The 224,264-nt window shown below is 64.6% G+C and carries 218 protein-coding genes, 6 tRNA genes, 1 other RNA gene and 2 pseudogenes (1 of these 227 only partly in view); 105 read left to right on the forward strand and 122 right to left on the reverse strand.

Features of this window, described 5'->3' with window-relative positions; translation table 11 throughout:
* Positions 1-585: 585 nt before the first annotated feature.
* The 5 genes from G9473_RS06665 to G9473_RS06685 all read right to left on the reverse strand — a co-directional run bounded on the left by G9473_RS06665 (position 586) and on the right by G9473_RS06685 (position 7,410).
* Complete coding sequence (locus G9473_RS06665) at positions 586-1,227, reverse strand: cation diffusion facilitator family transporter (protein WP_051699725.1); 642 nt, start codon at positions 1,225-1,227, stop codon at positions 586-588.
* 73 nt (positions 1,228-1,300) lie between these two features.
* Positions 1,301-1,723: a hypothetical protein gene (locus G9473_RS06670; RefSeq protein WP_247271578.1), complete on the reverse strand. Its 423-nt coding sequence runs from the start codon at positions 1,721-1,723 to the stop codon at positions 1,301-1,303.
* 35 nt (positions 1,724-1,758) lie between these two features.
* Positions 1,759-5,001, reverse strand: a complete 3,243-nt coding sequence (locus tag G9473_RS06675) for a CusA/CzcA family heavy metal efflux RND transporter (RefSeq protein WP_051699723.1) — start codon at positions 4,999-5,001, stop codon at positions 1,759-1,761.
* Between the two features lie 43 nt (positions 5,002-5,044).
* Positions 5,045-6,190, reverse strand: coding sequence for an efflux RND transporter periplasmic adaptor subunit (locus G9473_RS06680; protein WP_034953556.1), 1,146 nt, complete (start codon positions 6,188-6,190; stop codon positions 5,045-5,047).
* Positions 6,191-6,201: 11 nt separating this feature from the next.
* Positions 6,202-7,410, reverse strand: a complete 1,209-nt coding sequence (locus tag G9473_RS06685) for a TolC family protein (protein ID WP_234715556.1) — start codon at positions 7,408-7,410, stop codon at positions 6,202-6,204.
* A gap of 235 nt (positions 7,411-7,645) precedes the next feature.
* Here G9473_RS06685 and G9473_RS06690 point away from each other — a divergent pair, with 235 nt between their 5' ends.
* Positions 7,646-7,954 carry a hypothetical protein gene (locus G9473_RS06690; RefSeq protein ID WP_034953554.1) on the forward strand — a complete coding sequence of 103 codons (309 nt, stop codon included), beginning with the start codon at positions 7,646-7,648 and terminating at the stop codon, positions 7,952-7,954.
* On the opposite strand, the gene G9473_RS06695 is transcribed toward G9473_RS06690, so the two are convergent.
* Together G9473_RS06695 and G9473_RS06700 are read right to left on the reverse strand one after the other, a co-directional pair.
* On the reverse strand, positions 7,928-8,302 hold the full coding sequence (locus G9473_RS06695) for a DUF3703 domain-containing protein (RefSeq protein ID WP_234715557.1): 375 nt from the start codon (positions 8,300-8,302) through the stop codon (positions 7,928-7,930). The genes G9473_RS06690 and G9473_RS06695 overlap by 27 nt on opposite strands.
* A complete protein-coding gene (locus G9473_RS06700) occupies positions 8,299-8,937 on the reverse strand; it encodes a cation transporter (RefSeq protein WP_034953552.1) in 639 nt (212 codons plus the stop codon). Before G9473_RS06700 ends, G9473_RS06695 begins: the two co-directional genes overlap by 4 nt.
* 125 nt (positions 8,938-9,062) lie before the next feature.
* Between G9473_RS06700 and G9473_RS06705 the strand changes: the two genes are divergently transcribed.
* On the forward strand, positions 9,063-9,461 hold the full coding sequence (locus G9473_RS06705) for a MerR family DNA-binding protein (protein WP_234715559.1): 399 nt from the start codon (positions 9,063-9,065) through the stop codon (positions 9,459-9,461).
* Positions 9,462-9,618: 157 nt separating this feature from the next.
* Positions 9,619-10,059 (forward strand): hypothetical protein, encoded by a 441-nt coding sequence (locus G9473_RS06710; RefSeq protein WP_034953550.1) that lies wholly within the window; start codon positions 9,619-9,621, stop codon positions 10,057-10,059.
* Between the two features lie 30 nt (positions 10,060-10,089).
* Here G9473_RS06710 and G9473_RS06715 read toward each other — a convergent pair whose 3' ends face one another.
* From G9473_RS06715 to G9473_RS06745, 7 genes are all read right to left on the reverse strand, one after another.
* Positions 10,090-10,803, reverse strand: a complete 714-nt coding sequence (locus G9473_RS06715; RefSeq protein WP_247271579.1) for a PepSY domain-containing protein — start codon at positions 10,801-10,803, stop codon at positions 10,090-10,092.
* 30 nt (positions 10,804-10,833) lie between these two features.
* Positions 10,834-11,352 (reverse strand): nuclear transport factor 2 family protein, encoded by a 519-nt coding sequence (locus tag G9473_RS06720; RefSeq protein ID WP_247271580.1) that lies wholly within the window; start codon positions 11,350-11,352, stop codon positions 10,834-10,836.
* Positions 11,353-11,378: 26 nt separating this feature from the next.
* Positions 11,379-12,635 (reverse strand): copper resistance protein B, encoded by a 1,257-nt coding sequence (locus G9473_RS06725; RefSeq protein ID WP_291137583.1) that lies wholly within the window; start codon positions 12,633-12,635, stop codon positions 11,379-11,381.
* The gene (locus G9473_RS06730) at positions 12,632-14,440 is read right to left on the reverse strand and encodes a copper resistance system multicopper oxidase (RefSeq protein WP_034953547.1); all 1,809 of its coding nucleotides are present in this window, start codon (positions 14,438-14,440) and stop codon (positions 12,632-12,634) included. The genes G9473_RS06725 and G9473_RS06730 overlap by 4 nt, the downstream gene beginning before the upstream one ends.
* Positions 14,441-14,495: 55 nt before the next feature.
* Positions 14,496-14,933, reverse strand: coding sequence for an RNA polymerase sigma factor (locus G9473_RS06735; RefSeq protein WP_234715561.1), 438 nt, complete (start codon positions 14,931-14,933; stop codon positions 14,496-14,498).
* Between the two features lie 129 nt (positions 14,934-15,062).
* On the reverse strand, positions 15,063-15,497 hold the full coding sequence (locus tag G9473_RS06740; protein ID WP_034953545.1) for a periplasmic heavy metal sensor: 435 nt from the start codon (positions 15,495-15,497) through the stop codon (positions 15,063-15,065).
* 2 nt (positions 15,498-15,499) lie between these two features.
* Positions 15,500-15,796: a hypothetical protein gene (locus G9473_RS06745; RefSeq protein WP_034953544.1), complete on the reverse strand. Its 297-nt coding sequence runs from the start codon at positions 15,794-15,796 to the stop codon at positions 15,500-15,502.
* A gap of 99 nt (positions 15,797-15,895) precedes the next feature.
* Here G9473_RS06745 and G9473_RS06750 point away from each other — a divergent pair, with 99 nt between their 5' ends.
* The 3 genes from G9473_RS06750 to G9473_RS06760 are packed head-to-tail and all read left to right on the forward strand — an operon-like array spanning position 15,896 to position 17,714.
* Entirely contained in the window at positions 15,896-16,564 is a 669-nt protein-coding gene (locus G9473_RS06750) for a DUF2231 domain-containing protein (RefSeq protein WP_051699721.1), read from the forward strand.
* Positions 16,564-17,253: a class I SAM-dependent methyltransferase gene (locus tag G9473_RS06755; protein ID WP_034953543.1), complete on the forward strand. Its 690-nt coding sequence runs from the start codon at positions 16,564-16,566 to the stop codon at positions 17,251-17,253. The genes G9473_RS06750 and G9473_RS06755 overlap by 1 nt, the downstream gene beginning before the upstream one ends.
* On the forward strand, positions 17,250-17,714 hold the full coding sequence (locus G9473_RS06760) for a DUF411 domain-containing protein (protein WP_291137593.1): 465 nt from the start codon (positions 17,250-17,252) through the stop codon (positions 17,712-17,714). Before G9473_RS06755 ends, G9473_RS06760 begins: the two co-directional genes overlap by 4 nt.
* 173 nt (positions 17,715-17,887) lie before the next feature.
* Here G9473_RS06760 and G9473_RS06765 read toward each other — a convergent pair whose 3' ends face one another.
* Entirely contained in the window at positions 17,888-18,172 is a 285-nt protein-coding gene (locus tag G9473_RS06765; RefSeq protein ID WP_051699719.1) for a metal-sensitive transcriptional regulator, read from the reverse strand.
* A gap of 106 nt (positions 18,173-18,278) precedes the next feature.
* Between G9473_RS06765 and G9473_RS06770 the strand changes: the two genes are divergently transcribed.
* From G9473_RS06770 to G9473_RS06820, 11 genes and pseudogenes are all read left to right on the forward strand, one after another.
* Positions 18,279-18,551 carry a hypothetical protein gene (locus G9473_RS06770; protein ID WP_034953538.1) on the forward strand — a complete coding sequence of 91 codons (273 nt, stop codon included), beginning with the start codon at positions 18,279-18,281 and terminating at the stop codon, positions 18,549-18,551.
* 145 nt (positions 18,552-18,696) lie between these two features.
* Positions 18,697-20,820: pseudogene (locus G9473_RS06775) on the forward strand (copper-translocating P-type ATPase); the annotation flags it as partial.
* A gap of 251 nt (positions 20,821-21,071) precedes the next feature.
* Complete coding sequence (locus tag G9473_RS06780; protein WP_234715562.1) at positions 21,072-22,328, forward strand: APC family permease; 1,257 nt, start codon at positions 21,072-21,074, stop codon at positions 22,326-22,328.
* Between the two features lie 138 nt (positions 22,329-22,466).
* Positions 22,467-23,216, forward strand: a complete 750-nt coding sequence (locus G9473_RS06785; RefSeq protein ID WP_034953530.1) for a glutaredoxin — start codon at positions 22,467-22,469, stop codon at positions 23,214-23,216.
* On the forward strand, positions 23,213-23,626 hold the full coding sequence (locus G9473_RS06790) for a potassium channel family protein (protein WP_034953527.1): 414 nt from the start codon (positions 23,213-23,215) through the stop codon (positions 23,624-23,626). Before G9473_RS06785 ends, G9473_RS06790 begins: the two co-directional genes overlap by 4 nt.
* Entirely contained in the window at positions 23,623-24,150 is a 528-nt protein-coding gene (locus G9473_RS06795; RefSeq protein ID WP_034953524.1) for a DUF305 domain-containing protein, read from the forward strand. The genes G9473_RS06790 and G9473_RS06795 overlap by 4 nt, the downstream gene beginning before the upstream one ends.
* Entirely contained in the window at positions 24,147-24,635 is a 489-nt protein-coding gene (locus G9473_RS06800; protein ID WP_034953522.1) for a DUF6692 family protein, read from the forward strand. The genes G9473_RS06795 and G9473_RS06800 overlap by 4 nt, the downstream gene beginning before the upstream one ends.
* Positions 24,636-25,267: 632 nt before the next feature.
* Positions 25,268-26,503, forward strand: a complete 1,236-nt coding sequence (locus G9473_RS06805) for a TolC family protein (protein WP_034953521.1) — start codon at positions 25,268-25,270, stop codon at positions 26,501-26,503.
* Complete coding sequence (locus G9473_RS06810; protein ID WP_034953519.1) at positions 26,500-27,993, forward strand: efflux RND transporter periplasmic adaptor subunit; 1,494 nt, start codon at positions 26,500-26,502, stop codon at positions 27,991-27,993. The genes G9473_RS06805 and G9473_RS06810 overlap by 4 nt, the downstream gene beginning before the upstream one ends.
* A complete protein-coding gene (locus G9473_RS06815) occupies positions 27,990-31,157 on the forward strand; it encodes an efflux RND transporter permease subunit (RefSeq protein ID WP_291137606.1) in 3,168 nt (1,055 codons plus the stop codon). Before G9473_RS06810 ends, G9473_RS06815 begins: the two co-directional genes overlap by 4 nt.
* On the forward strand, positions 31,136-31,513 hold the full coding sequence (locus G9473_RS06820) for a copper-binding protein (protein ID WP_247271584.1): 378 nt from the start codon (positions 31,136-31,138) through the stop codon (positions 31,511-31,513). Before G9473_RS06815 ends, G9473_RS06820 begins: the two co-directional genes overlap by 22 nt.
* A 261-nt stretch (positions 31,514-31,774) precedes the next feature.
* On the opposite strand, the gene G9473_RS06825 is transcribed toward G9473_RS06820, so the two are convergent.
* Positions 31,775-31,921 carry an AlpA family transcriptional regulator gene (locus G9473_RS06825; RefSeq protein ID WP_234715834.1) on the reverse strand — a complete coding sequence of 49 codons (147 nt, stop codon included), beginning with the start codon at positions 31,919-31,921 and terminating at the stop codon, positions 31,775-31,777.
* Positions 31,922-32,009: 88 nt separating this feature from the next.
* On the reverse strand, positions 32,010-32,492 hold the full coding sequence (locus G9473_RS06830; protein ID WP_291137610.1) for a helix-turn-helix transcriptional regulator: 483 nt from the start codon (positions 32,490-32,492) through the stop codon (positions 32,010-32,012).
* A gap of 360 nt (positions 32,493-32,852) precedes the next feature.
* On the opposite strand from G9473_RS06830, the gene G9473_RS06835 reads away from it, so the two are divergent.
* From G9473_RS06835 to G9473_RS06920, 18 genes are read left to right on the forward strand one after another with little or no spacing between them, the layout of a single operon-like run.
* Positions 32,853-33,179 carry a TrbC/VirB2 family protein gene (locus G9473_RS06835; protein WP_034953512.1) on the forward strand — a complete coding sequence of 109 codons (327 nt, stop codon included), beginning with the start codon at positions 32,853-32,855 and terminating at the stop codon, positions 33,177-33,179.
* A gap of 25 nt (positions 33,180-33,204) precedes the next feature.
* Entirely contained in the window at positions 33,205-33,492 is a 288-nt protein-coding gene (traL, locus tag G9473_RS06840) for a type IV conjugative transfer system protein TraL (RefSeq protein WP_034953510.1), read from the forward strand.
* A gap of 12 nt (positions 33,493-33,504) precedes the next feature.
* Positions 33,505-34,074: a type IV conjugative transfer system protein TraE gene (locus G9473_RS06845; protein ID WP_291137615.1), complete on the forward strand. Its 570-nt coding sequence runs from the start codon at positions 33,505-33,507 to the stop codon at positions 34,072-34,074.
* A complete protein-coding gene (locus G9473_RS06850) occupies positions 34,071-34,826 on the forward strand; it encodes a type-F conjugative transfer system secretin TraK (RefSeq protein WP_291137618.1) in 756 nt (251 codons plus the stop codon). Before G9473_RS06845 ends, G9473_RS06850 begins: the two co-directional genes overlap by 4 nt.
* Positions 34,826-36,112 carry a TraB/VirB10 family protein gene (locus tag G9473_RS06855; RefSeq protein ID WP_034953506.1) on the forward strand — a complete coding sequence of 429 codons (1,287 nt, stop codon included), beginning with the start codon at positions 34,826-34,828 and terminating at the stop codon, positions 36,110-36,112. Before G9473_RS06850 ends, G9473_RS06855 begins: the two co-directional genes overlap by 1 nt.
* A complete protein-coding gene (locus G9473_RS06860; RefSeq protein ID WP_223073036.1) occupies positions 36,109-36,978 on the forward strand; it encodes a DsbC family protein in 870 nt (289 codons plus the stop codon). Before G9473_RS06855 ends, G9473_RS06860 begins: the two co-directional genes overlap by 4 nt.
* Complete coding sequence (locus G9473_RS06865; RefSeq protein WP_247271585.1) at positions 36,975-37,556, forward strand: hypothetical protein; 582 nt, start codon at positions 36,975-36,977, stop codon at positions 37,554-37,556. Before G9473_RS06860 ends, G9473_RS06865 begins: the two co-directional genes overlap by 4 nt.
* Complete coding sequence (gene traC, locus G9473_RS06870; protein ID WP_291137627.1) at positions 37,553-40,102, forward strand: type IV secretion system protein TraC; 2,550 nt, start codon at positions 37,553-37,555, stop codon at positions 40,100-40,102. Before G9473_RS06865 ends, traC begins: the two co-directional genes overlap by 4 nt.
* Positions 40,102-40,506 carry a hypothetical protein gene (locus tag G9473_RS06875; RefSeq protein WP_034953502.1) on the forward strand — a complete coding sequence of 135 codons (405 nt, stop codon included), beginning with the start codon at positions 40,102-40,104 and terminating at the stop codon, positions 40,504-40,506. The genes traC and G9473_RS06875 overlap by 1 nt, the downstream gene beginning before the upstream one ends.
* Positions 40,499-40,894, forward strand: coding sequence for a TrbI F-type domain-containing protein (locus G9473_RS06880; RefSeq protein WP_223073032.1), 396 nt, complete (start codon positions 40,499-40,501; stop codon positions 40,892-40,894). Before G9473_RS06875 ends, G9473_RS06880 begins: the two co-directional genes overlap by 8 nt.
* A complete protein-coding gene (locus tag G9473_RS06885; RefSeq protein WP_367159711.1) occupies positions 40,891-41,397 on the forward strand; it encodes a S26 family signal peptidase in 507 nt (168 codons plus the stop codon). The genes G9473_RS06880 and G9473_RS06885 overlap by 4 nt, the downstream gene beginning before the upstream one ends.
* Positions 41,397-42,029: a type-F conjugative transfer system protein TraW gene (traW, locus tag G9473_RS06890; protein WP_034953499.1), complete on the forward strand. Its 633-nt coding sequence runs from the start codon at positions 41,397-41,399 to the stop codon at positions 42,027-42,029. Before G9473_RS06885 ends, traW begins: the two co-directional genes overlap by 1 nt.
* Positions 42,026-43,039 carry a conjugal transfer pilus assembly protein TraU gene (gene traU, locus G9473_RS06895; RefSeq protein WP_034953496.1) on the forward strand — a complete coding sequence of 338 codons (1,014 nt, stop codon included), beginning with the start codon at positions 42,026-42,028 and terminating at the stop codon, positions 43,037-43,039. The genes traW and traU overlap by 4 nt, the downstream gene beginning before the upstream one ends.
* Positions 43,036-43,791 carry a type-F conjugative transfer system pilin assembly protein TrbC gene (gene trbC / locus G9473_RS06900; RefSeq protein WP_034953493.1) on the forward strand — a complete coding sequence of 252 codons (756 nt, stop codon included), beginning with the start codon at positions 43,036-43,038 and terminating at the stop codon, positions 43,789-43,791. The genes traU and trbC overlap by 4 nt, the downstream gene beginning before the upstream one ends.
* Entirely contained in the window at positions 43,788-45,509 is a 1,722-nt protein-coding gene (locus tag G9473_RS06905; RefSeq protein WP_247271587.1) for a conjugal transfer protein TraN, read from the forward strand. Before trbC ends, G9473_RS06905 begins: the two co-directional genes overlap by 4 nt.
* On the forward strand, positions 45,506-46,318 hold the full coding sequence (locus G9473_RS06910; protein WP_247271588.1) for a conjugal transfer protein TraF: 813 nt from the start codon (positions 45,506-45,508) through the stop codon (positions 46,316-46,318). Before G9473_RS06905 ends, G9473_RS06910 begins: the two co-directional genes overlap by 4 nt.
* Positions 46,308-47,744: a conjugal transfer protein TraH gene (locus G9473_RS06915; RefSeq protein ID WP_247271589.1), complete on the forward strand. Its 1,437-nt coding sequence runs from the start codon at positions 46,308-46,310 to the stop codon at positions 47,742-47,744. Before G9473_RS06910 ends, G9473_RS06915 begins: the two co-directional genes overlap by 11 nt.
* Positions 47,745-47,753: 9 nt before the next feature.
* Positions 47,754-50,456, forward strand: coding sequence for a conjugal transfer protein TraG N-terminal domain-containing protein (locus G9473_RS06920; RefSeq protein WP_291137641.1), 2,703 nt, complete (start codon positions 47,754-47,756; stop codon positions 50,454-50,456).
* A 1-nt stretch (position 50,457) separates the two neighbouring features.
* Here G9473_RS06920 and G9473_RS06925 read toward each other — a convergent pair whose 3' ends face one another.
* Positions 50,458-50,667, reverse strand: a complete 210-nt coding sequence (locus G9473_RS06925) for a hypothetical protein (RefSeq protein WP_034953479.1) — start codon at positions 50,665-50,667, stop codon at positions 50,458-50,460.
* Positions 50,668-51,121: 454 nt separating this feature from the next.
* On the opposite strand from G9473_RS06925, the gene G9473_RS06930 reads away from it, so the two are divergent.
* The gene (locus G9473_RS06930; protein WP_034953476.1) at positions 51,122-51,757 is read left to right on the forward strand and encodes a S24 family peptidase; all 636 of its coding nucleotides are present in this window, start codon (positions 51,122-51,124) and stop codon (positions 51,755-51,757) included.
* Positions 51,758-51,926: 169 nt separating this feature from the next.
* Here the strand turns inward: G9473_RS06930 and G9473_RS06935 are convergent, their stop codons facing one another.
* Entirely contained in the window at positions 51,927-52,172 is a 246-nt protein-coding gene (locus tag G9473_RS06935) for a DUF2188 domain-containing protein (protein WP_247271591.1), read from the reverse strand.
* A 307-nt stretch (positions 52,173-52,479) separates the two neighbouring features.
* Between G9473_RS06935 and G9473_RS06940 the strand changes: the two genes are divergently transcribed.
* A protein-coding gene (locus G9473_RS06940) for an IS3 family transposase (protein ID WP_291135939.1) occupies positions 52,480-53,651 on the forward strand; the annotation gives its coding sequence in 2 pieces (ribosomal slippage) (positions 52,480-52,732 and positions 52,732-53,651; 1,173 coding nt in all).
* Between the two features lie 175 nt (positions 53,652-53,826).
* Here G9473_RS06940 and G9473_RS06945 read toward each other — a convergent pair.
* From G9473_RS06945 to G9473_RS06960, 4 genes are all read right to left on the reverse strand, one after another.
* Positions 53,827-56,076, reverse strand: coding sequence for a hypothetical protein (locus G9473_RS06945; protein WP_291137648.1), 2,250 nt, complete (start codon positions 56,074-56,076; stop codon positions 53,827-53,829).
* A gap of 22 nt (positions 56,077-56,098) precedes the next feature.
* Positions 56,099-57,103, reverse strand: coding sequence for a hypothetical protein (locus G9473_RS06950; protein ID WP_291137650.1), 1,005 nt, complete (start codon positions 57,101-57,103; stop codon positions 56,099-56,101).
* A gap of 488 nt (positions 57,104-57,591) precedes the next feature.
* The gene (locus G9473_RS06955) at positions 57,592-58,173 is read right to left on the reverse strand and encodes an ImmA/IrrE family metallo-endopeptidase (protein ID WP_291137653.1); all 582 of its coding nucleotides are present in this window, start codon (positions 58,171-58,173) and stop codon (positions 57,592-57,594) included.
* Between the two features lies 1 nt (position 58,174).
* Positions 58,175-58,495, reverse strand: a complete 321-nt coding sequence (locus tag G9473_RS06960) for a helix-turn-helix transcriptional regulator (protein ID WP_291137656.1) — start codon at positions 58,493-58,495, stop codon at positions 58,175-58,177.
* A 325-nt stretch (positions 58,496-58,820) separates the two neighbouring features.
* Here G9473_RS06960 and G9473_RS06965 point away from each other — a divergent pair, with 325 nt between their 5' ends.
* Both G9473_RS06965 and G9473_RS06970 read left to right on the forward strand, forming a co-directional pair.
* Positions 58,821-58,970, forward strand: coding sequence for a hypothetical protein (locus tag G9473_RS06965; RefSeq protein WP_291137659.1), 150 nt, complete (start codon positions 58,821-58,823; stop codon positions 58,968-58,970).
* 53 nt (positions 58,971-59,023) lie between these two features.
* A complete protein-coding gene (locus G9473_RS06970) occupies positions 59,024-59,662 on the forward strand; it encodes a hypothetical protein (protein WP_291137662.1) in 639 nt (212 codons plus the stop codon).
* Between the two features lie 241 nt (positions 59,663-59,903).
* Here G9473_RS06970 and G9473_RS06975 read toward each other — a convergent pair whose 3' ends face one another.
* Complete coding sequence (locus G9473_RS06975; protein ID WP_291137666.1) at positions 59,904-60,377, reverse strand: MarR family winged helix-turn-helix transcriptional regulator; 474 nt, start codon at positions 60,375-60,377, stop codon at positions 59,904-59,906.
* Between the two features lie 77 nt (positions 60,378-60,454).
* On the opposite strand from G9473_RS06975, the gene G9473_RS06980 reads away from it, so the two are divergent.
* The 4 genes from G9473_RS06980 to G9473_RS06995 are packed head-to-tail and all read left to right on the forward strand — an operon-like array spanning position 60,455 to position 65,952.
* Complete coding sequence (locus tag G9473_RS06980; RefSeq protein WP_291137669.1) at positions 60,455-61,342, forward strand: alpha/beta hydrolase; 888 nt, start codon at positions 60,455-60,457, stop codon at positions 61,340-61,342.
* Positions 61,339-61,752, forward strand: coding sequence for a hotdog fold thioesterase (locus tag G9473_RS06985; RefSeq protein ID WP_291137672.1), 414 nt, complete (start codon positions 61,339-61,341; stop codon positions 61,750-61,752). Before G9473_RS06980 ends, G9473_RS06985 begins: the two co-directional genes overlap by 4 nt.
* Before the next feature lie 26 nt (positions 61,753-61,778).
* On the forward strand, positions 61,779-62,858 hold the full coding sequence (locus G9473_RS06990) for an efflux RND transporter periplasmic adaptor subunit (RefSeq protein ID WP_291137675.1): 1,080 nt from the start codon (positions 61,779-61,781) through the stop codon (positions 62,856-62,858).
* A gap of 46 nt (positions 62,859-62,904) precedes the next feature.
* Positions 62,905-65,952 (forward strand): efflux RND transporter permease subunit, encoded by a 3,048-nt coding sequence (locus tag G9473_RS06995; RefSeq protein ID WP_291137678.1) that lies wholly within the window; start codon positions 62,905-62,907, stop codon positions 65,950-65,952.
* A gap of 217 nt (positions 65,953-66,169) precedes the next feature.
* Here the strand turns inward: G9473_RS06995 and G9473_RS07000 are convergent, their stop codons facing one another.
* From G9473_RS07000 to G9473_RS07020, 5 genes are all read right to left on the reverse strand, one after another.
* Positions 66,170-66,499: a DNA-binding transcriptional regulator gene (locus G9473_RS07000; protein WP_291137681.1), complete on the reverse strand. Its 330-nt coding sequence runs from the start codon at positions 66,497-66,499 to the stop codon at positions 66,170-66,172.
* Positions 66,486-66,884, reverse strand: a complete 399-nt coding sequence (locus G9473_RS07005; protein WP_291137684.1) for a type II toxin-antitoxin system RelE/ParE family toxin — start codon at positions 66,882-66,884, stop codon at positions 66,486-66,488. Before G9473_RS07005 ends, G9473_RS07000 begins: the two co-directional genes overlap by 14 nt.
* A complete protein-coding gene (locus G9473_RS07010; RefSeq protein WP_291137688.1) occupies positions 66,877-68,115 on the reverse strand; it encodes a site-specific integrase in 1,239 nt (412 codons plus the stop codon). The genes G9473_RS07005 and G9473_RS07010 overlap by 8 nt, the downstream gene beginning before the upstream one ends.
* On the reverse strand, positions 68,112-69,362 hold the full coding sequence (locus G9473_RS07015) for a site-specific integrase (RefSeq protein WP_291137691.1): 1,251 nt from the start codon (positions 69,360-69,362) through the stop codon (positions 68,112-68,114). Before G9473_RS07015 ends, G9473_RS07010 begins: the two co-directional genes overlap by 4 nt.
* Before the next feature lie 509 nt (positions 69,363-69,871).
* On the reverse strand, positions 69,872-70,093 hold the full coding sequence (locus G9473_RS07020; RefSeq protein ID WP_034953463.1) for a hypothetical protein: 222 nt from the start codon (positions 70,091-70,093) through the stop codon (positions 69,872-69,874).
* Positions 70,094-70,436: 343 nt separating this feature from the next.
* Here G9473_RS07020 and G9473_RS07025 point away from each other — a divergent pair, with 343 nt between their 5' ends.
* Entirely contained in the window at positions 70,437-70,700 is a 264-nt protein-coding gene (locus tag G9473_RS07025; protein WP_034953461.1) for a DUF6437 family protein, read from the forward strand.
* Between the two features lie 65 nt (positions 70,701-70,765).
* On the opposite strand, the pseudogene G9473_RS07030 reads toward G9473_RS07025, so the two are convergent.
* Positions 70,766-71,098: pseudogene (locus G9473_RS07030) on the reverse strand (single-stranded DNA-binding protein); the annotation flags it as partial.
* A gap of 65 nt (positions 71,099-71,163) precedes the next feature.
* Here G9473_RS07030 and G9473_RS07035 point away from each other — a divergent pair.
* A protein-coding gene (locus tag G9473_RS07035) for an IS3 family transposase (RefSeq protein WP_291137698.1) occupies positions 71,164-72,335 on the forward strand; the annotation gives its coding sequence in 2 pieces (ribosomal slippage) (positions 71,164-71,416 and positions 71,416-72,335; 1,173 coding nt in all).
* A 372-nt stretch (positions 72,336-72,707) separates the two neighbouring features.
* On the opposite strand, the gene G9473_RS07040 is transcribed toward G9473_RS07035, so the two are convergent.
* The 7 genes from G9473_RS07040 to G9473_RS07070 all read right to left on the reverse strand — a co-directional run bounded on the left by G9473_RS07040 (position 72,708) and on the right by G9473_RS07070 (position 77,611).
* Positions 72,708-72,977 carry a hypothetical protein gene (locus G9473_RS07040; protein ID WP_152434317.1) on the reverse strand — a complete coding sequence of 90 codons (270 nt, stop codon included), beginning with the start codon at positions 72,975-72,977 and terminating at the stop codon, positions 72,708-72,710.
* Between the two features lie 333 nt (positions 72,978-73,310).
* A complete protein-coding gene (locus G9473_RS07045) occupies positions 73,311-74,243 on the reverse strand; it encodes a DUF2493 domain-containing protein (RefSeq protein WP_247271605.1) in 933 nt (310 codons plus the stop codon).
* Between the two features lie 271 nt (positions 74,244-74,514).
* A complete protein-coding gene (locus G9473_RS07050) occupies positions 74,515-75,243 on the reverse strand; it encodes an RES family NAD+ phosphorylase (RefSeq protein WP_247271606.1) in 729 nt (242 codons plus the stop codon).
* On the reverse strand, positions 75,215-75,592 hold the full coding sequence (locus tag G9473_RS07055) for an MbcA/ParS/Xre antitoxin family protein (RefSeq protein ID WP_152434314.1): 378 nt from the start codon (positions 75,590-75,592) through the stop codon (positions 75,215-75,217). Before G9473_RS07055 ends, G9473_RS07050 begins: the two co-directional genes overlap by 29 nt.
* A 39-nt stretch (positions 75,593-75,631) precedes the next feature.
* A complete protein-coding gene (locus tag G9473_RS07060; RefSeq protein WP_152434313.1) occupies positions 75,632-76,060 on the reverse strand; it encodes a hypothetical protein in 429 nt (142 codons plus the stop codon).
* An 11-nt stretch (positions 76,061-76,071) separates the two neighbouring features.
* Positions 76,072-77,001 (reverse strand): zincin-like metallopeptidase domain-containing protein, encoded by a 930-nt coding sequence (locus tag G9473_RS07065; RefSeq protein WP_034953448.1) that lies wholly within the window; start codon positions 76,999-77,001, stop codon positions 76,072-76,074.
* Between the two features lie 220 nt (positions 77,002-77,221).
* Entirely contained in the window at positions 77,222-77,611 is a 390-nt protein-coding gene (locus G9473_RS07070; RefSeq protein ID WP_007163748.1) for a helix-turn-helix domain-containing protein, read from the reverse strand.
* A 75-nt stretch (positions 77,612-77,686) separates the two neighbouring features.
* Between G9473_RS07070 and G9473_RS07075 the strand changes: the two genes are divergently transcribed.
* Genes G9473_RS07075 through G9473_RS07090 form a run of 4 tightly spaced genes read left to right on the forward strand, consistent with a single transcriptional unit; the run spans position 77,687 to position 79,952 of the window.
* Positions 77,687-78,034, forward strand: coding sequence for a mercuric transporter MerT family protein (locus G9473_RS07075; protein WP_007163747.1), 348 nt, complete (start codon positions 77,687-77,689; stop codon positions 78,032-78,034).
* A complete protein-coding gene (locus G9473_RS07080; RefSeq protein WP_081432306.1) occupies positions 78,027-78,239 on the forward strand; it encodes a GDCCVxC domain-containing (seleno)protein in 213 nt (70 codons plus the stop codon). The genes G9473_RS07075 and G9473_RS07080 overlap by 8 nt, the downstream gene beginning before the upstream one ends.
* Positions 78,232-79,563: an NAD(P)/FAD-dependent oxidoreductase gene (locus G9473_RS07085; RefSeq protein ID WP_291137718.1), complete on the forward strand. Its 1,332-nt coding sequence runs from the start codon at positions 78,232-78,234 to the stop codon at positions 79,561-79,563. Before G9473_RS07080 ends, G9473_RS07085 begins: the two co-directional genes overlap by 8 nt.
* A complete protein-coding gene (locus tag G9473_RS07090) occupies positions 79,560-79,952 on the forward strand; it encodes a hypothetical protein (protein ID WP_007163745.1) in 393 nt (130 codons plus the stop codon). The genes G9473_RS07085 and G9473_RS07090 overlap by 4 nt, the downstream gene beginning before the upstream one ends.
* Positions 79,953-80,181: 229 nt before the next feature.
* Here the strand turns inward: G9473_RS07090 and G9473_RS07095 are convergent, their stop codons facing one another.
* From G9473_RS07095 to G9473_RS07105, 3 genes are all read right to left on the reverse strand, one after another.
* Positions 80,182-82,152: a ParB/RepB/Spo0J family partition protein gene (locus G9473_RS07095; protein ID WP_007163744.1), complete on the reverse strand. Its 1,971-nt coding sequence runs from the start codon at positions 82,150-82,152 to the stop codon at positions 80,182-80,184.
* Between the two features lie 99 nt (positions 82,153-82,251).
* Positions 82,252-86,499, reverse strand: coding sequence for a strawberry notch family protein (locus tag G9473_RS07100; RefSeq protein WP_291137724.1), 4,248 nt, complete (start codon positions 86,497-86,499; stop codon positions 82,252-82,254).
* Positions 86,500-86,577: 78 nt separating this feature from the next.
* Positions 86,578-87,492 (reverse strand): toprim domain-containing protein, encoded by a 915-nt coding sequence (locus G9473_RS07105; protein ID WP_152434301.1) that lies wholly within the window; start codon positions 87,490-87,492, stop codon positions 86,578-86,580.
* 134 nt (positions 87,493-87,626) lie between these two features.
* On the opposite strand from G9473_RS07105, the gene G9473_RS07110 reads away from it, so the two are divergent.
* Both G9473_RS07110 and G9473_RS07115 read left to right on the forward strand, forming a co-directional pair.
* The gene (locus G9473_RS07110; protein WP_083776325.1) at positions 87,627-88,217 is read left to right on the forward strand and encodes a lytic transglycosylase domain-containing protein; all 591 of its coding nucleotides are present in this window, start codon (positions 87,627-87,629) and stop codon (positions 88,215-88,217) included.
* Positions 88,214-88,417 carry a DUF5818 domain-containing protein gene (locus G9473_RS07115; protein ID WP_007163740.1) on the forward strand — a complete coding sequence of 68 codons (204 nt, stop codon included), beginning with the start codon at positions 88,214-88,216 and terminating at the stop codon, positions 88,415-88,417. Before G9473_RS07110 ends, G9473_RS07115 begins: the two co-directional genes overlap by 4 nt.
* 9 nt (positions 88,418-88,426) lie before the next feature.
* Here G9473_RS07115 and G9473_RS07120 read toward each other — a convergent pair whose 3' ends face one another.
* From G9473_RS07120 to G9473_RS07145, 6 genes are all read right to left on the reverse strand, one after another.
* Positions 88,427-89,680, reverse strand: coding sequence for an integrase arm-type DNA-binding domain-containing protein (locus G9473_RS07120; RefSeq protein WP_007163739.1), 1,254 nt, complete (start codon positions 89,678-89,680; stop codon positions 88,427-88,429).
* A 178-nt stretch (positions 89,681-89,858) separates the two neighbouring features.
* A tRNA-Met gene (locus G9473_RS07125) sits at positions 89,859-89,935 on the reverse strand.
* Positions 89,936-90,025: 90 nt separating this feature from the next.
* The gene (locus tag G9473_RS07130) at positions 90,026-90,544 is read right to left on the reverse strand and encodes a 2'-5' RNA ligase family protein (protein ID WP_291137732.1); all 519 of its coding nucleotides are present in this window, start codon (positions 90,542-90,544) and stop codon (positions 90,026-90,028) included.
* Positions 90,545-90,590: 46 nt separating this feature from the next.
* The gene (gene mltG / locus G9473_RS07135) at positions 90,591-91,526 is read right to left on the reverse strand and encodes an endolytic transglycosylase MltG (protein WP_291137735.1); all 936 of its coding nucleotides are present in this window, start codon (positions 91,524-91,526) and stop codon (positions 90,591-90,593) included.
* A gap of 34 nt (positions 91,527-91,560) precedes the next feature.
* Positions 91,561-92,820 (reverse strand): beta-ketoacyl-ACP synthase II, encoded by a 1,260-nt coding sequence (gene fabF / locus G9473_RS07140; RefSeq protein ID WP_291137738.1) that lies wholly within the window; start codon positions 92,818-92,820, stop codon positions 91,561-91,563.
* Between the two features lie 178 nt (positions 92,821-92,998).
* Positions 92,999-93,235 carry an acyl carrier protein gene (locus G9473_RS07145; protein WP_291137741.1) on the reverse strand — a complete coding sequence of 79 codons (237 nt, stop codon included), beginning with the start codon at positions 93,233-93,235 and terminating at the stop codon, positions 92,999-93,001.
* A 264-nt stretch (positions 93,236-93,499) separates the two neighbouring features.
* Here G9473_RS07145 and G9473_RS07150 point away from each other — a divergent pair, with 264 nt between their 5' ends.
* Positions 93,500-93,934: a DUF2383 domain-containing protein gene (locus tag G9473_RS07150; protein ID WP_291137744.1), complete on the forward strand. Its 435-nt coding sequence runs from the start codon at positions 93,500-93,502 to the stop codon at positions 93,932-93,934.
* A gap of 139 nt (positions 93,935-94,073) precedes the next feature.
* Here the strand turns inward: G9473_RS07150 and aspS are convergent, their stop codons facing one another.
* The gene (gene aspS / locus G9473_RS07155) at positions 94,074-95,867 is read right to left on the reverse strand and encodes an aspartate--tRNA ligase (RefSeq protein ID WP_291137747.1); all 1,794 of its coding nucleotides are present in this window, start codon (positions 95,865-95,867) and stop codon (positions 94,074-94,076) included.
* A gap of 198 nt (positions 95,868-96,065) precedes the next feature.
* Here aspS and rnd point away from each other — a divergent pair, with 198 nt between their 5' ends.
* The 4 genes from rnd to G9473_RS07175 all read left to right on the forward strand — a co-directional run bounded on the left by rnd (position 96,066) and on the right by G9473_RS07175 (position 98,873).
* Positions 96,066-97,268 carry a ribonuclease D gene (rnd, locus tag G9473_RS07160; protein WP_291137751.1) on the forward strand — a complete coding sequence of 401 codons (1,203 nt, stop codon included), beginning with the start codon at positions 96,066-96,068 and terminating at the stop codon, positions 97,266-97,268.
* Between the two features lie 13 nt (positions 97,269-97,281).
* The gene (locus tag G9473_RS07165) at positions 97,282-98,190 is read left to right on the forward strand and encodes a hydrogen peroxide-inducible genes activator (protein WP_291137754.1); all 909 of its coding nucleotides are present in this window, start codon (positions 97,282-97,284) and stop codon (positions 98,188-98,190) included.
* Positions 98,191-98,199: 9 nt separating this feature from the next.
* Complete coding sequence (locus G9473_RS07170; RefSeq protein ID WP_291137757.1) at positions 98,200-98,334, forward strand: hypothetical protein; 135 nt, start codon at positions 98,200-98,202, stop codon at positions 98,332-98,334.
* Between the two features lie 122 nt (positions 98,335-98,456).
* Positions 98,457-98,873: a hypothetical protein gene (locus G9473_RS07175; protein WP_291137760.1), complete on the forward strand. Its 417-nt coding sequence runs from the start codon at positions 98,457-98,459 to the stop codon at positions 98,871-98,873.
* A gap of 128 nt (positions 98,874-99,001) precedes the next feature.
* Here the strand turns inward: G9473_RS07175 and G9473_RS07180 are convergent, their stop codons facing one another.
* Positions 99,002-99,709 carry a hypothetical protein gene (locus G9473_RS07180; protein ID WP_291137763.1) on the reverse strand — a complete coding sequence of 236 codons (708 nt, stop codon included), beginning with the start codon at positions 99,707-99,709 and terminating at the stop codon, positions 99,002-99,004.
* A 258-nt stretch (positions 99,710-99,967) separates the two neighbouring features.
* Here G9473_RS07180 and G9473_RS07185 point away from each other — a divergent pair, with 258 nt between their 5' ends.
* Together G9473_RS07185 and G9473_RS07190 are read left to right on the forward strand one after the other, a co-directional pair.
* On the forward strand, positions 99,968-101,338 hold the full coding sequence (locus tag G9473_RS07185; RefSeq protein ID WP_291137765.1) for a hypothetical protein: 1,371 nt from the start codon (positions 99,968-99,970) through the stop codon (positions 101,336-101,338).
* 53 nt (positions 101,339-101,391) lie between these two features.
* On the forward strand, positions 101,392-101,601 hold the full coding sequence (locus G9473_RS07190; protein ID WP_291137768.1) for a hypothetical protein: 210 nt from the start codon (positions 101,392-101,394) through the stop codon (positions 101,599-101,601).
* Positions 101,602-101,629: 28 nt separating this feature from the next.
* Here the strand turns inward: G9473_RS07190 and G9473_RS07195 are convergent, their stop codons facing one another.
* On the reverse strand, positions 101,630-103,813 hold the full coding sequence (locus tag G9473_RS07195; RefSeq protein ID WP_291137771.1) for a M3 family metallopeptidase: 2,184 nt from the start codon (positions 103,811-103,813) through the stop codon (positions 101,630-101,632).
* A 275-nt stretch (positions 103,814-104,088) separates the two neighbouring features.
* On the opposite strand from G9473_RS07195, the gene G9473_RS07200 reads away from it, so the two are divergent.
* Both G9473_RS07200 and G9473_RS07205 read left to right on the forward strand, forming a co-directional pair.
* Complete coding sequence (locus tag G9473_RS07200; RefSeq protein WP_291137774.1) at positions 104,089-104,949, forward strand: hypothetical protein; 861 nt, start codon at positions 104,089-104,091, stop codon at positions 104,947-104,949.
* Positions 104,946-105,824: a metallophosphoesterase gene (locus G9473_RS07205; protein ID WP_291137776.1), complete on the forward strand. Its 879-nt coding sequence runs from the start codon at positions 104,946-104,948 to the stop codon at positions 105,822-105,824. The genes G9473_RS07200 and G9473_RS07205 overlap by 4 nt, the downstream gene beginning before the upstream one ends.
* 3 nt (positions 105,825-105,827) lie before the next feature.
* Here the strand turns inward: G9473_RS07205 and G9473_RS07210 are convergent, their stop codons facing one another.
* The 3 genes from G9473_RS07210 to pgsA all read right to left on the reverse strand — a co-directional run bounded on the left by G9473_RS07210 (position 105,828) and on the right by pgsA (position 108,115).
* On the reverse strand, positions 105,828-106,577 hold the full coding sequence (locus G9473_RS07210) for an SDR family NAD(P)-dependent oxidoreductase (RefSeq protein WP_291137779.1): 750 nt from the start codon (positions 106,575-106,577) through the stop codon (positions 105,828-105,830).
* The gene (locus G9473_RS07215; protein ID WP_291137782.1) at positions 106,574-107,401 is read right to left on the reverse strand and encodes an alpha/beta hydrolase; all 828 of its coding nucleotides are present in this window, start codon (positions 107,399-107,401) and stop codon (positions 106,574-106,576) included. The genes G9473_RS07210 and G9473_RS07215 overlap by 4 nt, the downstream gene beginning before the upstream one ends.
* A 105-nt stretch (positions 107,402-107,506) precedes the next feature.
* Positions 107,507-108,115, reverse strand: a complete 609-nt coding sequence (pgsA, locus tag G9473_RS07220; RefSeq protein WP_291137785.1) for a CDP-diacylglycerol--glycerol-3-phosphate 3-phosphatidyltransferase — start codon at positions 108,113-108,115, stop codon at positions 107,507-107,509.
* A gap of 114 nt (positions 108,116-108,229) precedes the next feature.
* Between pgsA and G9473_RS07225 the strand changes: the two genes are divergently transcribed.
* Positions 108,230-109,603, forward strand: a complete 1,374-nt coding sequence (locus G9473_RS07225; RefSeq protein ID WP_291137788.1) for an MFS transporter — start codon at positions 108,230-108,232, stop codon at positions 109,601-109,603.
* 32 nt (positions 109,604-109,635) lie between these two features.
* Here the strand turns inward: G9473_RS07225 and G9473_RS07230 are convergent, their stop codons facing one another.
* Positions 109,636-109,908: a hypothetical protein gene (locus tag G9473_RS07230; protein WP_291137791.1), complete on the reverse strand. Its 273-nt coding sequence runs from the start codon at positions 109,906-109,908 to the stop codon at positions 109,636-109,638.
* A 176-nt stretch (positions 109,909-110,084) separates the two neighbouring features.
* Between G9473_RS07230 and G9473_RS07235 the strand changes: the two genes are divergently transcribed.
* Complete coding sequence (locus tag G9473_RS07235) at positions 110,085-111,782, forward strand: thiamine pyrophosphate-dependent enzyme (RefSeq protein ID WP_291137794.1); 1,698 nt, start codon at positions 110,085-110,087, stop codon at positions 111,780-111,782.
* Positions 111,783-111,845: 63 nt separating this feature from the next.
* On the opposite strand, the gene G9473_RS07240 is transcribed toward G9473_RS07235, so the two are convergent.
* Complete coding sequence (locus G9473_RS07240; RefSeq protein WP_291137797.1) at positions 111,846-112,016, reverse strand: CsbD family protein; 171 nt, start codon at positions 112,014-112,016, stop codon at positions 111,846-111,848.
* Positions 112,017-112,197: 181 nt separating this feature from the next.
* Positions 112,198-112,629, reverse strand: coding sequence for an EVE domain-containing protein (locus G9473_RS07245; protein WP_291137800.1), 432 nt, complete (start codon positions 112,627-112,629; stop codon positions 112,198-112,200).
* Positions 112,630-112,829: 200 nt separating this feature from the next.
* Here G9473_RS07245 and G9473_RS07250 point away from each other — a divergent pair, with 200 nt between their 5' ends.
* The 5 genes from G9473_RS07250 to G9473_RS07270 all read left to right on the forward strand — a co-directional run bounded on the left by G9473_RS07250 (position 112,830) and on the right by G9473_RS07270 (position 118,291).
* Positions 112,830-114,623: an EAL domain-containing protein gene (locus G9473_RS07250; protein ID WP_291137802.1), complete on the forward strand. Its 1,794-nt coding sequence runs from the start codon at positions 112,830-112,832 to the stop codon at positions 114,621-114,623.
* A 68-nt stretch (positions 114,624-114,691) separates the two neighbouring features.
* A complete protein-coding gene (dapF, locus tag G9473_RS07255; RefSeq protein ID WP_291137805.1) occupies positions 114,692-115,525 on the forward strand; it encodes a diaminopimelate epimerase in 834 nt (277 codons plus the stop codon).
* Positions 115,507-116,712: a MiaB/RimO family radical SAM methylthiotransferase gene (locus G9473_RS07260; protein WP_291137808.1), complete on the forward strand. Its 1,206-nt coding sequence runs from the start codon at positions 115,507-115,509 to the stop codon at positions 116,710-116,712. The genes dapF and G9473_RS07260 overlap by 19 nt, the downstream gene beginning before the upstream one ends.
* A complete protein-coding gene (ftsY, locus tag G9473_RS07265; RefSeq protein ID WP_291137811.1) occupies positions 116,709-117,650 on the forward strand; it encodes a signal recognition particle-docking protein FtsY in 942 nt (313 codons plus the stop codon). The genes G9473_RS07260 and ftsY overlap by 4 nt, the downstream gene beginning before the upstream one ends.
* A complete protein-coding gene (locus G9473_RS07270; RefSeq protein WP_291137815.1) occupies positions 117,650-118,291 on the forward strand; it encodes an inner membrane-spanning protein YciB in 642 nt (213 codons plus the stop codon). Before ftsY ends, G9473_RS07270 begins: the two co-directional genes overlap by 1 nt.
* Positions 118,292-118,295: 4 nt before the next feature.
* On the opposite strand, the gene G9473_RS07275 is transcribed toward G9473_RS07270, so the two are convergent.
* From G9473_RS07275 to G9473_RS07325, 11 genes are all read right to left on the reverse strand, one after another.
* Positions 118,296-118,787 (reverse strand): MgtC/SapB family protein, encoded by a 492-nt coding sequence (locus tag G9473_RS07275; protein ID WP_291137818.1) that lies wholly within the window; start codon positions 118,785-118,787, stop codon positions 118,296-118,298.
* A gap of 57 nt (positions 118,788-118,844) precedes the next feature.
* A complete protein-coding gene (locus tag G9473_RS07280) occupies positions 118,845-120,767 on the reverse strand; it encodes a potassium transporter Kup (RefSeq protein WP_291137821.1) in 1,923 nt (640 codons plus the stop codon).
* 150 nt (positions 120,768-120,917) lie between these two features.
* Positions 120,918-121,559 carry a tetratricopeptide repeat protein gene (locus G9473_RS07285; RefSeq protein ID WP_291137824.1) on the reverse strand — a complete coding sequence of 214 codons (642 nt, stop codon included), beginning with the start codon at positions 121,557-121,559 and terminating at the stop codon, positions 120,918-120,920.
* The gene (locus tag G9473_RS07290; protein WP_291137827.1) at positions 121,556-121,984 is read right to left on the reverse strand and encodes a cytochrome c-type biogenesis protein; all 429 of its coding nucleotides are present in this window, start codon (positions 121,982-121,984) and stop codon (positions 121,556-121,558) included. The genes G9473_RS07285 and G9473_RS07290 overlap by 4 nt, the downstream gene beginning before the upstream one ends.
* Positions 121,984-122,511: a DsbE family thiol:disulfide interchange protein gene (locus G9473_RS07295; RefSeq protein ID WP_291137830.1), complete on the reverse strand. Its 528-nt coding sequence runs from the start codon at positions 122,509-122,511 to the stop codon at positions 121,984-121,986. The genes G9473_RS07290 and G9473_RS07295 overlap by 1 nt, the downstream gene beginning before the upstream one ends.
* A complete protein-coding gene (locus G9473_RS07300) occupies positions 122,508-124,526 on the reverse strand; it encodes a heme lyase CcmF/NrfE family subunit (protein WP_291137833.1) in 2,019 nt (672 codons plus the stop codon). The genes G9473_RS07295 and G9473_RS07300 overlap by 4 nt, the downstream gene beginning before the upstream one ends.
* 15 nt (positions 124,527-124,541) lie before the next feature.
* Positions 124,542-125,030 (reverse strand): cytochrome c maturation protein CcmE, encoded by a 489-nt coding sequence (ccmE, locus tag G9473_RS07305; RefSeq protein ID WP_291137836.1) that lies wholly within the window; start codon positions 125,028-125,030, stop codon positions 124,542-124,544.
* Positions 125,027-125,167 (reverse strand): hypothetical protein, encoded by a 141-nt coding sequence (locus G9473_RS07310; protein ID WP_291137839.1) that lies wholly within the window; start codon positions 125,165-125,167, stop codon positions 125,027-125,029. The genes ccmE and G9473_RS07310 overlap by 4 nt, the downstream gene beginning before the upstream one ends.
* Positions 125,167-125,934 (reverse strand): heme ABC transporter permease CcmC, encoded by a 768-nt coding sequence (ccmC, locus tag G9473_RS07315; RefSeq protein ID WP_291137842.1) that lies wholly within the window; start codon positions 125,932-125,934, stop codon positions 125,167-125,169. The genes G9473_RS07310 and ccmC overlap by 1 nt, the downstream gene beginning before the upstream one ends.
* 133 nt (positions 125,935-126,067) lie before the next feature.
* Positions 126,068-127,135 (reverse strand): Glu/Leu/Phe/Val dehydrogenase dimerization domain-containing protein, encoded by a 1,068-nt coding sequence (locus tag G9473_RS07320; RefSeq protein WP_291137845.1) that lies wholly within the window; start codon positions 127,133-127,135, stop codon positions 126,068-126,070.
* 75 nt (positions 127,136-127,210) lie between these two features.
* Positions 127,211-127,287, reverse strand: a tRNA-His gene (locus G9473_RS07325).
* A gap of 220 nt (positions 127,288-127,507) precedes the next feature.
* Here G9473_RS07325 and G9473_RS07330 point away from each other — a divergent pair.
* Both G9473_RS07330 and G9473_RS07335 read left to right on the forward strand, forming a co-directional pair.
* On the forward strand, positions 127,508-128,155 hold the full coding sequence (locus tag G9473_RS07330) for a 2OG-Fe(II) oxygenase (protein WP_291137849.1): 648 nt from the start codon (positions 127,508-127,510) through the stop codon (positions 128,153-128,155).
* On the forward strand, positions 128,152-128,469 hold the full coding sequence (locus G9473_RS07335) for a TraR/DksA family transcriptional regulator (protein WP_291137852.1): 318 nt from the start codon (positions 128,152-128,154) through the stop codon (positions 128,467-128,469). Before G9473_RS07330 ends, G9473_RS07335 begins: the two co-directional genes overlap by 4 nt.
* A 126-nt stretch (positions 128,470-128,595) precedes the next feature.
* On the opposite strand, the gene rpmE is transcribed toward G9473_RS07335, so the two are convergent.
* The 10 genes from rpmE to pyrH all read right to left on the reverse strand — a co-directional run bounded on the left by rpmE (position 128,596) and on the right by pyrH (position 138,296).
* The gene (gene rpmE / locus G9473_RS07340) at positions 128,596-128,820 is read right to left on the reverse strand and encodes a 50S ribosomal protein L31 (RefSeq protein WP_291137854.1); all 225 of its coding nucleotides are present in this window, start codon (positions 128,818-128,820) and stop codon (positions 128,596-128,598) included.
* Positions 128,821-129,052: 232 nt separating this feature from the next.
* The gene (gene fabZ, locus G9473_RS07345; protein ID WP_291137857.1) at positions 129,053-129,541 is read right to left on the reverse strand and encodes a 3-hydroxyacyl-ACP dehydratase FabZ; all 489 of its coding nucleotides are present in this window, start codon (positions 129,539-129,541) and stop codon (positions 129,053-129,055) included.
* A gap of 27 nt (positions 129,542-129,568) precedes the next feature.
* Positions 129,569-130,273 (reverse strand): OmpH family outer membrane protein, encoded by a 705-nt coding sequence (locus G9473_RS07350; protein ID WP_291137860.1) that lies wholly within the window; start codon positions 130,271-130,273, stop codon positions 129,569-129,571.
* A complete protein-coding gene (gene bamA, locus G9473_RS07355; RefSeq protein WP_291137863.1) occupies positions 130,273-133,014 on the reverse strand; it encodes an outer membrane protein assembly factor BamA in 2,742 nt (913 codons plus the stop codon). The genes G9473_RS07350 and bamA overlap by 1 nt, the downstream gene beginning before the upstream one ends.
* A 178-nt stretch (positions 133,015-133,192) precedes the next feature.
* Complete coding sequence (gene rseP / locus G9473_RS07360; RefSeq protein WP_291138306.1) at positions 133,193-134,323, reverse strand: RIP metalloprotease RseP; 1,131 nt, start codon at positions 134,321-134,323, stop codon at positions 133,193-133,195.
* A gap of 16 nt (positions 134,324-134,339) precedes the next feature.
* On the reverse strand, positions 134,340-135,500 hold the full coding sequence (gene dxr / locus G9473_RS07365) for a 1-deoxy-D-xylulose-5-phosphate reductoisomerase (protein WP_291137866.1): 1,161 nt from the start codon (positions 135,498-135,500) through the stop codon (positions 134,340-134,342).
* Positions 135,501-135,507: 7 nt separating this feature from the next.
* Entirely contained in the window at positions 135,508-136,263 is a 756-nt protein-coding gene (locus tag G9473_RS07370; protein WP_291137870.1) for a phosphatidate cytidylyltransferase, read from the reverse strand.
* Positions 136,250-136,891 carry a polyprenyl diphosphate synthase gene (uppS, locus tag G9473_RS07375; protein WP_291138309.1) on the reverse strand — a complete coding sequence of 214 codons (642 nt, stop codon included), beginning with the start codon at positions 136,889-136,891 and terminating at the stop codon, positions 136,250-136,252. Before uppS ends, G9473_RS07370 begins: the two co-directional genes overlap by 14 nt.
* Before the next feature lie 121 nt (positions 136,892-137,012).
* Positions 137,013-137,570: a ribosome recycling factor gene (gene frr / locus G9473_RS07380; protein WP_291137873.1), complete on the reverse strand. Its 558-nt coding sequence runs from the start codon at positions 137,568-137,570 to the stop codon at positions 137,013-137,015.
* A gap of 3 nt (positions 137,571-137,573) precedes the next feature.
* Complete coding sequence (gene pyrH, locus G9473_RS07385) at positions 137,574-138,296, reverse strand: UMP kinase (protein WP_291137876.1); 723 nt, start codon at positions 138,294-138,296, stop codon at positions 137,574-137,576.
* A 104-nt stretch (positions 138,297-138,400) separates the two neighbouring features.
* On the opposite strand from pyrH, the gene G9473_RS07390 reads away from it, so the two are divergent.
* Positions 138,401-139,468 (forward strand): MBL fold metallo-hydrolase, encoded by a 1,068-nt coding sequence (locus G9473_RS07390; RefSeq protein ID WP_291137879.1) that lies wholly within the window; start codon positions 138,401-138,403, stop codon positions 139,466-139,468.
* A 68-nt stretch (positions 139,469-139,536) separates the two neighbouring features.
* Here the strand turns inward: G9473_RS07390 and tsf are convergent, their stop codons facing one another.
* On the reverse strand, positions 139,537-140,472 hold the full coding sequence (gene tsf, locus G9473_RS07395) for a translation elongation factor Ts (protein WP_291137882.1): 936 nt from the start codon (positions 140,470-140,472) through the stop codon (positions 139,537-139,539).
* Between the two features lie 112 nt (positions 140,473-140,584).
* A complete protein-coding gene (gene rpsB, locus G9473_RS07400) occupies positions 140,585-141,358 on the reverse strand; it encodes a 30S ribosomal protein S2 (protein ID WP_291137885.1) in 774 nt (257 codons plus the stop codon).
* A 286-nt stretch (positions 141,359-141,644) separates the two neighbouring features.
* Between rpsB and G9473_RS07405 the strand changes: the two genes are divergently transcribed.
* The gene (locus G9473_RS07405) at positions 141,645-141,902 is read left to right on the forward strand and encodes a hypothetical protein (protein ID WP_291137888.1); all 258 of its coding nucleotides are present in this window, start codon (positions 141,645-141,647) and stop codon (positions 141,900-141,902) included.
* Here the strand turns inward: G9473_RS07405 and pssA are convergent.
* The 4 genes from pssA to G9473_RS07425 all read right to left on the reverse strand — a co-directional run bounded on the left by pssA (position 141,844) and on the right by G9473_RS07425 (position 145,656).
* Positions 141,844-142,662, reverse strand: coding sequence for a CDP-diacylglycerol--serine O-phosphatidyltransferase (pssA, locus tag G9473_RS07410; protein WP_291138312.1), 819 nt, complete (start codon positions 142,660-142,662; stop codon positions 141,844-141,846). The genes G9473_RS07405 and pssA overlap by 59 nt on opposite strands.
* Positions 142,663-142,747: 85 nt before the next feature.
* Positions 142,748-143,500 carry a phosphatidylserine decarboxylase gene (locus G9473_RS07415; protein WP_291137891.1) on the reverse strand — a complete coding sequence of 251 codons (753 nt, stop codon included), beginning with the start codon at positions 143,498-143,500 and terminating at the stop codon, positions 142,748-142,750.
* Between the two features lie 51 nt (positions 143,501-143,551).
* Positions 143,552-144,697 carry a beta-ketoacyl-ACP synthase III gene (locus G9473_RS07420; RefSeq protein WP_291137894.1) on the reverse strand — a complete coding sequence of 382 codons (1,146 nt, stop codon included), beginning with the start codon at positions 144,695-144,697 and terminating at the stop codon, positions 143,552-143,554.
* A 77-nt stretch (positions 144,698-144,774) separates the two neighbouring features.
* Positions 144,775-145,656, reverse strand: coding sequence for a LysR family transcriptional regulator (locus G9473_RS07425; protein WP_291137897.1), 882 nt, complete (start codon positions 145,654-145,656; stop codon positions 144,775-144,777).
* A gap of 103 nt (positions 145,657-145,759) precedes the next feature.
* Here G9473_RS07425 and G9473_RS07430 point away from each other — a divergent pair, with 103 nt between their 5' ends.
* Together G9473_RS07430 and G9473_RS07435 are read left to right on the forward strand one after the other, a co-directional pair.
* Positions 145,760-147,325, forward strand: coding sequence for a proton-conducting transporter membrane subunit (locus G9473_RS07430; protein WP_291137900.1), 1,566 nt, complete (start codon positions 145,760-145,762; stop codon positions 147,323-147,325).
* A gap of 15 nt (positions 147,326-147,340) precedes the next feature.
* A complete protein-coding gene (locus G9473_RS07435; RefSeq protein WP_291138315.1) occupies positions 147,341-149,743 on the forward strand; it encodes a YbcC family protein in 2,403 nt (800 codons plus the stop codon).
* Positions 149,744-149,811: 68 nt separating this feature from the next.
* Here the strand turns inward: G9473_RS07435 and G9473_RS07440 are convergent, their stop codons facing one another.
* The 3 genes from G9473_RS07440 to G9473_RS07450 form a co-directional block, all read right to left on the reverse strand.
* Complete coding sequence (locus G9473_RS07440; RefSeq protein ID WP_291137903.1) at positions 149,812-150,813, reverse strand: M14 family metallopeptidase; 1,002 nt, start codon at positions 150,811-150,813, stop codon at positions 149,812-149,814.
* A 10-nt stretch (positions 150,814-150,823) separates the two neighbouring features.
* Positions 150,824-152,245: a hypothetical protein gene (locus G9473_RS07445; protein ID WP_291137906.1), complete on the reverse strand. Its 1,422-nt coding sequence runs from the start codon at positions 152,243-152,245 to the stop codon at positions 150,824-150,826.
* 113 nt (positions 152,246-152,358) lie between these two features.
* A tRNA-Tyr gene (locus G9473_RS07450) sits at positions 152,359-152,444 on the reverse strand.
* Positions 152,445-152,571: 127 nt separating this feature from the next.
* On the opposite strand from G9473_RS07450, the gene G9473_RS07455 reads away from it, so the two are divergent.
* Positions 152,572-153,414: an RNA methyltransferase gene (locus tag G9473_RS07455; protein WP_291137908.1), complete on the forward strand. Its 843-nt coding sequence runs from the start codon at positions 152,572-152,574 to the stop codon at positions 153,412-153,414.
* Positions 153,415-153,448: 34 nt separating this feature from the next.
* Positions 153,449-154,336, forward strand: coding sequence for a hypothetical protein (locus G9473_RS07460; RefSeq protein ID WP_291137910.1), 888 nt, complete (start codon positions 153,449-153,451; stop codon positions 154,334-154,336).
* Between the two features lie 110 nt (positions 154,337-154,446).
* On the opposite strand, the gene G9473_RS07465 is transcribed toward G9473_RS07460, so the two are convergent.
* From G9473_RS07465 to G9473_RS07505, 9 genes are all read right to left on the reverse strand, one after another.
* Positions 154,447-154,719, reverse strand: a complete 273-nt coding sequence (locus tag G9473_RS07465; protein WP_034900822.1) for an HU family DNA-binding protein — start codon at positions 154,717-154,719, stop codon at positions 154,447-154,449.
* A 248-nt stretch (positions 154,720-154,967) separates the two neighbouring features.
* Entirely contained in the window at positions 154,968-157,376 is a 2,409-nt protein-coding gene (gene lon / locus G9473_RS07470; RefSeq protein WP_291137912.1) for an endopeptidase La, read from the reverse strand.
* A 105-nt stretch (positions 157,377-157,481) separates the two neighbouring features.
* Complete coding sequence (locus G9473_RS07475) at positions 157,482-157,742, reverse strand: hypothetical protein (RefSeq protein ID WP_291137914.1); 261 nt, start codon at positions 157,740-157,742, stop codon at positions 157,482-157,484.
* Between the two features lie 118 nt (positions 157,743-157,860).
* Positions 157,861-158,202 carry a YbaB/EbfC family nucleoid-associated protein gene (locus tag G9473_RS07480; protein WP_291137916.1) on the reverse strand — a complete coding sequence of 114 codons (342 nt, stop codon included), beginning with the start codon at positions 158,200-158,202 and terminating at the stop codon, positions 157,861-157,863.
* Positions 158,203-158,215: 13 nt separating this feature from the next.
* Positions 158,216-159,973: a DNA polymerase III subunit gamma/tau gene (locus tag G9473_RS07485; RefSeq protein WP_291138322.1), complete on the reverse strand. Its 1,758-nt coding sequence runs from the start codon at positions 159,971-159,973 to the stop codon at positions 158,216-158,218.
* Positions 159,974-160,128: 155 nt separating this feature from the next.
* Positions 160,129-160,223: signal recognition particle sRNA small type (gene ffs / locus G9473_RS07490), an RNA gene on the reverse strand.
* A gap of 134 nt (positions 160,224-160,357) precedes the next feature.
* On the reverse strand, positions 160,358-160,636 hold the full coding sequence (locus G9473_RS07495; RefSeq protein WP_291137919.1) for an ETC complex I subunit: 279 nt from the start codon (positions 160,634-160,636) through the stop codon (positions 160,358-160,360).
* Between the two features lie 124 nt (positions 160,637-160,760).
* Positions 160,761-163,190 carry an ATP-dependent helicase HrpB gene (gene hrpB, locus G9473_RS07500; RefSeq protein WP_291137922.1) on the reverse strand — a complete coding sequence of 810 codons (2,430 nt, stop codon included), beginning with the start codon at positions 163,188-163,190 and terminating at the stop codon, positions 160,761-160,763.
* Between the two features lie 50 nt (positions 163,191-163,240).
* Positions 163,241-164,251, reverse strand: a complete 1,011-nt coding sequence (locus tag G9473_RS07505) for a polyprenyl synthetase family protein (RefSeq protein WP_291137925.1) — start codon at positions 164,249-164,251, stop codon at positions 163,241-163,243.
* Positions 164,252-164,329: 78 nt separating this feature from the next.
* On the opposite strand from G9473_RS07505, the gene G9473_RS07510 reads away from it, so the two are divergent.
* Positions 164,330-164,662, forward strand: coding sequence for a chorismate mutase (locus tag G9473_RS07510; RefSeq protein WP_291138325.1), 333 nt, complete (start codon positions 164,330-164,332; stop codon positions 164,660-164,662).
* A 3-nt stretch (positions 164,663-164,665) separates the two neighbouring features.
* Here the strand turns inward: G9473_RS07510 and G9473_RS07515 are convergent, their stop codons facing one another.
* The 8 genes from G9473_RS07515 to G9473_RS07550 all read right to left on the reverse strand — a co-directional run bounded on the left by G9473_RS07515 (position 164,666) and on the right by G9473_RS07550 (position 171,013).
* Positions 164,666-165,091, reverse strand: a complete 426-nt coding sequence (locus G9473_RS07515; RefSeq protein ID WP_291137928.1) for a hypothetical protein — start codon at positions 165,089-165,091, stop codon at positions 164,666-164,668.
* A 193-nt stretch (positions 165,092-165,284) separates the two neighbouring features.
* Positions 165,285-165,851, reverse strand: coding sequence for a hypothetical protein (locus G9473_RS07520; protein ID WP_291137931.1), 567 nt, complete (start codon positions 165,849-165,851; stop codon positions 165,285-165,287).
* Positions 165,852-165,980: 129 nt separating this feature from the next.
* Positions 165,981-166,892: a hypothetical protein gene (locus tag G9473_RS07525; RefSeq protein WP_291137934.1), complete on the reverse strand. Its 912-nt coding sequence runs from the start codon at positions 166,890-166,892 to the stop codon at positions 165,981-165,983.
* Positions 166,889-167,455, reverse strand: a complete 567-nt coding sequence (locus tag G9473_RS07530) for a sigma-70 family RNA polymerase sigma factor (RefSeq protein ID WP_291137937.1) — start codon at positions 167,453-167,455, stop codon at positions 166,889-166,891. Before G9473_RS07530 ends, G9473_RS07525 begins: the two co-directional genes overlap by 4 nt.
* Positions 167,456-167,574: 119 nt before the next feature.
* The gene (locus tag G9473_RS07535) at positions 167,575-168,975 is read right to left on the reverse strand and encodes a HAMP domain-containing sensor histidine kinase (RefSeq protein WP_291137941.1); all 1,401 of its coding nucleotides are present in this window, start codon (positions 168,973-168,975) and stop codon (positions 167,575-167,577) included.
* 64 nt (positions 168,976-169,039) lie between these two features.
* Positions 169,040-169,717, reverse strand: coding sequence for a response regulator transcription factor (locus G9473_RS07540; protein ID WP_034900799.1), 678 nt, complete (start codon positions 169,715-169,717; stop codon positions 169,040-169,042).
* A gap of 142 nt (positions 169,718-169,859) precedes the next feature.
* Positions 169,860-170,198 (reverse strand): hypothetical protein, encoded by a 339-nt coding sequence (locus G9473_RS07545; RefSeq protein WP_291137948.1) that lies wholly within the window; start codon positions 170,196-170,198, stop codon positions 169,860-169,862.
* Positions 170,199-170,260: 62 nt separating this feature from the next.
* Complete coding sequence (locus G9473_RS07550) at positions 170,261-171,013, reverse strand: SIMPL domain-containing protein (RefSeq protein ID WP_291137951.1); 753 nt, start codon at positions 171,011-171,013, stop codon at positions 170,261-170,263.
* Between the two features lie 112 nt (positions 171,014-171,125).
* Here G9473_RS07550 and G9473_RS07555 point away from each other — a divergent pair, with 112 nt between their 5' ends.
* Both G9473_RS07555 and G9473_RS07560 read left to right on the forward strand, forming a co-directional pair.
* Positions 171,126-172,940 carry an ABC-F family ATP-binding cassette domain-containing protein gene (locus G9473_RS07555; protein WP_291137954.1) on the forward strand — a complete coding sequence of 605 codons (1,815 nt, stop codon included), beginning with the start codon at positions 171,126-171,128 and terminating at the stop codon, positions 172,938-172,940.
* Positions 172,937-173,518 (forward strand): uracil-DNA glycosylase family protein, encoded by a 582-nt coding sequence (locus tag G9473_RS07560; RefSeq protein WP_291137957.1) that lies wholly within the window; start codon positions 172,937-172,939, stop codon positions 173,516-173,518. The genes G9473_RS07555 and G9473_RS07560 overlap by 4 nt, the downstream gene beginning before the upstream one ends.
* A gap of 4 nt (positions 173,519-173,522) precedes the next feature.
* On the opposite strand, the gene G9473_RS07565 is transcribed toward G9473_RS07560, so the two are convergent.
* Positions 173,523-173,996, reverse strand: coding sequence for a DUF6456 domain-containing protein (locus G9473_RS07565; RefSeq protein WP_291137960.1), 474 nt, complete (start codon positions 173,994-173,996; stop codon positions 173,523-173,525).
* Between the two features lie 107 nt (positions 173,997-174,103).
* Between G9473_RS07565 and G9473_RS07570 the strand changes: the two genes are divergently transcribed.
* Together G9473_RS07570 and G9473_RS07575 are read left to right on the forward strand one after the other, a co-directional pair.
* Positions 174,104-174,682, forward strand: coding sequence for a helix-turn-helix transcriptional regulator (locus tag G9473_RS07570; protein ID WP_291137963.1), 579 nt, complete (start codon positions 174,104-174,106; stop codon positions 174,680-174,682).
* 31 nt (positions 174,683-174,713) lie between these two features.
* The gene (locus tag G9473_RS07575; RefSeq protein WP_291137986.1) at positions 174,714-175,901 is read left to right on the forward strand and encodes a glycosyltransferase; all 1,188 of its coding nucleotides are present in this window, start codon (positions 174,714-174,716) and stop codon (positions 175,899-175,901) included.
* Positions 175,902-175,905: 4 nt separating this feature from the next.
* Here G9473_RS07575 and secF read toward each other — a convergent pair whose 3' ends face one another.
* The 3 genes from secF to yajC all read right to left on the reverse strand — a co-directional run bounded on the left by secF (position 175,906) and on the right by yajC (position 178,885).
* Entirely contained in the window at positions 175,906-176,883 is a 978-nt protein-coding gene (gene secF, locus G9473_RS07580; protein ID WP_291137989.1) for a protein translocase subunit SecF, read from the reverse strand.
* Positions 176,884-176,900: 17 nt separating this feature from the next.
* Positions 176,901-178,499: a protein translocase subunit SecD gene (secD, locus tag G9473_RS07585; RefSeq protein WP_291137991.1), complete on the reverse strand. Its 1,599-nt coding sequence runs from the start codon at positions 178,497-178,499 to the stop codon at positions 176,901-176,903.
* A 62-nt stretch (positions 178,500-178,561) separates the two neighbouring features.
* Positions 178,562-178,885, reverse strand: a complete 324-nt coding sequence (gene yajC / locus G9473_RS07590) for a preprotein translocase subunit YajC (protein WP_291137994.1) — start codon at positions 178,883-178,885, stop codon at positions 178,562-178,564.
* Between the two features lie 323 nt (positions 178,886-179,208).
* On the opposite strand from yajC, the gene G9473_RS07595 reads away from it, so the two are divergent.
* Positions 179,209-179,285, forward strand: a tRNA-Pro gene (locus G9473_RS07595).
* Positions 179,286-179,331: 46 nt separating this feature from the next.
* On the opposite strand, the gene G9473_RS07600 is transcribed toward G9473_RS07595, so the two are convergent.
* From G9473_RS07600 to G9473_RS07615, 4 genes are all read right to left on the reverse strand, one after another.
* Positions 179,332-181,209 (reverse strand): PAS domain-containing protein, encoded by a 1,878-nt coding sequence (locus G9473_RS07600; RefSeq protein WP_291137997.1) that lies wholly within the window; start codon positions 181,207-181,209, stop codon positions 179,332-179,334.
* A gap of 135 nt (positions 181,210-181,344) precedes the next feature.
* Positions 181,345-182,343, reverse strand: a complete 999-nt coding sequence (locus G9473_RS07605; RefSeq protein WP_291138000.1) for a HupE/UreJ family protein — start codon at positions 182,341-182,343, stop codon at positions 181,345-181,347.
* Positions 182,340-183,137 carry a peptidylprolyl isomerase gene (locus tag G9473_RS07610; RefSeq protein WP_291138003.1) on the reverse strand — a complete coding sequence of 266 codons (798 nt, stop codon included), beginning with the start codon at positions 183,135-183,137 and terminating at the stop codon, positions 182,340-182,342. Before G9473_RS07610 ends, G9473_RS07605 begins: the two co-directional genes overlap by 4 nt.
* On the reverse strand, positions 183,134-185,071 hold the full coding sequence (locus tag G9473_RS07615) for a DUF3604 domain-containing protein (RefSeq protein WP_291138006.1): 1,938 nt from the start codon (positions 185,069-185,071) through the stop codon (positions 183,134-183,136). The genes G9473_RS07610 and G9473_RS07615 overlap by 4 nt, the downstream gene beginning before the upstream one ends.
* Before the next feature lie 152 nt (positions 185,072-185,223).
* On the opposite strand from G9473_RS07615, the gene G9473_RS07620 reads away from it, so the two are divergent.
* From G9473_RS07620 to G9473_RS07630, 3 genes are all read left to right on the forward strand, one after another.
* Positions 185,224-187,380: a TonB-dependent receptor gene (locus G9473_RS07620; protein ID WP_291138009.1), complete on the forward strand. Its 2,157-nt coding sequence runs from the start codon at positions 185,224-185,226 to the stop codon at positions 187,378-187,380.
* 61 nt (positions 187,381-187,441) lie between these two features.
* Positions 187,442-188,338, forward strand: a complete 897-nt coding sequence (locus G9473_RS07625; RefSeq protein WP_291138012.1) for a CoA ester lyase — start codon at positions 187,442-187,444, stop codon at positions 188,336-188,338.
* A gap of 72 nt (positions 188,339-188,410) precedes the next feature.
* Positions 188,411-188,824: a holin family protein gene (locus G9473_RS07630; protein WP_291138015.1), complete on the forward strand. Its 414-nt coding sequence runs from the start codon at positions 188,411-188,413 to the stop codon at positions 188,822-188,824.
* On the opposite strand, the gene G9473_RS07635 is transcribed toward G9473_RS07630, so the two are convergent.
* Positions 188,821-190,395 carry a phospholipase D-like domain-containing protein gene (locus G9473_RS07635; protein ID WP_291138018.1) on the reverse strand — a complete coding sequence of 525 codons (1,575 nt, stop codon included), beginning with the start codon at positions 190,393-190,395 and terminating at the stop codon, positions 188,821-188,823. The genes G9473_RS07630 and G9473_RS07635 overlap by 4 nt on opposite strands.
* 97 nt (positions 190,396-190,492) lie before the next feature.
* Between G9473_RS07635 and G9473_RS07640 the strand changes: the two genes are divergently transcribed.
* From G9473_RS07640 to G9473_RS07655, 4 genes are all read left to right on the forward strand, one after another.
* Positions 190,493-190,933, forward strand: coding sequence for a type II 3-dehydroquinate dehydratase (locus G9473_RS07640; RefSeq protein ID WP_291138021.1), 441 nt, complete (start codon positions 190,493-190,495; stop codon positions 190,931-190,933).
* Between the two features lie 88 nt (positions 190,934-191,021).
* Positions 191,022-191,510, forward strand: coding sequence for an acetyl-CoA carboxylase biotin carboxyl carrier protein (gene accB, locus G9473_RS07645; protein WP_291138024.1), 489 nt, complete (start codon positions 191,022-191,024; stop codon positions 191,508-191,510).
* A gap of 4 nt (positions 191,511-191,514) precedes the next feature.
* On the forward strand, positions 191,515-192,864 hold the full coding sequence (accC, locus tag G9473_RS07650) for an acetyl-CoA carboxylase biotin carboxylase subunit (protein WP_291138027.1): 1,350 nt from the start codon (positions 191,515-191,517) through the stop codon (positions 192,862-192,864).
* A gap of 125 nt (positions 192,865-192,989) precedes the next feature.
* Complete coding sequence (locus G9473_RS07655; RefSeq protein WP_291138030.1) at positions 192,990-194,423, forward strand: NAD(P)/FAD-dependent oxidoreductase; 1,434 nt, start codon at positions 192,990-192,992, stop codon at positions 194,421-194,423.
* Here G9473_RS07655 and G9473_RS07660 read toward each other — a convergent pair.
* Positions 194,420-194,950, reverse strand: coding sequence for a hypothetical protein (locus G9473_RS07660; protein WP_291138033.1), 531 nt, complete (start codon positions 194,948-194,950; stop codon positions 194,420-194,422). The genes G9473_RS07655 and G9473_RS07660 overlap by 4 nt on opposite strands.
* A 58-nt stretch (positions 194,951-195,008) precedes the next feature.
* The gene (locus tag G9473_RS07665; RefSeq protein WP_291138035.1) at positions 195,009-195,470 is read right to left on the reverse strand and encodes an Lrp/AsnC family transcriptional regulator; all 462 of its coding nucleotides are present in this window, start codon (positions 195,468-195,470) and stop codon (positions 195,009-195,011) included.
* A 227-nt stretch (positions 195,471-195,697) separates the two neighbouring features.
* On the opposite strand from G9473_RS07665, the gene G9473_RS07670 reads away from it, so the two are divergent.
* The 4 genes from G9473_RS07670 (at position 195,698) to G9473_RS07685 (ending at position 198,838) form a co-directional block, all read left to right on the forward strand.
* Positions 195,698-197,533: a histidine kinase dimerization/phospho-acceptor domain-containing protein gene (locus tag G9473_RS07670; RefSeq protein WP_291138037.1), complete on the forward strand. Its 1,836-nt coding sequence runs from the start codon at positions 195,698-195,700 to the stop codon at positions 197,531-197,533.
* Positions 197,534-197,560: 27 nt separating this feature from the next.
* A complete protein-coding gene (locus G9473_RS07675; RefSeq protein WP_291138039.1) occupies positions 197,561-198,589 on the forward strand; it encodes a polysaccharide deacetylase family protein in 1,029 nt (342 codons plus the stop codon).
* 74 nt (positions 198,590-198,663) lie between these two features.
* Positions 198,664-198,736: transfer RNA gene (locus tag G9473_RS07680), tRNA-Ile, on the forward strand.
* 25 nt (positions 198,737-198,761) lie between these two features.
* Positions 198,762-198,838 (forward strand) — tRNA-Pro (locus G9473_RS07685).
* A 16-nt stretch (positions 198,839-198,854) separates the two neighbouring features.
* On the opposite strand, the gene G9473_RS07690 is transcribed toward G9473_RS07685, so the two are convergent.
* Both G9473_RS07690 and G9473_RS07695 read right to left on the reverse strand, forming a co-directional pair.
* Positions 198,855-200,276, reverse strand: coding sequence for an MFS transporter (locus G9473_RS07690; RefSeq protein ID WP_291138042.1), 1,422 nt, complete (start codon positions 200,274-200,276; stop codon positions 198,855-198,857).
* Entirely contained in the window at positions 200,273-200,944 is a 672-nt protein-coding gene (locus G9473_RS07695; RefSeq protein WP_291138045.1) for a PAP/fibrillin family protein, read from the reverse strand. Before G9473_RS07695 ends, G9473_RS07690 begins: the two co-directional genes overlap by 4 nt.
* A 150-nt stretch (positions 200,945-201,094) precedes the next feature.
* On the opposite strand from G9473_RS07695, the gene G9473_RS07700 reads away from it, so the two are divergent.
* Genes G9473_RS07700 through G9473_RS07710 form a run of 3 tightly spaced genes read left to right on the forward strand, consistent with a single transcriptional unit; the run spans position 201,095 to position 204,088 of the window.
* A complete protein-coding gene (locus tag G9473_RS07700) occupies positions 201,095-202,630 on the forward strand; it encodes an aldehyde dehydrogenase family protein (protein ID WP_291138048.1) in 1,536 nt (511 codons plus the stop codon).
* 4 nt (positions 202,631-202,634) lie between these two features.
* Positions 202,635-203,777, forward strand: a complete 1,143-nt coding sequence (locus G9473_RS07705) for a methyltransferase domain-containing protein (protein WP_291138051.1) — start codon at positions 202,635-202,637, stop codon at positions 203,775-203,777.
* Positions 203,774-204,088 carry a hypothetical protein gene (locus tag G9473_RS07710; RefSeq protein ID WP_291138054.1) on the forward strand — a complete coding sequence of 105 codons (315 nt, stop codon included), beginning with the start codon at positions 203,774-203,776 and terminating at the stop codon, positions 204,086-204,088. Before G9473_RS07705 ends, G9473_RS07710 begins: the two co-directional genes overlap by 4 nt.
* Here the strand turns inward: G9473_RS07710 and G9473_RS07715 are convergent, their stop codons facing one another.
* Positions 204,089-204,982 carry an isocitrate lyase/PEP mutase family protein gene (locus G9473_RS07715; protein ID WP_291138057.1) on the reverse strand — a complete coding sequence of 298 codons (894 nt, stop codon included), beginning with the start codon at positions 204,980-204,982 and terminating at the stop codon, positions 204,089-204,091.
* Between the two features lie 149 nt (positions 204,983-205,131).
* On the opposite strand from G9473_RS07715, the gene G9473_RS07720 reads away from it, so the two are divergent.
* Positions 205,132-206,367, forward strand: a complete 1,236-nt coding sequence (locus G9473_RS07720) for a methylaspartate ammonia-lyase (RefSeq protein ID WP_291138060.1) — start codon at positions 205,132-205,134, stop codon at positions 206,365-206,367.
* Positions 206,368-206,480: 113 nt separating this feature from the next.
* Positions 206,481-207,299: an IclR family transcriptional regulator C-terminal domain-containing protein gene (locus G9473_RS07725; RefSeq protein WP_291138062.1), complete on the forward strand. Its 819-nt coding sequence runs from the start codon at positions 206,481-206,483 to the stop codon at positions 207,297-207,299.
* A 6-nt stretch (positions 207,300-207,305) separates the two neighbouring features.
* Here G9473_RS07725 and G9473_RS07730 read toward each other — a convergent pair whose 3' ends face one another.
* The 3 genes from G9473_RS07730 to G9473_RS07740 are packed head-to-tail and all read right to left on the reverse strand — an operon-like array spanning position 207,306 to position 211,733.
* Complete coding sequence (locus G9473_RS07730; protein ID WP_291138065.1) at positions 207,306-208,721, reverse strand: FAD-dependent oxidoreductase; 1,416 nt, start codon at positions 208,719-208,721, stop codon at positions 207,306-207,308.
* A complete protein-coding gene (locus tag G9473_RS07735; protein WP_291138067.1) occupies positions 208,718-209,824 on the reverse strand; it encodes an NAD(P)-dependent alcohol dehydrogenase in 1,107 nt (368 codons plus the stop codon). Before G9473_RS07735 ends, G9473_RS07730 begins: the two co-directional genes overlap by 4 nt.
* 16 nt (positions 209,825-209,840) lie before the next feature.
* A complete protein-coding gene (locus G9473_RS07740; protein ID WP_291138070.1) occupies positions 209,841-211,733 on the reverse strand; it encodes an AMP-binding protein in 1,893 nt (630 codons plus the stop codon).
* A gap of 146 nt (positions 211,734-211,879) precedes the next feature.
* Here G9473_RS07740 and G9473_RS07745 point away from each other — a divergent pair, with 146 nt between their 5' ends.
* Together G9473_RS07745 and G9473_RS07750 are read left to right on the forward strand one after the other, a co-directional pair.
* The gene (locus G9473_RS07745) at positions 211,880-212,284 is read left to right on the forward strand and encodes a hypothetical protein (RefSeq protein ID WP_291138073.1); all 405 of its coding nucleotides are present in this window, start codon (positions 211,880-211,882) and stop codon (positions 212,282-212,284) included.
* Entirely contained in the window at positions 212,281-213,366 is a 1,086-nt protein-coding gene (locus G9473_RS07750; RefSeq protein ID WP_291138076.1) for a class I SAM-dependent methyltransferase, read from the forward strand. The genes G9473_RS07745 and G9473_RS07750 overlap by 4 nt, the downstream gene beginning before the upstream one ends.
* A gap of 3 nt (positions 213,367-213,369) precedes the next feature.
* On the opposite strand, the gene G9473_RS07755 is transcribed toward G9473_RS07750, so the two are convergent.
* Positions 213,370-214,521 carry an FAD-dependent monooxygenase gene (locus G9473_RS07755; protein WP_291138079.1) on the reverse strand — a complete coding sequence of 384 codons (1,152 nt, stop codon included), beginning with the start codon at positions 214,519-214,521 and terminating at the stop codon, positions 213,370-213,372.
* The gene (locus tag G9473_RS07760) at positions 214,518-216,131 is read right to left on the reverse strand and encodes an FAD-binding oxidoreductase (RefSeq protein ID WP_291138081.1); all 1,614 of its coding nucleotides are present in this window, start codon (positions 216,129-216,131) and stop codon (positions 214,518-214,520) included. The genes G9473_RS07755 and G9473_RS07760 overlap by 4 nt, the downstream gene beginning before the upstream one ends.
* Before the next feature lie 118 nt (positions 216,132-216,249).
* On the opposite strand from G9473_RS07760, the gene G9473_RS07765 reads away from it, so the two are divergent.
* The 5 genes from G9473_RS07765 to G9473_RS07785 are packed head-to-tail and all read left to right on the forward strand — an operon-like array spanning position 216,250 to position 221,498.
* Positions 216,250-217,659, forward strand: a complete 1,410-nt coding sequence (locus tag G9473_RS07765) for an MFS transporter (protein WP_291138084.1) — start codon at positions 216,250-216,252, stop codon at positions 217,657-217,659.
* A gap of 3 nt (positions 217,660-217,662) precedes the next feature.
* The gene (locus tag G9473_RS07770; RefSeq protein WP_291138087.1) at positions 217,663-219,153 is read left to right on the forward strand and encodes an aldehyde dehydrogenase family protein; all 1,491 of its coding nucleotides are present in this window, start codon (positions 217,663-217,665) and stop codon (positions 219,151-219,153) included.
* Positions 219,147-219,956 carry an alpha/beta fold hydrolase gene (locus tag G9473_RS07775; protein WP_291138090.1) on the forward strand — a complete coding sequence of 270 codons (810 nt, stop codon included), beginning with the start codon at positions 219,147-219,149 and terminating at the stop codon, positions 219,954-219,956. Before G9473_RS07770 ends, G9473_RS07775 begins: the two co-directional genes overlap by 7 nt.
* A gap of 12 nt (positions 219,957-219,968) precedes the next feature.
* Positions 219,969-220,496: a cupin domain-containing protein gene (locus tag G9473_RS07780; protein WP_291138093.1), complete on the forward strand. Its 528-nt coding sequence runs from the start codon at positions 219,969-219,971 to the stop codon at positions 220,494-220,496.
* A gap of 3 nt (positions 220,497-220,499) precedes the next feature.
* Positions 220,500-221,498, forward strand: a complete 999-nt coding sequence (locus G9473_RS07785) for an ornithine cyclodeaminase family protein (RefSeq protein WP_291138096.1) — start codon at positions 220,500-220,502, stop codon at positions 221,496-221,498.
* Positions 221,499-221,569: 71 nt separating this feature from the next.
* Here the strand turns inward: G9473_RS07785 and G9473_RS07790 are convergent, their stop codons facing one another.
* Entirely contained in the window at positions 221,570-223,996 is a 2,427-nt protein-coding gene (locus G9473_RS07790; protein WP_291138099.1) for a TonB-dependent receptor, read from the reverse strand.
* Between the two features lie 183 nt (positions 223,997-224,179).
* Here G9473_RS07790 and G9473_RS07795 point away from each other — a divergent pair, with 183 nt between their 5' ends.
* Positions 224,180-224,264, forward strand: the start of a protein-coding gene (locus tag G9473_RS07795; protein ID WP_291138102.1) for a serine hydrolase. 1,277 nt of this gene lie beyond the right edge of the window; the window shows 85 of its 1,362 coding nt (coding positions 1-85); its start codon is at positions 224,180-224,182; the stop codon falls past the right edge of the window.

Here is a 224,264-nt window from a genome sequence, read left to right on the forward strand (position 1 = left end):
GCTGCCCTGTTCGCAAGAAAGGGAGCGGTTTACCCCGATTCCGCAACCCATTGAAATGAAGGGTGTGTCTCTCTGCCGAGTTTACACCGGAAACCGCAGAAACGCGCCATTGTCGGGAGCTTGGGAAGCCTACCACCCGCCAAGTTGGTAGCGGAGGAGGGAACGAGAAGGAGTGCATAAGCCCCTGATAAACAAAGACCCTTTATTTCTCCGTCCCGAAAATACCCCCAGCGATACCCCCAACCACCGGTGGTTGCGGTAACCAGTTCATCCTCCGCGACGAACCGATTCCCTAGTATAAATTGGCCGGCATCTCACCTTCATTACGGCAGGGCTCCTGCCCCTTGATGGACCGTCCACCATGTCAAAACTCGGCAGAAGAACCGATGTTTCCCACGCGCGTAAGCCAGACCGCGAGCTAAACAATTTCAGCCAGCGCCGAGCATGCCTGTCTTGGTCCCATGGTGCTTTGAGTGACCTCGCTGAACCACACTGAACACTGAAGTACTGGCCGCGATAGTCGCGAAGCGCACTTCGTGCAGTGGAATTTATCTCGATTGTCGGGTCACCGACTTCGCTAGCGCCTCATGGCTCGCGGAACGCATCACCCCTGTGATGTTCCGTCCCCTCTTCATCGTGCTTATCCATATGCGCGTCTCGCAGGATATCGATGCCGCCGTAAAGAGCGATCCCCGCAACGGCGACACCGACAACAAGATCGGGCCAGTTCGAGCCTGTCAGCATGACAATGATCCCTGCCAGAATAATGCCACCGTTGGCGACGAAGTCGTTAAAGCTGAAGGTTGTTGCAGCGCGTAAGTTGACGTCCTTTTGCTGCAGCTTCTGAAGCAGGCGAAGGCAAACTAGGTTCACCACCGCAGCAACCGCGGCCATGGCCATCATCATGATGCCGCCCGGTTCCGATCCCTCCACAAAACGTCGGATAGCATCGGCGATCACGCCTCCTGCGAGCACGAGAAGAAGAATGCCTGACAAGCGCGCGGCGTTTCTTTTCCATGTGCGTGTTCGTGTAAGCGCGAGGAGGCTCAGGACGTAGACGAGGGCGTCAGAGGAGTTGTCCAGTCCATTGGCGATGAGGGCGTTCGAGTCGGCGAAATAGCCGAAAATAAAGAAGCCTACGGCCAGCGCGACATTGAGCCAGAGAACGACCCATAGCGTTCTTCGCTTGTCTGCGGTTTCAAGATGCAGCTCGCCTTCGCCGCTCATTCCGAACCTCCTAAATCGTACTCCCCAACCTCAGTCTCACACGTGCAAGCCGGTAGCGGTGAGCAATTTTCAATCAATGCCCGCTCTGCCCTTTGGGCGCTTTGAGCGACGTGGCCGGGCAGCGATGGAAAATACGCGCCACACCGCGATAATTGCGCGTGACCAACCGCTCGGAACTGCGCTCTTCGATGGTGAGATGACGAACCCTCATCGGCCGTTCGTGCCCTGCGAATGGCATATGCGCGTGGGTATAGGCGATTGCATCGCCCTCATCCCGCCAGATACGCAGGGCAGCAGGCGCTCCGTCCGGAAGCTGCACTTCTGCGTAATAGCCATCTGCAAAGAATACCCATGCCGGACCGGATTCGCACGACGCCGTTTCCCCTAGGCTCCACACTCCGGCGAGAGGCGCTGGTGTGACATCGTTTTGTGCCAGGGCCGGACCGACCATCATGCCAGGGCCGGCGAGCGCTACTGCTATCTTGAATTTTCTCATCTTTTTTCACCTTCAATCCAACTTCTCGCCTTGCGTCACGTTTCTTGCAGCGGACGAGACGGCGCTTCGATGGTCTCGCCATCATCCGGAGCGGCTGCTTGCTGCAATGTCTTCCTAAAGATCAGGCTGACAATGGCGGGTAGAACGAACAGCGTCAGCGCGGTTGCGGTAATCAAGCCGCCGATCACCACGGTAGCGAGCGGTCGCTGCACTTCGGCTCCAGTCCCGGTGGCCAGTGCCATGGGGACGAAACCAAGCGACGCGACGAGCGCTGTCATCAGGACCGGGCGAAGACGCGCCAGGGCACCATCGACGATCGCATCGCTCAGCTCCAGCCCCCGCTCCAAACGTTGTTTGATGGCAGTGATCATCACGAGGCCATTGAGCGTGGCCACGCCGGACAAAGCGATGAAGCCCACGGCTGAGGAAATCGAGAACGGCATGCCGCGAAGCGCGAGGAAAAACACACCGCCGGCCAAAGCCAGCGGGATCGCGCTGAACACCGCCAAGGCTGACGTCCAACTCCCCACTGCCGCATAGAGGAGCAAAAGGATCACCGCGAAAGCGAGCGGAACCACGATGAAGAGGCGTTGCTGTGCCTGCTGCAGGTTCTGGTATTGCCCGCCCCATTCGATGAACGAGGCCGACGGCAGATCGACGTTTGCCGCCACTTCCGCCTGGGCCTCGTTGACGAAGGAACCGAGGTCGCGTTCGCGCACATTGGCGGAAACGATTACCAATCTGCGGCCCTGCTCTCGCCGAACTTCCGCGAGACCGTCAACCACCTCGAAGTCTGCAACCGCGCGCAATGGAACGCTGTCTCCATTCGGGAGTGCGATCGGCAAGGTTCCGAGCTGATCGAAATCGTTGCGATCGGCATCGGACAACCGAACCACGATATCGAACCGGCGGTCACCCTCGAACACCAGTCCGGCTTCACGGCCACCAAGCGCCACAGCCACCGACTGCGCCACATCTTCTACCGTCAGTCCGTATCGGCCGATTGTCGCTCGGTCGAACGCGATGTCGAGCGTTGGGAAACCCGAGACCTGCTGAACCTTCACGTCGGCTGCGCCCTCTATACCATTAAGGATCGCCGCAACTTCGTTGGCCGAAGACGTCATGGCGGTGAGATCGTCACCATAAAGTTTCACGGCGACATCACCGCGCACACCGGCGATCAGTTCGTTGAAGCGCAGTTCGATCGGTTGGCTGAATTCGTAGAGATTGCCGACGAGGTCGCCGAGCGCTTCTTCCATCTCGCTAACGAGATCATCCTTGGAAAGCGAGGGGTCTGGCCACTCGTTTCTCGGCTTGAGGATGACATAGGCGTCCGAGATATTCGGCGGCATCGGATCGGTCGCGACTTCGGCCGTCCCGGTCCGGGAGAAGACCAGTTCGACCTGCGGAAACTGCTTGAGACGGCCTTCGACCTGCTTTTGCATATCGAGTGAACGCTCGAGCGGGGTTGAAGGTATACGCAGCGATTGAACCGCCAAATCCCTCTCATCGAGCTGCGGCGTGAACTCACTCCCCAGAAAGGTGAAGACCAGCGCCGCGAGTGCAAATACTCCTACACCCGTCCCGATTACCGGCCACGGGCGAGCGAGCGCCTTGCGTAGCAGGGGCCCATAGCGCTCTTTGGCCAAGCGGATCGGCTTCATTTCCGTCTCGCTCACCTTTTTATTCAGCAAAAGTGCAATCATTGCCGGCACAAAGGTGAGCGAGAGGATGAAGGCCGATGCCAGCGCGAGCATCACGGTGATGGCCATGGGCGAAAAGGTCTTGCCTTCGACCCCGCTGAAGGTGAGCAAGGGGGCGAAGACAAGCAGGATGATCGCTTGCCCATAGACCGTCGGTTTGATCATTTCCTGTGCGGCAAGGCGTGTCTCGACGAGCCGCTCCGACAGGGTTAGCAGACGGCCCTCATGCTCCTGCCTGGCGGCAAGACGGGCGATACTGTTCTCAACGATGATGACGGCGCCATCGACGATCAGCCCGAAATCGAGCGCGCCAAGGCTCATCAGATTGCCCGATACGCCCAGCCGGTTCATGCCAATGGCTGCCATCAGCATAGAAAGCGGGATCACCAGTGCGGCTATGATCGCGGCACGAATATTGCCGAGCAGCAGAAACAGGATCACGATGACCAGCAGCGCACCCTCGGTCAGGTTGTTGCGCACAGTCCTGATCGTCGCGTCCACCAGAGTGGAGCGATTGTAGACGATTTCCACCGTCACTCCTAAGGGCAGCGACCCGCGCACTTCTTCCAGTCGCTCGGCGGCACCGGCGGCGACCGTGCGGCTATTTTCGCCCGCGCGCATCAACACTGTGCCGATGACTGCCTCTTCACCGTTGAGCGAACCTGCGCCTGTTCGCAGATCACCGCCCACTTCAACCGTGGCAATATCGGCCACGCGAATGGGAATGCCCTCGCGTGTCGCGACAACGGCCTGTTTGATATCTTCAACGGTACCCAGCCGTGCATCGACCCGGGCGAGCAAGGCCTCCCCTGCGCGCTCGACGAAGTTCGCACCTTCGGCTTGGTTCGCGGCTTCAAGCGCCGTGATGACCTGCTCGATTGAAACGTCGTAGCCCGCGAGGCGATCTGGATCGGGCTGCACAAGATACTGTTTTACGTAGCCACCAATCGTATCGACGCCCGCAACTCCATCGGCCGATCGCATGAGCGGAGCTACAATCCAGTCCTGAACAGTACGCAGGTATGCCGCTCTCGCCACCTCGGTATCCAGCACCTCACCGTCATCGGTGACGAAGCTTCCATCGGGTTGCCATCCCATCGGTCCGCCGCTCGGCGTATCGTTGCCGTAGGCCCCATCGAACTCGACGGTGTACATCAGGACTTCACCGAGCCCGGTGGAGATTGGCCCCATCGAAGGTTCGGCACCCTCAGGCAGCGAGGCGGCAAGTGTAGCAAGCCTTTCTTCCACCTGCGTCCGCGCGAAATAGAGGTCGGTGCCCTCCTCGAAAATCGCGGTTACCTGGCTGAACCCGTTGCGAGAGATCGAGCGGGTCATCTCCAGCCCTTCGATACCCGCCATGCCGGTTTCGACCGGGAAGGTAACCTGCGTTTCGATTTGCGAGGGAGAGAGTGCCGGAGCCTCGGTGTTGATCTGCACTTGCACATTGGTGATGTCGGGCACCGCATCGATCGGCAGACGCGCGAGGTTGAATGCACCCCAGATCGCGACGCCGAGAGCGATAACCACAACTGCCCAACGGTAGCGAACCGACAGATCGAGGATAGAACCGATCATTCCTGATCGGTGCTGCTGGTCGGGCGCGAGCGGAGAAGGACTATCAATGGCCATGCTCGGCTTCCTCCTTTCCGAGTTCGGCCTTCAAGAGGAATGCGTTCCGAGTGGCGATCCTCTGACCCTCTCGCAGGCCCGACCTTATCTGGATACGCCCCGCTGACCTTGCCCCGGTCGTCACCGGCATTGCCTGGAATCCGCTTGCCATGCGAACGAAGACGACCTGGCGGCCTTCGACCATCTGCACAGCCTCTTCCGGAACGGAAATCGCGGCAACATCGGCCTCATCCGACGGTCGGATCCGGGCTTGCAAGAACGCGCCCGGACGCAGTTCCGGCACCCCTCCCCGCAGCGCAATGATAGCGGTAGCGCTGCGGCTCTCCGGATCGAGTGCGGGTGTTACCGAACGCACGCGCCCTCCGATCTCGCGGCCCTGCCCCAATTCGAGCGTGGCCTCATCGCCAGGACTGATCCTTGCCGCATCATTGGCGGGTAGCGCCACTTGCACCTGCAACCCACTGGCATTGACGACCTGAAACAGCTCATCGCCAGCAGAGACATAGGCTCCGAGCACGATTTGGGCGCTTGTGACCTGGCCGGAAATCGGACTGGTCACGGCAAGCGAGCGTCCGTTGCCACCAACGCCTGCGGCGGCGGCAGCCGCCTGCGCCCGCGACAATTCTGCTCGCGCGACCTGGAGGTTGGCCTGCGCAGCTTCGAGATCCTGCCGCGCCGTCACATTCGCTTCGAACAGCCGGCGCTCACGGTCATAGAGCGCTGACAATTCACCCACGCGCGCTCGTGCTGCCGCGACTTGCGATGCAAGAGCGGCGGCATCGGCACTCTCGATACTCGCGATCGTCTCGCCCTTACGGACATAGTCGCCAAGCGTCTTGTTGACGCTGCGAACAACTCCGGATGCACGCGCGTCGATCCGCGCGCTCGCGTTCGGAGCGGCGGCAACGGTCGCCGGGAACACCAACTCGGTGGCGGAGCCTGCCTCGACCGTCTCGATATCGATCGACGAGGCTTCGATCTGCTGGTCGCTGATCGGCACGATCCCTTCTGGGGCATCGGCAACCTCGCTGTGCTCGTCTTCGGAATGGTCCTCGGAATCATTAGGCCAGAAGGCCCAAATGGCGGCAGTCGCGAGAAGAACGACCGCGACGGCTATGAGAATGTTACGTTTCATGGGAATGGACCTCACTCTGCAGTGAGCCAGATGAGGCGGGCGGCAAGTACGCCTCGCGTCTCTTCTGCCTGTATCAAGTTTTCACGGATGGCATCCCGCGCCTCGGCGGCGGCCAGAACTTCGATCAGTGGAAACCGCCCATTGCGGTATCCAATCTCGACCAGTCGAAGCGCTTCCTCGGCTTGCGGAAGGCTCGCGCGTGACAAGGTTTCAACCCTTGTCTCGGCAGAACGATAAAGCGTCAGGGTGCGCTCAAATTCCAGTCGATAATCGGCTTCGACAATCGCTTCCTGTGCCTGCGCAGCACGCGCCTGCGCTTCGGCGGCAGCGATATTGCCTTGATTGCGGTTGCCGAAAGGAAGCGGGATCGTAACGCCGACAATAAAGGCCTGGTCGTTGCTGCCTTCGAAGCGCCGCACTCCTGCCATGACACTCGGGTCCGGCACACGAAGCGATCGTTCGCGAGCGATCTCAGCCTGCGCGAGTTCGGTGCGAGCACCTGCCAACCGCAACGGCAGCGGATCAGATGCATCATTCGGAGCGACGGGTGGGCTAATGTCAGGGAAAGAAGACGCGACACGCCAGGGTTCTTCTGTGGGCACCCACAGCGCAGTGAGGGCCTGGCTCGAAGCAATCTCGTCAGCTTCGGCAGCCTGCAATTGCGCTTCCGCTTCGGCAAGCGATGCCTGGGCTCGCATGGCCCGTAAAGGAGGCTCTCGCCCGACCTCGACCAGCACGGTTGCGATACGCGCAAGTTCGCGATTGCGCTCGACGATTTCACGCGCGAGTTCGACGCGTTGTCCAGCGGCGACTGCCGCAATGTAGCGCTCTCTCACGGCCAGCGCGAGTTCAGCGGTCGACATATCCCGGCGAACCCCAGCAATCCTCGCCGATGCTTCCGCGCTTCCGATGCGCGCGCGGCGCTTCCCGCCAAGCTCGATCTGCTGTGCGAAGCCCAGCGTATACTCGCTGGACTGGAGACCGGAAAACGCTCCGGTTCCCGCGACATTCTCCGCCTCGAAGCTCAGCTCCGGATTGGGTCGCAGCCGCGCCTGCGTGATGGCTGCGCGCGCTGCTTCTTCCTCCGCTAAAGGCCCGTAGACCCTCGGATTGACAGAGGCTGCGTCTTCCGCGCCTGTACCAACGCCAGCGCGTTCAAGCGCTTCGTCGAGCGTAATCGTGTTTTGTGCCCATGTTTGCGAGCCGATGGACGCGGCCATAAGTGCCGCGGCCAGTGCAATGCACCGCATTTCGTATCTCCTGACTGAAACCTGGCGAGCGAGATTGCGCTCGCCACAAAAAAGGTCTCGGTCAGGCCTTCGGGGGCTGTTTGGGTACGGACGGCATGCGCGACGCCAGGGATGCTACACGCAGCGGTCGCTTCAACGTTTCTCGATGCCAGAAAGCGTTTGATACGAGGTTGCCAACTTCGCTCAAATTGAAACTGCAATTGTGATGGTGGCCACCCGCGTGGTCCTGCCGGGTCTGATCATCATCAGGGACGTCGGCATCGAAGTGCTCTGCGCCATGCGCGTAGACATGGTCGGCGGCGTGCGCAAACGTCTCTCCCTGTTCGGCATGCACATCGGGCACCATCAGCAGATTGCTGAAAAGGAGCGCGACAAACGCAAGAAAAGGCAAGATAAGACGTCGCATTACGGCGCCGCTACTAGGGTTTCGGCACGCATGGTGCAAGAAACTATTCTGGCAAGGTTGTTTGGGAGTTTGCTCATGTCGTTATCGCCTATGGACCTGGTCAGGTAGCGAGAATATTTCTGCAAGGTCATCCGGGTACGGCATCGGCGTGAAGGCATTAACGTTGGACCGTCCCGTGTTACCCCAAGGCAGCCTGCCCGTAATATTGCCGAGCGGCGCCAGAACCAGTCGCACGAACTGTCCGAGAGCTTCGCCGATCTCCCCTTGTGTGAGAGCAAACCTGAGCATCGCAATATGCGATCGGATATGCTGCCAGAAAAATGCCTGACCGAGGATGTGCTCGCGCTCAAGTGCCCTCCACGCCGCGTCACAATTGCCTACCTGTTTTGCCTTTTCGAAAGCGGCTCTTTCGATTTCGATCAACGAGAGGATCTGTTCCTTTGCCATGATGGTCATCGGCTTTCCCCTCTTTCTAGATGAAGGCGCTCAGACCTAAGCTCAGACATCGCCTGCCGCGCGATGGCGATGGACGACCGGAGGAACAAGCCTGCCAGCATGATTGCCACGAGCAAATCCGGCAAAGCACTCGCGGTCGCGGCGACAAGAAGGCCCGCGACGATCACGGCGACATTGCCAATCGCGTCATTACGCGAACACAGCCAGACCGAGCGGACATTGCTGTCGCCGTCGCGCCATTTGAGCAGGATGATGACGCTTGCAACATTCGCGCCGAGCGCGAGCAGTGCGACCAAGCTCATGGTCTGCGCTTCGGGCGGCACGCCTTCTGCAAACCGCAACGCTGTCATTCCAAGAACTGTGATGGCGATAAGCGCGAGCGAGCCGCTTTTGATCAAGGAGGCCATAGCTCTGGTTCGAATGGATGCGCCGATCACAGCCAGGCTAAGGCCATAAGTCGCGGCGTCCCCAGCGAAGTCGAGGGCATCGGCTTTCAGAGCTTGCGAGCCGGAGGCCATACCGGCCCACATCTCGATAACGAACATGGTCGCATTGATCGCGATCACTATGATCAAGGCCCGCTTGTAGGCCGGTGACAGCCCATCGAACACTTTCTCTTCGCAGCAGCCTGACATTGTTCTTTCTTCCCGAGTCGTAATGACAGGCAGCTTGATACAAGCTACAGTGACTGTAGCTTCAAGCGAGAAATGGTAAGTCTATGAAATCTATATCAATTGGGGAGCTTTCGAAGCGATCCGGCGTGAAGATCACGACGGTACGCTACTACGAGCGCGTGGGACTAATGACGAAACCCGAGCGCAGCGCCGGCGGGCAGAGAATGTACCGCGAAGATGATGTAAAGCGCATCAGCTTCATTAAGCATTCTCGCCATTTGGGCTTTTCTCTGGATGCCATTCGCGAGATGCTACAGCTTCAAACCACCCCAGCGATGGATTGTTCTACGGCGAACGAGATCGCTGAAACGCAGCTTGCGCTTGTCCGACAGCGCATCGCGCAACTCACATCTCTCGAAAAAGAGCTGGAGCGTATCGCCAAAGCTTGCGGCGGTGGGGCCGCAGCGGATTGCAAGGTTATCGAAGCTCTCGGCGATCACAGCCAATGTGACACCGAGCGGCACGAGAAGGTCGAGGGGCTCTGAGCGCTCGGCAGATCCGACACGTTCGGCATAAAACGCGATCTCCCAAACCATTGTTCGTCTATTATCTAAAGAAAGACAGGCTCGGGCAGCACCGAAGTAGCCAATCCGATCAACTTGTAGTTGACGGTTAACGGCCCTCGGGACACGCTAATGGGCGATGGGACGAACGACTTGGCTTTTCCTGATTCTCGGCTCCCTGATTTCGTTTGTCTGGGAAAGCTACCAGATGCCGTTCTTTGAATCAGGTAGTTTGACTTCCTACCAACAGACGATCCGTTGTGGGATTGCCAGCCTGGGCGATGGGGTCATCCTGTTGGCAGCTCATCGCCTAGCCGTTTTCATTGGCGGAGCTGATTGGTGGGCCAGCTCGCGCAAATCTGCATATTTTACCTATTTCGGCTTCGGTCTCGCCGTTGCGGTGTTGGTAGAACTGATCGCCACATCGTTACCGCCCGATAGTGTCTTCGCGTGGCGATATAGCCGATTGATGCCGATCGACCCTGTTTTAGGCTTGGCGCTCGTACCGATAGCCATGTGGGTGATTGTTCCCGGAGTGACCCTGGTTCTGGTGCGTTTTACCACAGCCAGGACCGTCTGAGCCACCATTCGAGCGCCGCAGGTTTGTCGGCTACCTCTTTCTAACCCGCAGCCTTGGCATTCGGTTTGCAAGGAGAACAAAGCCCGACAGGGCCATGACCGTGCCGCCTATACCAAACAGGAGCAGCCACCAGCTGTTGATGCGGTCACGCTGGGTCCAATCCATGATGTGCAAGCCCCAGATGAAATCGAACAGGCGCCAGGTATCGCTGCGTGCCGCCCCGACTGTACCACTCGAAGCATCGACATAGATGCGTGTGGAAGCCTCGTCCCCGTATGTGACCTGCCAAGCCGGAAAAGGTCCGCGAAATTCTGTCCCCACTGGCTCGTCAACAAGTCGCGCGGACTCGATCGTCGTTCGAGGTCCAGTCCAGGCGCGCAGGGCAACCGATTTCGCTGTCTCAGCCGAGATTGGCGAGAGTTTTCGCCCGGTCGCCGGATCGTGCAGGCTAACGCTTCCGTCGATCAGTTGGATCTCTGTTACCGCTTCGCCATCGAGCGAACGCATCGTCACAGCAGCAAGGTTGCCCTTGTTTGCGACCCAGGCAGGGAGCGGGGCGTCGGCAGACAGCGCTTGTGGTTCACGCGAAACGACGTGCTCGGAGCGAACCTCCTTGATATCGAGAAACGACATCAAGGCACCGGTTCCCATCCACAATAGAACCTGAAGACCGACCAAAATCGCCAGCCACTTGTGAATCTTGCTGCCCAGCACATGCAGGCGCAGCTTTACCGAACGCGTCACCAAGCTTCGCTACCCTCCCAGCTTTTACTTTCAGTTCCGCGGTGCTCGCGATGACGAATGGTACTGCACAATTTTCCAGCCCGAAGCATCGTGCGAGAGTACCGATGTCGCAACACCATCACGATCGAATACGCGCCCATCCTCCAGCTCGATCCGATACCCGTAAGTTTCATAGCCATAAGCCATATGCCCCATACGCGTCACGGTCAGCGTCGGATCGGAAAAGGTGAAGCTCTTGATCGCATGAAGCTCGGGGCCGAGATGATGCTCCATATAGTTTGCGAAGCTACCCTCTGCCTTGCCGTTTTCGAAAATTGCGGACGATTCCGCGAAGAGCGCGGACATCGCGTCGGCATCGCGTGCTTCCAGGGCAGTGCGATAGGCCTTCAGCACATCTTCCGCTCCCGCAACATCGTCGACAGAAGCGTCCATGGCTTGCATCGGGTGGCCTGCATGGGATGAATGATCCATCTGCTGCGCCGATGCAGCCGTTGGCATCAGCGCAAGTGCGAGCGCGGTCGATACGATCCGTGTGACAGCCTTGTTCATTTTTCTTGTATTCCTTCTCTATACATTCAGAACCAGAACCTTACGCCGACGACATAATTGGTGACGCTTGGATCCTCTCCGACGGCCCGCGCAAAATCCTCGCTGCCGCCGATGCGCCATTCCTGCGAAACGCCGACATAGGGTGCGAACTCACGTGCGAACTCGTATCGCAGACGCAGGCCCGCCTCGATCCGGTCGAGACCGGCACCGATGCCCAGCTCCGAAATGTCCTGCGCAGAAAGCGCGAGTTCGGCTCTCGGTTGGAGGATCAGTCGCTGCGTGATGCGCTGGTCGAGTTCAGCCTCGATCCGTGCGATCACATCGCCTTTGGTGGAGACGAAAACTGCGGCATCGACTTCGAACTGGTAAGGCGCGAGCCCTTGGATACCGATCACTGCATGGGTGCGCTCGGGGCCAGTCAGATCCTGGCGGACACCGGCTTGAAAATCGAAGAAGGGTGCAATGGCGCGGCTCCAGAGCGCCTGGACCTCGGCACCCTCGATGGACTCCCCGAAGCTGCCCTCGCCTTCCGACTTGAACCAGAACTTGTCGATATCGCCGCCATAATAGCCCTGAACATCCCAAAGATAACCGTCGCCCCCTTCGCGGGCGCGGAATTCTAGCCGGTCGCCCTGGAACCAGAATTGGATGCCACCATCGGTCTCGCGGATGAGTTCGCGCCGCGCTTCGTCCATGGCGTCCTCGCCCCAGATAGAAGCTGCCGCACGCGCGGGGCCGCTACCTGCCTCGGGAGGAGGCGGCAGCAACCGGATATCATCGTCCGAGCCCATCTGCATCGCCGAGTGGTCCATGCCCTGCATGTCCTGCGTGCCCGTCTGCCCATGGTTCATCTGGCTATGATCCATCTGCCCGTGATCCATCGACGAGCTGTCGGCGTCCGCCTGCGGCATCGAGCCGTGATCCATTTCCGCGTGGCCCGCGGAGGACGAACTTGGACCGGCAGCATCCATCGGCATCGTCATGCTCGACTGATCATCCTGAGCGGTCATCGAACCATGATCCATGGTAGAATGATCTATGCTAGGGTGGTCCGTGGCAGCTTCAGGCTGGGCAGCGGGTCCGCATCCATCTTCGGCTACCTGATGCCCCATCGCGCGATGGGGCTCGGCTTCTTGCTCGCACTTTGTCTTGGCAGCGGCCTGCGGCCCGGCACCCTTCTGCTGCGCCGTTGCTGAATGATTGTGATCCTGCGCCGCGGCGGGCACCGCAACAACTGAAACGGCCGCAACCGAGGCGAGCGAGCTAAAGACAGGAGTCTTCATGCTGTGCTCCCATCTGGGTTGGCAACGGTAACGATTTGAAACATACCGGCATGCATGTGGTAGAGTAGGTGACAGTGGAAAGCCCAGTCGCCCGTCTCGTCCGCCGTCAGGTCGAACTGCGCGCTGCCGCCCGGCTGCACGACAACCGTGTGTTTGAGCGGTTGGCGGTCTCCAGGCGCGCCATTGACCAATTCGAAAAAATGGCCGTGGAGGTGGATGGGGTGCGCCATCATCGTATCGTTGATTAGCTTCACGCGCACGCGCTCGTTATAGGCAAAGCGGATCGGTTCGTCGGAGACGGCGGAGAACTTCTTGCCGTCGAACGACCACATGTAGCGCTCCATGTTGCCGGTGAGGTGTATTTCCATCCGCCGTGAAGGAGTTCGCGGATCCTTGTTCGGCACCAGTGCGCGAAGCTTGCGGTAGTCGAGCGTTCGATGGGGAACATCGGCAAGACCGATGCCGGGATCGCCCATTCGGTCGACCGGATTCATCGACACCATGTCGAGACCCGGCCCCACCTTCACATCGGGCGGCAAGCGCGAGGTATCGCGCATTTTCATGCCCGACATGCCGGCCATGCCAACCATTTCGGTATCGCCGGAGGAACCGTGATCCATCCCCGCCATGTCGCCGCCATTGCCGTGGTCCATTCCCGACATGCCGGCATCGCCGCCCGAGCCGTGATCCATACCGCTCATTCCCATGTCTGCCATGGTCAAGAGCGGCGGATCGCGCAGGGGCGGAATTGCGGCGCGCGCACCGGGTGCGCTCGCAAGCGTGGCGATCCCCATGCCCGAGCGGTCCATGGATTCCGCCACCAGTGTGTAAGCTTGTTGTTCGCCCGGCGTAACGACGACATCATATGTCTCGGCAACGCCAATCTGGAACTCGTCGACCTCGACCGGTTCGACATCCTTCCCGTCCGCCTGCACGACAGTCATCGGCAGGCCGGGAATACGGATGTTGAAGAAGGTCATGGCGCCGGCATTGATGAAGCGCAGCCGCACGCGTTCGCCAGGCCGGAAAAGGTATTCCAGATTGTCGAGCGGGCCATGACCGTTGAGAAGGTAGGTGTAAGCCGCGCTCGACACGTCGAGGATGTCGGTCGGCATCATGCGCATTTTCGCCCACATCCGGCGATCCTCACCCGAAAGCGGGTAGTCGTCGGTCCAGGTGTTCTGATTGTAGTTGAAGTAGCCTTCGCCCTTCTTCAGTTTGTCGAAAATCGTGTGCGGGGACATGGCGCTGAACTCGCTCAGAACCACGATATATTCGCGGTCAGCCTGAACCGGATCGGGCCCTTCCGGATCGACCACGATCGCGCCGTAGTGTCCGGCCTGTTCCTGCAGGCCGCTATGCGAGTGCCACCAATAGGTGCCCGCCTGACGAACCGGGAATTCTGCGGTGAAGGTTTCTCCCGGCTTGACGCCGGGGAAGCTCACGCCCGGCACGCCATCTAGCTGAAACGGCACGAGCAGGCCATGCCAGTGGATCGAGGTATCTTCCTGGAGTTGGTTGTGCACATTGAGCCGGACTGTCGTACCTTCCTGCAAGCGCAACAGCGGGCCGGGGATAGTGCCGTTGACGGCAATGGCACCGCCGCGCCTGTTACCCGTCGCGAAGGCCGACCGCGCAACGGTGAGGTCGATATTCGGCCCGGACACTTCGTCCAGCCCTTTGCGGGCATTTCCCGCCGAGATATCCGCGCCGCGCGCCCAAGCGGGCATGGCGCCGCTGAGACCAAGCAAGCCCAAGCCGCCAGCGCTTGTGCCGAGGAATTTTCTGCGATTTACGATTGTCATCCTAAAAAGGCTCCTGAGGGGTTTCCTTCCGTTACGAACGGAAGGACCTAATCCCTCAGAACTTCTCGAATTTTTCGCGCAGGCGCTGCCTTGCCCGGTAGACGCGGGTCTCGATCGCTTTCTCGCTCACGCCTAGCAGACTTGCCGCTTCTGCCTGGCTGCGCCCATCGATACTCACCAGCACAAGGGCTTCGCGCAGCCGGACCGGGAGCCGTTCGATTTCGGCTCTAAGCAAGCTCAGTTCCTGACGGGCCGCCGCGCGGTTTTCCGGATCGGGACTTTCATCCGCGACGAGAGCTGCATCGTCTGCCGACACCAGTCCAAAGTAACGTTTCGCTTTTCTGGTTCTGAGCCGGTCGCGGCACTTATTGAGGACCACCGTAGTCAGATAGGGGCCGACTGGTCTTTCAGGGTCGAGGCGATGCCTCGCGACCCAAACCGATGCCAGGCCGTCCTGGACAGCGTCTTCGCCCTGTGGTTGGCTTCCAAGCATACGCGTCGCGAGGGTCAGCAGTCGGCCAATATGTGGCTCAACCAGCGCAGTGAACGCGGCTCTGCTTCCCTCGACAGACTGCCGGACCAACTCCTGCTCGTGGTCGCTTCCGTGCGAAGACACGGTCGATCAGTCGCGCGGAGCGTTGGTCAGAGCATCGGAGACCTGACGGTCGAACAAAAGCTTTTGGTCCGGGTCGAGCAGTTCGCGCATATCGAAGACATGGCGCACGGTCGCTTTCTGGAGTGCGCCCATCTTCTCGTGGACGTCATCGATCGCGGCGCTCACTTCGGGGCCGTATTCGTGTTCGGCCTCCATTGCCCTTGCGAGCCGGGCATTGGCCGCGCGCAGCGAGGCTTCCAGTTCTGATTTTTCTACGGCATAGCGGCTTTCCAAGGCTTCAAGCCGTGAGTTTTGCTCGGGGCTAAGCTCTAGTTCATCATGAACGAACTGGTGCAATCCGCCGCTTGGTTCCCCGTCGCGCCAATAATCCGATGCAAAGGCACCGAGGCAACCAGCGAGCGCTGCAAGCAGGATGGCGAAGAGTATATGCTGCGTCTTCAATTCTAGCGCCCGCCTTCCAGAAGGGCTGCCGGAGACAGCCTTTCGCCGGAATCAAAACTGGCGACAGCAAGCTTTGCCGAAGCATCGAGGTTGCGCGGGACCTCACTCGCTCCGAACCCTGCGCCCAGACCGACGACGAACAATCCGGAGAAAAGCGCTGCGCGCCGGCGCCTCTCAGCGATTACGCCCAACTCTCCAGCCCGGTGCCACACCCCATCCATGAGCTGATGGGGGTCGCTCGAACCGGTTTGCTGAGCCAGCGATGCCAGCGCGGCATCGAAAGAAGGGTGCTTGGTCATGTTATACTCTTTGTAGCGATACACACAGCTATACGCTGAACTTCGCGCAAGCCCTTAAAGAAATTTGAGGGCTAGGCTCAGCGACTGCGTATCAAGGTTATGCAAACCCGGCGACATCTGACCTTCCTTGCTCTTCTGATCGCGACCTTTTTGGCAGCGCCTCTCGGCGCGCACGAAGGTCATAAATCAAACATGTCCGATGAAGAGATGGTGATGATGGAAGCCAGCTCCACTGATGCAAAAACCAATCACGGCACTGGTGGAGCAATTGCACACAGCCATAGTGCGAGCGCCGAACACAGCATGTCGGCCGACCAGATGATGCAACAAAAGATCGAGGAGAACCGCCTTACCTCGTTCAGTGATCTATTGGCCAGACTGCATCCGATTGCAGCCCATTTCCCGATCGCGCTCTTTCTGGTCGCTGCGCTCACGGAGTTCGGCCTGATCCTCAGGCCCAGCCTGGGCCTTCAAACCACGGTTCGTTTTCTGGTGGCCGCAGGTGCAATTGGCGGACTTGGCACCGCCGCTTTTGGCTGGTTCGCAGCGGGCTGGCGACTTTCTGACCGATCCGAGACGTTGGCCATCCATCGTTGGAATGGCACTGCGATTGCGGCCGCCGGTCTGTTAGCCTGGTGGCTGAGTTCACCGGGCAAAAACCGTTGGTGGCTCAGACTGGTGCTGGCCATCATCGCCGGGGCGCTCATCGTCCAAGGCTATTACGGCGGCGAAATGGTTCATGGCCCCAACCATATGGGGGTCATGTGATGCGTGATACGAGCCTGCCAAGGGGAGATCGCAGTTTCACTCCGGCCCTGGGCAAGGTTTGGCTCACGCCGGTATACGATGCAGCGATCGCGCTGTTGACCCGCGAGCATGTCTGGCGCGACGCCGCGGTCCGCGCCGCCGACCTCAAGCCCTTCGACAAGGTGATCGATGTCGGCAGCGGAACCGGCACCCTTCTGCGTCAGATGATGTCGAGCTGCCCGCCTGCTGAATACCTCGGTGTCGAACCAGACCCTGACGTCTTAGCAATCGCCGAGCGCAAATGCGGCAGCGTCTCTCACATGATCCAGTGGCACAATGGCTTTCTTGACACCCTCGACCTCGGTCGGGGTTGGCAACCGAACAAGATCATAAGCAGCCTCGTTCTTCACCAAGTCTCCCCTGAGCAGAAGCGCGCAATCCTCGAACAAATCTCGGCGTTGCTAACGCCTGGCGGCATGGTGTTGATCGCCGACTATATGCGTCAGGAACCGCCGCTGATGCGTCGGCTTTTCAGAATGACCGTCCAACAGCTCGACGGGATCGAGGATACCCAGCCCAATGCGGACGGGCTCATCGAAGAACATCTGCAAGAAATCTTCGAGGACGCTGAACGCCTGCGAGTTTTTCCCACCGCAACCGGGGCGATTTCGCTTTGGCGCGGATACACCAAGAAGGTCCCCGACTCATGAAAATCCGGTTTTTGGTCCTACCTAAAAGGTCGCTTGTGGCATCCGCATTGTTGTTGCTGGCAGCCTGCTCAAACGCTGCCCAGGCTGCGACCTACACGATGTTCCGCGATCCCAATTGCGGTTGTTGCCTGAAATGGGCTGATCACGTCGAGCACAAAACGGATGCCGAGGTGACCTCGGTCGATACGACCGAAATGGCACGGATCAAAACCGAGCGCGGCGTGCCGCAAGAGCTCTGGTCGTGCCACACGATGGAAATCGAGGGCTACATGATCGAGGGCCATGTACCGGCAGATGCGATCGAACGATTGCTGCGCGAACGGCCGGAGGGCGTCACCGGGCTGGCCGTTCCCGGCATGCCCGTCGGCTCGCCCGGCATGGAATTCGAAAACCGGATTCAGCCATTCGATGTGATCGCCTTTCGACCTAGCGGCCAAAGCGTGTTCGCATCCTACCCCTGAAACTCAAACCCTATCGGAGAAACACGACGAGATATCTTACGGCGATAAAAATGACGAGCACGAGAGACGGCGGAGGAGGACAAGCCGCGAGCGGGTCACGATCATCACTGATGCGAAACGCCGCCAAGGTCCTTCCCCTCCAAATCCCCATGCCTTGGCGGCGTAACCGATATCTATTTGGCCATCTTTTCGACCAATGCGACAAGTTCGGCGACTTTCTCCGACTGATCGGCCTTATCGTCCGAAGCGATCGCTTCTTCGATGCAATGTCGGGCGTGAATGTCGAGGACCTTGATACGCGCTTGCCGCGCCGCCGCTTCGAGCGCGATGATCTGCTGGAGAATATCCACACAATAGCGGTCTTCCTCCATCATTTTGACAATACCGCGAGCCTGCCCTTCGACACGTCGCATGCGGGTTATGGTGTTCGCAAATTTGCTGCTTTTTTTGTCGCTCATGGTCGTTTCTCCGTTGGCCGAGACCAATCCCCCAAATCCTAGACGCTTGCAATCCTGCATCGCAAATACTATACCCCCCTATAGTATATTTCAATTGGAGCTTATAATGTCTGATACGCCTTTGAGAGCCTCGATCATGACTTGGGGATGGACGCTGAGCGTCTTCCTTCTCGCCAGCTACCTCATCTGCATTGGTTTTGGGTTGCTCGCCCCTGCGCAATTCCGCATGCACGAGGCCTGGGCGCCGTGGCTCCCTGGGTTTGAATGGCTCACGCTGACCGGTTTCATCGCCGGGGCGATCGGCAGCTTTCTTTACGGTTGGTACATCGCGGGGCTGGCCGTGCCGCTCTACCGCTTCTTCCGAGCTCGCAACCGATAGCACTGATTGCATCTCGCTATCCGCAAGCTCGGTAGCATCATATGAACGAACGGAGCCGATAATGGACCACGCTCATTGCGCGCATCAACATGGTGACACCGCGGCAGCTGACGACGGACGATACGACGCCGTTCCAGCGGACTATGAAGGCCCGGTTTACACCTGCCCGATGCACCCCCAGGTTCGCCAACCCAAAATGGGTTCGTGTCCGCTTTGCGGCATGGGGCTCGAACTTGAATCGGCCGCTATGGTCGAAGAGGGCCCCAACCCCGAACTCGTCGACTTTACCAGAAGGTTCTGGATCGGCGCGGTGCTCACACTCCCACTGCTGGTGCTCACAATGGGGCCATTTCTGGGCTGGCCAGGAGTGCGCGACATTCTGGGCGAGCGCGCCACCTTGTGGACCGAATTCGTCTTGGGAACCCCTGTTGTTCTGTGGTGCGGATGGCCGTTTCTTGAACGGGGTTGGAACTCGTTCAGGACTTGGAACCTCAACATGTTCTCGCTCATCGCGATGGGCGTCAGCGCGGCTTGGATATTCAGTGTTGCAGCGATTGTTGCCCCCGATATTTTTCCCGACGGCTTTCGCGATGCCGAAGGCCACGTGGGTGTCTATTTCGAAGCGGCAGCGGTCATCGTAACTCTGGTCCTGCTAGGCCAGGTGATGGAGCTGCGTGCCCGTGAAGGCACCGGCAAAGCCATTCGTGCGCTGCTCGATCTCGCTGCTAAGACAGCCCGTGTGATCAGGGACAATGGCACCGAGGATGAAATCCCGCTCGAAGAGGTCGTTGTCGGCGACAGGATCAGAGTGAGACCGGGCGACAAAGTCCCGGTCGATGGCGTGGTTCTCAAGGGGCGCTCATCAATCGATGAAAGCATGATTACCGGCGAGCCCGTTCCGGTGGAGAAAGTCGAAGGGGACGGCGTCACAGGTGCAACAATCAATGGTACGGGCAGTCTCGTGATCGAGGCTAAGCGCGTCGGCTCCGATACGATGCTTGCACAGATCGTCGATATGGTCGCCGCCGCTCAGCGCTCGCGCGCACCAATTCAGAAATACGCCGATAAGGTCGCTGGACTGTTCGTTCCGGCAGTCATTGCGATTGCCATCCTCGCTTTCATCGCTTGGGCTGTCTGGGGACCGCAGCCTGCCTTGGCCTACGCGCTGGTAGCAGCTGTTGCCGTTCTGATCATTGCCTGCCCGTGCGCTCTTGGTCTTGCAACACCGATGTCGATCATGACTGCAACCGGCCGAGGCGCTCAGGTCGGAGTGCTCATCAAGAACGCCGAAGCGCTCGAGCGCTTCGAAACCATCGACACGCTGATTGTCGACAAGACCGGTACGCTCACCGAAGGAAAGCCCAGACTGGTTGCTGTCACCGCCGAGCCAGGGTTTGAACAAACGGAGCTGTTGCGCTTGGCGGCCTCGCTCGAACGCGGGTCCGAGCATCCGCTTGCAGAAGCGATCGTCCGCGGAGCCGAAGAGCGCGGTCTCGAGCTTGCAAGCGCGGAGGATTTCGAAGCGATTACCGGCAAGGGCGTGATTGGCCGCGTGGCCGACAAATCGGTTGCGCTCGGCAACCTCGCACTCATCACCGATATGGGCCTTGATGGCAGATCGCTGAGCGAACAAGCCAATGTCCGGCGCGATGACGGTGAAACCGTGATGTTCGTGGTCGTTGGCGGCCAGATCGCAGGGCTCGTTGCCGTTGCCGATCCGATCAAGGAATCAACCCCGGATGCGATCCGTTCGCTTCATGAACTCGGTCTCACGATCATCATGGCTACAGGCGACAATGAACGCACCGCACAAGCGGTCGCGGCCCGTCTCGGTATCGATGAGGTAAGAGCAGGCGTATTGCCCGAGGATAAGGCCAAGCTCATCCGCGATTTGCAAATGAAAGGCACCAAGGTTGCGATGGCAGGAGACGGGGTCAACGACGCGCCGGCGCTTGCGCAAGCCGATGTCGGCATCGCGATGGGCACCGGAGCCGATGTTGCGATCGAGAGTGCGGGTATTACCCTGGTGAGGGGCAATCTCGACGGCATTGTGCGCGCGCGCAGGCTCGCGCAGGTTACGATGCGGAACATTCGCCAAAACCTGTTCTTTGCATTGATTTATAATGCTTTAGGCGTGCCGATCGCCGCAGGTTTGCTCTATCCTTTCTTTGGCATCCTGATCAGCCCGATGTTCGCGGCCTTTGCGATGAGCGCATCCTCGATCTCAGTGGTGGTCAATTCGCTTCGCCTGCGCGGCGCAAAGCTCTGACCAGCATGGGGCAGCATTGCGCAGTCACACCTGTGGCCAATGTGGTGAATATCCAGCCCTGATAAGCGAGTCTTTATCCAGAAGATATTGATTGCTCGAAAATTTCTTGAGGGATGCGATCGAAATATTCGTACCGGGTCTTGAAACCTTCGCCCGCCTTGAGGCGAATCACGGGGACTGTTTTGCAAACGCACGAGCACGACGACCAGACGAGCGGCACTGGCTCAATAAGCCTTCTTGGCGGTGTCGCGATGGGCACGGGCGTGATGATTGGCGCCGGTATCTTTGCCCTGACGGGCCAGATCGCGGAACTGGCCGGGCCGCTCTTCCCTCTATCATTCATCGCCGGCGCGCTTGTCACGTCGCTTGCCGCATACAGCTACATCAAGATGTCGAACCGCTGGCCTTCATCCGGCGGCATCGCGATGATCCTCCAAAAGGCGTACGGCCCCGGCGTTGTTGCCGCATCGGCCTCGCTCCTGATGGCGCTGTCGATGGTTATCAACGAAAGCCTCGTCGCTCGCACTTTCGCCACTTATGCTCTGCGGCCGTTCGAGTTGGAACAAAACGGTTTGCTGGTTTCAGTCCTGGCGCTGGGGCTGATCGTCTTCGCCTACCTTGTGAACGCCGCTGGAAATCGATCCGTCAGCGGGTTCTCCTTGGTCATGTCAGCTATCAAGATCGGCGGGATCGCCGTGTTTGCTATAGCTGCAATCTGGGTCAGCGGCTTTGCCTCGGGCGCGTTCAGCGAACCTGCCACGACGTCTAGCGGCGAGGCTCTGTTAGCTTCGGTAGCGTTCTCGATCCTGGCGTTTAAGGGGTTCACCACGATAACCAATAGCGGGGGCGAGATTGTCGATCCCCACCGCAATGTCGGCCGCACGATAATGATTTCGATCGCGGTTTGCGTCGTTGTCTATTTGCTGGTCGCGGTTGCTGTAGGCTCAAGTCTCTCGATCGCCCAGATCGTGGAGGCGCGTGACTATTCGCTCGCTGCTGCTGCAGAACCCGCGTTGGGAGACCTCGGCTTTTACTTCACCGTCGCAATCGCGATCACCGCTACGGCTTCTGGTGTCATCGCCAGCGTTTTCGCCGTGTCACGAATGCTGACCATGTTGACCGAGATGGAGATGATCCCGCATAGCCATTTCGGAATGAGTGGCGGCATACGCAGCCATATGCTTGTCTATACGGTGGTCGTTGCAGGCGCTCTTGCGGTGCTCTTCGACCTCTCTCGCATCGCCGCCTTGGGCGCCTTCTTCTACCTTGTAATGGACATGCTCGTGCACTGGGGGGTGTTTCGAAACCTGCGTGAGGAAATCGGCGCGCGCGCATCCATTCTGTTGGCCGCGCTCGCAGCAGACGCGGTGGTTTTAAGCGCATTCACATGGGTCAAACTGAAAAGCGATCCGGCGATCGTCCTCTATGCCGTTCTTGGAATTGGCGCTGTGTTCATCGCCGAGTGGTTCTACCTCGCGCGTAGATCGTCGCAGGCGCAAGATTCCTAACCCAAGATCTCTGTTGAGGAAAGGTGGCGGCCACTCAACCGCGGCCGAGACCATGAGGAAAGTTTCATCAATTTTGAAACTTCTTCGGACGGTTTGGGTAAGAATCCACAACGTCGGAATGAATGAAACGAGGCCTAAATGACCACGAAAACTGCAAAAGTTTACCGGATGGTGATGGACGATCACACCTGTCCCTATGGAATCAAGACGGTCGATCTTCTCAAGCGCCAGGGCTTCGAAGTCGAAGACCATCACTTGACGAGCAGGGACGAGACCGATGCTTTCAAGGAAAAGCATCAGGTCGAAACCACACCGCAAACCTTCATCAACGGAGATCGGATCGGCGGCTATGACGACGTGCGCGAACACTTCGGGAAAAGCCGCTCGCAGCCCGAAGAAGGCGAGACAAGTTATCAGCCTGTAGTGGCGATTTTTGCGGTCGCACTGCTGCTGGGGCTTGGCCTAAGCTGGTCGTTCTTCGAAACGCCTTTCACTGTCCGTGCAGCCGAGTGGTTCGTCAGCCTTTCTATGACGCTGCTCGCGCTTCAAAAGCTGCAGGATGTTCGCAGCTTCTCCACGATGTTCCTGAACTACGACCTGCTCGCCCAAAGGTGGGTGCCCTATTCCTTTATCTATCCCTTCGGCGAGGCAGCCGCCGGAATTTTGATGACTGCGGGCGCCTTGACGTGGCTTTCGGCACCGCTCGCGCTCTTCATCGGGACGGTCGGCGCAGTGAGTGTCTTCAAGGCTGTCTATATCGATAAACGTGAATTGAAATGTGCCTGTGTTGGTGGCGGGAGCAACGTGCCGCTCGGTTTCGTCTCGCTGACCGAGAACCTGTTCATGATTGGTATGGGCCTTTGGATGGGCTTCAAGGCCTTTGCATGATTGGCGCCCTGCTTCTCTCGGTTGCCCTCTTCTTGTTGGCGATTGCCTCACACTTAACGACGCTTGGTGCCGCGCACAGACTTGTCGATAGGCGAACCGATCTCTCTGCGAAGATGGCGGTTTCGCTCATGGTGCTGTTCTCGCACCTCCTGGTTGCGGCCTTGTTCGGTTTTGGGTTCTGGTTCGGCACCGCGTGGGGGCTGGGTAGCTTCGACACACCGGACGCCATGACCTGGATGGACTACTTCTATTTCTCCCTCATCAACGTGACCACGCTCGGATTGGGAGACATTTATCCCACCGATCACCTGAGGGTGATCGCTGGAATCGAGGCCCTGACAGGCTTCGCCTTGATTAGCTGCTCGGCCCAATTGTTCTGGAAGATGATGACACAAGGAGAAACACAATGACCGATAAATCGCACTCCTCTCACGAGGGTGGAGGAGGCAATTACTGGCGTTTCATGGCCATGGTCGCGACATCGACCGCGATCATGTTTTTCCTGATGTATTCGAACACCTTTGACGCCGACGATCTGTTCTGGAGCGAAACGCGCTTTTGGATGACGTTCGTGATGGGCGGCATGATGATGATCGTCATGCTCCTCTTCATGTGGGGCATGTACAAGGATCGCACCAAGAACTTCATCATCGTTGGCGTCGGCGCGCTCACCATGGCACTCGCTCTCTGGCTTGTTCGCAGTCAGACGACGGTCGACGACACGGAATACATGGCGGCCATGATCCCGCACCACTCCATCGCGATCATGACCAGCGAGCGAGCAAGCCTCAAAGATCCCCGTGTGCGCGAACTCGCGAAAGCGATCATCGTCGCGCAGCGCCGGGAGATCGCTGAGATGAAATACCTTATCGATGACATCGAACAAAACGGTCCGCGGACCGAAGAACGTTTGCCTGAGGAGATCCAGCAATGAGAAGCGCCGCTATCCTAACCCTGGCGACCCTTGGCCTCGCTGCGTGCAACACAAACACCGCCCCCGGCAACGACCGCGAGGCACATCTCGATCCGCCCGTGCAAGCAGCTCCCATTGAAGATGCAAGCACCGCGCTTGCCAATCTCAGCCCTGGGCTGATGCTTCCTGAAACCATGACTGATGCCGATCTGGCAGCCCTCGATGCAGAAGGCGATTGCCAATTCCGGCTCACCGAGGTCGCCTATCCCTCATTCGTGTATGACAGCGAAGGGCAAGGAGCGATCAAGATCAACGGTCGGCTCATCCCGGTCTCCAGAGATGAACAAGGGAACTATTCGAATGGCGAGCTTCGGGTGACCACCCGCTTGCTGGATGATGAAGGCACAGCTGGGCTCCGTATGCAGGAAATGATCGTCGTCGCGCCTCGTGCTTCTGATGAGTTTGGTTTCTGGGGCTATACTACTTGCGGGACGGAAGGTGCATGAAACCGCGAGCGCTGATCATGATCGCGCGGCCTGATGTCGCGTTAGCGACAGGCTCTCATGAGATCGCTGCAGGCGGTCCCTGCCTCCTTTCTTGCAGAGAAGAGACAGGGCGGCTTGTGAAACCAGAGCTTAGCATTTAGCGTAAAGACCAAGCATGGCTTTGTATCGAACCTTTCTGACGTTGTTCCTCTGTTTTGGCTTGATCTTCCAAGGGTCAGCGACAGCAGCTGCGATGCCTCAGACAGAGCCGATGCTGGCTTCTGATTGCGCTCAGATGATGCACCACTCGGAAAAAGGTGAGGCCGCTCATCACCATGGCGATGATACTGACGCCCCGTGTGAGAACATGTCGGTTGATTGCTTGCTGGCAATGAATGCGGTTTCTGCTGTTTGGGTGGGGAGCGATGCGCCTTCGCATGTTGTTAAGCCATTTTCCGACGGCCCTGTGTATTTGTCGAACATTACCTCACCTCTGCTCAGTCGCGCTTCTGCGCCCGATTACCCCCCTCCACGAATCTGACTTGATTGAATAACCTGAAGGCGAATTGCCCCTTCTGATTGCGCGGTCTCAGCGCTGCAATGCACCGTCATTGCCGCCGGACCTCGGCACGCACATCAAGTGAGATTTTTCCATGAAACGGTCCATAGGCGGTATCCTTGCCGCCGCCCTGATGCCAGCGCAGGTGGTGCTTGCGCAGCCAATTGGCTATGAAGAAGCCTTGCGAGCAGCGCGCGAAGATCAGCCGCTGCTCCAGGCCGCGCAATTGCGTATCGACGGCACGCGAGATGCCTCGGAAGCCGCAGATGAACTGCCCGATCCTGTGCTGCGTGGCGGGATTGCAAACTTGCCAATTACAGGGCCAGTAGCGTTCGAGTTTGATCGCCAGCTTCCAACGCAGATTGCTGTTGGCATTGAGCAACCAATCCCGAACCTGGCCCGGCGCAGAGCCCGTCGAGACGTAGCGGAGTCAGATGTAGCGCTCGCGCAAATGCGATTTGGGGTTGCGCAGCAGCGGATCGATATCGCCACGTCAACTGCCTGGATCGACCTGTATTATGCGGAGGAAAAACTCGCCTTCGCGCATACGGCTCTCAGCGATCTGCGCAGGCTTCAGCCGGTGGCGAACAGCGCCGTCGCTTCGGGATCGGCTCGTCCGGCCGAAAGCCTCGCCATTCGCCGCGAGCTTCTGGTCATCGAAGATGCGATCACAAGAATTGAAGCCGAAAGAGATGCCGCACGCGCCATGCTCTCGAGCTACATTCGAACGGACAGCCCTGCGGTCGCAGGTAATGCGCCAGCGGCCAATGTCGACAGCGACAGCCTTGAGCAAGCTCTGGACTTCAACCCCGTCATCCGTCTTGCCGACGCAGCGACCGGACGAGCAGAGGCTAGCGCTGACCTGGCGCGCGCTGACTTGCGCCCCGATTTCGGAGTCAGTGTGAATTATGGCCGGCGCGATCCTGCCTTCGGTGATGCATTCTCCGTCATGGGATCGGTCACCCTGCCCATCTTCACCGATCGGCGTCAAAAGCCGCGCATTCGTGCCGCCGAAGCTGAGGCCGCCGCCGCACAGGCGGAGCGCGACGATCGATTGCGGGCGCTGCGAGTCCAATTCGAGTCCGATCTTGCCTCATGGCGCAGCGCGAAGCGCCAATGGGAACGCGCGCGCGATGAATTGCTGCCTCTGGCCCGGCAGAGAGTCGAACTGGAGACGGCGAGCTTCGCCGCCGGAAACGCGGACCTAATCGACGTGATTGCAGCAAAGGCGGATCTAGCTTTGCTCGATCTTGAAATCTTTGAACGCGAAGCTGCGACCGTGGAATGGGCCGAAATGCTTCGCTTGACCTATGGGGAGCAACAGCCATGAGCGATGCGATCAAGAGCTCGGGTCTTTCAAAACGGACCTATGCAATCATTACAGCCGTCGCGCTTGTCAGCCTCGGTGTCGGATACGCGCTCTCGCTCCTAGGAGGTGAGAGCGAGGGTGGGATGTCGGGCTCCTCGGAGACGGAGTGCGAAGAGGTGCTCTACTGGTACGATCCGATGGTGCCGGGACAGCGCTTTGACGAGCCCGGCAAGTCGCCCTTCATGGACATGATGCTGGTTCCAAAGTGCGCGGGAGAAGCGGCCGAAGCGGGCGTGCGGATTGATCCCGGCCTGGTCCAGAATTTCGGCATCCGCACTGCAGCGGCCGAGTTCGGAGTTCTCGAGCCGGAAATCACCGTGACGGGCGTCCTGGCCTACAACAGCCGAGACGTGGCCATCGTCCAGCCAAGAGCAGGCGGTTATGTCCAACGAACCTACGGCCTTGCCAAGGACGACGTGGTGGGTCGAGGCGCTCCCATCGTCGACATTCTGGTCCCTGACTGGGGCGGCGCGCAGCGCGAGTACCTCGCCGTGCTGGATACCGGTGATGCAGCGCTCGCAGATGCCATGCGGCAACGCATGCGCCTGCTCGGCATGACCAATGCAATGATCGCGTCTGTCGAGCGAACACGCCGTGCCCAAACCACAATCACCGTTGCGGCGCCTGTGGGCGGCGCTGTTACCATGCTCGGCGTGCGACCAGGCATGACGGTGATGGAAGGTCAGACACTGGCCGAGATTACCGGCTTCTCCCCGATATGGCTGGAAGCCTCTGTGCCCGAGACACAGGCAGCAAATGTACGGCAGGGTCAGACTGTCAGCGCCACTCTGGCAGCATTTCCCGATGAACGATTTGCGGGGCGCATTACCGCCATTTTGCCCAGCGCCGATGCAGCTAGCCGGACGATCACCGTACGGGCTGAACTACCGAACCCCCGCGGCAGACTGAAGCCGGGCATGTTCGCGCAGGTGTCGCTTTCGCCCGACACGCGTCGTGCGCTGCTGGTGCCGTCGGAGGCGGTCATTCGAACCGGACGCCGCAATCTTGTGATGCTCAAACAGGATGAAGGCGCCTTCCTGCCTGCAGAGGTCGAAATCGGACGCGAGGCGAATGGCAGGACCGAGATCCTCGCAGGCCTTGCCGAAGGCGAAGAGGTCGTCACATCCGGGCAGTTCCTGATCGATTCCGAAGCGAGTTTGGCCGGGATCGATGTCAGGTCGATCGACGGAAGCATGGATATGGCATCCGACGGCCCGGCAAAGATGAAAACCTACACTGCCACGGGAAGCATCACGAAGATTGCCGGAGCTTCGATCACTCTCAATCACGCGCCGGTGCCGGCACTCGAGTGGCCGAGCATGGTCATGCCCTTCGCCCTAGCCGACGCCTCTCTGGTCGAGGGTCTCGAGCCGGGCGATGATGTCGAGTTCACATTCTCGCAAGCCGACACCGGTCCGCGCATCGAGTCCATTCGGAAGGTCGAACGATGATTGCGCGGATTATCGACGCGTCGATTGCCAATCGGTTCTTCATCGTTCTGGCAGCTATCGCAGTCACGCTGGCCGGCTTCTGGGCGGTGCGGGCAACGCCAGTCGATGCAATCCCGGACCTGTCCGACGTGCAGGTCGTGGTGCGCTCGAATTATCCGGGGCAAGCTCCGCGCATCGTCGAGGATCAGGTCACGTACCCGCTTGCGACCACGATGCTGTCGGTGCCGGGCGCGGAAACAGTGCGCGGCTATTCGATGTTCGGCGACAGCTTCGTCTATGTGATATTCGAGGATGGGACGGACCTCTACTGGGCACGTTCGCGCGTACTCGAATATCTCAACCAGGTGCAAAATGAGCTGCCCGAAGGAGTAACCAGTTCGCTGGGGCCGGACGCGACGGGCGTCGGCTGGATATACGAGTATGCTCTGGTCGACCGAACAGGAAACAGCGATCTGGCTGACCTTCGCAGCCTTCAGGACTGGTTCCTTCGCTATGAGCTCCAGACCATTCCCGGCATCGCTGAGGTCGCCAGCGTCGGCGGTATGGTCAAGCAATACCAGGTCGTGCTGGAACCCTATCGGATGGCTTCGCTCGGCGTCACCCACAGCGATGTCGTGCGCGCGATCCAGGCGTCCAATCAGGAGGCCGGCGGCTCGGTTGTCGAAATGGGTGAGGCGGAATTCATGGTCCGCGCCTCGGGCTATCTCACGTCCCTCGAAGACTTCAGGCAAATCCCGCTCAAATCGGTCGGGAACGGTATCCCTGTCACCTTATCCGATGTCGCCACGATCCAGCTTGGCCCAGAAATGCGGCGCGGCATTGCCGAACTCAACGGTGAAGGCGAGGTCGCAGGCGGCATCGTCGTCCTCAGGCAAGGCGAGGATGCACGCGCTACCATCGCAGCAGTTGAAGAGAGGCTGGAAGTACTCAAGCCCAGTCTTCCCGAAGGGGTCGAGATTGTCACGACCTATGATCGATCGAAGCTCATCGACGCCTCGATCGACAATTTGACCGGCAAACTCATCGCCGAATTCATAATCGTCGCGATCGTCTGCGCTCTGTTCCTGTGGCACGTCAGATCCGCGTTTGTCGCCATCGTAACGCTCCCGCTAGGGGTTTTGGCCGCCTTCATTGTAATGCGTTTCCAAGGCGTCGATGCCAACATCATGTCCCTTGGCGGGATTGCCATCGCCATTGGCGCGATGGTCGATGCGGCCATCGTCATGATTGAGAACGCGCACAAGCATATCGAGCATTGGGAAGAGGATCACCCGGATGAAGAGCTGTCCGATAACGAGCGCTGGAAGCTGATCGCCGAAGCCTCGAAAGAGGTGGGGCCAGCGCTCTTCTTCAGCCTTCTGATCATAACCCTCTCGTTCCTGCCGGTGTTCACACTGCAGGCTCAGGAGGGGCGCCTCTTTTCGCCGCTGGCGTTCACCAAGACCTATGCCATGGCAGCGGCGGCGATCCTGTCGGTAACCCTCGTGCCCGTCCTGATGGGCTGGCTCATTCGCGGGAAAATCCCCAAGGAGGATACCAATCTCCTCAACCGTGCTCTGACCAAGGTCTATCGGCCGGGTCTCGATTGGGTGCTCAGCCGGCCCAAGACCACTCTGGTCGTGGCAGGGCTCGTGTTCCTTACAACGCTGGTCCCGTTCACCCGTCTTGGCGGTGAATTCCTGCCACCGCTCGACGAGGGCGACTTGCTCTACATGCCGAGCGCGCTGCCCGGCCTGTCACCGGGTGAGGCCTCGGCCTTGCTTCAGCGGACCGATCGGTTGATCAAATCCGTTCCCGAAGTCGAGACCGTGTTCGGGAAGGCAGGGCGTGCGGACACCGCGACCGATCCGGCGCCGCTCACGATGTTCGAGACGACTATCCGTTTCAAACCTCGCGAAGAGTGGCGGCCCGGAATGACGCCGGAGAAGCTCGTCGAAGAGCTGGACCAGGCTGTGCAGGTGCCAGGCCTCGCCAATGTGTGGGTTCCGCCGATCCGTAACCGCATCGATATGCTGGCGACCGGTATCAAGAGCCCGATCGGGGTAAAAGTGTCCGGTGAAGACCTCGCCGAGATCGAGCGCGTGGCGTTGCAGGTCGAGAACGTCGCGAAACAGGTTCCCGGCGTCAGTTCCGCCTTGGCAGAGCGTCTTTCGGGAGGCCGCTATGTCGATGTGGACATCGACCGGGTCGCCGCAGCGCGTTTCGGGCTGAATATCGCCGATGTTCAGCAGATCGTGTCGGGTGCGATTGGCGGCGCGAATATCGGGCGGACCGTCGAAGGGCTGGCGCGATATCCGATCAATGTGCGCTATCCGCGCGAGATCCGCGACAGCATCGGTGAACTGCGCGCGCTTCCTTTGCTTACTCCGTCCGGGCAGCAGATTACTCTGGGTACAGTTGCGCAGGTGAGCGTCAGCGATGGCCCACCGATGCTCAAGAACGAGCAAGGACGTCTGATCAGCGTGGTCTATGTCGACACACGGGGACGTGACCTCAGTTCTGTCGTAAGCGACCTTCAGGCAGCGGTGTCGGAGGGCGTCGATCTGCCTGCGGGCGTAAGCATCTCTTATGCGGGGCAGTTTGAGTATCTCACTCGCGCCAATGAACGGTTGCAGGTCGTCATTCCCGCAACGCTCGGCATCATTTTCGTCCTGCTCTATTTGATCTTCCGACGGTTCGACGAAGCGCTGCTTGTCATGGGCACGCTGCCCTTCGCCCTTACCGGCGGGTTCTGGCTGCTCTACCTGATGGGCTACAACCAGTCGGTCGCCACGTCGGTGGGTTTCATTGCCCTCGCCGGCGTGTCGGCCGAGTTCGGCGTTATCATGCTGATCTATCTCAAGTCTGCGCTTGCCAAGGGCCGAGGCGAACTCGATGCGGAAGACGTGGGCGAAGCCATCAGGGAAGGCGCGCTGCTACGCGTCCGCCCCAAGGCGATGACGGTGGCCGTCATACTCGCCGGTCTCTTCCCGATCCTGATTGGAACCGGAGCGGGATCGGAGGTCATGAGCCGCATAGCCGCGCCGATGGTCGGCGGCATGATCACCGCCCCGCTGCTGTCCATGTTCGTTATTCCCGCCGCATACCTCTTGATGCGGCGCCCCCGGCCCGAGCGGTCACCACAATCTGAAGGAGAAACTGAATGCGTACCTCAACCCTTATGATGCTGCTTGCTGCGCCCCTGGCCCTCGCTGCTTGCGATAGCGCGCAGGAAACAGAGACCATGGAAGACATGCCGATGGACGGGATGGCGATGGAAGGACACGACATGTCGGCGATGGATGCGGTTGATGGCGCAAAAACGGCCAGCGCTGTAGGAACCGTCACCGCCATCGATGCCGAGACAGGCACCATCACCGTCGATCATGAACCCGTTGCAGAACTGGGCTGGCCGCAGATGGTCATGGCATTTGATGCCAGCGAGGAAGTGCGCGGCGACATCTCGGTTGGCGATGCGATCAAATTCACGGTCGAGGCGACCGATGAAGGCAACACGATCACCGCGATCACGAAGCAGTAAGCCTGCGAAACTTTTCGCACAAGAAAAGCGTCACCCTTGGCCGACCAACCACTGGCTCGGCCAAGGGTGCTTGTTTGGGATAGATTGTCGCAATTCCGATCGAAATAAGATCCGTATCGCGGCTCGATATGGCAATCGCACATGTTGCCTGATTTTTGTGAAACCGGAATTATCCGGATAATGTGCGCGTTATACGAGGCTAAACTTAGCCATGGCTTGATGCGTCAGCTCGATAGAGGAGCAAGCCCAGTCCAGACGCTTTCAAGACCTTTTGATACGAGCGATCCAGTCGTTGACTTCGGACTCCACCCAGACGGTGCAGCGAGACCCGAGCGACCTCGATTGCGGAAACCGCCCTTCCCTCATTCTCTGGTAGATAGCTGTGCGCCTGAGGCCTACGCGCTCCATGACTTCAGGAAGGCGCAACAGCCGCTCTGATGGCTCCGCAACATAGTCAACGGCGTTCGCCGGACCGCCCGAGAGTGGAGTTTCCGGTTTAGTCATCGACCCTCCCGTTGACGTTCTCGATATAGAGTGCGTCTCTTCGTTCGAGATCATCAATGTGATCGGAGAGGAGGCGTGCGAGCCTTTGCGCTGTTCCCTTCGCCCAGCGTGGCCGCACTTCCTGCAGCCTTGAGCCGAGTTCGCAGGTCAAGGCGACGGGTAGTCCGGTAAAGAATGCGCCGAGGAAGTCGCCGACCTCGGTATCGATCCACTGGATCGCCTGGTCCGCGTCGGTCAGTATGAAAAGCGCAAGCGACAGCTTCGGATCGACCCCGCAGGCGTTCAATATGTGCGATGCTTCAGCAAGTGAGGCTGCCCGTTCGCCGGTCAGGATGCGGCGGAGCGCATCCTTATGGATTGATGTTTGACGGGCAATCTCGATGCGAGTCTTGCCGCAGTTCGAGACAGTGGCAGCCAGTAAGCTGGCGAGACCTTCATGCAGTTGTTTGCCTGCGGACTTGTCGGGACTGACCAATGGACCTTCCTAAGGATTGCTCAACTAAAGAGTCGCGCTAACCGAGCAGGAAGACTGTAGGAAAGTGAAAAGAACAAAGATAGAACTTATAGGATGAGGCGGATCGTCGCCGAATCTTGATTCGCGCAGAAGCCGGTCGTCAAAGCGCAATACCCGTCACTCGCGGCGCATATCTCGGTCATCGAGATGCAGGACCACGACCTGAGAGCGCAATTCGCAGCCGATCGCGGAAAATTGTCGCTTTTCGCCTGGTCATTGATCGGCCCAGTCACGATCGGAGTTTCCTACACCCTCCCTTTGGATCGAGGAAAGAACATACAGCGAACGCATCGCTGCCAATGTTTGAAACGGAGTTCCTCGATGACCAAAGCAAGCACCCTTCCGCAACACCACAAGAACAGCGTTCGCGCCCGCGACTACTTTCTTCCCGCTGCCATAGCTCTTGCCTGCGCCAGCGCAGCCTATGCCGGCGCGGATACGACCTTCGACCCTGCGCTGCAGAAATTTACCGACTTCCTCGAAGGCTCAGGCGGCAAGATCATCACCGTCCTCAGCCTTGCCGGCGGCCTTATCGCGCTTGCTTCAGGCCGTTTCGCGCTCGGACAGGTAGCCGTGCCAGTGGGCGTCGGCATCGGTGTCGGCACCGGCGTTCCGATCGTCACCTCGGTCGTGACCGCGACCATCTGATCGCAGGTCTCGACAGGAGGGCGGCATGGCCAACACATACCTCGTTCCACGGCGGCTCGACGATCCAGAACTGATCGGCTTCTGGACCATCGACGAGTTTGCGGGACTTCTTGTCCCGTTCGCCTGGGGCATCCTGGCACAGCACATCATCATCGGCACGGTCCTTTCTGGAATTACCTGGTTTGCCCTTCGAAAGGCGAAGGCGTCAGGTGCAGGGTCGAAACTGGTGCACGCTGCCTACTGGTATCTGCCGGGGAGCTTCCTCGGTTTGAAAGCCACGCCGCCCTCCCATTGCCGCCTGCTCGCAGGCTGAGGGAGGACATCCATGAACCACGAATTCGCCTACGAGGAAGCGCAGCGACATTTGAAGCAGCGCAATCGCTTTGCGGCGCTTGCCGGTGTGCTCGGTCTCACCACCGTGCTCGCAGTCGGCGCGGCGGCAACGCGCGACGAAACGCTCGTGCTTGTTCCAGTCACGTCCGAGCGGATCGCGCTCAGCAGCGGCGGCATCGAAACGCACTATCTCGAGCTCGTCACCCGCGACACCGCGCTGATGCTCCTCAACCGCGCGCCGGAAAGTCTCAACTACTGGATGGAGCAAATCCTGAAGGTGGCCGATCCGGCCTCGCGCGGCCACCTCAAGGCCGAGCTCGTCAAGATTGTCGACGAACAACGAGGCTCGGATATCAGCCAAGCCTTCGTCATCGCCTCGATGCGCGTCGATACAAAGGCGCTGACCTCCACTGTCACTGGCACGCTCAAGACCTTCGTCGGAGCACAGGTCATCGCGAGCCAGGAGCGCAGCTTCGAATTCACCTGGAACCGCCGCGGTCTCAGTCTCGGCCTCTCGGGTTTCCGCCAGCTTCCCAACACCACCGAGGAGGTAGACCTATGAGTCTCCTTGCCCGTCCCTTCCCGGCCGCACTGACCAGCGTCGCCCTCGCCGCACTGACTTTCGCATCTGCTACGCCAGCCCAGGCGGACCAGTTCTTCGAGGCCGCCGATGGCGCAACGATCGACTGCGTCCTGGCGCGCGGTGCGCTCACCCGCATCGCGCTCGTCGAAGACGGCTTCGCCAATGTGTCCAAGATGGCGAGCGGCTTTCCCTACAACGATTTCGAAGTCACCCACGAGCCGGTGCGCGGTGACATCTATGTCTCGGTGCCGCCGCAATATGCGAGCGTCCGAGTCAGCTTCTTCGCGACCAGCAGCGCGGGCCATGTGTACAAGTTTGCCTGCCGCGTCGAGGGTGAGGAAGCGAGCCAGCTCTTCGTCACCAATCCGGCCCTTGCCAAGTCCGAGGCCGCCGACTGGGAAGAAGGCTCACCGAGCCGCGATGACGCCACGCTTCGCCTGATCGAGGCCATGGCGAATGACGCGGTGCTGCCCGGGTTTCGCGCACGGGCTGCACTTTCACGACCGCGCCGGACGGGCAGTCTCGAGGTCCAGCAAGTCGCCGAATACGAAGGCGCCGAGCTGACTGGCCAGGCATTCACCCTGCGCAACCTCGGTTCCGAACCCATCGATCTTGCCGGCGAGCGAGCGGCTCCTGCGGGCGCACTTGCCTTTGCCTATGGCCGCGACGCGCTTGCTCCCGGAGAGACGACACAAGCCTTCCTCGTCTTCGCCAAGGGAGGGCTCGACTAATGGCCGACAACAGCTCGCATGGCTCAGGAGGCCAAAGCGCCAAAGACCAGGGCAACGCCAAGCGCGCGAAGCTCAACTCCGCGATCGCGCAGCGACAGAAGCTATTGCTCGGCGGAATTGGTGCAGTCGCTCTGATCGCCGGGTCGATGTTCATCTTCGGCGGCGAGGACGCGCAGGACGGCGAAGAGGGCGGTGCAACCACCATCGATACCGGCGGCCTCGTCAATCGCAATCTGTCACAGCGCGAGTTCGTTGCCACCTACGGCAACCGCCTCGACGCGCAGGGAAAGGCGATCAAGGATCTCCAGGAAAGCCAGCTTCCCAAGAGCGCGATCGAGCAGGAGCTCGAAACCCTGCGCGGCGAGAACGCGCGGATGCTGAGCGATGGCCAGGCGGCGATCGATGCAATCTCGGCGGAGAATGCGGTGCTGCGCAGCGAGCTCGAGACCGTCCGGGCCAATCCGCCCACCGCACCGGTTGCTCCTGTCGATCCGCGTCAGGCAGGCCTTCCGCCCTCTACGCTCGATCCCACAGCGTTGGCCGAACCCAAAGCGAGCCTGCTGAGCTTCGAGAGCGAGAAAGCGAAGGCTTCACATGCGAGATCGAGCGATGGCTCGCCGCTGCTGCTGCTCGAGGCAAGCCGCGACTACCTGCCGCCCAACAGTTATGCGCCTGCGACCGTAATCGTCGGCGTCGACGCATCGACAGGCGTCACCAGCCAGAGCGATCCGCTTCCCGTGGTGCTGCGCATCACCGGACCTGCACGCTCGGTGCTCAAGGGCAATCGGTTGCTTACCACCGATCTAACCGGCTGCCTGGTCAATGGCGCAGCGCGCGGCGATCTCTCGTCCGAGAAGGTTTACGTCAAGCTCGTACGCATGACCTGCGCGCAGCCCGGCGGTCGCTACGCGGTCAGCGAGGTCAAAGGGTTCATCGCTTTTGCCGGAAAGTCCGGCGTGCGCGGCCGCGTCGTCAGCCGCGAAGGCAGTCTTGTCAGCCAGGCTCTGCTCGCCGGGATCGTCGGCGGCTTCGGACGCGGTTTCTCGGCCAACGCCAACGGCGTCTTTGCAGGGCGTGTCGGCGAAGACGGCGCGCGCGAGGCACTGTCCCCCACCGACATCCTTGCAGGCGGCTTCGGCCAGGGCGCGGGCGAAGCGGCCGACACGGTCAGCAAATACCTCATCGAACGCGCAGAACAGTATCAACCCGTCGTCGAGATGCCGACCGGCATCGCAGTCGAGATCGTCTTCCTCGACGGCGTCCATGTCAGGAGCACTTCTCAATGAACTTTAACGAATTCCGGCCGGGTCTGAAGTCCCGCTTCGCCCACCTCTCGCTTGCCGCAGCCAGCGCAGCGGCGCTGCTTACCAGCGGCGTTGCGGTGGTCACCGCCATGCCGGCTCAGGCTGCTATTGCGCGTGATGTCGCACAGGCCTTGAAGTTGCGCCTGCCCAAGACGCCGATCGACGCGCTCGACTGCACGACATTCGCGCCGTGGTGCGAAGTCGTCTCGGGCGAGAGCCTGTTCTATATCGACGAGGCCGCCCGCTATCTTTTCGTCGGGCGTCTCTACGACCTCGAAGAGCGTCGCGACGTCACTGCCGCTCGGCTGCTCGAGCTCAATCCGGACCTGCTCGCTGCCGGGGCAGCGCGGGCGGCAGGCCGTGCGGAGACGCGTTCTCCCGAACCGCGAACCTCGCCCGCGAAAACCAGGGTGGACCTCTCAGGCCTGCCCAAGGATGGCGCGGTCGTCTGGGGCAACCGCAAAGGGCCGCGTCTCGTTGTCTTCTCCGATTTCCAATGCGGCTATTGCCAGCGGCTGACCGGCGAGCTCGAAAAGGCCGGCGTGCTGGTCGAGGAGCGCCCGATCTCGATCTTCGGCGCATCGAGCCGGCGAATGTCTGAAGGCGTGCTCTGCGCCAAGGACAAGGCAAGGGCGCTCCATGCTGCCTATGCCGGGCGCGCACCTTCGGCCCAGGCCGATTGCGACGCTGGCGAGGCGCTCGATGCCAACGAAGCCTTCGCGCGTGCCAATGGCTTTGCCGGAACCCCGGTGATTGTGCGCGCGAGCGACGGCGCAGTCCTCCACGGCTACCGCGATGCGGCAACGCTGAAGAAGTTCGCAGGCGCCAAGCCGGGAACTGAACAATGAGCCCGCGCCTCATCAAACTCGGCGCGCTGACAAGCCTTGCTTTGACAATCGGCGGCTGCACGACGCTCGGCAGCAACGTCAAAGGCGATTTCGCCTGCCGCGCACCCGAAGGTAGCTGCGCACCTACCTCTGCGATCGACGAGCAGGCGACGAAAGCCTTGCAACCACAGGGCACGAAGGCTTCTTCCACGCTAGCTACGAATGGTCGCACCTTGCGCGTCGTTCTCGCAGCCTGGCGTGACGCGAACGGGCGCGAGCACGAAGCGCGCGTGGTCCACGTGCCCCTTGCAGAGAAATCTGCATCGAGCTGGCGAGCCCCGCTTTCGACCGGCGATGTCCTGCGCGCGCTCGGCCGCACCAGTCAGAACTCGCCCGGCACAACCGGCACCGGTGACGCAACGGGCGGTGACACCGTTCCTTCTTCCCTCCCCCAGCAGCTTCCGGACGTCCTGGTTATCCCCTCCCAGGGTGCGCCGGAGCTGCCCGGCGCTTCGGCGCCGGACCAAGGGGCACCTGGCCGTCCCCCCTCCCCGGGCCGGGTGCCCCACCCTGTTACGTCTGAAGGAGAGACGCGATGAACCTCTCGCTTGCTTCTGCACGCGATGCGCTGCTCTCCGGACTGTTCGGGGACGCGAAGCGCGCCGACCATCCGCAGGCCCACTTCTCGCTCGACATGCTGTCGGACTGGCTGGCCTACCGAGTCTTCGACGAGGGACCCGGAATCTATCGCAACGCGCACTCGAAGGGCTTCGTCCTAGAAGTGACCCCGCTGATCGGTGCGGACGAGCGCACCGGCGAAATACTAGGCCAGTTCTTTTCCGAGAGCCTGCCGCAGGGGGCCTGCCTCCAAGTCCTGAACTTTGCGTCGCCCAGGATCGGGGCGATCGTGGCCCCGTGGTTTGGACCGCGCTACGAACAGGGCGGCATCTACGAAGCCATCGCGAAAGCGCGCGTGGGCCGGCTCTACGATCTCGTTTGGCAATCGGGCTCGGCGCATGCACCGTTTCACGCGCGCCATGTTCGCCTGATCGTCTCGCTCGGTGTCCCGGTTCCGGGCCATGTCACGGATGCAGAGCTGACCGAATGCCGCGACGGGCTTATGGGAATGCTCAATTCCTTAGGGCTCGCGTCGAACGCACTCGAGCCGGCGGGTCTCCTCGAACTCGTTGACGAGCTGACCTCGCCGACAACAGCGCGCGAACCCGAGCGCACACACTGGAACCGGGAAGACACGCTCGATGCCCAGGCCATCCGGCGCGACATCGAACTCGAAGTCGAGGACGACCGGCTGATCCTGCGCACCGAGCGCTTTCGCGAAACGGGGCGTGGCCGCGATGGCGTACCGCAAATGGGCGAATGCTATCCCGACCGCTTCGATGTGCGCCATTACGGCGTGCGTTCGACGCCCGAGCGCTGGGCACCGTGGGAATGCGCACGGCTGATCGGCGACATGTTCACCGACAAGCTGCGCTTTCCCTGCCCCGCCGCGACCATGCTGTGTCTGCACTATCCAGACCAGGAAGCCGCAGCCGCGCGCGCGGGCTACAAGTTCATGCGCACCACCAGTCTTTCAGAGACCAAGAGCGCGCGCTTCCTCCCAAAGCTTTCCGAGCAATCGGCCGAATGGAAGCACGTCCAGGCCGAGCTCCAGGCTGGCAAGAAACTGGTCAAGCTGTTCTACGGGCTCACGACAATCTCGCCATTGGGCGATGGCGATGCGCACGAGCGCACGGTCAAGGCGATCTACAAGGCGGCCGGATGGGATCTTGCCGACGAACGTTTCCTGCAGTTGCAAGGTCTCGTCGCCGCCTTTCCCTTGAGCCTTGCCGACGGGCTCGTCCACGACATGGCGCGTCTCAAGCGTTTCCGCACGATGCTTTCGACCACGGCGGCTAACATCGCGCCGATGCAGGGCGAGTATCTCGGAGGCGAGATACCGCATCTGCTGCTTCTTGGACGACGCGGCCAGCCTTTCTTCTGGTCACCCTTCGAAAACAAGGCAGGCAATCACAACATCGCGATCTGCGGGAAGTCTGGCTCGGGTAAGTCGGTGCTGCTGCAGGAGCTGTGCACTGCCTTGCGCGGTGCCGGCGCCAAGGTTGTCGTGATCGATGACGGGCGCAGCTTTGAGCATTCGGTCAAATTGCAGGGTGGCCGCTTCGTCGAGTTCACGCTTGCCTCGGGCTTCTCATTGAACCCCTTCTCGATGGTCGATGATGCCCGCGCGCATGAGGACGAGGATTACCGGCTCGATTGCTTTGCGATGATCAAGGCGATCGTCGGCCAGATGGCACGGCCGAGTGCAGCACCCTCGGACACCGAACGCGGCCTCATCGACCGGGCGGTGACGCAGGTGTGGGAAGCGCTCGGCAGCGGCGGCGCGATCGACGATGTCGCGCATGCCCTCCATTCTAGCGACAACGAGGCGGGCAAAGATCTCGCCACCGCGATCGCGCCCTTCTGCCGCGGTGGGAGCTATGCCGGGTTCTTCTCGGGAAAAGCAAGTTTCGCGCTCGAAGACGATTTTACCGTGTTCGAGATGAGCGACCTTGCGAGCCGCGAGGAACTCAGAAGCGTCGTCCTATCGGCGATCATGTTCATGACCGGCCAGGCGATGACGCGCAGCTCGCGCGCGACCAAGAAACTGCTGCTGATCGATGAAGCCTGGGCCATGCTCAAGGGCGGCTCGATGGGAGAGTTCGTCGAGACCTACGCCCGCACCGCGCGCAAATATGGCGGCGCGCTTGCGACCGCCACTCAGTCCTTGAACGACTATTACAAGTCCGATGGCGCGCGCGCCGCGCTTGAAAACAGCGACTGGATGCTGGTGCTCCAGCAGAAGCCCGAGACCATTGCCGATTTCCGCAAGGAAGCGCGGCTCGACATGGACGACCGGACCGAGACGCTGATCCGCAGCCTGAAGCGCTCGGGCACCGAATACAGCGAGATCTATCTGAAAGGTCCGGAGATGGAGGCCGTCGGACGGCTCGTGCTCGATCCGCTCTCGGCAACCATCTTCTCCTCCGATCCCGACACCTATGCCGAGATCCACCGCCATGTCGAAAGCGGGATGCCACTGGAGCGCGCGGTCGCGCTGGTCGCAGGTGTGGAAGGAGCTGCATAATGACGCTCGAAACCACCACGCTCGTAGACCGCGTCCCGCTCCCGACACCAATGACGGCAAGGCCTGATCGTCAACCCATCGACTGGCTGGAGCTGTTTCAGGGCACCTGTCTCGTTCTGATCGAAACTACAGGCTTCGCAGTTACCACGCTTCTTCTGGTCCTCGGCCTGCCGCTGTTCGTGTTTTTGGCTGTAGCAGGCTGGGACCTGGGATTGCTTTTCGCTCAGCTCGGCAACCTCGCCGACCATTACCACACCGCCGAACCGATCGCGCGCCGCTTCTTTGCGCAGGACCTCCAGATCGCATTCCTCATTGCCGCCGGAGGCCTTGCCTTGCTGCGCATGCCCGCCTTCCTGCGCCGTCTCGATCGCCGCCTCAATGAAGGAGACCCTGCCCATGTCTGATCAGGTCCACACTTCGCATTCGCTCGCTCTCAAACTGGTAGCCACCGCAGCCCTGGTTGCGGCGCTGCTCTGGGGCGCCTGGGTGACGCGCGAGATCGCCAGCTCTCCTGAGCAGCGCATCGTCACCGTCCGCCTCGCCGAAACCATCGGAAGCTTCGTCGAGGAGGCCGCGCGCGCCGATGCCGATCCGGCAGCGGTTCAGGCCGCAAGCCTTGCCTACCTCCAGGCTGCGGAAAACGCGGTTGCCGAGATGGGGAACGATGGCCGCGTGCTGCTGATGGCAGAAGCGGTTCTTGCAGGGGCCGCCGAAGATGCGACCCCCGAACTCGAGCGCCGTATCGCCCAAAAGCTTGATCCCAAGACACTCGAAGATGGAGAGCAGCCATGAGACTGCGACTCCGCTTGCGCCGCCCCTTGCTTCTGTCCGGCCTCGTCCTGCTGCCTTTTGCTTGGGCACCGCTCGATGCTTTCAGCAAGGACCACGCCTTCCTCATCAATGCCAGCCCGAGCCTCCCCAACTGGGCTTTCTGGCTCGATAAAAAGGCACCAATCGCGCGCGGTAGCCTGATATTCTTCGAGCCGCCGCGAAGCGAACTCGTCGAGACACATTTCGGTCAAGCACCGCAAATGTTCGGCAAGCGCGTGCTGGGCATGCCCGGCGATATCGTGCGCCACGAGGACGATGGAGTGTTCATCAATGGCAAGAAGGTCGCGACGCGGCTTGAGGTCACCCGCCTTGGCATTCCGCTCACGCGCGGTCCCGAAGGCGCGATACCGGACAATTGCTACTACACCGGAACGGGCCATCCGCGCGGCCTCGACAGCCGCTACGCAGAGATCGGGCTCGTGTGTCGCGGGCAAATCCTCGGCAGCGGGAGGGCGATCCTGTGATGCGTTCCCTCCTTCCGCTGGGTGCACTTCTCCTCGCTGCACTCCCGGCAAGCCTTCAGGCACGCGACTATGGTCAACGCGGCGCGGTCTTCCCGGTCATCGAGCGCGACCTCTTGGAACAAATACATTCGCGCCTCACCGCAATGGAAGCCTCGGGCGAGACTGCCCGGCTCAACCAGGAATTGAAGCGACGCACCATCGCGCGGGTCAACCGGCCTGACCCAGTCGGCGGCCTGATCCGCGCGAGCGAAAATCGCAGCTGGCCGTTCGATCCGACGATCACGCTTGCCGCCGATATCCGCGGCGCCAAAGGCGAACTGATCCATGCTGCCGGAACGCAGGTCAATCCGCTCGACAGCGTCAAGCTACGTTCCGACCTCCTGTTCCTCGACGGCGATGATCCGGCGCAGATCCGCTGGGCACTGAGACAGGACGCCAATGCCAAGCTGATCCTCGTGAAAGGCGCACCGCTCGAGCTGATGAAGGCCCGCCAGCGCCGCTTCTATTTCGACCAGCGCGGAAAGCTCACCGAGAAATTTGGCATCAAGGCCGTCCCCGCGCGCGTGCGCCAGAACGGGCGCGTCCTCGAAGTGAGCGAGATCGCGCTGCCGCCCCGAAAGGCCCAGCCATGAGCAGCATCCGCGCCTTCCTCATCCTCGTTACAGCGGCATTGTCGCTCGCTCTTTCCTCACCGGCCTCAGCCGATGCCGGTCCGGGCAAATGCACCGGGCAGTTCGTCAATCCGATCACCGACATCTGCTGGTCGTGCCTGTTCCCGATATCTGTCGGCGGGCTCGAGATCTGGCCGAGCAACCGTCCCGATCCCGACAACCCCGACCTGCCCGTGTGTCTGTGCGGGCTCCGGCCCGGCATCGCGATGGGGTTCTGGGAGCCGGTGCGGCTTGCCGATGTCAGCATGAAGCCGTGGTGCTTCGTCAATTTGGGCGGGATGAAGCTCGATCCCGGCTTCGATATCGGCTTCCGCTCAATCTCGGGTCCCTCGGCGGTGGGCGGCGCGAGTCAGTATTATTCGAGCTGGCACGTCCACTGGTACGCCTATCCGCTGATCTACTGGATGGAGATCGTTGCCGATTTCCTGTGCCTCGAGCCGGGTTCGATCGACATCCTCTATATCTCCGAGATCGATCCGTTGTGGCAGGACAGCGAGCTTACCGCGATCATCAACCCCGAAGCGGTTCTCTTCGCCAACCCGCTGGCGCTCGCCGCCTGCGCGGCGGATTGCGCTGCATCGACCGCTAACCTGCCGCTCGACGAAATGTTCTGGTGCGCAGGCTGCCAGGGTTCGATGTATCCGATGAACGGCAATGTCTCGGCCTCGATCGGACACGTCCAGGCCTCGCGGCTCGTGCTCTCGCGCTTTGCCTACAAGCTCCACCGCGAACTCGTCTCGTGGGGCACGATGGGCTCCAAAGGTCTTTGCGGAAAATATCTGATGCCGGTGATGCGCAAGCAGCAATACCGCTTCCAGGCCACCAATCCCAATCCGGCAACCAAGGGCCGTTACGCCTGCCCGCCCATCGGTGCCTCCACCACCTTCCAGTCCCCCGGACAGGTCATTCCCGCCATCGGCGAAGACATGGGATACCTCGTCTGGCGCAAGAGGAATTGCTGCGCGCTATGAGAAACGCCTTCCCCCTGCTCGTCACTATCAGCCTTGCAACCGCCGCCGCCTTTGCCGCCGCGTCTGCGCAGGAGAGTTCGCCCGAACTCGATCTTGCTGAAATCCGCGCTCGCGCCAGTGAGCATACTGCCGATGCCGAAGCGCTCGCCACGTCGGTAAGGACCAAGGCCGATGCGCTGGCAGAAGACGCGCGCGCCGCTCAGCAAACGGCCTATGATAACCGCACAGCCTATGCAGAAACGGCGCAAGCGACTGCGGATACCGGCCCGCTCGATCTTGATGGCATGATCCGCGCTCAGGCCGATGCGGAATTGGCAGCGATGGGCGAGACGCCCCGGTTCATTGCCTTCGCTTCGCTGGGAATGCCCGAACCATCGCTCAAGGCACTGGTGCGCGATGTCTCGAGAGCCGGCGGCGTCACCGTGCTGCGCGGATTCCCGCAAGGCGACAGCGCGCGCTTCAAGAAGCGCATCGCTGCGATCTGGAGCGATGGTAGCGAGGCCGGTGCGCTCGGGATAGACCCGCGCCTGTTCCGCGCCTTCGATATCGAGGTCGCGCCGAGCTTCGTTATGATCGCGAGCGACTTCGCCCCCTGCGACGGGTTCAACTGCAGCGATATCATCCCGCCGCACGACCGCATTGCAGGCAATATCAGCGTTGCCGAAGTGCTCGATACCTTTGCTTCGGGACGCGGTCCGGGCGCGCAGCTCGCACGCATGCATCTCCGCCGCCTCGAAGGAGAGCGGCCATGAGACCCACCCAATCGCTTCGCCTTGGACTGCTTGCCTTTCTGGCCGTCGCCGCGCCCCTCTCCGCGCAGCAACAGGACGCGCGGGCCGAGGGAAAGGCCTTTGGCGAAAGCCTGCGCAGCGAAGCGCAGGCAGCCGCCAGGTCGCAGCCCAACGCATCCACCCTCCCCAATTATGATCGCAACGCAGTGCGCGACCTTGAAACGCTCGCCGATAATCCCGACCGGATCGAGAGCAATGCCGGGGCGGCGGCCACCGGACACCAGGGCTATCGCGCGATGCGCGACAGCATCGCCAACCGCGCGCGTTTCGACAGGCAAGACATTGAAGACGTGATCGCGCGAAGCCTCGCGATCAACGAGACGCCGCTCGACTACACCAGCGGCATGGAGATCTCGGGCAGCCAGGGCAAATGCGTTGCCCTGCCGCCCGGCTCGGGCTCGGCGGGAACGTACACCGCGACCTGCAACACCGGCACGCGGATCGACCAGTCGGCGGGCCAATGCGCGGTTCCACTCGCTGCCAAGGTGACCCAGCGCCAGCAATGGCATTACCTCTGCAACGACACCGGCATCTATCAGGGACTTCCATGGTGCTCCGCATTCGATGGCGGCTCGTGCCGCATAACCGGCTATCGCCCAGGTCCATGTCTGCAATGGTGGCAGGACCAGTTTACCCGCTACTGCACCGAGCCTGGCGATCCGATCGCCGAAATCTCCTGCGATGCGCCCGATGCCCGTTACACGCCCTATGCGGTAACCACCGACAGCACGGTCGACACCGTTCCAGACGAGAGCCAGTGCACGGGCTTTGCCGACAATGGCGACTGCACGCTCGACGCAGAGATTTGCACCGATTCAGATCCACAAACCCGCGTGGTCGATGGCGTCTCGGTCACCCGGCCCTGCTGGGAATGGCAGCGCAGCTACACCTGCACCTCGCGCGAAGCGGCAACCGATTGCTCGGATATCGAAAGCCAGGGCACCTGCCGGTTTGTCCGCGAGGAATGCCTCACCGAAGAGACGCCTTGCGAGACCTGGGAGCGCATATACGAATGCCCGCTCCCCGATACCGAGAATGGGGCGCAGTATGTTTGCGATGGCGATGTCTATTGCATCGACGGCAGTTGCGAGACGATCGAGCGCAGGGCCAATGACGAGTTCAAGGATGCGGTCACCGCGCTCCATGCGATGGACGAAGCGCGCGGTCAGTTCGATCCGAACACGCTGACGCTGTTCCGGGGAACGCGCAACACCTGCTCGTCCAAGGTCTTCGGCGTGCTCAACTGCTGCAAGGGCAAGGGTTTCCCGCTCATTCCGGGGATCAGCCTCTTGGTCGCGCTCGGCTGCGACCGCGAGGAAGTGCTGCTCCACCAGCGCGATGCGCAGGGGCTGTGCGCATATGTGGGGACCTATTGCTCGGACAAGTTTCTCGGCGTCTGCCTGACCAAGAAGAAGGCCTATTGCTGCTTTGAGAGCAAGCTCTCGCGCATCCTCCAGGAACAGGGCCGCAAACAGCTTCCCAAACCCTGGGACAAGCCCAAGGAAGAACAATGCGAGGGTTTCACGCTCGACGAGTTCGCGCAGCTCGATCTATCCCGCATGGATTTCAGCGAAGTCTATGCCGAGTTCACCGAGGCTGCCCGACTTCCCGACGAACTCGAAACGAGCATCCTCATCCAGCAGAAGATCGACGATTATTACGCAAGGGGCGGCCAATGACCCATATCTATCGCATGGCGGCGCTGGCCCTGAGCCTGAGCGTTCTTCCCACGACCTCGGCCCAAGCCCAGGATCGGCAAGCCACTCCATCGACCACCTCGGCCGATGCGCTTTACTGCAAAGAGCGCAGGCTCGGCTATTGGTTCTACTGCGTCAGACCCTCTCCCGCAGAAGAGCCGCAACAGCCCGAAACCCAACCGGTCCCGGCCAGCCTAGAACTCGACGCGATTACCTCCGAACTGCGCGAGTTGAAGGCGCGCGCGATCCTCTATCCGACCGAAGCGAACGTCGCCGCCTATATCCGCTTCCAGCGCGCGCAGCTCGACCGCGCCTCGCTGTTCTCCGACGTCTGGCAACGCGCGATCTGGCAGGACCCCGAGCTCGACTACACGCTCGAACGCCCCGTCGGAGCGGTCGCCAAAAAGCAGTGGCAAGATGCGCGCAGCGCCGAGCGCGACAGCGTCATGGCACGGCTCTCGCAACGTTACGGACTGTTCTATTTCTTCAGCGCCACCTGCGGCCCGTGCGAAGTGATGAGCCCGATCGTCAAAGGCATTGCCGACCGCTGGCACATCACCGTGCGCGCTATCTCGACCGATGGCGGTCCCTCGCGACACTTTCCCGACTACCGCGTCGAAACAAACCAGCGCGCCAGACTCGGTCTCGAAGGCAAGGCCACACCGGCGCTTGTGCTGTGGGACAGCGTGACCAAGCGACCGATCCCGATCGGGTACGGCGTGCTCTCTGCCGACGAGCTCCAGGACCGCATCTACCTCCTCACCTCGAAGGAAGCCGGACATGATTACTAGCATTCGAAATGTAGCGCTGACCCTCGCCGCTGCCAGCCTGGTCGCGTCCCCAGTTGCAGCCAATGTCGGTGACAGCATGGACCGGTTCATGGACGACATGGGTGCTGCGGCCAATGTAACCGGCCCGACCGCCTTCGAAGGCCAGTCGGCGGGCTATTACAGCCTCGGCAATGTCTGGACGCGCTTCCCGCAGAAGACGACCAATATCGCCAATCTTCAACTCCCTCGAGCCCGCGCCGGCTGCGGCGGGATCGATATCTTCGCCGGCTCTTTTTCCTTCATCAATGCAAGCGAGATGGTCGCGCTCCTGAAGGCCGTGGCGAATAACGCGGTCGGCTTTGCTTTTAGCCTCGCGATCGACACCGTTTGCCCCGAGTGCAACAAGATCATGCAGGAGTTCAGCCAAAAGGCGCAGCTCATGAATAACCTCTCGATCAACTCCTGCGAAATGGCGCAGGGGCTGGTCGGAGGCCTGTGGCCCAAGGGCGATCTCGCCGACAAGGCAATCTGCGAAGCGATCGGCAACTCCGAAGGTATTTTCTCCGACTATGCCGCCGCCAAGCACGGATGCGGCACGCGCGGCCAGCGCGCCTCGACCAATGAAGGCGCGGGCACTGACTATGCCGACGTCAATCCGGGCGTGGCGCGCAACTATACCTGGCACGTCCTGAAAAAGAGTGCGTTCTTCAACCCCGGCGGCAGTTTCGACCGCGAGCTTGCGGAATACGCGATGACGCTCATTGGCACCGTGATCTATGTGCCGCCCAAGGACGACGAGCCAGGCAAGTTTGTGCCTTTCGCCGGCGATGCCTCCTCGACGCTTGTGAGCGCGCTGCTCGACGGGACGCAGGGCCAGACGGTGCGCGTCTTCCGCTGCGACGAGATCGATCTTTGCCTCAATCCCACCTTCGAGCAAATGAGCCTTTCCAATGCCAAGGCGATCCGCCCGCGCGTCGCGCTCCTCATCGGCAACATGGTCGACGCCATCCGCACCGACACCGCGATCGGCAATGCCGAGAAGGAACTGCTGCAGGTCGCCTCGGTCCCCTTGTACAAGATTCTCACCGTCCAGGCCGCCTATGGTCGCGGCATGCCGACCGACGACCGCGACACGCTCGCCGAGATCGCCAGTATCGACCTTCTCTATGCGATCCTCGACCGCATCGTATCGGAAGCCGGTCGCTCGATGGCGAGCTTCATCGCTGCCGACGAAGCCAAGCTCGCCATATGGCGCGGCCAGGTCGCCGAAGTGCGCTCGGGCCTCGTCCAGCGGCAGGCGACCGGACAGGCCAAAGTCTCGGCGATCATGCAGATCATCGAGAAGACCGCGATGATCGAGAACGCGCTTGCCGCCTCGATGTCGCCGTCCATGTCCGCGGCGCTCGACTGGTCGCGAGGCCTGCAATCGCGCTCGATCATCCCCTGAGGCGCATAGATGGTCGAGATCTTCACCACCGGGGGCGGCGAATATATCGTCAATGTCCTCAACGCTGTTGCCGCTTGGACCGGCGCAGGCGGCTATAAGAGCCTCATTCAGGTTGCGCTGGTGATGGGGTTTGCGCTCGCGGTGATCGTCGTCGCGTTCAACCAGAACTGGCGTGCCTGGCTCAACTGGTTCCTCGGCGCGACGCTCATCTACATGTGCTTGATGGTCCCACGGATGGATGTGCAGGTCACCGACCGGGTCAATCCAAGCCTTGCTCCGGCCACGGTTGCCAATGTCCCGCTTGGCCTTGCGCTCATGGCGAGCTTCACCAGCCAGGCGGGCGATTACCTCACGCGTTCGGCCGAGACCGTGTTCGGGCTGCCGGACGATCTCAACTATTCGAAGAACGGCATGATCTACGGAGCCCGCCTGCTCGAAGCGACCCGGAGCTTGCGGATCGCCGATCCCGAGTTCGCCGCCAATTTCGACGAGCATGTCCGCCAATGCGTATTCTACGACCTGCTGCTGGGTCACTACTCGATGAAGGAACTGTCAGAGAGCAATGACATCTGGGCGACCATTGCGCCCGGGAGCGCGGCGCGTGCGCAGAAATTCCTGACCCGCGAGGCCGATGACAGTGTTACTGCATCGATCGTCACCTGCCGGGAGGCCTACACCGCGCTCTCCAACCAGTGGGCGGGCATGATCGACGACATGACGCTCATTGCCGGCCGCCAGCTCTATCCCAAGCAGACCCAAGCGCTCGCCAAGGCCAAGCTCATCGCCGATCTGCCGGTGGCCTACCAATATCTCACCGGCATCTCGAAGGATGCGAGCAGCATCTTTCGCCAGGTGCTGACGATCAACGCGATGAACCAGGCGATGCACGGATTTGCCGGAGCAAGCGGCGCATCGAGCGTCGATGTGTTCGCGCAGACCCGCGCCGACATCCAGACCGAGCGAACCTATTCTTCGATCGCGCACAATGCGATGAAATGGGTGCCGATCCTCAATGTCGTGTTGACGGTGGTCTTCTATGCGCTCTTCCCGGTGCTTTTCCCGCTGTTCCTCATGCCAAGGACCGGACCGATTGCGCTGAGAGGTTATGTCACGGGATTCTTCTATCTCGCCGCTTGGGGACCGCTTTTCGTCATCCTCCACATGATCTTGATGCTCAAAGGCGCAGGCGATGTGGCGGCAGCTGGCGGCGCGAGCGGCCTCACGCTCGCCACGTTCTCCGGCATGACCGACGTCAACAACGATATCGGTATCCTCGCAGGCTATCTCGTCGCCTCGATCCCCTTCCTAGCAGGCGGCGTTGCGCGCGGAGCCATGGCGATCTCGGGCCAGGCGACGAGCTACCTCAATCCGAGCCAGAATGCCGCCGAAGAAGCCGCACGCGAAGCGAGCACGGGCAACGTCTCGCTCGGCAACACCAATCTCGAGAACTCGAGCGTGTTCTCGCGGCAATTCGCCCAAGGCAGCCTTGCACCGAACATCGCTTATGGAGCGGCACAGACAAGAGGAATCGGCGAGAGCGGCACGCAGACAACCGGCTTTCCGCAGGCAGAATTCGCGACGGTGCCGACGTCGAGTTATCCGTTCACGCCAACGCTTGGCCAGGATTTCTCGAGCAGGCTGTCGACAATGGCGAGCGAGAGCCGCAGCCAGAGCGAGACTTTCTCCAATCTCGCCCAGCAATCGACCAGTTCGGCGGTCACGCGGTTCAGCGAGCTTCGCGATGCATACACCCGATCTCGCTCGAACGAGACGGTCAGCGGAACGTCGACCAATGACAGCATTGGAAGAACCTTCAGTGAGCTCAACAACGCGTCCAACACTTTGCAGCGGCAGTTTGGCCTGTCTCGCCGTGCATCCGACGACATCACGGTTTCGTGGTTCCTGAATGGCGATGGCGGTTTGGGCGTCAAAGGAGAGCGCGGGTCGGTTGCAGGGAACCTCGGACTCAAGGGCGGGCGCAATCAGAGCTGGACCGACAGCGATATCGGAATCGCCTCAGAAGATCGCTCGCGTATCGAGAATGCGCTCAGCCAGATTTCCGAAAGCCAGAATTGGTCAAGTTCGAGAGAAGGCTTCTTCCGAGAAACCAGCTCAAGCTCCGAAGCGCTCGTCTCGAGTAGCGCAGCGGGTGTCACAACTTCGCTCACAGAAGCGAATAGCTACACAATCGAAGCACGGCGCGCGGAAGAGATCGCCAATCGGCTCGAGAGCCAGGCCAGTTGGTATGAAAGCGCCAATGCTGCGGGAACTCTTAACCTCAGCCAAGCCTACCGCGAATGGGGCATGGCGGAGATCGACGCCAACCGCGACTACTATGGCCAAGCCCGCTTTGATGACACCAACTTCCAGATGAGCGCGCAAGGGCAACAACTGCAGGCGCGGTTTGTGGAAAGCTTCGCTGAGGGCCTCAATGATGAGATTGCGAGCGAATTGGTGTTGCCTGATGCAGCGCCAGTGGCTCGACCCAATGTCGGGAGCGCAAGCGGGGTGCGCGGTTCTGTTCGCCTTGGCGGCGTGCCGAGCTCTCTCGCAGATCCATCAAGTGGCCGAGAAGAAATGGCACAGGATGTTAATCGCAGGCAAAATCAGGGCTCTCGAAGCATCGAACAAAGAAGGAGAACACTTGATCGGACAACACGGGATGCACGAGGAGCATCCGCCGAAGCAGCCGACGATGTGAAGGAATGGTAAGTCAGATCAAATCATCATAGACAATGACGAAAATGACAAAGGCCGTGAACAGAACTCCAAAAAGGACCAAGCCGGCCTTTCCCCACGGATCAGCCCAAGTCTTCTTCCACGTGTACGATGTCAGGCGATTCTCAGCGATGGCGCGATCGATTTCGCGAAAGCCCTCCCAATCGCCTTTGCTCTCTGGCGGGGTTTTATCGGTATTGCTCATAGGTCAGTGTCCTTTCCCGGAAACCGAAGCCCCCTCTGCTCTATCAGCCTGAAAATGCATCAACTGGCTGATCATCACAATAGCAGGGCGATGAGCCGTCTGACTACGGCTGTCGCATCCCGGAGCGATGGGGACCCTTGTGGTCGCGGTCGCATGATTTGGCAGCTGCCTTTTCGCATGACGCGAGATAAGCATCCAGCCGTTCGACCGTTCTGCGACGCGGTCTGCGCCCCATTCGCAGGTCGAGGACAAATCTGGGGTCACCGACAGCACGCCTACCAAAGCGAGTTGCAGAAATGTGGTTTTCTTTCAGATGCTTCTCGATCCGCTCAAGCAAACTCATTTCCAAACTGCTCCGACTCGCATTTCGCTTGTGTTCTTGTTATGTTCCTACTAGGATGATTTCCGCGAGTCTAGGAAAAAATCCTATGACTGCATCCAAAGGACCAAGCTGATGGTAAATGTCAGAGAAGAGCTCGACCGCCTCATCATTCAGGGTGGATACGGCTACGCGTCGATTTCAAGGCTCCTCGGCCGCAACCCGAGTTACATCCAGCAATTCATCAAGCGTGGCTCACCGAAGATCCTCGACGACGATGATCGTAAGACATTGGCTTGCTTCTTCGGGGTTGATGAGCAGACCCTGGGAGGGCCGGCGAACCCGGTCTCAGACGGGATGGTTGAGATCCCTGTTCTCGAAGTTGAAGCTTCAGCCGGATTTGGCGCCATTGCCGAGAGCGAAAGCGCGCAGACGCGGTTCGGTTTCGATGAACGTTGGCTACGAAGATTGACGGCGGCAAAAAGCGCAAGCCTGTCGATCGTCGGAGTTATGGGTGATTCGATGGAGCCGACACTCAGCGATGGCGACGAGGTCCTTGTGGATGCATCCGACCACGGTTCAAAGCTCCGTGATGGAATTTACGTGCTGCGTGCAGACGAAGCTCTGGTGGTAAAGCGTATTGCCATCAAGCCTGGCGGCAAACAGGTCACGATCGCCAGCGACAACCCCGCCTACCCCACATGGCACGATATGGACCGGGCAGATGTCCATGTTGTTGGGCGAGTGATCTGGTTTGGGAGGGCTCTTTGACGGCATGGCCTTGGGCCGAAACCGGACGGTCCGCTCTCGAATGTCTGTTGGCGTTGAACGGACGCTTACTGATGCTCGATGGCTAACGCGTGATTATGGCAAGGCAGGCGGCATCTGACGATAGATGTTGGATTTGCGGCTCAAGCGTTCAAAAACGGAGCCCGCCGCGTCAACCCGGCGATCCTTTGGGATCTTTTGAGCGTGGGAAAGTCCGTTCCTCTTGGATCTTTCCGTCAGTCTTGTGGATACGGACCGACCCTCCGCTCTTACCGATAGCCTTGGAGAGCGCTCCACCTTTGGTTGCGTCGCCCTTGTTGTCAAAGATCTTTGTGGCCCGATCAGAGCCTTCTTTTTCAAGCCTCCAGTTGCCAGCCTTTTTATCATTGGTAAGATGGTATTTTGGTAGCTTAGCCATCACGCTTCTCTCTTGACTGCATTTCAGTGAAGTATGGCGTATCATCTGATGGCGCTCAATGCACAACATTGTCGGCGCCCGGAAACCAGCTGCTAGAAAGTCTGTTGAAAAGAGCCTTCCTATGTCGCGTTCGCTGACTCGGAGAAAATCGCCGCAGTCGGTGCTAGCAGAGTGCGGGATTACAGCCAGCTTTGTTGGGCGCTTCTTCCAAAATGAGCCAATAACAAATCTCGTCAAATGATCGTGACGTGACCCCCTGATTTTCCTCCACGAGCGATTAGAGTCTGGCCTGAAGGAAGGACAGACGATGAAGCGGAAGAGGTTCTCAGAGGAGCAGATCATTGGGGTGCTGAAGGAAGCGGAGGCGGGCGCGAAGACCGCCGATCTGGCCCGGCGGCACGGGGTGTCTGAAGCGACGATCTACAACTGGAAGGCCAAGTATGGCGGGCTGGAGGTGTCCGAGGCCCGGCGGCTGCGGGAGCTCGAGAGCGAGAACGCGAAGCTCAAGCGGCTGCTGGCCGATGCGATGCTGGACAACGTGGCGTTGAAGGATCTGCTCTCAAAAAAGTGGTGACGCCCGCCGCGAAGCGAGAAGCTGCCGCACATCTCCAGGCATGTCATGGGATGAGCGAGCGGCGGGCGTGCCGTGTCATCGATGCCGATCGCAAGAGCGTGCGCTATCGTTCCATCCGGGATGATGACGGCGCGCTGCGTGAGAAGCTGCGTGAGCTGGCCAACCAGCGGCGCCGGTTCGGCTATCGCCGTTTGCATATCCTGCTGCGCCGGGAGGGCGTGATGATCAACCGCAAGAAGACCCAGCGGCTGTATCGGGAGGAAGGGCTTGCAGTGAGGCGACGACGCAGCCGCAAGCGCGCTGTCGGCACCAGAGCGCCAGCTCCGGTGCTGGCACTGCCGAACCAGCGCTGGAGCCTGGACTTTGTCCATGACCAGATCGCTTCTGGCAGACGGTTCCGGGTGCTCAATGTGGTCGATGACATGACCAGGGAGTGCCTGGCGGCGGTGCCGGATACCTCGATCTCGGGGCACCGCGTCGTGCGCGAGCTGACCCAGCTAATCGCCCAGCGCGGCAAGCCGGGCATGATCGTTAGCGACAATGGCACCGAACTCACCAGCAATGCCGTGCTCGCATGGTGCGGCGAGATCGGGGTGGAGTGGCATTACATCGCTCCGGGCAAGCCGATGCAGAACGGCTACGTCGAGAGCTTTAACGGCCGCATGCGCGACGAACTGCTGAACGAGACCCTGTTCCTCAGCATGGCCCACGCACGGGTCGAGATCGCTGCTTGGGTCGAGGATTACAACCGGGAGAGGCCACACTCGTCCCTTGGCTACGCAACCCCGGCGGCGTTCGCCGCCGAACTGGATAAGCAATGGCCTGCTTCGCTACGCCCTACGGGCTCCGCTACGCAGCCCATTGCTTCAACCGCGCTGATGCGCAAAACAACCGCCCGGCTCTAATCCCAGCTGGGGGAAAGCTGGGGGTCACGTCATCCGAAAGCGGGCATCCGATCATGTACGTCTAACGGCCGCAATTGGAGGTGAATGCCGACGTCGGTTCCAAATTAGCCTATTTTCTATGCCAGCAATCGAGCTGCGATTAAGAAAGTGCTGAGTGTTCTTTATCGAGAACATTCTATCCGAAACGCACTATGAAGGTCGGCTCTAAGCCCCACTCCATTTGCTGTGAAAACTCAAAGACGAGCGAACCTGAAATGGCCTGCTCACCATCGTCGCCCTCATACTTCAGGCTGACACGTCCACCATCTGTAGGCGCATAGCCGAGCCGTTTGAGGAGCCGAGCGGACGTCAGCCAAGCGGTTCCTGGTTCGATGTTCATTGCGAAAACCTCGACCGACTCAATCGTGGCCACGTAACGACCGCGCTCGCGCGATCCTTGATCGGATTTCACGTCGAGCTTCGCAAGTGGGCCATCGCCTCTGAGCGTCCGCCATCCAAGATGCTCGATTGAGTCCTGATGCGAGACTACCAGGACCGGCCGATCTCCGACAGCCTTTGCGGCGTCTGACAACTCGATCCAGAATTGCGGATTGGAGAGCTGAGCGTAGATCCAGATCTCTTCTTTTGGAATGTGGGAAAAGGCATTGAGCACGTACTTTCCCGCGCCCTCGCGAACATGCCGAGCCATCACTTCCGAAAAATTCAGGCTTTCTTGTTCCATTGGCGGTCGAACGAATCGGCCCTTCTGGACCCCGTTGATGCGAACTTGGCCCGGTTCTCCTTCATGACCGTCAAGGAGGAAAACCTCGACATCGTCGAAGATCGGTACGTCGGCCGGGCTTTTCAAAAGCTCCTCTTCGGCTTTCGAGCGCAACGCCTCAATAGCCTCTTCGTCGACAGGCGCATCGCGAAGCCTTTGAAGTCGGCGGTCCTGGATTGCAGTCCGCATTCCCTCGACGACAGATCGGAAATTTTCGATCGCATCGTTCGGGTCTGCTTCCGGACTGACTGCTGTGATAGCAGCGGAAAACGCTTCGATATCCTGATCGATCGTGTTTCTGTATCGATCGAGTTCCGCCAGAATAGCACGCAAGGATCGATCGTCAGAGGGGAGAAGAGTGGGGTCGTCGGCGATAGCTTCAATGGCTCGGCTAACTGAGTGAGGCAATTCCTTTGGCGCAAAGGCAGCCAACATTGCCATATCGCCAAAGAGCAGCTGCTCGCGATCGTGCATGGTGGTTGGGCTGTAGACGCGGCCGGGGACAACAGCCTTCTCGCGCATAGTATCCAAGCGGCGAACGAGGCCATCAAGCCATCCGCCATGCGAGGCATCTTCAAATCGCTCACCCACGAGTTGAAGTCGGATGAGCCCTCGCACGATGCGATCAAAGTCGAAGCCATTATGCTGAGCTTCAGTCAGATCGGAACCGCGACCGGATACCAAGGCGCGAGCGACATCCGAAGCGAGCCCGCCCACAGGGCCTTCCTCGCGTGACCAGGCCAACATCAACGATGCGATCACAAGAACCACGTCGTTTCGCAGGCCGTCCACCAGCTCTGCGAAAGTGGAGTCAGGAAAAGGACCGTCCAGGAATTGCGCACCATCGGCTTCGGGACGAGCGCTGACCTCGGCCCAGGGCATCTCGATTAACGACGGCATCAGTAACCAAGGGTGCTGAGCAAGTCCGTCGCGCTGCAAATCGATCAGCGCCGATCCCGGCCAGCGCACCAGCGCTTCGCGGAAAAGGTTTGCGCTGATCGCATCGCCATTCCACACGGCTACCGCGAGGCTGTAAGCGGTGTGAGCGACGTGCTGACGCAGGAAAGGCCATGCAAGCGCATAGCGTGACCAAAGCTCAGCCGGCTCCATCCCCGCTACCTTGCTCCAGCCATAGGACGAGGAGACGATCGTGAGATGGCTTTCCCACGCTCCTACGACACCATGCATCGCTGACGCTAGGGACGTCGCGTCCGAGCCGGTCAGTTTGAAGCGCTTCGCGGCTCCATGCTCGTCGGCTTCGAGGATAGACCGGCGCGTTACCCATGCTTCAACGGCGTGCATGAGGATGGGCTGCATATCGAGTATCGACGCAATAACGTTGGGCGACAATCGGTCGCCCCATTTGCTGCCTAGAAGGCGGCCCTGCACGTAGCACAGGGTTTCAATGAAGCGATGACCGTCCGGAATCCGTTCCGCTGCGCGATCGAACAAGCGCCGGTATTGTCTGATCCACCGATCATGAGGTTGGTGCCAGGTGTCGTCGCCCAGTTCTGCATAGCTGAGCGGCGCGCCGCTGTCAGAGCGTGTCGCGTATAGCTCAAGCAAGAATGAGTGATATTCCGTCAGCTCGTCGAGCGCGTTTTCAAAGCCGGTCGGCGCACGCCGGTCGATCTGCGCGATCACCCGATCGGCGAGTTCTTCCATGATCTGCTCTGGAGTGGCTGCGCTACGCATCGCGAACATCCTCCTCAAACCGGAACGCCCACCACAAAATCCATTTTTCAAATGATGAGAGTGGCACACCGCCGTCGCGCAAACACCAAGCCACTTCGCCGCTCAATTTCCGCCCTGGGATCGAGGTAAAGATCAGCCGTGGTCCAACATTTCCGCTCGGTGTTTCTGACGCGCACTTGCACCGGATCGCCCAACGGTTGATGACCCACCGAACCAATCGCAAATGCACATCGACTAGGTTAGAGCCATCGCCGAAATCTTGTTCGATTTCGATCGCGCCGGTTGGCCGAAACATGCTGCCAAATACGGCGTGGGGCTCGGTTTTATCGAAACCGCTATCGGCGCCCAGATAGATGTGGTGACGCAGCGTCGCTGCCAGCTGTTCCGGCATGGCTGCGTTAGCAGTGTAGCGCTCGCGAAGGCGCTTACGCGCGCTTGGCTGAACGAATTCAAATGTGACGGCCACGAAGTGCGCGGCACCAATCAGATTAACAACGAGCCACAGGGCATGCGCCGCTAGCAGCAAGAAATCGAAAATCGCCGATGGCGAAGTGCCAGCCAGCAATCGGAAGAGAGATTGGAGCGGCCAGAAGAGCTGAACGACAAGTACGACGACCAACGCCAATCCGCTCGCGGCCATGCCGAAAAACATCGACTCATGGTAGTAAACTTTGATGTCAGTAGTCGCATCCTCGCGCTGAGCGATCAACGTGACAAGTGCGAGCGCAAGCGAGATGATCGTAAGCAGACCGACCTGCACTGCCAAAAACAGAGCGGGCAGCTTTTCGATAAGCGAGCGAGCTCCTACATCGCTTTCCTCAGACAGTGCAAACAGCCCGCTCGGAAAATGTGTTCGGTAGCCCTCAAGGTTGATCACAGCGAGGTCGAGCAGCAGGTAACGAGCGAGAAGAATACCGAACGTTGCTGTTAGCAAAAACCGCACGAACCGATGGGCGCGGCCATAGCGAGCGCGGCGTGCAACCTTATTGCGCTTCAAGTGCGCGCGAACTTCGGACCGTGCCTGCTTCGCTATGCTACCCGAGAGCCCTATGGGGTCCCAAATCCTCGAAAACAACATGCCCCCAATCAAAACTTCGCTTCGAAATTACCTTCCAACACGGACATCTTCCGAAACCCTGCGGCTTCAATCGTAGATAAGCAAATTTGCACGAAGGCCAATGTAAGATCTGCCCATGCTGACAAATAGTGTGAGGCGGCTCGTGAACTTCGGTTGGTTTCTTCCGTCTGCAACGGCAAGAGACATGAAAGCCAAGTTTGCGGAACGCCAGCTTTGTGCAGTTGATCCACTAAAATCCGACAGTCCGCAAACGGCCCACAGTCAGCCATTGCGGTTTGGTTGCGGAAACGTCGGGAATTGGACCGGAAGCGGACAGTCCGCTTTCCGGTTTGTCGCTCGTAGACCTGACATTGAGACTTCGGCTCGATTTTCTGGAATTGGGCAGCGAGCCTCGACGCGCAAACTTGTCAGCCTCTGGCCCTGCGCTTTCGCGCATTCGAAAGCTGGTAATCAACCCCGGTCATGCGGATTCGCCATGTTAGCATCTGGCTGCTGACCTGATAGCTATTTTGTGCTTGATGGTCTGTAAGTCCCGACCGGCGAATTTTCAGAAGCGCGGGGCGTGGGAGAAGCAATGTTCCTGCTAGCCAATCCGCCTCATCCTCCTGGTCTTGATTGTATGAGGTGGGAACGAAATGACCATCCGCAGTCAGTCCCGCTGAGGTAAGCTCATGTCCGAGCAAGATGTGGGAAAGCTCGTGCATGATTACACTATTTTGGCGGGGTTCCGACTGGCTCGAATTGACCACTATCAGATGCTTCTCACCAACACGCATTGTGAAGGCTGACCAACTGTCTGGGTCTCTGACGGTTAGCTGCACCAAGTCGTCATCACTCACTCCCGCGATGTCAGCTTCGGTCCAAACAAGAATATCATACGCAGCAGCGACCTTGCGCGCACTCAAGGGAGCGTCCTGATGGAGGCCGAACTTCTTCCGAATCTCGACAGATCGTCGTTCGCTCTGTGCCTTGAAGCCCCGCTTGAGCATATCAGTGTCCTGCTACGTCGCGCACCTGGGCTTTGAATTGTTCTTCCGCCCTCTCAATGAGCCGGGCAAGCGACTGGGCGGTATTCGGGGCGAGGGTCTGGTCTTTCTTGAAGGCGATCTGGAGACCACCCATCGCAGTGAACTTGGTGACCTCTTCACCGATCCAATCGCAGACCTTCTTCAATGTCACCTGATCGGGAATATGGCCGTTCTCGATCTTTGAAAGCGTTGTGGGACTAATTCCGATCTCACGCGCAGCAGCTCTGACTCCCATGCTCCCACGTTTTTGGAGGACAAGCCGTCCTAGGTCTTCGAGTTGCATTCCTCCTCCTGTCCACAGATTTGATATTACTGTAACAATATGGTGGACACCTGCGCGTCGAAGCGGTAGGTGTCCACGAAACTGGTGCAGTTGTGAATCACAGCTCAGCCAAGAGCACAAGGAATTTTTTCAGGTGGGTGCCCCTTATTCACAGGAGCGCGCAGAATTTGAGGGGCTTCCAAAGTGATGATTCCGGCGGTCCATCGGCAGCTTCAAGCCATTGGATCGCAGGTCGATTCGGAGGACTATCCGAATGTATTCAACGATGGGGTCATAGCGCCCAAAGGCTCTATCGTTGATCGAGAAACACTGGGCGCGGAGAAGTATGATGAACAACAAGGACCGTGTCGATCCGCAGCCGGATCGTGGCAAAGGGCCGCCGGATGGCAAGGGTCGTCCTGTCGATCCCGGACGTCCGGTGACGCCAAGCCGTCCGGCAGCGGGCGACTATGTGAAAACTATCTCGGTCAGCTAGATGCGGTATTTGCGGCATACCCGCGTACCGCTGTCTGGACGAGCAATGAGGGAATGTGGCTTGCTGTCGATAGCGCAGTTCTGGCTGGGCTTGATCGCAAAGCCACATTCCTGATTGCTGTCCCGTTTCAACATTTTCAGCCCATTCGAGCGTGGGCTTTTTGGACAACTGAAGTCAGCCGAACCTGGATCGGTCCCCGCCACACTAACGCAGTCGATGGCTCAATCTGCGCCTTTAACCCATCCGAGGGAACGTGGAAGATCGGTGGCGATCTCGTCGCGCTGATTGACCAATATACAATGTGGGCCTTTTGCCAGCTACACCTCGAAATCATCGGTTGGTGGCCAGGAAGGCAGACGGCAGAGTTCGTCTATGAGCGCCTTACAGAATTGAAGGACAACGAGTGGTGCGGTTGTCGGCCTGATGCTGGTCGGTACGCCGAATGCTGCAAACAGTCTGATCTTGCCGCAGACCGTTTCCAGGCCGCCATACAGTTCGTCGGTGGCTTCCTGAAATTCAAACCTCGCCAACCTCCAGTAAATGTGTCGCGGCTGATTTGGCGAGGAGGTGAACCTCCAGCCTTTGAACAGGCGAGAACCAATTTAACGTTGTTTGTTGGTTCTTGCCTCTGTCCCGGCAAAGCTGGTGCAAAACTTTCCGACGCTGCGAGGTGGGCGATGCTACGTCTCTGACTTCACCAAGATAATCGAGTGACCTGGAATTGGAAGCCAAGCGTCAGCACTTCCGAATGGAAGTTGTTGGGCCGGGAGGAGATTGTCCGCTTTCGAGCAGCGGAGCCTCAGAAGCTGCCGCTCCGCTACCGACTCAATTGCGGACATAACTGGGCAAGCAGCAAAATTGCCACCGCTTCTCGGGGATGGCGTCAAATCCAGCTGGCCATGTGACCTTCCCTTCGGGCGACCATCCCTCCCGCTAGGCATCGCCCAAATTGTGCTGCATTGTGTCCAAGGTAGACTTGAAAGCCTCCAAGTCCTCACCCTTTATTCCCTCAAGCAAGCGCGCATAGATCTGATCCGCCTCGACTCGCATTTTTGGAAGCAAGTCGATTGCAGCGGGCTGGAGGTGCACTTGCCACACGCGCCGGTCGTTTTTGGCGCTGCGCCGCTCGACCAAGCCCAGATGTTCTAGCCGGTCGATTGCTTGCCCGATGCTTGCCCGCTCCAGTTCAAGTTGTCCGGCCAGTTCCGTCTGGGTCATGCCGGGTGTGCGGTAGAGATAGGCCAATGCACGCCACTGGGTACGGGTGAGGCCAAACTGTTCGACTGACGTGTCGAAGGTGCGACGCAATCGTCTTGTCAGCTCTTCCAAGAGAAAAACCAATCGGTCTTGATCGGTCAGGAAGGCTGCTGCCTTTTCGTCGGCATCATTCTCGAGCTTGGTTGCCATGCAGAGCACCTTAACACAGCACCGATTTAGATAAAGTCATTTACTGTAAGGCAATTTACAATATAGTGGTTTGCGATATGCAAAGCGTGACCACCAAAATCGAGGGATCGGGAGGACTTTCCCTTGCCGCAGAAGTGGTCGGTGACGACAGCGCGATGCCTGTCCTGCTCGCCCACGGCGGTGGACAGACACGCCGCGCTTGGAAGCGGGTAACTGGTGATCTGGCCACGGCTGGGTACCGCGCGATTGCCATTGATATGCGCGGTCATGGCGATAGCGATTGGTCTCCTAGCGGAGCATACGAAATGCGTGACTTCGCCTCCGATCTCGTGGCTATCGCTTCGAAGCTGGATCGCAAGCCAGCCCTCGTGGGTGCCTCTCTTGGCGGGCTTTCCGGGATTATTGCCGAAGGATACCTCGCCCCCGAAAGCTTTGCATCGCTAACCCTTGTTGACATTGCTCCGCGCATGGAGGCGGGCGGTGTGATGCGGGTTGTGGGCTTCATGGAAGAACATGTGGACCGGGGATTTTCTTCACCTGAAGAGGCGGCAGAAATTATCGCCCGCTACATGCCCCATCGCCAGAAACGCGGTGCAGGCGAAGGACTGCGCCGCTATTTAAGGCAGAAGGGAGATGGCCGCTACTATTGGCATTGGGACCCTGCGTTCATCCGCAACATCATGACCGCGAAGCGAAGCGATCCGACCCATCAGGAACGGCAGTTCGATATGCTGAGCGATGCGGCAAGTCGGCTTTCCTTGCCGCTTCACCTCATTCGCGGCGGATCGAGTGATCTGGTTTCCGAAGACGCAGTGACGCATCTGCGCGGTCTGGTTCCGCACATGGAATACACCGACATCGCCGATGCGACCCATATGGTCGTGGGTGATGCGAACGATGCCTTCTCAATTGCTATCGTCAATTTCCTGATGCGCCAGCACAGCCCCGAAGGGCCGGTTTCATGAATCAGAATCATTCCCCGATTGATCGTGAGCGCCTCGATGAGATGTTGCGGATTGCCCCGTTTCACCGATGGCTTGACCTAAAGGTTCGGTCCGGTTCGCGTGATCAACTCGTGATCGAAATGCCCTGGCGTGACGAGATTGTTTCCAACCCGATGATTGGTTCGGCCCATGGAGGGGTTCTAGCGTCATTGATCGACCTCACAGGGCTTTATACCCTGCTTGCCCACGGTGTGGCTGCGAAGGCGACCGCTGATCTGAGGGTCGACTATCATCGACCGGCGACCTCTGGACCGCTGATCGCGACTGGTCAGGTGGTAAAGGCCGGGAGACAATTCTCGGTTGCCGAGACCAATGTCACAGGGCCCGATGGTAAGCTGCTCGCCAGTGGCAGAGGTGCCTACATATGCTAGCGCGCCTTGCTCTTGGTGGGTTGGCTGTGTTTGCGCTGACGCTTGCTGGCTGTTCAGGCGAAACTGAGGGGGACGAGACTGCGCCAGAAGCTCAGGCAGAGCCGCGCGAAGTTACGACGGCGATGGTCGAATCCCAACCGTTCGCTGAACCAGTTAAGGCATTCGGCACGATTGCAGCCAAACAGCGCAGTGCGATTGGTGCGCTTACCGAAGGGCCGGTAGAACGAATTTTCGTCAAGGTCGGTGACAGGGTATCTCGCGGACAACCGCTTTTTCGTATCCGCCAGGCCGATTATCAGCGACGCGTAGTTGAAGCACAGGCAGCAGTCGATCTGACAAGTGCGCAAGCGATTGAGGCCGAGAGGCGTTACGAACGCGTTATGGCCCTTGCCCCAAGGGGTTTCGTTTCGAAAGCCCAAGTTGACGCAGCCGAGACGGACCTGGCTGTAGCGCGAGCGCAGAAGGCACAGGCTCAGGCAGCCCTCGGCACCGCACAGCAGGCATTGGCCGACACAATCACGCGTGCGCCATACGATGGCGTAGTAACCGCGCGGATGGTCGATGAAGGTGTATACCTGAACAATCGCTTTTCGATGGGAGGTCAATCAGCCGCGCTGGAATTGCAAGAGCTCGGGATCGTTGCCGCCATCGTCAACGCGCCGCAGGAATATGTCGACGCGTTTCGGCGTAACATGCCAGCGCGGGTCTACATTGAAGGCTTCGAGCAGCCATTCGACAGTACCGTGTACATCATCAACGACCGGGTTGATCCTGAAAGCCGGATGGTCGAACTGCGGCTGCCGATCCGTAATCCCGATTACCGCATCAGTTCAGGGCTGGCAGTCAGAGCCGAGATCTCGGTGCCGCCAGTGCAAGCGATCGTTTTGCCCCGCCCGGCAATACTCGGCGACAGTGCTGCAGCCTACGTCTTCGTGGTCGTAAACGGAAAGGCACAGCGCCGGGAAGTGGCGTTCGAAAGTATCGACCTCGATCGGGTGCGTATCCGCTCAGGGCTGGAACCGGGCGAAGAGGTTATTCTCAATCCTCCGGCCACATTGCGGAATGACGAGCCGGTCAAATCAAGCAGAACCCGCGGCGCAAGCTGATATGTGGCTTGCAGACGTTTCGATCCGGCGACCGGTATTCGCGACGATGCTGATCGCTTCGCTCGTCGTACTTGGCTTGGTCTCGTTCAACCGCCTCGGGGTCGACCTCTTTCCTGAGGTAGAGTTTCCATACGTCTCTGTAACAACCGCTCTGCCGGGCGCTTCTCCGGGCACCATGGAAACCGAAGTCACCGACGTCATAGAGGAACAGCTCAACACGATCGCCGGCTTGCGCCAGATGCGATCGATTAGCGCCGAGGGTGTAAGCATCGTCAATCTCGAGTTCGAGCTGGAGGAGGATGCCGACCTCAAGGCGCAGGAAGTACGCGACAAGATGTCGCGGCTGGCGGCCGATCTGCCGGACGATTCCGAACCGCCGGTGATCGAGAAGGTTGATCCCGATGCCGCGCCGATCCTGTCGGTTCTCCTGTCAGGCGACATGCCCATCCGCAACCTGACCACTTTTGCTGATGAGGAGGTGAAAGAGCGATTGCAGCGCGTGCCCGGCGTCGGTTCGGTCGAGCTGGTTGGCGGGCGAGAACGCGAAATGCGCATATGGCTCGATGCGGCTGCGATGCGCGCGCGCGGAGTAACGGCAGACGATGTGCTCGGCGCGATCCAACGCGAGAATGCCGAACTGCCCGGTGGTCGCCTGGTTACCGAGGGGCGCACGCGCCAGTTCGGCATCCGCACCCTTGCCGAAGCACGAACGGCGGCGGAATTTGCCGCAATACCGATCCTTTACCGGCCCAATGGACAGACTGTTCGGATCGGCGATGTAGGGCGCGTCGAGGACTCCATTGAAGACGAGGAGAGCTATGCCCAGCTCGATGGGGAACCGGGCGTTGTTCTCGAAGTCCGCAAGCAAAGCGGCGAGAACACGGTCGCGGTGGCAGAACAGATCCGCGCAGAAATCGAAAGCATCCGGACCACCGCTCCCAAGGGTGTCAATTTCATCATCGCTCGCGACACATCTCGCTTCATTGAGCAGGCCATTGGCGACGTGCTGTTCGACCTGTTCATTGCCGTGGTGCTGGTGGTGGCGGTGACATTCCTGTTTCTCCTTAGCTGGCGCGCAACGGTCATCGTGCTGCTCGCCATTCCGACCTCGATTGTCGCAACCTTTGTTGCCTTCGCGGCTTTCGATTTTACCGTTAACATGGTCACGTTGCTGGCGCTGACAGTCGCTATCGGCCTGTTGGTCGACGATGCCATCGTTGTGGTTGAGGCGGTCCAGAACGACGTTGATGAAGGGAAAGATGCTACCGAAGCCGCCCACACCGCAACCAGACGAGTGGCCTTGGCCGTACTGGCAGGCACATTCGCAACGCTGGCGGTGTTTGTGCCGATCGCCTTCATGGAAGGAATTGTTGGTCGTTTCTTCTTTCAATACGGTCTGGCAATCGTCTTTTCGGTCAGCGTGTCGATGCTGGTCGCCTTCACGCTCACACCGGCACTATCGGCAAGGTTGCTGCGCCCCGAACATGCGGAAAGTGGCTGGCTCGGACGCATTGAACGGTTCCATATCGGGATGCGTCAACGCTACGAATGGCTCGTGTCCTGGGCGATAAACCGCCGTTATCTGGTGCTTGGGGGCGCGCTCGCTAGCGTGCTGATCGGCGGATTTTTTGCTGCGCTCGTTCCAAGCACCTTCATGTCCACCACGGACCGATCCGAATTCCTTGCGACGGTGAAGCTCCCTCAGGGCACAGGGGTTTCCGAAGCGAAGAAGGCGGCAGAGCAGGTCGATTCCTCGCTGCGCCAGAATTCGGAAGTCGAACTCGTTTTCGTGAGTGCAGGCAGCGGAACCAATCCGAAGATCAACGAACTGGACATATATGTCGGACTGACGCCCAAGCGGTCGCGCGAGGCGACGCAGGACGACGTGATGACCTTCGCGCGGAACGAGATACTAGGAGATGTTCCGGCAGCACGGGAGGTGACCGTGGAGGAGGTTCCATGGGTATCGGGTGCCGGGGTCGGACAGACTGCAATTGAATTGATCATAACCGGACCGGACATCACAGCCATCAACGAATACGCGCGGTGGCTGGAGGGCGAGCTTGCCGCACGATCCGAATTTGTCGACGTACGCTCGTCTTACGAAGGTGGCAGGCCGGAACTGCAAATCGTTCTCGACCGCGACCGAGCCGCCGATCTCGGGATTTCGGCGCGCAGCCTTGCCGCCGCATCGCGAACGCTGGTTGGCGGAAGCGATGCAGGCACGTTCGAAGCTGATGGACGTCGCTATGACATTCGCGTGCGCCTGGAGGAAAGTGGACGACAGGGGCTTGGCGATGTCGAGGCACTTCCGCTCAGGACTGGACAGGGCACACTGGTCGATCTGGCTGCCATTGCCGATGTTGACGTTGCGTTGAGCGCTGCGGAAATCGAGCGCATCGATCGATCGCGTCAGATTTCAGTGCTCGCCAATACCGCTCCCGGTGTGGCGCTTAGCGTTGCCGTGGCTGACGTGGAGGAGTTGCTTACCGCCAATCCGCCACCTGCCGGGCTGGCGACGCGAATGGAAGGCACTGCCCGTCGCCTCGCCGAAACCAGCGAGGCGATTATCTTTGCATTCGCGCTTGCAATCGTCGCGCTCTACATTGTGCTCGCCAGCCAGTTCAACAGCTTCGGGCAACCCATTATCATCATGCTTACGGCACCACTGTCGTTCTCTGGTGCCTACTTCCTGATGTGGGCATCGGGCCAGGAAATGAGCCTGTTCGCGCAAATCGGCATGATCGCTCTGATGGGGATTGTGATGAAAAACGGTATCTTGCTGGTCGATCTCGCCAATCGGTATTGCGAAGCTGGAAAGGATGCGGCTTCGGCAATGCGCGACGCCGCGCCAGAACGCTTACGACCCGTCCTTATGACCGCGCTTGCCGCCGTATTCGGGATGCTACCAGTAGCGCTGGCGCAGTCAGATGCAGCCGAGTGGCGCAATGCTATGGGCTTCATCATCATCGGCGGGCTGACCACTTCGACTTTCCTGACTCTGCTGGTCGTCCCGGCAGCCTACGCGGCGGCCTCGGACCTACGAAGTGTCGTGACCAAATTCCGACCCCCGTTTGTGCAGAGACCGTCGTAGGAAGGCGCGCTGGATTCGTCGGTACCAGTTTTTGTGATCTGCGCGCGGTCGAACAGATATTGCCAGCTTTCCACCCCAATCTCGGTCATTCGCCGAAGCTGCGAGGCCAGAGAACCAGACGGTCGGCTTTAAGGAACTCCTTTGGGAGGCTCGAAGGTCCGAAATTGGGGCGCGAAGCGGACATCCGCGTCTATGGATCGTCTCGCAGTAAGCCTAGCTATGCCACCGCGTCCAACCCGTTGCGCCGAATAATCGACAGCAACCGCAGCGCCGGACCGCCCGGTTTCTTCGCTCCGCGCTCCCAGTCGGACACAAGGTTCTTCGACACGTTGAGGTAACGCGCAAATACCGGCTGCGAGACATGCTCCGCCTCACGGATCGCCTTGATCTCGTCGGGCGACAGCGCAGGCGCAGGCGCAAGGCAGGCCTCATCGAATTCGCGCATGGTGCGTTTGTCGATGCTGCCCGCCTCGTGGAGGCCTTCCATCATTTCATGGACAGCCGCCATCGCTTCGCTTTTGTAGGTCTTTGCCTTAGCCTTGCTCATCGTCTATCACCTCGACCAATCGGCCTGCTTCAACTTCCGTTTCGATCTCGTCATCACCAAGCTCCAGCATGATGCTGGCGGCCTTGCGATAGACCTTCAATTCCGCCGCGCTCAAATTTGCCTTGGCGCTCTTAGCGAAGGCAAACACGAATACGGCCCTCTCGCCCGAGCGGAAGAACAGGATCGAGCGATAGCCGCCCGACTTGCCTCCGCCCTGGCGCGCGATGCGTTGCTTGATGAGGCCACTGCCGAGATCAGCATCGATCAGGCCGCTCTCGGCCCGACGTACGGCATCAGCAAGCGTTGCATCGCTGATCTTTTCCTTTGCTGCAAACTTGGCGAACCAGCGGTTTGCGTAAATGCGTGTGCGCCGGTCTCTAGTCATACAGCAGCGCCGATCTATCACACATAGTATGATGGTTCAATGAACGGTTCGAACCCATCATTTCTTCGATCAGGTCGCCGATGCGCTGCCCGGCCTCGATCACCGGCCCATCGTCCAGATGGGCGTAGCGAGCCGTGGTGGTCACATGTCTGTGTCCCAACAGCTTGCCGATCATCGGGAGAGTTTCGGAGCGGGCGGCGGCGTGGCTGGCGAAGCTATGGCGAAGATCGTGCAGCCGCACCCCATGTAGCCCCGCCTCTTCGCGGACGTCTTTCCATAGACAATCGATATCGACTTTTCTGCCAGTTTTCGGGTTAAAGAACACTTCCGGACGGCGCTTGTGACGTGGAAGGCATTTGATGATGGTCCAGGCGGCTTCGCCCAGCCAAACTGTGCGCGGTCCGGTTTTGCTGTCGGTCAAGAGCAAGCGGCGGCTTTTGACCTCGCTCCATGTCAGCCCGGTGATTTCCGATCGGCGGCATCCGGTCAGGATCAAGAGCTGTAATGCTGCGCAATGAACCGGTCTCGATCTACGGTGTTTGTCTATCGCCGCACCAAGGCGCCGAAACTCCTGATCGGACAGAAACCGTTCACACTTGCGCCGCCTGTTCATCCGTATCGACGAGCACGGGTTCGAGCCTTCTGGCTTGACGCCCCACTCCTCGGCTTTGTTGAACATCGCCCGCAGGATCTCGCACGAACGGTTTGCCGCGCCCGGGCCTCCAACTTCAGTCACACGGTTAAACCACTCCTGCACATGGGACTGCTCAATCTCATCGAGGAACATCCCCGTAAACGCCGATTGGAGATAATTCTGACGATACAGCCCATGCGTGTGCAGGGTCGATGTCTTCCAGCTTGGCGAGACCTTGCGCCAGTAGTTATCGAGAAAATCAGTAAAGAGCGGCACCTTGCGGCGCTTCTTGCGCCTCTCTGCCGGGTTCTGACCTACCTGAGCGCGCAGAAGTACGCGCCGCGCAACATCCATCGCCTGTGCTTCGCTCAGTATCTTGGCGTTGCCAATCGTAACGGTCCGCGTACGCCCCTGCATTGCCGCCTGAACCATGTAGATGGTGCGTCCACTCGCATAGTAGCGCGTCCCGAAACCCGGCAAGCGCCTCGACCAGACTATTCGGCGCAGTTTGCTGTCGCCTTTAGTTTTGCCGACCACGCCGATACGCGCAGTTCCAAGTTCTTCGGTGACGATGGTCTGGAGGGTCAGCGCGTTCATTGGCCTACTCCGATCAGGTTCGCGATCGATCCCGACACGCGCTCGGCAGCATCGGCGATGACCTCATCGGACAAATGCGCATAGCGCGAAGTCGTCTCAGCCAAAGCGTGACCGAGCAGCTTGCCGATCACCATCAGCGAGAGATTATCGCGGATGGCGGTCGAGGCGAAGCTGTGGCGAAGATCGTGGAGGCGAACATCAGGCAGCGCAGCACGGTTCCGGATTTCCGGCCAAAACATGCTCAACTTGGCAGGCTTGCTTGCGTTGCGAACCGATGGAAAGACCAACCCCGTCGGCTTGCGATCCGGGATCGATGCGATCACTTCGATAGCTTGTCGGTTGAGGTAGATGATTTTCGCGCCAGTCTTGCTGTCCGGCAGCATCAGACGCGGCTCTTGCACCCATTCCCAGCGCAGTATCTCGATCTCCCCGCAGCGCGCACCTGTGTAGATCAGCAAACGTATCGCAGCGACGACAGTCGAGCGTTCGGTTTCAAAGTGGCTTAACGCGGTCGCGAGTTGACCGTACTCACGGGGAGAGAGGAAACGCTCCATCCGCTTGCGCTTGTAACGAGGTGTCCCTCTGCAAGGGTTCGATCCACGGCGGCGATATCCGAGTTTCTCGGCATAGCCCATCATCACCGAGAGGATCGGGATGGTTCGATTGAAAGCACCTGTCCTCTCGGCGAAGCCGTCACGCCAGAACGCAATATCGGCCTTGGTGATTTCATCGACGCGGCGATCACCGAAGGTTGGGATGATGTCCCGATCAATCCCGGTTCGGTTCCGCTTGCGCGTGCTTGGTTTCCAATGGTGGGCATAGTCAGCCCAGAAACGCTCAGCGTATTCGCGCATTAGCGGCGCTTGCTTTGCGCGCGACCTATTTGTCTTGCGCGAAGGCAGGCCATCGAGCGCCACTTCCGCCAGCTTTTCTCGCGCAAGTCGCCGCGCTTCACTTGCGGTATTCTGCTTAGTCGTTCCAAGCGAGACGCGGCGCTGCTTGCCACGCTGGCGGAACATCACGAACCAGCTTCGGCGCCCCGAGGGATGCACCCGCAGCCCAAAACCGGGCAGATCGCTATCCCAATATTCAATCATCCGTTTGCCAGGTCTGCGCCGAACGATATTGCCGTTCAGCCTTGCATGCTGGATGCTCTGCTCACCCTTATCCTCGCGCTCGCGTGGCACTGCGGAAAGGGCATGATTCGGGTTTGATTGTTGCGGTAACATATGGCCATTTCGGTCCATCGATTTGCTCCTCGTTTTTGAGGATCAAATTCGAGCAAGATACTGGTAAACAATATCTTTCTGCATCAGCGATGCGTACGGTGTGCCATCCCTCTACAATTGCGCGGGCCGACCCAGAAATGATTGCGGCTCTCTGATCGTGGGGCTTGGCAATCCTTGCCAAAGGAGCGTGAGCAACCTTTCGCACGAACCGGTGCCTGCGAGCGGTCATGTCGAAGCTACACCCTCAACAAGAGGCAGCACCTGCGCAAGAGGGACCGGCAAAGGACCAAGTGTGAAGCGGCGGGAACGGGACCTGTCGGTCCTGCCGCGCGCGCTGGTCCGACCCGGTCGCGGTGCGCAAGTGCGTGCGGGGCCCGGAACAAAGACACCGCGCCCGCAGGAGCACCGCCGCAGGTGGTGCGGGACCGAGCGCGTCACCAGCCCCGCTCCACATCCCGCCCTCCTCTTCCACCAGCGAACACGAAAAAAGGGCAGGAACCGTCACCGGCTCCCGCCCTAGTGGACGCTCAGAACTCGTCGAGCATTGCGCCATGCACCGTGTGCACCACACGGCTGGCCAGATGTGCTGGCAAGGCGTTGTAGTCACCTTCGTCGAGAGCGAAGTATCCAAGGTCGTCATCCTCGACGACGTGCTGGTCGAAGAAACTGTGCAAGGCCCGCTGTTCGGCAGTGGCGAGTGCTTCAAAGTAGCTGTTCGAATTCGATTCAATATTGCCAAGTGTAGTCATGATTACCTCCTGATGTCTGTCGGTGAGACGACAGGAGGAAGGCGGATGGGCACGGTGCCGGCGGGTCAGGGATCGCCCATAGGGGCGACCGCGAAGCGGCGGTGGGGGCAACGATTTTGTTGGACCGCAGCGCAAGCGAAGGGAAGTCAAAATGGTGGGGCCCCGCCGTCCTTGACGCGTCGGTGCCAGGCCCGTCATCCTTGAAAGTCCGTGAGCCAGGCCCCTCCCCCGCCCGATAAAAGCGCCCGTGCCAGTCATCTGCAAAAGGACTTTCCTACAGGGTCTGGCCTGTTCCATTGGAGCCCGTGGGAGGAACGCGAAAGGGGAGTAAGGACGGACTCCAATGCCATCGAAACGAAGCGCTGTAGCCGCACTCCAGAAGCTGGAGGCTGACCGGCTGGCACTCGACCAGCGTCAGAAAGAACTCGAACAACAGGCGGCTCTTGAACTGGGCCATGTGATCCTCGGAACGGGCCTCGAAACGTTCTCGAAGAAAGGCCTGGCTAAAGCGGCCGTGGAGCTCGCAAAGCTGGGGGAGGATGAGGCGTTGAAGCGGCTGGGTGCTTCTATATCTTCTCCTCGCTCTCAACAAACGCCTGTGAAGTAGAACGATGAAAGGGGTCCTGTCCGGCTTGGACAGGACCCCTTCGGGAGAGAGATCGACGAGAGAGTTCAGTCGATCTCGGGAGCATCCTTGTTGTCGTCGTTCTCGCCGGAGCCGTTGCCGCGCGAGAGGAAGTCGACCTTGTCGGCGAGGATCTCGGTGCCGTAGCGCGTGACCCCGTCCTTGTCTTCCCACTGGGTGTAGTGGATGCGGCCCTGGACGCTGACCAGCTGGCCCTTGGTGCAGTACTGCCCGACGGTCTTGGCGAGGCCGTTGAAGCAGGTCACCCGGTGGAACTCGCTTTCCTTGGCGGTGTAGCCATTCTCGTCCTTGTAGGTCTTGCCGTCTTTGTCCCGTGCAGGGCGATCGGTGACGACGGTGATCCCGGTGACATTGGTGCCGCTGACGTGACCCCCTGATTTTCCTCCACGAGCGATTAGAGTCTGGCCTGAAGGAAGGACAGACGATGAAGCGGAAGAGGTTCTCAGAGGAGCAGATCATTGGGGTGCTGAAGGAAGCGGAGGCGGGCGCGAAGACCGCCGATCTGGCCCGGCGGCACGGGGTGTCTGAAGCGACGATCTACAACTGGAAGGCCAAGTATGGCGGGCTGGAGGTGTCCGAGGCCCGGCGGCTGCGGGAGCTCGAGAGCGAGAACGCGAAGCTCAAGCGGCTGCTGGCCGATGCGATGCTGGACAACGTGGCGTTGAAGGATCTGCTCTCAAAAAAGTGGTGACGCCCGCCGCGAAGCGAGAAGCTGCCGCACATCTCCAGGCATGTCATGGGATGAGCGAGCGGCGGGCGTGCCGTGTCATCGATGCCGATCGCAAGAGCGTGCGCTATCGTTCCATCCGGGATGATGACGGCGCGCTGCGTGAGAAGCTGCGTGAGCTGGCCAACCAGCGGCGCCGGTTCGGCTATCGCCGTTTGCATATCCTGCTGCGCCGGGAGGGCGTGATGATCAACCGCAAGAAGACCCAGCGGCTGTATCGGGAGGGAGGGCTTGCAGTGAGGCGACGACGCAGCCGCAAGCGCGCTGTCGGCACCAGAGCGCCAGCTCCGGTGCTGGCACTGCCGAACCAGCGCTGGAGCCTGGACTTTGTCCATGACCAGATCGCTTCTGGCAGACGGTTCCGGGTGCTCAATGTGGTCGATGACATGACCAGGGAGTGCCTGGCGGCGGTGCCGGATACCTCGATCTCGGGGCACCGCGTCGTGCGCGAGCTGACCCAGCTAATCGCCCAGCGCGGCAAGCCGGGCATGATCGTTAGCGACAATGGCACCGAACTCACCAGCAATGCCGTGCTCGCATGGTGCGGCGAGATCGGGGTGGAGTGGCATTACATCGCTCCGGGCAAGCCGATGCAGAACGGCTACGTCGAGAGCTTTAACGGCCGCATGCGCGACGAACTGCTGAACGAGACCCTGTTCCTCAGCATGGCCCACGCACGGGTCGAGATCGCTGCTTGGGTCGAGGATTACAACCGGGAGAGGCCACACTCGTCCCTTGGCTACGCAACCCCGGCGGCGTTCGCCGCCGAACTGGATAAGCAATGGCCTGCTTCGCTACGCCCTACGGGCTCCGCTACGCAGCCCATTGCTTCAACCGCGCTGATGCGCAAAACAACCGCCCGGCTCTAATCCCAGCTGGGGGAAAGCTGGGGGTCACGTCACCGCCCTTGGTCTCGCGAGTTTCCGGATCGCGGGCGATGCGGCCGGTGAGGATTGCGATATTGGTCATGGTTGTATTCCTTCAGTTCCTCAAACCGGAGACCATCTCCGGCTTGCGAACATCTGAAAGAAGCAGGGCATGGGAGGACTGCACCGCAGGCCTGAAAGGCCGAAGGGAAACCTGTTCATGACGGGTGGTGCGGGCAGGCGCGCGAAGCGCGACAACACGGCCGTCAAAGGAACGGGTTGCGGCTCCTCAGCTGACTTGGTTCAGGACTGTTCGCGAAGAAAGCCGGATGGGTATCGGGTGCGGGTCTGAAGGGTCATATGATCCCGCTGCAATCAGCTTTCGCCGTCCCTTTCCGATGCCGCCAGGATATCCATGAAGTTGCGGGCTGCTTCCCGGTCTTCCTCGTTCTCGAACGCCACATCGAGGTCGGGGGCGGACCCGAACATGTGCAGGAACGACCACAGTGCAAAGCGCTTGCCCCTGTCCTCTTCGAGGCCGAGGTCGACCCGGCAATGCTCAATCCCGGCTGCTAAAGTGTCGGGTGATATCTCAGCTATATTGGTCGAGGCAAAGTAGCGAAGGAGAAGATCATCGAGTTGCATTGGCATTCTTGTAGCTTGGTAAATCAGATGCGGGAACGATAAGTGCCGCACCGCTGCAATAAACAAGCGTATCCATCCACAAGGGGGTGGCTTCAGAGACGCTCAGCTATCCCGCGATGAGCAACGAAGTTGTTCCAAAGCGTACCTATGCGGGCCTGTCGTAACCCTACAATCGACTCAGAGACATCAAGTGCTTTGAAAGCTTCGCGACCCGAAGGGCTCGGAGCAGCAATGCAATGAGTTCTCTCCTTGTGGGCGGCCTCGAGATGGGCCGCCCTTTTTTCTGTTGAACGGGAGTTCATTGGCGAGAACGGCCAGAGAACTCCCGCGCGTTCACCCAGGACAGCTACCCAACGGCCCGCGACGATCAACAACCGTGATGCGCTGCTTCTTGGCCTCGATCACCAAGCGTTCGGTCACGCCATTGCCCGGAAATGCCACCACGTAGCGAGGGTTAAGACCGAGCATTTGCTCGTTGCGCTTGAATCCTGCGCAAGCCCCGAGACGGCGTTCAAGCCCGAATGTCAGCTGCTGCACTTCGTTACGCTCGGCCCAGGATGCAGCCAGTCTGTCGGCTCCCTTACCGTCGCCTCCGTGTACGAGAAAGAGATCTGGAACGACCTCGCGCACCTTGTCTAGCGTAGCCCAGATGTTGGCCGCGTAAGTCTTGGCGTCGGCCTCGCTTTCGAAGCGGTTGCGACCACCGGCAAACACGACCGGAGTACCCTCGGGTGCAAGTGCAGCCTGACGACGTTCCTTGCGCACGCGCAGGAAATCGCGGGCATCGATCACAGCCGAAGTCATGTTCTTCAAATGGCGCGCACGCGATCCCGATACGGGCTTCCACGAGGAACCGGTTTCGTCGCGATAGAGACCAGCTGCAACCTCACGCATCTGCTCGAACGCAAACATGCTGGCTTCAGCCGACTGGGCGCGCAGGGTCTGCTCTTCGAGGTTCGACGAATGCACTTCGGAGCCGTCGGCGGATGCCAGAAGGGCGCGGATTTCATCCGAGGCCCGGTCCACCTGGGCCAACTTGCGGCTGGCGGCGCGGTGGAAGAGATTGACAAAGCCCCAGGCGAGATCCTCAGCGTCAGCTTCGAGCGCGGTGTCGGCAAACAATGCGAAGAGATCGGACCAAACCGCTCCGAGCGTGTGAGACATGGCGTCCTCGCAAGGGAAGTCGGCCTCGTTGAAAGGGGCAGGCGTGATCGAGAAGCCGGATAGATCGAGACCGGCAAGCTGGCTGGCGAAACTGTCATACATCTGAGTAGTCCTCCTGAGACCGGCGAATGCCGGCAGAGGAATTTCCGCGCGGGCCTGTTCGCCGTGCCCGACAAGGACCGGGACAAGGGAACGCCGCACCGCGGCAGCGGGAAACCCCGCAAGGCAAGGCTGGCGCGGGCCACACGGGCCGCAGCCTTGCGCGGGTTGCGGTGGGACCTGACCGGTCCAGGGCACAAGGACCAGCGAACAGGCTCGCGCGGGATAGTGTCGGAGTGGCGCTGGAGTTGTTTGGGAGGAATCCCGGATCGGTTCAGGAGCGCTCCAGAAGACCGAATTGTCCCGGCGTAAACGCAAGCACTTCTGCATGGGGGAACGCTGCGATCACGGTCAGCCGATCACCTTCGTGGCGCAAGTGCCAGCCCCGCCCGTGATCGGGTTCCGATTTCGCGAAACCGGCCGGATCGAGCAGTGCGAGATTAATACCGTCCGGGTCCCGCGCGGAGCGCGCGCGGATGGCCTGACCGTCCGCCTCGCGCACCGACGCAGCAAGGTCCTGGCAATGCGAGTAATCGTCCGGGTCAAGCCATCGCTTGGCATTGGCCTCGAGCGGCGGTCTGGTCGTATCGGTCAACCGCGTGACCGATACGGCTACGCAAAAGCTCAGATGCTCGATGGTCCGATTGCCGGGAACGAACCCCGGCGAGCGGCTGTAGAACTTGAGCCGCCAGTAGGCGGTCTCGGTGATAGCGGTGCCTTCGGCTTCGCTTGCGTAGAAGATCCCGGGTCGCTCGTTTGCGCGGCGAAAACGGCTGGCAACCGTGTGGCCATAGCGAAAGGGTGAAGCAAGGAGATAGTGCAACCCGTGCGCGGACTTCGGCAAGTCCGGCTTGGCGCTATCTGCCAGTTCTTCAAGCCGCTGTTGCTCGCCAAGGTCGGAGGTCAATCGATTGGTCGAGATGCGATGCTGTGCTTCGACTACCCGCCATACCGTCCGGCGGTAGCGGCGGAACTCAGACGCGAGCGCGGTGGGCGTCCACATAGTCGCAAACGGTGATGAGACCCTTGAAGCTGTCGACGAGATCGATCGGACGCGCATCGAGATCGAGATTGGCGGTCGTCAGCCACGCGCGCGCAGACATGTCGTCGCTCCCGAGCAGAGCGTCGAGCGAGCGGAACAGTCGCAGGAGGAACTGAGCAGCTTCGAAAGACTTCGATTGAGGGTCGAGCTGGGCCTTGCCCGAGCGCAGGCGTGAGGCGGTCGATTCCGATACACCGAGGATTGCACCAAGCTTGGGATTGGTGAGGCCCCAGAACTCGGCGATGCGCGCGATAGCAGAGGTGAGGACCTTGCCATCGTCGGGCTGCAATTCGAGTGGCTTCGTCGCCATAGCCTGTCCTTTCATGTGCAAGATATACACAATTGTCCCTCAAATGCAAGATTTCTGGCGTTCGAAGATCGCCTCTCCGTTCGAGAAACGCCCGACCATTTTGAGTTCGCCGAACATTCGTTCGAAACGCGGCGCCACTTGGGCGATCCAGTGGCGCGCACGGGCCGCGCGCGGGTGAGAGAAGTCAGCTTCCCAAAAGCGAGCATCATCGCGAGGGGCGAGCCAGATCGCGGCAAGCCCGCAATAGGTCGATATCCCGCAATCGGCGAAGGCGTTGCGCAGAAGGATACGGTCCTCGCGACCGCGCCATCCATCGAAGGTCTCGAAGGATGGAAAGGCTGCCTTTGTGGTATCGATGATCTCGTCGACGAGGCACTCATAGACCCAGTCCGCATCGTCGTCTTCGCCGTCATCGAGCAGGCGAAAGGCTACCAATGAGCCGGTCGGATAGCTGACGGAACGTCCCATCTCACCGCTCCTTAGGCTGCACTAGCCAAATCGACGTCGGTCTCGCCTTCAGTTGATTGGAATTCACCCAGTTCGAGCAGCAAGGTGGCTGCCTCCTCGGCCTTTGCTGCCGCGGTCAGGATCGCGCGCTCGTCCGATTTGAGGATCTTGAGCCAAGACGCGATATAGCTCGCATGATGGTCGAGGTGGGTGACCGGAAGGCCCAGTTCAGCGCCAAGAATGGCAGACGATAGCTCGGCGATCAGTTCTTCAGCGGCATAGGCATCGCTACCGAAGCGGTTCTTGAGATCGCGATCGAGCCGCGAGGAATGCCCCGTCCAGTGCGACAGCTCATGCGCGAGTGTCGCATAGTAGTGGTCATAGGCTTCGAAGAGTTCAACAGGCGGCATGGTGACGCGGTCGCGCAGCGGCTCGTAGTATGCTTGCGCGCCGTGATGCCGCAGGTTTGCCTCGATCCGGGCGAAGAAGGCATCGAGCCGCTCTTCGCGGCCTTCGGGCTCAAGCGCGGCAACCAGAGGCTTGGGATGGTAGAATTCGGAAAGGCCATCGCACTGGTCGGCGTTGAATACCGAATAGGCCTTCAGCACGCGACGGTTCTCCGTGTCCTGCCCGCCGTCAGCGGTTTCAACTTCCTTTGTGTAGCTCTTGTAGAAGATCGCGATGGTCGACTTCTCGCCTTTGCGGACCTGACCACCGAGCTTCTGACTCTGGCGGTATGTCATCCAGTAGGGAGAGGTGTATCCGCAGGCATCGGCCACCATACACAACCAAAAGGTGTTCATGCCGCGATAGGGCGTCCCGCAGCAACGCAAGGGGCGCGAAACCGGCAAGCCACGCCACGGCTTGACCCAGGGCTTGGTGCCCTCTTCGAGCTTTTCAATGATGGCGGCAGTGATGCGTCCGGCTGGAGAAACTGAAGCGGTGCGGCGGGACTTGGTCATCGATCGTCTCCTGATCACCGGAACGGACGTGTCCGGGTTCAGGAATCAGGAAGCTCACTCTCCTCTTAGCTTCGATGTCGGCTTTGCGCCCCAATTCTGGTCGTAGGCCGCACATTGCAAGGTGCCCGAAAGCGGACCGATTGCTTTTCTGATCCGGCAGGCTGCGCCAATTTTGAGTGCTGGGTGGAAACCCGTTGGTCTGTAGCTTGAATTCGCTGGGCTAGCCTTCGCCCGCGAGGCTTTCCAATACCGGGCACCGATCATTGCTCGTGGTGCCACATTGCTCGATCAGTTTAGCGAGAGCGTTCTCCATACGCTCAAGGTCGGCCCGCTTCGCACGGATGTTTGCGAGGTGCTGTTCGGCGATCGATTGCACCTCATCGCAACGCACTTCCTGACCTGGCGTTAAGTCAAGCAATGCCCGCACCTCTTCGAGGGAAAATCCGAGTTCGCGCGCGCGCCGAATGAAGCGGAGGCGCTCCGTGTCGTGAGGACCATAGTCGCGGTAGGCGCCCCTTCTCGGCGGAGCATCGATAACGCCTATCCGTTCGTAATACCGGATTGTCTCGATGTTACACCCGGTCCGCTTCGCCACTTCGCCAATTTTCAAAGCCAACCTCTTGAGTCTGTAGTTGCTACAGACTGTAAATAGGTATGCGAATCGAGGTTTGCAAAAGGACGATCGATGCGCGGCATCAGCACATGGTGGAACGGATTGGCGACGGGCGGGGGTATCTTTGCAGCCTTCGGGGCAGCTGCATGCTGTGCACTGCCCTTGATGCTCGCGTCGGTGGGTGTGGGCTCGGCGTGGCTTGGCAGCATCTCGCCGGTCCTGGCCCCCTATCGCGTCCCGTTGCTGACCCTGGCGTCGGCTCTTCTTCTCGCTGCGACCCTCCGTTTGCTCTGGCAGTTTCGGCAGGCACGAACATGCCCGGCGGACAGTGCATGCGGATCATCGACTTATCGAGCGCTGACCGCCATAGGAATTGCCATCGGTGCGGCGCTGCTGACAGGTGCCTTCCTCTATGGCTGATCCGATCCTGATCTCGCGCTTGCGCTGTCCCGAATGCGGTCATGAGGAGGACATGGAAATGCCGACCAACGCTTGCCTGTTCTTCCATAACTGCGCGGGTTGCGGCGTTCGCCTTCAGCCGCTCCAAGGCGATTGCTGCGTGTTCTGCTCGTACGGCACCGTTCCCTGCCCCCCAATACAGGAAGGGGATTGCTGCCATGGCTGAGGCTTTCGATTTCGTCGCCATCGGATCGGGAACTGCTGCGCAGGTCGCGGTCCACCAGATGGCCAACGCCGGGAAGCGCTGCGCGGTTATCGATTATCGGCCTTACGGTGGCACATGTGCGCTTCGAGGGTGCGACCCGAAAAAGATGATGGTGAGCGGAGAGGAAGCGCTCGCGGCATACAGGCGAATGAAGGGGAAGGGCATCAAGGGCTCGGTTTCAATTGATTGGGCCGACCTCCAGGCATTCAAGCGCAGCTTTACCGACCCCGTCCCTGAAAAGCAGGAAGCTCGCTACGAGCGTAAGGGCGTCGCGACTTTTCACGGCGCGGCACGCTTTGCCGGCCCCGACAGGATCGTGATAGGCGACCGGGAACTGAGTTTCTCGCACGCTCTTATCGCAACGGGAGCAGAGCCTCGGCCGCTTGGGATCGAAGGTGAGGAATTGCTGATTCACAGCGATGCATTCCTAGAACACAAAACCCTTCCAGATCGGATCGTATTCGTCGGCGGCGGATACATTGCCGCAGAATTTGCCCACCTCGCCGCGCGCGCCGGTGCAAAGGTCACAATCTTCCAACGAGGCCGCATTCTGAAAGCCTTCGACCCTGACACGGTCGATTGGCTCATGCCAAGTTTCGATGATCTCGGCATCGAAATTGTGGACGCTGAAGTGGACCGCGTAACGAAGAAAGGCAACGTGCTGACCGTCCATGCTGGCGACCGCAGGATCGAAGGGAGCCTGGTGGTGCACGCTGCCGGAAGAATCCCTGCGATCGGCTCGCTCGATCTGGAGGCGGGAGACGTCGCCTGTGACGCGGGTCGCTTGGCACTTACCGCCCAGCTACGGAGCCAAAGTAACCCCAAGGTCTTCGCGGCAGGTGACGCTGCTGCAAATGGCCCGCCACTGACTCCAGTCTCCAGTAACGATGCCAAGGTCGTGGTAGAAAACATACTCGATGATACCGGTCGAACTCCGAACTATCGAGGGGTGCCAAGTGCACTTTTCACGGAGCCGCCGGCGGCCAGGGTCGGAATGCTGGAAAGCGAGGCGCGTGAGGCAGGGCTGGATTTCACGGTGCATGCTGGCTCGCACCCTGGTTGGTTCTCGGCGAGGCGGCTGAACGAAGAGATCTACGGCCACAAGCTGCTGGTCGAGAACGGAACGGGACGCATCCTTGGAGCCCACTTGGTCGGCCCTGACACCGACGAGCTCGTCAATATCTTCGGCTTGGCCATGCGCCATGGGCTAAACGCGGACGACATCAAATCTACCATGTTCGCTTATCCGACGGCGGCCTCCGATGCAGGGTATATGTTGGGATGAGCAACGCGGAAGCCACCAACAAGCGTGACTTGGCCGCCAACCGTCTGCACCGCATCCTAATCTGGGGCGTGCCGTTTGCGGCGCTAATCGGCCTAAACTTTACCGCAGAACTTCTACAACCGAACGAGAGGGTGGAAATCGCGGCGGTGCTGTTCCTATGGATGGGGGCGGCGTGCTCGTTAAACGCTTTGCGTTGCCGTCGGCTTCACTGCATGATCGCAGGGCCAGCATTTTTGATTGGTGCTGCGCTTCTTGCCATGGTGGCATTCGGCTTGGCTGATTTCGGGAAACACGGTCCAAGCGTCATCATCTGGGTCACGTTTGGGGTAGTTGCTGGCAGCTTTATCGCCGAACGCATAGCAGGGAAGTATTGGCGAAGACCGGCGTAAGCTCAGGTTTCTGTTCACAGCGAAATAGAAACGAGATCCTCTCCACCAAGAACCTTTTCAAAGCGAACACGAGCGGGTGGTCTCGATCAAGCAGACTGCCGTCTGCTTCTGCTGCGCAGTCGCCTGGGAGCGGACTGTCAGCAACCGGCCCAGACCTGGACATGAAAAAGGCGGCCCGTCCCGAGAGGGACGGACCGCCCGCCGAGTAACCTGGACCTGTCAGGAGGGGTCAGGCAGCCGGCTCGGCAATTTCGTTCGCGGTCTCGTCCTCGGCCGGGTCCACTGTTTCATCCTCGACCGGCTCCTCAGGCGGACCGAAGCGCATGATCTCGGGCACCCACGCTCCCGCTCGCGTTTTCACATCCGCCTCGCCGATGAAATTGCCGGAGAAGATGCGCTCGGCTGCGCTCGCCAACTCTGCTTTCTTCGAACCTGCATAGCGACTGACGAGTTCGGGGCCGCCTGCTGCATCGAGCGCTTCGAGTGTACGCGCCTTGGCCACACGATCGAATAAGTTCGCCGCCGTCGGCCGCCACCAGTGCGCGGTCTCGATCTCGAGCAGCGACCCGAGGATTTCATGCAGCGGCGCCGAGCGATCGCCTTCACACGCAAGGCTCGCGACCAGCGTGCGGGATACGACATGACCGAGCCAGGCCGAACGTGCTTCATCGCTCAATGCGCGGAAGCGTTCGAACCGTTCGACATCGGTCTCGCCGGCGCGCCAGCTTTCGTCGAGCGAAGCGACAAATTCGGCGAGCGCAGCGCTTGCTGGGGCGTCCTTCGCCTCGAAGCCGACCACCGGTCCCGATGCTACCGAGCCGACCAGCGTCGATGCCTTCTTCGCGCGCCAGTCATGCCCATCGGCATCGGCGAGCGTGAAGACCATGAAGTCGAGCGCAAGCGCAGGATCATTGGCCAAGTGGATCGCCAGGATATCGCGGCGCTGCATCGCGAGCTCGTCGAGCAGTCGCTGCGAAAGCGCACCGCTCTTGCGCTTGGTATCAGCGCCAGCATCCACCGGTTCGACTGCTCCGTCGTCAGCGTTGACGACTTCAACTTCGGTGTAGAATTGCGGCACCAATGCCGGTTCGCCATTGCGAGAGAGCACGAGGAACGCTCCAGCCTCCGACTTCAGCTCGTCGGCAAGCACCGGCGGACGATCGTTGAGATCGCGCATCGCGCGGTCGATCGAGACCAGTTCCTCTTCCGCCTTGGCGATCTCGCTTTCGTCGCTGTCCTCATCCTCAAGGATGGCGGCCGTCCGATCGTAGTCGGCTTCAAGGTCGCTGAGCTCACGAGCCTCGTCTTCGGTTAGCGGAGCCGGTTCGCATGGGAGCCGATTGAGGCCCTCGATGAGATCGTGGCTGACATAGTTGCCAAGCGTGGGTCGCACCCAGGCAAGACCGTGTTCTTCCGCGACCTTCTTCGCAGCATCATCCATCGCTTTCTGGGCAAGGTCTTCGAGAAGCGCGACATCGATCCAGCTCTCGCTGGCTTCGTCGTCGAACAGTTCGCGTTCGATCCGGCCGCCTGCAGCAAGGTAGGCATCGCGCCCGACCAGAACCGCGCGCGGATCGGAGCCACGAACAGTGGCATCAAGCACCATGCGCCGGATTGTGTCTGGCGTGACCTGGTACCAGGCATCCTTCAGTTCGGCAAAGACGTGCGCCTGACGATCGATGTCTGAGATTGCCCCATAGGCCTTGGCCATGTCGAGCGTGATTGCGCCTTCGGCGAGCGCTTCAAAGACACAAGGTGCGAGGCCTGCCAGACGCAGACGACCCTCGACAAAGCGGGCCGTGAGACCGAACCGGCGGGCAACGTCTTCGGTACTGGCTCCCGCCTCGATGATCGCAGCAAAAGCCTGTGCCTCGTCGGCCGGGTTCATTGCGAGGCGCTGGAAGTTCTCGGCGAGGCTTGCTTCGCGTACTTCGCTTTCCTCGCCTTCGATGACGAGACAAGTGACTTCGTGATTCTTGGGAAGAGAGCCCTCCTCGGCCAGCGCCTGGAGCTGAGCCAGACGGCGACCACCGGCCTCGACTTCGAACTTGCCGCGCTTTGCTTTTCGCACGACGAGGTTCTGCAAGAGTCCGCGGGCGGCAATGTCCGCCCGCAGCTGCAGGTCGGCAAGTACGTCGCTCGACTTGCGAACATTCCGCGGGCTTGGGACGAGCTTTTTCAAAGGAATAGACTGGATCATGGATTGTCTCCTGATGGATTGAAAAGCCACGCGACGGTGCATGGCCCGACAAGCCACCGGCTCCCTCCCCTCTCTCACGCTTGGTCATGGATTTGCCCTTCAGGCCGCAATGGCTGGGAGAACAGAGGATGCCTTCGACACGGGGACGAAAAGGCGCGTGCGGTAGCGGATGATCTCGGTGAAACAGCCCTTGGTCTTATACCAGTCGAGGCGCTCAGGCGCATACCCAGTGAGCTCAAGTCGTTGCTCGCCGCCGACCAAAGAGCGCTTAACGGTCAGTGCATCATGACTGGCAAGCGGCTGGGGCGTTCCGCTCGAGAGGACAAGTTTCCCGAGTTCGGCTGGAGCCGGGCCGGACACACCCTTCAAGCCGAACGTCTCGGCAATCTTGGCCAAGTCGATATCGAGGACTTCGCGCCCGATGATCGATCTGCCATCCTCGGCGACAAGTCGCGTCACCCGGACATGCTCGCCAGGCAGCCGCTTCCAGACCGGGAGTAATAGCCCCGTCGCCAGATGCGCTCGTTCGGTCACCGGCGAGGCCGCTGCGGCGCTTTCTTCTTGTGTCCAGAGCTTGGAGAACTCGGTTACGCCGACCTCTTCCCACAGGCTTTCACCGAGCGCGTCGAGCGTCCAGTTGGCGGATTTAAGCGGTCGGAGAAGGCGACGGCGTTCGATCACCGCGCCGTCATCGGCAATGAGGCGCCGCGCCGGAACTGACAGGGCCACCTTGCCCGAGCGCGCATTGCGCAGGGGAATGGCCTGGGGGGATCCGATCTCGTGCATCCTGACGAGACGTTTGAAGCGCAGCGGGCGCAATTGGCGTTTCACTTCGAGCGAAACCAGGCGGGTTTCGGCGCCCGAAACAGGATCTGTGCGGAGAACTTCATCAGACAGCACCGTAAAGCTGTCGGCGCGGACCGTCTCCAAACCCAGATCGAGCGTGCCAGCCTCGCGTGCGGCCTCGATGCGCGCTTCCACAAGTCCGAGATATTCCTCGAAGATGGCGTTCTGCAGTGCGATCGGGAGCGCAAGTATGCGATTGAGCCAGCGTTGGATCGTGGGAAGGTTATCGCTCAGGCCGCCATCGGGGTTCTCGAGCTTGAGGCCTGTTAGCTCGACGAAGTCCCCGAAACCAACCGCCTCGAGTTTTCCATCGTAAAGCAGGTGGAACCAGCGCGAGAGCGCGTCCTTCGCATAATCGCTTTCGAGATTGTCGGCAGGGTCGAACAGGTTCTGTCCCCCTGTCTGACGCTGGCCGCGTGTGAGAGCGCCCAATGCGTCGAGCCTTCGCGCGATTGTCGAGATGAAGCGGCGTTCGCCCTTCACATCGGTCGTGACCGGGCGGAACAGCGGCGCAGAAGCCTGGTTAGTACGGTTTGTCCGGCCAAGACCCTGGATTGCATTGTCCGCGCGCCAGCCCGGTTCGAGGAGAAAATGGACGCGGCGCTGCTGGTTCTGCGCATCGAGATCGGCGTGATAGGATCGGCCCGTACCCCCCGCGTCCGAGAAAATCAGAATACGCTTCGTCCCGTCCATGAAGCACTGTGCTTCAGCGACGTTGGCGCTTGCGCTTCGACGTTCAAGCCGCTGCTGACCGTCGCGTCCCAAGACCAACCTGCGCGTGCGGCCTGTGACCTCGGCCACAGCCTCGGTCCCGAAGTGCTCGATGATGGCATCGAGTGCAGTGGCGATTGGCGGAAGGGCGCAAAGCTGTTCGATCAGCGCGTCGCGCGCAGCGATGGCACGCGAGCAGAGAACGGGATTGCCGTGATCGTCGCTCATCGCTTCGGATCGCAAATTGCCTTCCTCGTCAGTGAAGACCTGCATCAGGCGCACCGGGAAGCTCTTCGCGAGATAGTCGATGACATATTCGCGCGGAGAGAGATCGATATCGAGCGCTTCTCGCTCCTCGTCCGAGAGATCGGCCAGGCGTCGGTCAAGCATGGCCTCAGCGGTCGAGACCAGCTGCACCACCACCGAATGATCATCGCCGAGCGCCTCTTCCATTGCCGGGATCAGGCTCGGCAGTTTCATCGAGAGCAGAAGCTGCCCAAAGAAGCGCTGCTTGGTGCCTTCGAATATCGAGAGCGCCGCTGCCTTGGCGTTGCGATTGAGCGTATCGCCGCTGTCCTCATCGACCACCCTTGTGGCTTCGAGTGCTTGGTCGAGATTGCGGTGGATGATCGCCCAGGCATCGGCGTAGGCATCGTAGATCCGCACCTGCGCCTGCGTGAGCTGATGTTCGAGGATCTCGTATTCGACCCCGGCAAAGGACAACGCACGGGCAAGGTAGAGCCCCTGTGCCTTGAGATCGCGGGCGACGAGTTCCATCGCCGCGACGCCGCCGGCGCGGATCTCGGTCATGAATGCCTGATGCGTTGGGAACGCGGTTTCTGGCCCCCACAGTCCAAGGCGGGCTGTGTAGCCGAGGTTGGCAATGTCAGACGCGCCGGTAGCGGAAGCGTACAGAACACGTGCTCGCGGCAGATGGTTCTGAAGCCTGAGACCTGCCATCCCTTGCTCCGATCCTTTGACATTGCCGCGGGTCGAGGAAGAGCCGAGCGCATTAGCCATGGAATGCGCTTCGTCGAAGGCAATCACGCCCTCGAATTGCTCGGCGGCCCAGTCGAGGATCTGATCGAGCCTTGTGTCCTCGGCGCGTCCCGAGCGAAGCGTTGGATAGGTTACAAACAGGATACCCTCCGCCATTGTCACAGGACTTCCGAGATTCCATCGGGAGAGCGGCTGGATGTCGAGCGGGAGCCCGCCAAGCGCCTCCCAGTCGCGGCGCGCGTCTTCGAGCAGTGCCTCGTTCTTGGTGATCCAGATGTGACGGCGTTGGCCCGAGAGCCAGCGATCCATCATGACGCCCGCGATTTGGCGACCCTTGCCTGCGCCCGTACCATCACCGAGGAAAAAGCCTTGCCGGTAGGAGTGACCGTCCTCCGCGAGTTCGACCGTCGTTCCTTTTTGGCTTGGACGGAATTGCCCGGGAAGGTCGCGGGTGAATGCCTCGCAAGCGTAGATCAGTGTTTCGCACTGTGCGGCCGAGAGCAGTTTGCCCTCCTGCCAGTTCACGGGAAGCAAAGGGCGCGCTTTCGCTACCGGTGCCGCGACCGAGCCCATCGCGACCGATTCTACGAGCGGCGTCGGGTGAACAGGTGCATCGTCCATGATGACGCGGCTCGGTCGGTAAGGCAGGTAGATGCCCGCCTGCTCGGGAACGGGTGCAGGCTCTGCCAGGGCTTCATAGTTGAGCGCGACTGCCGCGCTTTTCTGGGCGGCTGCAGTCAGGAAAGGAGCAACCGGCTTGCGCGAAGCAGCGCCGCTTACCGAGGTCGCAACCGAGCGTACCGGAAGGCGATGAACGTTGGCCTGCAAAGGCGCACGATCAGGCAAATGCGCTAGGCAGGAATTCAGTTCGGTGAGGTCGGCGAACTCCCCCGTGATCGTGGAAGCGTCCTGAAGAGGCTCCTTGTCGATGACGACCATTCTGACCGCGATCCCGGTTCCGCTTCGCGAGAATGCGCCCGACAGCCGGACGTCGAGCAGCAGCGACGCCTGTTCCTGGTCTTCGACAAAGGTCGCGGCGTCAAAGCTGTCCGGGAGAATGGCCACGAGGCGACCTCCTACCGCGCAAATCCGAAGCGCGCTGCGCAAGTGGCGCATTGCCGTGCGGCCATCGACGCCCCGCTCGCGGCTTCGAGCAAAGGGAGGATTCATCAGGATGACGCTGGGGTTGAGGCTGGAACTATGGCCATCGGTCAGTTCTGCAACCAACTCGCCATCATGTGCGGATAGCCGGGCATCTGGGAAGATATGCGCCAGCGCATCGCCGCGCGCGCGATCGATCTCGTTCAGCGTCAGCGAGCACCCTCGAACGTCGCCCCAAAGCGCAAGAGCGCCATTCCCGGCTGACGGTTCGAGAACGCGATCGCGCGGGGCGAGGCAAGCGGCTTTGGCCATCAGCCATCCAAGGATCGGCGGCGTCGAAAACTGCTGTAGCTCGACTTGGCAGTCGCTGCGCACGTGGCGAGGCGGTAAGGCTGCATCGAGCCAATCGAACCGTGCTGCAGCCTCGTGGAAACCTGTATCGAGGTCGATGCGTGAGAACTCGCGGAGCCAGAGCAAGGCGCCAATCTCGACCGCGTTGTTGTAGTCGTCGATGGTCCACGCACTGCCCCAGTCCTGCACGTCGGTTTGAGCGGCGAAAAACTCGGAAATGTCAGGTCGGGTGAGATGGCATCCATCCGCAAGTCGCCGGGAAATTCGTTCACCGATTGCGAAAGCGAGCGGAATTGTGCTCGATGTCTCGCGGTCTGGAAAAAAGTCTGACTGAAACATGGCTTGTCGTCCTCCTGGTTGAGGCATCGGGACATGCGCCCTCTGCCGGGTCAGGAATTCGAGAAGCTCTCTCTCCTCTTAGCGACACGCCTTTCGGCGCAGCCATGACTGGAGCTCGTCGTTCCAGTCGGTACCGCGCAACTTAGGCCGTCGAACTTGGATTTGCCGCCCTTCACGGAGATAGGCACCTAGCCCGCGCTCGGCTGCAAGGTCGCCGCCAGAATCGTGATCCACGAAGAGATGAAGGTCGCTCACGCTCTCCGGAATGGCAACCAGCCCGAAGCGTCCATTGCCCAGCGTTGCCCACGTCGGGATACCAGTGAGCGCATAGGCCGACATCGCGCTTTCAATGCCTTCGGCGAGACCGAGCCTTCCCTCGGCAGGTTCGAACAGACGTACCGCCGCCTCGCCGAGAGACCCCAGTGCGCGTTTCGGCTTCGCAAACAATGCCTGCGTATTGCCGCATTGCGACAGGAAAGTCCGGTGAACGGCAATCGGCCCCTCGTCGAGGCTGACCGCAGCGATCATCGCTGGCAGGAAGCGTGCGCGACCCTTCGGTCCAAGCGGCGTGCGCGGATGAAATTTCAGCGCATGGGACGTGGCGAGGATGCCGCGCCCTTCGAGGTAGGCCTTGGCAGGACTTCGGTGCAACGGTCGAGCATCGCGCCAGATGCGGAGTGCTGCAGCCGATGGCTGGCTGGAATAGCGCGGCTGGATCGGAAACTCGTCGGAGGAGCCTGAGAATAGCGCAGAGGTCTCGATCCCTTCTCGAGCGAGGGCAGCGAGCACGCTCGCCTGATCGCATCCGGCGAAACAATGCAGTAGGATAGCCCTCCGGCCAAGCGTAACGCCGAGCGAAGGGTTGCGGTCACCATGCGCGGGACAACGGGCCATGCCCTTGGTGCCTGACCACTTGCCGCCGCGGCTCTCGCAGAGCTTGCGAGCGGTGTCCTCTAGCGAGGGGCGGGATAGGGTTGAGTTCGAAACGGACATACTGGCTCCATCGCCGCACAATTGCCCCTGCAGACTGCCCCCTTTCCTCTTACCGGACGCGTATGGCGCTTTCCTACACCCTTATGTTCCATTTATGTTCTGCCACCTGTCCAGGCAAGACAAGAGAGAACGCAATGAGACGAAAATGGGTAACTGGCGTGTGTTGCGGGCTCGCAATTGCGATCCCCGCCATCGCTCAGGCGCAGGAGTTCCGGGTCTTTGATCATCGACTGAGCAGGGTCGAAAAGCCGGTAGACAATGAAGTTATGTACGATCCTTCTCTGGCGGTCATTGGGACCGAAGGAGGGTACCCATCGGCCGCCAACCGAAGTTTCAAGGAGACGCTCTACGAACCCCTCATCCGCCAAGCTGAAGCAAGGTATCGATTGCCGCCTCGCTTGCTCCAAGCATTGGTCTGGCAAGAATCCCGGTTTAATCCAATGGCGATCAGTCCGGCTGGTGCTGCCGGACTTGCGCAACTTATGCCTGCAACCGCACGAGAACTCGGCGTAACCAATCGGCACGACCCAGCTCAGAATATCGACGGTGGCGCGCGATATCTAAGGCAGATGCTCGACCGGTTTGGTGCGATCCATCTCGCATTGGCGGCCTACAATGCGGGACCCGGCGCGGTATCCCGTGCTGGTGGAATTCCAAGAAATCGGGAAACGCCGGGATATGTGAGGAGCGTTATCCAAAGATGGATGGCATACGGAGCACTATGAACACGAATCGGAAAAGGATCAGCGGACGGCTCGAGCATCTCCCGCGTGGGGCAGCTATCGTGACAGATGCAGGCGACCACTGGGTTCTGGAAGGCTACGAACCATCGAACGATGACTTCGGTTTCGAGGTCACCGCCGAGGGTGTCGTTGTGGGCTTTGACCGCCTTCGAGTTGAGTGGCTGGGCCAAGTCCCGGCATAGCACGCTAAATCACGCAGCTCTCAAGATCGCAACATTGCCTGTTTTTCCGCGCATCGCATCGAGGAAGTTCGCCCAATCTTGAAGCATCGCGCGACGGGGCGCCAGATACTCTGCGGCATTATAGGCCCCGCGAACTTCGTTCTCCTCGCTATGAGCCAGTTGAAGCTCGACCCAGTCTTCATGGTACTTTCGGATCCACATTGGCGGTTGGCCGACTTCGACAAGCTGTTCATTGGCCCATGTGCTCGCAAGACCTCTGAAGCCATGAACAGTCTGCCGACCGTGATAGCCCAGACGATACAAACCATAGATCATGGTGTTTTCGGATAGCGGCACTCCACGCTTCTGGCCGGGAAAGACATAGTCACTTTGAGAACATGCGATCATGTCCTTGGCGAGCGAAGCGGCTTGCATTGACAATGGTACGATATGCTCACGGTGCATCTTCATTCGATCAGGCCCGATGCGCCAAAGCGGAGAGTTTCCTTCTAGATCCTCGAACTCGTGCTTCTTGGCAAAACGAAGTTCCTTCGTTCTGACCCATGTCAGAAGCGCGAAGGTGAGCGCTGCGCGAGTAATCTCGGAGCGTCGCTCCCCTTCTTCATTGTATTGATCCAGCTTGTTTATGAGCTCTGGCAACAGAGCGAGCGGCAGTTTGGCCATATGCTTTACGCGAGGTCGCGGCTTCAGAGCGCCGCGAAGATGAGCCGTGGGGTCCGCATCGCAAAGCCCACTCGCGATGGCGAACTGGAAAACTTGGCCAATGCTCTGCTTCGCACGCCGACTGATATCCAGAGCCCCCCGTTCTTCAATATTGCGGATCACGCCTAAAACTTCAGGGGGGGTGATCTCGTGCATCATCCTTTCGCCCAATACCGGAAACACGTCCCGTTCCATCCGAGACCAGACACGCTTCGCATGAGCTGGATCAAGGCTGCTCTTTCGATTCTTGTGCCACATCTCAGCAACAGCCTTGAAGGTTTTCTCTGGCTCGAAATCTCGACCAGGCTTGTGGACCATCGGATCCTTGCCTTCGGCCAAGGCAGCCCTTGCAAGCGTCTTCAACTCACGCGCAGCCGCTATTCCGACGTCAGGATAAGCACCAAAGGAAAGCAGCTTCTCCTTTCCGCGATAGCGGTATTTCATGCGCCAGAGCTTCGAACCGTTCGCTTTTACGAGGAGGAATAGCCCTTCACCGTCGGCAAGCTTGTAGGGTCGTTCTGCCGCCTTCGCATTCTTGATCTGAATCTCACTCAAAGCCATTGGGGGTATCGCTCCTTTTCGGTACCCCCCGAAAGTACCCCCAAAATACCCCCACTCCAAATCCGGCTTCAAGCGCATGCAAGCGAACGCAAGCGGACGCGAATCAGCGACATGGTTTTGATTTCATTGTTTTTTTCGGATTTATACGGAAGAATGCGAACCCATGCGGATTCGAGAATGGTAGCGGAGGAGGGACTCGAACCCCCGACACGCGGATTATGATTCCGCTGCTCTAACCACCTGAGCTACTCCGCCCCGTTCGGGATTCGCACCGGCGGCTCGCCGGGCGAGCGGCGCATTTAGGGCGGGGTCTCGCCCCGGTCAAGCACTAGTGCGTGGGGCGCTTCAGGGGCGCTCGCGGCCGCGGAAGGCCATGCGCTTGACGTGGCTCCACGGGCCGCCTTCGTAGCGGTGCAAATCGAGCGCGGGGAAGGCGAAGGCGCGCGGCTCGATCGTCGGTGCGAGAGACGCCTGCAGGGCGCGCGCCTCCTCTTTCGTCACCTTGTTCTGGATCGTGATGTGAGGGCGCGGCTCGTGCAGGTCCTGGTCGGTCAGGCTGCCGTGGAAATGCTCGGCGATAAGCGCGCGCAAGGAGAGTAGCTCCTCGCTTTCGAGCGCGATCGCCGTGCCCTTGCCAAGGTCCATCAGGCCCGTGACGCGGCCCTGCGGCGGGGCGAATTCGCGCGCGATTTCGGGGAGGAAGTCCTTCAGTTCCTCGAGCAACGAGGGCGCGAAGGCGTGGAACAGGGTGACGTGGGCGTGGAGATGGTTTCGCTCGGGCGGAAAGTGTTCGCGGCGCAGACCCTCGGCCCAGCCCTGAATATCGGGCGGCAGGACGGCGGTGACGATGAAAGGACGGGCCATGGGACGCGGGCTAGCACGCGGCGCGGCATCGGTTCCACCGCTTGCGCTACATCTCCCCGCGCTCGCGCCGCAAGGCGTACCATTCGGCGACGTTGGCGTTGTGCTCTTCCAGCGTGTCGGCGAAGACATGGCCGCCGGTCCCGTCCGCGACCATGAACAGCGCGCTGGTCTTCGCCGGGTTCAGCACCGCGGCAATGCTTTCGCGCCCCGGATTGGTGATCGGGCCTTCGGGCAGGCCGACGCGGGTGTAGGTGTTGTAGCCGTTCACCGCCGCGATCTCGGACTGGCGGATGCGGCGGCCCAGCGGCTTGCCCCTGGTGATCGGATAGATGATCGTCGGGTCGGCCTGCAGCAGCATCCCCGCCTTCAGCCGGTTGGAGTAGAGCCCCGCGACCATGCGCCGTTCTTCGGGCTTGCCGGTCTCCTTCTCGACGATCGAGGCGAGGATCAGCGCTTCGCGCATCGTGTCGACGGCGATGTCGGGGGCGCGCTCCGCCCACGCCTCGGCAAGATAGCGGTCCATCGCCGCCTGCATCCGCTCGACCAGTTCGGCGCGGCTCTGCCCGCGTTCGAAGGAATAGGTGTCGGGCAGAATCGAGCCTTCGCTCGGCACGTCGATCTCGCCGGTGAGGAGTTCCTCGGCCATCAGCCGCTCCCACACCATGATCGAGGGCATCCCTTCGGGGATCGTGACGAAGCGGCGTATGACGTCGCCCGACTGGAAGGCGGAAAGGATCTGCGCCTGGCTCATGCCGGGCGTGAGGCGGAATTCGCCCGCCTGGATCGGTTCGTCGGAGCCGAACAGGCGGGCGCGCAGCACGAAGCCGTCGGCCGACGAGATCAGCCCCTCCGCCTCGAGCTTGTCCGCCACCGCGCTGACCGATGCGCCGGAGGGGATGATGAAGGCCGTTTCCTCATCGATCGTCGCCTCGCCGAGCTGGGCGTAGGCCAGCCACGCCCCGGCCCCGATGAGTGCGACCACAAGAAGGAGGACGAGGCCGAGCCGCCTCACCGGGTCAATCGACCTTCTGCATGATCAGCGAGGCATTGGTCCCGCCGAAGCCGAAGGAGTTGTTGAGCACGGCGCGCACCTCGCGCTCCCGCGCCTTCAAGGGCACGAGGTCGATGCCTTCCGTGCCCTCGTCCGGGTCGATGAGGTTGAGCGTGGGGGGCACGACCTGATCGCGCATGGCGAGCAGGCAGAACACCGCCTCGACCGCGCCCGCACCGCCCAATAGGTGGCCGATCGCGCTCTTGGTCGAGCTCATCGACGCGCCGCCGAGGTCTTCGCCCAGCACGCGCTTGACCGCGGCGAGTTCGATCGTGTCGGCCATGGTGCTGGTGCCGTGCGCGTTGACATAGTCGATGTCGCCCGGGCCGAGGCCGGCCTTCCTGAGCGCCATGCGCATGGCGAGTTCGGCGCCCTTGCCTTCCGGATGCGGCGCGGTGACGTGGTAGGCATCGCCCGACAGGCCGTAGCCCGTGACCTCGCCATAGATATGCGCGCCGCGCGCCTTGGCGCGCTCGTATTCCTCGAGCACGACGATGCCCGCGCCCTCGCCCATGACGAAGCCTTCGCGCGCCTTGTCGTAGGGGCGGCTGGCCTCGGTCGGGCGGTCGTTGAAGCTGGTGTTGAGCGCGCGCGCCTGGGCGAAGCCCGCGATGCCTAGCGGGTTGATCGTGCTTTCCGAACCGCCTGCGAGCATGACGTCGGCATCGTCCATCGCGATCATGCGCGCAGCGTCGCCGATCGAATGCGCGCCGGTCGAGCACGCCGTGACGACCGCGTGGTTCGGGCCCATGAAGCCGTACTTGATCTGCACCTGCCCGGTGACGAGGTTGATGAGGCGGCCATGGACGAAGTGCGGGCTAACCCGGCCGGGGCCGCGTTCGTGGAGGTTGACGCTTTCAAGCTCGATCCCCGGCAGGCCGCCGATCCCTGCCCCGATCGAACAGCCGGTGCGCAGCTTTTCTTCCTCGCTCATGTCGGTCAGGCCCGCATCCTCGAGCGCCTGCCCGGCGGCGTCCAGCCCGTAGACGATGAAGGGATCGACCTGGCGCTGAATCTTGCCGTCCACGCGCTTGTCGGGGTCGAAGCCCCATTCGTGGTCCTTGCCCTTCACCTCGCAGGCGATGGTGCACTTCTGGTTCGAGGCGTCGAAGCGGGTGATCGGCCCCGCCCCGCTTTCGCCTGCGACGAGGTTCCGCCAGCTCGTTTCCACGTCCCCGCCCAGCGGGGTGACAAGACCGAGCCCGGTTACAACCACACGGCGCATTGCAATCCCTTTCGTCTCCCGCACGCGGCCCGAAGACCCGCGTGCGGCCCCGTTTCGCGGGGCCTAAAAGCTACAGGCCCGCAGCCCACGCAAGAGGGGCTGAGGGCCTGTCGATCAGCTTGGCGCGCGCGAGGAAGCGCCCCGCGCAGGTCCAGCCGAGGGCAATCAGCCCCGGGAATTAACCCTTGTTTTCCTCGATATACTTGGTCGCATCGCCGACGGTCGAGATCTTCTCCGCCGCGTCGTCGGGGATTTCGACACCGAATTCCTCTTCGAAGGCCATGACCAGTTCGACGATGTCGAGGCTGTCGGCGCCGAGATCGTCGATGAAGCTCGCGTCCTGGGTGACCTTGTCGGCCTCGACGCCGAGATGCTCGACGACAATCTTCTGCACGCGGTCGGCAGTATCGCTCATGTGTGTCCCTCTTGTCTGGGGTTTTGCAAAAAATTCGCCCTCGGCCCTAGTCAACGCCGCTGGCAAGCGCAAGTGGTGATAGCGGCCTCGCCCTCGCGCCCCGGCCCTCCCCTTCCCGCTGCAGGATGGCAACGTTTCGCCGCGCGTCGCGTCCGGACTGGCCCGAAAGCCGGCGCGTGGCCGGAAAGCTATCGCACGCTCGCCGTTAAATCCCCGAAAACGCGGGCAAAACCCTGCCCCAGCGAAAAGGACGAGAGGACGCCGATGGCGAACCGGGAAACGCTGCAGGGCCTCACGCAGGCCACTTACGACACGCTCGAAGCCTATCGCCGCGCGCATGAGACGGCCCATACGGGCGCGCTCGAACGCACGCTCGAGCGGCGGATTTCCGAACGCACGCGCACCGTGAACCTGCTCAACGACGCGCTCGAAAAACAGGGCGGCGAGCGGGTCGACGATGCGAGCGCCTCGGCCCAGGCGGGCTATCTCGTCCAGGCGATCGGCGATGCCTTTCAGGACGGCGACGAGGCGGCCGCTCACCGGATCGAGAAAGCCGAAACCGATCTATGCGAACGCTACGAAAAGGCGCTGGCCGACGACACGCTCGAAACATCGACCCGCCACACGATCGAAGCCGCCGCGCGCGAGGTGCGCGAAGGCGAAAGCTTCAGCCACGTGCTCGAACGGCAATTCGGCTGAGGACAAAGGCAACCAAGCAGCGGGGCCAAGGCCCTTGATGAGGCACGGCCAGCCGTCCCGGGACAAGAAGAACGATAAAGCGAAACGCCTTCATGCGGGGCATCCGGCAGCAAGCCGGGTGCCCCTTTTTTCCTCGGCCTCAGTCGCCCGCGCCGGGCTTTTTCGGCGGCTCGACCACGCGGATCGAGAGTTCGCGCAGCTGCTTCGGCTCGGCCAGCGAAGGCGCGCCCATCATCAGGTCCTCGCCCTTCTGGTTCATCGGGAAGGCGATGACTTCGCGGATCGCTTCCTCGCCCGCGAGCAACATCACGATCCGGTCGATCCCCGGCGCGGAGCCGCCGTGCGGCGGCGCGCCCAGCTTGAACGCCTCGATCATGCCGCCGAAATTCGCGTCCACATCCGCGCGGCTGTAGCCCGCGATCTCGAACGCCTTGTACATGATCTCCGGCTTGTGGTTCCGGATCGCGCCCGAGGACAGCTCGTAGCCGTTGCACACGATGTCGTATTGCCACGCGAGGATCGAAAGCGGGTCTTGCGTTTCCAGCGCCTCCATCTCGCCCTGCGGCATCGAGAAGGGGTTGTGCGAAAAGTCGATTTTCTTCGCGTCCTCGTCCCATTCGTACATCGGAAAATCGACGATCCAGCAGAACTTGAAGCAGTCTTGCTCGATCAGGCCGAGCTGTTCACCCACCTGCGTGCGCGCGGCGCCTGCAAGCTTGGCGGCCTCGGCCTCCTTGCCCGCGGCGAAGAACAGCCCGTCGTCCGGGCCGAGGCCGAGCTCGTCGTAGAGCGCCTCCATCCGGTCGGGCCCATGGTTCTTGGCGATCGGTCCGCCGAATTCGCCGCCCTTGCGGGTGACGTAGCCAAGGCCCGCATAGCCTTCGGAGCGCGCCCAGTTGTTCATGTCGTCGAAGAACTTGCGGCTCTTGTCCGCCGTGTTCGGGGCAGGCACGACGCGCACAACGCCGCCGGAGCCGACGATCTTCTCGAACAGGCCGAAGCCCGACTGCTCGAAATGGCTGGTCACATCGGAAATTACGAGCGGGTTCCTGAGGTCCGGCTTGTCGGTCCCGTATTTCAGCATCGCCTCGGCATAGGGGATGCGCGGGAAGCTGCCCGCCGGGGTCACCGCCTTGCCGTCCGCGAATTCCTCGAACGTGCCCGCGAGCACCGGCTCCAATGCCTGGAACACGTCCTCCTGCGTGACGAAGCTCATCTCGAAATCGAGCTGGTAAAACTCGAGGCTGCGGTCGGCGCGCAGGTCCTCGTCGCGGAAGCAGGGCGCGATCTGGAAATAGCGGTCGAAGCCCGCCACCATCATCATCTGCTTGAACATCTGCGGCGCCTGCGGGAGCGCGTAGAACTTGCCCGGATGCATCCGGCTCGGCACGAGGAAGTCGCGCGCGCCTTCGGGGCTCGACGCGGTCAGGATCGGCGTCTGGAACTCGGTGAAGCCCTGTTCGACCATGCGCCGCCGGATGCTGGCGATCACTTGCGAACGCAGCATGATGTTGCGGTGCATCGTCTCGCGCCGCAGGTCGAGGAAGCGGTAGCGCAGGCGGATTTCCTCGGGGTAATCCGGCTCCTCGAAGACGGGCAGCGGCAGTTCCTCGGCCGCGCTCTGCACCGTGATGGAGCGGGCGAAGACCTCGATCTCGCCGGTCGGCAGGTTCGCGTTCACCGTCGCGGGCGTCCGCGCCTTCACCTCGCCGTCAATGGTCACGACCGATTCGGCGCGCAGGCGTTCGAGCACGGGGAGCGCGGGGCTGTCCTCGTCGGCGACGATCTGGGTGATGCCGTAATGGTCGCGCAGGTCCACGAACAGCACGCCGCCATGGTCGCGCTTGCGGTGGACCCAGCCCGACAGGCGGACCGTCTCGCCGACGTTTTCGGCAGAAAGCTGTGCGCAAGTGTGGGAACGATAGGCGTGCATCTAAACTCTTGTCCTGTTCGAGAGTAAGGCGCTAAGGGCGCGGCCAGCATATGGCGCGCAGGGTCGAAAGGCCCCAAGCGGATATGCGCGCGCTAACAGGCGAAGCCCGGCTCTTTGTCAAGTCGCACGCAGCCTCTCCACAAGGGACCGGCAAGGCCCCGAGGGCGGTACTCCGCCCAACCAACATAATCGAGCGACATGAAGATACACGACCTCATCACCACGACCGAAGCCCTCACCGAATTGTGCGAGCGGCTTGCGAAATCCGATTTCGTCGCGGTCGATACCGAATTCATGCGCGAGAACACCTATTGGCCGGAATTGTGCCTGGTGCAGATCGCCAACACCGAAGAAGCCGCCGCGATCGACCCGCTCGCGCCCGGCATCGACCTTTCCCCCCTGCTCGACCTGATGTGCGACAACGAGGACGTGCTCAAGGTCTTCCACGCCGGCGGGCAGGATGTCGAGATCATCGTCAACCTCACCGGAAAGACCCCGCATCCCATTTTCGACACGCAGGTCGCGATGATGGCGATCAGCCAGTCCGAACAGATCGGCTATGCCAATCTCGTCGAGACCTGGCTCAATATCCAGATCGACAAGGGCGCGCGCTTCACCGACTGGTCCCGCCGCCCGCTGACCGACCGCCAGATCGAATACGCCATCGGGGACGTGACGCACCTCTCCAAGATCTTCCCCAAGATCCTCAAGAAGCTGATCAAGACCGAGCGCGGCGTGTGGCTCGATGCGGAGATGGAGAAACTCTCCGATCCTTCCAACTACCTGATCGACCCCGACGCCGCGTGGAAGCGCATCCGCTCTCCGGGGCGCAATCCGCAGGTGCTGGGTCGCCTGAAGGCGCTCGCCGCGTGGCGCGAGGGCGAGGCGCAGCACAAGAACATCCCGCGCGGGCGGATCATGCGCGACGAAACGCTCGCCGACATCGCCTCGCATCCGCCCAAGAAACAGGCCGATCTCGCCAAGGTGCGAGGGCTGTCGGCGGCGTGGAAGGACAACGACATCGGCAAGCGCATGATGAAGGTGATCGCCGAGGCAGAGCCGCTGCCGAAAGAGGAAATGCCCGAAAAGATGAAGCGCGGCGCGCCGCTGGGGCGCGAGGGCGCGCTGGTGGCGGACCTTCTGAAGCTGCTCCTGAAAATCCGCGCGCGCGAAATCGACGTCGCCGCGCGCCTGCTGACCCGTGCCGACGAGATGGAAGCGCTGGCGGCGGGCGTGCGCGATCTCAATGTGCTGAAGGGCTGGCGCTACGAGGTGTTCGGCAAGGACGCGCTCGACCTCGTCGAAGGCAAGCTCGCCTTCGCGGTCGAAAAGGGCAAGCTCAAGATGACCCATATCGACGAGATGCGCGGCGCCATGGAAGACGCGCTGGCCGCCGAATGAGCGCGCTGCATCGATGAGCACCTATCTGCCCACGATCAAGCAGCTGCAATATCTCGTCGCGCTGCACGAACAGGGCCATTTCGGGCGCGCGGCGGAAAGCTGCTTCGTCTCGCAATCGACCCTGTCGGCGGGGGTGCGCGAGCTCGAATCGCTGCTCGGCGTGACGCTGGTCGAACGCTCGCGCCGGGTGGTGCGCTTCACCGCGCTGGGCGAGCAGGTGGTGGCCAAGGCCCAGCGCCTGCTGCGCGAGGCGGAGGAACTCTCAGATCTCGTCCAGGCCGCGGGCAAGCCCCTGTCGGGCCAGCTTCGCATGAGCGTCATCCCGACGATCGCCCCCTTCATCCTCCCGCGCCTGCTCCCACGGCTCAAGCGCGAACGGCCCGAACTCGAACTGATGCTGCGCGAGGAGACCAGCCAGGACGCGCTGCTCAGCCTCCAGCACGGGCGGGTCGATTGCGTGCTGCTTGCGCTCCCCTTCGACACCGGCGAGGTCGAGGTCGAGCACATCGCCGACGACCGGCTCTATGTCGCCTTTCCCAAGGACGACCCGCGCGATCCCCCGCAGGAAATCCCGCCGGAGATGATCGACCCGATGATCTCCTCCGGACGCCTGCTGCTGCTCGAGGACGGGCACTGCCTGCGCGAACACGCGCTCGCCGCGTGCAACCGCAGCGAATTGCGCGCGAGCGCGAGCATGATCGGCACCAGCCTGCACACGCTGGTGCAGATGGTCGACAACGACCTTGGCCTCACCCTGCTTCCCGAAATGGCAATCGAGGCGGGCATCCTGCGCGGAACCGACGTCGTCGCGCGCCCCGTCGAGGGCGACAGCGCCAAGCGCGAAATCGCGCTGGTGTGGCGGCGCAATTCGCCGCGCGAGGCCGATTTCCGCCTGCTGGCCGAAGAATTGCGGGCGGGCTGAGGCGCAGGGATGAAACACCTCTCCCCCCCGGCTGCGTTTGTGCTCGTGTGGCTTTTCGTCTGGCTGGTGTTCGACAACCTCGCGCTCGGCCTCATCTTCGGCCTTCTCGCTGCCGGAGCCGCGGCGAAGGCATCGCGCGGATAGGCCCGCCGCGCGCTCTCCGGGCGGGAAGGCATCGGGTGCAGGCGGCATTCATCGCGCCTAGGCAATCCTGACGCGCAGGGGAGCGAAAGCCCGCGCAGCCAGGCGAAGGAGGGATGACCGCCATGTCCTGCATTCAACGCCCCGCTCGGCTTGGCCTGGCCCCGCTCGCCGCGCTCGCCATGGCAGGCCCGCTTGCGGCCGACCCGCCGCCGACGCGCGTGATCGTGACGCCCGCTCCGACCGAAAGCGACGCGCCGCCGCCCGCCGCCTCGCCCGCGCGAAAGGCGCGGACATCGCGCTTCGAGAGGGCACGCGCGAACCTGCTTGCGATCGAGCAGGGACGCCTCTCGCTCGGCGAGCTGACGCGGCAGGACTTGCGCGACGTGATCGAACTCGAGCGCATTCTGAGGGACGACCGGAAGCCGGTCACGACCCATGAAGAGCAATGCATCGCCATGGAGGTCCGCCGCGAAGGCGGCCGCCCGAGCCGCCTCGCATGGCACGCGATCCGGCTGAAATGCCGCGAGATCGGCGGGTGACGAGGGAGCCTCCCGGCGGCACGGGGGGCGCGTAGCGGATCGCTGGCCGAGGCCGCGACGGCGCGCGATGCGCCGGACCGGGCCGGGGGCAGTGACCGCGCAAGGACGCGACGCAATGACGGCGCGGATTACTTTTTCTTGCGGCCCTTGCCCTTGCCCTTTTCGTCATCGTCGTCGTCATCATCGTCGTCGTCATCGTCGTCGTCATCGTCATCATCGTCGTCGTCGTCGTCATCGTCGTCGTCATCGTCATCGTCGTCGTCGTCATCGTCGTCGCCTCCCCCGGAGCCGCCACCCGAGCCACCGCCGGAACCGCCTCCCGATCCGCCGCCCGCGCCCCTATCGTCGTCATCGTCGTCGCGGTCGTCGTCATCGTCGTCGCGGTCGTCGTCATCGTCATCGCGGTCGTCATCGCGGTCGTCGTCGCGGTCGTCATCGCGGTCGTCGTCGTCGCGATCGCGGTCATCGTCGTCACGGTCGTCATCGGAATCGCCGTCGCCCGAATCCGAGCCGCCATCGCCGGAACCGTCGCCGCCCGAACCATCGCCCGCGCCGTCACCCGAGCCGCCGCCGGACCCGCCGCCGGAGCCGCCGCCCGGAGCCGAACCGCCGCCACCGCCCGAGCCCGAGCCCGAGCCCGAGCCCGAGCCCGAGCCGCTGCGTTTGCCGTTGGCAAGGTGCGAATCCACCTCGGAAAACGTATCCGCCGTCCCGTCGCCGAGCACGGCGAGCGCCCCGACCGAGCCCGCCGCGAACAGCGCAATGAACAATCCGTATTCCATCGCCGACGCCCCCGCGGTGTCGGCAAGGAGGAGTTTCCCGGTTTTCTTTACCATTGAGCGACCTCGTTTTGCTGGCCGCGTGATGCCGGGCGGAGATAAACAATTTACGAATAGGACAGCGTTAATTTTCAATGGCCGGGCGCGCTAGGAGGCCGAAGCGCCCCCGACGCGCCGGCAGGCAGGTAGAATCCCCTGCCCCTGCCCCAACGCCGCGGAAATGATGAATCGCGCATTATCCATTGCACACCGACCGGGCGCCTCCTTGCGGCCCCGACCGCGCCGGCCACAGGCCACGGGCAAAACGGAGCGATCATGCGCAATCTCTGGCTTTCCTTCTTCCTCGGCCGTTCCTCCTCCGGCCCCGGCCCCTCTCCCGGCACACCCTCCCCCTGCGCGAGCGAAGCGAGCGCCCCCTCCTCCCCTGCCGCGCCCGCCCCGCGGGCCGGGCGGGCCGAGGCGCTCGGCGGCGATCTCGACGAGGTGATGGGTGCGCTCGCCCGCGCGCGCGCCGATGCCGGGGGGCTGGCGCGCACGATTGCCGAACTCGAAACCGACGCCGCACGCGTGCCCGCGCTCACCGAAGAACGCGACGATCTCGCCCGGAAGCTGGAAGAGCGCGAACGCGCCCTCGCCACGGCCGAAGCGAAGGGCGAGGAACTCGCCCGCGACCTCGCCCGTGCGCGCGAGGAACTGGCGCGCAGCGAAAGCCGGCTCGACGCGGCGATGCGCGAGCGCGGCGGGTTCCTGCGCGAAGCGGAAGAAGGGCGCGAACGCATCCGCGCGCTCGGCGAAACGATCGAACGCCTGACCCGCGCGGGCGAGGCCGCCGAGGCCGTGCGCGAGAAAAGCGAGATCGAGATCGCCGGGCTGCGCACCGCGCTCGGCGAACGCGAAAAGGCGCTCGAGGAAGCGCGTAATGCGCTCGCCGAAGCGCGGATCGCGGCGCAGCAGGGCGCGCAGGCGCTCGCGCAGGAACAGCGGGACAGCGCCGAAAAGGCGCGCCGGATCGGCGAATTGTCGGACAGTCTCGCCGCCGCGCAGCGCCGCGAGGACGAGCTCGCAGAGGCGAACGACACCCTGCGCGAGGAGACCCGCACGCTCGAGCTGGCGCGCGCCGATCTCGCCATCGCGCTCGAGACGAAAGCCTATGCGCTGACCGGCGAATTGTCGCAGGAACGCGGCGGCCACGAGGTCACGCGCCGCCTGCTCGACGAAACGCGCGACGATGCCCGCGCGCTCGCGGAGGAGAACCGCAACCTCAAGGAACAATCGGTCGCGATGGCGCGCGAGGCGGAGCAGATGAAGCTCGAACTCGGCTCGATGCGCAGCGCGATCCGCGACTACGGCGACCGGCTGGGCGAGGCGAACCGCCGCTTCTCCGGAGCGCAGGACGAGAACGCGCGGCTCGAAACCGCGCTTGCCGAGGCGCGCAAGGATGCCCGCGCGGCGAACCGCAAGGCCGAACGCCTCGCCAGAGCCGAGCGCGAGAACGACGAATTGCACGAAAAGCTGCGCGCCCTGCAGGAAAGCCTCGCCCATGCGCGCGGCGCGGGCCGCGAGGCGGACGGCGGGCCGGACAGAGGGGAAGCGGGCAGCGAGCCCAAGCTCATCGCCTTCCCCGCGCCCGGCGCGGCGCAGGAAAAGGTCACGCTCTCCGCCGCGCGAGAGCGCGGGCGGGCATAGGCCGCAGGTTTTCCCTGCCGCGCCGGTCCCCGGCTGGCGAAGAGCCTTGGCTCATGGCACAGGATGCCCGCGAGGAGGCCGAAGCCATGGACCCACGCAGCAAACTGATGAAGGTCGCGAGCATCGCCATTGTCATCGGCAGCACGGCCGCGGCGATCCTGAATTCCACGGCCGGCGGCAGTGTCTTCCCCTATGCCCTCATGGCCGTCGCCTTCTCGGTGGGCATGGTTGTCGACAGCCGGCGAGAGCGGCGCGCGGAATAGATCCGCGCGCCACCCTCGCCCCGCCGGTTTACGAGCCCTCGACGCTGCGCGGCGGGAGCTTGCCGTCGCTGGCTTCGCTGTCCGCCGCCTCGTCGCCGCCGACGAGCCCGCGCGCTTCGAGCATCGGCTGGACGTCCGGCTCTCGGCCCGCGAAGTTCTCGTACATCACGAAATAGTCCATCGTGCCCCCGCGGCTCAGCACGGTGTCGCGGTAATGCTGGCCGTTTTCGCGGGTCAGCCCGCCGTTCTCGCGGAACCACTTGCGGCTGTCGCGGTCGAGCATTTCGGTCCACAAATAGCTGTAATAGCCCGCCGAATAGCCTGCGGGGCTGCTGAAGATGTGGTTGAAATAGGTCGAGCGGTAGCGCGGCGGCACGAGGTCGATTTCGAGCCCCAGTTCCTCCAGCGACCTGCGTTCGAAGGCGGATACCTTCTGAGGCGTGTCGATCGCGGCGGCTTCCTGCGGCGACAGGGCCGCCCATTTCATGTCGAGCAGGGCGGCTTCGACGACCTCGCCGAAATCATAGCCCTGGTTGAATTTCGAGGCTTCCTCGATCTTCTCGACCATCGCCATCGGGATCGTCTCGCCGGTCTTGTAGTGCTTGGCGTAGTTCTGCAGCACTTCCGGCCAGGTCGCCCACATCTCGTGGACCTGGCTCGGATATTCGACGAAATCGCGCGCGGTCGCCGTGCCCGAGATGCTCTCATAGCGCTGGTCCGCGAACAGGCCGTGCAGCGCATGGCCGAATTCGTGGAACATGGTGTTCACATCGTCGAAGCTGACGAGCTGCACCTCGCCTTCGGGCGCCTTGGGGATGTTGAGCACGTTGTATATGACCGGCTTCGTCCCCCACAGGTGCGACTGGTCGACGAAATTGCTCATCCACGCCCCGCCGCGCTTGGATTCGCGCTGGTAGGGGTCGAAATAGAACAGGCCGAGCTCGGACCCGTCCTCCTCGAACACGGTGTAGACCGACACGTCGGGGTGGTAGACGGGGATGTCGCTGCGCTTTTCGAACGACAGGCCGTAGAGCCGGTTCGCCATGTAGAACACGCCGTCTTCGAGCACGCGGTCGATCTGGAAATATTCCATCACCGCGTCCTCATCGAGGTCGTAGCGGTCGGCCTTGACCTTGTTGGCGTAGCGATACCAATCCCAGGGCTTGACCTCGAAATTGCCGCCTTCGGCCGCAATCGCCTCGTTCAGCATTTCCGCCTCGCGGCGCTGGGTCGCGGCGAGTGCGGGGACCATCTGCTCCATGAAGCCGAGCGCGGTCGCGGGGGTTTTCGCCATGCGGTCGTACATGGTGTAGCTCGCCCAGTCCTCTTGCCCAAAAAGCGCTGCCTTTTCAGCGCGAAGGCGCGCGATCTTCGCAAGCAGTGTGCGCGTGTCGTGGGCCTGCTCGGTCCCGTCGGCGCGGTGGTAGCTCTGCATGAACAGCGCCTCGCGCGTCGCCCGGTTCTCGAGGCTCGGCAGAAGCGGCTGCTGCGTCGTGTTCTGCAGCGCGATGGCATACTTGCCCGGCATACCCTTTTCCGCGGCGAGGTCGGCGGCGGCGCGGATGTCGGCCTCGGACAGCCCGGCCAGTTCCTCGGCGCTGTCGACGATCAGCGGCTGGTCGTTGGTCGCCGCGCGGACCTTCTGGCTGAATTCGGTCGTCAGCGTCGAAAGCTCGGTGTTGATCGCCTTCACCCGCTCGCGCTCGGCATCGGTCAGCAGCGCGCCGGCGTGGACCATGTCGTTGTAGGTCTCTTCGAGAAGGCGCGCGTCCTCGACCGTCATGCTCATGGCGGCGCGGTTGTCGTAGACCGCCTTCACGCGGGCGAAGAGGTCGGGGTCGAGCAGGATCGAATCCGAATGGGCCGACAGCTTGGGGCTGATCTCGGTGTTGATTTCATCGAGCCGGTCGGTCGTGTTCGCACCCGTAAGCGCGAAAAAGACGCGGCTCACCCGGCCCAGCATCCGACCCGACTTTTCGAGCGCGACGATGGTGTTCTCGAACGTCGGGGGCGCGGGATTGTCGATGATCGCGCGCACTTCGGCTTTCTGGATCGCCATGCCCTGCTCGAAAGCGGGGATGTAGTCGTCCTCGGAAATCTTCGTGAAATCCGGCGCGAGGAAGGGGAGCGTCGAATCCGAAGCGAAATAGCCCGTGCCTTCGGGGATTTCGGCGGCGGTTTCGACAGCGGGGCTGGCTGCGGTTTCGGTCATTCTCTCTCCGGACGTGGCAAGGGCGCTTCCCGCGACCAGCGCGGCGGCCGAAACGGACAGGGTAAGACGGGTAAGCATCGGGGCCAATGTGCGGGCCTTCATAAAACGTATCTCTCTCTTTTTTCGTGACTTGCGCGCGCCGGGTGGCCGGTCGCGGCATCTGCGACACCTTTTAGGGCGCGCGACTTGAACAGGGGATTGCCGCGAATTGCAAGCCGCCGCTAGCGAGCGCGAGGATGCCCGGAACGCTGGCGCGCGCGGCGCGTCGTTAGGGCATGGACACGAGCGCGCCCCCTTTCCTGATCGTCAACAGCGCGAGCGGCAGCTTCACCGAGCAGGCGGTCGAGGCGGTGCGCGCCGCTCTAGCCGGCGGGGACGGCGACGGGGCGCGGGTGCGGACTTTCGACTGCCGCGCGGACGAATTGCCGGGGCGCGCGGCGCTGGAAAGCGCGGGCGCGACGCGCCTCGCCATATTCGCGGGCGACGGGACGATTTCGCGCCACCTCGTCCGGCTCGAGGCCGAAGGCTGGGACGGCGCGGTGCTGCCCCTGCCCGGCGGCACGCAGAACCTTCTTTCCACCGCCATGTTCGGCCAGCTTTCCGCGACCGAGATCGCCGCCATGTTCGCAAAAGGCACGCTGGTCGAAACGCGCCGCCACTGCCTGCGCTGCGAAGGCCACACCGCGCTTGCCGAAATCCTGTGCGGACCCGGGGCGCGCTGGGCCGACGTGCGCGAGGAACTGCGCGCGCGCGAAATGGGCGAGGCGGCGGCGAAGTCGCTCGACATCACGCGCGAGGCGGCTTCGGGCGCGCTGGTGCGGCTGGCCCGGCCTGCGGGCGGGCGCGCGGAAGGCTATCCGGGCCTGCATTTCTCGCTTCCCGACGGGGCGATGGTCGCGCGCGGATACCGGATGGAGAACCTCGGCGACTGGGTGCGGCAGGGCTGGGCCATGGCGACGCGCGATTTCCGCGAGGGGCCGTATGACGAACTCGGCACGATGGACGAAGCGCAGGTGGAGGCAGTCGAGGGCGGCGCAATAGACCTGATGATCGACGGCGAGCTCGCGCGCGCGGGCGCGGCGATCACGATAAGGCGCGAGCCTTTCGGCCTCTCCTTCATGGGACTGCCGGCATGAGCGATACCTCAAGGACCGACGGGCGCACCCGCCTGCTCTTCCACCTGTCCGACATCCATTTCGGCCTGGAGGACAATCTCGCGCTCGACTGGGTGAAGCGCGAAATCGCCCAGCGCCGCCCCGACGCGGTCGCGATCACCGGCGACCTGACGATGCGCGCGCGCCACCGCGAATTCAACGCCGCGATCCACTGGATCACGGCGCTGGACGTGCCGGTGACGGTCGAGGTCGGCAATCACGATATGCCCTATTTCAACCCTCTCGAACGGTTCCTCAAACCCTACAAGCGGTTCAAGGGCATGGCGGCGCTGATCGAGAAGGAAATCGACATGAACGGCCTCGTCATCGTGCCCTTGAAGACCGCGGTGCGCGCCCAGCCGCGCTTCAACTGGTCGAAGGGCTGGGTGACGGACCGCGCGCTCGACAAGTGCCTCGCCGCGCTCGACGCCCTGCCCGAAGGCTGCCGCGCGCTGGTCGCGGTCCATCACCCCCTGCGCGAGGTCGGGACCGAAGGCACCGCGCTCACCAAGAACGGCGGCAAGGCATTGGCGGAGCTGGCGAAGCGCCCGGTCGAGGCGGTCATCAGCGGGCACGTCCACGACCCCTTCGACATCATGGAGGAGACGACCTGCGGCCCGGTCCGCATGATCGGGGCGGGCACGCTGTCGAAACGCACCCGTTCGACCCCGCCCAGTTTCAACGAGATCCGCTGGGACGGTGAAAAGCTTACCGTGCGCGCGCGCAATCTGGAGGAGGTGGACACGCGCGATATGCAGATCGACGACGTGCCCGAGGACGCGCGCCCACCGCGCGATCCGGGCGATCCGGTCGCACCGGTGCGGCAGGTTCCGCGAGTCGATCCGCCGGTGCGCTAGGGGTCAGGCCGTGCGGCCCCCGTCGACCGGGATGACCGCTCCGGTCAGGAAAGCGGGCGCCTCGCGCAGCAACCAGTCGACCAGGTCCGCGATCTCGCTCATCTCGCCAAAGCGCTGGACCGGGGTGGCCTGCCGCAGGCTCTCGAACAGGTCGGGCATATTGGCTTCGAAAGCGCGGAATTTCTCGGTCGCGATGATCCCCGGCGCGATGGCGTTGATGACGATCCCCGCATCGGCATAGTCGAGCGCGGCGGACTTGGTGAGGCCGATGAGCCCCCATTTGGCCGCGGCGTAGTCGGCCATCGCCTTCGTCCCGCGCAGCCCGCCGGTCGAGGCGGTGTTGACGATCCGCCCGCCCCCGCGCTCCAGCATCAGCGGGATTTCGCGCGCCATGAGGTGAAACACCGCAGTGAGATTGACCGCAAGGGTCGCATCCCACCGCTCGGCCGGGGTTTCGTGCAAGGGGGCATCGCCCAGCGTGTCGCCGAGATTGTTGAACGCCCCGTCGAGCCGCCCGTGATCCGCCGCGATCTGCTCGACGAGCGCGGCGACGCTGGCGGGATCGGTCCCGTCGAACACCGCCGCTTCGGCCGAGCCGCCGCCGGCGCGGATGTCCTCCACGAGCGCTTCGAGCGGTTCGGCCCGGCGCGCGGCGACGATGACATGGCCCTCGCCCCGCCCCAGCTTGAGCGCAGTCTCGCGGCCCATGCCGCTGCTTGCCCCTGCGACGAGGAAGACGGGGGTTTCGGTCATTCAAGAGTCTCCAGGAAGGCGGATATGGCGGCGGCCTTGGCGGCGGGCGAGGCGCAGTCCGTCGCCAGCCGCGCGTGCGGGACGAGCCGGGCGACTTCGGCACTCGCCGGGTCGAGCGCGCTGGCGCTGTCGGCGAGCACCAGCACCGGCAGGTCGAGCCGGGCGAGCGCGGCGCGTACATCGTGGCGGAAGACGGCTTCGTAAGGCAGATGGTAGGTGTCGAGATTGGCGAGCACTTCGAGCGCGAGGTCGTGCAGAACGCGCGGGTCGAGATCGCCGCCTGCGCGGATGTGGGCGGCATCCTTGCGGTAATGGGGGAAGAAGATCATCTGGTCGCGGATGAACTGGAAGGCCCAGGGGAACTGGCTGCCGGTCTCGTCAGGGGCCTTGCGCGGGGCGTAGAGTTCGAGGAATTCGGCGCGCATCGCCTCGTCCAGCAGCGCCACCCCGTCGAGCACCAGCGCCGCCACCGCTTCCGGCCGGGCGAGCGCCCATTCGATCGCGATATGCGCGCCGGTATGCGTGCCGTAGAGCGCGACGCGCGGCTTTCCCAGCGCATCGGCGGCCCGCGCGAGCATGGCGGCGAAATCGCCCATCTCGGGCTCGGGCATGGCCGGCGCGCAGGACTGGCCGTTGGCGGGCGTGTCGAAGGCGATGCATTCGCGCGCCGGGCCGAGCGCTTCCATCAGCGAGACGAGCGAGCGCGAGGACGAAGGCGAGGCGTGGAGCAGGACCAGCGGCGGATCGCTCTCCCCGCCCGGCGCGCTGCGGCGCAGGTGGACCTGCCCTTCGGCGATGTCGGCATAGGCTTTGGCGATGGACACGGCGCTCCCCCTTGGTGCGGCCCGAAAGCTAGGCAAGCGCGCGCGCACCGCCATGCCGGGCCCGCGCGGCTGACCGCTGTGCGAGGAGGAAAGCGCGCGGCGCGCTCAATCCATGTGCTTGAGGCCCACCCGCAGGTAGTCCCACCCCGTCACCAGCGTCAGCACGGCGGCCGCCCACAGGGTCGTGAGGCCGGTCACGTGGAGCCAGCTTTCCGCCACGCTCTTGCAGCCCTCGCCCATCGCCTGGCACGGCTGGCCGTGGACCGCCCCGCCCAGGATCAGCGCGGCGAGGCTGACGAGCTGGAACGCGGTCTTCCACTTGGCGAGCCGCGAGACGGGCACGGACACCTGCAGCCCGCCGAGAAATTCGCGCAGGCCCGATACCGCGATCTCGCGGATCAGGATGATGAGCCCCGCGATGACGTGGAAATCGCCCACGTAAGGCCCCCTCAGGAACCCCTGCGCGGTCAGGATCAGGATGACCGCGGCGACCATGATCTTGTCCGCGATCGGGTCGAGGAAGGTGCCGAGCTTCGAGACCGTCCCCTGCGCCCGTGCGAGATAGCCGTCGAGGTAATCCGTCAGCGCGATCAGGCAGTAGACGAAAAAGCCCGCAAGATAGCCCAGCGCCCAGTCGGGCCACCACAGCAGGAACCCCAGAAGCGGCACGGCGAGAATCCGGCTAAGCGTCAGGATATTGGGCAGCGTGAGCATCGTTCCCCCGCCTTAGCGCGCGCATCGCCCGCACAAAAGCCGAAAGGGTGCTCTTGTGAAGACTTGCCTGTGCGCTATGGGGGGACGCGGGGATACCCACGAAGCGCCGAACGGATGACGACAGCCACGCACCTTTTGCGCACCAGGCGCTTTTTCCCGATGTTCGCGACTCAGTTCCTGAACGCGTTCAACGACAATCTCTACAAGACGACGATGCTGCTCTTCGTCGTCTATGCGGTCTACAACGACCCGGCGACCGAGACGCTGTTTTCCGGCATCGCCTCGGCGGTCTTCATCCTGCCCTTCGTCGTCATCTCGGGAATTTCGGGCCAGCTTGCCGATATGCGCTGCAAGGCGCGGATCATCCGCACCGTGAAGCTGTGCGAGATCGGCATCATGAGCCTCGGCGCACTCGGGCTCTACATGGCGTGGAGCGGGTGGGATCTTGCGCTGTTCGTGCCGCTGGGCGTCATCGACATCGACACGCGCGCATCGATCGTCATCCTCCTGTTCGTGCTGCTGCTTGCCGGGTGCCAGTCGACCTTCCTCGCGCCGATCAAATACGCGATCCTGCCGCAGCACCTGAAAAAGGAGGAGGTTCTCGCGGGCACGGGCCTCGTCGAGGCGGGCACTTACGTCGCCATCCTGCTCGGCACGATCCTCGCCGGGCCCTTGGCGGTCGAGCATACCGAATGGGCGGCGGGCGGCATCGTGCTGACCGCGCTGGTCGGCTATGCCGTCAGCCGGCAGGTTCCCGATGCGCCCGCGCAGGGACGCGTCGAGCCGATCGACTGGAACCTGTGGCGCTCCTCGATCGACATCATAAAGGGGTCGATGGAAGACCGCCCGGTTTGGTACGCCATCATCGCGATCAGCTTTTTCTGGACCATCGGCGCGGTGCTGTTCATCCAGTTCCCGCCGCTCGCCAAGAACACGCTCGCCGCCAGTCCCGAGGTCGCGAGCCTGTTCCTCGTCATGTTCTCGGTCGGCATCGCGCTGGGTTCGGTCAGCATCAACGCCCTGCTGAAAGGCGCGGTCTCGGCCCGTTTCGCGCCGGTCAGCGTGGTCCTGATGGGCGGCTGCGTGATCGCCTTCTACCTGCTGGTGAAGAACTGGAACGGCACGACCGATGCCGGGCTGCTGGGCATCACCGCCTTCCTCGCCCAGCCGCTCGCCGTGCCGCTGCTGATCGCGCTGCTCGGCATCGCGGTGATGGGGGGGATGTTCGTCGTGCCGCTCTACGCCTTTCTCACCACGCGGGTCGCGGGCGACAAGGCAGCGCGGGTGATCGCGGCCAACAACATCGTCAATTCGGCCGCGATGGTCGGCGGCTCGCTTTTGTCGGTGGTGCTGACGGGGCTGGGCGTCGAGGCGGTCGAACAGGTCCTGCTGGCCGCCGCGATGAGCGTGATTTCGGCGTGGCTCGGGCGGATGCTCTACCGGGTCGAGCGCGAAGAAATGGCGGGCGCGGCGGGCCTTGCGGGTTAGGACGCGCGGGTTAGGACTCGCGGGTTAGCCGCTCACAGGATGAAAGCCAGCACCGCCGCCGTCACCGTGACATAGGTGCTGGCGAAACCGCGCACGTCATCGCGGGTGAGATCCCACAGCCTTTCGGCCGGAATGTCGATGAGGTCGGCGCGCAGGTGCGGCGGCAGGGTCGAGCGATAGGGGTGGCGCGCGCCCTCGTCGGTCAGGACCAGCGCCCGGCGCTCGCGCCCCGTTTCCGCCCCCCGCGCGCGCTCCCCGCGCCGGGGGACGCGAACGAGGTCGGCCGTGAGACTCGCGTATGCCATGGAGCGAAGAGTTAAGACTTTCTTAACGCCTTGTCACACCCCTCTGCCGCACCTGTCGCACGGCGGGACAGCCACCCGTGCGGCGGGAGCGGCGGGTGCGATTGCGGGGCGCGGGCGGGCGGGCTAAGCGCGGCTGGCGAAGTGGGGGCAGAGGGGGCAAAAGGAGAGGGACACGAATGGCCGAGACGACGAAACGCGCCGCCGACCTGCTGGTCGAATGCCTTGCCCAGCAGGGCACGGACCGCATCTTCACCGTGCCGGGGGAGAGCTTTCTCGCCGTGCTCGACGCGCTGCACGCCGATGAACGGGGCGGCAACTATGGGGGCGCCGGCGCGATCGAGACCGTCACCTGCCGCCAGGAAGGCGGGGCGGCTTTCATGGCCGCAGCCGACGGGGCGCTGACCGGGCGGCCCGGGATCGCTTTCGTCACCCGCGGCCCCGGCGCGACCAATGCCAGCATCGGCGTCCATGTCGCGCATCAGGATTCGCAGCCCATGGTGCTGTTCGTCGGCGACGTGGCGCGCGGAATGCAGGGGCGCGAAGGCTTTCAGGAAGTCGATTTCCCCGCCTTCTTCGCGCCGATTGCCAAGTGGGCCGCGCGGATCGACGATCCCGCGCGCATCCCCGAATATGTCGCGCGCGCCTTTTCGGTGGCGATTTCCGGGAGGCCCGGCCCGGTCGTGCTGGCGCTCCCCGAGGATATGCTGTGCGACGAGGTAAGTGCCGCCATCGCGCCTCGCCCGCGCGTCGAGCGCCCGACGCAGGCCGCCTGTCCCGACGCGATGCAGGCGCTGGTCGGGCTTCTGGCCGATGCGGCCTCCCCCATCGCGATCGTCGGCGGGGCGGGCTGGAACCGCAAGGCGCGGCATTGCTTCCAGTCCTTCGCCGAGCGGATCGGGCTTCCGGTCGCGACCGCCTTTCGCCGGCAGGACGCGATCCCCGCCTCCTCGCCGGTCTATGCGGGCTCGCTGGGCTATGGCCCCAACCCCAAGCTGGTCGAGCGGGTGCGGAACGCCGACCTGATCCTCGCGGTCGGCGCGCGGCTGGGCGAGGCGACGACCGAGAGCTACACCGTGCCTTCGCCCGAGCATCCCGGGCAGGTGCTCATCCACGTCCATCCCGATCCGGAGGAACTGGGCCGGGTCTATCGCACCGACCTTGCCCTGTGCTGCGCCATGGACGAATTCGCGGAGAGCGCCGCGCTTTGGGAGGATGCGAGCATCATCCCCTTCGATGCGGGCGCGCAGGCGAACCGCGAATGGCGCGAATGGGCGACGCACGAGGCGAAGCCGGGCGCGCCCGCGCTCGACATGGGAGCCTGCGTGACGCTGATGCGCGCCGGGCTGCCGCACGAGACGATCCTGTGCAACGGCGCGGGCAATTTCGCCGGGTGGTTCCACCGCTACTGGCGCTACGAGGGATACCCCGCGCAGCTTGCTCCGACCTGCGGCGCGATGGGCTACGGTGTGCCTGCGGGCGTGGCCGCGGCGCTGCGCTTTCCGGGCCGCCCGGTGGTCGCGGTCGCGGGCGACGGGGATTTCCTGATGAACGGACAGGAACTCGCCACCGCCGCGCAGGCCGGCGCGAACCTCCTAGTGGTGGTGGTCGACAACGGCGCCTACGGCACGATCCGGATGCACCAGGAGCGCGAATATCCCGGCCGCGTCTCGGCCACACGCCTCGCCAATCCCGATTTCGCCAAGCTCGCCGAAGCCTATGGCGCATGGGCCGCGCGCGCGGAGACGACCGACGAATTCGCCGCCGCCTTCGCCGAAGCGAAGGACCGCGACGGCCTGCGCCTCATCCATGCGGTGATCGATGTCGAGCAGCTCGCCGCGAGCGGGGCGACGGTGAGCGGCCTGCGCAACCGCTGATGCGAAAAGGGCCGCCCCCGGCGTGCGGGAGCGGCCCTTTCGTGTCTTCAAGCGGCGTCAGGCTCAGACGTCGTTGCCCATCCTGCCCTTGACCTCGCCCTTGGCCTGCTGGGCCTTGCCCTTGGCCTCGTCCTCGCGCCCTTCGGCGCGGGTTTCCGGGTCGTTCGATTCCTGCTTGGCCTTGCCGGCCGCTTCGTTGACATTGCCTTTCACTTTATCGGTGAGTTCACCCATTGTGCGTCCTCCATTGATGTGGTCAAGCCAATGAAATTACTGGCCTTTCACCCGATCAATGGACCGCAGGCGCAATCCGTTCCGCAACGCCTCGCCCAGCGCGCCGAGCCGTGGCGAAGCCGCGACGGTGGCCCCAAGCCAACTCCAACCAGCCCCCCGCAGGGGCCCCCTCAAGCCTCTCTCACCCTTGCGGCCCCTTCGCCATTTCGCGGATGATCTCCCATTCCTGAGGCGTGATCTCGGCCACCGACAGGCGCGAGAGGCGCACCAGTTCGCACTCCGCAAGGCGCGGGTCGGCCTTGATCTGCTTGAGCGTCACGGGATGCTCGAACTTCTCCTTCGCGCGGACCTTGACCGCGGCCCACTTGCCCGTCTCGTCGGTCGGATCGGTGATCCCGGCGACCGTCACCTCGCAGATGCCGACGATCTCCAGCCCCTCGCGCGAGTGGTAGAAGAACGCCTCGTCCCCCACTTCCATCGCCGCGAGGTTGTTCTTCGCCCGGTGGTTGCGCACCCCGTCCCACACGCCCTCGCCCTCCGCGACGAGATCGTCCCAGCTGTATTTGAACGGCTCGGATTTCATCAGCCAGTACCTGCGCGCCTGTTGCGCCATGAAGCTCTCCCTCGGTCGAAAAGGTGTCGGGCACAAACCCGGCGGCAGGACGCCGCCCGCGTCCCTCTGCCAGAGCCCGCCGCAACGAGGCAAGGGGGCGCGAATTAACGCGATCTTTAGCCTCCCGCCCGCATAAAGGCGAGGTTCCGGCCCGGCTCCGGCCAGTCCGGCAGAACAGGGGCGCACGAGAAGCAACCGGCATGACCGCATCGCAAGGACCAATCACTTCACCAGAGACCCGTGCGCCCGAGGAACGCGCGCAACGCGACATCGTAGCACTCGGCATCGCGACCGCGGCGATCCTGCTGTTCATCGCCACCGGCGGGGTGGTCGTGCCCGACACCTTCTGGGCGCTGATGGGCGTCGGCGGCGGGGCCGACCCACTGCTTGTCACCGCGCTGCTGCTCAACATCGCGCTGATCGTCTTCGCCTGGCGCCGCTACCGCGAGCTAACCCAGGAAATCCACGAACGCCGCCGGGCCGAGGCTCAGGCGCGCGAGCTGGCCGAGCGCGACCCGCTCACCGGGTGCCTCAACCGCCGCAGCATGGGCGAAGTCACCGAAGCGCTCCGCCTGCGCGCCGAAAGCCGCGGGCAGGCGGTCGCCTACGGCATGATCGACCTCGACAATTTCAAGCAGGTCAACGATATGCACGGCCACAAGGCGGGCGACGAGGTGCTCGTCCAGTTCGCCGAACGGATGCGCGACGTCCTGCCCAAGAGCGCCCGTTTCGCCCGGCTCGGCGGGGACGAATTCGCTTTCGTCACGCCCTATGACCCGGCCCGGCGCGAACGCATCGACGATCTCGCCATCCGCCTGTTCGAAGGGCTCGCCCTGCCATTCCGGCTCGACGGGGTGACGCTCGAGGTGACGATGTCGGTCGGCCTTGCGAGCGACCATTGCCCGGAAGGCGGGGAGCCGCTCACCGCGACCGGAGATACCCTGCTCCACCGCGCCGACATCGCGATGTACCAGGCCAAGAAGCAGGGCAAGAACCGCTTTTTCTGGTTCGAGCCGAGCATGGAAAACGAGCTGCGGTTCCGCAACGAGCTCGAAACCGGCATCCGCCGCGGCCTGACCAAGGGCGAATTCGTGCCCTTCTACGAACAGCAGGTCGATCTCGAAACGGGCGAGCTCGTCGGATTCGAAATGCTCGCGCGCTGGCGCTCGCCCACTCTCGGCCTCGTCAGCCCGGAAATCTTCATCCCCGTGGCCGAGGAAATCGGCGTGATCGGCGAGATGTCCGAACAGCTCATGCGCCAGGCGTTCACCGATGCGCGCGACTGGGACGAGGCGCTGACGCTGTCGATCAACATCTCCCCGCTCCAGCTGCGCGACCCGTGGTTCGCGCAGAAGCTGCTCAAGCTCCTCGTCGAATACAATTTCCCCGCGCACCGGCTGGAAATCGAAATCACCGAATCCTGCCTGCACGAGAATATCGGCCTCGTGCGGACCATGATCACCAGCCTGCGCAATCAGGGGGTCAAGGTCAGCCTCGACGATTTCGGGACCGGCTATTCGAGCCTCGAACAGCTCCGCTCGCTTCCCTTCGACCGGCTGAAGATCGACCGTTCCTTCATCAAGGATCTTACCGAGAACGGGGGCAAGAGCCGCATCGTCGATGCGATCGTCTCCTTGGGGCGGGGTCTGGAAATGCCGATCACCGCCGAGGGGATCGAACGCGAGGACATCCTCGCCGCGCTGAAGAAGATGGGCGAATTCAACGGCCAGGGCTATCTCTACGGCCGCCCCGAAACCGCCGAGCAGGTGCGCGAACGGCTCGGCCTTGCCGGGCGGCTGGCGGGCAGGCGCGAGACGCCGACGATCCCGGTGGACCTGCCCGATCTCAAGGCGCTTGCCGGGCGCGCGGCGGCTGCGGCGCAAGAGGCCGAGGCCGGCGGCATGAAGGCGGGCGACAAGGGGGCAAGCGGCACACACCCCGGCGGGACCGCGCTCGACGGCGGGCCGATCCTGCCGCGCCGCGCCGGGCGCTGATCCACCGCTCTCCTGCCGGGCGCTCTCCACTGGACGTAGCCCCGCCCCGTGCATAGATGCGCAAAGCGATGCGCATTCCCTTCACCAAGATGCACGGGCTCGGCAATGATTTCGTCGTGCTCGATGGCCGCGAAAGCCCGCTTCCGGCGATGACCGGCGCGGTGGCGCGCGCGCTCGCCGACCGGCGCGAAGGGATCGGCTGCGACCAGGTGATCGTGCTCGAGCCGTCCGCAAATCCCGCTTCGGGGGGCGATTTCCGGATGCGGATCTTCAATTCCGACGGCAGCGAGGTCGAGGCCTGCGGCAACGCGTCGCGCGCGGTCGCCCTGCTTCACGGAGCGCCTGCAAGGGTCGAAACGGCGGGCGGGCTGATCGCGGTCGAGCCGGGCGACAAGGGCGCGAGCGTGCTGATGGGCGAGCCGCGCTTCGACTGGGAGGCGATCCCGCTCGCCTATGCGATGGACACGAGCGCGATGCCGGTCGGCTGGCCGACGGAAGACGGCGCGCTCGAAAACCCGATGGCGGTCAATATCGGCAATCCGCACGTGGTGTTCTTCGTGGAGGATGCGCTGGCGGTCGACCTTGCCGAACTGGGTCCTAGAATCGAGAACGACCCGCTGTTTCCCGAACGCGTCAACGTCAATGTCGCGAGCGCCATGGGGCCGGATGAATTCGTGCTGCGCGTGTGGGAGCGCGGCGCGGGGCTGACCCATGCCTGCGGGACCGGCGCCTGCGCCACCGCCGTCGCGGCGATCCGCAAGGGGCTTGCGGGTCCGCGCGTGCGCGTGCTCCAGCGCGGCGGTCCGCTCACGATCGAATGGGCCGCGGGGCAGCAGATCCGCATGACCGGCCCGGCCGCGCCCGTGTTCAGCGGAACGTTCGAATGGGACGATTTCGCGTGAAGGGGCCGGAAATCCTCTCGCCCGAGGTTATCTCATTGGGCTGCCGCCTCAACATCGCGGAAAGCGAGGCGATCCGCGCGATGCTGGGTGAGGGCGAAGACCTCGTCATCGTCAATTCCTGCTCGGTCACGAACGAGGCGGTGCGAAACACCCGCCAGGCGATCCGCCGCGCCCGGCGCGAGAGGCCCGATGCGCGGCTGGTTGTGACCGGCTGTGCGGCGGAGACCGAGCGCGACGAAATCGCCGCCATGCCCGAAGTCGACGGGATCGTGGCCAATGCGGCGAAGCTCGATGCGCGAAGCTGGAACGCGCCGCTTGCCGAAGCGCCGCCGCCGCCGCGCCGCACCCGCGCCTTCATCGGGGTGCAGAACGGATGCGACCATTCGTGCACCTTCTGCTCGATCCCCGCAGGGCGCGGGAAGAGCCGCTCGCTGATCATCCCCGAGGTGCTGCGCGCGGTTGAAGGACATATTCTTGCGGGGGCTAAGGAAATTGTCTTCACCGGTGTCGATCTGACAAGCTGGGGACAGGATATTTCCAACTCGCCCCGTCTCGGTGCACTGATCGAGGCCACCCTGAATGAATTTCGCGAACTAAGGAGGGTTAGGCTTTCCTCTCTCGACGGGGTGGAAATAGACGAGGTGCTGTTCGAGCTTCTGGCGGGCGAGCAGCGGGTGATGCCGCACGTCCACCTCTCGCTCCAGCACGGCGCGGACCTGATCCTCAAGCGCATGAAACGGCGGCACAGCAGGGCCGACGCGGTGGACCTCGTCGCCCGGCTGAAGGCGCGGCGGCCGGAAATCGCGGTGGGCGCGGACCTCATCGCGGGCTTCCCGACCGAAACGCACGCGCACCACGCGGACAACCTGTCGATCATCGAGGAAGCGGACATCGTCCACGGCCACGTCTTCCCCTTCTCCCCGCGCGACGGCACACCCGCCGCCCGGATGCCGCAGCACGCGCGCACGACGATCAAGGCCCGCGCCGTCGAATTGCGCGCCGCCGTCGCCCGCCGCCGCGAGGCCTGGCTGGAAAGCCTTGTGGGCGAAACCCTCCCCGTCCTCGCCGAGCGTGACGGCACGGGCTATGCCCCCAACTACGCCCGGGTGAAGCTGCCCGAAGGCACCGCGCCGGGCGCAATCGTGCCGGTCACGGCGTCCGCAATCGAACAAGGAATGCTGCGATGAGCAATGGGGAAACCGACGCGAGAGCAAGCTGGAGCGAGCGGCTGCTCGGCGGCTTTCGCAAGACCTCCGACCGGCTCGCGACCAATCTCACCGGGCTCGCTGCGGGCGGCAGGCTCGACGAGGGGACGCTCGACGACATCGAGGACGCGCTGATCGTCTCCGACCTCGGCCCCGCCGCCGCCGGGCGCATCCGAGCGAAGCTCGCCGAGAGGCGCTTCGGCGACACGATCACGCAGGCCGAGCTGAAGGAAGCGGTCGCCGCCGAAATCGCCGAAATCCTGCGCCCCGTTGCGAAACCGCTCGAAATCACCGCCTTTCCGCGCCCGCAGGTGATTCTCGTGATCGGGGTCAACGGCAGCGGCAAGACGACGACCATCGCCAAGCTCGCGCACCTCTTCATGGAGGACGATTACGGCGTGCTGCTGGCCGCGGGCGACACCTTCCGCGCCGCCGCCATCGGCCAGCTCGCGACCTGGGCGGAGCGCGCCGGGGTCGACATCGTCAAGGGGCCCGAAGGCGGCGATCCGGCGAGCATCGTCTACGACGCGGTGAAACAGGCGACCGACACCGGCATCGACGCGCTGATCGTCGACACCGCAGGCCGCCTCCAGAACAAGCGCGAGCTGATGGACGAACTGGCGAAGATCCGCCGCGTGCTCGGCCGCCTCAACCCCGAAGCCCCGCACGACGTGGTGCTGGTGCTCGATGCGACCAACGGGCAGAATGCATTGTCGCAGATCGATGTGTTCAAGGAGGTGGCGGGCGTGACCGGCCTCATCATGACCAAATTGGACGGCACCGCGCGCGGCGGCGTGCTGGTTGCCGCGGCCGAGCAATACGGGCTTCCCATCCACGCGATCGGCGTGGGCGAGAAGATGGAGGACCTGCGCCCCTTCGACCCCGACCTCGTCGCGCGCGTCATCGCGGGGGTGGCGTGATGGCCGGAGAGAAGAAGGCAGGCTCGGGCTGGCTCAACGTCGCGGTCGATTACGGGCCGCTGGTGGTGTTCCTCGCGGTCTATCGCCTGTCCGCGCCCGAAGAGCCGGGCCTCGGCGACATCATCGCGATCGTCTACGGCACGGGCGCCTTCATGGTCGCCGCCGTGGTCGCGCTGCTTGTTTCGAAATTCCTGCTCGGCAAGGTCTCGCCGATGCTGTGGTTCTCGACCGCGCTGATCGTCGGCTTCGGCGCGCTCACCATCTGGTTCCAGGACGAGAAGTTCATCCAGCTCAAACCCACGATCATCTACGCCGTCTTCGGCGTCGCCCTGATCGGCGGCTGGCTGGCGGGGCGCGCGTTGCTGAAAATCCTGCTCGAAGCCGCTTTCGAGGGGCTGTCCGACGAAGGCTGGCTGAAGCTTTCGCGCAACTGGGGGTTCTTCTTCCTGCTGCTCGCCGGGCTCAACGAGGTGCTGGTGGCGACGATGGATTTCGAAGGCTGGCTGTGGGCGAAGCTGTGGGTGTTCCTGCCGCTCACTTTCCTGTTCACCTTCGCCAATATCCCGATGCTGATGAAGCACGGGCTGTCCATCGACGATGCCGACGAGGTGCTCAAGGACGAGCCGCCGACCGGGGGGTGAGCGACTAGTCGTCAGCTTCCCGATCGTGGTCCCCGTTCGAGGGATCGTAGCGCCCGATAAAGGGGCCGCTCAGCACCAGCACGGCGAAGATCGGCAGCGCGATCAGCCCCGCCAGCCAGAGCGAGCCGATCCCGCACACGATCCCGATCGCCCCCGCGCCCCAGATCGCTGCGGCCGAGCCTGCCCCTTGCACGAAGTTCTTCTCGCGGAACATCGCGCCCGCCCCGAGAAAACCGATGCCGGTGACGACGCCCTCGAAGGTTCGCGTGGGATCGACGACGAGCTGTTCGTCGAAAGTCTTGTGCACAAGTTCGAGCGAGGCGATCGACAGGCCGCAGGCCGCCACGGAGATGATGACGAAGGGGCGGAAATCGATCGGCTTTTTCCGGATGAAGCGTTCGAGCCCGATCACCAGCGGCAGCACGATCGCACAACCCATGCGCAGCGCCGCCTCGGTCCACGAGATGTGTTCGGGAGAGAAAGTGCCCGGTTCCATGGATAATGAAACGCGCGAACGAGGGGGCGGGTTTCAGGATCGCGCGAGGGTGCGCCGTCAGATCTCGACCTGGCTGCCCAGTTCGACGACGCGGTTCGTCGGCAGCTTGAAGAAGTCCATCGCGCTCGCCGAATTGCGCAGCATCCAGGCGAAGATCTTTTCCCGCCAGATCGGCATGGCCGGCTTTTCCGACGGCAGCAGGGTCTGCCGCGAGAGGAAGAAGCTCGTCTGCATCATGTCGAACGCGCCGCCGCAGCGCTCCATCCCCTTGAGGCCCACCGGCACGTCGGTTTCCTCCATGAAGCCGTAGTGGAGCACCGCGCGGTAGAAGCCGTCGCCCATGTCGGTGAATTCGCAGCGCGTGTCGGGATCGACATAGGGCACGTCGGCGATGTCCACGGTAAGGATGACGACGCGTTCGTGCAGCACCTTGTTGTGCTTGATGTTGTGGAGCAACGCGGACGGCACGCCCGCCGTGCTCGAGGCCATGAAGATCGCCGTGCCGGGAACGCGCAGCGCGGAATTCTTGGCCGACTTGGCGAAGATCTCCATCGGCAGCGCGACCTCGCTCATCCGTTCGCGCATCAGCTTGCGCCCGCGCGCCCAGGTGGTGAGCAGGGTGAAGGCCACGAAGCCGACCGCGAGCGGGAACCACCCGCCTTCGGACACCTTGGTGAGGTTGGCTGCGAAATAGGCCCCGTCGACGATCAGGAACAGGATCACGACCGGTGCGGCGTACCACCACTTCCACTTCCACACGCTGACGAACAGGACCGCCATCAGCAGGGTGTCGATCGTCACCGCGCCGGTCACAGCGATGCCGTAGGCATTGGCGAGGTTGGACGAATTCTGGAAGGTGAGGACGAGGATGACGACCGCCACCATGAGCGCCCAGTTGACCGCCGGGATGTAGATCTGCCCGCCCTCGGTTTCGGACGTGTGGCGGATGTTGAGGCGCGGGATGAAGCCCATCTGGATCGCCTGGTGGGTGATCGAGAACGCGCCCGAGATCACCGCCTGGCTGGCGATGAAGGTCGCGACCGTCGCGAGGAAGACCAGCGGCAGGCGCCATTCCTCGTTGGCGAGGAAGAAGAACGGGCTCTGGATCGCCGCCGCCGCCTCGGCATCGGGCAGGCCCATGACCATCGCGCCCTGCCCGAAATAGTTGAGCAGCAGGCACGGCATGACGAAGCCGAACCACGACAGGCGCATCGGCCCGCGCCCGAAATGGCCCATGTCGGAATAGAGCGCTTCCGAACCCGTCACCGCCAGCACGACGCTGCCCAGCGCGAGGAAGGCGAGCCAGCCGTCGAGAACGAAGAAATTGATCGCGTGATAGGGATTGAGCGCCCACAGGATCGCCGGCGTCTGGATGATCTGCCACGATCCCAGCGCGGCGATCACGGTGAAATAGACGATCATGACGGGCGCGAAGAGCGCGCCGACCTTGGCCGTGCCGCGTTTCTGCAGGACGAACAGGAAGACCAGCAGCGCGAGCGCGATCGGGATGACGAACTGCTCAAGCCCCTCGTCTACCACGGTCAGGCCCTCGACCGCGGAGAGGACCGAGATCGCCGGCGTGATCATCGAATCGCCGTAGAACAGGCTCGTCGCGAAGACGCCCAGCAGGACCGCGATCCAGCCATAGCGCGACTTCGACAGGCTGCGGCTGATCAGCGCAACCAGCGCGAGGCTCCCGCCCTGCCCCTTGTTGTCGGCGCGCATCAGGATGGTGACGTACTGGATTGCGACGACCAGCGTCATCGACCAGAAGATAAGGCTGATGACGCCGAGCACGTGGGCATCGTCGAGCGCGAGCGGGTGCGGCCCGGCGAAAGTCTCGCGGAAGGCATAGAGCGGGCTCGTCCCGATATCGCCGAAGACGATGCCGATCGCCCCGACCGCAAGCGCCGTTTTCGACGCGCTGTGCGAGTGGCCGCCGGATGGCGGCGTGTGGGCGGGCGCTGCTGTTTCGCTCATGCTTCTCGGATTTCCCGAATTGCCGGTACTGCCCTGAAGCCGCGCGCTGAGCCCGACTCCAATCCTGCCAGGCGTGCCTTCACGACGCCGGCGGAGCGCCGATTAGCACCGCCTCTTCGCGCCTGCAACAAGCGCCGCCCGCCGCCCCTTTCAGCGCAGCATCGGGGCATTGGCGATCATCCGGTCGAGCTCGGCGATGCGCTGGGTCAGTTCGGGAACCCACGGCGCGTCCTCGGGCGAACGCGCGACGAGGCCCGCCCATGTCTCGCGCGCGGCGCGGACCTGCCCGGACTGCAGATAGGAAAAGCCGAGGAAATAGTCCGCCGCCGGGCTCTGCGGGTCGAGCGCGCGCGCCTTGCCATAGGCATAGGCCGCCGCCGGGGTGACCTGCCCATCCGCATGGCCCGTCAGCGCCATGCCGAGTGCGAGCCAGCCCTCGAGATGGCCGGGATTGTCGGACAGCCCCTTGCGCAGCAGGCCGGCCGCTTCCTCGAACCGGCCATTGCGGGCGAAGCCGTCGGAAATCGTGAGATAGTCGGGCTTGGGCCGGTTGGGGTTGAACAGCGAGCGGCGCGCCTCGACCATCTCCTCGCCGTTCGCGGAAGGATCGGCAAAGCGCTCGGTCGGCGAGGCGGGCTGGCCGGGCGAGCCCTGCAACCCGTATCCCGCAAGGCCGAACAGCAGAGCCGCGCCGAACACGGCGAAGCCTTCACGCGGGAGGCGCAGCAGGAAAGCCGCCAGCGCGAAGGCGGCGAAAGCGAGCGCCAGCACGGCGAGCCAGCCGCCGATCATGCCGCCTCCCCTTCCCCGTCCGACCGCCTGCGGCCGAGCCGCCGCAGCAGCACGCCCCCGACCAGCAGGAGCAGCACCACGGGGATGGCGAAGAGCGGCCAGGTCGTGCTCGAAACCTCGGGCGAATAGCTGACATAGTCGCCGTAGCGTTCGACCAGCCAGGCGCGGATCTCATCCGGCTCCTCTCCGGCAAGCAGGCGGCTGCGAACCTGGTGGCGCATATCGCCCGCCATCGGCGCGTCGGAATCGGCGATCGACTGGGACTGGCACTTGAGGCAGCGCAGGGTCAGCATCAGATCGCGCGCTTCGGCTTCGAGTTCCGGGTCCGCGAGCTGGGTATAGGCATAGGGCGCGGGCGGCATGGCCTGCTGGGACTGTGCCGCGAACGGCAACAGCAGCGCCAGCATGAGGGCGAGGAGACGCATCACGATGCCTTCTCCAGTTCCTCGAGCAGTTTCGGCACGTCGGAGGCGCGGATGTCGCCGATATGCTGGTATCGGATCACGCCCTCGCCATCGATCACGAAAGTCTCCGGCACGCCCGAAGAGCCGATTTCGAGCTGGACCTCGGAAATCGCATCCGCCCCGACCCGGCTGTAGGGATTGCCGTAGCGTTCGAGGAAGCGCGCGACATCCTCGGGCCGGTCGCGGATCGCGATGCCGACGATATCGACGCCTTCCTCGGCCAGCGTCTCAAGCTGCGGCGCTTCGGCGATGCACGGCACGCACCAGCTCGCCCAGATGTTGAGCAGCTTGGCCTCGCCGCGCGTGAAATCCTCCCGCGAAGCCCCGGCAAGCCCCGGTGCCGCGGGGTCGAGCGCGAAGTCGGGCAGGGGCTTGCCGATCATGGTGCTCTTGACGAACTGGTCCTTGGGCTGGGTCAGCTGGAAGGCGAACAGGCCGGCAAGGAACAGGAAGATCGCCAGCGGCACGATATAGGCGAGGCGCTTCATTCGGCGGGCTCCGGGGCGGCAGGGGGCGCATTGGGACCGGCGCCGAGCGCGCGCAGGTCTTCGCGCCTCTCATCGCCGAGCCGGGCGGCGGTGCGGCGCTTGAGATCGACCTGCACACGGCCCGCGATCGACAGGATGCCGCCCAGCGCAATCAGCAGGCCGCCGTACCAGATGAAGGTGACGAAGGGCTTCCACCAAAGGCGCAGCTGCCAGCGCGGATTTCCCGCCGCATCGACCCCCGCCTCGTCCCCGATCACGGCGTAAAGCTGGCCGTTCCAGCGGGTGACGAGCGCGCTTTCGCTGGTGGCCTGCGGGGGCGACCAGAAATTGCGCGCCTGCGGAGCGATGATGATCGGCTCTCCACCGTCACGGCTGACGGCAAGGCGCGCTTCGATCGCGGTCCAGTTCGGCCCTGCGACCGGCGCGACATTCTCGAGCGTCACGTCGAACCCGCCGACCTCGACGCTCTGCCCTTGCGCGACCGCGGCGAGGCGTTCCTCGGTGAAGGCGCTCTCGCTCGCCATGCCGAACAGCGCGACCGCGACTCCGAAATGGGCGAGCACCATGCCCCACACCGCGACCGGCACGCGCGACAGCTTGCGCCCGCGCAGCGGCAGGAAAGCCGCCACGCCGAGCATCAGGGCAAGCGCGAGACCCAGCACCGGGAGGACCGGATAATCGCCGAGGATCGCGATAAGCGAGATCGCCGAAATGAGAATCGCGGCCAGCAGGGAGAGTTCGAACTGGATGCGGGCGGGCTTGTCGTCCTTCCAGCGCAGCAGCGGGCCGACCGCCATGACGAGGAACATCGGGATCGCGAAGATCGCGCTGGCCGGGTTGAAATAGGGCGGACCGACGGAAACGCGCACGTCGAACGCCTCGGTCAGGAGCGGGTAGAGCGTGCCCAGCAGCACGATCGCGAGGATCGCGGAAAGCATCACGTTGTTGAACACCAGCGCGCCCTCGCGGCTGGTCGCGGTGAAACGCTTGCCCTCGGCAATGGAGCTCGCCCGCCACGCGAAGAGGCCGAGCGCCCCGCCGATATAAAGCCCGAGCAGGACGAGGATGAACGTGCCGCGCTCCGGGTCCACCGCGAACGCATGGACGCTGGTGAGCACGCCCGAACGCACGAGGAAGGTGCCGAGCATCGACATGGAAAAGGCGAGCACGCCGAGCATGATCGTCCAAGTCCTCAGCGCATCGCGCGCGGCCAGCACGCTCACCGAATGGAGCAGCGCGGTCGCCGCGAGCCACGGCATCAGCGACGCGTTCTCGACCGGGTCCCAGAACCACCAGCCGCCCCAGCCCAGCTCGTAATAGGCCCAGTAGGAGCCCGCCGTGATGCCGAAGGTCAGGAACACCCACGCCCCCAGCACCCAGGGGCGCATGACGCGCGCGAATTCGGGCGTCACGCGCTTGGTGATGAGAGCGCCCATGGCGAGGCTGAAGGCGACCGACAGGCCGACATAGCCGATGTAGAGCGTGGGCGGATGGATAGCGAGGCCGATGTCCTGCAGCAGCGGGTTGAGCCCGGAGCCTTCGGGTGCGGGCACGGGCAGGCGTTCGAACGGGTTGGAGGACAGCAGCAGGAAGGCGTAGAAACCCAATGCGACGAAGCCCTGCACCGCGAGCGTTGCCGACATGGTCCGCTCCGGCAGGCGCTTTTCCGCCCCGGCGAGCAGCCCGCCCGACAGCGCCAGCACAGCGACCCACAGCAGCATCGAGCCCTCGTGGTTCCCCCAGGTCCCCGTCAGCTTGTAGACGAAGGGCTTCATCGAATGGGAATTGGTCGCGACCAGCTTTATCGACAGGTCGGTGACCGCAAAGGCGTAAAGCAGCAGGCCGAAAGCCAGCACGGCAAGTGCGGCCTGCACCATCGCGGCCGGGCGGGCGTAGAGCGCCATCGGCGCGGCCTCGCCCTCTCCCGAGCGCAGCGCGAGCGCGCCCGAAACCATCTGAAGCACCGCGAGCGCAGCGGCGAGCCATAGGGCGGCAAGGCCGAGTTCAGCGATCATGTCGGCTTCCGTTCCTCAAGAACTCGGTTCGATGCCGACCGTCGTCTCGGCGACGGTTTCAGCCTTCTGGTGCGCCTCGAGCCCTTCGAGTTCGCGCGGCACGTAGTTCTCGTCATGCTTGGCGAGCAGGTTGGTGGCGAGGAAGGTCCCGTCCCCCTGCAGGCTGCCTTCGGCGACCACGCCCGATCCTTCGACGAACAGGTCGGGCAGGATGCCGGAATAGCGTACGGGGATCGTGCTCGCTTCGTTGCCGGTCACGACGAAACGCACGGTCACGCCGTCGGCCATCGTCTCGATCGAACCCGGCTGCACCATCCCGCCGAGCCGCACCGCCTGCCCGACCGCGGGCGGCGCTTCGGCCATCTGTTCGGGGAGGTAGAAATAATTCGCCTGGTTCCTCAGCCCCCACACCGCGAGCAGCCCCGCGCCGATGATCGCGACGAGCGCGATGACGACGAGGACCATGCGCTGGTGCTTGGCCTTGAGCCCGGTGGTGGTGTTCATTTCTTCCTCAGTTCCTCGCGGCGCGCCTCGGCCCGGCGCATCGTGCGCCAGCTCCACGCGGTGAGCAGCGCAAGCCCGCCGACGCCGATCGCATAGGCCGCGATCACGAAATCCCAGTGTTCGAGCGCCTCGCGCATCAGGCGCCCCCCATGGCGGGTTCGCCCGACGGGGCGGCGCGGGGCGGATCGTCGTCGAGTGCCCGACGCTTCAGCCGCGCTTCGACCTGCGCCTCGGCGATGATGGCGCGCATCCGCATCAGCACGATGGCGCCGAACAAGAGCGAGAAGCCGACCACGGCGGCGAGCAGGGGCACGAGGAAGACGCCGTCGATCGCGCTCTTGCCCGCGGTGATGCTGGGCGGCTGGTGGAGCGAGTTCCACCACACGACGCTGCGGTTGATGATCGGGATGTTGACCGCGCCGACGAGCCCGAAAATCGCCGCGATCCGGGGCGAGCCGCCCTCGCGCGTGGTCGCCTGCACCAGCGCGATATAGCCGGCATAAAGGAACAGGAGGACAAGCATCGAGGTCAGCCGCCCGTCCCACACCCACCACGTCCCCCAGGTCGGCCGGCCCCAGATCGAGCCGGTGGCAAGGCAGATCGCGGTAAAGACCATGCCCGGAACGGCGATCGCGCGCGCGGAAATGCCTGCGAGCGGGTGCTTCCAGATCAGCAGCATGACCGAGGAAATCGCGATCCCCGCCCAGCCCCCCATGCCGAGCCACGCGGCGGGGACATGGATGAACAGGATGCGCACGCTTTCGCCCATCAGCCGGTCGGGCGGGACCATGAACAGCCCCCACGCCACCGCCGCCGCCGAAAGAGCGAGCCCGCTCCAGAACAGGAGCGGCGTCAGCCACTTGGCTATGCCGAGAAAGCGCTTGGGGTTGGCGTAGATGTGCATGCGGTCAGATGATCCCTCGCATGTTTGTAGTGACGCCCCGCCCCCTCGCAAGGCTGCAAAAGTCGCAAGACCTCCTGCAGCAAAGGCGCCAATAGCACAAGATGCGCCCGCGCGCAGCCTCGGCAGGCGCCGGTCAGGCGCGCCCGATCAGTTCCTGCGCCATGCGGTCGGCGACGACATCGGGCGATTCGCCGGTTTCCTCACTCGTCTTCCAGATCGCCTCGAGCCGTCCGGGGATCTGGTCGAGCAGGGCATGGACCTCTTCCACCTTGCCCACGCGCCCGTCGCGCCGCGCGAGATATTCGGTCCCGACCGACATGATGCCGCCCGCGTTGATGACGTAATCGGGGGCATAGAGGATGCCCCGCTCGAACAGGGTCTTGCCATGCTCGGCGCGGGCAAGCTGGTTGTTGGCCCCGCCCGCGACGATCTTCGTGTCGAGCTTCGCGATGCTGTCCGCATCGAGGATCGCGCCCAGCGCATTGGGGCTGAACACGTCGCAGGGCGTGGCCATTATCGCGTCCGCCGCGACCGTCTCGGCACCGAGTTCGTCGGCGAGCGCCTTGGCGCCTTCGGCATCGATATCGGCCAGCGTCAGGCGCGCGCCCTGTTCGGCCAGCAGGCGGGCGACCCCGCCGCCGACGCTGCCCGTGCCCTGCAGCGCCACGTGGACGCCTTCCATGCTGTCCGCGCCCAGCTTGTAACGCACCGCCGCCGCGATCCCCTTGGCGATGCCGATCGCGGTGAAGGGGCCGGGATCGCCGCCCGCGAGGCCCTCGCCCCTCACCGGCAGGCCGGTGACGTGCTGGGTCTTTTCGGAAACCGCGACCATGTCGGCCTCGGAAATGCCGACGTCCTCGGCGGTCACATATTGCCCGCCCAGCCCCTCGATCGCAGCGCCGAAGGCGGCGAGCATTTCGGGCGTCTTGGTGCGGTTTTCATCGGCGAGGATCACCGCCTTGCCCCCGCCCAGCGGGAGGCCGGCCATGGCGTTCTTGTAGCTCATCCCCCGCGACAGGCGCAGCGCGTCGCGCACGGCGGCTTCGGGATCGGCATAATGCCAGAACCGCGTGCCGCCCGCGCCGGGACCGAGATGGGAGGAATGGACCGCGATGATCGCGGTGAGGCCGCTTTTGCGATCATGGACGAAATGCACCATTTCATGGGCATCGAAATCGGGCTGGGTCCAGAACGCGGTCATACGCAAAAGCCTTCACCTTGCGCGCGGAAGGGAAAATCGCGGCGAAAACCGGGGTCAGCGTGCAAGGGGGGATGATGGGGCGATCGACGGGGTTCGAACCCGCGACCTCCGGTACCACAAACCGGCGCTCTAACCAGCTGAGCTACGATCGCCATATGCCCCGCCCCGACACGGCCACCCGGGCCGCCGTCAAGTCCGCGCAAGGAGGGGCGCTTTAAGCCGCGCGCGCGCCCGGTCAAGAGCGCGATGAACGGGCGCGAGCCTGTTGCACAAAGCCGCATTGATGGGAAGCGAAAACTGCCGGATCACGGCTTTCGCGCAAGATTATTACGCCCTTGTTTCGGCCCGGCCGCGACCTATCCTTCGCAGGTCATGGATGCGATAGCCGATTCTGCCCTGTCCGTTGCCGAGCGCCTCGCCGCCAATCCGCGCGTGCAGCGCCTGCCGACGCCCAAGGCCGAGCTTTTCCAGCACCGCGACTTTCTGTCGCCGGACCTGTGCGAAGCGCTCATCGCGCTGATCGACAAGGACCGCCGCCCCTCGACCATCGCGGACGACAACGGGGACGCCTATTTCCGCACCAGCGAGACCTGCGACCTCGATCCCGGCGAGTCGGCGGTGCGCAACCTCGAGGCTCTGTTATTCGACCTCAACGGGATCGACCCGAAATTCGGCGAACCGGTGCAGGGGCAGCGCTATGCCGTGGGTCAGGAGTTCAAGCCGCACACCGACTATTTCACCCCCGGCGGCCCCGACTACGAGAAATTCTGCGCCGTCGCGGGCCAGCGCACCTGGACCTTCATGATCTACCTCAACCCTGTCGAGGCGGGCGGCGCGACCCGGTTCAAGGCGATCGGCAAGACCTTCCAGCCCGAGCCGGGCAAGCTCTTGTGCTGGAACAACGCCCGGCCCGACGGGCGGGTCAACCCGAACACGCTCCACCACGGAATGAAGGTGCGCAAAGGCGTAAAATACGTCATAACCAAGTGGTATCGGGAGAAGGAGTGGGGATGGACATGAGCCAATATGCCGACATCGCCGAGCAGCTGCGGACGCGGCTCGACCAATTGCTCGAACGGGCGGAAGTGATCGAGGACGATCTGCGCCACCCGCTCGACGACGACTGGGAAGAGCAGGCGATCGACCTCGCCGACGACGAGGCGCTCGAAGGCGTGGACGAAGTGCTGCGCGCCGAGATCGCGCAAATCCGGCTTGCACTGGTGCGGATCGAGAACGGAACCTACGGGACCTGTTCGAATTGCGGGGCCGAGATCGACCGCAAGCGGCTGGAGGTGCGCCCGATCGCGACTCGCTGCATCAAGTGCGCGGCGTGAGGGCACGCAAAAGGGCGGCTCCTCGCGGGGCCGCCCTCTTGCCGGCGCATTATCGCACGGGATCCCGATCTCTGCCGGGATGACGCTGCGAGCAGGGCCGCGCTGGCGCGCGACCCAGCTGTCGCATCACTTCTTGAGCGTCAGCCCGCCGAAGCGCTTGTTGAAGGCAGCGACGCGGCCGCCTTCCTGGACCTGCTGGCGACCGCCGGTCCAGGCCGGGTGGGTCTTGGGGTCGATTTCAAGCGCGAGCACGTCGCCCTCGCTGCCCCAAGTCGAGCGGGTCTGGAATTCGGTGCCATCGGTCATCTTGACCGTGATCATGTGATAGTCGGGATGCCCTTCGGCCTTCATGTCCTGTGTCCTTGCTAGCATGGTCCCGGTACCGACCGGGATCGCCGTTGCGGGGAAAGCGCGCCCATTAACGTGCCCGCGCGAAATTGCAACCGGAGATGTCGAACCGTCGGCCGGCCTTACCACCCCCGGTCGCGCCAGCGACCGCAAGGGCAAGCGCCCGCCCGCAGGTGCCCCGGAGCGGAGCGGAGGGAACGGCACCGAGGACGCGCGCCCGGATGGGCGCGCCCAATCACTCTGGCGGGTCAGCGATCATCGCGGTGAATTCGGTCTCGCAGGTGGTCTTGCCTTCAACGCTCGCGCGGCCCTTGAACTTGTAGATCGTGCGGCGCTGCTGGAGGAACTCGACCTCGAGATCGAGCAGGCAGCCGGGCGTCACGGGCGCGCGGAACTTGGCGCTGTCGATGCCCATGAAGATGACGAGCTTGCCCGTGCCCGCGAGCTCCAGCGTCTCGATCCCGAGCACCGCCGCGGCCTGCGCCAGCGCCTCGATCTGGAGCACGCCGGGCATGATCGGAGCGCCCGGGAAATGCCCCTGGAAGAACTCCTCGTTCATGCTCACCGCCTTCACCGCGTGGATGCGCTCGCCGAGATGGAGCGCCTTCACCCGGTCGACCAGCAGCAGCGGGTAGCGATGCGGCAGGGCCTTGAGGATGCGGTGGATGTCATAGTCGGTGATCGGGGCGTTTGCGCCGCCCGCGTTGTCGCCGGTCTCGCTCATGGCCTGCCTCTCGCTTGCCCTTTAAGCTCAGCGGCCCTGCGGCGCCTGCGGGTTGGCAGGCTGCTGCTGGCCCTGGCCCTGCTGCTGCGCCGCCTGCTGCTGGCGCAGGAGCGAGATGACCTGCAGGGTCTGCTCGATGTCCTGGGTCAGCTGCACGCCCGCGCGGCTCGGCTGGTAGCCCTGCGGCGGGACCACGCCGACCGAGGGCACCTTGGTGTTGAGCGAGGTCACGATCGCCTGCGTGATGTCGGCTTCCTGCGACGGCACGGCGAGCGCGCCCGGGTTTAGCACCAGCGCGATCTGCTGCTGCTGCACGACTTCGCGCAGCGCCGGGAGATATTGCTGCGCGATCTGTTCGACCACGAAGACCCGCGCCAGTTCGACCTGGTTGGACAGAGCGTTCAGTTCCTGGTCGAGCGTCTGCAGCGTGGCGAATTGGGGGGTCGCCTCGAACTGCGCGTATTCGGCATCGTCGATCTCGTTGTCGCCGTTCTTGTCGAACGGCTTGAGCAGGTCCTGACGCTGCTGCTGCTTGGTGCGAATCTGTTCGATCTGCGCCGAATAGGTCGTCTCGATCTGCTGGAAGGCATTCTGCAGAGCGCTCGTCCCGATGATCGTGCGGGTGCGGTCGGCGGTGGCGATCTTGCCCTCGACCTGGGCGGCGGCCGGCACGGCGGCGAGCGAGCCGAGCGCAAGGCCGGCGGAAGCGAGAAGGGTAACAATCGGTTTCATCAGAACTGGGTTCCTACGTTGAACGTGAAAGTCTTGTCGTCGTCGCCCTCGACCTTGCGGATCGTCTGGGCGAAGTCGATGCGGAACGGCCCGAATGGCGAGTTCCAGTTGACCCCGATCCCGGCAGTGACGCGCGGGCTGGGGGAATCCCCGAGGAAGACCTCGCGGATCGCGGAATTGGGCCGGATGGCCGGGTTGTTCGGCGTGCCGTCCGGCTGCTGCGGTGCAAGCGTGAGATTGCCGTCGGGATCGATGAAGATCGGGTTTCCGTCCCCGTCGACCGACTGGATGCCGTTGGGATTGTCCTGCAGCACCGGCGCGTCGACGCCCCACAGCGCGCCGACATCGACCCAGATCGAGGGCCTCAGGCCAAGCTCGCGCGCGCCGGTGCCGAGCGGAATCTCGAGCTCGGCGCGGCCGAGGTAGTAGTTGCGGCCGCCCAGCGCGTCGTCGCGGACCTGGCGGCGGTTGGTGATGGGCACGCGGTTGCCGTCCTCGTCGGTGACGTAGGGCTGCGTCAGGATGCGCGGCCCCACGCCGCGGATGTCGAAACCGCGGATCTGCGGCTCGCCGAGAAAAAAGCGGTCGGTCAGGAGCACATCGTCGACGTTCGGGCCGCCGCGATCCTGCAGCGGGATGATCGTCCCGCCTTCGGCCAGCAGCGAGAAGATGAAGCCGCTGTTGCCGACGTTCCAGAACTGCTGTGCGCGCCCGCGGAAGCGGATGTAACGAACGTCGCCCCCGAGCCCGGCGAATTCGGAAGTGAGCGTGACGAGCCGCCCGCGCGAAGGGCGAATCCGCGAATTGAGCGAGTTGTAATTGAGGCTGACCCCGAGGATCGAGCTCAGCCGGTTGCCCAGCGCGTCGCACAGGAAGCGACCGGCCAGCAGCGGGTCGCATTCGCGCACCCCGTCGCCGTCGAGGTCGGAGAAGAACAGGTTCTCGTCGAGGCTGACCTCGTCGTAGTTGAGCGTGTAGCTGCCGACCAGCGACATATATTCGGTAAGCGGCACGCCGAGCCGCATCGAAAAGCCCGTCGTCGCCTGTTCGAAGGTCGTGTTGCGGTCCTGCCCGCGGAAGTTGAAGCTGTTGAAATCGCGACGGTAGATGTCGATCCCGGCCGAGATGTTGCGGTCGAAGACGTAAGGCTCGGTAAAGCTCACCTGCGCCGAGCGCGAGAACTGCGAATAATTGACCGACAGCCCGATGGTCTGACCGCGCCCGCGGAAATTGCGCTGGCGGATCGAGGCGGCGAGGATAAACTGCTCGATCGAGGAAAAGCCCGCGGAGAACTGCAATTCGCCGGTCGGCTGTTCCTCGACGTTGGCTTCGAGCACGATCCGGTCGGGGGCACTGCCTTCGACCTGATTGACCTCGAAATTTTCCTGGAAATAGGCCAGCGAATTGATGCGCGCGGTGGTGCGCTGCACGGCGAGCGAGTTGAACGCATCGCCTTCGGACAGGCGGAATTCGCGGCGGATGACCTTGTCCTGAGTCAGAGTGTTGCCGTTGATGTCGACCCGCTCGACATAGACGCGCGGCGCCTCGCGCAGGATGAACGTGATGTTCATCTCGAGCTCGTCCTTGTTGCGGTCGAAGCGCGGCTGGACGTCGGCGAAGGCATAGCCGAACCGGCCGGCAAGCTCGGTCAGCTGCTCGACCGTGTCCTCGACCGCCTTGGCGTCATACCAGTCGCCCGATTTCATGGGCAGGCGCTGGCTCATGGATTCGCTGTCGAAATCGCGCAGCTGGCTTTCCACCTTCACGTCGCCGAACTTGTAGCGCTCGCCTTCCTCGACGACGTAGGTGATGATGAAGTCTTCCTGGTCCGGCGTCAGCTCGGCGACGGCGGAGACGACGCGGAAATCGGCATAGCCTTCGGTGAGGTAGAACTGCCTCAATTTCTGCTGGTCGAAGGCGAGCCGGTCGGGGTCGTAGCTGGTGTTGGACGAGAAGAACCGGAACCAGCGCGACTGCTTGGTCACCATCTCGCCGCGCAGTTCGCCGTCGGAGAACTGCTCGTTGCCGATGATGTTGATCTGGCGGACCTTGGATTTCGGCCCCTCGCTGATTTCGAACACGACATCGACGCGGTTCTGCGGAAGCTGAACCATCTTGGGCTCGACCGTGGCGGCGAAACGGCCCTGGCGCTTGTAGAGTTCGATGATGCGCGCAACGTCCGCGCGGACCTTGGAGCGGGTGAAGATCTGGCGCGGGGCGAGCTTGATCTCGGGGAGAATCTTTTCCGCATCGAGCCGGTCGTTGCCTTCGAGCACGATACGATTGATGACCGGGTTTTCCTCGACCGTGATGACGACATTGCCATTGTCGTTGCGGATCGAGAAATTCGAGAACAGCTCGGTAGCGCCGAGATCCTTCAATGCCTGGTCGGCCGCGACCGAGGTGTATTCCTGCCCGACCCGCAGGCGGATGTAGGACAGGATCGTGGTCGGCTCGAGCCGTTCGGCCCCGGCGACGCTGATCGTGCGGATGATGTTCGCGCTGGGCTCGGGCGCGGGTTCAGGCGTCGGCGTCGGCGTCGGAGTGGGAGCGGGAGTCGGAGCCGGCTGGGCTGCCTCGTCCTGCGCGCGGACTTCGTACGGCACGCCGGCGAGCATCGAGCCGCAGGTCAGGGCGAGCACGAGCCGCCCGGTCGCGCCGAGCGCGCCCTTGCGCTTCGCATCGGCCGCGACAGCCCGGTGTGCAACGGGCTTGCTGCCCGCCTGGGTGGATCGATCCATCAAGGTCTGTAGTCCCGTCTAACCCGTCATTGTCGCACCCGCCGGGCGAGCGCGTCGGAAACAAGTCCGGGTCTCCCCACCCGGTCGAATTCAAGCGCCCCGCCTGTGGCCCAAACGCGGCCCGCAATCAAGCCGCGAGGGCCCGGCCGCGCCGCCGTGTCGACACCTTTCCCCTGCGTCAGCTGCCGAACAGCGGCCCGAAGATCGGCAGCGACGTGACATCGTTGACCGTCACCACCGCCATGAACACCAGCACGAGGAAGATGCCCGTGCGATAGGCCCATTCGGTCGCCTGCGGCCCGACCGGTTTGCGGCAGATCGCTTCGGCGGCGTAGAAGGCGAGGTGCCCGCCATCGAGCGCGGGGATTGGCAAGAAGTTGATGAATGCCAAATTAAGCGAGATCAACGCGGCGAAATTGACGAATGCCACGATGCCGAGGCTCATCTGCTCGCCCGAATATTTCGCGATCTTGACCGGCCCGCCAAGCTCCTTGATCGAGCGTTCGCCGGTGATGACCTGCTTGATGCCCGTCAGCATCATGCCGAGCGCGTCCCAGGTTTGCTCGGCCGCCATCGGTATCGTCTCGAGCGGGCCGACGGGCTCGAAAACGTAGCGCCCGCCGGCCGGCCGTCCGACGCCGATGAAGCCGATCGCGCTAGTATTGCCGAACTGGTCGGTACGACTCTCGCGCGCGGTGCGCACGGGAATGTCGACCCGCTCGCCGCCGCGCTCGACAGTAAAGATCATGCGCTCGCCCGGGTGGATCGCGACGGCCGCCCTGATGTCGTCGAAATCGGCCATCGGCTCGCCATCGATCGCAAGGATGACATCGCCGACTTCGATCCCGGCCTCGCTCGCGGGCGATTGCTCGGAGAGCACGGCGACCATGCGCGAATCCTCGACCCCGTCGATCACCGGCTTGCCGAAGATCGCGAAGAGCGAAGCGAAGATCGCGATGGTGACGAGAAGGTTCGTGACCGGCCCCGCCGCGACGATCAGCGCGCGCTTCCACAGGGCGGCGTGCTGGAAGGAACCGCGCATTTCCTCCGCGCTCGCCGCGTCGTCCGGTTCGGCATCGGGGACGCTCGCCGGGTTCATGTCGCCCTTGAACTGGACATAGCCGCCCAGCGGCAGGAGCGAGAGCCGCCAGCGCGTGCCGCGGCGGTCGGTGAAGCCCGCGATCTCCTTGCCGAAGCCGACCGAGAACGCCTCGGCATGGACCCCGAAAAAGCGTCCGACGAGGTAGTGGCCGAGCTCGTGCACCGTCACCAGCGGCCCCAGAAGGAGCACGAAGCCGATCAGGTACATCCAGAAAGGGGGCGATTCAAACAAGGGCGAAGGTCTCCAGTATCTCCCCCGCATGGGCGCGCGCCTCGGTGTCGAGGGCCAGCACGTCGTCGAGATTGCCGGGGGCGGCCGCGCGGTGGCGGCTCATCGTGTCCTCCACCACTGCCGTAATCCGGCTGAACCCAATCTGACCGGCGAGGAAGGCCGCGACCGCGACCTCGTTCGCGGCGTTGAGCACGGCGGGCGCGCCGCCGCCTTCGTGAATCGCCTCGCGCGCGAGCCGTGTCGCGGGAAAGCGCACCTCGTCCGGTGCGAAGAAGGTGAGTTCCCCGATCGCGGCGAGATCGAGCGGTTCCAATGGCGTCTCCATCCGCGCGGGCCAGGCGAGGCACGATGCGATCGGCACGCGCATATCGGACGGACCGAGCTGGGCGAGCGTCGAGCGGTCGCGGTATTCGACCATGGAATGGATAACGCTCTGCGGGTGAACGACGATGCGCAACCGGTCGAGCCCGACCGGGAAGAGATGGTGCGCCTCGATGAATTCGAGCCCCTTGTTCATCATCGTCGCCGAATCGACGCTGATCTTCGCCCCCATCGACCAGTTGGGATGGGCGACCGCCTGCGCGGGCGTGGCCTTGGCGAGTTGGTCTTTCGACCAGGTGCGCAAGGGGCCGCCGCTCGCGGTCAGCGTGATCCTTGCAACATCGTCCAAGCTGTTGCCCGCAAGGCACTGGAATATCGCGTTATGCTCGCTGTCGGTCGGAAGCAGGGTCGCGCCGTGCCTCGCCACTGCGGCGGTCATCACCTCGCCTGCGGAAACCAGCGCCTCCTTGTTGGCGAGCGCGACCGTGCCGCCGCGCTCGATCGCGGCCATGACCGGGCCGAGCCCCGCGCAGCCGACGATCGCGGCGACAGTGAGGTCGGCGGGCCGCGCCGCCGCCTCGCACAAGGCGCGCGGGCCACCGGCGGCCTCGATGCCCGTTCCGGCGAGCGCGTCCCTCAATTCGGGCAGGCAGGTCTCGTCCCCAACCACTGCCAGCTTGGCTTCGAATTCCACCGCCAGCGCGGCCAGTTCGCGCGCCGAGCAATTGGCGGTCAGCGCCTCGATGCGCCAGTCGGTGCGGTTGCGGCGCACAAGGTCGAGGGTCGATGCCCCGATCGATCCGGTCGCGCCCAGGAGCGTAAGCGTTCTCATGCCCGTCTCATCCCAGATAAGCGGGCAGGAGGGCAACCACAAACAGCACGAAGAACACCGCGATGAACCCGTCGAGCCGGTCGAACAGCCCCCCGTGGCCCGGTATCAAGCCGCTCGAATCCTTGACCCCGGCGCGCCGTTTCATCCAGCTTTCGAAGAAATCCCCGGCCTGCGCGACCACTGCGATCAGCACGCCTGCAAGCACCGCTAACGCAATCCCTGACCCCGAAACGCCAGGTATCGTTCCGCCCGGACCGATGTCGAGCACCTCGTTGAATATCGCCACGCAGCTCGCCGCGAACGCTCCGCCGCCGAGCCCCGCCCAGGTCTTGGACGGGCTGATCTTGGGCGCGATCTTCGGCCCGCCGATCATGCGCCCGGCGAAATAGGCGCCGACATCCACCGCCACGATGGGCGCAAGGAAGCTCGCCAGAACCACGACGGCGCTGTAACCGCCGCCCTCCGCCGCCAAGGCCCCGCTACGCACCATGATCATGGCGAGCGCCGCCCCGCCGACATAGCAGGCCCCGCCGAACAGCCATGCGATTTCGGCCAGCGGCCCGCCCGCGAAAGCCTTTACGATCCGGTTCCATTCCCACAGCACGCCGAGAGCGAGGATCGCGCAAAAGCCGAACCACACCCAGCCGCCGAGCCACAGCGCCGCGCCCGCGACTGCCACCATGACCACCGCCGAGGCCAGCCGCACCGACAGGTCCGTGCCGACCGAACGCAGCCGCGTAAGGCGCGGTTCAGCGCCCGCCATAGCGCCGCTCCCGCCGCGCGAAATCGTCGAGCGCCTGCGCGAGGTGTTCCGGCTTGAAATCGGGCCAGAGCGTGTCGACGAAGAGCATCTCGGCATAGGCCGCCTGCCACAGCAGGAAATTCGACAGGCGAATTTCGCCGCTGGTGCGGATCAGCAGGTCGAGCGGCGGCAGGTCGTGGGTGTCGAGTTCGGCCTCGATCGTCTCGGGCGTGACCGCGCCCTTCGCCGCCGCCTTGGCCGCGGCGCGGGCGATTTCATGCTTGCCGCCGTAATTGAGCGCCACTGCGAGCGTCTGCCTGCCGTTCGCGGTGCGCGCGAGCGCGTCCTCGAGCATGGCGACGATATCAGGCGCGAGGGCCTGCCAATCGCCGATGATTTTCAGCTTCACGCCGTTCGCGACGAATTCCTCAAGGTCGGATTTGATGAACTTGCGCATCAGGTTCATCAGGTCGTCGACCTCGTCGTGCGAGCGCTTCCAATTCTCGGATGAGAAGGCGTAGAGCGTCAGGCATTCGAGATTCATCGGCTCGAGCCCGCGCACCAGCCGGCGCACCGCCTCGACCCCGCGCTGGTGGCCGACCGCACGGGGCAGGCCGCGCTTTTTCGCCCAGCGCCCGTTCCCGTCCATGATGATCGCGACATGGCGCGCGCGCGGATCCTCCCCGCCGGAGACGCGGGCGCGGGCCTCTTTTGTCGCGGGCGTGGCGCCCATAGTGCCTCCAGACGGAAAGTCCGTCACGCGCCGGAGCTTACTGCGTGAGGATTTCCTTTTCCTTTTTCGCCGCTGCCTCGTCGGCTTCGGCGACGTGCTTGTCGGTCAGCTTCTGGACCTCGTCTTCCATCCGCTTGCGGTCGTCCTCGGAGATTTCCTTCTTCTTCTCGTCGGCCTTGAGCGCTTCCATTCCGTCACGACGCACGTTGCGGATCGCGACCTTGGCCTTCTCGGCATATTGCCCGGCAAGCTTGGCGAGTTCCTTGCGCCGTTCCTCGGTGAGGTCGGGTAGCGGCAGGCGGATGGTCTGGCCGTCGATCATCGGGTTCAAACCGAGATTGGCGTGGGCGATTCCCTTTTCGACTGCGGTGAGGTTCGACTTGTCCCACACCTGCACGCTCAGCATCCGCGGCTCGGGCGCGGAGACGGTCGCGACCTGGTTCAGCGGCATCATGGAACCATAGACCTCGACCTGCACCGGATCGAGCAGGCTGGTATTGGCGCGGCCCGTACGAAGCCCTGCAAGGTCGCTCTTCAGGGAATCCACGGCGCCCTTCATCCGGCGCTCGATATCGGCCTTGTCATATTGCGGCATGGATCAATCGTCCTTCTTCACTATCGTCTGCACGCCCTCGCCCGAAAGCACGCGCGCAACATTGCCTTTTTCGCGGATCGAAAACACCACTATCGGGATATCGTTTTCCCGGCAAAGCGCCACCGCCGTCGCATCCATTACCTTGAGGTTCTGCGACAGGACGTGGTCATAGCTCACCGTCTCGAAGCGGGTGGCCTCAGGGTTGTGCTTGGGATCGCTGTCATAGACGCCGTCGACGCTGGTCCCCTTCATCAAGAGGTCGCAGTTCATCTCCGCCGCGCGCAGCGCCGCGCCGGTATCGGTAGTGAAAAAGGGATTGCCCGTGCCCGCGGCGAAGATCACGATCCGCCCCTTTTCGAGATGCCGCTCGGCGCGCCTTCGGATGTAGGGCTCGCACACGCTGGACATCGGGATCGCCGACTGAACGCGGGTCTGCACGCCCAGCTTTTCGAGCGCGTTCTGCATCGCGAGCGCGTTCATCACGGTCGCGAGCATCCCCATGTAATCGCCGGTCGTGCGGTCGAGCCCCTTGGCCGCCCCCGCGATCCCGCGGAAGATATTGCCCCCGCCGATGACGAGGCAGACCTCGAGCCCGCCGTCCTTCGCTGCCTTCACCTCTTCGGCGAGGCGCGCGACATATTCAGGGTCGATGCCGTATTCCTGTTCCCCCATCAGCACCTCGCCGGAAAGCTTCAGGAGGACGCGCTTGGTCTCGGGAATGGGCATGGGTGACAATTGTCCGCTTGGAGTTATCCTTGCGGCTTCCCTTAGACACGCAGGATAGGCCGCGCAAAGGGAAAGGTTGGGGGAAAGGTTGGGGGAACGGGCCGGTGAAGAAATGGATTGCGCTCGGCATCTGCGCGCTTCTGGTGGGCGTGGCGGTGCTCGTCTTCGTGTTCCAGCGCCCGCTGGGCGAGCGCGCCTTCGCCAGCGCCGCCGCGGAGCGGGCCGGCGGGCCGGGGCTTCAGTTCGGGGAGGGGCTGCATCTCGCCCTGTGCGGCACCGGCTCCCCCCTGCCCGATCCCGAGCGTGCCGGGCCTTGCAATCTCGTGGTCGCGGGGGACCGGGCCTATGTCGTCGACATCGGCGAAGGCGGCGCGCGCAATCTCAACCTGATGGGCTTCGATCTTGCCTCGCTCGACGGCCTCTTGCTGACCCATTTCCATTCCGACCACATCGACGGAATCGGCCCGCTCGCGCTGCTCTACTGGACGCAAGGGACCAAGGCCGCTCCGCTGCCGGTTCACGGCGCGCAAGGGGTCGAAACCGTGGTCGAAGGCTTCAACATGGCCTATTCGCTCGACCACTCCTACCGCGTCGCGCACCACGGCGAGAACATCGTCCCGTCCAGCGGCGGAGGGCTGACCGCCCTGCCCTTCGAGATCGGCGCGGAGCCGGTCGTGGTGCTCGACGAGGGCGGACTGACCGTCACCGCCTTTCCGGTCGATCACGATCCGGTGCGGCCCTCTGTCGGCTACCGCTTCGATTACAAGGGGCGCTCGGTCGTCATCAGCGGCGATTCCGCCCGGACCGACATGGTCGAGCGCATGGCCAAGGGCGCGGACATCCTCGTCCATGATGCGCTCCAGCCGAAACTGGTGCGCCACCTCACCGACGCACTGGAAGACAATGGCGACGAAAATGTCGCGACGATCACGCGCGACATCCTCGACTACCACGCCTCGCCCGAGGACGCGGCGGCGAGCGCCGAGGCGGCGGGCGCGCGGATGCTCGTGCTCTCCCACCTAGTCCCGCCCTTGCCGAGCGCCTTTCTCCATCCCGCCTTCCTCGGCGATGCGCCGGACAGGTTCGGCGGCGAGATCGTTGTCGGAGAGGACGGGATGGTGTTCACTCTGTCGCCTGCCAGCGAGGCGATCGAGAGGCAGTCGGCGCTCTGACCCCAGACGCGAAAAGGCCGCCGGGGCGTGAAACCCCGACGGCCTTTCAATGCGCGAAGAGGCGAAGTTCAGCCGCCGACGGCAGCCGCGACTTCGGCTGCGAAGTCGCTTTCTTCCTTCTCGATGCCTTCGCCGAGCTGGAAGCGCACGAAGTCGACGAGCTTGATCGTGGCGCCCGCTTCCTTGGCGGTGCGCGCGACGTATTCCTCGACCGTGGCCTTGCCGTCCTTGACGAAGACCTGGCTCAGAAGCGCGTTTTCCTTGGCGTATTTCTTGACCGCGCCTTCGACCATCTTTTCCTGGACGTTCTCGGGCTTGCCGCTTTCGGCCGCCTTTTCGCGGGCGATCGCGCGCTCGCGCTCGATCACTTGCGGGTCGAGCCCGTCGGCGTCGAGCGCCTGCGGGAACATGGCGGCGGCGTGCTGCGCGATGTCGCGGCCGAGCGTGGCGAGCACGTCGGCGGAGGCATCGCCTTCGAGCGCGACGAGCACGCCGATCTTGCCGAGATCCTGCGCTTCGGGCGAAACGGTGTTGTGGACGTAAGGCACGACCGCGCCCTGCGTCACCGAGATCGTCTTGACGCGGCGAATCTGCTGGTTCTCGCCGATGGTGGCGACATTGTCGGTCAGCTTGTCGGCAACGGTCCCGCCATCGGGATAGCCGGCAGCCTTGAGCGCCTCGACATCGTCATTGCCGAGGCCGAGCGCGACCGCGGTGGTCTTGCGCACGAAGTCCTGGAACTTGTCGTTCTTGGCGACGAAGTCGGTTTCCGAGTTGACCTCGACCGCAACGCCCTTGGTCCCTTCGACGGCGACGCCGACAAGACCTTCGGCCGCGGTGCGGCTCGACTTCTTCTGGGCGGTGGCAAGACCCTTGGCGCGCAGCGCGTCGACGGCGGCCTCGATGTCGCCATTCGCTTCGGTCAGCGCCTTCTTGGCGTCCATCATGCCTGCGCCGGTCTTCTCGCGCAGCTTCTTCACATCGGCGACGGTGAAATCGGCCATGTTCGGTTTCCTTTACGTGGTGTGGGCGCCCGGGCATCGGGGTTCACCCATTGGATGATGCCCGGCGCGCTAGTCGTTGATTGTGACGCGCGATTGACGCGCGGGAATCGCCTCAGGCGCTTTCGGCCGGAGCTTCCTCGGCAGCGGCTTCCGCGGGCGGTTCGGCCATCGCGCCGACATCATCGCCCGATTCGTAGGCCGCGCCGCCCTTGCCCGCACGCGCCGCTTCGCCGACCGCCTGGCAGTAGAGGCGAACCGCACGGCTCGCATCGTCATTGCCGGGTACGGGGAAGGCGATTCCGGTCGGGTCGACATTGGTGTCGAGCACCGCGATCACCGGGATGCCGAGCACGGCGGCCTCCTTGATCGCGAGGTCTTCCTTGTTGGCGTCGATCACGAACATCACGTCCGGGATGCCGCCCATGTCGCGGATGCCGCCGAGCGAAAGTTCCAGCTTGTCGCGTTCGCGGGTGAGCTGGAGGATTTCCTTCTTGGTGAGGCCGTGCGTGTCGCCCGAGAGCTGTTCCTCGAGCGTCTTCAACCGGCGGATCGACTGGCTGATCGTCTTCCAGTTGGTCAGCATCCCGCCGAGCCAGCGGTGGTTGACGAAGTGCTGGCCCGAAGCGCGCGCGGCTTCCGCGATCGGCTCCTGCGCCTGGCGCTTCGTGCCGACGAACAGCACCTTGCCACCCGCACGGACGGTCTGTTCGACGAAATCGAGCGCGCGCGCGAACAGCGGCACGGTCTGCGACAGGTCGATGATGTGAACACCGTTGCGGGCGCCGAAGATGTACGGCTTCATCCGCGGGTTCCAGCGGTGGGTCTGGTGGCCGAAGTGCGCGCCGGCCTCGATCAATTGCTGCATGGTGACGGTGGTGGCCGCCATAGGTATTTCCTTTCCGGTTGTTCCTCTGGAAAGCTGGAACCGCGTGCGGATCGCCCGCCTGCGGCACCGGTATGTGCGCCTTCCATGTGAATTTCGCGGCCGGTGCGGGACGCGATTCGCGCCTCGCCGGTCACGAGTGCCGCGCGCCCTAGCCGCTCGGCGGGCAAAAAGCCACCGAAATGTTACACGTGGAACATTCACGGAACAAAACGCTTGACCCGGGAGAACACTTAAGGAACAAGGCGTGCAGAACAAAGATTGAACGCACGAATCAGGGGACTCCGCCATGATCGCAACCGCCATCGCCGCTCTCGTCACCATCGCCGCGATCGCCACAATCCTTACGCTGGTCGATTCCTGGCTGCGGGCGCGGCACGCGCTGGCCTCGATCCGGCGCGAACGCGCGCTGCTGGCGGCGGGCTTCGTTCCCGAAGTCGAACATCGCGAAATGCGCCTGCGCCGCAGCCGGGCGCGCGCGCTTCGCCCTAGCCTTGCGGCTGTGGATCGGCCCGCTCACGCGCTTCGGCTGCGCGGCGCCGCTTGATCCGGCCATAGCGGACGAGGCCGTAGGGCATCATCGCGAGATAGCCGAGGCTGATGGTGGCGAGCGACCACCACGGTTCAAGCAGGAGAGCGGCGAAGAACAGCGCGGCGAGCGCGATCAGGAACAGGCGGATATTGCGGCGCGGGCGGACCACCGCCCAGCTCAGCGTCGCCATGTTCGAGATCATCAGCACCGCGATCAACGCGAGCCACGCCGACAGCGCGACCGGATCGCGGAACAGGGCGAAGCCCGTTTCCTGCCACAGGTAGAACGGTGCAAAGGCGAGGCCCGCCCCGACCGGCGCGGGCACGCCGGTAAGAAAGCCGGCCGACTTGTGCGGCTGGTCGTCGACATCGATCCGCGCGTTGAAACGGGCGAGCCGCAGCGCGCAGCAGATCGCGAAGGCGAGCGCTGCGAACCAGCCGAAACGCTCGAAGTCCTGCAAGGACCACAGGTAAAGGATGATCGCAGGCGCCATGCCGAAGGAGAGCGAATCGGCGAGACTGTCGAGTTCGGCGCCGAAGCGCGACTGGGCGTTGAGCAGCCGCGCGATGCGCCCGTCGATCCCGTCGAGCACGCCTGCAAGGATCACCGCGAGCACGGCATAGGCCCACTCGCCTTCGATGGCGAAACGGATGCCGGTCAGCCCCGAACATAGCGCCGCGGCGGTGATCGCATTGGGCAGCATGGCGCGCAGCGTCAGTCCGGTCGCGTCGGGAGCGGCCTTGCCGTCCTCGTCCTCGGCCGCCTTGGGGCCGATGCGCGCAGGCACCACCGGCCCGCCCTTGCGGCGCGGCGGCCGGCTCACCCGCGCCTCGGCCCTTCGGCCTCGGTAACGGTGGAGGTCACTGGGCGATGCCCTCGATCAGCCCCTGCGTGCCGAGTTCGGCAAGCACCGTCTCGCCCGCGATCACCTTCTGCCCGATCAGCACCTTCGGATCGGTCCCGGCCGGCAGATAGACATCGACCCGGCTGCCGAAGCGGATGAGGCCGACCCGCTGCCCCTTGGCGACCGTGTCGCCGGGCTTCACGAAAGGCACGATTCGCCGCGCGACGAGCCCCGCGATCTGGGTAAAGGCGATGGAAACGCCGTCGCTGCGCTCGATCAGGATATGCTGGCGCTCGTTCTCCTCGCTCGCCTTGTCGAGGTCGGCGTTCATGAACTTGCCGGGGATATAGACCAGCCGCCGGATCGTCCCCGCGACGGGCGCGCGATTGATGTGAACATCGAACACGCTCATGAAGATCGAGATGCGCGTGACCGGCCCCGGAGAAAGGCCCGCATGGCCCGACCCGTCGTCGGCGACCATTTCCTCGGGCGGCTCGACCTGCGCGATCAGCGAGACGAGCCCGTCGGCCGGCGCGACGATCGCGTTCTCGGCCTGCGGCACGACCCTTTCGGGATCGCGGAAGAAGGCGAACACGCCCAGCGACAACAGCAGCAGCGGCCAGCCGAGGATCTCCCAATCGAGGAGCAGCAACGGCACAAGGGCGATCGCAACCGCGATCAGCCCGAATTTGCGTCCCTCGGGATGGATCGGGGGCCAGGACCAGGCGGCATCGCCGCGGCCCTGATTGTCGTATATTTCGCCTGCCATGAAGGGCATCTAGGGTCTGGCGCCCACTCCCGCAAGCGCTCCCGCAAGCGTTCAGGCGGCCTTGCGCACGAACACGGTCCCCGCCGAATAGCCCGCACCGAAGCTGCAGATGAGCCCGGTGTCTCCAGCCGCCATGTCCTCGCTGTGGAGGTGAAAGGCGATGATCGAGCCCGCGCTCGAGGTGTTGCCGTAGGTGTCGAGCACGGTCGGGCTCTCGTCCTCGTTCGCCTCGTGGCCGAGCACCTTGTGCGCGATCAGTCGGTTCATCCCCGCGTTCGCCTGATGCAGCCACAGCCGCCGCAGCCCCTGCGGGTCGAGTCCCAGCCGCTCGGCTTCCTCGAGAATCATCGCCGCGACCATGGGGACGACCTCCTTGAACACCTTGCGTCCTTCCTGGACGAACAGCTTGTCCGCCGCATCGGCGGTTTCGGGATGGGCGCGGTTGAGAAAGCCGAAATTGTTGCGGATGTTGTTCGAGAACACCGTCTTGAGCTTGGTGCCGAGGATATCCCAATGTGCCTTCGGGGCTATCGCCGCATCCTCGACCAGCACCGCGGTGGCGACGTCGCCGAAGATGAAATGGCTGTCCCGGTCGCGCCAGTTGAGGTGGCCCGAGGTGATTTCGGGGCTCACCACCAGCACGCTCTTCGCATTCCCTGCGCGCACATAGTCCGCCGCGGTCTGGATGCCGAAGGTCGCCGAAGAGCACGCGACATTCATGTCGAAGCCGAAGCCCTCGATGCCGAGCGCCTGCTGGATCTCGATCGCCATCGCCGGATAGGGCCGCTGCATATTGGACGCCGCGCACAGCACCGCATCGACATCTTTCGGATCGCGCCCGGCCCGCTCCAGCGCTTCGCGCGCGGCGGCGACGCCGATCTCGGCCATGATCGAAAGCTCGTCATTGCCCCGCTCGTCCCAGCGCGGGGCCATGATGTCAGGATCGAGGATCGGCGCCTTGGCCATGACGTGGCGCGCCTTGATCCCGCTCGCCTTTTCGATGAACTCGACCGAGGAATGCTGGAGCGGCTCGACCTCGCCCGCTTCGATCGCGGCGGCGTTGGCCGCATTGTGGCGGTCGACGAAGCGATTGAAGCTTTCGACCAGTTCGGCGTTGGTGATCGATTCGGCCGGAGTGAACAGGCCGGTGGAAGAGATGACGGGGCGCCCGGTGAGCGCGGTGTTCTGCTCGTGCATGAAAGCCTCTCGGATGGAGCGCGGGGCCTTACTGCCGGGCGGAAAGCGCCGCAAGGGCCGTGCACACCCCCCCCCGCTCAATCGGCCAGCGCGCCCTCGGCCCGTTCGAGCACTTCGCCGAGCAGCGGGTTGGGAAAGCGGCGGCGGATCGTGACCGCGTAGAACACCTCGGTGATCTCGGGCAGGCGCGACAATTCGACCAGCGCCCCGCTGGCGAGTTCGTCCTGCACCACGATCGGCGGGATCACCGCGAGCCCCGCCCCGCTGCGGGCAAGCAGGCGGAGCATCGCCATGTCGTCGGCCTCTGCGGCGATCCGCGGGACAATGTCCATCCGGTCGAGCAGCGCGTCGAACCCCGCCCTCAGCGCGGTTTCCGGGGTAGGCAGGATCAGCACCTCGTTTGCGAGCAGCTCGGCAAGGTCGCCGCGTGCGGGCGTGTCGGCCGGGCCGACGAGGCTCACCCCCTGTTCGGCCAGGCGGGTGACGAGATAGGGGCTTGCCGCGTCGCGCGCGGGCTGGAGATTGGTCAGCACCACGTCGAGCGACAGCGCCTCCAGCTCGCGCAGCAGGGTCCGCTGCGTGCCCGAACGCAGCACCACCTCGACATCCTCGCGTCCCAGCAGCGGCCCCATGAACTCCATCTGGAAATTGCGGCTGAGCGTCGCCAGCGCCCCGATCCGCAGCACGCGCCTTTGTCCCCCTGCGCTCTTCAACGTCGCAGAGAGATGATCGGCCGCGCGAAAAATCTCGTCGGCATGGTCGAGCGCGATCCGGCCCGCCTCGGTCAGGACGAGATTGCGCCCGCGCCGCTCGAAAAGGTCGTGGCCGAGCGATGCCTCGAGCGCCTTGATCTGGGTCGAGACCGCGCTCTGCGAGATGTTGAGCGCCTTCGCCGCGCCGGTGAGCGTGCCTTCGCGGGCGACCGCGCGGAACAGGCGGAGGTGGTGAAGGTTCAGCATAACTCAGTTCCATAAAACAGAACGATGCAAACGAAAATATGAAATTTTATCGATGCGAGAGGCCCGCTATCCCGCCCTCCGACTGTTTTCACGGAGACCGACCATGCCCTTCGACCTCTCGCTGTCCTTCCTCGCCCCGATAGTGCTGCTGCTCGCAGCGCTTCCCCTCTTCGCCAGGCCGGGCAAGCGTCCAGGCGCCCTGCCGCGCCTGTCGGAAGCGGCGGCGCTGGTCGCCTTCGGGCTGACGATCGGGGGGTTGGTTGAGGCGATCCTCGGACAGGCGGAAGGCATCGCGGCGGGTTCCGGCCTGTTCGCGGTCGGCCTGCGCGCCGATCTCGTCGCGGCCACCATGGCCTGTCTGGTCGGCTTCATCGGCTGGATCGTGATGCGCTACAGCCGCACCTATCTCGACGGCGAGGAGCGTGAGGGCCTGTTCCACGCCCTGATGCTGGCGACGCTAGCCGCGGTGCTGGTCTTCGCGCAGGCCGCGAGCCTCACCACGCTCGCCATCGCGACCTTCCTCGTGGGGCTTACCCTGCGCAAGCTGCTCCTGTTCTATCCCGAACGGCGCGAAGCGCACCGCGCGGCGACCAAGTTCGCGATCGTGTGGCACTTCGGCGATGTCGCGCTCGTCGCGGCGGCGGGCATCCTCGCGCTGACTTACGGAACGACAGACCTCGCCGCTCTCGCCGCTTCGGTCACGGCGCAGGGTATCGACCTTGCCGCCACCACCGCGATCGCCTGCATCGTCATCGCCGCGGGCCTCAAGACCGCCGCCTTCCCGGTGCACGGCTGGCTGACCGAGGTGATGGAAGCGCCGACTCCGGTTTCGGCCCTCCTCCACGCGGGCATCATCAATTCGGGCGGCGTGCTGCTGATCGCCAATGCCGAGCTCGTCCAGTCGAGTTCGGGCGCGATGGCCGCGCTCGTCATGCTCGGCGGGTTCACCGCGCTGTTCGGCGCGGCGGTCATGCTCACCCAGAGCGCGGTCAAGACGGCGCTCGCCTGGTCGACCGTGTCGCAGATGGGCTTCATGCTGCTCCAGTGCGGGCTCGGCCTGTGGACGCTGGCGCTGCTGCACATCGTCGCGCACTCGCTCTACAAGGCGCACGCCTTCCTCTCTTCGGGCGGCGCGGTCGAGGATGTCGCGAGCATCCGCCGGCCCGGCCCGGTCGCCCCGGCCGATCTCGGTGCGGTGCTCAAGAGCTTCGGGCTTGCGATCCTGCTCTACGGCGGCATCGCCTTCGCCTTCACCGCGCTGTTCGGGCCCAAGAGCGCGCAGGCGCTGGCGCTCGGCACGATCCTGATCTTCGGGGTCGCCTACCTCGTTGCCCAGGGTCTCGCCGACCGTGCGCCGATGGAATTGACCAAGCGCACCGCGATGGCCTCGCTCGCCACCGCGATCGCCTATTTCGCCTTCCACGTGCTGTCCGAAGCCGCGTGGGGTCCGCTGCTTCCCGCTGCGCCGGTCCCGGGCGATCTCGAATGGGCACTGATCGTGGTCGCGGTCGTCTCATTCGGCGTGGTCGCCTTTGCCCAGGCGCTGTTCCCGCAATGGGCGCACCACCCCTCGACCGCTGGCCTGCGCGTTCACCTCGCGAACGGCCTTTACATGAACGCGCTGCTCGACCGGGCGATCGGCGGCTTCCGCACGACGCGCTCGAATTGATCGCCCCGACACCAGATTTCTCCGGAGACACGCCATGTTCCTCAAGCAGTCCCAGATCACCCCGGTCCGGCTTTCCAAGGTCCTCGAAGCCGCCGAAGCCGCCGCGCGGGCGATCCCCCGGCCTTCCCGCTCGACGCGACGGTTGCGGTCAATCCTTTCCTCGGCCAGACCAGGGAAGACCTCGCCACTGCCGCTGCGCGCCTTGCCCGGGTGAGCGGCAGCCGCGCGACCCAGACGGCGGCGGATTACACTGCCGCGATCCGGTCCGGGCGCATCACCGAGGCCGACCTCGAAGCCGCGCTCGAAGCCGCGACCTCGCCGCACAAGCCCAAGAGCGTCTCCGCGCTCAAGGTCGCCGCCACCAATGCGGAAGCCTCCCCCGCGCCGCGCGCCCTGCCGACCGTCGCCGACCTCGCTGCCGAGGCGACCGGCACGGACTGGCCCTCGGTCATCGAAAAGACCTTCGGCCTGTGGGCGGCGGGCCATTTCGACCGCGGGCAGGCGCTGTGGACCCCGACGCCGGGGACCGACGCCTTCACCGCGTGGCGCGCCTGGGCGATGCATGACCTCACGCCGGAAATCGCCGGGCTCGAAGGCTTCTGCGCCCATGTCGCCGAAGCGCCCGACACCGCCGAACGCGCGATCCTGTTCGCCGCCGAGGCGCTCGGCATCACCGACGAGGCCGCCGAGACCGCCTTCCACCGGCTGCTGATGGATCTCGGCGGCTGGTCGCAGCACGCCCGCTGGATGCTGTGGCAGGCCGAACTCAAGGAAGACACCGACCGCACCATGGCCGACCTGCTCGCGATCCGCCTGATCTGGGAGGAAGCGCTGCTCGCCCACGTCCCCGGCATCGCCGAACGCTGGGCCGAGACGGTCGCCGCCCACGCCCAGCCGGTCGAGCCTTCGGCGGAACAGGTCGTGCTCGCGATCCTGCAGGACGCCGCGGACCGCGCCCACCAGCGCACTCTTACCGCTGCTCTCGACGGCAAGGCGGACTCTCCCGAGCGGCCCGAACTGCAGGCGGCCTTCTGCATCGACGTGCGCTCCGAGGTGTTCCGCCGCGCGCTCGAAAGCGTCGATCCGGCAATCGAGACGATCGGTTTCGCCGGGTTCTTCGGCCTGCCGCTCGCCCACCGCAGCCATGCCTCCGACACAGTCGAGGCGCGCCTGCCGGTCCTGCTCAACCCGGCGATCGAGACGACCAGCCAGGGCGATCCCGAAAAGGATCGCGCCGACCGGATTACCCTGCGCGCAAGCCGCGCCTGGGGCCGGTTCCGGCAGGCGGCGGTGTCCTCCTTCGCCTTCGTCGAGGCGATGGGACCGCTCTATTCGGTCAAGCTGCTGCGCTCCGCCCTCGGCCTCGCGGCCAAGGACGGCAAGACCGAACCCACCCCCGAGGTGATCGGCGGCCTCGACGCGGCGACCAAGGGCGAGACCGGCGCAGCCGTGCTCAGGGCGATGAGTCTGACCAAGGGCCACGGCAAGATCGTCCTGCTGCTCGGCCATGGTGGCAACGTCACCAACAACCCGCATGAAAGCGCCTATCATTGCGGCGCGTGCGGCGGCTACACGGGCGAGGTTTCCGCCCGCCTGCTCGCGGTCCTGCTCAACGATCCCGAAACCCGCGCGGGGCTTAAGGAACGCGGGATCGAGGTGGCAGAGGACACGCTCTTCGTCGCGGGCCTTCACGACACGACGACCGATGCGATCACGATCTACGAAGACGGCCAGACTGCGGGCCGCGAAGCCGACCTCGCCAAGGTCCGCAAGTGGCTTGCCCAGGCGGGCGAAATGACCCGCGCCGAGCGCGCGCTGCGGATGCCCGGCGCGAAGGCGTCGAGCGTCCCGGCGCGGGCGACAAACTGGGCCGAGATCCGTCCGGAATGGGGCCTTGCCGGGTGTGCTGCCTTCATCGCCGCCCCGCGCGAGGCGACCACGGGCCGCGACCTCGGCGGGCGGGCCTTCCTCCACTCCTACGACTGGCAGGCGGACGAGGGTTTCGCGACGCTCGAACTCATCATCACCGCGCCGGTGGTGGTCGCGAGCTGGATCAGCCTGCAATATTACGGCTCCTCGGTCGCGCCCGAAACCTTCGGCGGCGGCAACAAGCTGATCCACAACGTCGTCGGCGGGATCGGTGTCATCGAAGGCAATAGCGGCCGCCTGCGCCCCGGCCTGCCGTGGCAGGGCGTCCACGACGGCGACAAGCTCGCTCACGAGCCGCTGCGCCTTTCGGTCATGATCGAGGCCCCGCGCGAGGCGATCATCGACGTGCTCGAACGCCACCCTGATGTCGCCGCCCTGTTCGACAATGGCTGGCTCCACCTTTTCACGCTGAAGGATGGCCGGGTCGACGCCCGCTACCTGCCGGGCCTGGCCTGGCAAGAGCAGGCGGCCGAAGCCATCGCGGCGTGACCATAGCCCCTGCCGGCGCGTCCCCATGCGACCCGGACGCGCTGGCAGGGGCTTTTTCATGAAAGCGGTCAGGCGGGGGCGAGCCGCTCCATCAGGTAGCCGAGACAGTCCTGCCGCACGATCTGCGGATCGCCGGTCAGCATGGCGGGCGTGACGGGCCGTGCGAGGCGCAATTCGCCCTGCTCGACCGCGAAGAACTCCTCCGCCACATCGCGCCCCGCCTCGTCGATCATGGTCAACGGCATCGGGTGGCTCGCCCGGCCGAACGCCTCGCCCGCCGCGGTCTCGACGAAATTGAGCCGGTCGATGTCGGGCGCGAGGCTGAGATCGGCGGCCTCCCCTGCGAAGGACAGCGACACATCCTCACGCACGCGCACCACGCCGAGCGTGTGGTAGAGGTCGAGCGCGCCACCTTCCCTGTCCCCGCCGAGCGTCTCGCTTTCCAGCACGTCCGCGACGAAGCGCGCCGCCGCCTCCTCGTGCGCCGGACTGCCGGGCTTGCCGCATTCGGCGGTCATGGCCGGAATGTGTCCGGCGAAGGATGCAGTCTGCGTCCCCGGAACCCCGCGGAACAGCACGGCCCGCCGGGCGAAGCGGGCCGCCAGCTCGAGCACCTCGGGCCTGTGCTCGCAGATCACCGAATAGAACGGGTTGCGCCCGGTGTTGTTGTGGAGGTCGATCGCGGCGAAGGCCCCGCGCGCGAGAACTCGCTCATGGATCTCGGCCATCATCGCCGCTTCGACGGTCCCCACGTGGTCAAGCGTGCCGGGCCAGACCCGGTTGAAATCGGGCTGGTGGTCGAGCCGGCGCACGCCTTGCGCGGCAGCGGATACATTGCCGACCATCAGCATGAGCGCGCGCGGCAGGCTTCGCCCATCGTATGCGCGTAGCACACGCTGGATCGCGCCGAGGCCGACATCCTCGTTGCCGTGCATCAGGATCGAGACGAACAGCGGGGCCGCGCGCTCTCCCGGCAGCTCGATCAGGGTCGGTCCACCGAGCATTGCGGCCAGCTCGCCCGCGCGCGCTTCGAGAAAGCCCTCTGGAAGCGTATCGCGGCGCTTCAGCATCGGAGGACGCTCACAGCGGCCATTCGTGGACCGGCAGGCCGACGCGCTGGTTCTCGAGATAGGCCGCGACCATCCGGTGGAAATCGCCGTGCTTTTCATAAGCGGACACCTGCCAGTCCGCCCCGGTCCGCCCGCAGGCGAGCCGTGCGGCGATGGCGCCGAGGTATTTCTCGATCAGTTTCGCATCCATGCCGAGATCGTGCAGCCCCTCCTCGGCGAGCGGGAGGAGGCCGTCGAGCACCGCGCGCGCCGACAGCCCCGACGCAGCGCCCGGCCATTCGAACGTCGCATCGAGCCCACGCTGCGCGGCTTCGTAAAAGTTCCGCACAGCCGCCTCGAAAGGCAGCGCGCGCATCATCCTCTCGGCCCGCGGCGCGAGCGCATGGACCGCGCCGTAATAGAGCGCCGCGTTCGCCATCATGTCATAGACGCTGGGGCCGGCCGCCATGACCCGCTGCTCGATCCGCACATGGGGCCGCCCGCTCGCGCCGAAGCCGACGATCGGCCGCACCCAGCGCCAGATCGTCCCGTTGTGCAGCCTCACGCAGGGGAACCTTTCGGAGCGTTCGTCGCTGCAATCGGGCAGGATCACCGGATAATCCGCCAAATTCTCGGCAAAGATCGCGGTGGGATCGCTTTCCATGTAGCCAGCCCCCATCGACACGCGGGGCGGCCCTTCGACCCCGGCCAGCGCCTGTTCGAACACCGGGATGCGCGTTTCCTGCCACAGCCTGCGACCGAACAGGAAAGGCGCATTGGCAGAGATCGCCACCAGCGGCGCGGACAGGATCACCGAGGCGTTGAAATAGTGCGACGTCTGCGCGGCCGGGACCTGCAGGTGCAATTGCAGCGAAGTCGTCGCAGCCTCCAGCATGACGTCGCGATAGGAGGCAGCGAAGCGCTCGCCTCCGGGTTCGGGCGCGGCTATGTCGATCTCCACCGGGGCGTTGCCCCGCGCGCGCTGAATCTCGCGGTTCAGCGCGGCATAGCGATTCATCGGGGTCATCGCCTCTATCGACAGGTCGCCTTCGCGCAGGGTCGGAAGCGTGCCGATCGCGACAACGGTCGAGACGTCGTCATGCGCATTGGCGGCGCATCGGCGCATGGTCTCGCTGAGGTGCTCGTGCATCACCGCGAGGTCGCTCCCCGCGAGGCCGAGCACCGGCGCGTTGACCTCGATGTTGAAGCGCGACAATTCCGCGACGACATTGGGATCGCCGAGCCGCTCGAGAAAGCTCTGGTTATGGGGCGCGGGGAAGAAATTGTGGTCGATCAGCCACGCTTCGAGCTCGAGGCCGATGGTCGGCCCTACATCGTCTAATTGCCCCGCGGCGAACGCGTCGCGCAGCGCGCGCGTCTCTTCGGTCAAGCGGGTCTTGAAATGCGCGAAATCGGCCTCGGCGAAGCCCTCGGCGACGACCTCCTGCCCCATTTGTCCTCCCTCCCATGTCTGCCCCTCCGCAATCCTGCGCGCTTTCGGGCGCGGTTTCCAGCCCCCTCGCGAAGGAGGCGGCGACGAAGGCTGAGGGCAATCGGGGGAGAAGGTGGTGGACAGGGCTGGATTCGAACCAGCGTACGCTTGCGCGGGCAGATTTACAGTCTGCTGCCTTTAACCACTCGGCCACCTGTCCACACCGTCGGGAAACCGCCTTGCGGGAAGCCGGGCGAAGCCGGGTTTCCGTCGGCGGCGAAGCGCGGGGCACGGGGCGTCCGCGCTGCCGAGAGGCGCCCCAATGGCGAAGCGAGCCTTGCCTGTCAATGGCCCTGCTGGCAGGGGGGCGCTTCACGCTCGCTTGGATGGAACGGCTAATGGCGAAACAGGAACGCAAGCGCGCGCTGAGGGGCCGCGCCGGGCGCATGAAGGGCGGGCGCGGGTCCGGGCGGGCGAGCGCGGGCCATGTGCGGCTGTGGGGCCGCCACCCCGTCGAGGCGGCGCTGAAGAACCCGAACCGCGATCACCGAAAGCTGTGGGCCACGCGCGAAGGCATCGACAGCCTCGACGGCGAATTGCCGCCCGATTTCCCGGTCGAATATGCCGATGCCGCCGATCTTGCCCGGCTGGTCGCGAAGGATGCGCCGCACCAGGGGCTGGTGCTCGAATGCCTGCCGCTGGACGATGTCTTCCTCGCCGATGTCGCGTCCGGCGATCCGGCGCGGCCGATCGTCGTGCTCGACCAGGTGACGGACCCGCACAATGTCGGCGCGATCCTGCGTTCGGCCGCGGCTTTCAATGCCGCGGCGATCGTGACGCAGGACCGCCACGCCCCGCCCGAGAGCGGCGTTGTCGCCAAATCCGCATCGGGCGCGCTCGAGACCGTGCCGTGGGTGCGGGTCGTCAATCTCGCCCGCGCGCTGGGCGAGCTGGCCGACGCCGGATACTGGCGTATCGGCATGACCGGGGAGGCCGATGCGACGCTCGCCGAGGCCATGCCCAAGGGAGCGCTCGCGATCGTTCTGGGGGCCGAAGGCGAAGGGCTGCGCGCCAATGTCGCCTCGCATTGCGACGCGCTGGCGCGGCTGCCGATCTCGAACGTGATCGAAAGCCTCAACGTCTCGAACGCCGCCGCGATCGCGCTTTATGCGGCCGCGACGCGCGGTTAACCTGTTCCTGAGGCTTTGGGGGGAGACTACAGCAATGACACATCATTCACCGATCCGTTACGCCGCCGCGACGATCCTCACGGGGCTCTCGCTCGTCCTGTCGGGTTGCTTCATCGCGCCGGGCAAGTTCGACTCTGCGCTCATCCTCGGCGAAGACGACAGCTTCACCTTCTCCTATGACGGCGAGATCTTCTTCCTCGGCCTGTCGGGCCTGTCGCAGATGGGCGCGGCCGCCGAGGAATTCGAGGCCGAGTGCACCGAAGAAGACAGCTTCGAAACGCGCGAATGCACCCCCGCCGAGGTCGCCGAGCAGCGCGCCGAATGGGAGGCGAACGCACCCCAGCGCGCCGCAGAGGCGAAGCAGAAGGCCGAGCAGATGTCGGCCATGATGGGCGGGATCGACCCTTCCGATCCCGAAGCGGCGCAGGAGCTCGCCGAGATGCTGATGCGGCAGAAGGGCTGGGAGCGCGTCGTGCCCAAGGGCGATGGCGTCTTTGAGGTGAGCTATTCGATCACCGGCACGATGGGCCACGATTTCCTCTTTCCGATGATCGAAGGTTTTCCGACCACCAGTCCCTTTGTCCAGTTCATCCTGCGCGATGGCGACGTGGTCCGCGTCAACGCTCCCGCTTTCGCCGCGCAGAACGACGACAACCCTATGGCCGCGATGATGGGCGGCATGGGCGCGATGGCCGGGCTCGCCGCGCTGGGCGAGGAGCAGGATGGCGGCGAGGCGCCGCAGATGCCGAACATCCCGCAGATCGAGGGGACTTTCTCGATCGTCACCAAGGGGTCGATGCGGATCCTCGCCAACAACACCGACGAGGGTGCGAACCCGACGCCTACGGGAGAGGTGCTGATGTGGGACATCACGCCGCGCACCAAGGCCGCGCCAACCGCACTGATCGACCTCACGCCGTGATCCGCGCCGCCTGACGGCAGAAGGCGCGCACGAAAAACCCCGCCAGCCTTGCGGTTGGCGGGGTTTCGCGTTTCAGCGCGCGAACTATGCCGCGCGAAGAGCGGGTCGGATCAGTTGACCGCGTCCTTGAGACCCTTGCCGGCCTTGAACTTCGGCTGGTTCGACGCCGGGATCTTCATCTCTTCGCCGGTGCGCGGGTTGCGGCCGGTCGACGCCTTGCGCTTGGCGACGGAGAACGTGCCGAAACCGACCAGACGCACTTCGTCGCCGCTCGACAGGGCCTTGGTGATCGCTTCGAAAACGCCTTCGACGGCGTTGGAGGCGTCGTTCTTGGAGAGGCCACTGGTTTCGGCAACGGCGCTGATCAGATCGTTCTTGTTCATATTGGGAACCCCCTCAGTCTTGAGATCAATTCGTTCATTCGGTGAATCGCCTCCCCGAAAGCTCAGGATTTGAGACTTTTTGCGAGAGACTGTCAAAGGCAAATCGCCCGCGAACGCGCGCATTCACGACGAGTGTATCGCATTTGCGACGAACCGTGGCTCGCCTCATGATCCGCTCATCCGGCGCGTTTCCCGAGTAGTTTGCGACCCTTACCGCGATTCGCGGCAAGCCACCGGTCCCTAGCCAATCAATGCGCGGTTGGCACGTCCGAAACGGAAGGATTCTCACTCCCTGCGGCTGCGTGCGGCTGCGAAGCGAGATCGTCGGCCTCGGTCCACTCGATCGGGTCCGGCAGGTCGATAATCGCGCGGGTCAGCACCTCGTCCACATGGCTCACCGGGATGATTTCGAGCCCCTCCTTCACATTGTCCGGAATCTCGGCGAGATCCTTGACGTTCTCCTCGGGGATGAGGACCGTCTTGATCCCGCCGCGAAGAGCAGCGAGCAGCTTTTCCTTCAAGCCGCCGATCGCCAGCACCCGGCCGCGCAGCGTGACTTCGCCGGTCATGGCGATGTCGGGCCGCACGTGCGCACCGGTGAGCGTCGAGACGATCGAGGTGACCATGCCGATGCCCGCGCTCGGCCCGTCCTTGGGCACGGCACCTTCGGGCAGGTGGATGTGGACGTTCTTGCGCTGGAAGATCGAGGGCTTGATGCCATAGGCGGGCGCCCGCGCCTTGACGAAGCTGAAGGCCGCCGCGACGCTTTCGTTCATCACCTCGCCGAGCTTGCCGGTCGTCTTGATCTCGCCCTTGCCGGGGGTCGTCACGCTTTCGATCGTGAGCAGTTCGCCGCCGACCTGCGTCCAGGCGAGCCCCGTGACCGCGCCGACCTGCGCCTCTTCCTCGCTCATGCCGTGCTTGAACTTGCGTACGCCGGCGAAGTCGCCGAGGTTTTCCGGCGTCACGGTGACGCTCTGCGCCTCGCCTTCGAGGATCTTGCGCAAGGACTTGCGGCAAAGCCGCGCGATCTCGCGCTCCAGCGTGCGAACGCCCGCCTCGCGGGTGTAGTAGCGGATGAGGTCGCGCAGCCCCTCTTCGGTCAGTTCGAATTCGCCGTCCTTGAGACCATGCTCCTCGACCTGCTTGGGCAGCAGGTGGCGCTTGGCGATCTCGACCTTCTCGTCCTCGGTGTAGCCTTCGAGGCGGATGATCTCCATCCGGTCGAGCAGCGGCTGCGGCAGGTCGAGACTGTTCGCGGTGGTCACGAACATGATGCCCGACAGGTCGAGGTCGAGTTCGAGATAATGGTCCTGGAACTTGTTGTTCTGTTCCGGGTCGAGCACCTCGAGCAGTGCCGAGGCTGGGTCGCCGCGGAAATCCTGGCCGAGCTTGTCGATTTCATCCAACAGGAACAGCGGGTTGATCGTGCCGGCCTTCTTGAGGTTCGAAACGATCTTGCCCGGCATCGAACCGATATAGGTCCGGCGGTGGCCGCGAATTTCCGCCTCGTCGCGCACGCCGCCCAGCGACTGGCGCACGAATTCGCGGCCCGTCGCCTTTGCGATCGACTTGCCCAGCGACGTCTTGCCCACGCCGGGCGGGCCGACGAGGCACAGGATCGGCCCCTTCAGCTTGTTCGTGCGCGCCTGCACGGCGAGATATTCGATGATCCGGTCCTTGACCTTTTCGAGGCCGTAATGGTCCGCATCGAGCACGTCCTGCGCCTTGGCGATGTCCTTCTTGATCTTCGACTTCTTGCCCCAGGGCAGGCCCAGCAGCACGTCGAGGTAATTGCGGATGACGGTCGCCTCGGCGCTCATCGGCTGCATCGCCTTGAGCTTCTTGAGTTCGGCCTGCGCCTTGGCCCTGGCTTCCTTGGACAGCTTCGTCTTCTCGATCTTCTCGGTCAGCTCGGCAATCTCGTCGCCGTCCTCGCCGTCGCCGCCGCCCAGTTCGCTCTGGATCGCCTTCAGCTGTTCGTTGAGGTAATATTCGCGCTGCGTCTTTTCCATCTGGCGCTTCACGCGCCCGCGGATCTTGCGCTCGACCTGGAGGACTGACAGCTCGCCTTCCATGAAGGCCATGACGAGTTCGAGCCGCTTCAGCGGATTGGCCTCGGCCAGCAGCGACTGCTTGTCGGAAACCTTGGCGCTGAGCGCGGCGGCGATCACGTCGGCGAGCTGGCCGGCATCGTCGACTTCGCCGAGTTCGATGTTGGTTTCATCGCCCAGCTTCTTGTTGAGCTTGGCATATTCGCCGAACTGTTCGGTCACCTGCCGCATCAGCGCGGTGACTTCGCTGCCCGCGACCGTCTCGGGTTCGAGCAGGTCGACTTCGGCAAGGACATAGTCCCCGGCATCGCCGAGCCCTGCAAGCTGCGCGCGGTGCGCACCCTCGACCAGCACGCGCACCGTGCCGTCGGGCAGCTTCAGCAGCTGGAGCACCTGCGCGACGACGCCGACATCGTAGAGGTCATCGCCCTCGGGATCATCCGTGCCGGGATCGAGCTGGGCGAGGAGGAAGATGTCCTTCGACGCTTCCATCGCGGCTTCGAGTGCCGCCACCGATTTTTCGCGCCCGACGAAGAGGGGCACGACCATGCCGGGAAAGACGACGATGTCGCGCAAGGGGAGGAGGGGAAAGGTCTGGGTCATGATTCTAGGTCCGCGGCGGCCATTGGGGCCGTCCTTTGCAGGAAATATGGGTAGCGGCGGGCAGCGCCGCAATGGCGGGGCGCACGAAGCTGTGGAAGCGGGCGGTCACTTCTGCACAATGGGATGAGCCGGGTTGTCGTTCCTTGCCAGAAGGAAGAACACGCAAAAGGAGATTGCCGCGCCCGCTGCGATGACGCCACCGAAATGCATACCGAGTGTAGGCAGGACCACTGCTCCCACAAGCACCGGGCCGAGCAGAACGAACCCGGTGACGTTATCGTAAACCGGCTGCGCCAGCGCAAAGGCGATAGCGAGCGCCGGAACGAACAGCGTCAGCGAAAAGACGAGGCCGATAACGAAGAACACGATGGCCTCGCCCTAATCGGGATCGGGGGCGGTCAGCGAACCCGCCGCGACGACTAAGGCGACGCCGAACACCTGAGCGAGGCAGAGCTGCTTTGCGAGCGTCCCCCGCAAGGCGACATCACCCCATGCCCGGCAGGTTGAACCCCGGCGGCAGGCCCATCGAGCCCTGCATTTCCTTCATCTGCTCGGCCGAAACCCGATCCGCCTTGTCACGCGCGTCGTTGAAGGCGGCGGTGACGAGGTCTTCGAGCACCTGCTTTTCCTCCGGCTTCATCAGGCTGTCGTCGATGTCGACGCCGATGATCCGGCCCTTGGCGGTCGCGCGGACTTTCACGAGCCCGCCGCCCGACTGGCCCTCGACTTCCATGTTGTCGAGCTTGACCTGCATCTCGTTCATCTGTTTCTGGATCGTCTCGGCGGCCTGCTGGGCGGCCTGCATCATTTCTTCCATCGATTTCATCGCGTTCTCTCCATCAATTGCGCGCCGCGCGGTCCATGCGCGCCACCTTGGCCCCCTGCCCCTTTTCATCGACAAGCACTTCGGCCTCGGGAAAATTTGCAAGCGCGGCCTTCACCAGCGGGTCGTTCATCATCCGCTCGCGCGCGGCGCGCTCCGCGGCCTCGGCGGCTTCGCGCAAACTAGGCTGCGCCGCGCGCCCGGCCTCGGCCTGGCCACGCTCGACCTGCCAGCGCCGCCCGGTCAGTTTGAGCAGGGCGTCGCGGATCTCGGGCACGGGATCGTCGGGAAAGCTGTCGGCCTGTTCGAAGATGAGCCTATCCTCGCCGAGCTCGATCACCCGGACGCGGTCACGCATCATCTGGGCGACGCGCAGGTGGCCGGCGTCCTCGACCTGTTCGACCAGCGCGGGCCAGTCCTGCGGCGGAGCGGCGGCGGAAGGGGCCTCGCCTGAGGGTGTCTGCGGCGCATCACCCGCCGGAGCGCTCGCCGCGGCGGGCGTGGGGCCGTTCGCTGCCATTTCCTCGATCCGGCGCGCGAGCTTACCCGGATCGGGCATTTCGCTCGCATGGAGCACCCGCAGGAGCGCCATCTGCAGCGCGACCAGCGGATCGGGCGCAGTGCGGACTTCCTCATGCCCCTTGAGCAGCAATTGCCACAGGCGATGGAGTTCGCCCGCCCCCAGCCGCGCTGCGAAATCGGCGAGCGCCAGGCGTTCCTCCTCGCTCGGCGCGTCGGGTTCGGACCCGGCGACCTGCGCGACGGTGATGCGATGGACGAGGTCCATCAGCGCACGCATCAGCGCGAGCGGTTCGACGCCGAGCGCGTATTGCTCGTCCACGCCCGCGAGCAGCGCCTTGGCATCGCCTTCGAGCACCGCGCCGAGCAGGCGCCTTTGCGCGCTCTTGTCGGCAAGGCCGAGCATATCGCGCACGCGCGCCGCGGTGACTTTCCCGCCTTCCTCGAGATCGGCATGGGCGATCGCCTGGTCTAGGATAGAGAGTCCGTCGCGCACCGAACCCTCCGCCGCCGCCGCGACGATGGCGAGCGCCTCGTCCTCGGCCTCGGCCCCTTCCTCGGCGCAGACCCAGGCGAAATGCTTCGCCAGCAGGTCCGCCGGGATGCGCCTCAAATCGAAACGCTGGGTGCGGCTCAGCACCGTGACGGGCAGCTTCTCCACTTCGGTCGTGGCGAACAGGAATTTGACGTGGGCGGGCGGCTCCTCCAGCGTCTTGAGCAATGCGTTGAACGCATTGCGCGAGAGCATATGGACCTCGTCGATGATGTAGATCTTGTAGCGTGCAGAGACGGCCGAATACTGCACCGCGTCGATGATCTCGCGCACGTCGTCGACCCCGGTGTTCGAGGCCGCGTCCATCTCGATCACGTCGATGTGCCGCCCCTCGGCGATCGCGCGGCACGGCTCGCACACGCCGCAAGGGTCGATCGTCGGCCCGCCGGTCCCGTCCGGGCCGACGCAGTTCAGCGCCTTCGCGATGAGCCGCGCGGTCGAGGTCTTGCCGACCCCCCTCACCCCGGTCATCAGGAAGGCGTGCGCGAGCCGGTCGCGCTCGATCGCATTGGCGAGCGTGCGCACCATCGGCTCCTGCCCGATCAGCTGGCTGAAGGTCTGCGGGCGGTATTTGCGTGCCAGAACGCGGTAGGGCTGCGCGACATCCGGGGCGGCGGGCGCGGGCGCCGGGGCGGCGGGCGCGGGCGCCGGGGCGGACGGAGCGGCAGAGGTCGGCGCAGGCGCTGGCGCATCGCCGAACATGGAGTTCTGGCCCGCAGCCTCGAGCTCCGCCGCGCTCGGGCGGTTTTCCTCTTGCGGATCGGGCAGGTCTGGATCGGAATCGTTCACGCGCACAAGCTAGGCGTTCGCCGCGGTTTTGTCATGGCGAGCCGTGCGGAAAAATGTGCGCTGAAAAAGGAAAAGGAGCCGAGCGACCCGCCGCAATTCACCTGGGCTGCTTCCTTCCGGACCTGACCCGGTGAGCGAACGCAAACGTCCACCCGACTCCCGACCGCGCATATGGCGCGAAACTTCCGCGAATTCAACAGCGGGATGTCGCGTGTTGCGCTTTCCGGTCGCGCAGCGACCGCAAGGCCGACCGGCCGCCCGCAGCGATGCGGCCGTCAGGCCGCATGAGCGAGGATTTTACTTAAAATTGTCCGCGTAAGCCTGAAGCTTGAGCCGCTTGGGAGGCGTCTGGTGCACGCGTGCGGGGATGCCGTATTTCTCGGCATAGGCTTTCGCCGCGTCCTTGGTGGGGAAGTTGAGCCGCACCTGGGCCTGCGTGTCCCCGCTCCCGGCCCAGCCCATCAGCGGGTCGGGCCGCAGCGCCTCGGACCGCTCGAATTCGAGCACCCAGGTGTCGGTCTTGGCCTTGCCGGACTGCATCGCGCTCTTGGGCTGCTGGTAGATCACTGCGGGCATTTTTGTTTCGTTTCCTCGCTCATGCGAGCTGCGCTCGCGTCGCTGCGGGCGGCCGGTCGGCCTTGCGGCGCGCTGTGCGCGCCGTTGATCCCACCTAGAATTGTGCGTTTGCGATAATCCAGAATCACTCGCGGTTGAAGGCGTTTTTGGTCTTCAGGCTCGGCTTTTCCTCCCATGGGCGTTCGGGCCAACGGTGCTTTGGATAGCGCCCCTTCATGTCCTTCGCCACATCCGCCCAGCTGCCGCGCCAGAAGCCGGGGAGATCGCGCGTCGACTGGACCGGGCGCCCGGCGGGGCTGGTAAGCTTGAGGAGCAGCGGCACATCCCCGATCATCGGATGCGCGTCGAGCCCGAACAGCGCCTGCACCCGCACCTCGACGCTCGGCGCGTCCTCGCCCGCGTAATCGATCGCGTGGCGCGTGCCCGCGGGCGAGGTGAAATGGGTGGGGGCTTCGTTTTCGAGGCGCTGGCGGGCATCCCAGTCGAGCAGGCCCATCGCCGCCTCCGCCACACGGCCCGGTGCTATTTCGAGATCGCGCCGACCCTCCAGCAACGGGCCGAGCCAGAGCGCGGCGTTATCGCGCAGGGCTTCGGGCGACAGCGCCTCGACCCTCGCAAAGCGAGCCCGGGCGAGGAAGCCGTCCGGCAGCAGGCCGCCTGTCGCCAGTCTCTCCAGAGCTTTGTCCACAAGGATGTCCACAACCGCCGCCGGGTCTGGCGACGGCTCCGCCACGCTCGCCAGCGTGATCGCGCCGAGCCGCCTGCGGCGCACCGCGCGCACCCGGTTCTTCTCGTCGTCCCAGTCGGTTGCGACCGCTTCCTCGATCCGGTCTGCGAAGATCGCCGCGACCCTTTCGGACGCAAGCTCGGCCCCAGCCGTGATCCGCGCGCCCGCCGCCTGCCCCTGAGCATCGCCGATCACGATCCATTCGGCGCGCGCCAGCAGAGAGGCCGGATCGAGCCGGAAGCCGCGCCCGCCCGCAGCGATCCAGTGCTCACCCGAGGCATCGCGCCGCCGCGCCACGAAGTCGGGCCGCGCAAGGGCGAGGCATTCGAATGGATCGAGGTTGCGTGCGCCCGGCTGTGCCAGCCCTCGTGCGCGCTTAGCCCAGCCCTGCGCGGTCCGGCGCGCGCCATCGGCTCGTTTGCCGCGCTCCCTTGCCCAGCCGGAAAGGCGCTGCGCGAGGTCTTCGCCACGCCCCCCGAGCCCGCGTTCCTGCAGCAGCATGACGATCCGCGCCGTCTCCTCCTCGCACCCGGCCTCGGCGGCGAAAAGGAGCGCAGCGGCTTGATCGGGCGCCATCGCAAGCGCAGCGACCTTCTCACCCCACGGCGTGATCCGTCCCTGACCGTCGAGCGCGCCCATCGCCGCCAGCCGCACCTGGGCGCTTGCCACGGCGGCTTCGGGCGGCGGGTCGAGCCACGGCAGCGCCGCCGGGTCGCCCTGCCCCCAGCGCGCCAGCGTCAGCACGAGCGGGGCAAGGTCGGCGGTCGCGATTTCGGGCGCGGCGAATTCGGGGCGACCGAGATGCCCGCCTTCCTCCCACAAGCGGTAGGTTATCCCCGGCCCTTGCCGGGCGGCTCGCCCCGCGCGCTGGGCGGCGGCGGCGCGGCTTGCCCGGCGGGTGACGAGATGGGTGGTCCCGGCGGCGGGATCGAATTCGGCGAGGCGCGCAAGGCCGCTGTCGACCACGACCGAAACCCCGTCCAATGTGAGCGAGGTTTCCGCAATCGCGCTCGCCAGCACGACGCGGCGGCGGCCGTGGGCGTCGCGGGCGATAGCGGCGCGCTGGGCGGCGGGCTCGACCTGGCCGTGGAGCGGCAGGATCGGAATATCGGGCAGGCGTGCGGCGAGGCGTTCGCGGACCCGCTCGATCTCGCGCACGCCGGGCAGGAAGGCGAGAATGTCGCCGTCCTCGTCCCGCCACGCCTGCATCACCGCGCCTGCGACAGCATCTTCGATTCCCTGCGAAGGATCGGAGCCAAGCCACTTGATTGCCAGCGGAAAGCTGCGCCCCTCACTCTCGATCACCGGCGCGTTCTCGCCCAGCAGCCGCGCGAAGCGCGCCCCGTCGATGGTCGCCGACATCACCAGCACGCGCAGATCCTCGCGCAGCACAGCGCGGCTTTCCAACGCGAGAGCAAGGCCGAGATCGCTGTCGAGGTGGCGCTCGTGCGCCTCGTCGAAGAGAAGCGCCGAGATGCCGGGCAGTTCGGGATCCTCGACCAGCCGGTTTACGAGGATCGCCTCGGTCATGACGAGCACGCGAGTGCGCGCCGAAACGCGGCTTTCGAGACGCGTCGCATAGCCCACCGTCTCGCCCGGCTTTTCGCCGAGCAGGGCCGCCATGCGCTCGGCCGCGGCGCGCGCGGCGACGCGGCGCGGCGATGTGACGATGACCTGCCCGGTGCACCATCCCTCCTCCAGCAGCGCCGGAGCCACAGCAGTCGTCTTGCCTGCCCCTGGCGGCGCGACGAGCACGCCCGCGCCCGTCCCGCGCAGGGCGGCGAGCACGTCGGGCAGAACGGCGTGGATCGGCAGAGCGTCAGCCATGCAGAGGCTGTGCCAGATTCGGCCCCTCCTTCAAGCCCCGCGACCGGGCTTTAGTACCCGCGCGCGACCGCGAATTGAGCTGCTTCGGTCATCGCCGCGCGCGCCTTGCCGTCGGGGAAGATCGAGATCGCGTCGATCGCCCGGTGGGCGAAATGGCGCGCGCGTTCACGGGTATCCTCGAGCGCGTCGTGCTTTTCGATCAGGGAAACGGCCTGCGCGAAATCCTCGTCGCTCGAGCGGTGGCCGAGGATGGCATCGCGCCAGAATTTGCGCTCCGCCCCGTCGCCGCGGGCATGAGCGAGAATGACGGGCAGCGTCATCTTGCCCTCGCGAAAATCGTCGCCGCGGTCCTTGCCCATCTGCGCCGCGTCGGAATCATAATCGATCGCATCGTCGACGAGCTGGAAGGCGACGCCGAGATTGCGCCCGTAATCCTCGAGCGCGCGCTCCTGTTCGTCGGAGCATTCCGCAACGACAGCCGCGATCTGGCTGGCGGCGGCGAACAGCGCGGCGGTCTTGGCGCCGATGATGTGGAGGTAGCGTTCCTCGCTCGTCTCGATCTGGCGTTGGGCGGTCAGCTGCGAAACCTCGCCCTCGGCGATGACCGCGCTCGCATGGCTGAGGATCTTGAGAACGCGCAAACTGCCGTCCTCGGTCATCAGTTCGAAGGCGCGGGAGAACAGGAAATCGCCGACCAGCACGGTCGCCGGATTGCCGAACACGATGTTAGCCGCCGCCTTGCCCCGCCTGAGTTCGCTGCCATCGACGACGTCATCGTGCAGCAGCGTCGCGGTGTGGATGAATTCGACCGCGGCGGCGAGCTTGTGATGGCGCGTTCCGTTGTAGCCGACCAGTTCAGCCCCGGCGAGCGTCAGCATCGGCCTCAGCCGCTTGCCCCCGCCCGAAATCAGATGCCCTGCCAGCCTGGGGATGAGCGGGATTTCGCTCTGCATTCGTTCGAGAATGACGGTGTTCACCGCGTTCATCCCGCTCGCCGTCAAGGAAAGCATCGGATCGAGCGTCGGCCGCTTGCGCGGCAGGGGAACGACATCGGCTGTCATAAGTGGCGCATTTGGGCGAGCGATGGACGCTTGGCAAGCCGCAAATTGCTGTTAGCTTTGCATCCGATGTCCGACGATATGCACCATGCCGCCGCCACCGGAGAGCCTGCGCAAGGCACCGCCTCGCCTGCATCGGACCCCGTTCTGGCGGGCTATCGGCGGAGCATCGACAATATCGACGCGGCGCTCATCCATATGCTAGCCGAGCGGTTTCGCATCACCCAGGCGGTTGGCGAATACAAGGCTAAGGCGACGCTCCCCCCGGCCGATCCGGAGCGTGAGAAGCGCCAGATCGCGCGTCTGCGCAAACTGTCGGAAGAGGCCGATCTCGACCCCGAGTTCTCCGAGAAATTCCTGCGCTTCATCATCGACGAGGTCATCCGCCACCACGAAAAGGCCCGGTCGCTCTAGGGGCTAGCGCGGCTCCTCGCCGGGATCCGCGGCAGGTGGAGTCGCTATCGGAGGGGCATCGGGCGACGGATCGACCGGAGCCGGGCGATCGCGCGGATCAAGCCTTTCGAAAGGAAGCGCGACCCTCTCGCCGCTCGCCAGGGCGTCGCGCAGGATGATGATCGAATTCACCGCTGCCGCCCGGGAGCGCACAGCGCGCAGTTCCGCCTGGGAGAGGCGAATGCGATTACCCTCGCTGTCGAAGGCGAACCGCCCCGCGCCGGGATAGAACAGGGCATCGACGCGCCCTTCCTCCTCGAATCGCTCAATCGTCGCATAGGGATTGTGAAACGCCGTGCGCGTCCCGGTGAGATCGCCGCGAGGGCTCGGCGAGGCGCAGGCGGCGAGCGCGAACATCGCGGCAAGGGACAGGCTGGCTTTCGGGTTCATCAGAGCCCTCCGCAGGGGTTCGTGCGAAGGCTGAGGGGCGGCGCTTGAATAGCCGCTTAATGGAAGCGGGCCGCACCGGGGCGATCCGTGCCCCGGTGCGCCCCTCGCGGTCCGCGCTGCGAACCGCCGAACCGCCGGGTCATGGTGCGCGCCGGGGCGGGGCTCGGCCCCGGCGCGCGCGGCTCGAAACGGATCAGCGCGGCGCGCGGCGCAGGCGCTTGCCCGGGGTGCCGGTGCGGCTGACGCGCCGCTCGGTCCGCAGCCGTCCGGCCTCGTCGCGCGAGCGGGTCGTGGTTCGGTCACGAGCGAAGAGCGTCCCTCCATCGGGGCCGGTCACGCGCTGGCTCGCCTGCGAATTGCCTGCAGCGTCGCGGCTACGCTCCCCGAAGACGCCATACTGCTCGCCGCTTCGGGTCGTCGCGGTGCCGGTAAAGGTGGAGCCGTTGCCGGAGCGCAGGCGCTCGCCTTCGAAGGAGCGGGTCCGACCCTCGGGCCCGGTGCGGCTGCGGCTGACGGTCGAGCCGGTCTCGGTGCGCTGGCGGTCGAGGGTGGTTGCCACCGACTTGCCGCTTTCCTTGTGCGTGGCGGTGCGGTCGCGGTCGAGCGTGCCCGCCTCCCTGTCCAGCGTGGTGGTCTGGGTGACGGTCGCCTTTTCGCCGTCGTAGGTCCGCGTCCGGGTCTCCTGCGCGCCGGCCGGAACTGCGAGCAGCCCGAGCGCCGTGAGAGCGGCAAGGCCGAGAAGTGAAATCGTGGGTCGCATCGTCTCATCCTTTCGGATCAAGGGGGTGTTGGGCGGCCCCGCCCGGCTGCCACCATTGCAGGCGGGGACATCGCGATAACGGGCAAGGGGTCCGCGACCCTTCGCATCTGCTGCGGTTTTTCTGCCGGCTCACCGGTTTTCCCGGAGGGCCGGAGGGTTGGCGGAAGCGGCAGGCTCGCCCACCATTTCCTCTTCGATCGCCCGGTCGATACCGCGTTCGAGCCATTGCTCGCGCCGCTCGCGCCATTGCCTGATGCGCGCGCGCCGCTCTTCCGGGGGGAGCCGACGCAGGCGCTCTAACCGGTCGGCAATCGGCCTGCGCGCCCCCGCCCCGCCCTGGCGGCGCACGAAGTCCTCGGGCTCGATCGCCTCGCCGCTCTCAACCGACTCGCGCATATCGTCGCGGCGGCCCTCGATCCGGCTGCCGATCCGCGCCGCGCGCCGTTCCCGGAAGTCGTCCATGCGCTCGCGCAGGCGCGCCTCCTGCTGCGGGCTCGGCACGGGAAGACCCTGTGCTCGCCTCCGTTCGAGCGCCCGGTCGAGCCGCCGCTCGGTCGCCTCGCGTCGCAATTCGGCGCGGCGGGTGCGGAAATCGTCGAAGCGGCGGAACGCTTCCTCGAGCTCTTCGGGCGTGTCGATCGGGCCTTGGATGACGACCGGCGCATCGGCCGCGCCGGGCGGGACCGGGGCGATGTTCTCAGCCGCAGGGGGCGCAGGGACGGTTTCCGGCCCGGCAAGGCTCGCCCAGACCTCGCCCGGCGAAGGCACCCGGTCGGGCAGCGTGCCGAACAGGCCGGTCGCCGCCGCTGCGCTGGCGAGCGCGCCGAAGGCGAGCGCCCCCAGCGCCAGCCGCCGCCCGCCACGCCAGCGCGGCGCGCGCGGGCGCAGCGGCGGGAGCGCGTCGGGCCGGTCGGCGGTGCGGGCGATCACCCGGTCGGCGAAATCCTCCGCCAGCGGCGGGACGCGCGCGCCGCGCAGAACCGCGTCGAGCGGTTCGCCCGGGCGGATCGGAGCGCCATTGTCACGGGCCGGATCGCTCATGCCGCGTCTCCTTCGGCCATCCGCTGTTCCTCGAACGCCTTGCGCAGCGCGGCGCGGGCGCGGTGAAGGAGCGATTCGAAAGCCTTGATGTTCATGTCCATTGTCTCGGCCGCCTCGGCATTGGGCATTTCCTCGTAATAGGTCAGCACGATCGCGGCGCGCTGGCGCTCCGGCAGGGTGGCGATCAGCGCGCGGGCGGCGGCATCGCGCTGGTCGGCTTCGAGCAGCGCATCGGCGAGCGGTGCCTCGTCGGCGCGCTCGGGCACGTCCTCGCCCGCGTTGCGGCGGCGCTGGCGGAGCCGGTCGATCGAAAGGTTCACCGCGACCCGCTTGAGCCACGGTCCCAGCCGAATCGCGCGCCCGGTAATGCCCGGCGCCTTGTCCCACAGGCGCAGCATCGCCTCCTGCGCGATGTCCTCGGCTTCGTGCGCGTCGCCCAGCATCCGGTAGGCGACCCGGTGGACCATCCCCGCGTGCGCGGCGATCGCCTCGCGCAGCGCGGCTTCCTCACGCGCGGCGATGCGCGCGACGAGCGCCGCGTCATCCGCGTTGGCGGTGGACATACGAGGGGCGAGGTTCCCCTTCATGGTTCGCTGCGCAATCCGTCCCGTTCGCGTGGGTCGTTCCGATCACTTGCCCCCTTAACGCGGGAAGGTGGACGAACCCTTCGCCGAAAAAAGCGTCAGCCGCGCGGCAGGGAGAGTTCGACCAGCAGCCCGCCAAGATCCTCGCTTTCGCGCAGCGCCACCGAGCCTTCGTAGATCTCGACCACGTCGCGCACGATCGCAAGGCCGAGCCCGGTTCCCGGCTTGTCGGTGTCGAGCCGCGCGCCGCGGTCGAAGATGCGGGTCCGCTCGGCCTCGGGAATGCCTGCCCCGTCGTCCTCGATCCAGACGAGGCATTGGTCCGAGCCGGGATCCTGGTCGATCGTCACGAATACGCTGCCGCCGCCGTATTTCGCGGCATTCTCGATCAGGTTGCCGAGAATCTCGTCCAAATCCTGCCGCTCGACTGCGACCTCGGCGGTGCTGCTTCCGGCAATATCGAGCCGCGCGTCGGGATGGAGCCGCTCGACCGCGCGGCGCACGGCCTCGGCGCTGGCGCGGACATTGGTGCGGGCGTGGCCGACCGCCCGCCGCCCGACCGCCCGGGCGCGGGCGAGATGGTGGTCGACGTGGCGCTGCATGGTGCGCGTCTCGCGCATCACCGCTTCGCCGAGATCGGGCGCGCGCGCGGTCGCGGCGTTGGTCAGCACGGTGAGCGGGGTCTTGAGCGCGTGGGCGAGATTGCCCGCATGACGACGGGCTTCCTCGGCCTGCGTCTCCGAATGAGCGAGCAGCGCGTTCAATTCCTCGACCAGCGGCTGGACCTCCTCGGGAAGCGGCTCGGTGATCCGGTTCTCGCCCGTGGTGCGCAGTTTCTGGATCGCCGCGCGCACCCGGCGGAGCGGCGAGAGCCCGTATCGGATCTGCACAAGCGCCATCGCGATGAGCCCGAGGCCAAGCACGGCGAAGCTCCAGATCAGGATCAGGCGGATCCGCTGCACCTGCGCGTCGAGTTCCTCGGTCGCGCTGGCGACGGCGAAAGTCCAGCGTGTGTCGCTGCCGGGCAGGATCACCGTGCGCTCGGCGATGCGCAACGGTTCGCCTTCGAACTGCGAGGAATTGTAGAAGAACGGCTCGCTGTCGAAGCCGCCGCTTTCCCCGTCCGCAGTGTCGCGCTCGACCACGCCGCGCAACTCGAGCGTGCGGTCCCATAGGCTCCGCGAGGGCCAGGGATCCTGCCCCTCCCCGTCGATCTGCCAGTAGAGCCCGCTGCCCGGTTCGAGGAAGCGCTGGTCGCCCAGCACGCGGTAGAAGCTGACCTCGCCGCCGGGCTGGACCTCGGCCGAGGCGATCATGGCGGTGAGGATATATTCGAGCTGTTCGTCGAAATTCTCCTCGACCTGGCCCGTCAGCGTGCGTTCGAGCGCAATCCCGCCGCCCAGCAGGAGGACGAGAATCCAGGCGGTCGCGATAAGCCCCATGCGCCGGGCAAGACTGCCGCGCGGACGCATGGCGAGCGGACGCCCCGGCGCGGGCATCTGCGCGGGAATCGCAGCGCCTTCGGCCCCGCCCTGAGGCGAGGTCGCGGCGCTGTCCGCGGGATCAGGCCCGCGGTGCGTCCGCCGGGTCGTCGAGGCTGTAACCGAGGCCACGGATCGTCGTGATCACTTCTGCGCCGAGTTTCTTGCGGATGCGGGTGACGAAAACTTCGATCGTGTTCGAATCGCGGTCGAAATCCTGATCGTAGATATGTTCGATGAGCTCGGTGCGGCTGACCACCTTGCCCTTGTGGTGCATGAGGTAGGACAGCAGCTTGTATTCCTGCGCGGTAAGCTTGACCGGCTCGCCTGCCAGCGTGACCCGGCCCGAACGCGTGTCGAGCCGCACGTCGCCGGCGGTGAGTTCGGAGGAGGTGTTGCCGCTGGCCCGACGGATAAGCGCGCGCAGGCGAGCGATCAGTTCCTCGGTCTGGAACGGCTTGGCGAGGTAATCGTCCGCGCCCGCGTCGAGTCCGGCGACCTTGTCCGACCAGCTGTCGCGCGCGGTCAGCACCAGCACGGGAAAGTCACGCCCTTCGCGCCGCCACATCCCGAGCACGGTAAGCCCGTCGATCTCCGGCAGGCCAAGATCGAGGATGACCGCGTCGTAATCCTCGGTGCTGCCAAGGAAATGCCCGTCCTCGCCATCGGTCGAAAGGTCGACGGCATAGCCGTTCTGCTCCAGCGTCGTCTTGAGCTGCTGGCCGAGAGTGGGTTCATCTTCGACGATCAGGATGCGCATGGTCCACCATTTGCCTGTTTGCCTTGCCCGTTCCGCCGGGCAGCCGTTTGTCGGGCTGCCGTTTCGTTGGGCTTTCGGCTCTGTTTCGTCAACTTACGTGGGGTCGCAAAGCTCCGGTGTCCACCGCCGGGCGCACCGCCGCTCAGCGCGAGCGGCTGATAATCCGCCCACTCGCCCCGTCGACGTCGACATTGATGACCCGCCCGTCCTTGATGAATTTCAGCCGGTAAGCGCGCGCTGTCGCGTCATAGGCAAAGCCGAGATATTCCGCGCCGCGCATCTGCGGGAGGACCAGCCGCTCGATCTCGCTGATGGTCTTGATATTGCCCGCCTTCATCTCCTTGCGCGCCTCGCCCTGGTCGGAGCGGGACTGGTCCTGCGCGAAGGCTTCGCGCGCCCCTGCGGCGCTCGCAGGCGCGACAAGCGCGCCGAGCGCAAGCGCGGCAAGGAAACCGGCGAGAAGGGAGCGAATGCGTTTCATGGCAAGTGTCCGGCTAGCAGCAAGGCTTTGAACGGGCTGTGAATGGCCCGCTTGCGCGCTGGTCAATCCTCCGCCTCGTCGTCCACCAGTTCGTATGTGATCGCAATGCTCACACCCGTCTCGACCATCCCGGGCTGGACCGGGGTGGCGCTGACGCTGATGCTCTCGGCATCCATCGCGCGCATCGCGCTGGCCGGAGCGGGGCCGCGGCCCTGGATGGATTCGTTGATCTGCAGCACCCGCACCTCGTCGTAGCCGAGCATCGCGGCATAGGCGCGCGCCCGCTCCCCGGCCCGCTCGATCGCCCGTTCGCGCGCCGCGTCCTTGGCCTGCGTATCGTCGTCGAGCCCGAAATTCGGTCCGCTGATGTCGGTCGCACCCGCCGCCACCAGCGCGTCGAGCGCGTCGCCCGTCCCCTCGATCTCGCGCAGCTTGACGCTCACCCGGTTCGAGACGGTGTAGCCGCGAAAGACCTGCTTGCGATTTTCGCGATCGTAATCGTAACGCGGCGACAGGTTGATGCCGGTCGTCTGGATGTCCTTTTCCTTCACGCCCAGCGCCTTGATCCGATCGATCACGCGGGTCATCGCGTCCGCGTTCTGCCGCATCGCCTCGACCGCCGTCGCCGCTTCGGTGGTGACACCCGCGCCGACGGTGACGATGTCGGGTTCGGCGGTGATGCTTTCATAGACGCCGAGCTCGATCACAGGGCCTTCCGCCTCGATCTCGACATTGGCGGCGGCAGCGGGAGCGGCGGCGGTGGCGGTAGCGGCAAGCAACCCCGCGGCGAGCGCGGACGTGATGGCGGTTTTCATGGCATTCTCCTTCCTTTCGCCCGCTTTCGCTCAGGCCGGCTTTCGTCGCCGTGAATGAAGGGCAGTGAAGCGGCTTGTGAGGGGCGATGCAAGCCACTACCTCGGCGCTCCTATGGCGCAGCCCCCGATCCTCAGCCTCGAAGACCTCTCGCTCCAGCAGGGCGGACGCTGGCTGTTCGGACGCGGGCCGGGCGGGGACGGGCCGGAACCGATCGACCTCCACGTGCTTCCGGGCGACCGGCTCGCGCTGATCGGTCGCAACGGCGCAGGCAAGACGACGCTGCTGCGGCTCATGACCGGGCGGATCGAAGCGGATCGCGGGGTCCGGCGGGTCAAGCCGGGGACGCGGATCGTGTTCCTCGAACAGGAGCCCGATTTCAGCCGTTCGGAGACCTTGATGGACTTCGCGCTCGGCGGCGAGGACGCCCCTGCACCGCACGAGATCGAGGCGATCGCGGGCCAATTGGGCATCGACATGAGCCGCGAGGCGGCGACCGCCAGCGGGGGCGAGAAGCGCCGCGCCGCGATCGCCCGTGCGCTCGCGCAGGATCCCGACCTGCTGCTGCTCGACGAGCCGACCAACCATCTCGACCTTTCCGCGATCGACTGGCTCGAGGACTGGCTCAGCCGCTACAAGGGCGCCTTCATCACGATCAGCCACGACCGCACCTTCCTGAAACGCCTGACCAAGGCGACTCTGTGGCTCGACCGCGGCACGCTGCGGCGCAAGGAAGTCGGCTTCGGCGGCTACGAGGCGTGGGAAGAGCAGGTCTATGCCGAGGAAGCGCGGGCCGCCGAAAGGCTCGATGCCAAGCTCAAGATCGAAGCGCACTGGCTCGAACGCGGCGTGACCGCGCGGCGCAAGCGCAACCAGGGGCGATTGGAAAAGCTCCACCAGATGCGCGCGGCGCGGGCAGCGATGATCTCGACCAGCGGCGCGGCCAAGCTCAAGCTGGCGAGCGACGAGGACTTCAAGTCGAAATCCGTGATCGTCGCGGAAGGCATAACCAAGAGCTTCGCAGACCGCACGATCATCAAGCCCTTCACCTTGCGCATCCAGCGCGGCGACCGGATCGGGATCGTCGGCGCGAACGGGGCGGGCAAGACGACGCTCCTGAAGATGCTGACCGGAGAACTGGAACCCGACGGCGGCACGATCACCCACGCCAAGACGCTCTCGGGCGTGATGATCGACCAGCAGAGAAAGCTGCTCGAACCCGATGCGACCGTTCGCCAGATCCTCGCCGAGGGCGGCGACTGGATCGATGTGCGGGGCAACCGCAAGCACGTGCAGGCCTATCTCAAGGAATTCCTGTTCGACCCCGGCATCGTCGACACCAAGGTCGGCATCCTGTCGGGCGGTGAACGCTCGCGGCTGCTGCTCGCCCGCGAATTCGCGCGCACGGCGAACCTGCTCGTGCTCGACGAGCCGACCAACGACCTCGACCTCGAAACGCTCGACCTGTTGCAGGAGGTGATCGCCGATTTCGACGGGACGGTCCTCATCGTCAGCCACGACCGCGACTTTCTCGACCGCACCGTGACGGTCACGTTGGGCCTCGACGGGTCTGGCAAGGTCGATATTGTCGCGGGTGGCTACGAGGACTGGGAGGCGAAGCGCCGGAAGCCCGCCTCATCCGGCGCGAAGCCGAAGGCGAGCGCCCCCTCACCCTCACCCGCCCCCAAGGCGCCCAAATCGGACAAGCTCAGCTACAAGGACCAGCGCGACTACGAGACCCTGCCCAAGCGGATCGAGGAACTCGAAGCGGCGATCGCGAAGGGAGAGGCGATCCTGGCCGATCCCGACCTCTTCACGAAAGACCCGCAGCGTTTCGCCACGATCTCCAAGGGGCTGGAGAACGCTCGCGCGGAAAAGGACGCCGCCGAGGAACGCTGGCTCGACCTCGCAGAACGGGTCGAGGGGTGAGCGAGCGCGCGAGCGCCCTCCACCGCGAAATCGCCGCCTGCACCCTGTGCGCCGATCACCTGCCGCTCGGCCCGCGCCCGGTGGTCCAGTTCTCGCCCGCCTCGCGCGTGCTCATCATCGGGCAGGCTCCCGGCACGAAGGTCCACGCAAGCGGCGTGCCGTGGGACGACGACAGCGGCGACCGGCTGCGCGGCTGGCTCGGCATGGAGCGCGGGGACTTCTACGATCCGGCGAAGGTCGCGCTGATGCCGATGGGGTTCTGCTATCCCGGCAAGCGCAAGGGCGGAGATGCCCCGCCGCGCAAGGAGTGCGCGCCGCAGTGGCACGAACGCATCCTTGCCCTTTTGCCGGAGGACCGCCTGACCTTGCTGGTCGGGACCTATGCGCAGGCGGCCTACCTGCCGGATACGCGCCGCCTCACCATGACCGAACGGGTCCGGCGGGCGCGCGAGTTCGGTTCGTTCTTTCCCCTCCCCCACCCCGCATGGCGCGCCCGGCTCTGGATGGCGAAGCACGAATGGTTCGAGGCCGAGACCCTGCCCCTGTTGCGCCGGGCCGTCGCCGAAGCGCTCGGCTGAGCGGTCAGCGGATGCGGTAGAAGTCCGCCACCCGTTCGAGCGCGATCCGCAGCACCAGCTTGCCGCTGCGCGCGGGCCAGCCCAATGCCTTTTCGGCATCCGGCAGGCCCTCGTTGGCGCACACGACCCGCCACAGGATGTCCTCCAGCCCCTTGCCCGCATGGGCGATGGCCCCATCGAAGCGCTCCTTCGCGGCGATCTGGCGTTCGGTCGCGGTCAGGCCGCGCTCACCGGTCGTCTTCACCCGCACCGGGTCCCAGCGCATCGTCACGCTGGGTGCGAGCTGCGCGCGTTCGTAATCGTTTCTCAATGCCTCGCCCGCATCGAACAGGCGGTCCTCGAGATGGCCTCGGGCATGAAGCCAGGCGAGCGGCGATTCGCCAAGGTTGACCGTCACGGTTCGCCGCTTGCCCCGTGCGTCGCCCGCGCGGCGCGGGCCTTCGGATGTCAGTTCGCGTTCGACCAGCTGGCGTTTCATGCCTTCGTTCTCCCTTGCCCGGTGTGGAGAGAGGGCTTGCCAAAGCGGGAAGGCTGTAGGAAAGTGAAAAACCGATCTGGTGAATTTCCGCTCGTCGAGGCTTACGCATGATCAACCGCATCCGCGACATCCGCAAGGCCAAGGGGCTCACCCTCGCCCAGCTTGCCGAAGCCTGCGACCCGCCGACCACCGCGCAGACGATCGGGCGGCTCGAAACGGGGATGCGCAACCTGTCGCTGAAGTGGATGGACCGCATCGGCAAGGCGCTGGGCGTCGATCCTGAAAGCCTCGTCCGGTCGGAAGAGAGCCCCACCGCGCGTGTGGTCGCGGAGCTGGGCTCGGAAGGGGCCGAGGCGCTTAACGCCGAGCGCGAGGCGCTGCTCCCGACCGATCTCGCCGCCGCCAGCGGCGAGGCGATGGCGGTGCTCGAAGTCATCGCAAGCACGGGCGAATACCGGCCCGGCGACCGGCTCTGGCTGCGGCGGATCGCGCCCGAGGATGCCGGGCAGGCGATCAACCGCGACTGCCTCGTGCCGCGCCCCGGCGGGCGCTTCGCCTTCGGGCGGCTGATCGACCGGCAGGGAAGCAAGGTCGGACTGCTCCCACCCGGCGCGGGGCAAAAACAGCTGGTGGTCGACAACCCGCCATGGATCGGGCTTGCCGTGATGCTGGTGCGCGAATTGTGAGAGGCACCCTGCCCCCACGCGGAGCGGCGCGATGAGGCACGTCGTCTCGATCAGCACGCTCTGGCCCAACCCGGTGAGCCCACGCTTCGGAACCTTCGTCGCGCGCTCGCTCGAGGCTCTGGCCCGGCGCGGCGACTGGCGGGTCACGGTTATCAATCCGATCGGCCTGCCTCCGATCGCGCTTGGGCGATACCGAGACCTGTCGAACATCGAGGAACGCAGCGAGGAAGGGGGCATCATGGTCCACCGCCCGCGCTTCACCCTCATCCCCAAGATCGGTGCGCGCCGGAACGCGGCGGCGATCGCACGCGCGGCGCTGCCGGTGCTCGAGGAAATCAGGGCCGCGCAAGAGGTCGACCTGCTCGACGCGCAGTTCTTCTTTCCCGACGGTCCGGCCGCCGCCCGCCTCGCCCGGGCGACGGGCCTGCCGCTTTCGATCAAGGCCCGCGGGAGCGACATCACCTATTGGGGCGGGATCGACCACGCCCGCGCCGAGATGCTGCGCGCCGCACAGCGGGCGGATGGTCTGCTCGCCGTCAGCGAGGCGCTGAAGCGCGATATGGTGGCGCTCGGCATGGAAGAGGACAAGATCACGGTCCATTATACCGGGCTCGACCGCGACCGCTTCCGCCCGCTCGCGCATACGCAGCTGCGCGCGCAGCTCGGGGCGGAGCTCGGCTTCACCATGCCCGACAACGCCCCGCTGCTCGCCTGCGTCGGCGCGCTGATCGAGCGCAAGGGCCAGCACATCCTGCTCGACGCGCTGACCGAGGTGCCGGGCGCGCATCTCGTGCTGGTCGGGCGCGGGGAACAGGAAGGGCAACTGAAAGGGCAGGCGCGCGCGCTGGGGCTGGCGGACCGGGTGCATTTCGTCGGCCTGCTCGACCACGACGTGCTGCCGCTGATGCTGTCGGCCGCCGATGTCATGGTCCTGCCGAGCGCGAACGAGGGGCTCGCCAATGCCTGGGTCGAAGCGCTCGCCTGCGGGACGCCGGTGGTGACCTGCGATGTCGGCGGCGCGCGCGAGGTGATAACGAGCGATCTGGCTGGCCGGCTGGTCGCGCGCGAGCCCAGGGCGGTGGCCGCCGGGATCAACGCCGTGCTCAACGATCCCCCGCCGCGCCAGGCGGTCGCGGACCTCGTCGCGGGCTTCAGCTGGGAGGAGAACGCCGCCCGGCTGGCCGCATATTACGAGGAGCTGCTGGCCCCGAAGGACTGACCGCTCAGGCTTCGCCGCGGGCGATTCGTTCCTGCCGGTCGGCCTCGGTTTCCTGCGGCACAAAGCTGTTCGAGGTCACGCCCAGCCAGATCAGGATCGGCGAGGCGAGATAGACGCTCGAATAGGTCCCGACGAACAGGCCGAAGGTGATCGCGGCGACGAGGCCGAACAGGCTCGCCGGGCCGAACAGGAGCAGCGGGAGCAGCGCGACGAGCAGGGTGAGCGAGGTCATCACCGTGCGCGCCAGCGTCTCGTTGATCGACAGGTCGAGCAGTTCGGGCAGCTGCATCTTGCGATACTTCTTGAGGTTCTCGCGGATGCGGTCGAACACGACGATCGTGTCGTTCAGCGAATAGCCAATGATCGCAAGGATCGCGGCGATGATCTGAAGGCTGAATTCGAGCTGGAACAGCGCGAACAGGCCCAGCGTCAGCGACACGTCGTGAAACAGCGCGAACAGCGCGCCCGCGCCGAACTGCCATTCGAACCGGATCCAGATGTAGAGCGCGACCGCCACCATTGCGGCGAGCAGCGCGATGATCGCGTCCTGCCGGAATTCGCCCGCGACCTTGCCCGAAACGGTGTCGTTCCCGTCGGTTCGCGCATCGGGATATTCCTCGCCGATCGCGGCGATCACGCTGTTGCCGATCTCTGTCGCAGCGCCCGGGGTCGCCTCGACCTCTTCGGGCAGGGGCACGCGGATCGAGACCTGGTTGGGCTGGCCGAATTCCTGCACCACCGGCTCGCCGTAGCCGAGCCCGCCGACCAGTTCGCGCAGTTCGGGGATCGGCGCCGTCGCCTGTTCCTCGAAGGTCAGGCGCACTTCCTGCCCGCCTGCGAAATCGACGCCAAAGTTGAGACCGTTGACGAACACCAGCGCCCAGCTCGCCGCGATCAGCAGCAGGCTGGTCACGAAGAACGGCACGCGCCACTTGAGGAACCTGATGTTCGTGTCGGCTGGGACGAGTTTGAGGAGTTTCATGGTGTCGCGTCCCTTCCTCAGATGGTGATGTCGGCCGGACGGTTCTTGCGCAGCCAGCCCGCGACCCACATCCGGGTCAGCGGCAGCGCGGTGAAGACCGAGGTGAACAGGCCGAGGATCAGCACGACGGCAAAGCCGCGGATCGGGCCGGAGCCGAACAGGCCGAGCAGCACGGCCGAGATGAAATTGGTGATGTTCGCATCATAGATCGCGCGGCTCGCTTCCTTGTAGCCGGTCTCGACCGCGGTGACGACCTTGCGCCCGCGCTTGCGCTCCTCGCGGATGCGTTCGTTGATGAGCACGTTGGCATCGACCGCCGCGCCGACGGTCAGCACGAAGCCCGCGATGCCCGGCAGGGTCAGCGTGGTGTTGAGGATCGCCATGATGCCGAGCAGCATGGCCACGTTGAACACCAGAGCGATCGTCGCATAAACGCCGAAACGGCCATAGGTCGCGATCATCAGCGCGATCACGGCGAGGCTGCCGATCAGCATCGCGATCATCCCGCGCCGGATCGAATCCGCGCCGAGATCGGGGCCGACCGTGCGTTCCTCGATCACCGTGAGTTCGAGTGGAAGCGCGCCCGAATTGAGCGAGATCGCAAGCTGGTTCGCGCTCTCGGCGGTGAAATTGCCCGAGATCTGCGCTCGACCACCGAGGATACGCTCGCGGAAATAGGGCGCCGAAATCACTTCGCCGTCGAGGATGATCGCGAAACGCTCGCCGACATTTTCAGTCGAAAGCTTGGCAAAGCGCGCGCCGCCCTGCGCGTCGAAAGTGATGTCGACGACGTTCTCGTTGGTCTGCGGATCGACCCCGGCCTGCGCGTTGGTCAGGCTGTCGCCGCGGATACCGCCGAGCCGCTCGACCGCTTCGAACTGGCCTGCGAAATCCGTGCCCGGCGCATAGGGCACGATCTGGCTGCCCGGAGGCGCGATGCCGGCCTGCACGTTGCTCGGCAGGGCATCCTTGTCGACCAGCTTGAACTCGAGCTTGGCGGTCTGGCCGAGCAGGCTCTTGAGCGCTTCGGGATCCTCGAGGCCGGGCACCTGGACCACGATGCGGGTGTCGCCCTGGCGAATAATGGTCGGCTCGCGCGTGCCGAGCGCGTCGATCCGGCGCCGCACGACGTCGGTCGCGCTCTCCATCGCATCGTTCAGCCGTTCCTCGATCCCGCTGGTCGTGGGGCTCAGCACCATGCGCTGGCCGTCGACCACTTCGAGATCCCACAGGCGGGTGAGGCCATCACCCATGATTTCCGGTTCGAGCAGCGAGCGCGCCCGGTCGATGTCGGACGGGTCGGACAGCATGAAGGAAAGCTGCCCGTCGCGGGTCGAAACGTCGCCGATGCGGATGCGCGGGTCGGCGTTGCGCATGACCCGGCGGACCGTCTCTTCCATGTTTTCGAGCTGCTGCGCGCGCACGTCCTCGGCCCGGCCTTCGAGCAGGAGGTGCGAGCCGCCCGCAAGGTCGAGCCCGAGATTGACCATCGGGTCGGGCAGCGCATCGGGCCAGTCGTAACCGGCCGAACTGACAAGCGACGGCAGCGCCGCGATCACGGCCGCGAGGGTGATCCCCCACAGCATGAGTTTCTTCCAGAAAGGGAAATCGAGCATTGCCGCTGGTCTTGCCTTGGTCTCTTGTCGTCGGTCGGCCGGAGACGTGCCCCGGGGCGGGGTCAGTCGTTCGCGGCGCTGCCGCCGGGCGGGATGATGTCGCCGATGGTCGACTTGACCGCCTTCACCCGCACGCCCTGCGCGAGTTCGATGTCGGCGTAGGTATCGTCCACCTTGACCACCTTGCCCACGAGCCCGCCGGCAGTGACGACCTGGTCGCCCTTCTTGAGGCCGCCGATCTTTGCCTGGTGCTCCTTCTGCCGCTTCATCTGGGGGCGGATGATGAGGAACCAGAAGATGAGGACCATGCCGACGATCGGCAGGAGGTTGATCCATGCCGGCGGCGCATCGGCAGCCCCGGCGCCTGCGGCGAGAATGTCAATCATGGTCAAAGAACCCGTCAGAATGTGTCTATCGATCCCGGCGATCCGAGCCGGCCAAGCACCCGATCGGGTATCAGCCGCGGCTCGCCGCCGTCATAGGTGGGCGCGGTTAGCAGCAATGCAAGCGCCCGGCAATCGGTGGGTCGCCTTGCAAGCGGCAGACCTCCCTCCCCGCCTCCCCGCCCGGCCACCAATGGTACCGATATCCTGTGGTGGTCGGGCGGGGAGGCGGAGCGGGAGGTCCGCATCGCGCGGCTGCGCGATCGACAACAAGGACGCTTGCCAGCACGGGATGCCCGCCCTATAGCGCGCGCCTCCACTGGTTCCGGGACGTAGCGCAGTCTGGTAGCGCATCACACTGGGGGTGTGGGGGTCGCTGGTTCGAATCCAGTCGTCCCGACCAGTGGAAATCCCCTTGCCGAGCCGCCCGTTCGCGCCGCTTTGCGCTGTCAGCCCTTGTCGCGCGGGAGCGGCAGGGCGATCGTGCAATGCACCCCGTCCGGACCGAATTCGAGGCTGGTGCGCGCGCCGAGCTGGTAGGGCAGCGCGTTCTCGATCAGATCGCGCCCATCGCCCGCACGCCTATCGCCTTCGCTTTCGGCCGGGATGGACACTCCGCTCTCGCGCCAGTCGATGTTCAGCCACCGCTTCCGGTCCTCGCCGCGCCTCTCGACCGACCAGCGCACCGCGAGCCGCGCGCCTTCCTCGCCGAGAGCGCCGTATTTGAGCGCATTGGTGGCGAGCTCGTGCAGCGCGAGCGCCAGCGTCTGCACCGTCGCCGAGCGCAGCTTCACGCCGCGCGGGCCGTCGAGGCGGACCTGCGCCTGGGCCGCATCGCCGTTAAGCGCGGCGATTTCGCTCGCGATCAGTTCGTCGAAGGCGATCCGGTCCTCCGATCCGAGGCGGGAGAGCATTCCCTGCACCCGCGCCATCGCATCGAGCCGGGCGCGGAATTTCGCTTCGAATCCGGCGAGCGAGGCGGAGCCGCGCACGGTCCGGTCGGCCATCGCCTTGACCACGCCGATAAGGTTGCGCGTGCGGTGCTGCAATTCGGCCACCATGATGCCGAGCCGGTCCTGCATCTCGCGCGCTTCGGTGTAATCGACCATCGCCCCGACCATGCGCACCGGCTGTCCCTCGTCGCCGAAGAAAAAGCGCCCATTGCCCTGCAGCCAGCGGATCGTCCCGTCGGGATGGATCACCCGGAATTCGCAGGAATAGTCCTCGCCGGTCTCCATCGCCCGGCGCAGTTCCCCGTCGGCGCGGGCGCGGTCGTCCTCGTGGATGCTTTCGATCCACGCCTCGTAGCTCGGCTCGACCTCGCCCGGTTCGTAGCCGTACATTTTCCAGTGCTCGTTCGACCAGACGACCGTGTCGGCCCTCACGTCCCAGTCCCACAACCCGACCTTGCCGACTTCGACCGCGCTGCGCAGCCACTCCTCGCTCTTCCTGATCCGCTCGCGCGCCTCGCGCCGCCTCGTCGCATCGCGCCACAGCACGGCGAGCGATCCGTCGGCCACGGGAAAAGCCCGCGTATCGAGCCAGATGTCCGATCCTTCAGGCCGGTGTTCGAGCGCCAGCGGCACCCGCTCGTCCATCGCGCGTTCAAGCATCCGCCCGAGTTCCGATCCCTTCGCTTGCGGATAGACCTCCCAGAAGGAGCGGCCGATCGGGTCGCCGGACACCGGCGGGGAGAGCTTGCGATTGTCTTCGAGGATGGTGAAATCGGGCGCGAGCAGGCCGAAGCCTTCCTCGATCCCATCGACCACTCGGCGCAGGCGATCGTTGCGCTCGGCGAGGCGGCGCCGCGCCTCTTCGCGCTCGACAACGACGAGCATCCGGTCGACGACCGGGCCGAGGACCATGGCATAGGTCATCAGGAACTCGATGTCGTCGCGGTCGAATTCGCGCGGTTCGCGCGCATCCACCTGGAGAACGCCCCAAGCTCGGCGCCCGGTCAGGAAGATCGGCACGTTGACGAGCGCGATGACCCCGTGATCGCGCAGGAATGCGGGGAAATGAAAGCGCGTCTCGGCAGCGATGTCATTGGTAATGACGGGAGCCGCCCGGGCGATGGCATAGGCCTCGGAAGACCTTTCCGACAGGCTGATCCGCTCCTTGCCGACGATACCCTCGTTCCACCCGATCCCGGCCCGCACGAAGCCCGATGCACGTTCGGGCTCGATCTGGATGACCTTGGCGAGATCGGTGTCGAGCGCCTCGGCGATCAGGCGGCAGCCTTCGGTCAGGATCTTGTCGAGTTCCCCATGCCCTTCATGATCGAGCACGAATTCCCCGAAATTCGCCAGCACACGCTGGCGTCTCATCATTTCGCTGCGGTCGGCCAATTATCTCCTGCCCGGGCTTGCCTTGTCATTGATGGGACAGGCGAATCCGGGCGGCGCGCCTCTCCTCCCCGGGCGCAAGGTGACGAATCACCCGCGGCGAGACAACCACATGGGCTAGCCCACGACGCGCTCGATCAGCCAGAAGCTGCCGATCGTCCCGATGGCATAAGCGGCAAGACGCATTGCGCCCGGCTCCGCGCGCGGGGCGGCGCGGGCGAGGATCGCGAGCAGGCCGAGCAGCGCGCCGACGATCACGAGCTGGCCCGCCTCGACCCCGATGTTGAAGGCGAACAGCGCCGGGACGCTCTCGCCGGGCGGCAGGCCGATCTCGGCGAGCGCACCGGCGAAACCGAAGCCGTGGACGAGCCCGAAGCCGAGCGCGACCAGCCACGGAAGGCGGCGCGTCAGGCTGCGGCGCTCGGGGTCACGCAGGACGATGGCGACCTCGACGGCAAGAAACACGATCGACAGCGCGATGAGCGCCTCGACCGGGCGGCTCGGCAGGCCGGCATGGCCGAGCGTCGTCGCCACCAGCGTGGCCGAATGGCCGAGCGTGAAGGCGGTCGCCGCCCACGCGATCCGGCGCGCGTCGCGCACCAGCAGGACGAGAGCGACGACGAACAGCAAGTGGTCCCAGCCGAACAGGATGTGCTCGGCCCCGATCACGAAGTAATCGGCCAGCACCTGTGCGCGGTCCGGTTCGGCAAGGATCGCGGCGGTGGGTGCGGCTGCGGTCAGGCGAAAGCTCTGCGCCGGGCGGTCCAGCGGCAAGAACCGGGCGATGGCATCGGCGTTCCCCGTCAATGCGTCCAGCCCGAACTTCTGCCCGGCAAGCGGCGCTTCGCAGGCGAGTTCGACCCGGCCGATCAAGGCCAGCGGCTCGGCCCGGCGCACCGGCTCGGCGGTCTCGCGGCAGGTCTCCGGCACGACCGGGCGGGCGAGCGGCACGGACTCGCTGCGCGAGGCGGCCACGGGGAGCCTGTATTCGAGAACGAATTGCCCCGACTCGCGCTCGGCGAGTTCGACCACCGCCGGCCGCAGCTCGTCCGCCGCGAGCGGCGCGGCGAGGAGCGCGGCGAGCAGCGCGGTGAGGAACCGCAGCGCGCCCCTCACCGGTCGATCCGCACGCGGTAGGCGCTTCGCAGGATGGCGTAGGCGCGCTCCTCGCGCGCGGCGATCTCGGCGCTGCGCCAGTCGTTCACCACCTTCTGCCGCGCATCCGCGAAGCTTTCCGGGGCCGGCTCGCGCGCCTCGATCCGCACGAGATGCCAGCCGAGCCCCGAGGCGATCGGTCCCTGCCAGCCCGTCCCCGGCGCAAGTCCCTCCAGCGCCGCCGCGAAATCCTTACCGAAGCGCGCGGCGACCTCGTCGGCGCGCGCCCGCTCCATCCGGGCGGGAAGATTCGCGCTGCGCCCGCGCGCGCCCACGCTGCCCGGGTCGGACAGCGCCTCCTGCGCCGCCGCGCGCGCGTCGAAGAACGCCTGGCGGAAGGTGACCCGCGGCTCGCCCGCATAGCGCTCGCGGTTCTCCTCGAAGAAGGCGCGAAGCTCCGCCTCGTCGGGCTCAGCCGTTTCCGCCGCCGCGCTTGCCGTCATGTCCATCTTCGCCACCAGCCGCTGGCGCACCACCGCATCGCCCTCGTCGAGGCCGAGCCGCAGCGCCTCGCGGTAAAGGATTTCCTCGCGCACATATTGCTCGATCCGCTTGTCGAGCTCGGCATCGGTCGGCGCGCGGCCCATGACCCGCTCGAAGCCGAGCGCCAGCTCCGCCTGCCGGGCATCATCGACCTCGACCAGCCGCGAGGACGGATCGACCGGCTCGCCGCCCCATGTCAGGGCGACATAAAGAACGAAGCCGAGAGCGAGGAAATGGATCAGCGGTTCGCGCGTCCAGCCGGGCAATGTCACCGCCCCGCGCCCCTTTCCGGCTTGAGCCAGATCGGCGAGGTATAGGCGCGCTCTTGCGCGACGGCGTCGGCGAGCGCTTCTTCCGGCAGCTCGATCCCGAAGCGCACCGCATCGTAAAGCGTCCAGCGCGGGGTCGGGATCTCGAGCACGCGAACATAGTAAAATGCGCTTTCTCCAGGCGTGTAGTCGGGGTCGGTCCAGGTCGCGGTTAGTTCCGCCGCTCCGATCGTGTTGGTGTAGGTCGCCGTCTCGCGGTCGACCGTATCGCCCACTGCGGGAATCTCGCCGCCGCGGCGGGGGCGCTCGGCCATGTCGCTCCACACCACGTCATAGACCTTTTCGCGCAGCTCCCCGTCCGCACCGAGCCAGCCTTTCACCACCTGCACCCGGTCGAGATTGGCCCCGTCGGGATCCTTGAGCGCGCTGAGGAGAAAGCGCGGCGGACGGCCCTCGTCGACCAGTTCGCCGCCCATCGGCACACCGCGCGCATAGCCCGCGCGCACCCAGTCGCCGTTCCAGTCCTCGTCGGTGAAATCGAAGCCCGCGAACACCCGCACAGTCATGCGCGGGCCGGTCGTCGCATAGACCTCGCGCCGGGCGAAGGCATCGAAGATTTCCGCCCGCGTGTTTCCCCGCGCCCAGGCCGCAGCATAGCCGCCCGCGAGATAGTGCCAGCCGAAGCGGCCCCGATCCGTCCCGAGGTTCTGCGACTGCAGCGCGCGCTCCTCGTAGGCCGGTTCGTTGCCGGTATGCTTGCCGAAGAAATTGTCCTCGTCCCCGGTGGCGAGCGCGGTGTGGCTGTCGGTCGATCCGACCATGCCGAAAGCATAGGGGTTCACGCCGAGCCGCTGTTCGAGCGAGAGCCCGCGCTTGAGCGCCTCGCGGACATAGGATCCGGCGAGCATTTCGGGCTCGGTCTTCTGCGTCAGCGGCAGGTTGCCCAATTCCCAGCCCTTCACGCCGAAGCCAGCCATCTCGTCATTGGGCGAGAGGAACGGATGGGTCTCGCTGTCGCCCTTGATCTGGGTGACCTCGACCACCGGCTCGGCCGCCGCGCGCCGGGCGGCGTATTCGGCGGTCATGGGCGAACCGTCAGGCATGGTGAGTTCGAACATCAGCCCGTTCGACAGGTTGGAATTGTGCGGGATGGCAAGGACGCGCCCGCCCGTCGCCTGTTCGTAAGCGGCCATGTAGTCCCACAACTGCTCGACCGCCGTGTCGACGCCGGGAAAGGGCATCACTTGCCGGGTCCTGTCGCTCCCGTCGCGGAACATGACGACGCGGTGGAGATTGTTGCCGTCCGGCATGGCGGTCCATTCGAACCCGGCGAGCGCGGTGAAGCGGCCCGGCTCGTTGTAGCGGTCGAGCAGGGACAATTGCGTGTTCCAGATGTCCTCGGCCCCCTCGCGCGCGGTTTCGGGATCGGAGAACGTCTCCGGCAGGGTGTCGTTCGCCGCCGCCGTGATCAGTTCGCCGATGGCGCGCTGCGATTGCTCCGGCCCCTCGTGCATCATGTCGTACCAGCGCAGCACGGTCTCGTCGCCGATCACCCATTTCACGTACCAGCGCGGCGCGTCGTAAAGCCGCCGGGTCGCGCCGAGGCCGTCGGAATGGTCGGCAATCACGAGAAAATCGAGCGGCCGGGCGAGCCGCGCCTTCGCGCCGGTTGTTGCGGTCACTTCCTCGCCGCGGGCAAAGCGCAGCGCCTCTTCCGGGCCGAGCCGCACGCCGAAGCCGAAGGCGTCGATCGAATTGTCGGTGTGAAGGTGCGTGTCGCCCCAATAGGGCCGGTCGGGAAACTCGGCGAGTTCGATCGTGCCCTCACCGTCCCCCGCCTGCGCCGGATCTACCGCCGCCTGCTCCCCGCCGCATCCCGCAAGCCCGAGCGCCAGCGCGCAGGCCAGCGCGATGGATGAAAGACCCCTTGTCGCCACTTTCCTCTCCCTCTTCCCGCCGCAAATTCACCGCGCATGGGCGGCGCGTCAAGCGGTTGACGCTCGCAGCGCGCAACTCCGGTCGTCCCGCCCGGTGGAGCATTCGTCGATTGGCGGTTTTCGTGTATTGCCCGCCCCCGCAAGGGAATTTCATGACCGCGTTCAGATACTTGACCTTCCGCCGAAGCGCCCTCGCCGCTTCCATCGCCATTGCGCCCATGCTTTCGGGCGCGGTGGCCTTCATGGGTGCGCCCGCTGCGGCGCAGGAATCGGTCGCAGGGCAAGAGCCGGTCGATCCCCTCGCCGCCGGGGCACAAAGCGCGGCCGAGCCCGGCACGCCGCGCACACGGCGCACTTACGAGCCCGATGATTTCGCCCGCTTCGCTCCGCGCAGTGCGCTCGACATGGCGCGGCAGGTTCCCGGCTTTTCGATCCGCGAAGGCGGCGGCGCGCGCGGGCTGGGCGCGGCGGACACCAATGTCCTCGTCAACGGGCGGCGTATATCGGGCAAGTCGAACGGCCCGGTCGATGCCCTCTCGCGCATCCCGACCGAGGAAGTGGTGCGGCTCGAACTCGTCGACGGGGCGAGCCTCGATATCGGCGGGCTCACGGGCCAGGTGCTCAATGTCGTGACCAAAAGCACCGGCGGCATATCGGGCCAGTTCCGCTACGCGCCGCAATTCCGCAGCTTCGGCACGCCCGCGCGCCTGCTCGACGGGTCGATCGCGATCGCCGGCGGCGGGGCCAAGGACGACTGGACCTTGTCGCTTTCGAACGATTCGAACCGCCTCGGCGACGAGGGACCGGAGCTGGTCTTCGACGGCGCGGGCGAATTGATCGACCTGCGCGAGGAGATCCGCAACGAGGACTTCGACCGGTTCGGCCTCGCGGGCTCGTATTCGCGCGTCGCGGACAACGGCAACGTGCTCAATCTGACAGGCGAGGTGAACGGCTTCATCCGCCGGGAGACCGAAATCTCCGAAAGGTCGGGGACGATTTCCCCTGTCGACCGGACGCGCATCTTCGAAAGCGGCGAGGACGAGTTCAATTTCGAAGTCGGCGCGGATTACCAGTTCCGCTTCGGGCCCGGCCGGCTCAAGCTGATCGGCTATCACCGCTACGAGGACAGCCCGACCTTCTCGATCCAGCGCACCGAGTTCGCGGACGGCGCGCCCGTCGAAGAAAGCCTCTTCACGCGCGATGCCGACGAAGGCGAGACGATCGCGCGCGCCGAATATGCCGTCGCGGCGCTCGGCGGGGATCTGCTGGTGGCGGCGGAAGGCGTGCGCAATTTCCTCGAGATCGATTCCGCCCTCGAAGCGCGCGGCGAGGACGGCGCTTTCGTGCCCGTCCCCCTGCCCGGCGCCAATGCGCGAGTCGAAGAGGACCGCGCCGATGTCGGCCTCACCTACAGCCGTTCGCTTGCCGCGGGGCTGCAGTTCCAGGCATCGGGCGGGGCGGAATATTCGCAGCTTCGCCAGAGCGGGCCGCTCGGCCTCACGCGCAGCTTCTACCGGCCCAAGGGCTTCGTCGCGCTCGACTGGAAGGCGACGCCGCGGCTGAACCTTTCGGGCCGGATCGAGCGTGCGGTCGGGCAATTGAGCTTCTTCGACTTCATCGCCACGGTCGATCTAGACCAGGACCGCGAGAATGCGAGCAATGCCAACCTCGTGCCGCCGCAAAGCTGGGTGTTCGAGATCGAGGCCAATCTCGGGCTCGGCGCGCTCGGCTCGGTCAACCTGCGCCCCTTTTACGAGGACATTTCGGACATCGTCGACCAGATCCCGCTGGCGAACGGCGGGCAGGCTCCGGGCAATCTCCCCTCGGCGCAGCGTTACGGGCTCGACACCGACCTTACCCTGCTGTCCGACCCGCTCGGCTGGGCGGGCACACGGCTTGACGTCAATGTCTCGCTGCGCGGGTCGTCGCTGGTGGACCCCCTGCTCGGCATCCCCCGCGAGATCAGCGGCAACGACATCGTCGACGTGCGCACCGACATCCGCCACGATTTCGCTGGAGGCGTGTGGGCGCTGGGCGGATCGGCTAACTGGGAGGACAATGCGCCGGTCGTGCGGCTCGACGAGGTGGCGCTGAGGACCGAAAGCTTCGGCTTCGTCTCGGCCTTCGTCGAGAACAAGGACGTGAACGGCCTGACCCTGCGTGCCAATGTGGCAAACCTCATCGATCGGAAGAACCGGTTTGAACGAACCGTCTTCGCCGACCGCGCCGCCGGGCTCATCGCCTTTTCCGAAGCGCGCGAGCGGCGCTTCGGGATGATCGTCACTTTCGAGGTCGAAGGCTCGTTCTGAAGCGCGCTTGCAGAGGCGCGGGGCACGGCCTAACCGGGCGGACGAGGAAACGAGGAAGCCGATGACCGACCCTACGCCGCCCCGGATGCGCAGCTGGCTGTTCGCCCCTGGCGACAGCGCGAAGAAGATGGCGAAGGCGATCGGGTCCGACGCCGACATCGCCCTGCTCGACCTTGAGGATTCGGTGACGCCGGAGAAAAAGCCCGCCGCGCGCGAGGCGGTGGCCGAGGCGCTGGCTGAAGCGGAAAACCGGGCGCGGGTGTGGGTCCGGATCAACCCGCTGACCGGCCCCGAAGCGGTGCGCGATCTTGCCGCGATAATGCCCGCGCGGCCCGGCGGGGTCTTCCTGCCCAAGGCGGAAGGCGCGCATCACGTGACGCAGCTCCACCACTATCTCACCGCGCTCGAGGCGGCGAACGGGACCGAACCGGGCGCGACGCGGATCGCCGCGCTCGTCACCGAAACCGCGGCGGCAATGTTCCGCACCGGCGACTACGCCGGCGACTATCCAGGGCGCGAGCGGCTGGTGGCGATGAGCTGGGGCGCGGAAGACCTGTCGAGCGAACTCGGCGCGCGCGAACAGCGCGGAACAGGTGGCGAATACGCCCACACCTACGAGATGGCGCGGAGCCTCTGCCTGCTCGGCGCGGTCGCGGCCGGGGTCGCGCCGATCGAGACGGTCCAGCCCGAATTCCGCGCCACGCACGCGCTCGAGCGCCGCGCGCGGGCCGTGCGCGCGCAGGGCTTCCGCGGGATGCTGGCGATCCACCCGGCGCAGGTCGCTCCGATCAACGCCGCCTTCACCCCGAGCGCGGAGGAAATCGCCCATGCGCGTGCCGTGGTGAAGGCTTTCGCCGATAATCCGGGTGCAGGCACGGTCGCGCTCGACGGGGCGATGCTCGACCGCCCCCACCTTGCGCTGGCGCAGCGGCTGCTGGCCGAGGCCGGCGAGAACTAAATGGTTAGTTTATATTTCCTACTTTAGCCACATAGGTTAATTCCGGTGCGACTCGGCAGCAGGAGCGCAAGGATGGGCCTTCTCGAAACCCTCATCGGACCGATCAGCTCGATCATCGACAAGGTGATCCCCGACAAGGAGGCGCGTGCGCGGGCCAAGCTCGAATTGCTGCGCCTCGAAGGCACGCAGGAAATGCAGCTGATCGAGGCGCGCCTGCAGGCGATCGTCGCCGAGGCCAATTCGCCCGACCCGTGGACCAGCCGCGCGCGACCGAGCTTCCTCTACGTCATGTATGTCCTGCTTCTGACGGCGATCCCGATGGGGGTGCTGAGCGCCTTCAACCCGGCCGCCGCGCGCGACATCGCCTCGGGGATGAACGAATACCTCGCAGGACTGCCAGAGCCGCTCTACGCGCTCTTCGGAACCGGCTATCTCGGCTACACGGCGGCGCGCCAGTGGGGCAAGATCAAGGGCGTGGACCGCTAGCGCCGTCGCAGCGCATAGGCGAGAGCCCCAAGCGCGAGCACGCCCGCCGTCACGCTGAAGCGCTTGCGCTTCACCAGCCGCCCGGCGAAATCGGCGAAATGCGCGGCCGGGCCGACGGGGTCTTCGGGATCGAACAGCTTGCTGCGGGCAAGCGCGATCTCCGATTCGTCGAGCCTGCGGGTCGTCAGCACCCGCAGCGAATGGCCTTCCTCCCGGCGCAGCGCCTCGATCGCGGGGACGATCCGCCCGCCGCGCTGTTCGACCTCTGCCGCGAATTCCTCTTCGCCGACCGCGAGGTGTTCGGCGAGCAGCCGGGTTCTCAGCCCACCGGCGAATTCGCGCAGGGCAGGCTGGTCCGCCGCCTCGAAGGCGAGGTCGCATTCGGTGTCGCAGACGAAGGAACGGCTCGCCATGTTGGACGAGCCGACCCGCACGAGTTCCTCGTCGACCACCAGCAGCTTGGCATGGACGTAGATCGGCCGGCCCTCGCGGTTGACAGGGTGATAGATGCCGAGCTTCCCGCCGTGATCCGCCCGGCGAAGGTCCTCGACGATCAGAGCGCGGCGCGTGTCCATCGCCTCGCTTTCGAGCCAGGTTTCCGCCGACTCGGGCAGGACGATGGCGATTTCGGGCCCGTCCTCTTCCTCCAGCCGCGCCCTGAGCGCATCACCGATCCGGCCCGACGAGAGAAACTGGTTCTCGATATAGATTCGCTCCTTCGCCGAGGCGATTGCGCGGCACCACAGCTTCTCGATCTGGTCGACCCGCCCCTCTCCCGCATGGCCCGGTTTGCTGAGCGCGATGCCCGCCACCGCGTCCTCGAGATCGACCCCGAGCGAATCCGGCCAGATGTCGGTGTCGGCTGCGGGCACGGGCAGGTCGTTGCCCGTCGCGATCTTCCAGCGCCGCCGCGCCAGATCTCCCAGCGCGCGCGCGGCCTCCCCATCGACGGCGAGCGTCATGTCGTGCCACGGCAAAGGATCATCCCCGTCATCGGCGCGGCGGCAATCGTAGCCCGAATGGTCGGGGGTGTCCCAGCGCCCCGAAGTCATGTCGATGCCGCCGCAGAAGGCGAGCCGGTCGTCGATCACGACGATCTTCTGGTGGTGGCACGCGCCGGTGGGATGCTCGTTGTCGAGCCGGAAATGGACCCGCGAATTGGCGCTCGCCTTGAGCGAGAGCCAGGACCCCAGTTGGCGCGCGATGTTGAACAGCATCGCCCCGCCCCATTGCAGGATGAAGATCTCGAGGTCGGGCCGCTCCTCCACCGCGTATTCGAGGAACTGCCGCAGGCGGTCGGGGATGCGCGGGTCGTCGAGATCGGGCTGCAAGCGGATGTCGAGATCGAATTCCCAGCCGATCAGATAGACGCAGCGTTCGGCTTTCAGGATCGCTTCCTTGGCGGCGGCGAAATACCCTGCGGCATCGACGATGAAGGCGACTCGTTCGGCGCGCGCCTTGCGCCAGCAGGTCTCGCCCTCGACGAGCACCCGACCCTGCCCCGTTACCGAGGCGACTTCGGGCGGTTTGCGTCCCTCTCCGGCGGGCTCCAGGTTGGCTGCGTCTCTCATGCTCTCTCTTGGCCAATCTCCGAGCACCGCGCCCGGTTCCGCCCGATCCGCCAAGCGCCCCTTCCCCCGCCCCGCTCGGAAGAGTAACAGCGGCGCCATGAGCAATCTCGTCCTCGTCCTCAACGGACCCAATCTCAACCTTCTCGGCCTGCGCGAACCGGAGATCTACGGCTCCACGACGCTCGACGAGATCGCAGGGATGCTGGAAGACCGGGCGCGGGAACTCGGGCTCGAGATCGATATGCGCCAGACCAATCACGAAGGGATGCTGGTCGACTGGCTGCACGAGGCGCAGGCGCTCGGCGCGCGCGCTGTCCTGCTCAACGCGGCGGCCTATACCCACACCTCGATCGCGCTGCTCGACGCGATCAAGGCGATCAGGACACCCGTGATCGAGGTTCACCTGTCCGACCCGAAAACGCGCGAGGATTTCCGCCACCTGTCCTATGTCGGCATGGCGGCGGCGCTGACGGTCGAGGGGCACGGCGCGGACAGCTATCGCATCGCGCTGGAGGCGGTCGCGGCGGGCGAGGTGTGACGCGCAGGCTTGCAGAACGTGCACCTTTGCCACTTGCCAGCCGCGATTTGCGGCAATAGTCCCATGCGAAACCATTCAAGGGGCACGCATGGCTAACGACAAGCCGCGTTCCGGAAGCTCTTCCGGGATGAACATCGACACCGCGCTCGTGCGCGAACTAGCCGAACTATTGAGCGAGACCGGCCTGACCGAGATCGAGGTCGAGGACGACGATCGCAAGATCCGCGTCGCGCGCAGCGCCGCGCCGGTCGCGGCAGCCTATCAGGCGGCTCCGGCAGCACCGGCGGCCCCGGCACCTGCGCCCTCCGCCCCGGCCCCGCAGGCCGAAGCACCTGCGGACACTGCCGATGCCGTCACCAGCCCGATGGTCGGCACGGCCTACCTCGCGCCCGAGCCGGGAGCGGCGAACTTCGTCAAGCCGGGCGACAAGGTCTCCGAAGGCGACACCCTGCTGATCGTCGAGGCGATGAAGGTGATGAACCCGATTCCCGCCGATCGCTCGGGCACGGTCAAGGCGGTGCTGGTCGACAACGCCCAGCCGGTCGAATTCGGCCAGCCGCTGGTCGTGATCTCGTAAAGGCATGGGCATTACCCGCATCCTGATCGCCAATCGCGGCGAAATCGCGCTGCGCATCCACCGCGCCGCGCACGAAATGGGGATCGAGACGGTCGCGGTTCATTCGACCGCCGATGCCGACGCGATGCACGTGCGGCTCGCCGACCACGCCGTGTGCATCGGTCCGCCGCCCGCGACCGACAGCTACCTGAACCACGCCAACATCATCTCGGCGGCCGAAGTCGCCGGCTGCGACGCGATCCATCCGGGCTACGGCTTCCTTTCCGAAAACGCCAAGTTCGCCGAAATCGTCGAGGCGCACGACATCGCCTGGATCGGGCCCAAGCCCGAGCATATCCGCACCATGGGCGACAAGGTGCAGGCGAAGAAGACCGCAGGCGAGCTCGGCCTGCCGCTCGTCCCCGGCTCGGACGGCGCGGTGTCCGACCCTGCCGAAGCGAAGAAAATCGCCGCCGAGATCGGCTATCCCGTCATCATCAAGGCAGCCTCCGGCGGCGGCGGGCGCGGCATGAAGGTGTGCGAGAGCGAGGACAAGCTCGAAACACTGATGCAGCAGGCCGGGAACGAGGCGAAATCGGCCTTCGGCGATGCCACGGTCTATATTGAGAAATATCTCGGCAACCCGCGCCACATCGAATTCCAGGTGTTCGGCGACGGCAAGGGCAATGCGATCCACCTCGGCGAACGCGACTGCTCGCTCCAGCGCCGCCACCAGAAGGTGCTCGAGGAAGCGCCCTCGCCCGTCATCTCCCACGAGGAACGGATGCGCATGGGCGAGGTCTGCGCCAAGGCGATGCGCGACATGGGCTATCGCGGCGCGGGCACGATCGAATTCCTGTGGGAAGACGGCGAGTTCTACTTCATCGAGATGAACACCCGCCTGCAGGTCGAGCATCCCGTGACGGAGGCGATCACGGGGGTGGACCTGGTGCGCGAACAGATCCGCATCGCTGCCGGAAAGCCGCTTTCGGTCAAACAGGACGAGATCGAGTTCAAGGGCCACGCGATCGAGTGCCGGATCAACGCCGAAGACCCTTTCACCTTCGCCCCGTCGCCGGGCGAAGTGACCTATTATCACGCCGCCGGCGGGATGCACGTGCGCGTCGATTCGGGGCTGTATGCGGGCTACCGCATCCCGCCCTACTACGATTCCATGATCGCCAAGCTGATCGTCTACGGTCGCACCCGCGAAGGCTGCATTATGCGCCTGCGCCGCGCGCTCGAGGAAATGGTGGTCGAGGGGGTGAAGACCAACATCCCGCTCCACCAGGAACTGCTGCGCCAGCCGGATGTGCTGAACGGCGACTATTCGATCAAATGGCTCGAGGAATGGCTTAAGCAGCGCGAGGCTTGATCCTCGCTATGCTCCGTTCCCGGAGTATCCCGTAGCCGCCGCCATTCCACCGGTCGCGCTTTTGCTGTATTGCAGCATGGCCCTATCATTTTTGGGCACATTTCGATGCGCGGAGCGTTGGGCGGATGGTGACACACGACATGGTCGATAGCGCCGCAAGGCAGGCCCCGCCGCGCGACACGGCGGAAGGCGAGGATTTCGCCGTGCCTGCGCGCGCGTCACAGCGGCGTGGCGGGACCGTCAACGCAGGCAGCCGCAAGACCCAGATCGTCGTCGTTGGCGGCGGTGCGGGCGGGCTCGAGCTGGTGCGCCGGCTGGGCTCGAAATTCGGGCGCAAGCACCACGACATCATCCTCGTCGACCAGAACCTCACCCATATCTGGAAGCCCCTTTTGCACGAGGTCGCGGCCGGCTCGCTCGACGCCAATCTCGATGAGGTCGGCTATCGCGGCCATTGCTACCGCTGGGGCTACCGTTTCTTCCAGGGCAGCCTCGAAGGTATCGATCGCGAAAACAAGCGGATCCACCTTGCCCCGGTCCACGACGAGGACGGCAGCGAGCTGATCGCGGGCCATTCGATCCGTTACGACATCCTAGCTATTGCGGTCGGGTCGATTTCGAACGATTTCGGCGTGCCGGGCGTGAAGGAGCACTGCATCTACCTCGATTCGCGCGAACAGGCCGACCGGTTCCGCACGAAGCTGCTCAATCACTGCCTGCGCGTCAGCCGGGCGATGATGGCGAATCCCGATGCGGACGAGCGGGTGAAGATCGCGATCGTCGGTGCCGGGGCGACGGGGGTGGAGCTTGCCGCCGAACTCTACAACGCCGCCGCGGCGCTCAGGCATTACGGGCTCGAGGTGTTCGACGAGAGTCGGCTCGACGTCACCCTGCTCGAAGCGGGGCCGCGCATCCTGCCCGCCCTGCCCGAACGCCTGTCGAAAGCCGCGCGCCACGAACTCGAACGGCTCGGTGTCGAAGTGCGCGAGAACACGCAGGTGGTCGAGGCGCGCCCGCGCGTGCTCGAAACGAAGGACGGCACCGCGATCGAGGCCGACCTCATGGTCTGGGCCGCAGGCGTGAAGGGCGCGCCCTTCCTGTCCGAACTGGGCCTTGAGACGACGCCGCGCCACCAGATCCTCGTGCGTGACACGCTCCAGACCATGACCGACGACAGCATCTTCGCGCTGGGCGACTGCGCCTCCTTCACGCCCGAGGGAAGCACCGTCCCCATCCCCCCGCGCGCGCAGGCCGCGCACCAGATGGCGAACACGGTGTTCGACAACATCGTGCGGATGCAGAAGGGCAAGCCGCTCAAGAAATTCGTCTACCAGGACAAGGGCTCGCTCATCTCGCTCTCGCGCTTCTCGACCGTGGGGAGCCTGATGGGCAATCTCGTCGGCGGGAGCCTCGCGGTCGAGGGGCGGCTGGCGCGGCTGATCTACACCTCGCTCTACCGCCTCCACCTGCTCGGCATCCACGGCTGGCTCAAGGGCACCTTCCTGATGCTGATCGGGCGCGTGAACCGCATCGTGCGGCCCAAGCTCAAGCTCCACTAGCCGAACATCAGCGCCGCCCGCGCCCGCTCGACCTCATCGACGAAGGCGCGGGCCGCGTCCTTGTCGACCATCGCGACCTTGATGCGCCTGCCGCCCCTGGGCTTCACCCACAGGATCGACTTGATCTCGCCGACCTCGTGGCTGACGGCTTCGACCTCTGCGAGCGGCAGGGCGCGGCGGCGCAGGGTGGGATGAAAGCGGATCGTGTCGCCCTCGATCCACACCGCGCGCGCATCCACGAATCGCCGCGCGAGGCGTTGCAGTTCGAACAAGAGATAAGCGGCGAGCGCGAGGACCGCGAAATTCACCCCGCTCCACTCGAACGGTCTCACGACCGGGAGCCAGTTGCGCCGCGAACGGCTGTCGGCGAGGGCGTCGAAGAATTGCGCGTCGAACGCGGCAATGGCGAACAGCGCCGCCGTCGGGACGAGCACAAGGAACACGCAGCCGACGCAGCCCGTGTCGAAACCGGCGCACGGGGCGTTCGCTGCGTCCTCCGTGCGGTCCGGCGGCGTTGTCTCGGTCATGTAACGCTATGCTCGCGGCCCGGACCGGCAAGGATGCCGCGTCCCGTGTCCGCCCGGATCAGAGCGGGACGCCCGGCTCGTGCTTCGAGGTGCGGATGGTGAGCGAGGTCTTGACGCTTTCGACGTTCGGCGCGGGTGTCAGCTTGCCGGTGAGAAATTCCTGGAAGCTCTGGAGGTCCTGGCTGACGATCTTGAGGATGAAGTCGATCTCGCCGTTGAGCATATGGCACTCGCGCACTTCGGGCAGTTCGCGCATATGCTCCTCGAATTCGCGCAGGGCGCTTTCAGCCTGGCTCTTGAGGCTGACCATGGCGAACACGGTGATCGCAAAGCCCAGCTTCGACGGGTCGAGATCGGCGTGGTAGCCGCGAATCACGCCCTCTTCCTCGAGCCCGCGCACGCGGCGCAGGCACGGCGGCGCGGTCAGCCCGACGCGCTGTGCGAGCTCGACATTCGTGACCCGCCCCTCGGCCTGCAGTTCGGCAAGCAGGCGTTTGTCGATTTCGTCCAGATTGGCCATGTGGGTTGTGCTCCCGGTGCGCAGGAAGGCCGCTCCCCTCGGCCGTTTACGCTTTAACAAAGGTGAGTAAGAACCTGCGGCGCAAAGGCACGCGCGACTAATATTATTATCCTTGGCAGCAATTGTCCCGCTTTGCAACGCGCTGTTCAGGTGTTCCTGTGACAAGGGCGCAATGCTGGTAAGGCCAGCCTGCCGACCTGCGCCCGCGCGCGCCCTTTTGGAGTCCCATGTTCTTCGACGACCGCCTTGCAACCGTGCTGCGCCAGCGCGTCTCGAGCGAGGCGGGTCGGCGCACGCAGTTCAGGCAGTTGCTCGACATTCTCGGCAATCGACGCCGGACAGACGAGGAAGGGCGCGATCACAGCCTGCTCGCCGCGGCATGGCTGCGGATGGACGCGCTTGCCGACGTCATTCCGGCGGAGGACCGCGCGCGGATGGTGCGCGAGCCGGGCTGGCGACTGCGCAGCGCCGAGCTGACCGCGCATCTCGCCGATTTCGAACCCGAGGTCGCCGCCGCCGCGCTGACGCGGGCGGAACTGAGCGCGCAGGACTGGACCGCGCTCATCCCCCGCCTGCCGCTGCGCGCGCGCGGTTTCCTGCGGCTGCGGCGCGACCTGCCGCTCGATGCCGAAGCGCTGCTCGAACGGCTCGGCATCCACGATCGCGGGCTGCCCCGACCCGGGGACCAGGCGGCTGATGCGCAAGGCGGGGCGATGCAGGAACCGGCCGCTCCCGCCGGGGTGCGGCCGGAGCGGGACGCAACCCCGCCCGGCCAGACACTGCCGGAGACCGCGCGCCCCGAACCCGAACCCGAACCCGAACCCGGACCCGAACCCGAAGCCGACCCCGCCCGCAGCGAGATTTCCGCGCTGGTCGAACGTATCGCGCGCTTCCGCCGCGAGCGCGAGACCACGCCTGCCGAACGCGACCCTGCGCCCGGCCTGCCGCTCGACCTGCCGGACGAGGAGCCGCGCGGGGAGCGCCCGGTCGCGGCCTTCGGCTTCGCCGCCGACAGCGCCGGGCGGATCGAATGGGCCGAGCCCGAGGTCGCCCCGATGGTGATCGGCGCGCGGCTGGTGCGGCGCAGGGCGCTGCTCGGCACGGGCGAGGAAAGCGCGCTCGAACGCGCCTTCGCCCGTCGCCAGCCGATCGCCCATGGCGCTGCGGCGCTTTCGGGCGCTCCGGCGATCAGCGGCGAGTGGGTGGTCGATGCGCGTCCGCGCTTCACCGACGACGGGGTGTTCGCGGGCTATGTCGGGCGCTTCCGCCGGCCTGTCGAAACCCCCGCTCGCCCGACTGCCGCCGCGCGCGAGGCCGACCGCATCCGCCAGCTGCTCCACGAGTTGCGCACCCCCGTGACCGCAGTGCAGGGCTATGCCGAGGTCATCCAGCAGCAGCTTTTCGGCCCCGCACCGCACGAATACCGCGCGCTCGCCGCCGCCATCGCCGCGGATGCCGCGCGCATCCTCGCCGGATTCGCCGAACTCGACCGGCTCGCCCGGCTCGAGACCGGCACGCAGGACATCGCGCGCGGCCACGCCGATCTCGCCGCTGCCGCGACCCGCACCGCGAACCAGCTTGCACAGGTGCTCGCCCCGCGTCTGTCGGGCATCGAGTTCGACCCGCCCGCCGACCGCCCGGTCGAGGTGACGCTCGACCCGGACGAGCTCGATGCGCTCTTGTGGCGGCTGCTGGCGACGCTCGGCGGAGGCTGCGCGGCGGGCGAGATGCTGACCGCCTCGCTCGCTCCGGCCTTCGCCCATGACGCGCGGCAGGGCGAGGCGGGACCGGTCGGCGTGGCCCGGCTGACCTGCGAGATTCCGGCGCAGCTGCTCGCCGAAGAGGACGTCTTCGCCGCCGAAGCGCGCCCCGCATCGAGCGCGATCAACGCCGGGCTGTTCGGCGCGGGCTTCGCGCTCAGGCTCGCCCGGGCCGAAGCGCGCGCGGCGGGCGGCGACCTCGTGCGGCGCGACGAAGAACTGGTGCTGACCCTGCCATTAGTGTCCGAGGCGGGCGAAGCCGAACCTGACCCGCGCGAGGAAACGGGGGGAAAGGTTTCTTAGGACAAACCCGCTATCGCGCAGCGCATCATGTATCACGCCCCGCTCCCCGTGTCCGCCGACGAGGCGGGCGGCATCGCCGCAATCGCGCCCGGCGAGGCGGCGCGCTTCGCCCCGGGTTTCGGGCGGCGGGTGCTGCTCACGATCGACACCGAGGAGGAATTCGACTGGTCCGTCCCCTTCGCCCGCGAGGCGACGGCGACAAGCCACACGCGCGCCTTTGCAGGCTTCCAGGCCATTTGCGAGGACATCGGCGCGCATCCGGTCTGGCTGGTCGACTGGCCGATCGCGCATGACCCGGTCGCCGTCGAGGTGCTCGGCGAAGCGGCCCGTGCGGGCCGCGCAGACATCGGCATCCACCTCCACCCTTGGGTCAACCCGCCTTTCGCCGAGGCGGTGAACGCGCGCAATTCCTATGCCGGGAACCTTCCCCCGGCGCTCGAAGCGGAGAAGTTCGCCCGGCTGAAAGGGCGGGTCGAGGAGGCTTTCGGAGTCTCCCCCGCGATCTATCGCGCAGGGCGATACGGCTTCGGCCCGCACACCGCCGGAATTCTGAAAGACCACGGGATCGCGCTCGACACCTCGATGCGTCCGCTGTTCGATTACCGCGCCGACGGCGGGCCTGACTACCGCGCGTATCCGGCCCATCCGTGGTGGATGGACGCGGAGCGCAGCCTGCTCGAGGTGCCCGTCACCAGTATCCATGCCGGCGCGCTGGCGGCGCTCGGCCCGCGCCTGGCGCAGCTTGCCGGACGCGTCCCGGGCGGGCCGGGCCTCCTCGCGCGGCTGCGTCTGAGCGAAAGGATCGCACTCACCCCCGAAGGCGTGAGCGTGGCCGAGGCCCTGCGCGGGATCGATGCGGCGCTGGCGGCGGGATTGCCGCTCATCGTGCTGTCCTTCCACAGCCCGAGCCTCGCCCCCGGCCACACGCCCTATGTCCGCAGCGAAGGCGATGTCGCCGCGCTCCACGACTGGCTGCGCGCGATCTACGCGCGGCTCGATGCGGCGGGCGTGCATTCGGCGAACGTGGCCGACATTCTCGCCGCGGTCCGGCGCTGAAGGCCCCTCCCAATCCGCTTGTTTCGCGCTCCCTGCCAAGCTAGGGCGAAGCGGTCCTGCCGCGGCACCTGAAGGGGCCTGTAGCTCAGCGGTTAGAGCTGGCCGCTCATAACGGCTAGGTCGCGGGTTCGAATCCTGCCGGGCCCACCGGGTGCGGCGGCGGGGGCATGATCGGGGAGTAGCGCAGCCTGGTAGCGCATCTGCTTTGGGAGCAGAGGGTCGCTGGTTCGAATCCAGTCTCCCCGACCATCCGCCTTTCCGCCCGTCATTCGCCCCGCATCCGGGCCAGCACGCCCTCGTCGAGCCGGTAGGCCCAAAGCAGCGGCAGCGCGGCGAGGCAGAACAATGCGGGCACGATCGATACGCCCCATTGCACGAGGTCGAGAACGGCCTGCGGCTGGGGCGTGTCCGGCCCGCCCCCGGTCACCAGCCCGCCCGCCTCCAGCAGCAGGCCGACGATGAACGGGCCGAGCGCTCCCGCGACGTTCTCGACGAAAGTGAACACCCCGCTCATCACGCCCTCGCGCCCCTCGCCCGATTGCAGCCGGTCGTATTCCATCGTGTCGGGCAGCATGGCGAGCGCGCACAACAGCGTGCCGGTCGAGAACGCGCCGATCAGCACCGCGCGCGCGTGCAGCAGGAAGGCAGGCTCGCCCGGAACCCACGCGAACCACGAGGCAAGGCCAAGGCCGTAAAGGACGATGAGGACGAGATAGGTCTCGCGCTTGCCGAAGCGCGCGATGACCCGCCGCCACAGCGGCACGCTGATGATCCCGGCGATGCTGAAGAGGCCGAAATAGGCCCCGATCTCGCCCGTGCCGAGGCCGAGGACGAGGCCGAAGAAATAGGGCGTGCAGGCGAGCACGGTCGAGAGCACGGCAAGCTGACACAGCTTCACCAGCGTCAGCAGGCGGAACGGGGCATTGGCGAAGACCCTCCACGTATCGATGAAGGGGCTGACCAGCAGAGCTCCCGCATCGAGCGCGCCGGGCGGCGCGGGCCGCTCGGGTCTCGGCAGCCGGGCGCTTGCGAAAAAGACCACGAGGCACAGGCCCGCCGCCCCGAGCCCCAGCACCGTGCCCATCACCCGATAGCCCGCCTCGGGCGTGCCGATCGCCCCGACCAGCGCGGGCGCCCCGGCAGACCCGGCGGTGACCCCGGCAAGGAGGAAAAAGACGCGAAAGCTCATCAGCCGCGTGCGCTCGTCGTAACCCGGCGCGATGTCGGGCGGCATGGCGAGATAGGGGATGGTGAAGATCGAATAGGCGGTCGAATAGAGCAGCAGCAGCGCGGTCGCGGCGAAAGCCGCAGGCGCGCCCTCCAGCCCCAGCGCCGACAGGTTGAAGAACAGCGCGAAACTCACCCCCAGTGCGAGTGCGCCGACCAGCAGGTAGATCCGCCGCGGCCCCCAGCGGTGCCGCGTGCGATCGGATAGCGCGCCGATCAGCGGGTCGATGATCCCGTCATAGATCCGCGCGACGAGGATGATCGTGCCGGCAAGCGCCGGGGAGATGCCGAGGAAGCTCGTCATCACGAACAGCGCGAACAGCGCCATCGCGTTGAACAGCGCGCCCGTAGCGAAGGAGCCCGAGGCCCAGGTGACCTGCTCCAGCAGGCCGACCGGAGCCACACGTGTCTCACCAGCGCCATCGCCTGCGGCGAGAGCAGGCGCGGCCGGCTCGCTCACGCGAAAGAGACCGACTTGCCCGGCGTCGACTTGCGATTCATGACATAGACCCCGCCCATGCTGCCGAAATTGATCCGCATATCCTCGTCGCAATAGACGACGTCGGAATGGAGTTTCGGCGGCTTCAATTCGCGGCGCAGCGGGCTGCCCGGCTCGAGCCCGAACTGCTCGCGCAGGGCCTCAGCACTCACGCCCTCGGGCGGGGCGATTTCGACGGCATAGAATTCGACCATGTAACGCTGCGGCTCGTCCGGGTCAGGGATGTCGTAGCGCCCCCACACGATCAGCCGCGCCGAATGGGCATCGTCGGGCGTCGTGATCTCGGTGACGTTGTTGTAGTGGCGCCCTTCGACGCGGATTTCCTGGTCGATCTCGTGGACCTTGATCGGAATGTCGCCGAAAGCGTTGAAGCTCTGCAGTTTCAGCGAGGAGACGTGGCGGATCGGCTTGCCCGCCGTGTGGCGCGGGCCGAACTGGGCGTAATGCGAGGCCCAGGGCGAGGCGACGAAGTCCTGCCGGTCGATCGGACGCGGGACGGGGGTGAGCGGGACGAGCTCGCCGATCAGCGCATGGATGCGATCGAAGGTCGCATCGTCATAGGTTCCATCGCTCTGGCACGCATCGATCGCCGCGCGCAGGTCCTGCTTGATCTTCCCGACATCGCTCATCGCGCACTCGTCCTTTCGCCTCGCATCTTGACACAACATCACACCAGCGGCGCATCTTTTCCCAAATCGCCTCGGCGTGCTATCCGCTGGGCGAACAGGCGGCGCGCAGACGGCTGCCCGCGACTGCGCGAAAGGTCAGGAAATGCGATCATGAACGAGATGACCAGGCCCGAGGCGTCGCCCGGTTTCACGAGGCCGGATGCAGCCGCCGACCTCGCCTTGCCCGCCCCTGCACTCGATGCGCCCGGCACCGGCGAAGGGCAGACCCTGATCCATGCGGCGAGCGAAGAGCCCTTCGCCTTCGTGCCGCACACCCCGCCCGAAGACGCCGACGCACTGGTCGCATCCGCGCGCAGCGCCTTCGAACACGGCCCTTGGCGCGCAATGCCCGTGACGGAGCGCGCGGACATCCTTCGGCGGATCAGCGCGCTCGTGCTCGAACACGCCGAGGAGCTTGCCCGGCTGCAGACGCTCGAAACCTCGATCGTGATTTCGCAGTCGCGCGGGATGCACGTCGCGCGCACGGCGGAGAATTTCACCTTCTTCGCCGACCTGCTCGCTGGGCACGCAGGCGAAAGCTACGAGCAATCGGGGCGCTACCTGTCCATCGTCACGCGCGAGCCGGTCGGCGTTGCCGTCCTGATCGCGCCGTGGAACGCGCCGCTGGTGCTCGCCTCGATGAAGCTTGCAGCCGCGATCTCGCTCGGCAACAGCGTGATCGTGAAGCCGTCCGAATACGCCCCGCTCGCCGTGCTGCGGCTGGTCGAACTGGTGCGCCAAGCAGGCGTGCCCGAAGGCGTGGTGCAGGTCGCCTGCGGGACCGGGCCGGACATCGGCAATGCTCTCGTCAGCCATCCGGGTGTCGACGTGGTCGGCTTCATCGGCGGGACCGAGACCGGCAAGCGGATCATGGCGGCGGCGGCGGGGAGCCTGAAGAAAGTGGGGCTCGAACTGGGCGGCAAATCGGCGAACATCGTCCTCGCTTCGGCGGACCAGGAACGCGCGGTCGACGGTTCGCTGATGGGCATTTTCGCCGGAAACGGGGAGCAATGCCTCGCCGGCTCGCGCATCCTCGTCGAGGAGAGCGTGGCGGACGAGTTCATCGCCCGCTTCACCGCGCGCGCCAAGGGATTGAAAGTGGGCGATCCCTTCGATCCGGCTACCGAGATCGGGCCGATGGCGTTCGCCGCGCATTTCGAGAAACTGCTCGCATTCGGCGAGACGGCACATTCGGACCCGGCCTACACCGTCCTTGCGGGAGGCACGCGGGTGGAGGGCATGGACAAGGGCTATTTCTTCGCCCCCACGGTGGTCGAGGCGAGCGACAATGGCTCGGCGCTGTGCCAGACCGAATTGTTCGGGCCTTTCGTCACGATCCAGCGGGTCGCCGATCTCGACGAGGCGCTGGCACTCGCCAACGACAGCGAATACGGCCTTGCCTCCTATATCTGGTCGGACGACCTGCCTTCGGTCATGCGCGCGCGGCGGGTGCTGCGCGCGGGCACGGTGTGGGTCAACACGCCGATGGCGCGCGACCTGCGCTCGCCCTTCGGCGGCTACAAGCAATCGGGCATCGGGCGCGACGGGCTTCCCGGCTCGATCGAACTCTTCACCGAGGAAAAGACGACGCTGATCCCGCAGGAACCGCTCGACCTGCCGAAAATGGGCTGCGCCGGGGAGGATTGAGGCGATGGGCAAGCACGACGTCATGACGCCGGATGTGGAGGAGGCGGGTTTCGGCTTTGCCCCCAATCACGACGAGGCCGCGCGGTTGGGCTTCGTCGGCGCGCTCAAGAAATTCGTCAATTTCGACGTCGAGAACCGGCTCGCTGCGCTGTTCGAGGAGGAACTCGTCCCCGCCGCCGACAAGCCGCCCGAAACCCGCGCCGAGGCCGAGGCGCTGGTCGCCGGCCACCCGCTCTACCAGCTCTGGGGCACGCTCACCTTCCACAGTCAGAACCTGCTGTGGGATGCGGTGCAGGTCACGACCGACCGCACGATCGAGGCGCAGGTAGCGAAATATCGCGCGATCCGCGACAGCAACGCGGCGCAGGGCTCGATCGCCCTTTCCGACGAACTGCTGGTCAAGGCCCCCGTCGCCACCACGGAAATCCACCGCCAGCCCGGCGGCTACTGGCGCGAGAGGCGCGCGGACGATCTCGAGGCGGCGCTCAATTATTCGGGCACGGTCGAGCTTTACCGCATCGCCAAGGGCATGGCCGCCGGGGAAAGCCCGCCCGCCGACAGCTTCGGCCGCTTCGTCGCCGCGGTCGCGCGCAAATACGCGCCCGATCTCGAGCCCAAGGCCGTGCTCGACATGGGCTGCGGCACGGGCGAGCAGACGCTCGCCTACAAGCGCGAATGGCCGGATGCCGAGGTCCACGGGATCGACGTCGCGCGGCCCTTCATCCGCTTCGCCCACGCCTATGCGGAAGATGCAGGCGTCCCGGTCCATTTCGCCGAAATGGATGCGGGCGCGACGCATTACCCGGACGAAAGCTTCGACCTCATCGTGTCGATCATCATGTTCCACGAAACGAGCAAGGCGCAGGCGAGGGACATCATGCGGGAAAGCTGGCGGCTGCTGCGGCCCGGCGGGCTGGTGTGCCATCTCGACGTGCCCTACCAGCCGCACCGCGTCCCGCTCATCAAGCAGGTCACGAACCACTGGCAGGTGCGCCACAATGGCGAACCCTTCTGGAGCGGGTTCGCGGAACTCGATATGAAGGCCGAAGCCATCGCCGCGGGCTTCGATCCCGACACCGCCTTTGCCACCTATGAATCGGTCGGGCCGGCCGCCTACCACTTCTTCGGCGGGCGCAAGCCGGCATGAGCGCCGAAGACAACGGGGCGCCTTTCCCCGAAGGCCCGCGGCCGGGCGAGCGCAACACCACCTTCACCGACGATCCGGTGAAGGAACACCTGCTGCGCGGGCTGGTGACGGTCGCGATGGAACTGTCGGTCACGCGCGAGCGGGTCGCGACGCTGGAGGCGCTGCTGGTCGAAAGCGGCGCGCTCGAAAAGGGCGCGGCGGACGGTTACGAACCCGGCGGCGAGGACGCAGCGAAGCGCGCCGCCGAGCGCGAGAAACTGGTCCAGGCGATCCTTGCCCCGATCATGGAAAGCCTCGCCAAGGGGAGCTGATTACCCGGCGAGCCCGGCCCACTGCCGGTCGAGTTCATAGACCTCGTCGAAGCCGATCAGGCTGCACATCTCAGCGAAGGAGAAGAGTTCGACATCCTCGTGGATGCTGGTGCCCGTTTCCTTCAGCCGCCTCAAAGCGTGAATGCTTGCCGCCGCCGAGGCGAGCGCGGTGGTCGCGGGAAACAGCGCGCCCGCAAAACCCATTTCGGCAAGCGTCGCGGCGGGCAGGATGCGGGTGTTGCCCCCGTCCGCCATGTTGACGATGGCAGGCGCGGGCAGGCGCTCGGCGACGAAGCGCATTTCCTCCTCGTCCCCCAGCGCCTCGGGAAACAGCAGGTCCGCGCCTGCCTTGGCATAGGACTCGAGCCGCCGCAGCATCGAATCCAGTCCCTCGGGCGCCTTCGCGTCCGAGCGTGCGATGATGAGCGGGGGCGTCTCGCCTCTCAGCGCCTCGCGGGCGACGGTGAGGCGCGCGACCATTTCCTCTTGCGGGACCACCTTCTTGCCTTCCGAATGGCCGCAACGCTTGGGGAATTCCTGGTCCTCGAGCTGGATCGCGGCGACCCCCGCCTCCTCGTATCCGCGAACGGTGTGCCGCACGTTGAGCAGCCCGCCATAGCCCGTGTCGGCGTCGGCGATGATCGCCATGCCCTCGCTTGCGCGCACCAGCGTCGACACCCGCTCGAGCATCTGGGTGTAGGTCGCAAGGCCCACGTCCGGCAGCCCGTGGGCCGAGGCGGTGAGCCAGTAGCCGCTCGCGAAGCCGATCTCGAAGCCTGCGCGCCGCGCCAGTTTCGCCGCGATCATGTCGTGCATTCCGGGCGCGACGAAGAATTCGCCCGCTGCAAGCGCGTCGCGCAGGGCCGGTGGCGGGCTGGCGGGGGTGGTGGTCATGGCTTTTTCTACTCCCAGTGCTGGCGCTGAAGGCCGATTGCGCCGGTGAGCGCGAATCGGCGAGGCCGGCCCCCCGATGCGCTCGCCTGTCGGATAGCCGCGCACCGGGCGCTGGTCTTTTCCGGACCTTGGGCGAAGCGAAAGGAATCATGCGCATCGACAAGGTCATCTTCGCGCCCGCGCGCGGCGCGTTCTTCTATGACGATCAGGCGGCGATCCGGGCAGGGCGCGAAATGGACGGCGTGGCCTATCTCGGCGAGCCGCTGACGCCGGGCTTCAAGCGCGTGCGCGAGCCGTCCCGCGCGCTCGGGATCGGGCTGGTGCTCGAAGACGGCGCGGTGGTCTGGGGCGACATGGTGAGCGTCCAGTATTCGGGTGCGGCGGGGCGCGATCCTGTGTTCGATCCGGAGAAGATCGAGGCGGTGTGCCGCGAGCGGCTTCTCCCCCGCCTGATCGGCATGGAAGCGGCGGCGGGGCCGGAGAACTGCGCGTTTGCCTTTGCGCATGAGGGCGAAGCGCGCCTGCCGCTCGCGATCGAATACGGCGCCAGCCAGGCGCTGCTGCGCGCCGCCGCCCATGCGAGGCGCGTGACCGTCGCCGAAGTGGTCGCCGAGGCAATGGGCCTGCCCGCCCCGAGCGAGCCCGTGCCGATCTTCGCCCAGAGCGGGGACGACCGCAGGAACGCCGTCGACACGATGATCCTCAAAGGCGTCGATGTCCTCCCCCACGGCCTCATCAACTCGGCGGAGAAGTTCGGGCCGGACGGGGCAACTTTCATCGACTACGTCCGTTGGGTCGCCGCGCGCACCAGGGCGCTGGGCGAACCGGGTTACACGCCCGTCCTCCATTTCGACGTCTATGGCTGGATCGGCCTTGGCCATTCGACCGAGCCGCGCGCGGTCGCCGAGTTCATCGCCCGGCTCGCCGAGGACATACCCGACCACACGCTCCACATCGAATGCCCGGTCGATTACGGCTCGCGCCAGGCCACCATCGAAAACTATGCCGCAATCGTCGAGACGCTCGATACGCTGACCGACCGGGCGCGCGTGGTCGCGGACGAGCATTGCAACACGCTTGCCGACATCGAAGCCTTCATCGCCGCGCGCGCCGCGCACGTCATCCAGGTCAAGACGCCCGATGTCGGCGACCTCATGGACACCGCCCGCGCGATCCGCGCTGCGCGCGAGGCGGGCATCGGCGCCTATTGCGGCGGGACCAGCGCGGAGACCGACCATTCGGCGCGCGCCTGCGTCCACGTTGCGCTCGCCGCGCGGGCCAGCATGATGCTCGCGAAACCGGGGATGGGCGTGAACGAGGGGCTGACCATCGTCGGCAACGAACAGGCCCGCGCGCTCGCCGAAATCGCGGCGCGCGCCGGCTGAAGCGGGAGCGCCCCTTCCCCAAGCGGCGGGATTGCTCTACACCTTTTGGCTTGTTGGGATCGCAGGTCGGATGCGACCGGCCTCAAGGCCGCGCGCAGGGGAACAGGCGATAGATGGAAAGAGGCGTACCGATCAGGGCAATCAGCCGCGGGCTCGCGGTGCTGGCCGCGATCAACCGCGACGGGCCGATCTCGATGATGGGCATCGCCCGCGCGGCGGAGGTTCCCTACCCCACCGCCTGCCGCATCGTGCAGACGCTCCAGCACGAAGGGCTCATCGAAAAGGAACCGGCAAGAAAGCGCTACCGCGTGACATCGCTGGTCAAGACGCTTTCGACCGGCTTCCAGAACGAAGACCAGCTCGTCGCTGCAGGCCGCGACCATATCGAGGCGCTGTGCAAGGATGTCGGCTGGCCGATCTCACTCGTCACCCGCGTCGGCACGCGCATGATGGTGCGCGATTCCACCCACAAGATGACCTCGCTCACCTTCTCGCACTATTACCCCGGCTACACCCTCCCGATCGCCGAATGCGCCACCGGCAAGGTCTATCTCGCCTTCTGCGACGAGGAGGAGCGCAGCGCCATCGTCGAAGGCTGGAAGGCGATCGAGACCGAAGCCTCGAACATGGGCCTGCTGCTGCTGAGCGACGACTATATGCTCCAGAAGATCCGCCGCGAAGGCTATGCGCTGCAGGTGCGCAACGTCTACAACGCCGATCCGGGCAAGACCTCGAGCATCGCGGTGCCGCTGTTCGATGGCGAGGACCGGCTGATCGGGGCGCTGGGCCTCATCTATTTCGTCAGCGCGATGAGCGCGAACGAGGCGGCGGAGAAATACCTCGCGCCTCTTCAGGCGACCGCGCGCGCGATCCGGGGCAGCCTGCAAGAGCTTTCCGGCGGCGCGCCGGGCGCAGCCGAAGCCGCGGAATAGGCGCGCTCAGGCCGGTTCGCGCACCAGCGAGGCGGCGGCGTGCTCGCCCGCGAGCCGTCCCAGCGTCGTCGCGGTCAGCAGGCCATTGCCCGCGAGGTATCCATCCGCCCCCGGCCCCGAAATCCCGCGCGCCGCGCCGCCGCCCGCGTAGAGATTGGGGAAAGGTTGGCCCGAGGCGCGCATTACCCGCGCATGGCCGTCGACCTCGAGCCCGCCCTGCGTATGGAACAGCGCGCCCGTCACCCGTACCGCGTAGAACGGCGCTTCGAGCGGGGCCTTGCCCGCGAAGCTCCGACCGAAACGATCGCGCTCTTCGCTTTCGATCAGGCGGTGCGTTTCGGCCACGCTTGCCTCCAGCCCGGCCGCGTCGATCCCTGCCTTTTCGGCAAGCTCGGCAAGGCTGTCCGCGCGCATCAGGCACCCGGCCGCGCGCGCCTGCTGGTAGTCGTCGAACTGGCACATGATCTCGTGCCGGCGTTCATCGTAGATGCTCCAGGCGACATGGCCTTCCTGCCGCAGCACCTCGACCGCCTGCTCGGAATAGCCCGAAGCCTCGTTGGCGAAGCGCTCTCCGGCGCGGTTCACCTGTATCCCGCCCTCGGCGATCAGCGGCCACAGGATCGGGATGCCGTATCCCGCGGCGAGCCCTGCGTGCCCCTGGTAGGCGGAAAGGTCGGCCATTGCCGCGCCCATCTCGCGGCCCCAGGCAATCGCATCGCCCTTGTTGCCCGGATGGCCGTGAAAGGTCGCGTGTTCGAGTTCGGGGATGAGCTCGGAAACCATCGCCTGATTGCCCGCGAAGCCGCAGCAGGCGAGGATCACGGCATCGCACCCGATCACGTCGCGCGCGCCGTCGGGCCGTGTGGCGGCAATGGCGATCACCCGGTCCTCGGCGTTGACATAGAGCGTATCGACGAGGCTGTCGGTCAGGATGTCGACGCCCGCATCCTCGCAGGCGCTCGCCAGCGCGCCCATCAGTTCGGAGCCGGAGCGCGACGGCATCCCGTGCATTCTCAGAGCGGAATGGCCGGGATAGGTGAAGCCTTCGACGAGGCTGAGACCGATGCCGTGGCTTTCGACCAGCCAGTCGACCGTGCGCGCGGATTCGCGGGTGAGGCGCTCGACCAGTGCGGTGTCCACCGCGCCTTTCGTCTTGGCGACGATGTCGGCGGCGAATTGCTCGGGGGAGTCTTCAACGCCCTTGGCGCGCTGGATGCGGCTCCCGGCGGCGGGGATGAGGCCGGTCGACATCGCGGTGGTGCCCATCGGCTGGCCGTCGCGCTCGACCACCAGCACATCGGCCCCCGCATCGCGCACGGCGAGCGCCGCGGTGAGGCCCGTGCCGCCGCCGCCGATCACGATGACGGGAATGTGGGCGATGGTCTCCACGCTGTCGGTGCGGATCACGCGGGTTTCGGTCATACGTGTTCCTCCTCGAAGGTCAGGACAGGCTTGATCACCGCGCCGCTCGCCGCATCGGCAAAGGCGCGGGCGATCTCGGCGAAGGGATAGGTGGCGATCAGGCGATCGACCGGCAGGTCGCCTCCGCCGTGATAGGCGAACAGGCGCGGCAGGAAGGTTTCGGGGACAGCGTCGCCCTCGATCACGCCGACGATCCGCTTGGTCAGGAAGTCGACCCCGCCCGGATGGGACACGGGCTCCTCGAAGGCACCGGGCAGGGTCAGCACGCCAAGCGTCCCGCCCGAATGGAGCGCACCGAGCGCGGCCTCGAAGGTCGCCTGCTTGCCCGCCGTATCGAGCGCGGCGGTGGCGCCGCCACCGGTGAGCTCGACCACCTGCGCGCTCCAGCCCGCATCGGACCCGTCGAAAGCGTGGCTCGCCCCCAGCGACAGCGCTAGCTCGCGCCGCGCGGCGAGCGGCTCGACCACGATCACCGGATCGCAGCCCATGATCCGCCCGGCCATGATCGCAGCACACCCGACCGCGCCCACGCCAATCACCAGCAACGGACGGCCGGGCAGCGCGCCCAGCTGGTTGAACACCGCCCCCGCCCCGGTCTGGATCCCGCAGCCGAAAGGCGCTGCGATGGGCGCGTCGAGCCAGTCGGGGAGCTTCACGCAATTGCGCTCGGTCGCAAGCGCATGGGTGGCAAAGCAGCTCTGCTGGAAGAAAGCGCCCTGCACAGGCGTGCCGTCGGGCCGGGTGAGCGACGGTTGCGCCCGCGCGCCTTCGAGATTGAGCGCGATCCCGTCGAAGCAATAGGCCGGCCGCCCCCCGGTGCAATTGGGGCAGGCCCCGCAATATCCGAAACTTGCCGCGACCCGGTCGCCTTTCTTCAGCCGCGTCACAGCCTTGCCGGTCGCAATCACCGTCCCCGCGCCCTCGTGGCCGAGCACGCGCGGCTCGGTGCTCCACGCGCCCACGCCGAGGTCGGTGTGGCAGATGCCCGCCGCCTCGACGCGCAGCACGACCTCGTCCGGGAGCGGATCGGCGAGCATCAGCTCCTCGATCACCGGGACCGCGCCGCCGCCCGGACTTATCGCCGCCCTGATAGCGCGCGGCATCAGGCGGCGCGTCCTGTCACGCGAAGATCGCCTCGATTTCGCCGAGCACGCCCGCATCCTCGATGGTCGGCGGCACCTTGGGCTCCTCGCGGTCGGCGATCTCGCGGATCGTCTTCCTCAGGATCTTGCCCGAGCGGGTCTTGGGCAGGCGGGTGAGCACATGGACCCGCTTGAACGCGGCGACCGGGCCGATCACGGAGCGCACGGCAGCGATCAGCTCGGCGGCGAGCTCCTCCTCCGCCATGTCCGCGCCCGCCTTGAGCACGACGAAGCCGACGGGAACCTGCCCCTTCAATTCGTCCGCCATGCCGATCACCGCGCATTCGGCGACCGCCGGATGGGCGACCAGCACTTCCTCCATCGCGGAAGAGGACAGACGGTGGCCCGCGACGTTTATCACGTCGTCGATCCGGGCCATGATGTGGAGATAGCCGTCCTCGTCGATGAAGCCGCTGTCGCCGGTGAGGTAGCAACCGGGAAAGCGCTCGAAATAGGCCGCGCGAAACCGGTCGGGCGCGTTCCACAGGCCGGGAGTGAAGCCGGGCGGGAGCGGCAGGCGCGCGACGATCGCGCCGGTGGTTCCGACAGGCACCTCCTCGCCCTCCTCGTCGAGGCAGGCGAGATCCCAGCCGGGCATTGCCACGGTCGAGGAACCGGGCTTGATCGGCATCAGCTCGATACCCGCCGGGTTCGCGGTGATCGCGCTGCCCGTCTCGGTCTGCCACCAGTGGTCGATGACGGGGACACCGAGCAGCTCGCTCGTCCATTCGAGCGTGGCCGGATCGGTCCGCTCTCCGGCGAGGAAGACGGTCCTGAGGTTCGACAGGTCCGCGGCCTTCGCGAATTCGCCCTGCGGGTCGACCTGCTTGATCGCGCGCATCGCGGTGGGCGCTGTGAAGAAGCTGCGCACGCGGTGCTTTTCGATGATCCGCCAGAACACGCCCGCGTCCGGCGTGCCGACCGGCTTGCCCTCGAAGATGACGCTGGGGTTACGGTTCAGCAGCGGCGCGTAGCAGATGTAGCTGTGCCCCACGACCCAGCCGACATCGCTCGCCGCCCAGAAGGCTTCGCCCGGCGGGCAGGCATAGATGCCGGTCATGCTCCACAGCAGCGTCACGAGATGCCCGCCGGTGTCGCGCACGATCCCCTTGGGCGCGCCGGTGGTGCCCGAGGTGTAGAGGATGTAGAGCGGATCGGTCGCCGCCACGGGCACGCATTCGGCAGGCTCGGCGCTGGCGCAAACCGCGTCCCAGTCATGCTCGCCGACCCTGAGGTCGGCCCGGTGTTGCTCGCGCTGCCAGTAGATGCAGGCATCCGGACGATGCGCCGCAATGCCGAGCGCCTCGCGCAAAATCGGCTGGTAGGGCAGCACTTTCGCCCCCTCGATCCCGCAGCTCGCCGCGAGCACCACCTTGGGCGCGGCATCGTCGATCCGGCTCGCCAGTTCGCGCGCCGCGAAGCCGCCGAAGACGACCGAATGGACCGCGCCGATCCGCGCGCAGGCGAGCATCGCGATCACGGCTTGCGGAGAGTTCGGCATATAGACGAGCACCCGGTCGCCCTTTTCAACGCCCATCGCCCGCATCGCCCCGCCCAATCGCGCGGTCGCGTCCTTCAGGTCGGCGAATGTGAGAGTGCGCGAGGTTCCCGTCACCGGGCTTTCGTAAAGCAGCGCGGGATCGCTGCCATGCCCCGCCTCGACATGGCGGTCGACGCAATTGTGGCAGGCGTTGATCTCGCCGCCGACGAACCAGCGCGGGATCGGCTGCGCGTCGTCATCCTCGGGTCGGCCCAGCACCCGGTCCCAGCGCCGGTGCCAGTCGAGCCGTTCGGCCTGCTCGGCCCAGAAGGCTTCGGGCTCGGCGATCGAACGGGCGTGAATCTTTGCGTAGGACGGCGGCTTGGTCATTTCCCTCTCCTTATCCGTGGCTCCTTTTGCACAAGGCCGCCGCGCCCGCCATTATCCGTTGGGCGAATAGTGCGCGCAGCCCCCTGCCGCCGGACGGGGGTGTGCTGGTAGCTTCCGCCACGAAGACAAGGAGATCGGCGCAAGGCATGGACGACAAACCCGCAATCGACGTTCCCGAAACGCTCGGCGAAGAGATCGGCGGGCCGGGCAAGGCCTATTTCGACGATGTCGTGATCGACAATATCCTCGATGCGCTGCTCGAACTTTCGGCTGCGGTGTGGACCTATCACGACCGCGTCAACGTGCTCGAGACCGTGCTTGCCGAAAAGGGCATCGAGGTATCGGACGCGATCGAGGCGCACGTTCCTTCGGCCGAGGAAATCGCCCGGCGCGAGAAGGAACGCATGGCGCTGGTCGACCGCGTGTTCGGCGCCTTCCTGCGCCGTCCCACCCCGCGCGGACCCGCGCCGCTCGCGACCCCATCCGAGTCAGGCCCATCCGAGTCAGGCCCATCCGAGTCAGGCCCGACCGAGACAGGAGACGAGACATGAACCGAGGCATGATCGGGGTCACACCCCGCCCCACCACGCTCGCCGATGAAAGCTATCTCGAATTCATCACCTCGTTCCGGCGGCTCGCGATCCAGCAGATGTTTCCCAAGGTCGCCGAACACGGCGAGGTGCGGCTCGCGCAGGCGATGGAAAGCGGCGCCGTCAAGGCCGAGAACGGAACCGTGCCGCTCGAGGAAATCCAGCGCATCTTCGGCGAAAACCCGGTGACGCCCACTTTCCAGCGTTTCGTGCGCACACAGCAGGAAATGATGTGGCGGCGCACCCGCGAAAGCTTCGTGCGCGATGCCGACAGCCTGATGGCATGGATGGAGGAAGCCGCGGCGAAAGCGCCCGAGCGGCTCCATATCGACCCCGATTTCACGCCGCCCGAATACACCCGCCGCGAAATCCACTGCCAGCCGGGCGGCTACACCGACGATCCGCTGGGCGGCGTCGTCTATCACTACGGGACCAAGGTCTTCTACGAGGGCTTCAACGACCAGGACGAGCTTCACGCCGAACTGGTCGAGCGCGCCACCCCGCCCGCCGATGGCAAGGTCGAACGCGTGCTCGACATCGGCTGTTCCATCGGGCAGGCGACGACGCTGCTGAAGGACCGCTTCCCAGAGGCCGAGGTGTGGGGTCTCGATGTCGGCGAGCCGATGATCCGCTATGCCCACGCCCGCGCGCTCGACCACGGCAAGGAAGTCCATTTCAAGCAGGCTCTGGCCGAGGACACGGGCTTCGATGCGGACAGCTTCGACATGGTGCTGAGCTACATCGTCTTTCACGAAGTGCCGGTGCAGAAAATGCGGGAAATCCTCGCCGAGACCTACCGCGTGCTGCGCCCCGGCGGGACGTTCACGATCTACGAATTCCCCAGCAACGACAAGGGACAGGTCAGCGCCTCGACCCGCTTCCTCGTCGACTATGACAGCCGCAACAATTGCGAGCCCTATTCGCCCGATTTCGTCGCTGCCGATTTCCGCGGGATCATTGCCGAAGCGGGCTTCGAGGTCGCTGACGGGCCGGGCCTGAGCAACACCTTCCTGCAGTCGATCGTCGCGACCAAGCCGGCCTGAGCGTCACGCCAGTTCGCAGCGCGCCGGGTCGTAGCTGAAGATGCCGAGCGCGTCTTCGTTCTGGGGCGGATTGTCGCGCAGCGCATAGGGGTCGAGCGCCTGCAGCCGGTCGCCGCCGAGATTGCTTTCGGACTGCAGGAAAGAGGCGCGAGCGATCCGGGCCGCCTCGTAAAGCCGCAGCGCCTCGCCCGGGTCCGCAGGGGCGGCGGCGAAGCAGCGCCCCAGCACCACCGCGTCCTCGATCGTCGAGCTTGCCCCCTGCCCCATGTAAGGCAGCATCGGATGCGCCGCATCGCCCAAGAGGGCGATGCGCCCGCTCACCCAACTCGCCAGCGGCTCGCGCACGAACAGGCCCCAGCGATAGAGCGCGTCGGCGGGAATCGCGTCGATGACCTCGCGCACGTAGCCGGTCCAGCCGTCGAACAGCGCGGCGAGTTCATGCGGGGCGGCGCGGGCGTTCCAGCTCTCCTCGGCCCATTCGTCGGAGCGGGTCAGCGCGACCATGTTGACGAGCGCGCGCCCGCGCACCGGGTAGGTGACGAGGTTCCTTCCGGGGCCGATGTGATTGACGCTGGCAGGCTCGCTCGCGCGCTGCGGCAGCCGCTCCGCCGGGATCAGCGCGCGCCACGCGACATGGCCGGAAAAGCGCGGGCTCGCAGCGTCGAACAGCATCCCGCGCACCGCCGAGCGCAACCCGTCGGCGGCGATCGCCACGTCGGCCTCGGCCTCGCGCCCGTCCTCGAAGGCAAGCCGCACGCAGGGCGCATCCTGCTCGATCCGCTCAAGGCCCGCGCCCATCACGCAATCGCCGCCGAAAGCCTCGATCAGCCCGGCGAGGAGGTCCGCGCGGTGCATCTGGTAATAGGCCCCGCCATAGGTCCCGCGCGTCCTGCGGCGGTCGTAGCGCAGCAATTCCTCGCCGGTCTGCCAGTGGAACAGGAACTGGTCGAGCGGCTCGTTCGCGTGCGCCTCGAGGAAAGCGCCGAGGCCCAGCGCCTCCAGCCCCTTGACCGCATTGGGGCTCAGGGAAATCCCCGCCCCGACTTCGCCGAAGGCTTCCGCGCGCTCGTAGATGACAGGGTCGAAACCGGCCTGTCGCAGCGCGATCCCCGCGGTCAGCCCGCCGACCCCGCCGCCGATGATCGCGATCCTCACAGGCCGAGCGCCCCGGGATTGAGGATGCCGTGCGGGTCGAGCCGCTGCTTGAGATCGCGCAGCAGCCGCCCCGCCTCGCCCTCGCGCGTTTCGGCATAGGGATAGAGCCGCCCGAGCTGGAAATGCGTGGCCCCGTGCGCGCGCATCAGCAGGACGATCTGCCCGACCATTTCGCGCACCAGCGCGCGCGCCTCGGGATTGTCGGGGTATTCCTGCGCGATGCCGCCCAGATAAGCGGGCGTGCGGCGCTTGTGATAGAGCATCGCGCTGTCGGGCCAGTAGAACACGGGTTCGTACAGCGTCCCCGCCCCCGCGACTCCGGCGAAGAATTCGGCCAGCGTCACGCCCGCCGCCTCCATCCGCGCGGCGAAATCGCCTTTCAGCGCGAGGTAATCGCGGTGGAATTCGGCGATCCGGCTGTCGGCGAGCACCCCGTGGATCGGCAGCAGCCGCCGCCCGTCCGGATGCGTCACCGGAAGCTCGGGAAAAGGCGTCGCGCGCGTCGCCAAGGGCACGGTGTTGACGATCTCGCGCGCCTTCCCCGCCAGCGCCCGGATCGCCGAAAGGCGGCTGCGGATTTCCAGCGCGTCGCGCCCCTCGACCACGAAATGCACGGTGTAGAGCGCGCCTTCGAGAAAGCGCCGCCCGCCAAGGGCAATCCGGGCCATGCGCGACAAAGCGCTCGGCACGCTCCCCGCCGAACGGCCGATCCGCAGCAGCGCCTTCACGTCTTCCCTGAGGTTCGGCGGCCCGGCGTTCTGGCGCGCGACTTCGGCGTCCATCGCGATGATCTCGCTCGCCAGCCGCCGCAGCCGCACTTCGCGCAGCAGGTCCGCCATCACCTCGAAACTGTCGACCGCAAAGGAAACCCCGTCGACCTTCTGCGGGCGCGGTTCGATCTCGAGCGTGGCGGCGGTCTTGATCCCCAGCGCGCCCGCGTCGTTTGCGAAGATGCCGGTGAGGTCGGGTCCGAAATTGCGATTGAACGGCCCGGTCCCGGTGCTCCCGTCGGAGCCGGTGTGCACCACCTCGCCGGTGCCGGTGACGATCTCGAAGCTCTTGACCGCATTGGCCGAAGCCCCCGCCTCGCCCGATCCGAACGTCACCGAGCCCTGGCTGAGCGAACCGCCGATGGTCGCCGTGCGCCCCGACATCGGCCCCCAGAAGCGCGCCCTCATGCCGTGCGCGGCAAGCGCCTCGTCGAGCGCGGCCCAGGTGCAGCCCGCCTCGACGGTCACGTTGCCGTCCGCCGCATCAATGCTGCGGATCGCGGCAAGGTGCGAAAAATCGAGCACGACCGAACGGCCTGCCCGCGGCTGGAAGGCGTCGGTGTAGCTCATCCCCCCGCCGCGCGGGGCGATCGCGACGCCCTGCGCGGCGCACCAGCGCACCAGTTCGCTCACCGCTTCGGTCGATCCCGGCGAGACCACCGCCAGCGGCAGCGCGCCTTCGAAGAACAGGTCCTGCACCGCGAAACGGCGTTCTTCCTCGCGCGCTTCGACCGCTTCGGCCCCGAGCAGCGCCTCCAGCCCGGCGACGAGCACGTCCGCGTCGGGCACGCCTGCACCGGGCGCATCGTCGGGTGCTGGGGCAGGGGCGGATGCATTCATGCCGCCTATCGTTAGCCCTCGCCCCAATCCCGGCGAGGAGCCGCGCCGCAATCTCCACCCTTCGGATATATCGCCGCATTCCCATGCGCGCTTGCGCTGCTGCGCTAGGCCCGTGCCCATGTCCGACGCGGCGACCAGCCCTGCCCTCCTTGCCGAGAGCGCGCCCGCGCCCGGAGCGCCTGCGCCCCCCGCCGAGCGCAGCGAGGCGCCCCCTCTCCCCTCGCTTGCACGCGCGTGGAGCGTTGCGGGCATCCTCTCGCTCGCCGCGATCGTCAGCTATATCGACCGCCAAGTGCTCAACCTCTTGGTCGAGCCGATCAAGGCCGACCTCGGCCTTACCGACGTCGAGATCAGCGTTCTGCAGGGCTTCTCCTTCGCGCTGCTCTACGCGGTCCTCGCCATACCGCTGGCGTGGGTGGCGGACCGGTCCAACCGCAAGTGGGTGATCCTGGGCGGCCTCGTGTGCTGGTCGGGCGCGACTTTCATGAGCGGTTTCGCCGCCGGCTTCGCGGTGCTGTTCATCGCGCGGATGCTGATCGGCATCGGCGAGGCGACCCTGAGCCCCGCCGGCTTCTCGATGATCGCCGACTGTTTCGAAAAGGCCCGTCTGCCCGCCGCTCTCAGCGTTTTCACCGGGTCGGGCTTCATCGGGTCGGGCCTCGCGCTGGTGATCGGCGGGGCGCTTTATGCGAGCCTCGAGGCGGCGGGTCCGATGACGCTGCCCTTCGGCACGTTCGAGCCTTGGCAGCTCACCTTCTTCGCCATCGCCGCGCTCAGCGTGCCGCTGTTCGTCCTCATCCTGCTGTTCGTGCGCGAGCCCGCGCGCCAGCCGGACACGCTCGCCCCGCCGCCCGAAGACAACCCTTCCGCGTTCGAGATCCTCACCTTCCTCAAGGCCCATGCCGCAGTCTACCTCCCGCTCTTTTTCGGCTTTTCCAGCTTCGCCGCGGCGCAGTTCGGGATCGGGGCGTGGGCGCCCAGCTTCTTCATCCGCACGCATGGCTGGACCCAGCTCGAGGTCGGGCAGGCATTGGGCCCGGTGGTCATGGCGACGGGGCCGCTGGGCGTGGTCGCGGGCGGATTCCTTGCGGAAAGGCTGCTGCTGCGCGGTGTGCGCGATGCGACGCTCAAGCTGTCGATGGGCGCGATCGCCTGCGCCCTGCCTTTCGCGCTCGCCTTTCCGCTGGTCGAGGGCGGCGCGCTGTCGCTCGCGCTGCTCGCCGCGGTGCTTGCCTTCGGGACCGTGCCGTTCGGAGCCGGGGTCGCGACCTTCCCGCTCATCACCCCCAACCGGATGCGCGCGCAGGTGATCGCGGTCTACCTGCTGGTGGCCAACCTGCTCGGCTATTCGGCCGGGCCGATCCTCGTCGCGTGGCTGACCGACGGCGTGTTCGCGGATCCTGCCGCGATCGACCTCTCGCTCGCCATCGCCGCGCCCGCCGTCATGGCAGCGGGCCTTGCCTTCATCGCCGCCGCGCTCGGCCCCTACCGGGCCCTGCTGGATGCGGCCCAGACAGCGGAGACCTGACCAATGGCCGTCATCGACCTAGCCCCCGAAACCCGCGCCTTCATCGGCGGCGACAAGAAGATGCTGATCGGCGGCGACTGGGCCGACCCGTCGCAGGATGCGGGCATCCCCGTCATCAATCCCGCCGACGGAGCCGCCCTCGCCCGGATCGCCGATGCCGCCGAGGCCGACGTGGACCGCGCGGTGAAGGCCGCCCGCCGCGCCTTCGACGAAGGCCCGTGGGGCACGATGAAGCCGGGCGAGCGCGCGCTCCTGCTCTACCGCATAGCCGATGCCGTCGAGGAACACGCCGAGCAGCTCGCCCAGCTCGAAACGCTCGACAACGGCAAGCCGATCAATTTCGCGCGCATGGATGTCCAGGCCGCGATCGGCGCGATCCGCTATTACGCCGGCTGGGCGGACAAGATCCACGGGACCACCCATTCGATCAATATGCCGGGCGAACACCACGTCTACACGGTTCGCGAGCCGGTCGGCGTCGCCGCGCTGGTCGTGCCGTGGAACTACCCGCTCGTCATGGCGGCGATGAAGCTCGGCCCCTGCCTTGCCGCGGGCTGCACCGCCGTGCTCAAGCCCGCCGAGGACACCTCGCTTTCCGCGCTGCGGCTGGGCGAGATCATGGTCGAAGCCGGCCTTCCCGAAGGCGTGCTCAACATCGTCACAGGCTACGGCCACACGGTCGGCAACGCGCTCGTCCACCATCCGGGGATCGACAAGATCGCTTTCACCGGTTCGACCGCGACCGGCAAGGTGATCGCCCACGCCGCCGCCGAGGGGCTGAAGAAGGTCAGCCTCGAACTGGGCGGCAAGTCGCCCAACATCATCATGCCCGACGCCGACCTCGAAGCGGCGATCCCGGCGAGCGCGCTCGGCATCTTCTACAACAGCGGGCAGACCTGCACCGCGCCCTCGCGGCTCTATGTGCACGAGGACGTCGCCGACACCGTGATCGAGGGCATCGCCGAGTTCGGGCGCAACATGAAGATCGCTCCCGGCCTCGACGAGGAAAGCATGATCGGCCCGCTCGTCAGCCAGAAGCAGTTCGACCGCGTGACGAGCTACGTCCAGAAGGGCGAGGCGGAAGGCGCGCGGATCGTCAGCGGCGGCCGGCGGCACGGCAATGAGGGCTATTTCCTCGAACCCACGGTGATCGCCGACACCACCAACGACATGACCGTGGTGCGCGAGGAAATCTTCGGCCCCGTCCTCGTCACCCAGACCTTCACGAGCGAGGACGAGGCGATCGCGCTCGCCAATGACAGCACTTACGGCCTTGCGGGCTGCGTGTGGACGAAGGACATGACCACCGCGCACACCATGGCGAAGAAGATCAAGGCGGGCATCCTCGGCGTGAACACCGCGATGGGGGCGGACTGGGACGTGCCGCTGGGCGGCTACAAGCAGTCCGGCATCGGGCGCGAGAACAGCCGCGAGGGGCTGGAACTCTATCTCAACACCAAGTCGGTCTTCGCCCAGCTCAAGTCGGCATGGTGAGCGCAGCGCCGGAAATCCGCCGCGTCGATGTGGGTGACGCGGAAATCCATACCGAGATAACGGGAAGCGGCCCGCCGGTCCTGCTCGTCGCCGGGCTCGGCGGGCGCGGGGCGTTCTGGTCCGAGCAGGTCGCGGCTTTCGCGGATCACTTCACGGTCATCTCCTTCGACCACCGCGGCTGCGGCAATTCGACGCCTGACAAGGTCGTCTACGGCGCCGAGCACATGGCACGCGACGTGCTCGCGCTGATGGACGGGCTGGGGCTGGAGAAAGTCCGGCTGGTCGGCCATTCGACCGGCGGGGCGATCGGGCAGCATATCGCCTTGTCCGACCCGGAGCGGCTGGAACGCCTCGTCCTTTCGTGCAGCTGGGCGGGGCCGGACACCTATCTTACCGAGCTGTTCCGCACCCGGCGCGAGATCCTCATCTCCTGCGGCCCGCTGGCCTATCTCACCACCGGCACATACCTCGCCATGCCGAGCCGCTATCTCCAGCCGCAGATGAAAAGCGCGCGCGCCTTCATGGAGGAACGCCTCGCCGCCTTCCCGGGGCTGGAAGTCGAGCTGTCGCGCATCAACGCGGTCTATACCCACGACCTGCGCAGCCGCCTGCACGAAATCACCGTTCCGACGTTCTGCATCGGCGCGATGGACGACCAGATCACCCCGCCCGGCTTCACCCAGGAACTCGCCCGGCTGATCCCGGATGCAAAGGAGCACCTGCTCGATCACGGCGGCCATTTCTGCCCGCGCGTGGTGACGGACGTCTATAACGAGGCCGTGCTCGACTACCTGAAGGCTTGAGAGGAGACCCTCATGGCAAGCGAACCCGATCCGCACCCGCCGCAAGGCCACATCACGAAAGGCCGCTCGGTCATCGTCGGCCCGGACGAGGGCCGCTCGCTGTGGCAGCCCATGCCGAGCCGGGGCTATGTCACCGTCAACCTGACGCCCGACAATATGCCCTACGACACGTTCTCGTCGGGAATACAGGTCATGCCTCCGGGCGGCATGGTGCGCGAGCACGGGCACAGGCAGAACCACGAACTCGTCTTCGTCTACGAAGGCACGGGCGAGGTCGATATCGACGGCGAGGTGACCGCGTTCGGTCCCGGCACGACGATCCTCTTCGCGCGCAACTGCACCCACTGGATCAAGAACACCGGCGACACCGACATGAAGATGTTCTGGGTGTTCTTCCCGCCCGGGCTGGAGGACTGGTTCTACGCCATCGGGCGCGACCGCGCGCCGGGCGAGGCCATGCCCGAACCGTTCGACCGGCCAGACAATGTCGAGGAGGTCATGGCGAAGATGCGCTTTCTCCCGCCGCGCTCGCAAGGCTGAGCCATGCGCATCGTCCCCCAATCCGAGGTCGAGCGCCTGCTCCCGGTCGATGCCTGCGTCCCCGTCATGCGCGATGCGATGATCGCCGTGTCGCGCCGCGACGTCTCGCTCCCCATCCGCCAGTTCATGCCCGTGCCGGGAGCCGCCGGAAAGCTCGCGCTGATGCCCGGCTCGCTCGGAACGGCGGGTAAAGAGGAGGACGCGAGTTTCGGTATCAAGCTGGTGTGCAAGTACGAACGGCCTCACGACGACCCGCTCGGCACCCATGTCGGCATGGTGATGCTGTTCGATAGCGCAAAGGGCGTGCCTCTCGCCATGGTCGAAGGCTCCTCGCTCACCGCGATCCGCACTTCGGCGGCGAGCGCGCTTGCGACCGACCTCCTCGCGCGCGCGGACGCGAGGACGCTCGCCATCATCGGCAACGGCGAACAGGCGATGCGGCATATCCCTGCGATGCAGGCGGTCCGCGACATCGAGCGGGTGCGGGTGTGGGGGCGCGATGCAGCGCGCGTTGCGGTCTTCGCCGGAGAGGCCAGCGCGCGCTTCGGCGTGCCGGTGGAGCCCGCATCGAGCGTGGCCGAAGCGGCGCGCGGCGCGGACATTATCTGCACCACCACCTCGGCCAAGGAGCCGGTGCTTTTCGGGGCCGACCTCGAGGCCGGGCAACACGTGAACCTCGTCGGCTCTGCGATCCCGACCACCGCCGAGATCGATCACGAAGCGGTCCGCCGGATGCGCTTCTTCGTCGATTACCGCGAGGCCGCGATGGCGGCTGCGGGCGAACTTCTCGCAGCGATCGAGGCCGGCGTCGTCACCGAAAAGCACATCCTCGCCGAGATCGGCGAAGTCGCCGCGGACCCCGCACTCGGCCGGACCTCGTCCGACGAGATCACCTGCTACAAGTCGCTGGGCGTCGCAGCACAAGACCTTGCCGCCGCCCACGCCGTATGGCGCATGGCCGAGGCCGAGGGCGCCGGGACCGCAATCGACCTGCTCGCCTGAGGCGCAGAAAAGAGAAGGGGCGGCATCGATCCCACGATGTCGCCCCTTCCCACCTCAAGCCCGCAGAAGGCTCAGAAATCCGCCGTCACGGTCGCGCCGAAAGTGCGCCTCTCGCCGAAGAACTGGCCGAAGGTGTTGCCGAAGGGCAGCAGCACGATGAAGGCGTTCGAGGTGTAGGTCTCGTCGAGCAGGTTCCTCGCCCAGATCCGCACCGAATAGCGATCGTCGAAGGTCAGCCCCGCGCTCGCGTTGACGAGGAAACGGTCGGGAATGATCGAGACATTCGCGCTGTCGCCGAAGAACTCGCTCTGCCAGCTCGCATCGCCGCGCAGGAAATAGCTGTTCCCGTCCCCGAATTCGCCGTCCCACTGCGCCCCGAAGGAAGCCTGGGTCGGCGGGGTGCGCTCGACCTCGTTGCCGCCGACATTGCCGTTGGTGTTGCACACCACGTTGTCGCACGGAACCGTCACGCCCGGCACGCCGCGGCTGAAGCGGCTGTCGACCGTGCCGTCGCCATAGGTCGCCTCGGTGTGGCTGAAAGTCGCATCGAGGCTGAAATTGTCGGTCGCCTGCCAGCGCGTCGCAAGCTCGATCCCGTAGACTTCCGCATCGCCGAGATTGACGGTGATGTTGGGCACGTTGGGATCCGCCGGGTTGTCCGGGTCCTCGTCGGCGGCGTTGATCTGGATGTCGCTCCAGTCGGTGTAGAAGACCGAGGCGTTGAAGATCAGGTCGCCATTGAGGAACGCGCTCTTGATGCCCGCTTCGTAGGTCCAGTTGGTTTCGGGATCGAAAGTGCGGTCCTCGATCCGGCGCGCGGTGACGTTGAAGCCGCCCGCCTTGGCCCCGCGCGCGGCGGTGGCGAAGAGCAGGATGTCTTGGTCGAATTCGTATTCCACGGTGAAGCGCGGGGTGAACTCGTCGAAGGTCTCGTTCAGAGTCACCGCCCGGCGGTTGTCGATCGCGGTGATCTCGGTTTCCGAATAACGCGTCTCCGCGCCCAGCGTCAGCCGCCCGTCGGACGAGGTCCAGTAAAGCTCGCCGAACACCGAGACGACCTCGGTGCGCGTGTTCTCGTCCGCGAGCAGGATGTTGAACGGCCCGAACGGGTTGAGATTGGGAACCGGCGTTCCGAGCAGCGGCTGGAAATTGTTCGCGTCCGTGATCGGCTGGAGGTTGATGCTGGAGAAGCGGTTGATGTCCCTCCCGTCCGACACGAAGCCGCCGACCGAGGCGCGGATCTGGCTGTTGTCGAAGGTCAGCCGCGCTTCGTGCGTGTCGTAATCTATGCTGCCCACCGGGGTCTGCTGGAAGTTGCACAGCGGGGTGACGATGTTGACGACCGTGCCGCAATTGATCGGGTCCGGCTCGCCGCTGGTGCCGATGTTCACATCGCCGTTCACGTTACCGAAGATGTAGTTGAAGGTGAGGTCCGAAGTGATCTCGGCGTTGATCTCGGCCCGGAAGATGCCGGTTTCGGACTGGTTGGCGAAGCTGCGCGGATCGACCGCGACGGCATCGCCGGGATCGGGAAATTCGCCCGCCAGAAGCGGGAAATTGCCGAAGCGCAGCGCGCCCGCATTGGTGATCGGTTCGAGCGCGAGGCTGCGCGAGGGATCGAGGATGCCGCCGGTCGAATCGGCGAAATAGCGCGAGGCGCGCGCCTCCTGGCTGACGTCGAAGTAATTGTAGGAGGCATTGAGCGTGATGCCCGGCGCGATTTCCGCCGCCGCGCTGACCGACAGCGCCTCGTTCTCCCAGCCGCCGACATTGCCGGTGGTGCTGGGCCCGTCCGCATTGAGCGTATCGGCGAAGGGATGGACGTTGTCCCACGTCCCGTCGAAGCTCGAATAATTGTAGCTCGCCGCGATCGCGAAATTCTCGACCGGCGACAGGTTGATGAAGATGCCGCCGTCATAGCGTTCGTCCGAGCCGACCGTGGCGGTCAGTTCGCCGTCGATCTCGCCGGTCATCTCAGCCTTTTTCGGGATGTAGTTGATCGCGCCCGAGAACGCGTTGCGCCCGTAGCGCGCGCTTTGCGGGCCCTTGACGATCTCGATCCGCGACAGGTTCACCGTGCCGAGATCGACCGCCCAGGAACGCGGGATGTAGATCCCGTCGAAGAAGGTCGAGACGTTCGATTCGAGCGCGGTCACGCGGGTCGTCGCCTGGCCGCGGATGACCGGCTGGGCGAAGCCGCCGGAGAAATCCTCGAAGCTGAAGCCGGGCGTGAAGCGGGCGACGTCGTCGAGTTCCTGCAGCGAGCGGCGGTCGATGTCCTCTTCGCCGAACGCCGTGATCGCGATCGGCACGTCCTGGATGTCTTCCGCCCGGCTGCGCGCCGTGACGATGATGGTGTTCGACGGCCGCTCGGTTTCGGCCTCGGCCTCTTCCATGTCCTGCGCGTTGGCCGCCTGCGGTGCGACCAGCGCCAGTGCCGTCGCGATGGCTCCGATGCTTGCCTGACGTCCGCCCGTTCCCCGTGTGAAGCGCGTCATGATATGCTCCCCGTTGTCTCGCATTGGGTGCGACCCCGGCATCGAAAATGACGCTCACTGTAACAATGTGTCGCCGCGATGCGTCGAAACTCTCCGACTGGCGGTCAAATGAGGGTCATGGACCTGAAGCGGCAAAGCCTTTCGCTAGGTTTCGGTTATCGCACGAGGGCTTACGCACACGATATGGAACACGCCTCGCTTCGCATCCCGAGCCGTCCGCACCCCGCCCGCAGGCTGGTGAGCGCCAGCGGCGTCGCGATCCTTGCAG

Source organism: Erythrobacter sp. (genome assembly GCF_011765465.1).
Taxonomy (GTDB): Bacteria; Pseudomonadota; Alphaproteobacteria; order Sphingomonadales; family Sphingomonadaceae; genus Erythrobacter.

Bases quoted from the DNA above. Each gene is read 5' to 3' on its own strand.
- G9473_RS07750 (WP_291138076.1), top strand. From the start codon at position 212,281: ATGAACCGAGGCATGATCGGGGTCACACCCCGCCCCACCACGCTCGCC.
- G9473_RS07320 (WP_291137845.1), bottom strand. From the start codon at position 127,135: ATGACCGCGTTCTGGACCCAGCCCGATTTCGATGCCCATGAAATGGTG.
- G9473_RS07350 (WP_291137860.1), bottom strand. From the start codon at position 130,273: ATGAAACCGATTGTTACCCTTCTCGCTTCCGCCGGCCTTGCGCTCGGC.
- rpmE (WP_291137854.1), bottom strand. From the start codon at position 128,820: ATGAAGGCCGAAGGGCATCCCGACTATCACATGATCACGGTCAAGATG.
- G9473_RS07570 (WP_291137963.1), top strand. From the start codon at position 174,104: ATGATCAACCGCATCCGCGACATCCGCAAGGCCAAGGGGCTCACCCTC.
- G9473_RS07300 (WP_291137833.1), bottom strand. From the start codon at position 124,526: ATGATCGCTGAACTCGGCCTTGCCGCCCTATGGCTCGCCGCTGCGCTC.
- G9473_RS07635 (WP_291138018.1), bottom strand. From the start codon at position 190,395: ATGAGAGACGCAGCCAACCTGGAGCCCGCCGGAGAGGGACGCAAACCG.
- G9473_RS07275 (WP_291137818.1), bottom strand. From the start codon at position 118,787: ATGGAACCGGGCACTTTCTCTCCCGAACACATCTCGTGGACCGAGGCG.
- G9473_RS06835 (WP_034953512.1), top strand. From the start codon at position 32,853: ATGACCAAAGCAAGCACCCTTCCGCAACACCACAAGAACAGCGTTCGC.
- G9473_RS07545 (WP_291137948.1), bottom strand. From the start codon at position 170,198: ATGAAACGCATTCGCTCCCTTCTCGCCGGTTTCCTTGCCGCGCTTGCG.
- G9473_RS07725 (WP_291138062.1), top strand. From the start codon at position 206,481: ATGGAAAGAGGCGTACCGATCAGGGCAATCAGCCGCGGGCTCGCGGTG.
- G9473_RS07655 (WP_291138030.1), top strand. From the start codon at position 192,990: ATGGTGACACACGACATGGTCGATAGCGCCGCAAGGCAGGCCCCGCCG.
- G9473_RS06980 (WP_291137669.1), top strand. From the start codon at position 60,455: ATGCAAAGCGTGACCACCAAAATCGAGGGATCGGGAGGACTTTCCCTT.
- G9473_RS07180 (WP_291137763.1), bottom strand. From the start codon at position 99,709: ATGGTAAAGAAAACCGGGAAACTCCTCCTTGCCGACACCGCGGGGGCG.
- G9473_RS06730 (WP_034953547.1), bottom strand. From the start codon at position 14,440: ATGACAATCGTAAATCGCAGAAAATTCCTCGGCACAAGCGCTGGCGGC.
- pyrH (WP_291137876.1), bottom strand. From the start codon at position 138,296: ATGCCCATTCCCGAGACCAAGCGCGTCCTCCTGAAGCTTTCCGGCGAG.
- G9473_RS07765 (WP_291138084.1), top strand. From the start codon at position 216,250: ATGTCCGACGCGGCGACCAGCCCTGCCCTCCTTGCCGAGAGCGCGCCC.
- G9473_RS07555 (WP_291137954.1), top strand. From the start codon at position 171,126: ATGGCGCAGCCCCCGATCCTCAGCCTCGAAGACCTCTCGCTCCAGCAG.
- G9473_RS07715 (WP_291138057.1), bottom strand. From the start codon at position 204,982: ATGACCACCACCCCCGCCAGCCCGCCACCGGCCCTGCGCGACGCGCTT.
- lon (WP_291137912.1), bottom strand. From the start codon at position 157,376: ATGACCCAGACCTTTCCCCTCCTCCCCTTGCGCGACATCGTCGTCTTT.
- G9473_RS07260 (WP_291137808.1), top strand. From the start codon at position 115,507: ATGGGACGATTTCGCGTGAAGGGGCCGGAAATCCTCTCGCCCGAGGTT.
- G9473_RS07535 (WP_291137941.1), bottom strand. From the start codon at position 168,975: ATGCCCGCGCCGGGGCGTCCGCTCGCCATGCGTCCGCGCGGCAGTCTT.
- G9473_RS07670 (WP_291138037.1), top strand. From the start codon at position 195,698: ATGTTCTTCGACGACCGCCTTGCAACCGTGCTGCGCCAGCGCGTCTCG.
- G9473_RS06970 (WP_291137662.1), top strand. From the start codon at position 59,024: ATGTGGCTTGCTGTCGATAGCGCAGTTCTGGCTGGGCTTGATCGCAAA.
- rseP (WP_291138306.1), bottom strand. From the start codon at position 134,323: ATGTACCTGATCGGCTTCGTGCTCCTTCTGGGGCCGCTGGTGACGGTG.
- G9473_RS07440 (WP_291137903.1), bottom strand. From the start codon at position 150,813: ATGCTGAAGCGCCGCGATACGCTTCCAGAGGGCTTTCTCGAAGCGCGC.
- G9473_RS07115 (WP_007163740.1), top strand. From the start codon at position 88,214: ATGAACACGAATCGGAAAAGGATCAGCGGACGGCTCGAGCATCTCCCG.
- G9473_RS07510 (WP_291138325.1), top strand. From the start codon at position 164,330: ATGCACCATGCCGCCGCCACCGGAGAGCCTGCGCAAGGCACCGCCTCG.
- G9473_RS07010 (WP_291137688.1), bottom strand. From the start codon at position 68,115: ATGAACGCGCTGACCCTCCAGACCATCGTCACCGAAGAACTTGGAACT.
- G9473_RS06695 (WP_234715557.1), bottom strand. From the start codon at position 8,302: ATGACCATCATGGCAAAGGAACAGATCCTCTCGTTGATCGAAATCGAA.
- hrpB (WP_291137922.1), bottom strand. From the start codon at position 163,190: ATGGCTGACGCTCTGCCGATCCACGCCGTTCTGCCCGACGTGCTCGCC.
- G9473_RS07660 (WP_291138033.1), bottom strand. From the start codon at position 194,950: ATGACCGAGACAACGCCGCCGGACCGCACGGAGGACGCAGCGAACGCC.
- G9473_RS07085 (WP_291137718.1), top strand. From the start codon at position 78,232: ATGGCTGAGGCTTTCGATTTCGTCGCCATCGGATCGGGAACTGCTGCG.
- ftsY (WP_291137811.1), top strand. From the start codon at position 116,709: ATGAGCAATGGGGAAACCGACGCGAGAGCAAGCTGGAGCGAGCGGCTG.
- G9473_RS06805 (WP_034953521.1), top strand. From the start codon at position 25,268: ATGAAACGGTCCATAGGCGGTATCCTTGCCGCCGCCCTGATGCCAGCG.
- G9473_RS06675 (WP_051699723.1), bottom strand. From the start codon at position 5,001: ATGATCGGTTCTATCCTCGATCTGTCGGTTCGCTACCGTTGGGCAGTT.
- G9473_RS06925 (WP_034953479.1), bottom strand. From the start codon at position 50,667: ATGAGCAATACCGATAAAACCCCGCCAGAGAGCAAAGGCGATTGGGAG.
- G9473_RS06905 (WP_247271587.1), top strand. From the start codon at position 43,788: ATGAGACCCACCCAATCGCTTCGCCTTGGACTGCTTGCCTTTCTGGCC.
- G9473_RS07760 (WP_291138081.1), bottom strand. From the start codon at position 216,131: ATGAATGCATCCGCCCCTGCCCCAGCACCCGACGATGCGCCCGGTGCA.
- G9473_RS07550 (WP_291137951.1), bottom strand. From the start codon at position 171,013: ATGAAAACCGCCATCACGTCCGCGCTCGCCGCGGGGTTGCTTGCCGCT.
- G9473_RS07285 (WP_291137824.1), bottom strand. From the start codon at position 121,559: ATGATCGGCGGCTGGCTCGCCGTGCTGGCGCTCGCTTTCGCCGCCTTC.
- G9473_RS06680 (WP_034953556.1), bottom strand. From the start codon at position 6,190: ATGAAACGTAACATTCTCATAGCCGTCGCGGTCGTTCTTCTCGCGACT.
- pgsA (WP_291137785.1), bottom strand. From the start codon at position 108,115: ATGCTCACGCTGCCCAATATCCTGACGCTTAGCCGGATTCTCGCCGTG.
- bamA (WP_291137863.1), bottom strand. From the start codon at position 133,014: ATGGATCGATCCACCCAGGCGGGCAGCAAGCCCGTTGCACACCGGGCT.
- G9473_RS07420 (WP_291137894.1), bottom strand. From the start codon at position 144,697: ATGCACGAGCAGAACACCGCGCTCACCGGGCGCCCCGTCATCTCTTCC.
- G9473_RS07625 (WP_291138012.1), top strand. From the start codon at position 187,442: ATGACCGACCCTACGCCGCCCCGGATGCGCAGCTGGCTGTTCGCCCCT.
- G9473_RS07430 (WP_291137900.1), top strand. From the start codon at position 145,760: ATGCCCTTCGACCTCTCGCTGTCCTTCCTCGCCCCGATAGTGCTGCTG.
- G9473_RS07775 (WP_291138090.1), top strand. From the start codon at position 219,147: ATGGTGAGCGCAGCGCCGGAAATCCGCCGCGTCGATGTGGGTGACGCG.
- G9473_RS06885 (WP_367159711.1), top strand. From the start codon at position 40,891: ATGAGACTGCGACTCCGCTTGCGCCGCCCCTTGCTTCTGTCCGGCCTC.
- G9473_RS07040 (WP_152434317.1), bottom strand. From the start codon at position 72,977: ATGCAACTCGATGATCTTCTCCTTCGCTACTTTGCCTCGACCAATATA.
- G9473_RS06665 (WP_051699725.1), bottom strand. From the start codon at position 1,227: ATGAGCGGCGAAGGCGAGCTGCATCTTGAAACCGCAGACAAGCGAAGA.
- G9473_RS06985 (WP_291137672.1), top strand. From the start codon at position 61,339: ATGAATCAGAATCATTCCCCGATTGATCGTGAGCGCCTCGATGAGATG.
- G9473_RS06755 (WP_034953543.1), top strand. From the start codon at position 16,564: ATGCGTGATACGAGCCTGCCAAGGGGAGATCGCAGTTTCACTCCGGCC.
- G9473_RS06670 (WP_247271578.1), bottom strand. From the start codon at position 1,723: ATGAGAAAATTCAAGATAGCAGTAGCGCTCGCCGGCCCTGGCATGATG.
- G9473_RS07455 (WP_291137908.1), top strand. From the start codon at position 152,572: ATGGCCCTGCTGGCAGGGGGGCGCTTCACGCTCGCTTGGATGGAACGG.
- G9473_RS07295 (WP_291137830.1), bottom strand. From the start codon at position 122,511: ATGAAGCGCCTCGCCTATATCGTGCCGCTGGCGATCTTCCTGTTCCTT.
- G9473_RS07245 (WP_291137800.1), bottom strand. From the start codon at position 112,629: ATGGCGCAACAGGCGCGCAGGTACTGGCTGATGAAATCCGAGCCGTTC.
- G9473_RS07150 (WP_291137744.1), top strand. From the start codon at position 93,500: ATGGCGAACCGGGAAACGCTGCAGGGCCTCACGCAGGCCACTTACGAC.
- G9473_RS07600 (WP_291137997.1), bottom strand. From the start codon at position 181,209: ATGAGACGCCAGCGTGTGCTGGCGAATTTCGGGGAATTCGTGCTCGAT.
- G9473_RS07710 (WP_291138054.1), top strand. From the start codon at position 203,774: ATGAGCGCCGAAGACAACGGGGCGCCTTTCCCCGAAGGCCCGCGGCCG.
- G9473_RS07730 (WP_291138065.1), bottom strand. From the start codon at position 208,721: ATGACCGAAACCCGCGTGATCCGCACCGACAGCGTGGAGACCATCGCC.
- G9473_RS06700 (WP_034953552.1), bottom strand. From the start codon at position 8,937: ATGTCAGGCTGCTGCGAAGAGAAAGTGTTCGATGGGCTGTCACCGGCC.
- G9473_RS07675 (WP_291138039.1), top strand. From the start codon at position 197,561: ATGTATCACGCCCCGCTCCCCGTGTCCGCCGACGAGGCGGGCGGCATC.
- frr (WP_291137873.1), bottom strand. From the start codon at position 137,570: ATGCCGCAATATGACAAGGCCGATATCGAGCGCCGGATGAAGGGCGCC.
- fabF (WP_291137738.1), bottom strand. From the start codon at position 92,820: ATGCGCCGTGTGGTTGTAACCGGGCTCGGTCTTGTCACCCCGCTGGGC.
- G9473_RS07530 (WP_291137937.1), bottom strand. From the start codon at position 167,455: ATGTCCACCGCCAACGCGGATGACGCGGCGCTCGTCGCGCGCATCGCC.
- secD (WP_291137991.1), bottom strand. From the start codon at position 178,499: ATGCTCGATTTCCCTTTCTGGAAGAAACTCATGCTGTGGGGGATCACC.
- G9473_RS07290 (WP_291137827.1), bottom strand. From the start codon at position 121,984: ATGCGTCTCCTCGCCCTCATGCTGGCGCTGCTGTTGCCGTTCGCGGCA.
- G9473_RS06965 (WP_291137659.1), top strand. From the start codon at position 58,821: ATGATGAACAACAAGGACCGTGTCGATCCGCAGCCGGATCGTGGCAAA.
- G9473_RS07505 (WP_291137925.1), bottom strand. From the start codon at position 164,251: ATGACAGCCGATGTCGTTCCCCTGCCGCGCAAGCGGCCGACGCTCGAT.
- G9473_RS07480 (WP_291137916.1), bottom strand. From the start codon at position 158,202: ATGAAATCGATGGAAGAAATGATGCAGGCCGCCCAGCAGGCCGCCGAG.
- G9473_RS07145 (WP_291137741.1), bottom strand. From the start codon at position 93,235: ATGAGCGATACTGCCGACCGCGTGCAGAAGATTGTCGTCGAGCATCTC.
- G9473_RS07515 (WP_291137928.1), bottom strand. From the start codon at position 165,091: ATGAACCCGAAAGCCAGCCTGTCCCTTGCCGCGATGTTCGCGCTCGCC.
- G9473_RS07050 (WP_247271606.1), bottom strand. From the start codon at position 75,243: ATGTGGACGCCCACCGCGCTCGCGTCTGAGTTCCGCCGCTACCGCCGG.
- G9473_RS07175 (WP_291137760.1), top strand. From the start codon at position 98,457: ATGTCCTGCATTCAACGCCCCGCTCGGCTTGGCCTGGCCCCGCTCGCC.
- G9473_RS06855 (WP_034953506.1), top strand. From the start codon at position 34,826: ATGGCCGACAACAGCTCGCATGGCTCAGGAGGCCAAAGCGCCAAAGAC.
- G9473_RS07170 (WP_291137757.1), top strand. From the start codon at position 98,200: ATGAAACACCTCTCCCCCCCGGCTGCGTTTGTGCTCGTGTGGCTTTTC.
- G9473_RS07425 (WP_291137897.1), bottom strand. From the start codon at position 145,656: ATGCTGAACCTTCACCACCTCCGCCTGTTCCGCGCGGTCGCCCGCGAA.
- G9473_RS07485 (WP_291138322.1), bottom strand. From the start codon at position 159,973: ATGTTCGGCGATGCGCCAGCGCCTGCGCCGACCTCTGCCGCTCCGTCC.
- G9473_RS07695 (WP_291138045.1), bottom strand. From the start codon at position 200,944: ATGAGCGATGTCGGGAAGATCAAGCAGGACCTGCGCGCGGCGATCGAT.
- G9473_RS06865 (WP_247271585.1), top strand. From the start codon at position 36,975: ATGAGCCCGCGCCTCATCAAACTCGGCGCGCTGACAAGCCTTGCTTTG.
- G9473_RS06690 (WP_034953554.1), top strand. From the start codon at position 7,646: ATGGTGGCCACCCGCGTGGTCCTGCCGGGTCTGATCATCATCAGGGAC.
- G9473_RS07770 (WP_291138087.1), top strand. From the start codon at position 217,663: ATGGCCGTCATCGACCTAGCCCCCGAAACCCGCGCCTTCATCGGCGGC.
- G9473_RS07520 (WP_291137931.1), bottom strand. From the start codon at position 165,851: ATGCGACCCACGATTTCACTTCTCGGCCTTGCCGCTCTCACGGCGCTC.
- tsf (WP_291137882.1), bottom strand. From the start codon at position 140,472: ATGGCCGATTTCACCGTCGCCGATGTGAAGAAGCTGCGCGAGAAGACC.
- G9473_RS07240 (WP_291137797.1), bottom strand. From the start codon at position 112,016: ATGGGTGAACTCACCGATAAAGTGAAAGGCAATGTCAACGAAGCGGCC.
- yajC (WP_291137994.1), bottom strand. From the start codon at position 178,885: ATGATTGACATTCTCGCCGCAGGCGCCGGGGCTGCCGATGCGCCGCCG.
- G9473_RS06780 (WP_234715562.1), top strand. From the start codon at position 21,072: ATGGGCACGGGCGTGATGATTGGCGCCGGTATCTTTGCCCTGACGGGC.
- G9473_RS07705 (WP_291138051.1), top strand. From the start codon at position 202,635: ATGGGCAAGCACGACGTCATGACGCCGGATGTGGAGGAGGCGGGTTTC.
- G9473_RS07465 (WP_034900822.1), bottom strand. From the start codon at position 154,719: ATGAACAAGAACGATCTGATCAGCGCCGTTGCCGAAACCAGTGGCCTC.
- G9473_RS07415 (WP_291137891.1), bottom strand. From the start codon at position 143,500: ATGGCAGGCGAAATATACGACAATCAGGGCCGCGGCGATGCCGCCTGG.
- G9473_RS06725 (WP_291137583.1), bottom strand. From the start codon at position 12,635: ATGAAGACTCCTGTCTTTAGCTCGCTCGCCTCGGTTGCGGCCGTTTCA.
- G9473_RS07020 (WP_034953463.1), bottom strand. From the start codon at position 70,093: ATGACTACACTTGGCAATATTGAATCGAATTCGAACAGCTACTTTGAA.
- G9473_RS07080 (WP_081432306.1), top strand. From the start codon at position 78,027: ATGGCTGATCCGATCCTGATCTCGCGCTTGCGCTGTCCCGAATGCGGT.
- G9473_RS07495 (WP_291137919.1), bottom strand. From the start codon at position 160,636: ATGCCCGCAGTGATCTACCAGCAGCCCAAGAGCGCGATGCAGTCCGGC.
- G9473_RS07005 (WP_291137684.1), bottom strand. From the start codon at position 66,884: ATGACTAGAGACCGGCGCACACGCATTTACGCAAACCGCTGGTTCGCC.
- G9473_RS06735 (WP_234715561.1), bottom strand. From the start codon at position 14,933: ATGCTTGGAAGCCAACCACAGGGCGAAGACGCTGTCCAGGACGGCCTG.
- G9473_RS07060 (WP_152434313.1), bottom strand. From the start codon at position 76,060: ATGGGACGTTCCGTCAGCTATCCGACCGGCTCATTGGTAGCCTTTCGC.
- G9473_RS07740 (WP_291138070.1), bottom strand. From the start codon at position 211,733: ATGACCAAGCCGCCGTCCTACGCAAAGATTCACGCCCGTTCGATCGCC.
- G9473_RS06915 (WP_247271589.1), top strand. From the start codon at position 46,308: ATGATTACTAGCATTCGAAATGTAGCGCTGACCCTCGCCGCTGCCAGC.
- G9473_RS07735 (WP_291138067.1), bottom strand. From the start codon at position 209,824: ATGCCGCGCGCTATCAGGGCGGCGATAAGTCCGGGCGGCGGCGCGGTC.
- G9473_RS06955 (WP_291137653.1), bottom strand. From the start codon at position 58,173: ATGCTCAAGCGGGGCTTCAAGGCACAGAGCGAACGACGATCTGTCGAG.
- ccmE (WP_291137836.1), bottom strand. From the start codon at position 125,030: ATGAACACCACCACCGGGCTCAAGGCCAAGCACCAGCGCATGGTCCTC.
- G9473_RS06845 (WP_291137615.1), top strand. From the start codon at position 33,505: ATGAACCACGAATTCGCCTACGAGGAAGCGCAGCGACATTTGAAGCAG.
- dapF (WP_291137805.1), top strand. From the start codon at position 114,692: ATGCGCATTCCCTTCACCAAGATGCACGGGCTCGGCAATGATTTCGTC.
- ccmC (WP_291137842.1), bottom strand. From the start codon at position 125,934: ATGCACATCTACGCCAACCCCAAGCGCTTTCTCGGCATAGCCAAGTGG.
- trbC (WP_034953493.1), top strand. From the start codon at position 43,036: ATGAGAAACGCCTTCCCCCTGCTCGTCACTATCAGCCTTGCAACCGCC.
- traL (WP_034953510.1), top strand. From the start codon at position 33,205: ATGGCCAACACATACCTCGTTCCACGGCGGCTCGACGATCCAGAACTG.
- G9473_RS07015 (WP_291137691.1), bottom strand. From the start codon at position 69,362: ATGGACCGAAATGGCCATATGTTACCGCAACAATCAAACCCGAATCAT.
- G9473_RS07565 (WP_291137960.1), bottom strand. From the start codon at position 173,996: ATGAAACGCCAGCTGGTCGAACGCGAACTGACATCCGAAGGCCCGCGC.
- G9473_RS07165 (WP_291137754.1), top strand. From the start codon at position 97,282: ATGAGCACCTATCTGCCCACGATCAAGCAGCTGCAATATCTCGTCGCG.
- G9473_RS07065 (WP_034953448.1), bottom strand. From the start codon at position 77,001: ATGACCAAGTCCCGCCGCACCGCTTCAGTTTCTCCAGCCGGACGCATC.
- G9473_RS07630 (WP_291138015.1), top strand. From the start codon at position 188,411: ATGGGCCTTCTCGAAACCCTCATCGGACCGATCAGCTCGATCATCGAC.
- G9473_RS07640 (WP_291138021.1), top strand. From the start codon at position 190,493: ATGAGCAATCTCGTCCTCGTCCTCAACGGACCCAATCTCAACCTTCTC.
- accC (WP_291138027.1), top strand. From the start codon at position 191,515: ATGGGCATTACCCGCATCCTGATCGCCAATCGCGGCGAAATCGCGCTG.
- G9473_RS06995 (WP_291137678.1), top strand. From the start codon at position 62,905: ATGCTGATCGCTTCGCTCGTCGTACTTGGCTTGGTCTCGTTCAACCGC.
- G9473_RS07270 (WP_291137815.1), top strand. From the start codon at position 117,650: ATGGCCGGAGAGAAGAAGGCAGGCTCGGGCTGGCTCAACGTCGCGGTC.
- G9473_RS07460 (WP_291137910.1), top strand. From the start codon at position 153,449: ATGACACATCATTCACCGATCCGTTACGCCGCCGCGACGATCCTCACG.
- G9473_RS07445 (WP_291137906.1), bottom strand. From the start codon at position 152,245: ATGGGGCAGGAGGTCGTCGCCGAGGGCTTCGCCGAGGCCGATTTCGCG.
- G9473_RS06825 (WP_234715834.1), bottom strand. From the start codon at position 31,921: ATGGAGCGCGTAGGCCTCAGGCGCACAGCTATCTACCAGAGAATGAGG.
- G9473_RS07790 (WP_291138099.1), bottom strand. From the start codon at position 223,996: ATGACGCGCTTCACACGGGGAACGGGCGGACGTCAGGCAAGCATCGGA.
- G9473_RS07330 (WP_291137849.1), top strand. From the start codon at position 127,508: ATGGATGCGATAGCCGATTCTGCCCTGTCCGTTGCCGAGCGCCTCGCC.
- G9473_RS07780 (WP_291138093.1), top strand. From the start codon at position 219,969: ATGGCAAGCGAACCCGATCCGCACCCGCCGCAAGGCCACATCACGAAA.
- G9473_RS07075 (WP_007163747.1), top strand. From the start codon at position 77,687: ATGCGCGGCATCAGCACATGGTGGAACGGATTGGCGACGGGCGGGGGT.
- G9473_RS07405 (WP_291137888.1), top strand. From the start codon at position 141,645: ATGATCGCAACCGCCATCGCCGCTCTCGTCACCATCGCCGCGATCGCC.
- G9473_RS07210 (WP_291137779.1), bottom strand. From the start codon at position 106,577: ATGACCGAAACCCCCGTCTTCCTCGTCGCAGGGGCAAGCAGCGGCATG.
- G9473_RS07110 (WP_083776325.1), top strand. From the start codon at position 87,627: ATGAGACGAAAATGGGTAACTGGCGTGTGTTGCGGGCTCGCAATTGCG.
- G9473_RS06930 (WP_034953476.1), top strand. From the start codon at position 51,122: ATGGTAAATGTCAGAGAAGAGCTCGACCGCCTCATCATTCAGGGTGGA.
- G9473_RS07130 (WP_291137732.1), bottom strand. From the start codon at position 90,544: ATGGCCCGTCCTTTCATCGTCACCGCCGTCCTGCCGCCCGATATTCAG.
- G9473_RS07540 (WP_034900799.1), bottom strand. From the start codon at position 169,717: ATGCGCATCCTGATCGTCGAAGATGAACCCACTCTCGGCCAGCAGCTC.
- G9473_RS07000 (WP_291137681.1), bottom strand. From the start codon at position 66,499: ATGAGCAAGGCTAAGGCAAAGACCTACAAAAGCGAAGCGATGGCGGCT.
- G9473_RS07190 (WP_291137768.1), top strand. From the start codon at position 101,392: ATGGCACAGGATGCCCGCGAGGAGGCCGAAGCCATGGACCCACGCAGC.
- G9473_RS06760 (WP_291137593.1), top strand. From the start codon at position 17,250: ATGAAAATCCGGTTTTTGGTCCTACCTAAAAGGTCGCTTGTGGCATCC.
- G9473_RS07225 (WP_291137788.1), top strand. From the start codon at position 108,230: ATGACGACAGCCACGCACCTTTTGCGCACCAGGCGCTTTTTCCCGATG.
- G9473_RS07700 (WP_291138048.1), top strand. From the start codon at position 201,095: ATGAACGAGATGACCAGGCCCGAGGCGTCGCCCGGTTTCACGAGGCCG.
- G9473_RS07045 (WP_247271605.1), bottom strand. From the start codon at position 74,243: ATGTATGACAGTTTCGCCAGCCAGCTTGCCGGTCTCGATCTATCCGGC.
- aspS (WP_291137747.1), bottom strand. From the start codon at position 95,867: ATGCACGCCTATCGTTCCCACACTTGCGCACAGCTTTCTGCCGAAAAC.
- G9473_RS07025 (WP_034953461.1), top strand. From the start codon at position 70,437: ATGCCATCGAAACGAAGCGCTGTAGCCGCACTCCAGAAGCTGGAGGCT.
- uppS (WP_291138309.1), bottom strand. From the start codon at position 136,891: ATGGACGGGAACGGGCGCTGGGCGAAAAAGCGCGGCCTGCCCCGTGCG.
- G9473_RS07200 (WP_291137774.1), top strand. From the start codon at position 104,089: ATGGACACGAGCGCGCCCCCTTTCCTGATCGTCAACAGCGCGAGCGGC.
- rpsB (WP_291137885.1), bottom strand. From the start codon at position 141,358: ATGGCGGCCACCACCGTCACCATGCAGCAATTGATCGAGGCCGGCGCG.
- G9473_RS06975 (WP_291137666.1), bottom strand. From the start codon at position 60,377: ATGGCAACCAAGCTCGAGAATGATGCCGACGAAAAGGCAGCAGCCTTC.
- G9473_RS07235 (WP_291137794.1), top strand. From the start codon at position 110,085: ATGGCCGAGACGACGAAACGCGCCGCCGACCTGCTGGTCGAATGCCTT.
- G9473_RS06800 (WP_034953522.1), top strand. From the start codon at position 24,147: ATGAGAAGCGCCGCTATCCTAACCCTGGCGACCCTTGGCCTCGCTGCG.
- G9473_RS06785 (WP_034953530.1), top strand. From the start codon at position 22,467: ATGACCACGAAAACTGCAAAAGTTTACCGGATGGTGATGGACGATCAC.
- fabZ (WP_291137857.1), bottom strand. From the start codon at position 129,541: ATGAGCGAGACCGGCGACAACGCGGGCGGCGCAAACGCCCCGATCACC.
- G9473_RS06935 (WP_247271591.1), bottom strand. From the start codon at position 52,172: ATGGCTAAGCTACCAAAATACCATCTTACCAATGATAAAAAGGCTGGC.
- G9473_RS06770 (WP_034953538.1), top strand. From the start codon at position 18,279: ATGTCTGATACGCCTTTGAGAGCCTCGATCATGACTTGGGGATGGACG.
- G9473_RS07090 (WP_007163745.1), top strand. From the start codon at position 79,560: ATGAGCAACGCGGAAGCCACCAACAAGCGTGACTTGGCCGCCAACCGT.
- traC (WP_291137627.1), top strand. From the start codon at position 37,553: ATGAACCTCTCGCTTGCTTCTGCACGCGATGCGCTGCTCTCCGGACTG.
- G9473_RS07335 (WP_291137852.1), top strand. From the start codon at position 128,152: ATGAGCCAATATGCCGACATCGCCGAGCAGCTGCGGACGCGGCTCGAC.
- G9473_RS06875 (WP_034953502.1), top strand. From the start codon at position 40,102: ATGACGCTCGAAACCACCACGCTCGTAGACCGCGTCCCGCTCCCGACA.
- G9473_RS07370 (WP_291137870.1), bottom strand. From the start codon at position 136,263: ATGGCGGGCGCTGAACCGCGCCTTACGCGGCTGCGTTCGGTCGGCACG.
- G9473_RS07055 (WP_152434314.1), bottom strand. From the start codon at position 75,592: ATGGCGACGAAGCCACTCGAATTGCAGCCCGACGATGGCAAGGTCCTC.
- G9473_RS06765 (WP_051699719.1), bottom strand. From the start codon at position 18,172: ATGAGCGACAAAAAAAGCAGCAAATTTGCGAACACCATAACCCGCATG.
- G9473_RS06720 (WP_247271580.1), bottom strand. From the start codon at position 11,352: ATGAACAAGGCTGTCACACGGATCGTATCGACCGCGCTCGCACTTGCG.
- G9473_RS07185 (WP_291137765.1), top strand. From the start codon at position 99,968: ATGCGCAATCTCTGGCTTTCCTTCTTCCTCGGCCGTTCCTCCTCCGGC.
- G9473_RS07195 (WP_291137771.1), bottom strand. From the start codon at position 103,813: ATGACCGAAACCGCAGCCAGCCCCGCTGTCGAAACCGCCGCCGAAATC.
- G9473_RS07250 (WP_291137802.1), top strand. From the start codon at position 112,830: ATGACCGCATCGCAAGGACCAATCACTTCACCAGAGACCCGTGCGCCC.
- G9473_RS06790 (WP_034953527.1), top strand. From the start codon at position 23,213: ATGATTGGCGCCCTGCTTCTCTCGGTTGCCCTCTTCTTGTTGGCGATT.
- G9473_RS06960 (WP_291137656.1), bottom strand. From the start codon at position 58,495: ATGCAACTCGAAGACCTAGGACGGCTTGTCCTCCAAAAACGTGGGAGC.
- G9473_RS06820 (WP_247271584.1), top strand. From the start codon at position 31,136: ATGCGTACCTCAACCCTTATGATGCTGCTTGCTGCGCCCCTGGCCCTC.
- G9473_RS07230 (WP_291137791.1), bottom strand. From the start codon at position 109,908: ATGGCATACGCGAGTCTCACGGCCGACCTCGTTCGCGTCCCCCGGCGC.
- G9473_RS07310 (WP_291137839.1), bottom strand. From the start codon at position 125,167: ATGCGCGAGGCGCTCGAACACTGGGATTTCGTGATCGCGGCCTATGCG.
- G9473_RS07105 (WP_152434301.1), bottom strand. From the start codon at position 87,492: ATGTCCGTTTCGAACTCAACCCTATCCCGCCCCTCGCTAGAGGACACC.
- secF (WP_291137989.1), bottom strand. From the start codon at position 176,883: ATGAAACTCCTCAAACTCGTCCCAGCCGACACGAACATCAGGTTCCTC.
- G9473_RS06910 (WP_247271588.1), top strand. From the start codon at position 45,506: ATGACCCATATCTATCGCATGGCGGCGCTGGCCCTGAGCCTGAGCGTT.
- traU (WP_034953496.1), top strand. From the start codon at position 42,026: ATGAGCAGCATCCGCGCCTTCCTCATCCTCGTTACAGCGGCATTGTCG.
- rnd (WP_291137751.1), top strand. From the start codon at position 96,066: ATGAAGATACACGACCTCATCACCACGACCGAAGCCCTCACCGAATTG.
- G9473_RS07575 (WP_291137986.1), top strand. From the start codon at position 174,714: ATGAGGCACGTCGTCTCGATCAGCACGCTCTGGCCCAACCCGGTGAGC.
- G9473_RS06945 (WP_291137648.1), bottom strand. From the start codon at position 56,076: ATGGAAGAACTCGCCGATCGGGTGATCGCGCAGATCGACCGGCGTGCG.
- G9473_RS06745 (WP_034953544.1), bottom strand. From the start codon at position 15,796: ATGACCAAGCACCCTTCTTTCGATGCCGCGCTGGCATCGCTGGCTCAG.
- G9473_RS06795 (WP_034953524.1), top strand. From the start codon at position 23,623: ATGACCGATAAATCGCACTCCTCTCACGAGGGTGGAGGAGGCAATTAC.
- G9473_RS06710 (WP_034953550.1), top strand. From the start codon at position 9,619: ATGGGACGAACGACTTGGCTTTTCCTGATTCTCGGCTCCCTGATTTCG.
- G9473_RS06880 (WP_223073032.1), top strand. From the start codon at position 40,499: ATGTCTGATCAGGTCCACACTTCGCATTCGCTCGCTCTCAAACTGGTA.
- G9473_RS07745 (WP_291138073.1), top strand. From the start codon at position 211,880: ATGGACGACAAACCCGCAATCGACGTTCCCGAAACGCTCGGCGAAGAG.
- G9473_RS06750 (WP_051699721.1), top strand. From the start codon at position 15,896: ATGCAAACCCGGCGACATCTGACCTTCCTTGCTCTTCTGATCGCGACC.
- G9473_RS07720 (WP_291138060.1), top strand. From the start codon at position 205,132: ATGCGCATCGACAAGGTCATCTTCGCGCCCGCGCGCGGCGCGTTCTTC.
- G9473_RS07205 (WP_291137776.1), top strand. From the start codon at position 104,946: ATGAGCGATACCTCAAGGACCGACGGGCGCACCCGCCTGCTCTTCCAC.
- G9473_RS07120 (WP_007163739.1), bottom strand. From the start codon at position 89,680: ATGGCTTTGAGTGAGATTCAGATCAAGAATGCGAAGGCGGCAGAACGA.
- G9473_RS06850 (WP_291137618.1), top strand. From the start codon at position 34,071: ATGAGTCTCCTTGCCCGTCCCTTCCCGGCCGCACTGACCAGCGTCGCC.
- G9473_RS07785 (WP_291138096.1), top strand. From the start codon at position 220,500: ATGCGCATCGTCCCCCAATCCGAGGTCGAGCGCCTGCTCCCGGTCGAT.
- accB (WP_291138024.1), top strand. From the start codon at position 191,022: ATGGCTAACGACAAGCCGCGTTCCGGAAGCTCTTCCGGGATGAACATC.
- G9473_RS07525 (WP_291137934.1), bottom strand. From the start codon at position 166,892: ATGAGCGATCCGGCCCGTGACAATGGCGCTCCGATCCGCCCGGGCGAA.
- G9473_RS06860 (WP_223073036.1), top strand. From the start codon at position 36,109: ATGAACTTTAACGAATTCCGGCCGGGTCTGAAGTCCCGCTTCGCCCAC.
- G9473_RS07280 (WP_291137821.1), bottom strand. From the start codon at position 120,767: ATGAGCGAAACAGCAGCGCCCGCCCACACGCCGCCATCCGGCGGCCAC.
- G9473_RS07665 (WP_291138035.1), bottom strand. From the start codon at position 195,470: ATGGCCAATCTGGACGAAATCGACAAACGCCTGCTTGCCGAACTGCAG.
- G9473_RS07095 (WP_007163744.1), bottom strand. From the start codon at position 82,152: ATGATCCAGTCTATTCCTTTGAAAAAGCTCGTCCCAAGCCCGCGGAAT.
- traW (WP_034953499.1), top strand. From the start codon at position 41,397: ATGCGTTCCCTCCTTCCGCTGGGTGCACTTCTCCTCGCTGCACTCCCG.
- dxr (WP_291137866.1), bottom strand. From the start codon at position 135,500: ATGAGAACGCTTACGCTCCTGGGCGCGACCGGATCGATCGGGGCATCG.
- G9473_RS07100 (WP_291137724.1), bottom strand. From the start codon at position 86,499: ATGTTTCAGTCAGACTTTTTTCCAGACCGCGAGACATCGAGCACAATT.
- G9473_RS06920 (WP_291137641.1), top strand. From the start codon at position 47,754: ATGGTCGAGATCTTCACCACCGGGGGCGGCGAATATATCGTCAATGTC.
- G9473_RS06810 (WP_034953519.1), top strand. From the start codon at position 26,500: ATGAGCGATGCGATCAAGAGCTCGGGTCTTTCAAAACGGACCTATGCA.
- G9473_RS07620 (WP_291138009.1), top strand. From the start codon at position 185,224: ATGACCGCGTTCAGATACTTGACCTTCCGCCGAAGCGCCCTCGCCGCT.
- G9473_RS06815 (WP_291137606.1), top strand. From the start codon at position 27,990: ATGATTGCGCGGATTATCGACGCGTCGATTGCCAATCGGTTCTTCATC.
- G9473_RS06685 (WP_234715556.1), bottom strand. From the start codon at position 7,410: ATGGCCGCGTCCATCGGCTCGCAAACATGGGCACAAAACACGATTACG.